Origin of the sequence: Psychroflexus planctonicus (assembly GCF_014640195.1) — a bacterium.
GTDB lineage: Bacteria > Bacteroidota > Bacteroidia > Flavobacteriales > Flavobacteriaceae > Psychroflexus > Psychroflexus planctonicus.
Genome location: NZ_BMGM01000005.1, coordinates 1 through 230,686, shown reverse-complemented (window position 1 = coordinate 230,686; position 230,686 = coordinate 1). Strand labels below are relative to the sequence as shown.

At 34.4% G+C, this 230,686-nt stretch carries 192 protein-coding genes, 3 tRNA genes and 1 pseudogene (1 of these 196 cut by a window edge); 105 read left to right on the top strand and 91 right to left on the bottom strand.

The features are described 5' to 3' along the window. The 4 genes from IEV72_RS07105 to IEV72_RS07090 form a co-directional block, all read left to right on the top strand. On the top strand, positions 1 to 2,008 hold the 3' portion of the coding sequence (locus tag IEV72_RS07105; RefSeq protein WP_188458403.1) for a UvrD-helicase domain-containing protein. The gene continues 1,121 nt to the left of window position 1, outside the view; the window shows 2,008 of its 3,129 coding nt (coding positions 1,122-3,129); the start codon falls outside the window, past its left edge; the stop codon is at positions 2,006 to 2,008. A gap of 292 nt (positions 2,009 to 2,300) precedes the next feature. Further along, complete coding sequence (locus IEV72_RS07100) at positions 2,301 to 3,461, top strand: beta-ketoacyl synthase N-terminal-like domain-containing protein (RefSeq protein ID WP_188458402.1); 1,161 nt, start codon at positions 2,301 to 2,303, stop codon at positions 3,459 to 3,461. Positions 3,462 to 3,541: 80 nt separating this feature from the next. Further along, a complete protein-coding gene (bioB, locus tag IEV72_RS07095; protein ID WP_188458401.1) occupies positions 3,542 to 4,639 on the top strand; it encodes a biotin synthase BioB in 1,098 nt (365 codons plus the stop codon). Between the two features lie 114 nt (positions 4,640 to 4,753). Next, positions 4,754 to 5,629 (top strand): cupin-like domain-containing protein, encoded by an 876-nt coding sequence (locus IEV72_RS07090; RefSeq protein WP_188458400.1) that lies wholly within the window; start codon positions 4,754 to 4,756, stop codon positions 5,627 to 5,629. Positions 5,630 to 5,633: 4 nt separating this feature from the next. Here IEV72_RS07090 and IEV72_RS07085 read toward each other — a convergent pair whose 3' ends face one another. The 5 genes from IEV72_RS07085 to IEV72_RS07065 form a co-directional block, all read right to left on the bottom strand. After that, on the bottom strand, positions 5,634 to 6,260 hold the full coding sequence (locus IEV72_RS07085; protein ID WP_188458399.1) for a class I SAM-dependent methyltransferase: 627 nt from the start codon (positions 6,258 to 6,260) through the stop codon (positions 5,634 to 5,636). Positions 6,261 to 6,304: 44 nt separating this feature from the next. After that, complete coding sequence (locus IEV72_RS07080; protein WP_188458398.1) at positions 6,305 to 6,745, bottom strand: hypothetical protein; 441 nt, start codon at positions 6,743 to 6,745, stop codon at positions 6,305 to 6,307. A 137-nt stretch (positions 6,746 to 6,882) separates the two neighbouring features. Next, on the bottom strand, positions 6,883 to 7,206 hold the full coding sequence (locus IEV72_RS07075; RefSeq protein WP_188458397.1) for a type II toxin-antitoxin system PemK/MazF family toxin: 324 nt from the start codon (positions 7,204 to 7,206) through the stop codon (positions 6,883 to 6,885). Next, entirely contained in the window at positions 7,197 to 7,442 is a 246-nt protein-coding gene (locus tag IEV72_RS07070; RefSeq protein WP_188458396.1) for an AbrB/MazE/SpoVT family DNA-binding domain-containing protein, read from the bottom strand. Before IEV72_RS07070 ends, IEV72_RS07075 begins: the two co-directional genes overlap by 10 nt. Before the next feature lie 77 nt (positions 7,443 to 7,519). Next, positions 7,520 to 8,605, bottom strand: coding sequence for a ferredoxin--NADP reductase (locus IEV72_RS07065; RefSeq protein WP_308420165.1), 1,086 nt, complete (start codon positions 8,603 to 8,605; stop codon positions 7,520 to 7,522). 129 nt (positions 8,606 to 8,734) lie between these two features. Between IEV72_RS07065 and IEV72_RS07060 the strand changes: the two genes are divergently transcribed. Continuing rightward, positions 8,735 to 10,273, top strand: coding sequence for a lytic transglycosylase domain-containing protein (locus tag IEV72_RS07060; protein WP_188458395.1), 1,539 nt, complete (start codon positions 8,735 to 8,737; stop codon positions 10,271 to 10,273). 26 nt (positions 10,274 to 10,299) lie between these two features. Here the strand turns inward: IEV72_RS07060 and IEV72_RS07055 are convergent, their stop codons facing one another. The 3 genes from IEV72_RS07055 to IEV72_RS07045 all read right to left on the bottom strand — a co-directional run bounded on the left by IEV72_RS07055 (position 10,300) and on the right by IEV72_RS07045 (position 13,455). Then, positions 10,300 to 10,896, bottom strand: a complete 597-nt coding sequence (locus tag IEV72_RS07055; protein ID WP_188458394.1) for a mobile mystery protein B — start codon at positions 10,894 to 10,896, stop codon at positions 10,300 to 10,302. Continuing rightward, complete coding sequence (locus tag IEV72_RS07050; RefSeq protein WP_188458440.1) at positions 10,887 to 11,348, bottom strand: mobile mystery protein A; 462 nt, start codon at positions 11,346 to 11,348, stop codon at positions 10,887 to 10,889. Before IEV72_RS07050 ends, IEV72_RS07055 begins: the two co-directional genes overlap by 10 nt. Positions 11,349 to 11,769: 421 nt before the next feature. Further along, positions 11,770 to 13,455, bottom strand: a complete 1,686-nt coding sequence (locus IEV72_RS07045; protein WP_188458393.1) for a glutamine--tRNA ligase/YqeY domain fusion protein — start codon at positions 13,453 to 13,455, stop codon at positions 11,770 to 11,772. A gap of 175 nt (positions 13,456 to 13,630) precedes the next feature. Between IEV72_RS07045 and IEV72_RS07040 the strand changes: the two genes are divergently transcribed. Continuing rightward, on the top strand, positions 13,631 to 14,314 hold the full coding sequence (locus IEV72_RS07040; protein ID WP_188458392.1) for a LysE family translocator: 684 nt from the start codon (positions 13,631 to 13,633) through the stop codon (positions 14,312 to 14,314). Here the strand turns inward: IEV72_RS07040 and IEV72_RS07035 are convergent. From IEV72_RS07035 to IEV72_RS07005, 7 genes are all read right to left on the bottom strand, one after another. Beyond that, on the bottom strand, positions 14,311 to 16,761 hold the full coding sequence (locus IEV72_RS07035) for a ligase-associated DNA damage response DEXH box helicase (RefSeq protein WP_373283995.1): 2,451 nt from the start codon (positions 16,759 to 16,761) through the stop codon (positions 14,311 to 14,313). The genes IEV72_RS07040 and IEV72_RS07035 overlap by 4 nt on opposite strands. Positions 16,762 to 16,860: 99 nt before the next feature. After that, positions 16,861 to 19,488, bottom strand: coding sequence for a T9SS-dependent M36 family metallopeptidase (locus tag IEV72_RS07030; RefSeq protein WP_229731827.1), 2,628 nt, complete (start codon positions 19,486 to 19,488; stop codon positions 16,861 to 16,863). A 240-nt stretch (positions 19,489 to 19,728) separates the two neighbouring features. Beyond that, positions 19,729 to 20,214 carry a DUF4199 domain-containing protein gene (locus IEV72_RS07025; protein WP_188458391.1) on the bottom strand — a complete coding sequence of 162 codons (486 nt, stop codon included), beginning with the start codon at positions 20,212 to 20,214 and terminating at the stop codon, positions 19,729 to 19,731. Between the two features lie 17 nt (positions 20,215 to 20,231). Continuing rightward, a complete protein-coding gene (gene secA, locus IEV72_RS07020; RefSeq protein ID WP_188458390.1) occupies positions 20,232 to 23,597 on the bottom strand; it encodes a preprotein translocase subunit SecA in 3,366 nt (1,121 codons plus the stop codon). Between the two features lie 109 nt (positions 23,598 to 23,706). Next, complete coding sequence (locus IEV72_RS07015) at positions 23,707 to 23,928, bottom strand: DUF2795 domain-containing protein (RefSeq protein ID WP_188406666.1); 222 nt, start codon at positions 23,926 to 23,928, stop codon at positions 23,707 to 23,709. 135 nt (positions 23,929 to 24,063) lie between these two features. Continuing rightward, complete coding sequence (locus IEV72_RS07010; protein ID WP_188458389.1) at positions 24,064 to 24,639, bottom strand: cob(I)yrinic acid a,c-diamide adenosyltransferase; 576 nt, start codon at positions 24,637 to 24,639, stop codon at positions 24,064 to 24,066. 2 nt (positions 24,640 to 24,641) lie between these two features. Further along, a complete protein-coding gene (locus IEV72_RS07005; protein ID WP_188458388.1) occupies positions 24,642 to 24,815 on the bottom strand; it encodes a hypothetical protein in 174 nt (57 codons plus the stop codon). Between the two features lie 524 nt (positions 24,816 to 25,339). Here IEV72_RS07005 and IEV72_RS07000 point away from each other — a divergent pair. Continuing rightward, complete coding sequence (locus IEV72_RS07000) at positions 25,340 to 26,311, top strand: type I phosphomannose isomerase catalytic subunit (protein WP_188458387.1); 972 nt, start codon at positions 25,340 to 25,342, stop codon at positions 26,309 to 26,311. A gap of 353 nt (positions 26,312 to 26,664) precedes the next feature. Here IEV72_RS07000 and IEV72_RS06995 read toward each other — a convergent pair whose 3' ends face one another. Genes IEV72_RS06995 through IEV72_RS06975 form a run of 5 tightly spaced genes read right to left on the bottom strand, consistent with a single transcriptional unit; the run spans position 26,665 to position 32,433 of the window. Further along, positions 26,665 to 27,696, bottom strand: coding sequence for a UDP-glucose--hexose-1-phosphate uridylyltransferase (locus tag IEV72_RS06995; RefSeq protein WP_188458386.1), 1,032 nt, complete (start codon positions 27,694 to 27,696; stop codon positions 26,665 to 26,667). Between the two features lie 11 nt (positions 27,697 to 27,707). After that, positions 27,708 to 28,856 carry a galactokinase gene (gene galK, locus IEV72_RS06990; RefSeq protein ID WP_188458385.1) on the bottom strand — a complete coding sequence of 383 codons (1,149 nt, stop codon included), beginning with the start codon at positions 28,854 to 28,856 and terminating at the stop codon, positions 27,708 to 27,710. A 48-nt stretch (positions 28,857 to 28,904) separates the two neighbouring features. After that, the gene (locus IEV72_RS06985) at positions 28,905 to 30,557 is read right to left on the bottom strand and encodes a sodium/sugar symporter (RefSeq protein ID WP_188458384.1); all 1,653 of its coding nucleotides are present in this window, start codon (positions 30,555 to 30,557) and stop codon (positions 28,905 to 28,907) included. A gap of 15 nt (positions 30,558 to 30,572) precedes the next feature. Beyond that, positions 30,573 to 31,466 (bottom strand): aldose 1-epimerase, encoded by an 894-nt coding sequence (locus IEV72_RS06980; protein WP_188458383.1) that lies wholly within the window; start codon positions 31,464 to 31,466, stop codon positions 30,573 to 30,575. Position 31,467: 1 nt separating this feature from the next. Further along, positions 31,468 to 32,433: a GntR family transcriptional regulator gene (locus tag IEV72_RS06975; RefSeq protein ID WP_229731826.1), complete on the bottom strand. Its 966-nt coding sequence runs from the start codon at positions 32,431 to 32,433 to the stop codon at positions 31,468 to 31,470. A gap of 132 nt (positions 32,434 to 32,565) precedes the next feature. On the opposite strand from IEV72_RS06975, the pseudogene galE reads away from it, so the two are divergent. Beyond that, a pseudogene (galE, locus tag IEV72_RS13700) lies at positions 32,566 to 33,597 on the top strand (UDP-glucose 4-epimerase GalE). 14 nt (positions 33,598 to 33,611) lie between these two features. Here galE and IEV72_RS06965 read toward each other — a convergent pair. Both IEV72_RS06965 and IEV72_RS06960 read right to left on the bottom strand, forming a co-directional pair. After that, positions 33,612 to 33,869: a Txe/YoeB family addiction module toxin gene (locus IEV72_RS06965; RefSeq protein WP_188458381.1), complete on the bottom strand. Its 258-nt coding sequence runs from the start codon at positions 33,867 to 33,869 to the stop codon at positions 33,612 to 33,614. 1 nt (position 33,870) lies between these two features. Further along, positions 33,871 to 34,125, bottom strand: coding sequence for a type II toxin-antitoxin system Phd/YefM family antitoxin (locus tag IEV72_RS06960; protein WP_188458380.1), 255 nt, complete (start codon positions 34,123 to 34,125; stop codon positions 33,871 to 33,873). A 258-nt stretch (positions 34,126 to 34,383) separates the two neighbouring features. On the opposite strand from IEV72_RS06960, the gene IEV72_RS06955 reads away from it, so the two are divergent. The 5 genes from IEV72_RS06955 (at position 34,384) to IEV72_RS06935 (ending at position 41,600) form a co-directional block, all read left to right on the top strand. Then, a complete protein-coding gene (locus IEV72_RS06955; protein WP_188458379.1) occupies positions 34,384 to 35,079 on the top strand; it encodes a CoA transferase subunit A in 696 nt (231 codons plus the stop codon). Between the two features lie 126 nt (positions 35,080 to 35,205). After that, positions 35,206 to 35,859, top strand: a complete 654-nt coding sequence (locus IEV72_RS06950; RefSeq protein ID WP_188458378.1) for a CoA transferase subunit B — start codon at positions 35,206 to 35,208, stop codon at positions 35,857 to 35,859. Between the two features lie 54 nt (positions 35,860 to 35,913). Beyond that, entirely contained in the window at positions 35,914 to 36,903 is a 990-nt protein-coding gene (locus IEV72_RS06945) for a DUF1028 domain-containing protein (RefSeq protein WP_188458377.1), read from the top strand. A 198-nt stretch (positions 36,904 to 37,101) separates the two neighbouring features. Continuing rightward, positions 37,102 to 39,465 (top strand): S9 family peptidase, encoded by a 2,364-nt coding sequence (locus tag IEV72_RS06940; protein WP_188458376.1) that lies wholly within the window; start codon positions 37,102 to 37,104, stop codon positions 39,463 to 39,465. A gap of 89 nt (positions 39,466 to 39,554) precedes the next feature. Continuing rightward, positions 39,555 to 41,600, top strand: coding sequence for a transporter-like protein (locus tag IEV72_RS06935; RefSeq protein ID WP_188458375.1), 2,046 nt, complete (start codon positions 39,555 to 39,557; stop codon positions 41,598 to 41,600). Between the two features lie 6 nt (positions 41,601 to 41,606). On the opposite strand, the gene IEV72_RS06930 is transcribed toward IEV72_RS06935, so the two are convergent. Genes IEV72_RS06930 through IEV72_RS06920 form a run of 3 tightly spaced genes read right to left on the bottom strand, consistent with a single transcriptional unit; the run spans position 41,607 to position 47,272 of the window. Further along, positions 41,607 to 43,016, bottom strand: a complete 1,410-nt coding sequence (locus tag IEV72_RS06930) for a TolC family protein (RefSeq protein ID WP_308420163.1) — start codon at positions 43,014 to 43,016, stop codon at positions 41,607 to 41,609. Next, positions 43,013 to 46,138 carry an efflux RND transporter permease subunit gene (locus IEV72_RS06925; protein ID WP_188458374.1) on the bottom strand — a complete coding sequence of 1,042 codons (3,126 nt, stop codon included), beginning with the start codon at positions 46,136 to 46,138 and terminating at the stop codon, positions 43,013 to 43,015. Before IEV72_RS06925 ends, IEV72_RS06930 begins: the two co-directional genes overlap by 4 nt. 6 nt (positions 46,139 to 46,144) lie before the next feature. Then, positions 46,145 to 47,272, bottom strand: coding sequence for an efflux RND transporter periplasmic adaptor subunit (locus tag IEV72_RS06920; protein WP_188458373.1), 1,128 nt, complete (start codon positions 47,270 to 47,272; stop codon positions 46,145 to 46,147). A gap of 193 nt (positions 47,273 to 47,465) precedes the next feature. Between IEV72_RS06920 and IEV72_RS06915 the strand changes: the two genes are divergently transcribed. Next, entirely contained in the window at positions 47,466 to 48,623 is a 1,158-nt protein-coding gene (locus IEV72_RS06915) for an AI-2E family transporter (RefSeq protein ID WP_188458372.1), read from the top strand. A 424-nt stretch (positions 48,624 to 49,047) separates the two neighbouring features. Here the strand turns inward: IEV72_RS06915 and IEV72_RS06910 are convergent, their stop codons facing one another. Then, a complete protein-coding gene (locus tag IEV72_RS06910; protein ID WP_188458371.1) occupies positions 49,048 to 51,114 on the bottom strand; it encodes a M16 family metallopeptidase in 2,067 nt (688 codons plus the stop codon). A 1-nt stretch (position 51,115) separates the two neighbouring features. Then, entirely contained in the window at positions 51,116 to 52,441 is a 1,326-nt protein-coding gene (locus tag IEV72_RS06905; RefSeq protein ID WP_188458370.1) for a M16 family metallopeptidase, read from the bottom strand. A 180-nt stretch (positions 52,442 to 52,621) separates the two neighbouring features. Between IEV72_RS06905 and IEV72_RS06900 the strand changes: the two genes are divergently transcribed. From IEV72_RS06900 to rpmA, 3 genes are all read left to right on the top strand, one after another. After that, positions 52,622 to 53,062: a DUF4199 domain-containing protein gene (locus IEV72_RS06900; RefSeq protein WP_188458369.1), complete on the top strand. Its 441-nt coding sequence runs from the start codon at positions 52,622 to 52,624 to the stop codon at positions 53,060 to 53,062. Between the two features lie 136 nt (positions 53,063 to 53,198). Beyond that, positions 53,199 to 53,711 carry a 50S ribosomal protein L21 gene (gene rplU, locus IEV72_RS06895; protein ID WP_188458368.1) on the top strand — a complete coding sequence of 171 codons (513 nt, stop codon included), beginning with the start codon at positions 53,199 to 53,201 and terminating at the stop codon, positions 53,709 to 53,711. A gap of 23 nt (positions 53,712 to 53,734) precedes the next feature. Continuing rightward, complete coding sequence (gene rpmA, locus IEV72_RS06890) at positions 53,735 to 53,995, top strand: 50S ribosomal protein L27 (protein WP_188458367.1); 261 nt, start codon at positions 53,735 to 53,737, stop codon at positions 53,993 to 53,995. A gap of 93 nt (positions 53,996 to 54,088) precedes the next feature. Here rpmA and IEV72_RS06885 read toward each other — a convergent pair whose 3' ends face one another. The 6 genes from IEV72_RS06885 to recA form a co-directional block, all read right to left on the bottom strand. After that, positions 54,089 to 54,532, bottom strand: coding sequence for a hypothetical protein (locus IEV72_RS06885; RefSeq protein ID WP_188458366.1), 444 nt, complete (start codon positions 54,530 to 54,532; stop codon positions 54,089 to 54,091). 19 nt (positions 54,533 to 54,551) lie between these two features. Then, entirely contained in the window at positions 54,552 to 55,061 is a 510-nt protein-coding gene (locus tag IEV72_RS06880; RefSeq protein ID WP_188458365.1) for an acyl-CoA thioesterase, read from the bottom strand. Between the two features lie 47 nt (positions 55,062 to 55,108). Beyond that, on the bottom strand, positions 55,109 to 56,038 hold the full coding sequence (locus tag IEV72_RS06875) for an HU domain-containing protein (RefSeq protein WP_188458364.1): 930 nt from the start codon (positions 56,036 to 56,038) through the stop codon (positions 55,109 to 55,111). Between the two features lie 86 nt (positions 56,039 to 56,124). Next, positions 56,125 to 57,498, bottom strand: coding sequence for an outer membrane beta-barrel protein (locus IEV72_RS06870; protein ID WP_188458363.1), 1,374 nt, complete (start codon positions 57,496 to 57,498; stop codon positions 56,125 to 56,127). Then, positions 57,499 to 57,999: an RNA polymerase sigma factor gene (locus IEV72_RS06865; RefSeq protein WP_373283997.1), complete on the bottom strand. Its 501-nt coding sequence runs from the start codon at positions 57,997 to 57,999 to the stop codon at positions 57,499 to 57,501. A gap of 135 nt (positions 58,000 to 58,134) precedes the next feature. Continuing rightward, positions 58,135 to 59,154 (bottom strand): recombinase RecA, encoded by a 1,020-nt coding sequence (gene recA / locus IEV72_RS06860; protein ID WP_188458361.1) that lies wholly within the window; start codon positions 59,152 to 59,154, stop codon positions 58,135 to 58,137. A 395-nt stretch (positions 59,155 to 59,549) separates the two neighbouring features. On the opposite strand from recA, the gene trhO reads away from it, so the two are divergent. The 11 genes from trhO to IEV72_RS06805 all read left to right on the top strand — a co-directional run bounded on the left by trhO (position 59,550) and on the right by IEV72_RS06805 (position 72,708). Next, positions 59,550 to 60,614 carry an oxygen-dependent tRNA uridine(34) hydroxylase TrhO gene (trhO, locus tag IEV72_RS06855; protein WP_188458360.1) on the top strand — a complete coding sequence of 355 codons (1,065 nt, stop codon included), beginning with the start codon at positions 59,550 to 59,552 and terminating at the stop codon, positions 60,612 to 60,614. Positions 60,615 to 60,838: 224 nt separating this feature from the next. After that, positions 60,839 to 62,122 (top strand): PSP1 domain-containing protein, encoded by a 1,284-nt coding sequence (locus tag IEV72_RS06850; protein WP_188458359.1) that lies wholly within the window; start codon positions 60,839 to 60,841, stop codon positions 62,120 to 62,122. After that, complete coding sequence (locus IEV72_RS06845) at positions 62,112 to 62,600, top strand: gliding motility lipoprotein GldH (protein ID WP_188458358.1); 489 nt, start codon at positions 62,112 to 62,114, stop codon at positions 62,598 to 62,600. Before IEV72_RS06850 ends, IEV72_RS06845 begins: the two co-directional genes overlap by 11 nt. Beyond that, positions 62,600 to 64,918: a penicillin-binding protein 1A gene (locus IEV72_RS06840; RefSeq protein WP_188458357.1), complete on the top strand. Its 2,319-nt coding sequence runs from the start codon at positions 62,600 to 62,602 to the stop codon at positions 64,916 to 64,918. The genes IEV72_RS06845 and IEV72_RS06840 overlap by 1 nt, the downstream gene beginning before the upstream one ends. A gap of 117 nt (positions 64,919 to 65,035) precedes the next feature. Beyond that, a complete protein-coding gene (locus tag IEV72_RS06835) occupies positions 65,036 to 66,025 on the top strand; it encodes a ligase-associated DNA damage response exonuclease (RefSeq protein ID WP_188458356.1) in 990 nt (329 codons plus the stop codon). A 72-nt stretch (positions 66,026 to 66,097) separates the two neighbouring features. Further along, positions 66,098 to 67,693, top strand: a complete 1,596-nt coding sequence (locus tag IEV72_RS06830) for an ATP-dependent DNA ligase (protein ID WP_188458355.1) — start codon at positions 66,098 to 66,100, stop codon at positions 67,691 to 67,693. Between the two features lie 263 nt (positions 67,694 to 67,956). Continuing rightward, positions 67,957 to 68,565 carry a hypothetical protein gene (locus IEV72_RS06825; protein ID WP_188458354.1) on the top strand — a complete coding sequence of 203 codons (609 nt, stop codon included), beginning with the start codon at positions 67,957 to 67,959 and terminating at the stop codon, positions 68,563 to 68,565. 93 nt (positions 68,566 to 68,658) lie between these two features. Further along, the gene (locus tag IEV72_RS06820; RefSeq protein WP_188458353.1) at positions 68,659 to 69,273 is read left to right on the top strand and encodes a DNA-3-methyladenine glycosylase; all 615 of its coding nucleotides are present in this window, start codon (positions 68,659 to 68,661) and stop codon (positions 69,271 to 69,273) included. A 94-nt stretch (positions 69,274 to 69,367) separates the two neighbouring features. Next, positions 69,368 to 70,420, top strand: coding sequence for a DUF481 domain-containing protein (locus IEV72_RS06815; protein WP_188458352.1), 1,053 nt, complete (start codon positions 69,368 to 69,370; stop codon positions 70,418 to 70,420). 59 nt (positions 70,421 to 70,479) lie between these two features. Then, positions 70,480 to 71,784, top strand: coding sequence for a hydroxymethylglutaryl-CoA reductase, degradative (locus IEV72_RS06810; RefSeq protein ID WP_188458436.1), 1,305 nt, complete (start codon positions 70,480 to 70,482; stop codon positions 71,782 to 71,784). Positions 71,785 to 71,790: 6 nt separating this feature from the next. Continuing rightward, positions 71,791 to 72,708, top strand: a complete 918-nt coding sequence (locus IEV72_RS06805; protein WP_188458351.1) for a GYDIA family GHMP kinase — start codon at positions 71,791 to 71,793, stop codon at positions 72,706 to 72,708. A 281-nt stretch (positions 72,709 to 72,989) separates the two neighbouring features. On the opposite strand, the gene IEV72_RS06800 is transcribed toward IEV72_RS06805, so the two are convergent. From IEV72_RS06800 to IEV72_RS06785, 4 genes are all read right to left on the bottom strand, one after another. Further along, positions 72,990 to 73,727, bottom strand: a complete 738-nt coding sequence (locus tag IEV72_RS06800) for a TerB family tellurite resistance protein (RefSeq protein ID WP_188458350.1) — start codon at positions 73,725 to 73,727, stop codon at positions 72,990 to 72,992. Between the two features lie 75 nt (positions 73,728 to 73,802). Beyond that, positions 73,803 to 74,453 (bottom strand): 2OG-Fe(II) oxygenase, encoded by a 651-nt coding sequence (locus IEV72_RS06795; protein WP_188458349.1) that lies wholly within the window; start codon positions 74,451 to 74,453, stop codon positions 73,803 to 73,805. Between the two features lie 101 nt (positions 74,454 to 74,554). Beyond that, positions 74,555 to 75,490, bottom strand: coding sequence for a T9SS type A sorting domain-containing protein (locus tag IEV72_RS06790; protein WP_188458348.1), 936 nt, complete (start codon positions 75,488 to 75,490; stop codon positions 74,555 to 74,557). A 5-nt stretch (positions 75,491 to 75,495) separates the two neighbouring features. Then, positions 75,496 to 77,616 carry a M43 family zinc metalloprotease gene (locus IEV72_RS06785; protein WP_188458347.1) on the bottom strand — a complete coding sequence of 707 codons (2,121 nt, stop codon included), beginning with the start codon at positions 77,614 to 77,616 and terminating at the stop codon, positions 75,496 to 75,498. A gap of 898 nt (positions 77,617 to 78,514) precedes the next feature. On the opposite strand from IEV72_RS06785, the gene IEV72_RS06780 reads away from it, so the two are divergent. The 4 genes from IEV72_RS06780 (at position 78,515) to IEV72_RS06765 (ending at position 81,464) form a co-directional block, all read left to right on the top strand. Then, complete coding sequence (locus IEV72_RS06780) at positions 78,515 to 78,928, top strand: BrxA/BrxB family bacilliredoxin (RefSeq protein WP_188458346.1); 414 nt, start codon at positions 78,515 to 78,517, stop codon at positions 78,926 to 78,928. Between the two features lie 108 nt (positions 78,929 to 79,036). Beyond that, positions 79,037 to 79,777, top strand: a complete 741-nt coding sequence (locus tag IEV72_RS06775; RefSeq protein ID WP_188458345.1) for a lysophospholipid acyltransferase family protein — start codon at positions 79,037 to 79,039, stop codon at positions 79,775 to 79,777. An 11-nt stretch (positions 79,778 to 79,788) separates the two neighbouring features. After that, on the top strand, positions 79,789 to 80,787 hold the full coding sequence (locus IEV72_RS06770; RefSeq protein WP_188458344.1) for an acyl-ACP desaturase: 999 nt from the start codon (positions 79,789 to 79,791) through the stop codon (positions 80,785 to 80,787). Positions 80,788 to 80,801: 14 nt separating this feature from the next. Next, positions 80,802 to 81,464 (top strand): HD domain-containing protein, encoded by a 663-nt coding sequence (locus IEV72_RS06765; RefSeq protein WP_188458343.1) that lies wholly within the window; start codon positions 80,802 to 80,804, stop codon positions 81,462 to 81,464. A gap of 51 nt (positions 81,465 to 81,515) precedes the next feature. Here IEV72_RS06765 and IEV72_RS06760 read toward each other — a convergent pair whose 3' ends face one another. Beyond that, positions 81,516 to 82,871: a short-chain fatty acid transporter gene (locus tag IEV72_RS06760; protein WP_188458342.1), complete on the bottom strand. Its 1,356-nt coding sequence runs from the start codon at positions 82,869 to 82,871 to the stop codon at positions 81,516 to 81,518. Positions 82,872 to 82,999: 128 nt separating this feature from the next. Here IEV72_RS06760 and IEV72_RS06755 point away from each other — a divergent pair, with 128 nt between their 5' ends. The 4 genes from IEV72_RS06755 (at position 83,000) to IEV72_RS06740 (ending at position 86,736) form a co-directional block, all read left to right on the top strand. Then, positions 83,000 to 84,781 carry a chloride channel protein gene (locus IEV72_RS06755; RefSeq protein ID WP_188458341.1) on the top strand — a complete coding sequence of 594 codons (1,782 nt, stop codon included), beginning with the start codon at positions 83,000 to 83,002 and terminating at the stop codon, positions 84,779 to 84,781. A gap of 2 nt (positions 84,782 to 84,783) precedes the next feature. After that, a complete protein-coding gene (locus IEV72_RS06750) occupies positions 84,784 to 85,026 on the top strand; it encodes a hypothetical protein (protein ID WP_188458340.1) in 243 nt (80 codons plus the stop codon). A gap of 675 nt (positions 85,027 to 85,701) precedes the next feature. Beyond that, a complete protein-coding gene (locus IEV72_RS06745; protein WP_188404777.1) occupies positions 85,702 to 85,899 on the top strand; it encodes a cold-shock protein in 198 nt (65 codons plus the stop codon). A gap of 246 nt (positions 85,900 to 86,145) precedes the next feature. Then, a complete protein-coding gene (locus IEV72_RS06740; protein WP_188458339.1) occupies positions 86,146 to 86,736 on the top strand; it encodes a DUF3109 family protein in 591 nt (196 codons plus the stop codon). A 3-nt stretch (positions 86,737 to 86,739) separates the two neighbouring features. On the opposite strand, the gene IEV72_RS06735 is transcribed toward IEV72_RS06740, so the two are convergent. Both IEV72_RS06735 and IEV72_RS06730 read right to left on the bottom strand, forming a co-directional pair. After that, positions 86,740 to 88,230, bottom strand: a complete 1,491-nt coding sequence (locus tag IEV72_RS06735) for a histidine kinase (RefSeq protein ID WP_188458338.1) — start codon at positions 88,228 to 88,230, stop codon at positions 86,740 to 86,742. Then, the gene (locus tag IEV72_RS06730; RefSeq protein WP_188458337.1) at positions 88,231 to 88,953 is read right to left on the bottom strand and encodes a LytR/AlgR family response regulator transcription factor; all 723 of its coding nucleotides are present in this window, start codon (positions 88,951 to 88,953) and stop codon (positions 88,231 to 88,233) included. 189 nt (positions 88,954 to 89,142) lie between these two features. On the opposite strand from IEV72_RS06730, the gene IEV72_RS06725 reads away from it, so the two are divergent. The 3 genes from IEV72_RS06725 to IEV72_RS06715 all read left to right on the top strand — a co-directional run bounded on the left by IEV72_RS06725 (position 89,143) and on the right by IEV72_RS06715 (position 94,156). Continuing rightward, positions 89,143 to 91,227 (top strand): peptidylprolyl isomerase, encoded by a 2,085-nt coding sequence (locus tag IEV72_RS06725; protein ID WP_188458336.1) that lies wholly within the window; start codon positions 89,143 to 89,145, stop codon positions 91,225 to 91,227. A gap of 107 nt (positions 91,228 to 91,334) precedes the next feature. After that, positions 91,335 to 92,852 carry a glutamate--tRNA ligase gene (gene gltX, locus IEV72_RS06720; RefSeq protein WP_188458335.1) on the top strand — a complete coding sequence of 506 codons (1,518 nt, stop codon included), beginning with the start codon at positions 91,335 to 91,337 and terminating at the stop codon, positions 92,850 to 92,852. Between the two features lie 347 nt (positions 92,853 to 93,199). Next, positions 93,200 to 94,156 (top strand): SPFH domain-containing protein, encoded by a 957-nt coding sequence (locus IEV72_RS06715; RefSeq protein ID WP_188458334.1) that lies wholly within the window; start codon positions 93,200 to 93,202, stop codon positions 94,154 to 94,156. A gap of 233 nt (positions 94,157 to 94,389) precedes the next feature. Here IEV72_RS06715 and IEV72_RS06710 read toward each other — a convergent pair whose 3' ends face one another. The 10 genes from IEV72_RS06710 to IEV72_RS06665 form a co-directional block, all read right to left on the bottom strand. Beyond that, a complete protein-coding gene (locus IEV72_RS06710) occupies positions 94,390 to 95,289 on the bottom strand; it encodes an EamA family transporter (protein WP_188458333.1) in 900 nt (299 codons plus the stop codon). A gap of 9 nt (positions 95,290 to 95,298) precedes the next feature. After that, positions 95,299 to 96,306 (bottom strand): NAD(P)H-dependent glycerol-3-phosphate dehydrogenase, encoded by a 1,008-nt coding sequence (locus IEV72_RS06705; RefSeq protein WP_188458332.1) that lies wholly within the window; start codon positions 96,304 to 96,306, stop codon positions 95,299 to 95,301. 83 nt (positions 96,307 to 96,389) lie between these two features. After that, positions 96,390 to 96,974, bottom strand: a complete 585-nt coding sequence (nadD, locus tag IEV72_RS06700) for a nicotinate (nicotinamide) nucleotide adenylyltransferase (protein WP_188458331.1) — start codon at positions 96,972 to 96,974, stop codon at positions 96,390 to 96,392. A gap of 5 nt (positions 96,975 to 96,979) precedes the next feature. Beyond that, on the bottom strand, positions 96,980 to 97,555 hold the full coding sequence (gene gmk, locus IEV72_RS06695) for a guanylate kinase (RefSeq protein WP_188458330.1): 576 nt from the start codon (positions 97,553 to 97,555) through the stop codon (positions 96,980 to 96,982). Beyond that, positions 97,555 to 98,421 carry a YicC/YloC family endoribonuclease gene (locus tag IEV72_RS06690; RefSeq protein WP_188458329.1) on the bottom strand — a complete coding sequence of 289 codons (867 nt, stop codon included), beginning with the start codon at positions 98,419 to 98,421 and terminating at the stop codon, positions 97,555 to 97,557. The genes gmk and IEV72_RS06690 overlap by 1 nt, the downstream gene beginning before the upstream one ends. A gap of 100 nt (positions 98,422 to 98,521) precedes the next feature. Then, on the bottom strand, positions 98,522 to 99,259 hold the full coding sequence (locus tag IEV72_RS06685) for a metallophosphoesterase family protein (protein ID WP_188458328.1): 738 nt from the start codon (positions 99,257 to 99,259) through the stop codon (positions 98,522 to 98,524). Positions 99,260 to 99,261: 2 nt separating this feature from the next. After that, on the bottom strand, positions 99,262 to 100,398 hold the full coding sequence (locus IEV72_RS06680; RefSeq protein ID WP_188458327.1) for an ATP-binding protein: 1,137 nt from the start codon (positions 100,396 to 100,398) through the stop codon (positions 99,262 to 99,264). Positions 100,399 to 100,582: 184 nt separating this feature from the next. Next, positions 100,583 to 101,209 carry a porin family protein gene (locus IEV72_RS06675; RefSeq protein WP_188458326.1) on the bottom strand — a complete coding sequence of 209 codons (627 nt, stop codon included), beginning with the start codon at positions 101,207 to 101,209 and terminating at the stop codon, positions 100,583 to 100,585. Positions 101,210 to 101,286: 77 nt separating this feature from the next. Next, positions 101,287 to 101,922 carry a porin family protein gene (locus IEV72_RS06670; RefSeq protein ID WP_188458325.1) on the bottom strand — a complete coding sequence of 212 codons (636 nt, stop codon included), beginning with the start codon at positions 101,920 to 101,922 and terminating at the stop codon, positions 101,287 to 101,289. Positions 101,923 to 102,013: 91 nt separating this feature from the next. Next, entirely contained in the window at positions 102,014 to 104,110 is a 2,097-nt protein-coding gene (locus tag IEV72_RS06665; RefSeq protein WP_373283996.1) for a prolyl oligopeptidase family serine peptidase, read from the bottom strand. Positions 104,111 to 104,532: 422 nt separating this feature from the next. Here IEV72_RS06665 and IEV72_RS06660 point away from each other — a divergent pair, with 422 nt between their 5' ends. Then, entirely contained in the window at positions 104,533 to 106,527 is a 1,995-nt protein-coding gene (locus tag IEV72_RS06660) for a DUF3858 domain-containing protein (protein ID WP_188458323.1), read from the top strand. A gap of 39 nt (positions 106,528 to 106,566) precedes the next feature. Beyond that, a complete protein-coding gene (locus IEV72_RS06655; protein ID WP_188458322.1) occupies positions 106,567 to 108,465 on the top strand; it encodes a DUF3858 domain-containing protein in 1,899 nt (632 codons plus the stop codon). A 101-nt stretch (positions 108,466 to 108,566) separates the two neighbouring features. Here the strand turns inward: IEV72_RS06655 and dgt are convergent, their stop codons facing one another. Further along, positions 108,567 to 109,913, bottom strand: a complete 1,347-nt coding sequence (gene dgt / locus IEV72_RS06650) for a dGTP triphosphohydrolase (protein ID WP_188458435.1) — start codon at positions 109,911 to 109,913, stop codon at positions 108,567 to 108,569. 457 nt (positions 109,914 to 110,370) lie between these two features. On the opposite strand from dgt, the gene rseP reads away from it, so the two are divergent. The 3 genes from rseP to IEV72_RS06635 all read left to right on the top strand — a co-directional run bounded on the left by rseP (position 110,371) and on the right by IEV72_RS06635 (position 113,394). Beyond that, complete coding sequence (rseP, locus tag IEV72_RS06645) at positions 110,371 to 111,687, top strand: RIP metalloprotease RseP (protein WP_188458321.1); 1,317 nt, start codon at positions 110,371 to 110,373, stop codon at positions 111,685 to 111,687. An 89-nt stretch (positions 111,688 to 111,776) separates the two neighbouring features. Further along, positions 111,777 to 111,850, top strand: a tRNA-Asn gene (locus tag IEV72_RS06640). Between the two features lie 335 nt (positions 111,851 to 112,185). Beyond that, positions 112,186 to 113,394, top strand: a complete 1,209-nt coding sequence (locus tag IEV72_RS06635; RefSeq protein WP_188458320.1) for a hypothetical protein — start codon at positions 112,186 to 112,188, stop codon at positions 113,392 to 113,394. Positions 113,395 to 113,455: 61 nt separating this feature from the next. On the opposite strand, the gene IEV72_RS06630 is transcribed toward IEV72_RS06635, so the two are convergent. After that, on the bottom strand, positions 113,456 to 114,214 hold the full coding sequence (locus IEV72_RS06630) for a UDP-2,3-diacylglucosamine diphosphatase (RefSeq protein WP_188458319.1): 759 nt from the start codon (positions 114,212 to 114,214) through the stop codon (positions 113,456 to 113,458). Between the two features lie 176 nt (positions 114,215 to 114,390). Here IEV72_RS06630 and IEV72_RS06625 point away from each other — a divergent pair, with 176 nt between their 5' ends. Beyond that, the gene (locus tag IEV72_RS06625) at positions 114,391 to 115,080 is read left to right on the top strand and encodes a head GIN domain-containing protein (protein ID WP_188458318.1); all 690 of its coding nucleotides are present in this window, start codon (positions 114,391 to 114,393) and stop codon (positions 115,078 to 115,080) included. Here the strand turns inward: IEV72_RS06625 and recO are convergent. The 3 genes from recO to gdhA form a co-directional block, all read right to left on the bottom strand. After that, positions 115,070 to 115,792: a DNA repair protein RecO gene (recO, locus tag IEV72_RS06620; protein ID WP_188458317.1), complete on the bottom strand. Its 723-nt coding sequence runs from the start codon at positions 115,790 to 115,792 to the stop codon at positions 115,070 to 115,072. The genes IEV72_RS06625 and recO overlap by 11 nt on opposite strands. Beyond that, on the bottom strand, positions 115,792 to 118,086 hold the full coding sequence (gene porZ, locus IEV72_RS06615; RefSeq protein WP_188458316.1) for a type IX secretion system anionic LPS delivery protein PorZ: 2,295 nt from the start codon (positions 118,084 to 118,086) through the stop codon (positions 115,792 to 115,794). Before porZ ends, recO begins: the two co-directional genes overlap by 1 nt. Positions 118,087 to 118,180: 94 nt before the next feature. After that, positions 118,181 to 119,524 carry an NADP-specific glutamate dehydrogenase gene (gene gdhA, locus IEV72_RS06610; RefSeq protein ID WP_188458315.1) on the bottom strand — a complete coding sequence of 448 codons (1,344 nt, stop codon included), beginning with the start codon at positions 119,522 to 119,524 and terminating at the stop codon, positions 118,181 to 118,183. Between the two features lie 244 nt (positions 119,525 to 119,768). Between gdhA and IEV72_RS06605 the strand changes: the two genes are divergently transcribed. Continuing rightward, positions 119,769 to 120,578 (top strand): THC0290_0291 family protein, encoded by an 810-nt coding sequence (locus tag IEV72_RS06605; protein WP_188458314.1) that lies wholly within the window; start codon positions 119,769 to 119,771, stop codon positions 120,576 to 120,578. An 86-nt stretch (positions 120,579 to 120,664) separates the two neighbouring features. Here the strand turns inward: IEV72_RS06605 and IEV72_RS06600 are convergent, their stop codons facing one another. Beyond that, positions 120,665 to 121,807, bottom strand: a complete 1,143-nt coding sequence (locus IEV72_RS06600) for a cystathionine gamma-synthase (RefSeq protein ID WP_188458313.1) — start codon at positions 121,805 to 121,807, stop codon at positions 120,665 to 120,667. A gap of 143 nt (positions 121,808 to 121,950) precedes the next feature. Here IEV72_RS06600 and hemF point away from each other — a divergent pair, with 143 nt between their 5' ends. The 5 genes from hemF to IEV72_RS06575 all read left to right on the top strand — a co-directional run bounded on the left by hemF (position 121,951) and on the right by IEV72_RS06575 (position 125,578). After that, positions 121,951 to 122,853 carry an oxygen-dependent coproporphyrinogen oxidase gene (gene hemF, locus IEV72_RS06595; protein ID WP_188458312.1) on the top strand — a complete coding sequence of 301 codons (903 nt, stop codon included), beginning with the start codon at positions 121,951 to 121,953 and terminating at the stop codon, positions 122,851 to 122,853. A gap of 45 nt (positions 122,854 to 122,898) precedes the next feature. Beyond that, positions 122,899 to 123,750, top strand: coding sequence for a glucose-1-phosphate thymidylyltransferase RfbA (rfbA, locus tag IEV72_RS06590; RefSeq protein ID WP_188458311.1), 852 nt, complete (start codon positions 122,899 to 122,901; stop codon positions 123,748 to 123,750). A 31-nt stretch (positions 123,751 to 123,781) separates the two neighbouring features. Beyond that, entirely contained in the window at positions 123,782 to 124,633 is an 852-nt protein-coding gene (rfbD, locus tag IEV72_RS06585) for a dTDP-4-dehydrorhamnose reductase (protein ID WP_229731824.1), read from the top strand. A gap of 199 nt (positions 124,634 to 124,832) precedes the next feature. Beyond that, complete coding sequence (locus IEV72_RS06580; protein ID WP_188458310.1) at positions 124,833 to 125,114, top strand: HTH domain-containing protein; 282 nt, start codon at positions 124,833 to 124,835, stop codon at positions 125,112 to 125,114. A 275-nt stretch (positions 125,115 to 125,389) separates the two neighbouring features. Continuing rightward, positions 125,390 to 125,578 (top strand): hypothetical protein, encoded by a 189-nt coding sequence (locus tag IEV72_RS06575; RefSeq protein WP_188458309.1) that lies wholly within the window; start codon positions 125,390 to 125,392, stop codon positions 125,576 to 125,578. Positions 125,579 to 125,717: 139 nt separating this feature from the next. Here the strand turns inward: IEV72_RS06575 and bla are convergent, their stop codons facing one another. The 4 genes from bla to IEV72_RS06555 all read right to left on the bottom strand — a co-directional run bounded on the left by bla (position 125,718) and on the right by IEV72_RS06555 (position 127,931). After that, positions 125,718 to 126,437, bottom strand: coding sequence for a BlaB/IND/MUS family subclass B1 metallo-beta-lactamase (bla, locus tag IEV72_RS06570; RefSeq protein ID WP_188458308.1), 720 nt, complete (start codon positions 126,435 to 126,437; stop codon positions 125,718 to 125,720). Between the two features lie 11 nt (positions 126,438 to 126,448). Then, positions 126,449 to 127,183 (bottom strand): carboxypeptidase-like regulatory domain-containing protein, encoded by a 735-nt coding sequence (locus tag IEV72_RS06565; RefSeq protein WP_188458307.1) that lies wholly within the window; start codon positions 127,181 to 127,183, stop codon positions 126,449 to 126,451. 366 nt (positions 127,184 to 127,549) lie between these two features. After that, positions 127,550 to 127,738 (bottom strand): GIY-YIG nuclease family protein, encoded by a 189-nt coding sequence (locus IEV72_RS06560; RefSeq protein ID WP_229731829.1) that lies wholly within the window; start codon positions 127,736 to 127,738, stop codon positions 127,550 to 127,552. Between the two features lie 120 nt (positions 127,739 to 127,858). Continuing rightward, positions 127,859 to 127,931: transfer RNA gene (locus IEV72_RS06555), tRNA-Phe, on the bottom strand. A 96-nt stretch (positions 127,932 to 128,027) separates the two neighbouring features. Between IEV72_RS06555 and IEV72_RS06550 the strand changes: the two genes are divergently transcribed. From IEV72_RS06550 to IEV72_RS06495, 12 genes are all read left to right on the top strand, one after another. Then, positions 128,028 to 128,777: a type III pantothenate kinase gene (locus IEV72_RS06550; protein ID WP_188458305.1), complete on the top strand. Its 750-nt coding sequence runs from the start codon at positions 128,028 to 128,030 to the stop codon at positions 128,775 to 128,777. Further along, positions 128,761 to 130,011 (top strand): BamG family beta-barrel-assembly machinery protein, encoded by a 1,251-nt coding sequence (gene bamG, locus IEV72_RS06545; protein WP_188458304.1) that lies wholly within the window; start codon positions 128,761 to 128,763, stop codon positions 130,009 to 130,011. Before IEV72_RS06550 ends, bamG begins: the two co-directional genes overlap by 17 nt. A gap of 10 nt (positions 130,012 to 130,021) precedes the next feature. Next, positions 130,022 to 131,392 (top strand): tetratricopeptide repeat protein, encoded by a 1,371-nt coding sequence (locus tag IEV72_RS06540; RefSeq protein WP_188458303.1) that lies wholly within the window; start codon positions 130,022 to 130,024, stop codon positions 131,390 to 131,392. A gap of 1 nt (position 131,393) precedes the next feature. After that, positions 131,394 to 131,954: an LPS export ABC transporter periplasmic protein LptC gene (gene lptC / locus IEV72_RS06535; protein WP_188458302.1), complete on the top strand. Its 561-nt coding sequence runs from the start codon at positions 131,394 to 131,396 to the stop codon at positions 131,952 to 131,954. Then, positions 131,941 to 132,138 carry a hypothetical protein gene (locus tag IEV72_RS06530; protein ID WP_188458301.1) on the top strand — a complete coding sequence of 66 codons (198 nt, stop codon included), beginning with the start codon at positions 131,941 to 131,943 and terminating at the stop codon, positions 132,136 to 132,138. Before lptC ends, IEV72_RS06530 begins: the two co-directional genes overlap by 14 nt. A gap of 11 nt (positions 132,139 to 132,149) precedes the next feature. After that, entirely contained in the window at positions 132,150 to 133,436 is a 1,287-nt protein-coding gene (locus IEV72_RS06525) for a hemolysin family protein (protein ID WP_188458300.1), read from the top strand. Between the two features lie 279 nt (positions 133,437 to 133,715). Continuing rightward, positions 133,716 to 134,696: a ribonucleotide-diphosphate reductase subunit beta gene (locus IEV72_RS06520; protein ID WP_188458299.1), complete on the top strand. Its 981-nt coding sequence runs from the start codon at positions 133,716 to 133,718 to the stop codon at positions 134,694 to 134,696. A gap of 123 nt (positions 134,697 to 134,819) precedes the next feature. Further along, positions 134,820 to 135,191 (top strand): four helix bundle protein, encoded by a 372-nt coding sequence (locus IEV72_RS06515; protein ID WP_188458298.1) that lies wholly within the window; start codon positions 134,820 to 134,822, stop codon positions 135,189 to 135,191. Between the two features lie 172 nt (positions 135,192 to 135,363). Next, on the top strand, positions 135,364 to 137,823 hold the full coding sequence (locus tag IEV72_RS06510; protein WP_188458297.1) for a ribonucleoside-diphosphate reductase subunit alpha: 2,460 nt from the start codon (positions 135,364 to 135,366) through the stop codon (positions 137,821 to 137,823). A 134-nt stretch (positions 137,824 to 137,957) separates the two neighbouring features. Next, positions 137,958 to 138,389 carry a ribose 5-phosphate isomerase B gene (gene rpiB, locus IEV72_RS06505; protein ID WP_188458296.1) on the top strand — a complete coding sequence of 144 codons (432 nt, stop codon included), beginning with the start codon at positions 137,958 to 137,960 and terminating at the stop codon, positions 138,387 to 138,389. Positions 138,390 to 138,408: 19 nt separating this feature from the next. Then, complete coding sequence (locus IEV72_RS06500; RefSeq protein WP_188458295.1) at positions 138,409 to 139,308, top strand: cation diffusion facilitator family transporter; 900 nt, start codon at positions 138,409 to 138,411, stop codon at positions 139,306 to 139,308. A 1-nt stretch (position 139,309) separates the two neighbouring features. Then, the gene (locus IEV72_RS06495) at positions 139,310 to 139,750 is read left to right on the top strand and encodes a GNAT family N-acetyltransferase (protein WP_188458294.1); all 441 of its coding nucleotides are present in this window, start codon (positions 139,310 to 139,312) and stop codon (positions 139,748 to 139,750) included. Here the strand turns inward: IEV72_RS06495 and IEV72_RS06490 are convergent, their stop codons facing one another. Both IEV72_RS06490 and IEV72_RS06485 read right to left on the bottom strand, forming a co-directional pair. Then, complete coding sequence (locus tag IEV72_RS06490) at positions 139,751 to 142,147, bottom strand: ATP-binding protein (RefSeq protein WP_188458293.1); 2,397 nt, start codon at positions 142,145 to 142,147, stop codon at positions 139,751 to 139,753. A 97-nt stretch (positions 142,148 to 142,244) separates the two neighbouring features. Further along, positions 142,245 to 142,973, bottom strand: coding sequence for a lysophospholipid acyltransferase family protein (locus IEV72_RS06485; RefSeq protein WP_188458292.1), 729 nt, complete (start codon positions 142,971 to 142,973; stop codon positions 142,245 to 142,247). Between the two features lie 73 nt (positions 142,974 to 143,046). Between IEV72_RS06485 and trpS the strand changes: the two genes are divergently transcribed. Then, complete coding sequence (gene trpS / locus IEV72_RS06480; RefSeq protein ID WP_188458291.1) at positions 143,047 to 144,015, top strand: tryptophan--tRNA ligase; 969 nt, start codon at positions 143,047 to 143,049, stop codon at positions 144,013 to 144,015. An 8-nt stretch (positions 144,016 to 144,023) separates the two neighbouring features. Here the strand turns inward: trpS and IEV72_RS06475 are convergent, their stop codons facing one another. Then, positions 144,024 to 144,491 carry a CBS domain-containing protein gene (locus IEV72_RS06475; RefSeq protein WP_188458290.1) on the bottom strand — a complete coding sequence of 156 codons (468 nt, stop codon included), beginning with the start codon at positions 144,489 to 144,491 and terminating at the stop codon, positions 144,024 to 144,026. A 139-nt stretch (positions 144,492 to 144,630) separates the two neighbouring features. Between IEV72_RS06475 and IEV72_RS06470 the strand changes: the two genes are divergently transcribed. From IEV72_RS06470 to IEV72_RS06435, 8 genes are all read left to right on the top strand, one after another. Next, complete coding sequence (locus IEV72_RS06470; protein WP_188458289.1) at positions 144,631 to 145,191, top strand: YeeE/YedE family protein; 561 nt, start codon at positions 144,631 to 144,633, stop codon at positions 145,189 to 145,191. 9 nt (positions 145,192 to 145,200) lie between these two features. Further along, positions 145,201 to 145,614, top strand: a complete 414-nt coding sequence (locus IEV72_RS06465) for a DUF6691 family protein (protein WP_188458288.1) — start codon at positions 145,201 to 145,203, stop codon at positions 145,612 to 145,614. Positions 145,615 to 145,774: 160 nt separating this feature from the next. Beyond that, positions 145,775 to 147,577, top strand: coding sequence for an excinuclease ABC subunit UvrC (gene uvrC / locus IEV72_RS06460; protein ID WP_188458287.1), 1,803 nt, complete (start codon positions 145,775 to 145,777; stop codon positions 147,575 to 147,577). After that, the gene (locus IEV72_RS06455) at positions 147,567 to 149,831 is read left to right on the top strand and encodes a patatin-like phospholipase family protein (protein ID WP_188458286.1); all 2,265 of its coding nucleotides are present in this window, start codon (positions 147,567 to 147,569) and stop codon (positions 149,829 to 149,831) included. Before uvrC ends, IEV72_RS06455 begins: the two co-directional genes overlap by 11 nt. Positions 149,832 to 149,888: 57 nt before the next feature. Further along, the gene (locus IEV72_RS06450) at positions 149,889 to 151,043 is read left to right on the top strand and encodes a homogentisate 1,2-dioxygenase (RefSeq protein ID WP_188458285.1); all 1,155 of its coding nucleotides are present in this window, start codon (positions 149,889 to 149,891) and stop codon (positions 151,041 to 151,043) included. 302 nt (positions 151,044 to 151,345) lie between these two features. Further along, positions 151,346 to 152,503 carry a 4-hydroxyphenylpyruvate dioxygenase gene (hppD, locus tag IEV72_RS06445; protein WP_188458284.1) on the top strand — a complete coding sequence of 386 codons (1,158 nt, stop codon included), beginning with the start codon at positions 151,346 to 151,348 and terminating at the stop codon, positions 152,501 to 152,503. A gap of 195 nt (positions 152,504 to 152,698) precedes the next feature. Beyond that, positions 152,699 to 153,484: a DUF3108 domain-containing protein gene (locus tag IEV72_RS06440; RefSeq protein ID WP_188458283.1), complete on the top strand. Its 786-nt coding sequence runs from the start codon at positions 152,699 to 152,701 to the stop codon at positions 153,482 to 153,484. A gap of 85 nt (positions 153,485 to 153,569) precedes the next feature. Further along, the gene (locus IEV72_RS06435; RefSeq protein WP_188458282.1) at positions 153,570 to 154,838 is read left to right on the top strand and encodes a M23 family metallopeptidase; all 1,269 of its coding nucleotides are present in this window, start codon (positions 153,570 to 153,572) and stop codon (positions 154,836 to 154,838) included. On the opposite strand, the gene thiL is transcribed toward IEV72_RS06435, so the two are convergent. The 3 genes from thiL to hemH all read right to left on the bottom strand — a co-directional run bounded on the left by thiL (position 154,835) and on the right by hemH (position 158,346). Continuing rightward, complete coding sequence (thiL, locus tag IEV72_RS06430; protein ID WP_188458281.1) at positions 154,835 to 155,887, bottom strand: thiamine-phosphate kinase; 1,053 nt, start codon at positions 155,885 to 155,887, stop codon at positions 154,835 to 154,837. The genes IEV72_RS06435 and thiL overlap by 4 nt on opposite strands. 61 nt (positions 155,888 to 155,948) lie before the next feature. Next, positions 155,949 to 157,307: an MATE family efflux transporter gene (locus tag IEV72_RS06425; protein ID WP_188458280.1), complete on the bottom strand. Its 1,359-nt coding sequence runs from the start codon at positions 157,305 to 157,307 to the stop codon at positions 155,949 to 155,951. 4 nt (positions 157,308 to 157,311) lie between these two features. Continuing rightward, on the bottom strand, positions 157,312 to 158,346 hold the full coding sequence (gene hemH, locus IEV72_RS06420) for a ferrochelatase (RefSeq protein WP_188458279.1): 1,035 nt from the start codon (positions 158,344 to 158,346) through the stop codon (positions 157,312 to 157,314). Positions 158,347 to 158,578: 232 nt separating this feature from the next. Between hemH and IEV72_RS06415 the strand changes: the two genes are divergently transcribed. Further along, positions 158,579 to 158,649, top strand: a tRNA-Cys gene (locus IEV72_RS06415). Between the two features lie 160 nt (positions 158,650 to 158,809). Here the strand turns inward: IEV72_RS06415 and IEV72_RS06410 are convergent. The 11 genes from IEV72_RS06410 to IEV72_RS06360 all read right to left on the bottom strand — a co-directional run bounded on the left by IEV72_RS06410 (position 158,810) and on the right by IEV72_RS06360 (position 171,774). Further along, positions 158,810 to 160,564: a T9SS type A sorting domain-containing protein gene (locus tag IEV72_RS06410; protein ID WP_188458278.1), complete on the bottom strand. Its 1,755-nt coding sequence runs from the start codon at positions 160,562 to 160,564 to the stop codon at positions 158,810 to 158,812. A 179-nt stretch (positions 160,565 to 160,743) separates the two neighbouring features. Continuing rightward, positions 160,744 to 161,370, bottom strand: a complete 627-nt coding sequence (locus IEV72_RS06405) for a carbonic anhydrase family protein (RefSeq protein WP_188458277.1) — start codon at positions 161,368 to 161,370, stop codon at positions 160,744 to 160,746. 77 nt (positions 161,371 to 161,447) lie between these two features. Further along, positions 161,448 to 162,209 carry a tetratricopeptide repeat protein gene (locus tag IEV72_RS06400; protein ID WP_188458276.1) on the bottom strand — a complete coding sequence of 254 codons (762 nt, stop codon included), beginning with the start codon at positions 162,207 to 162,209 and terminating at the stop codon, positions 161,448 to 161,450. Positions 162,210 to 162,211: 2 nt separating this feature from the next. Further along, positions 162,212 to 163,990, bottom strand: a complete 1,779-nt coding sequence (locus IEV72_RS06395) for a BatD family protein (protein ID WP_188458275.1) — start codon at positions 163,988 to 163,990, stop codon at positions 162,212 to 162,214. Next, positions 163,991 to 164,854, bottom strand: coding sequence for a tetratricopeptide repeat protein (locus tag IEV72_RS06390; RefSeq protein ID WP_188458274.1), 864 nt, complete (start codon positions 164,852 to 164,854; stop codon positions 163,991 to 163,993). 22 nt (positions 164,855 to 164,876) lie between these two features. Continuing rightward, a complete protein-coding gene (locus IEV72_RS06385; RefSeq protein WP_188458273.1) occupies positions 164,877 to 165,908 on the bottom strand; it encodes a vWA domain-containing protein in 1,032 nt (343 codons plus the stop codon). Then, on the bottom strand, positions 165,908 to 166,912 hold the full coding sequence (locus IEV72_RS06380; RefSeq protein ID WP_188458272.1) for a vWA domain-containing protein: 1,005 nt from the start codon (positions 166,910 to 166,912) through the stop codon (positions 165,908 to 165,910). Before IEV72_RS06380 ends, IEV72_RS06385 begins: the two co-directional genes overlap by 1 nt. After that, positions 166,912 to 168,549, bottom strand: coding sequence for a hypothetical protein (locus tag IEV72_RS06375; protein WP_188458271.1), 1,638 nt, complete (start codon positions 168,547 to 168,549; stop codon positions 166,912 to 166,914). The genes IEV72_RS06380 and IEV72_RS06375 overlap by 1 nt, the downstream gene beginning before the upstream one ends. Positions 168,550 to 168,552: 3 nt before the next feature. Continuing rightward, a complete protein-coding gene (locus IEV72_RS06370) occupies positions 168,553 to 169,416 on the bottom strand; it encodes a DUF58 domain-containing protein (RefSeq protein WP_188458270.1) in 864 nt (287 codons plus the stop codon). Positions 169,417 to 169,464: 48 nt separating this feature from the next. Then, positions 169,465 to 170,469, bottom strand: a complete 1,005-nt coding sequence (locus IEV72_RS06365; RefSeq protein ID WP_188458269.1) for an AAA family ATPase — start codon at positions 170,467 to 170,469, stop codon at positions 169,465 to 169,467. A gap of 234 nt (positions 170,470 to 170,703) precedes the next feature. Continuing rightward, on the bottom strand, positions 170,704 to 171,774 hold the full coding sequence (locus tag IEV72_RS06360; RefSeq protein WP_188458268.1) for an endonuclease/exonuclease/phosphatase family protein: 1,071 nt from the start codon (positions 171,772 to 171,774) through the stop codon (positions 170,704 to 170,706). A gap of 118 nt (positions 171,775 to 171,892) precedes the next feature. On the opposite strand from IEV72_RS06360, the gene IEV72_RS06355 reads away from it, so the two are divergent. The 8 genes from IEV72_RS06355 (at position 171,893) to IEV72_RS06320 (ending at position 182,684) form a co-directional block, all read left to right on the top strand. After that, the gene (locus IEV72_RS06355) at positions 171,893 to 174,769 is read left to right on the top strand and encodes a TonB-dependent receptor (protein WP_188458267.1); all 2,877 of its coding nucleotides are present in this window, start codon (positions 171,893 to 171,895) and stop codon (positions 174,767 to 174,769) included. Between the two features lie 20 nt (positions 174,770 to 174,789). After that, the gene (locus tag IEV72_RS06350; RefSeq protein ID WP_188458266.1) at positions 174,790 to 176,175 is read left to right on the top strand and encodes a DUF5689 domain-containing protein; all 1,386 of its coding nucleotides are present in this window, start codon (positions 174,790 to 174,792) and stop codon (positions 176,173 to 176,175) included. A 213-nt stretch (positions 176,176 to 176,388) separates the two neighbouring features. Further along, the gene (locus IEV72_RS06345) at positions 176,389 to 177,855 is read left to right on the top strand and encodes a lipopolysaccharide biosynthesis protein (protein WP_188458265.1); all 1,467 of its coding nucleotides are present in this window, start codon (positions 176,389 to 176,391) and stop codon (positions 177,853 to 177,855) included. Further along, positions 177,845 to 178,279, top strand: a complete 435-nt coding sequence (gene dut, locus IEV72_RS06340; protein ID WP_188458264.1) for a dUTP diphosphatase — start codon at positions 177,845 to 177,847, stop codon at positions 178,277 to 178,279. The genes IEV72_RS06345 and dut overlap by 11 nt, the downstream gene beginning before the upstream one ends. 31 nt (positions 178,280 to 178,310) lie before the next feature. Further along, positions 178,311 to 179,324, top strand: coding sequence for a sugar phosphate nucleotidyltransferase (locus IEV72_RS06335; protein ID WP_188458263.1), 1,014 nt, complete (start codon positions 178,311 to 178,313; stop codon positions 179,322 to 179,324). A gap of 9 nt (positions 179,325 to 179,333) precedes the next feature. After that, positions 179,334 to 180,713, top strand: a complete 1,380-nt coding sequence (locus IEV72_RS06330; protein ID WP_188458262.1) for a tetratricopeptide repeat protein — start codon at positions 179,334 to 179,336, stop codon at positions 180,711 to 180,713. Further along, positions 180,682 to 181,473: a lipoprotein insertase outer membrane protein LolB1 gene (gene lolB1, locus IEV72_RS06325; RefSeq protein WP_188458261.1), complete on the top strand. Its 792-nt coding sequence runs from the start codon at positions 180,682 to 180,684 to the stop codon at positions 181,471 to 181,473. The genes IEV72_RS06330 and lolB1 overlap by 32 nt, the downstream gene beginning before the upstream one ends. Further along, a complete protein-coding gene (locus IEV72_RS06320) occupies positions 181,473 to 182,684 on the top strand; it encodes a murein hydrolase activator EnvC family protein (RefSeq protein ID WP_188458260.1) in 1,212 nt (403 codons plus the stop codon). The genes lolB1 and IEV72_RS06320 overlap by 1 nt, the downstream gene beginning before the upstream one ends. A gap of 2 nt (positions 182,685 to 182,686) precedes the next feature. On the opposite strand, the gene IEV72_RS06315 is transcribed toward IEV72_RS06320, so the two are convergent. The 7 genes from IEV72_RS06315 to IEV72_RS06285 all read right to left on the bottom strand — a co-directional run bounded on the left by IEV72_RS06315 (position 182,687) and on the right by IEV72_RS06285 (position 189,397). After that, positions 182,687 to 183,583: a carboxypeptidase-like regulatory domain-containing protein gene (locus tag IEV72_RS06315; RefSeq protein ID WP_188458259.1), complete on the bottom strand. Its 897-nt coding sequence runs from the start codon at positions 183,581 to 183,583 to the stop codon at positions 182,687 to 182,689. 90 nt (positions 183,584 to 183,673) lie between these two features. Further along, positions 183,674 to 185,086, bottom strand: coding sequence for an alpha/beta hydrolase family protein (locus IEV72_RS06310; RefSeq protein ID WP_188458258.1), 1,413 nt, complete (start codon positions 185,084 to 185,086; stop codon positions 183,674 to 183,676). A 78-nt stretch (positions 185,087 to 185,164) separates the two neighbouring features. Continuing rightward, the gene (gene pyk, locus IEV72_RS06305; RefSeq protein ID WP_188458257.1) at positions 185,165 to 186,595 is read right to left on the bottom strand and encodes a pyruvate kinase; all 1,431 of its coding nucleotides are present in this window, start codon (positions 186,593 to 186,595) and stop codon (positions 185,165 to 185,167) included. Further along, positions 186,595 to 187,089: an IPExxxVDY family protein gene (locus IEV72_RS06300; protein ID WP_188458256.1), complete on the bottom strand. Its 495-nt coding sequence runs from the start codon at positions 187,087 to 187,089 to the stop codon at positions 186,595 to 186,597. The genes pyk and IEV72_RS06300 overlap by 1 nt, the downstream gene beginning before the upstream one ends. 61 nt (positions 187,090 to 187,150) lie before the next feature. After that, positions 187,151 to 187,882 carry a ribonuclease III gene (gene rnc, locus IEV72_RS06295; RefSeq protein ID WP_188458255.1) on the bottom strand — a complete coding sequence of 244 codons (732 nt, stop codon included), beginning with the start codon at positions 187,880 to 187,882 and terminating at the stop codon, positions 187,151 to 187,153. Between the two features lie 12 nt (positions 187,883 to 187,894). Further along, positions 187,895 to 189,145, bottom strand: coding sequence for a beta-ketoacyl-ACP synthase II (gene fabF / locus IEV72_RS06290; RefSeq protein ID WP_188458254.1), 1,251 nt, complete (start codon positions 189,143 to 189,145; stop codon positions 187,895 to 187,897). A gap of 15 nt (positions 189,146 to 189,160) precedes the next feature. Next, on the bottom strand, positions 189,161 to 189,397 hold the full coding sequence (locus IEV72_RS06285; protein ID WP_188404730.1) for an acyl carrier protein: 237 nt from the start codon (positions 189,395 to 189,397) through the stop codon (positions 189,161 to 189,163). Positions 189,398 to 189,555: 158 nt separating this feature from the next. On the opposite strand from IEV72_RS06285, the gene purN reads away from it, so the two are divergent. The 19 genes from purN to dnaE all read left to right on the top strand — a co-directional run bounded on the left by purN (position 189,556) and on the right by dnaE (position 213,353). Further along, positions 189,556 to 190,143, top strand: a complete 588-nt coding sequence (purN, locus tag IEV72_RS06280) for a phosphoribosylglycinamide formyltransferase (RefSeq protein WP_188458253.1) — start codon at positions 189,556 to 189,558, stop codon at positions 190,141 to 190,143. A gap of 3 nt (positions 190,144 to 190,146) precedes the next feature. Next, positions 190,147 to 190,761 carry a ribonuclease H1 domain-containing protein gene (locus IEV72_RS06275; RefSeq protein WP_188458252.1) on the top strand — a complete coding sequence of 205 codons (615 nt, stop codon included), beginning with the start codon at positions 190,147 to 190,149 and terminating at the stop codon, positions 190,759 to 190,761. 62 nt (positions 190,762 to 190,823) lie between these two features. Further along, on the top strand, positions 190,824 to 191,756 hold the full coding sequence (locus tag IEV72_RS06270; RefSeq protein WP_188458251.1) for a PfkB family carbohydrate kinase: 933 nt from the start codon (positions 190,824 to 190,826) through the stop codon (positions 191,754 to 191,756). Positions 191,757 to 191,800: 44 nt separating this feature from the next. After that, positions 191,801 to 193,699, top strand: a complete 1,899-nt coding sequence (locus IEV72_RS06265; RefSeq protein WP_188458250.1) for an amidophosphoribosyltransferase — start codon at positions 191,801 to 191,803, stop codon at positions 193,697 to 193,699. Between the two features lie 117 nt (positions 193,700 to 193,816). Next, complete coding sequence (locus IEV72_RS06260; protein WP_188458249.1) at positions 193,817 to 194,782, top strand: bMERB family protein; 966 nt, start codon at positions 193,817 to 193,819, stop codon at positions 194,780 to 194,782. Positions 194,783 to 194,843: 61 nt separating this feature from the next. Then, a complete protein-coding gene (locus IEV72_RS06255) occupies positions 194,844 to 196,169 on the top strand; it encodes an oligosaccharide flippase family protein (RefSeq protein WP_188458248.1) in 1,326 nt (441 codons plus the stop codon). Beyond that, positions 196,166 to 197,104 carry a sulfotransferase family protein gene (locus IEV72_RS06250; protein ID WP_188458247.1) on the top strand — a complete coding sequence of 313 codons (939 nt, stop codon included), beginning with the start codon at positions 196,166 to 196,168 and terminating at the stop codon, positions 197,102 to 197,104. The genes IEV72_RS06255 and IEV72_RS06250 overlap by 4 nt, the downstream gene beginning before the upstream one ends. Before the next feature lie 44 nt (positions 197,105 to 197,148). Beyond that, the gene (locus IEV72_RS06245; protein ID WP_188458246.1) at positions 197,149 to 198,285 is read left to right on the top strand and encodes a glycosyltransferase family 4 protein; all 1,137 of its coding nucleotides are present in this window, start codon (positions 197,149 to 197,151) and stop codon (positions 198,283 to 198,285) included. A 58-nt stretch (positions 198,286 to 198,343) separates the two neighbouring features. Then, entirely contained in the window at positions 198,344 to 198,808 is a 465-nt protein-coding gene (locus IEV72_RS06240; protein WP_188458245.1) for a hypothetical protein, read from the top strand. Positions 198,809 to 198,821: 13 nt separating this feature from the next. Then, a complete protein-coding gene (locus tag IEV72_RS06235) occupies positions 198,822 to 199,598 on the top strand; it encodes a heparin lyase I family protein (protein ID WP_188458244.1) in 777 nt (258 codons plus the stop codon). A 244-nt stretch (positions 199,599 to 199,842) separates the two neighbouring features. Beyond that, positions 199,843 to 201,093 carry an O-antigen ligase family protein gene (locus tag IEV72_RS06230; RefSeq protein ID WP_308420162.1) on the top strand — a complete coding sequence of 417 codons (1,251 nt, stop codon included), beginning with the start codon at positions 199,843 to 199,845 and terminating at the stop codon, positions 201,091 to 201,093. Between the two features lie 235 nt (positions 201,094 to 201,328). Beyond that, on the top strand, positions 201,329 to 202,363 hold the full coding sequence (locus IEV72_RS06225) for an O-antigen ligase family protein (RefSeq protein ID WP_188458242.1): 1,035 nt from the start codon (positions 201,329 to 201,331) through the stop codon (positions 202,361 to 202,363). A 352-nt stretch (positions 202,364 to 202,715) separates the two neighbouring features. Further along, positions 202,716 to 203,507 (top strand): hypothetical protein, encoded by a 792-nt coding sequence (locus tag IEV72_RS06220; protein WP_188458241.1) that lies wholly within the window; start codon positions 202,716 to 202,718, stop codon positions 203,505 to 203,507. Then, complete coding sequence (locus tag IEV72_RS06215; protein WP_188458240.1) at positions 203,508 to 204,260, top strand: WecB/TagA/CpsF family glycosyltransferase; 753 nt, start codon at positions 203,508 to 203,510, stop codon at positions 204,258 to 204,260. Positions 204,261 to 204,372: 112 nt separating this feature from the next. Continuing rightward, on the top strand, positions 204,373 to 205,680 hold the full coding sequence (locus IEV72_RS06210; RefSeq protein WP_188458239.1) for a UDP-glucose dehydrogenase family protein: 1,308 nt from the start codon (positions 204,373 to 204,375) through the stop codon (positions 205,678 to 205,680). Between the two features lie 80 nt (positions 205,681 to 205,760). Further along, a complete protein-coding gene (locus IEV72_RS06205) occupies positions 205,761 to 206,747 on the top strand; it encodes a UDP-glucuronic acid decarboxylase family protein (protein WP_188458238.1) in 987 nt (328 codons plus the stop codon). 5 nt (positions 206,748 to 206,752) lie between these two features. Next, on the top strand, positions 206,753 to 208,114 hold the full coding sequence (locus IEV72_RS06200) for an exopolysaccharide biosynthesis polyprenyl glycosylphosphotransferase (protein WP_188458237.1): 1,362 nt from the start codon (positions 206,753 to 206,755) through the stop codon (positions 208,112 to 208,114). Between the two features lies 1 nt (position 208,115). Beyond that, positions 208,116 to 208,874, top strand: a complete 759-nt coding sequence (locus tag IEV72_RS06195) for a glycosyltransferase family 2 protein (RefSeq protein ID WP_188458236.1) — start codon at positions 208,116 to 208,118, stop codon at positions 208,872 to 208,874. 102 nt (positions 208,875 to 208,976) lie between these two features. After that, entirely contained in the window at positions 208,977 to 213,353 is a 4,377-nt protein-coding gene (gene dnaE, locus IEV72_RS06190) for a DNA polymerase III subunit alpha (protein WP_188458235.1), read from the top strand. Here dnaE and IEV72_RS06185 read toward each other — a convergent pair. From IEV72_RS06185 to IEV72_RS06175, 3 genes are all read right to left on the bottom strand, one after another. Then, positions 213,350 to 213,919 carry a YceI family protein gene (locus tag IEV72_RS06185; RefSeq protein WP_188458234.1) on the bottom strand — a complete coding sequence of 190 codons (570 nt, stop codon included), beginning with the start codon at positions 213,917 to 213,919 and terminating at the stop codon, positions 213,350 to 213,352. The two genes, dnaE and IEV72_RS06185, sit on opposite strands and share 4 nt — an antisense overlap. 233 nt (positions 213,920 to 214,152) lie before the next feature. After that, complete coding sequence (locus tag IEV72_RS06180) at positions 214,153 to 215,415, bottom strand: hypothetical protein (RefSeq protein ID WP_188458233.1); 1,263 nt, start codon at positions 215,413 to 215,415, stop codon at positions 214,153 to 214,155. A gap of 14 nt (positions 215,416 to 215,429) precedes the next feature. After that, positions 215,430 to 216,005, bottom strand: a complete 576-nt coding sequence (locus IEV72_RS06175; RefSeq protein WP_188458232.1) for a YceI family protein — start codon at positions 216,003 to 216,005, stop codon at positions 215,430 to 215,432. A gap of 267 nt (positions 216,006 to 216,272) precedes the next feature. On the opposite strand from IEV72_RS06175, the gene IEV72_RS06170 reads away from it, so the two are divergent. Further along, positions 216,273 to 219,752, top strand: a complete 3,480-nt coding sequence (locus tag IEV72_RS06170; protein ID WP_188458231.1) for a T9SS type A sorting domain-containing protein — start codon at positions 216,273 to 216,275, stop codon at positions 219,750 to 219,752. Next, on the top strand, positions 219,753 to 220,025 hold the full coding sequence (locus IEV72_RS06165; RefSeq protein ID WP_188458230.1) for a hypothetical protein: 273 nt from the start codon (positions 219,753 to 219,755) through the stop codon (positions 220,023 to 220,025). Here IEV72_RS06165 and mptB read toward each other — a convergent pair. From mptB to IEV72_RS06150, 3 genes are read right to left on the bottom strand one after another with little or no spacing between them, the layout of a single operon-like run. Beyond that, positions 219,961 to 221,328, bottom strand: coding sequence for a polyprenol phosphomannose-dependent alpha 1,6 mannosyltransferase MptB (gene mptB, locus IEV72_RS06160; protein ID WP_188458229.1), 1,368 nt, complete (start codon positions 221,326 to 221,328; stop codon positions 219,961 to 219,963). The two genes, IEV72_RS06165 and mptB, sit on opposite strands and share 65 nt — an antisense overlap. Before the next feature lie 43 nt (positions 221,329 to 221,371). Continuing rightward, a complete protein-coding gene (locus IEV72_RS06155; RefSeq protein WP_188458228.1) occupies positions 221,372 to 222,841 on the bottom strand; it encodes a cellulose synthase family protein in 1,470 nt (489 codons plus the stop codon). Then, positions 222,841 to 223,557 carry a glycosyltransferase family 2 protein gene (locus tag IEV72_RS06150; RefSeq protein ID WP_188458227.1) on the bottom strand — a complete coding sequence of 239 codons (717 nt, stop codon included), beginning with the start codon at positions 223,555 to 223,557 and terminating at the stop codon, positions 222,841 to 222,843. Before IEV72_RS06150 ends, IEV72_RS06155 begins: the two co-directional genes overlap by 1 nt. A 268-nt stretch (positions 223,558 to 223,825) precedes the next feature. On the opposite strand from IEV72_RS06150, the gene IEV72_RS06145 reads away from it, so the two are divergent. Together IEV72_RS06145 and IEV72_RS06140 are read left to right on the top strand one after the other, a co-directional pair. After that, positions 223,826 to 224,356, top strand: coding sequence for an RNA polymerase sigma factor (locus IEV72_RS06145; RefSeq protein WP_188458226.1), 531 nt, complete (start codon positions 223,826 to 223,828; stop codon positions 224,354 to 224,356). Further along, positions 224,356 to 225,144: an anti-sigma factor gene (locus tag IEV72_RS06140; RefSeq protein ID WP_188458225.1), complete on the top strand. Its 789-nt coding sequence runs from the start codon at positions 224,356 to 224,358 to the stop codon at positions 225,142 to 225,144. The genes IEV72_RS06145 and IEV72_RS06140 overlap by 1 nt, the downstream gene beginning before the upstream one ends. Before the next feature lie 932 nt (positions 225,145 to 226,076). On the opposite strand, the gene IEV72_RS06135 is transcribed toward IEV72_RS06140, so the two are convergent. Then, positions 226,077 to 226,988, bottom strand: coding sequence for a NifU family protein (locus tag IEV72_RS06135; RefSeq protein ID WP_188458224.1), 912 nt, complete (start codon positions 226,986 to 226,988; stop codon positions 226,077 to 226,079). A gap of 74 nt (positions 226,989 to 227,062) precedes the next feature. Here IEV72_RS06135 and IEV72_RS06130 point away from each other — a divergent pair. Beyond that, positions 227,063 to 230,686, top strand: a 3,624-nt coding sequence (locus IEV72_RS06130) for an FIDD domain-containing protein (protein WP_188458223.1), incomplete at its 3' end; no start/stop codon positions are given.

The following is a 230,686-nucleotide window of genomic DNA, read 5'->3' as shown; positions in this document are numbered from 1 at the left end:
ATTTATTTATGAACGATTGGGCGAACGTTTTCAGCATTATTTTATCGACGAATTTCAGGATACGTCTAGCATGCAATGGGAAAATTTGATTCCTTTGGTGGAAGAAGCTTTGGTAATAGCACATCCCGAATATGGCCATGGCAGCTTGAGTTTAATCGGCGATGCCAAGCAATCCATTTACGCTTGGCGTGGTGGCGATGCGCAACAATTCATCAATTTAAGCAATGGCCAAACGCCGTTTCCTATTGAAGTTACTGCAAAAAGTTTGGATTACAATTACCGTAGTGAACAAGAAATCATACAATTCAACAATGCTTTTTTTGAATTTGTTGCCGCTTCAATTGAAGTTCCAGAAGTGCAAGCATTATATAGCCAAGCTGCTCAAAAATCACCCAAAAAAGAACAATTGGGTAAAGTAAGCATCGATTTTTCTCCGATTCAAAACGCCGAAGAAGCCTTGGAAGTTTTTCCGCAGAAAGTAGTGCGTTGTATTCAAACCCGAATGGCTTCAAATGAAGTACAATACAAAGATTTTTGTGTGTTAGTGAGGAAGAAAAAACAGGGAATTGCCGTGGCTAAAGCTTTAAATGAAGTACAAATTCCTATTATTTCATCTGAAACTTTATTGATTTCCAACAGCAAAGAAGTCCAGTTTTTAATCGCTTTGTTGAAGTGTTTAGAAAACGAAAACAACCAAGAAGAAGCTTACCTATTATTGGATTATTTGTTAAATGAAAGGCAATTTAGTACCACTGAAAAACACAACTTTTTAGCGGAAGCTTTTCAACAAAAAAACATTTGGAACAGCATAGCCGAATTGGGTTTTGCGTTTTCCCCACTGAAATGTGCAGCTTTGCCCATATACGATGCAGTGGAATATACCATTCATTGTTTTTTAGATTTGGAAAAAGCAGATGCCTATTTGCAGTTTTTCTTAGATGAAGTCTTTGCGTTTTCCAACAAACAAGCTGGCGATTTGCAAAGCTTTCTGGTGTATTGGGAACGGGTTCAAGATAATAAAAGCATAAGCGCACCCGAAGGTGAAAATGCAGTGCAAATCATGACCATTCATAAGAGTAAAGGTTTGCAGTTTTCCATTGTGTTGTTTCCTTTTGCCACCGAAAAAATGGACGATACCAATCTTGAAAAATTTTGGATTCCCACAGAAAACCCAGAAATGCCTTTTGTGTTGGCAAGCGGAAAATCGACCATTTACAAGGAACTCGATCAAGAAAAAGCAAAGATTTATACCGAACTAAAAAACAAAACGACCTTTAATTCTATTAATTTACTTTATGTCGCTTTGACGCGAGCTGCTAAGGAAATGTATATTTTTAGTGCATACAAGGAAAACAAAAATGGAATTGGATTTGTGGAAAATTCCTATTCCGCTATGTTTTATGAATTTTTGCAAGTTCGTGGAGATTGGGAAGAAGACAAATTTCAATACCATTTTGGAAATGACTTTATATTTCCAGCTCCGACAGAAACAGCTAAGCATAATTTGCAATTGCAATTCAACAGACCCAATACCCATTTAAGCTTGCTCACCAATGCAGCAAATTTGTTTAATGACGAGCTTCAATTAGCGATAGAACGCGGAAATATTCTGCACGAACTCATGGCAAACATCAAAGGCAAAGCCGATGTATTACTAGCTTTAAACAAAGGCATTTTAGCCGGTTGGATTGCCAAAGACGAAGCTCAACTCTATCAGGATTGGCTTCAACAAATCACCATGCATCCTGACTTAACGGCTTATTTTGAAACCGATTGGCAAATTTTAAATGAACAAGAAATCGCTTATCAGCAGCAACTTTTTAGGCCTGACCGAATTTGCTTAAAAGGAAAAACAGCGGTTATTATCGACTACAAAACCGGAAGTCCGAACGCCAACCACCAGCAGCAAATCAAAACCTATCAAATTGCCGTTGAGGCTTTGGGTTATCAGGTAGAAAAAACATTCTTGGTGTATTTAAATGATAATTTGGAAGTGGTGGAGGTGTAATAAAGCCTTGTCTATAATCCACTGTATATGTGATTTTTAGAAAAGGTCTATTCATACATTATTACAGAAATCAATCTTATTTCATTATCTAATATTTCATTCTAAATATACCCATTAGAAGGTATTCCGCAGACTTTCATAAACAGTTATATTTGCTGTCTTGTTGCTATAATCTCGTTTAGGCTTCATCCTTACCAACTATTTTGGCTTCATCTTTAGACCAATACTACAAAATCCCTTTATTGCAAGGGATTTTGTTATTTGTAACCGATATTTGCCCAAAATTTTGGCTTTGAAAAAAGACTTATACATCAACGGATTTGCTTCTGTTTCTGCTTTAGGGATATCGGCAAGCGAAGTCTGGGAAGCTTACCAAAATCCACGAGCTTATTTCAAACGAAGAAAACATGTAGAAAAGGAATATTGGGTGAGTCCAGTATCAGCTAAAGTGAAAGTTGAAGCAGAGTTGCTTAAAAGCGAAAAAAAAACATATCAATACCTAGATGAAAGTGTGTTATTTGCCATTTTAGCATCAAGAAAATTAAAAAAAAACCTCGCTAAATCTTCAGATTTTCCATTAAACAATACAGGAGTAAATTTGGGTTCTTCCCGTGGTGCGACTCAATTATTTGAACAGCATCATCAAGAATTTTTAGAAACAGGAAGTGTAGCTAGCCGAACTTCTCCCACAACCACACTTGGTAATTTATCTTCTTGGGTTGCACAAGATTTAGGAACATCAGGTGCTGTAATTTCGCATTCCATTACTTGCTCAACGGCTTTGCATGGAATTTTGAATGCTGCTGCATGGCTACAATCTGGAATGGCTACAAGTTTTATAGTTGGTGGCACCGAAGCACCTTTAACTCCGTTTACACTAGCTCAACTAGAAGCCTTGAAATTATACTCAAACCTTAATGAGAAATTTCCTTGCCATAGTTTAAACTTCAATAAACAAAGTAACACTTTGGTTTTGGGCGAAGCGGCCAGTGTTTTCGCACTTTCTACTCAATCTGAAAATGCAGTAGCTCGAATTTCTGGTTTAGGATTTGCAAACGAGCAAATTAAACATAGTATTGCTATTTCTTCGGATGCAAAATGCTTTCAAGATTCAATGAAAATGGCTCTTACCGATGCTCGTTTAAAACAAGTTGATGCCATTATAATGCATGCCCCAGGAACCATAAAAGGCGATGAAGCTGAATTAAATGCCATTCAAAACGTATTTGAAAAAACACCATTTTTAACCACCAACAAATGGAAAATAGGCCACACGTATGCTGCATCCGGAGCCATGAGTTTAGAGTTAGCTTTGCTCATGCTTCAACATCAGGAATGTATACCTAATCCGTTTTATAAAAATGCTGAAATTCCACAAGAAATCAATCATATTATGGTTAATGCGGTTGGTTTTGGCGGAAATGCTGTCAGCTTGATAATTAGTAAATTATAAATTCTTCAAGAGAATAATTTCAAATTCAATTTAATAAACTACATCTTTTATTACTTTTGAAACATACAATATTGAATCACATGCAAAGACACGACTGGACAAAAGAAGAGATTTTAGAGATTTACAATCAACCTTTAATGGATTTGCTGTACCAAGCAGCAAGCGTTCATCGAGTAGAACACAATCCAAATCAAGTACAAGTTTCTACTTTACTTTCTATAAAAACGGGTGGTTGCCCAGAAGACTGTGGCTATTGCCCACAAGCAGCGCGTTACCATACCGATATAGAAGGAAACGATTTAATGAGTGTTAGCCAAGTAAAAGCACAGGCTTTACGTGCAAAATCATCAGGAAGCTCTAGAGTTTGTATGGGTGCAGCTTGGCGAAATGTGAAAGATGGTGAAGAATTTGAGCAAGTTCTAGAAATGGTGCGTACCATCAATAAACTAGATATGGAAGTATGTTGTACGCTAGGGATGATTACCGAAAACCAAGCTAAACGCTTAGCGGAAGCAGGTTTGTATGCCTACAACCATAATTTAGATTCATCTGAAGAATATTACAAAGAAGTAATTTCTACACGCGGTTACGAAGACCGTTTGGAAACCTTAAGCAATGTTAGAAAAACCAATGTTACCGTATGTAGCGGTGGAATAATTGGTATGGGTGAAAATCTTGAAGACCGAGCAGGCATGTTGGTAGCTTTGTCTAGTTTAAACCCGCAACCTGAATCTGTTCCAATTAATGCGTTAGTTCCTGTTGAAGGAACTCCATTAGCCGAACAAGAGCGTGTTTCCATTTGGGAAATGGTTCGTATGGTTGCTACTACAAGAATTGTAATGCCCCAAACTCAAGTTCGTCTTTCTGCTGGGCGTACAGATATGAGTAGAGAAGGACAAGCATTGTGCTTTTTCGCCGGAGCAAATTCTATTTTTGCTGGAGATAAATTGTTAACTACACCTAACCCTGATGTAAACGAAGACATGGAGTTGTTTAAGCTTTTAGGCCTAGAACCGATGAAGCCTTTTACTAAAAAGTCTCAACCCAAAACAGTAGATGCTGATCAATCTGAATACAAACCCTTGGGCGAAAAACCAAAATGGACTAGACCAGGGCATACAATCGATAGAAATTTGGAAGCAAAGGAAAAAGCAAAAGCAGCAAAGACCAAGGTTTAAGTTGTTTTTGAAAGCAAAAAAACTGCTTTAGGAACATTGTAGTTAAATCAAATTTTCTTTTTGTATTTTTGTGGAGTTGTTTAAGTGAAACTTAAGTGATTAAACATGAATTAAATGAGCAAAACATTGAATTTAACTGAAATTCCACGTGTAAAATCAATTTCTAGTGTTGATTTTGTTGAGCGTTTCGTAAAACCACAGAAACCTGTGGTTATTGAAGGCTTGACCAATAACTGGAAAGCTTTCGATCTTTGGAGATTTGATTATTTCAAAGAAATTGCTGGTAATGTAGAGGTTCCTTTATACGATAATCGCCCTATTAGTCATAAAAATAAATTCAACGAGCCACATGCTAAAATGAAACTCGAAGAATATATTGATTTGCTAAAATCAGAGAAAACATCTTATCGAATATTTCTTTTCAATTTAATTAAAGAAGTTCCTGAATTGCAGAATCACTTTGAAGCACCCAAACTAGGAATTAAGTTTTTAAAAGACTTACCCTTCTTGTTTTTTGGTGCAAAAGATTCCAAAGTGTTCATGCATTACGATATCGATTTTGCCAATATTTTACATGTTCATTTTGAAGGTAAAAAACGCTGTATTTTGTTTCCACCTTCTGAAACCAAATACCTATATAAAGTACCTAATTCTTTAGTTACGCTAAACGAGATTGATTTTGATAATCCTGATTTTGAACGTTTTCCTGCCTTGCAACATGCACAAGGTATGGTAACTGAATTAAATCATGGCGATACGCTTTATATGCCAGAAGGTTACTGGCATCACATGCATTATTTAACGCCAGGATTTTCGATGAGTTTACGTGCCATACCTAGAAGCGCTATGAACATCGGCAAAGCGGTTTACAATTTAGCCGTTATGCGAAATGTAGAAAATTTAATGCGCAAACTCCGTGGTGATGCTTGGATGAAATACAAGGAAAAACTAGCCATAGAACGCACTAACCGACTTGCAGGCAAGCAGTAAATCTTTAAGCTTCAACTTTTTTGAACTTACAAAACGTAAAATTCTGAATGGAGCCAGATGGCGTTTCGTGGTTGTGGTTTATGCATTCAACTTTTTCGAAACCTTCTTGAAATTGAGCCGTTAAAGCTTCTTTTGAATATTGTTTGATTTCAATTCCGCTGCATTTTTTTGGGCCGTTTTCAGAAAAAGTTCCTATAATTAAGTGGCCTTTTGGCTTCACATGTTGTTTTGTAGATTTTACGTAGTTTGAAACTTCAACTTCATCTGTCAGAAAATGAAAAGCAGCTCGGTCATGCCAAACATCATATTTTTCTTCGGCTTGAAATCGAGCCACATCAGCTACTACCCATTCCACTTTTTGAGCTTCATCGCCTAATCGGTGTTTTGCTTTTTCAATGGCCTTTTCAGAAATATCGAGCACCGTGATGTTTTCAAAACCAGCGGCTAACAAATGATCTACCAAAAAACTATCGCCACCACCCATATCGATTATACTAGCCGATTTTGGAAGTTGTAAAGCTTCAATAAACGCTAAAGAAGTTTCAGGTTTTGGTTGATACCAACTCACTTCTTTCAATTCTTTGGTTTCGTAGATATGGTTCCAGTGTTTTTCTCTGTTTAAATCTTCCAATTTGTTCAATTTTATGTGCGATTAAAAAGCTTGTTCTAATTGATTTAATATTCGTATACCACTTGTTCATCCCAGCCTTCAATTTGTAATGGGATTTCGTTTTGCCCTTCAATTTGAAAAGCTGTTAAATCGAATGAAATGTCAACTTCAAAAGAGGCTGCACAGTCTTGATTATTGATCAATTCCATTTTTACTGCTCTCTGTAAAGGGAAAACAGCATAAAATGCATCTGTGCTATACAAATACACTTCCCAAGGTTCAGGGTCGCATCCGCTAGCGCCAAAACGTATTTCCAAACAATCATCGTTTATTTGAGCATCTATGATGGTGTAGTTGGATGTTTCAATGGAACTAAAATCTGCTTCTTCAAGAATTTCAGCTACATCATCGCATTCGTTTGCAGTTGGAGGATTAGGCTGATCATCATTCGAGCAAGAAATAAGAAGCATTCCCAAAAAAGCAAATAACAAAATTATCTTTTTCATAGGTTTAAGAATTTGCAAGTATAATATGCTAATGTACAAAATACTTAGTGACCCTAAGAAAATGCTCTACCTACTTATGTTTTGCATAATTAGCATTAGTACTTTTTTGAGAAGCTTGATTTATTGTCAATCAGAATTTAGTCAACAAATGTTTCTTTTATAATGCTCTTGCAATTCGCAATTTCAGATTTCGTTAATCGGTCAAATCTCCTAAGAATTCGAGTTTTGTCAATTGTTCTAATTTGGTCAATCGCAATCATTCCATTTTTTCCGTTATGGCTAACTTCAATTCTTGTTGGATACTTTTTTAGGTTTGTTGTCATTGGAGCCACAACAATAGTCCTTAGATACTTATTAATTTCATTAGGCGATACAACTACACAAGGGCGAGTTTTTTTGATTTCGCTTCCAATTGTTGGGTCTAAATTTACGAGTACAATTGAATATTGTTTTAGTTCCATTCGTCAAAATTTTCATCATCAAAAACGTCGTCAAATAATAATTTATCATCATCATTCGCATTCATTTCCTTAAATGCTTTTTCCCAATTTTTTCTAGGAGTATCAATTGGTTTTAGAATAATTTGACCTTTTTCTAAAATCATTTCTACTTTGTCTTTAATGTTGTACTTCTCCAAAACAGTTTTACTTAAACGTAATCCTTTAGAATTTCCAATTTTTATAATGGCAGTTTCCATAGCAATTTAATTGTAATTACAAAGTAACAACATTAGTTTTATTCAGCAAAGTTTTTTGTGTTAATGACTACTAATTTCTAAACATCATCATAATCAATGATGATTCGATTGGAAATAGGATGCGCTTGACAAGTTAAAATTAAGCCTTCTTCAATTTCTTCATCGGTTAAAATTTGGTTTTTTCGCATTTTGGCTTGACCTTCAACTACCTTAGCTACACAACTGCTGCAAATTCCACCTTGGCAAGAATAGGGAGCATCGATGTCTTTTTCTAATGCAGCATCTAAAATTACATCCTGTTGATTCATGCTAAATGTGTAGCTTTCATCATCTACACGGATTTCTATTTCAGAAAAACCTTCTTTAGCCACATCTTCTCCTTCTTCGGTGGTATGAAATAATTCAAACGCAATTTGGTCTTCATTTACTTCATTTTCCAGCAAAACTTCTTGTGCGTGGTTAATCATTTCTTCTGGTCCGCATAATAAAAATTGTGCAAATCCGACACCAGCATATTTATTTTTCAGCACATAATTAATAGTTGCACGCTCAATTCTGCCAAAAGTCGCCCCTTCGGCTTGTTTTCTACTATATATATAATCTACAAACAAATGTTCGGGATGTTGTTTTTGTAGGTTCAGCAGTTCTTCCAAAAACATGGTTTCTTCTGGCGAACGATTTCCGTAAACCAACACAAATTTGTTTTTCCCTTCTTTTAAAACCTGCTTGATCATGGAAAGCATCGGGGTAATTCCGCTACCTGCAGCAAAAGCGCAATAGGTATCTGCGTTTTCAGCAGGTTGTAACAAAAAGTTTCCTTCGGGTGGAAAAACAGCTAAAGCATCGCCTACTTTTAAAGTTCGGTTGACATAGGTAGAAAATACGCCGCCTTCTAATTCTTTTACTGCAACGGCCAATTCTTCTGAAGGTGAAGAACAAATGGAATAGGAACGGCGAACCTTTTCACCATCAATAGTAGTTTCTAAATTGAGGTATTGTCCAGGCTGAAAAGTAAACTCCTGTTGAAGGGTTTCTGGCACATCAAATATAATTTTCACTGCTTTTTCAGTTGCTCTCTGAATATCTTTTATATGAAGTGAATAAGCTTTACTCATGTTTAATTTTTCGGCAAAAATAACAGCTTTTGCAACTTTGTATTCCATTTTATTAAAAAAATAAAGATTATTCAACACAAATAATCTGCAAAGCTTAATAATAAAACAAAGAGTTGATAGTTCTACCTGAAAGTAATATTATTGTATTTCTAATAATACCCAATTTCAAAACCATTTATGCGTATATTCATTATTTGCTTTGCCTTGTGTTTAAGCAGCTTTACCGCACTGGCACAACATAAAAATAAATCAGCAACCGCTAATCGTGTTGATGATTACATCATTTATCATCAGGTTTTTGAAAATCAATTTGAGTTGGCTTTAAAAGATTATTTGCATAGCATTCAAATCGATTCACTTTGGCAAAAAAAATTGAGTGAAAACCGTTTGAAAAACACAGTAGATGAAGCACGGATGTTAGCTGCTTTAGACAGTGTTCAATTTCAAGTTGATGATGATTTGCTTAAACAAAGAATTGAACAACTGAACAAAAAAACACCATTTAACATAGAATACACTAACAGCTTAGCTAGTGTAATTGGTTTTTATTTGAAGCGCGACCCTGAAACGACACAGCAACTTATCGAATTGAGTCATTTTTATTTTCCTTTATTTGAAGAAGTTTTTGATCGGTATGACATTCCATTAGAAATGAAATATTTAGCTGTGGTAGAATCGGCTTTAAACCCGAGAGCAAAATCGCCAGTTGGTGCTACTGGAATTTGGCAATTTATGTATCCTACCGGAAAAATGTTTGATTTGGAAGTGAGCAGTTATGTAGACGAACGCATGGATCCCGTAAAATCTACCGAAGCCGCTGCAAAATATTTAAAAAAGTTATACGGAATTTTTGACGATTGGGATTTGGCTTTAGCTGCTTACAATTCGGGACCTGGAAATGTTAACAAAGCCATCCGCAGAAGTGGTGGGAAAACCAACTACTGGGAAATCAGACGTTATTTGCCTAGAGAAACTGCGGGCTATGTTCCATCTTTTCAGGCAGTCATGTATTTATTTGAGTATGCAGAAGATCACGGTTTTTCGAATCATATTCCGAAGGAAAGCTATTTTACAACAGACACTATACAAACTAAAGGTTTATTGGAATTAAAAGAAGTAGCTAATTACCTAAACATGGACGAAGAATGGTTAGGTTTTTTGAATCCGAGTTACAAAATAGGGATTGTTCCAGACGATGCCAAACGAAATTATTACTTGCGTTTACCGAGACCACAGGCAGGTGTTTTTGTAAGTAATGAAGATGAAATTTACGGTTACCAAGCCTATCAAATTGCGGTAGAAGAAAAACAGATGCCGGCTTACGTAAAAACATCAGATCAAATTACTTATCGAGTTCGTTCGGGCGATTTCTTAGGAAGCATAGCCAATCGATATGGCGTACGCGTAAGCTACATTAAACGATGGAATAATTTGCGCTCAGACCGACTGAGAATTGGTCAACGTTTGCGGATTCAACCTAAGAACTTATCGGCTGTTGCTTCAGCAGGCACCAAACAAAATACAAACAAAGATGCAGCAGCTAAAGCTGAAAACACTTCCGATACAAACAAAGAATTTCAAACTTATGTAGTACAACAAGGCGATTCGCTGTGGAAAATTGCACGTAAGTTTCCGCAGGTCAGTATTAAGGAAATCAAAGAAAAAAACCAGCTAAAAAGCATTCGACTACATCCGGGAATGGAGTTGAAAATCTAGACTCTTAGACATTTTTTGTAATAGAATTATTTTTTAGCAAATTCTATAAGTGATTCAATATTACCTTGATCAGCTTTTTTCAAAGCATCAATGTATTGTTTTCTGGTTGTATTTGCCTTAACCATGTTAGACTTTTGCCAAGTAAAAGGTTCTTTTTTATAGACAGAATCCATAATTATATCTGCTAAAAGCCTAGAATGTCTCCCGTTTCCATTCGGAAAACAATGTATAGAAACTAGCCTATGCTTAAACCGAATTGCAACTTCTTCTGCCGGCATTTTTGTTTCTTCAATCCAAAACCTGGTATCGTCCAAAAGTTTTATTAATTCTATACCAATTTGCGTCCATTCTACTCCTATATTCTTGTCGGATTTTCTAAAATGTCCTGCCCAACTCCATACTTCGCCATACATTTTCTTGTGAAAAGCTTTAATAAAGGTTTCAGTTAGTATTTTTTCAGCTTTCAAATTGGCGTGAATAGACCATTCCACAGCCTTTTCAATATTTAATTGTTCAAATTCGTTAAGCTCACCTTGAGTAGTTATCGATTTTATTTTGAGTCCTTCTTTTTCGTCTTCATCTAAAGGAGTTTGGCCATCGATGTATTGTAGTTTTAATCCCATATCGACTTTCTTACTTCCCTTTTTATTTCAAAAGCTAATTCTTGAATGGTTTTGTTGATCTTTTCATCTTGAATAGCTTGGTCTTCCAATTTCATGTTTTGGTGAGTTCTTGAAACTATATTCTTAGCTAACTTATCTGCTTTGTCTTGTATGAGTTGGTCTATATTTTCATTTTTAGGAACCAAAGCATAAACCAATTTTAAATCCATTGCGTTGGCTACTTCTTTAAGTGTATTTAGTGAAATTGTCCCTTTTGCTTCACTTTTTTCTATTCTACTAACACCTTGTCTAGTTATATTTAATTTATTACCTAACTGAGCTAAAGTCATATTCAAGGTCGTACGAATTGCATTGACCCAACCACGTTCAGGAACCGTAACTGATTTTGCTCTTGTAAATGGTTTCAATTTTTGATCAAGCTGTTCAATTAAAAGACTTCTCTTGTTTCTCATCATGTGTCATCTTAAATGTTTACATTTTTGATAATAAGTAAACATGTAAATATACAAATATACTAAAATGTAAACATATATAGTTACAAAAATTCACTGATTTAATTTGAACATAGCTAGTATTCGTCCTTTCTTTTATATTTATTGAACTTGAAAATAATTTTGACAACCTGAAAATCTTTACTTTCATTAAAATCCAAATTTTTTAGAGCTTGTTCCTAATTTGCAAACCAATTTCTGACAATTGTTAAAAAACACATTTTTTGCTACAAATTATTTTAGCAGCTAAGCATTCAATCTAAAATAGAAAAGGAGTTTGTTTGAATGGTGTATTAAATCCATAGCCCATGGTTTAAAATATAGGCTATTAAAATAAAATTGAAATAAAACCGATTTCAATAGTTTTAAAAATCAATAAATATTACCCTTTCCAATTATCACGAAGCGTAACGGTGCGGTTAAATACCAAATTTTCTGCTGATGAATCTCGATCTACACAAAAATATCCTATGCGTTGAAATTGAAAAGCTTCTTCGACCTTTGCTTCTTTTAAACTTGGTTCTACGTAGGCCGTAATTACTTCTAAGGAATCAGGGTTTACAAAATCTAAAAAGTCTTTTTCTTTGTCTTCCGTTGGGTCTTCTACACTAAATAAACGATCGTATAAACGCACTTCTGCTGGCACCGCATGTGGAACGGAAACCCAATGCAAAGTTCCTTTTACTTTTCGTTTAGAAGCTTCTGTACCGCTGCCGCTTTTGCTTTCTTCATCGTAAGTGCAATGCACTTCTATAATGTTTCCTGCTTCATCTTTTATGGCTTTTTCCGCTTTGATGATGTAGGCATTCTTTAAACGGACTTCCTTGTCTAATTTCAATCTAAAAAACTTACGGTTGGCTTCTTCTCTAAAGTCTTCTTTTTCGATATAAATTTCACGAGAAAAGGGAACTTGACGTTCTCCAGCATCTTCAGGATTGCCTGCTTGTTCAGCAGGCAGGTTTTCTGCCGTTAACCATTCTTCTTTTCCTTCTGGATAATTGGTAATGACTACTTTTAAGGGATCTAAAACGCCCATTACTCTAGGTGCGGTTTTATTTAAATCTTCTCTTGCACAAAATTCCAAATGCGAAAGATCGATTCTGTTTTCACGTTTTCCAATACCAATGCTATCGGCAAAATTTCTAATGGAAGTAGGAGTGTAGCCTCTGCGACGTAAGCCAGAAATAGTAGGCATTCTAGGATCGTCCCAACTTTGTACAATTCCTTTTTCAACTAAATGAGCCAATTTGCGCTTACTTACCACTGTATGGCTTAGGTTTCTTCTAGCAAATTCTCTTTGTTTGGGTGGAAATTCACCAGGCTTACAAACTTTATCGATAAACCAATTGTACAATTCGCGGTGAGGCAGAAATTCTAACGTACAAAACGAGTGCGAAATTTGTTCAATAAAATCTGATTCTCCATGCGCCCAATCGTACATTGGGTAAATGTTCCAATCCTTTCCTGTACGGTGATGCGCTTTGTGCAAACAGCGATACATCACTGGGTCGCGCATTAGCATATTGGGAGAAGCCATGTCTATTTTAGCACGAACTACGTGCTCTTTTTCTCTGGTTTCTCCATTCTTCATGGCTTCAAATAAAGTCAAGTTTTCTGCTACACTTCGTTCTCTAAACGGGCTTGCTTCACCGGGTTGAGATGGCGTTCCTTTTTGTGACGCAATTTCTTCAGAAGTTTGGCTGTCTACATAAGCATCGCCATTTTTAATGAGTTCAACTGTCCAATCATACAATTGTTGAAAATAATCGGAGGCGTAACATTCTTTCGCCCATTTAAAGCCTAGCCATTCTACATCAGCTTTTATTGAATCTACAAACTCCTTTTCTTCTTTGATAGGGTTGGTATCATCAAAGCGTAGATTAACAGGTGCATTGTATTTTAAACCCAAACCAAAATTCAGGCAAATGGAAGAAGCATGACCAATGTGTAAATACCCATTGGGTTCAGGCGGAAAACGAAATTTCAATTGATCTTTTGTGTACCCGTTTTGTAAATCTTCTTCTATAATTTGCTCAATAAAATTGAGTGATTTTTTCTCTGCTGACATAAGCTTGTATTAAGCTGCGAATTTACTGATTTTCTACTTCATCTTGGTCAATGCAGAAAAAGAAATACAGAGTGAAGTCCAAAACTTCGAATAGCTATATAAGCTTCAACGAAAACCTTAGGAATTGAAGCCTTAAATGCGAATCTTTATTAACTTTGACTCATAAGTCAAATTTATGCTTCAAGATATTTTAGCTGCTTTACCGTTGGGTCTATTTTTGGCCTTTTTAATCGGTCCTGTTTTTTTTGTTTTGTTAGAGACAGCTGCTATGCGTGGTTTTCGAGCTGCACTTTCTTTCGATTTAGGCGTAATTGTAGCCGATGTCGTTTTTCTTTGTATCGCATATTTTGGAACCAATCAATTATTAATGCGCATTAAAGATGACCCAGCATTGTTTCTTTTTGGTGGAACCGTTTTAACTACTTATGGCATTATCAGCTTTTTGAAAGTTAGAAAAACCACTTTAAATTCAGCTAAATTTCAAATTCAAAAATTGAAAGGAAAAGATTACATAGGCATCGCCGGTAAAGGTTTTTTACTCAATTTCATTAACATTGGCGTTCTGGGGTTTTGGCTGAGTTTAATCCTGATTTTTGGCCCTACTTTAGATATGCAACCAAAGCGTTTAATTACATTTTTTAGCACGGTTTTAATTACATACTTAGTCATTGATATTTTTAAAATTTTATTAGCTAAAAAACTGAATAAGAAGCTAACTCCAACCCGAGTAGCGATTAGCAAAAAAATAATAAGCATCACCATAATTGTGTTTGGGGTGGTATTGATCTTTAGAGGAATCTTCCCTGAACAAAGTGAAAAATTTGACCCAGACGTGGAAGAAATAATGCCTGATACTTAAGATTGAAGCTTTTTAATCATACGTTGAATACGGTCTTTTAGTTTTTCTGAAGAAAGCTTTTCGCGCAAGCGGTCGGTGATTATTGGAAACGAAAACGGAGTAGGATACTGGCAATCCTTCCAAATGATGTTTTGTTTTTGAATGCGCTCTATTGCCAATTGCAACCGCCCTTGTTCCAAGCTGTGTTCAAAAGTTTCTACAAAAGCTTGTTGATACAATAAATTATCTGCATCAAAATCTTTAAACACATCAAATATTAATTGCGAACTGGATTGCAAATGTTTGTTCTGTACACTTTTGTTGGGATAGCCTGTAAATACTAAGCCTGCAATTACGGCAATATCTCTAAATTTTCTTCTTCCCATTTCGGTGGCATTCAAACTTTTTTGCAAGTCTTCCATCAAGTAAGCTGAAGAAAATAAATTGTTGTCCAACACCTGTTGCATGTCTACTTTTTGGTCGGAAAGCAATTCAAATCCATAATCGTTAAAGGCGATGGAAAAGGAAATGGGTTGCAAAAGACTAATTCGGTAAGCCAATAAACTCGCCAAAGCTTCATGAACAAATCGACCTTCAAAAGGATAAAATACATGGTGATTTCCTTCTCTAGTTGAAAAAGTTTCGATTAAAAACTCCTTGTCTGTTGGAATGATAGATTCCAATTCTTGGCGTTCAAAAATAGGGGCTAGGGCTTGCAATTCTTTTGACTTATTTGGCTGATGAGCTGCGTACAATTCGGCTCTTAATAGCTCCGACATTTGGGAAGACAAACTCAATCTTCCGCCCATCCAACTGGGAACTTTTGCTGTTTTTTGTTTGGATTTTCGAACCAAAACCTGCATACTTTTAATGCGCACCAATTCCAAATTTCTACCTGCGAAAGTGAAAACATCGCCAGGTTTTAATTTTGAAATGAACCATTCTTCAATCGAACCTAAAAAGCCACCGCTGATGTACTTCACCGTTAACACCGCATCGCTAACAATGGTGCCAATTTGAAGGCGATGTCGCATGGCAATACCACGGTGATTTACTTTAAATTTGCCATCTTCTTCAATCTCCACTTTTTTGTATTCAGCGTAATTTTGAAGCGATTGCCCACCGTATACAATGAAATTCAAAGCCCAATTCCATTGTTCTTCTGTAATGGCTTGAAAGCAAAAGGTAGATTGTATTTCAGGGAAAATTTCATTAGGATAAAACCCATCCGAAACTGCTAAAGTGATTAAATACTGCACCAATACATCGTAGGAATTTAGGTATGGCAATCGGTCTTCCACCGCTTCTTGCTCAACGGCTTTTTGTAATGCAGAAGCTTCGATTAACTCGATGGCATGGGTGGGCAAAAAGTAAATTTTACTGGTCTTTCCCGGTTGGTGTCCGCTTCGTCCGGCGCGTTGGAGAAATCGAGCTACTCCTTTTGGTCCACCGATTTGTATGATGGTTTCTACTGGAGCAAAATCCACTCCCAAATCTAAACTGGAAGTACAAACCACGGCTTTTAAGCTTTCATTCCTAATGGCTTGTTCTACCCAAATTCGGGTTTCTTTGTTGATGCTTCCGTGGTGCATGGCCAATTCTCCCGCAAACTCAGGATATTGTTCTAGTATTTTTTGAAACCAAATTTCGCATTGCGAACGCGTGTTGGTAAAAATCAAGGTGGTTTTGGAATTTTTAATAATGGGAATAATTTGTTCTAACAGATGAATTCCCAAATGACCTCGCCAGGGAAACTTTTCCATTTCCTTAGGAATCACACTTTCCACGATAATTTTCTTTTTTAGGTTGGCTTTGATTAAAGCGGTTTGCTTTTTATTTGAAGCAGCATTGCCAAGTAAAACTTCCAAGGCTTGATTTAGGTTTCCGATGGTAGCAGAAATTCCCCAAATTTTCAGATTATCTGTACAGTTTTTTAATCTGGAAAGCGCTAATTCCATTTGTACTCCGCGTTTGGTGCCGAGCAATTCGTGCCATTCGTCTACTACAATGGCTTTGCAATTTTTGAAGGTTTTAGGGTAATTTTTACTGGCCAACAAAAGCTGCAAACTTTCTGGGGTAGTAATTAAAAAATCGGGCATGTTTCGTTTTTGTTTAGCCCTTTCATTTTGTGGTGTATCGCCTGTTCGTATACCAACGCTGAATGGCAAATCCAAATCATTCACAAGCCGTTCAATAGATTGTTTTATTTCTAAAGAAAGGGCACGAAGTGGAGTAATCCAAACTGCTTTTAAACCTTTGTTTTCCTTAGGTTTTTCGGCTGCTTCCACCAATTCAGTAAGAATGGGAATCCATAGCGCGTAGGTTTTTCCGCTGCCTGTTGGCGCGTTGAGCAAGCCATTCTTTCCACTTAAGTATGCTTCCCAAGTATCTTTTTGAAATTGAAATGCAGTCCAGCCTTGTTTTTGAAACCAGTTTTCAATTTTCTGTTGAAATACTTCTTTTTTCATATTCATCATTCGTATCAAAAGTATGTGAAAAGCCAATTATTCAAAAAAAAAATCTGCCCCAAGGTTGAAGCAGATTTCAATTATTTCTGAAATGAAAATTTATTTTACCAATAATTTTTTAGTGAAGGTAGCTTCATTTGAAGTTACTTTTACAAGGTAAACACCAGCATTTAATTCATCTATATTCAATTGAATTTCTTGTGAAGCATCTTTTTCAAAGCTAGCTACTTTTTTACCATTGATGTTGTAAATTGAAATACCTACATCTCCAGTAGCATTTAAACCAACTTGAATGTTGACTATATTTTCAGCTGGATTGGGCCACATTTTGAATTCTTCTGTACCAAAAGTTTCATTGCTAAAGGTTTCACAGTCCAATTCATCAGTTGGTGGCATATCGAAGGCTTCAATTTGGTCTGAACGGTCGTCAGCATCACCTTGGTCTGCACTCCATCCTAAACCACGATCTGCAAAAGTTTGCCAAATTAAACATTGGTTAGCTCCATCGAAAGCCAATTCATCTGCCATTAAAATGGCATCTCTTCCATCTACAAATCCTGGGCTACAAGATTGAAGCTTTAAACCATCTGTTACCAATTGTAAAGCAATGTTATTTCCGCCGGTACCATTGTATAAGTCAGGATCAAAACCATATTCATCTATCAAAGCCCAAGTCATATCCCATAACATTTGTGCCCATACATAACCAATTCCGTGAGGTTGAGTTATGTTGGCATTATTGGTAATATTATAGGTAAACGGATTTATACTAGTATCAGTTGAGTATTGAGTTGGACGAATACCACCGCCACTTGTTTCTTGAGATATTGCGTATGTTCCATAACCTCGACCATCTGCAGCTAAATCTGAAGTTTTCATGGTCATTAGCAAGCCAATAAAATCACTCCAACCTTCACCCATTTGCTCTGCATTAAAAAGACAATCAGCTTGAAATTTACCACCGGTTAATCGTGTGGAAACACCATGACCAAACTCATGAGCAATAATTCCATTGTCAAAATCGCCATCGATCATGAATGGTCCATTGTTAACTAAAGTTGCATTTATAGTTGTTCCGTCTTCAATTTCTGAAATTAATGCTTCTCCGTCAGCTTGACTAATCATAATTGAAGGAATATTAATTGTGTTACTCGTTCCTCCCATATTGAAAGTGTCTCCACCTTCATTATTAACCACGATAACGGCTAATGCACCTGCGTCTTGAGCTTTTTGAACTTTAGAAACAAAAGTACATTCGCCTCTTCTGATAAGTGCAATTTTTCCATTGATATTAGCTGAATTTGTAAGTGTTTCACAAGCTAAATAATCGGGCGGAAAGAAGCTACTATCTTCTACCAAAACCAAATCTTCTGTAATAGGCGTGGCTGTTAGTGCTGGACCAAAACTAGCTTCATCACCGTTAATGTCTCCTGCTATTGAAGCAGGACTTTCTATAGTAAGTGGAGCATTTACAGGTCCTGGTGGATTCCACAAATACATTGTCATGGATGGATTGTTTCCATCTGGCGGAGTACCAAAAGTAGCGTTGTTTACTCCTGCGCCATCTTGCGCATCTGCATAAACAAAGTCATTTCCTTCACCTTCTGATGTATAGTTGGTTTCTTGAAAATTTCCAGCTGCTTCATCAAAACCGTATTGGTACAAAACATCATGCATTACGTTATTCCAATAAAATAAATTGGTAATAGCAGCGTCTTCATAAGTGGTTGGTGGTGCATTTAAATCTAAAGCAAAATCGAAAATTAAATCATCGCCACCATCTGGAGCGTGACCAACTGCATTTGTTCCAGCTCTATCTTCCTGCGCCCAAACATTATTGCCTCTAGTTATGGTAAATTCAGCTCCTGCAATACCATCTGTGTCATGCCAACCAAAAGGAGAAGCATTTTCATCAGCTGGGTCTACTTCTAAGCTTCGTACTCCGTGATTCGGAGATTCAACCGGAAAGGGAAACACATTGTATTGCGCACCATCAGTTGTACCTGTAAAGTTTTGGTAAGCAGTTTCTGCTAACTTTTTGGCTTGAAATTGAATATTTTTTTCAGTTGGTACTTTGGTTTGGTGTTCATGATTTTGACTGCAAGTTAATGTCCAATTGTGTCGGCTAATTATTTCTCCACTTTGAGCATCTACTCGAACACTCCACCAATCTTCACTGTTTTTTGCGTGAATAGAAAGATCCCAAGCCAAGTGAAGTTGTCCAGTTTTAGCAATTTTTTGGTAAACTAGTTTTACGGGTATATCTTCAAATGAGATATCTCCTGTATTGAATAAAAAATGTGAACTACTTCTTGTATTGATTACATTCAAATTAGTCGGGCTTTCTAAGCCAAGTTGAGTTGCAGCTGAATGAATAGCTTCTGCTGGTGAAATGTTTGCCAACAACCCATTTACCTTATCTTTTAAGTTAGCTTCAAATGAGTTTGAAAAATGCAGCACATCTTGATTTCTAATAGCAAAAACACCAATTGCATTAAATATAGGAACGTTATTGTATTTTTGTATTACATAAACGTTGTTGGTATTGGTGCTTTTTGCATAATGATAAGAATCTATTTCAAAGTTGGAAACATCTTCTTCGTTGAAACTTCCCTCCGCTACTTCTAAGCGTAATTTAGCTTCTATACTATTTTCAAAATTTTGTGCGTTGACCGAAGTTAATGTGCAAACACACATGCAAATTAGGAGTAGTTTTTTTATAATCATTTAGTATAATTTTCTCCAAAATACTACATAAGTCAAGTTTTACAAAGAACAAGTGCTTAAAACACCTAATATTTTAACATTTGTAAATTGTTTAAACTTATTGGTAAAGTATTGAAGATGCAAATATTAAATGTAATTACTGTTTAAAACGTTCTTATTAGAAGTTTTTGCAAAACATCTATTATGCATTTTGTTAATTGACTGCCAATTGCTTACAAATCTAATTATTAGATTAAAAAATTACTTTTCTGTTTCTTTAGTTTTGATAAGAAGCGCTACAATACCAGAAATAACTATTCCAATTGAAACATTGAATAAAATAGCGTTTTTAATGTAGGCTTCTAAGCTATGGAAGTTTTTAGCTGAAGCTTCTTTGCCGCCACTAATAACGTAGCGTTCTATTGCTAAATCTATAAACTCTGGCGAAAGGAAAGTGTTCATGTAATAGATTGTTGCTGGAGAAAGTCCAGCGATAATTACAGATAAAATTCCACCAGATAAAAAAGCTTGTTGCCAATTTATTTTTCCCTTATAATACTTGAATTTCTTTTCACGTAACGCTAAATAATAAAAAAGAGCTTGAGGGAAAATTATGAGTAAACTGTACATAATGTGCATTTGAATAAGCTCATCATGCCAACCTAAAAACTTCTCTAAAGAGAGCCACAACATATTGAAAGCTGTAAAATACAAAGCCCATTTGAATTCGATTTCAAACTTTTTCAAAATGCTATAATTTTAGTTTAATTGTGTTTAGTAAGCACCCATTCTCCTTTCTGAATTAAAGGTAAAGCTTGTTTATACTTTACTACTTTTTCTTCGCCATTGGTCACGTTTTTGATAGTAACTTTATCGTTTCTACCAATCTTGGGTTGCTCTCTTGTAATGGTTTCGGTTACTTGAGGTCGAGAGCCTCCAGCTTGTTGTCCAGCAGCTCTATTTTGTGCTGCTTGTTCATCTAAATTCTGGACTTCTTCCTTACGCGTTTGTATTTGTTCTTTTGGCCGTTGACTTCTTGCTTCTTGAATATTTGCAGAATCACGCTGTGGAATTTCCCCTTTAAACAAAAAGGAAATGACATCTTTATTTACTTCATCTAACATGACTTTAAAGAGTTCAAATGCTTCAAATTTATAGATAAGCAAAGGATCTTTTTGTTCGTGAACCGCTAACTGAACACTTTGCTTCAGTTCGTCCATTTTGCGCAAGTGATTTTTCCAAGCTTCGTCTATAATGGCTAAGGTAATGTTCTTTTCAAAATCGGTTACCAATTCTTTTCCTTCGCTTTCGTACGCACTTTTAAGATTGGTGGCTACTTGTAATGTTTTCGTACCGTCTGTAAACGGAACGGCAATGCGCTCAAATCGCTCTCCATGTTCTTCGTAAACTTGCTTAATTACTGGAAAAGCAACTTCTGCATTACGCAGCATTTTTTCTTCGTAGTTTTGATAAGCTGCTTTATACAACTGACCCGCAATTTTTTGCGGCTGCATTTTTTCGAACTCTTCCTTAGTAAGCGGTGGCTCTATCGAGAAAAAACGGATGCTCTCAAACTCAAAGTTTTCATAGTCGTTAGCCACTTTGTTGCTTTCGGTGATGGATTCTGCCGTATCAAAAATCATGTTGGCAATATCAATGCGAAGGCGTTCTCCGAAAAGCGCGTTGTAACGGCGTTTATAAATCACTTCTCTTTGAGCATTCATTACATCATCGTATTCCAACAATCGCTTACGAATACCAAAGTTGTTTTCTTCTACCTTACGTTGAGCACGTTCAATGGATTTTGAAATCATGGAATGTTGAATTACTTCGCCTTCCTGTAATCCCATTCTGTCCATTAATTTAGCAATACGTTCTGAACCAAATAAACGCATCAAGTTGTCTTCTAAGGACACATAAAATTGTGAACTTCCTGGATCTCCCTGACGTCCCGCTCTACCACGTAGCTGTCTGTCTACACGTCTAGAATCGTGGCGTTCTGTACCAATAATGGCAAGTCCGCCTGCTTTTTTAACTTCGTCAGACAATTTAATGTCGGTACCACGACCAGCCATGTTGGTAGCAATAGTAACAATGCCTGCATTACCTGCTTCAGCAACAATATCTGCTTCTCGTTTATGCAATTTGGCATTCAATACGTTGTGATTGATGCTTCTTATTTTCAACATTCGGCTTAGCAGTTCCGAAATTTCAACAGAAGTTGTACCAATTAAAACAGGTCTTCCTGCTTTAGAAAGTCCAACTACTTCATCTATAATGGCATTGTATTTTTCACGTTTGGTTTTAAAAACCATGTCTTGTTTATCGTCTCGCGCAATGGGTTTGTTGGTTGGGATTTCAACAACATCTAGTTTGTAAATTTCCCAGAATTCTCCTGCTTCTGTAACCGCTGTACCCGTCATTCCTGAAAGTTTACGGTACATTCTGAAATAATTTTGAAGCGTAACCGTTGCAAAAGTTTGGGTTGCATCTTCAATTTTTACGTTTTCTTTGGCTTCAATAGCTTGATGAAGTCCATCGCTATAACGGCGACCATCCATAATACGGCCGGTTTGCTCGTCAACTATTTTCACCTTGTTTTCCATCACGACATATTCGGTGTCTTTTTCGAATAAAGTGTAAGCTTTTAGCAATTGGCGTAAGGTGTGAATGCGTTCGCTTTTTACGCTAAACTCTCGGTATAATTCTTCTTTTTTTGAAATTTCTTCTTCCTTAGGAAAGTTTTCATTTTCAATTTTAGCAATTTCAACACCGATTTCTGGCATTACGAAGAAGTCTGGATCTTCTTTCCCTGAAAGGAATTCTACTCCTTTATCGGTTAAATCAATTTGATTGCTTTTTTCTTCAATCACGAAATACAATTCTTCATCTACTTTATGCATTTCCCGATTGTTGTCCTGCATGTAGTAGTTTTCGGTTTTTTGAAGCAATTGTTTTACGCCTTCTTCACTTAAAAATTTAATTAAAGCTTTGTTTTTAGGCAAACCTCTAAACACCCGAAGTAATTTAAATCCACCTTCTTTTGTATCGCCAGATTTAATTAACTTTTTGGCTTCTGCTAAAACGCCAGTAAGGTAAGCGCGTTGAGCTTCCACAATTTTATTAATCTGTGGTTTAAGTACTTCAAATTCATGAACATCTCCTTTAGGCACAGGACCAGAAATAATCAACGGAGTTCGTGCATCATCAATTAACACAGAATCTACTTCATCTACAATGGCATAATTGGGTTTGCGTTGCACCAAATCTTTTGGTGAGTGGCTCATGTTGTCTCGTAGGTAATCAAAACCAAACTCGTTGTTGGTACCGTAGGTAATATCTGCGTTGTAGGCATCGCGACGTTCTTGCGAATTGGGTTTGTAATAATCTACACAATCTACGCGCATTCCATGAAATTCGAATAAAGGTGCCATCCACAAACTATCCCGTTTGGCTAGGTAATCGTTCACGGTTACCAAGTGAACTCCTTTTCCGGTTAGAGCGTTTAAGTAAACAGGTAGAGTTGCTACCAAAGTTTTACCTTCACCGGTTTGCATTTCTGCAATTTTTCCTTGATGAAGCGCCAAACCACCGATTAGCTGCACATCGTAATGAATCATATCCCAGGTTACTTCTTTCCCTGCGGCGTTCCACGAATTTTTCCAAATGGCTTTTTCTCCGTTTAACTTGATATAATCTTTTGAAGCAGAAAGTGTACGATCAAATTCGTTAGCTTCTACTTCTAATTCGGTGTTATGAAAAAAGCGTTTTGCGGTCTCTTTTACCGTGGCAAAAGCTTCGGGTAAAATTTCTTCTAATACTTTTTCTGAAGCATCATAGATTTGTTCTTCTAAAGCATCAATTTCTGCGTAGATGTCTTCTTTTTCAACAATATCTTTTGCGTTTTCAGCTTTTTCAGAAAGTTCTTCAACTTGCTTATTCAGTTCTGCTGTAGCTTCTGCAATTTTTTGTTTAAATCGAGTAGTGTTATTCCTTAGTTCGTCTAGGCTAAATTTTTCAAATTCATCTTCAAACGATCTTATTTTATTGATGATAGGTTCAAGAGCTTTTACATCTTTTTTTGATTTATCACCAACAAATATTTTTAAAACGGAGTCTAATAATCCCATATTGGATGCAATTTTATAGTGCTTTAGCTGAAAATAAATCAGCTTGCCAAAGGTAATGAAAAAAAAAAGTCTCGAAGTGAGACTTTATAGCTTTGTATTTGTAAATTCTTTAATATTCGTCTTCGTTCCAGAGGTAATCTTCATCTGTAGGATAATCCGGCCAAATTTCATCCATAGAATCGTATGTGTCTTCTTCGTCTTCAATAGACTGAAGGTTTTCTACCACTTCTAATGGAGCTCCAGTTCGAATTGCGTAATCTATCAATTCATCTTTAGTTGCCGGCCAAGGAGCGTCACTCAAGTACGAAGCTAATTCTAATGTCCAGTACATTTTACGTAAATTATAATTTTTGCAAATGTAATTTTTTTGCGGTAAATGTCAACTAAAATTACATTAATTTAAAAGTTAAGTCAAATCTCTGTATTTTAGGGTGTTTTGCCTTTTTTTGTCCTGTTATGTAGTGTTTTATTTAGTCTTTTCGGGTATCCATTTTACTTCTTCAGCATCAACATCTTGACTAATTTTGCGAGCGAGGACAAATAAGTAATCCGAAAGTCGGTTGAGGTACTGCAAAACTTCTTCATCGAATGGTTCGAGATTATATAGCGCTGTTGCTAATCGTTCAGCTCTCCGACAAACACAACGGGTAATGTGGCAGTTGGAAACACTCGGGTGACCACCAGGTAAAATAAAATGTGTCATTTCGGGCAAGCTTTCATTCATTTGGTCAATCTCTTGTTCCAATTTTTCAATGTCTTCTTGACTAATTTTTGGAATGGTTAAACGTTCTTTACCATTTTTTAGTTTTGCTTTTTCGGGATCGGTGGCAAGAATAGCTCCGATGGTAAATAATCGATCTTGTATTCGGTTTAAAAGATTTTTTACATCTTTATTTTCATAAGTGTCTTTTACCAATCCGATGTGCGAATTTAATTCGTCTACCGTTCCGTAGGCATCGATTCGCAAATGCGATTTGGGAACTCGAGTACCGCCAAATAGGGCAGTAGTACCTTTATCTCCTGTTTTAGTATATATTTTCATTTCTAGCGTTTTCTATTTTTTCTTTTCTCGTGAATGTTTTTTCTGAAGTTTCTCTGTTCGCGATCAAAACGTTTTTTTCGGTTTCGCTTGTTATTCCATAAAACCAAAACAAAAAGTATTGCGATAACAATGATGACAAAAATAAGTTGGATTTCTGCTGAAATTTCTTCTAACATTTCAAAAGTTAATTTAAATCTGAATCATAAAGATAGTAGAATCTTTGAGTTTTCAAAATTTGAATCCAGCTGAAATAAAAAAGTCATTCAATAAATTAAAGATAATTCTCAGAAAATGAATCTCAGTTTTTTTATTTTAAATAAACGTGAGTCGATATAAATATTAAAAGAAATATTTGAGAAAAGCAGAAAAAAAGAAAAAACTAATGATTATGTGCTGGATGCTTTTCTAAATAGAGCAGATAAGCCTTATTTAAATACTTGGATGCAAGACCAACTCGATGAAGCAAAATATAGAAGAAAAACCATCAAATGGAAACGCTATAAAAACAAAAGTGGCCTACAAAAAAGAATAAAGCTTTGTATAGTCCAAATTAGTTGAAAGGTGTTTTTTTAATAATTTAATCAACTAGTAAATTTTAAGTTCAACACCATAATCATTACTTTTATGGCTTCTATAATGAGGCTTTTCTAAATGACATTGTTTGAACAAATAATTCAATTTCAATTTTAAATCTATTTCAATGCTGTACCCACTCAAATTTACACCCATCTCCAAATACAGAATTTGGGGAGGCAATAAATTAGATACTGTTTTAAACAAAGGATTTAATACTGAAAATTGCGGTGAATCCTGGGAAATTTCTGATGTTGAAGGCGACGAAACCAAAGTAGCAGATGGTCCTTTACAAGGGATGAATCTGAAGCAACTCATCGACAAATATAAAGGTGATTTGGTGGGGCAGTCCGTTTACGAAAAATTTGGAAATGAATTTCCTTTGCTTATCAAGTTTATAGATGCCAAAACACCATTGTCAATTCAAGTGCATCCTAGCGATGAAATGGCCAGAAAAAGACATCAATCTTTTGGGAAAAATGAAATGTGGTATGTCATGCAAGCCGATGAAGATGCAGAGCTTATCGTTGGTTTTGATGAAAAATTGAACAAAAATACATACAACGAGCATCTCAAAGCCAATACCATTCTCGATGTAATGCATCACGAAAATGTACAAAAAGGAGATACGTTTTACATCCCAACAGGAAGAGTTCATGCCATTGGAGCTGGTGTTTTGTTAGCGGAAATTCAACAAACTTCTGATGTAACCTACCGTATTTACGATTACAACCGAGTGGATAAAAAAACAGGTGCTAAACGAGATTTACACAACAATTTAGCCATAGATGCCATTGATTTTGAAGTGCATAGCAAGTATAAGACAGATTATAAACAGGTGGTAAATATTTCTAATAAGTTGGTGCATTCTCCGTATTTTAAGACCAATTACTTGCCTATAAAAGATAGCTTAGAAAAAGACTACAGCCATTTAGATTCATTTGTCATTTATATGTGTATCAGCGGTTCAATTGATCTAATGGTGAATAACACTTCGTACAGTCTACAAATGGGAGAAACCATATTACTTCCCGCTTGTATCGATCAAGTTCAATTGAATGTAGATAAAGAAGCTGAAGTTTTAGAAATCTATTATTAAGTTCAATTATTTGCTCTGCGAAGTCAGTGACTTCAAAGCTGTATAATGTTACGAAAGAAGTAAAGCATAATAACATTGTTTAACATCTACGCTTACAGGCTATTGTATAAAACACAGTAATTTTTCATATTGCAATGATGTACATCACTGAAGGCTATACAATATGAGACCACAGCAAACTATTTGAAAATAGTAGGTTAGTTAAAAAAATGGAGCTTATTAGATTAGCCCGTAATATTCATTCAAAAAGTATTTACGCCTTGTAGCGACTAAGAAAAACTAGAATTTTCGTGCCTCAAATTTGAGTTTTTCTAAATCGGGGTTAACCGCCAAAAACAACAAGATTATTAAAATCAGTGAATAATGGCGGTTAACTTTTTCAATCTTTCACAAGCTTGCTCAGCTGTAATATCGCGTTGTGGGGTTCCAAACATTTCGTAGCCTACCATAAATTTCTTCACGGTTGCGCTGCGTAAAAGTGGTGGATAAAAACTCATGTGCCAATGCCAGTGTTCATTTGCTTCACCGTTGGTTGGCGCTTGATGAATTCCCGCTGAATAGGGAAACGAACAATTGAATAATTGATCGTAAGCTTTGGTTAAAACCGAAATTGCTTCCGCATACGCCATAGCTTCTTCTTCAGATAAGTCTAATATGCTCTGGTAGTGTTTTTTTGGAGTAATCATTACTTCAAATGGCCATACTGCCCAAAATGGAGCAAGTACAACAAAATGATCATTTTCGTAAATAATACGCTCTTGTAATTTCAATTCTTGTTTTAAATAATCGCCTAATAAACTACGCTTGTTTTTTTGATAGTATTTGGCTTGATGTTTATGTTTCTTAGCAGCTTCATTTGGAATGGTAGATTGGCTCCATATTTGACCATGCGGATGTGGATTGCTACAACCCATGACCGCACCTTTATTTTCGAAAATTTGAACGTGATTAATATGAGCTTCTGAACCCAATTCTTTATATTCTTTTTGCCAGGCTTTTACCACTTTTGTAATGTCTTCAACTGCCATATCAGGAAGGCTTTTGGAGTGGTCTGGACTAAAACAGATGACTTTGCAAATACCGCTTTCACTTTCTGCTAGAAGCAAGCCATCATTAACTTTAAATTCTTTGGTGTCTGATTGTAGAGCAGCAAAATCATTAGTAAATACAAATACGTCTTTGTAATCTGGATTTACTTCGCCATTAATACGTGTATTTCCAGCACATAAATAACAATCAGGGTCGTGTGCAGGTCTCGCTTCGTTAGCTACTTCTTCTTGTTTGCCTTGCCAAGGCCTTTTGGTTCGATGTGGAGAAACCAACACCCATTCTCCGGTTAAAATATTATATCTTCTGTGCGAAAAATCTTGTAAATCTGTATTCATGATTTCGTGTTTTAGTCTACTAAATAGGTTCCTTTAGAAAGCTTGACTTTGTAAATGGAGCAATCTTTATTAAATGCTTCTTTAAAAGCCTGACTTACTTCTTTTTTGAAGTTTTTAAGTTGCTTTTTATGCACCAAATTAATGGTGCAACCACCAAAACCGCCACCCATCATTCTTGCTCCGATAACTGCAGATGAAGTTTTTGCAAAACCAACCAAAAAGTCCAATTCAGCACAACTCACTTGGTATTGTTCACTTAAACCTTCATGCGATTGATACAACAATTCGCCAATGGTTTTAATGTCGTTATTTTCTACTGCAGCGGTAAATGCTCTCACCCGTTTGTTTTCTTGAATAACGTACAAGGCTTTCTGAAAATCTTCTTCTTTAAGTTGATTTTTGATACGCATCAAACCTTGCTCTGTTGCATCTCTTAAGGCAGGAACTTTCAACATTTCAGACACTTTTTCACACACCAACCTTCGATTGTTGTAAGCACTTTCAGATAGATTGTGTTTTACGTTGGTATTGATAAGCAATAGTTTGTATTCTTTAAAATCAATTTGAAATGCTTCCGAAGAAATGCTTCGGCAATCCATCAATAATGCACTTTTCTTTTCGCCGAACATACTGGCATATTGATCCATAATTCCACAATGTACACCGGCAAAATTATGCTCTGCTTTTTGCGAAATCAATATCATTTCGTTTTTGCTCAAATTCAATTGAAACAATTCGTTTAAGGCAAAAACCACGCTGTTTTCTAAAGCAGCAGAAGAAGACATTCCCGCACCACCTGGAATATTTCCTGAAAAAACAAGATTGAAATTCCCAAGCTCAATTCCTTTTTTTTGAAGCTCACCAACTACCCCTAAAATGTAATTTCGCCAACCACCTTTGTTTAAGGGTTTCACTTCTTTCAAAGAAAAGGAGTAGCTTTCATCTTTGTCTAAAGCAAATGCGGTTGATGTTTCTTTATCTGTTTTTGCTATAGCTAAAGCAATTCCTTTATTGATCGCCGCAGGAAAAGTATAACCATCGTTATAATCTGTATGTTCGCCAATAAGGTTAATTCTTCCAGGTGAAAAAACCATCACTTCCGTTTTATTATACAGTTCTTTAAACTTCTTTTTTACATTACTAATCAGTTTTATCTTCATAACTAATGATTTAGATGCTCTGCTTTTTCAGTTTTCAAAATGATTGCATTATGACCAAAACATGGCATATAGCACAACCAATATAATCATGATAGCAAACGCACCAATATTAAATAGGGGTGATGTTTTAAACAATTCTTTTGTAATCGGAATGCCTTTTTCGTCATCTTTGCCTTTATGCTGAATATAACTATACACTGCAATAATCAACATGGTTAATAGTAAAGTATAGCCCATTTGGTCTAAAAATGGAACATTTACAAAAGCAGGATGCGTTGACCATTCCTTTGCACCAACTTTAAAGTACATGGCTATCGGAATGGAACTCAATACACCCACAATGGCTGCTTTGTTGGTTGTTTTTTTCCAGAACAATCCTAGTAAAAATACGGCTAAAATACCTGGGCTTACTATACCAGTATATTCTTGGATGTATTGAAAAGCTTGATCTATTCCGCCCAAAAGTGGCGCTACAATACAACCGATTACCAAAGCAACTCCAGCTGATAATCGTCCTACATTTACCGTAGTTTTATCATCTGCATTGGTATTGATGTAAGGCTTGTAAATATCCATGGTAAAAATGGTAGAAGTGGAATTCAGCATAGAAGCTAAAGAAGAAACAATTGCAGCAGAAAGTGCAGCAAAAGCTAAGCCTTTTAAACCAACAGGTAAAAGTTGAAGCAACCACGGATAAGCTTTGTCTGCTTCTTGAACGCTAGGTAAATTTTTCTGTCCAATTTCGCCTAAACTTGCTAGTAATTCTGGGTCGTTTACGATTACATAGGCTGCAATTCCGGGGATAACCACAATTACAGGAATAATTAATTTTAGAAAAGCCGCAAACAAAATTCCTTTCTGCGATTCCTTAAGTGATTTAGCCGCCAAAGTACGCTGAATGATGTATTGGTTGAACCCCCAATAATACAAATTAGCAACCCACATTCCACCAACTAGAACGCCTAATCCGGGTAGGTTTTTGTATTCTGGATTAGACTTGTCCAGAATCATTTCAAATCGACCTGGTACTTCTTCGTAAATTACTTTAAACCCAGCGATAACACCATCGCCACCAGAAACGGTATTGAGTGCAAGATAGGTGGTTACTACTCCACCTAAAACCAAAAATACAACTTGAATAACATCGGTCCAAGCCACGGCTGACAATCCACCATACAACGAATAGGCCGCTGAAAATAGTGCTAAACCAATTACGCCGTACAACATAGGAACACCGATGATGGTTTCTAAAGCCAATGCACCTAAATACAATACTGAAGCTAAATTAACAAAAACGTATAATGCAATCCAAAAAACAGCTAATATGGTTTTTAGGTTGGTTGAGTACCTACTTTCTACAAACCCAGGAATGGTGTAAATTCCTTTTTTAATAAAAATAGGCAAGAAATATTTACCCACAATAATCAACGTGATGGCGGCCATCCATTCGTAAGAAGCAATGGCTAAACCCGATGCAAAACCAGAGCCAGACATGCCGATAAATTGTTCTGCTGAAATATTAGCTGCAATTAAAGAAGCACCAATTGCCCACCAAGGAAGCGATTTACTAGCTAAAAAATAATCTTCAGCCGTTTTTTGATGGCCTTTTTTATCTCTCGATACCCACAGTCCAATCCCTAAGATTAGGATGGCGTAACCGATAAATATTACATAATCTAAGAGTTCGAAATTGGTTGACATATGTTAGGTTTTAGGTTAGTTTATAAAATTTATTTTCCACTTTTCTACAAATATTTCGTTTGGATTTAAAACTTTCATCCCTTTTTTATTGTTGAAGCTATCTGAAATTCCAGTCATAGGTTCAATAGCAATTCGTTCTTCATTTGGTGGTGAATACAACTGTAAATATTTAGAATGATTACTGTTGTTAAATTCTATTTGATAATCAGGAGTTTTAAAGCTTACTTTTTTATCGTGAAGTACAAAACAATCGTCTAAATATGGGTTTTTCAAAGGAAATGGTCTTGGAGCAAATCCGTTGGTAATGCCAATGGTAATTTGTTCTTGATTGAATAAAATTCGTTTTAAACTATCAAACTCTAGCATGCAATGGTTTAAGTTGGTTACTACAAAATAAGGATGCCAACCTAAAGTAAACGGAAAATTTTGAAGACTTTTATTTTCAACTTTTATAATCAGTTCAAAATTTTTATCGTTTAGTCTGTACGTTAATTCAATTGCAAAGGCAAAAGGAAAACCCTGTGGTGGGTTTTGTTCTTCGTAAACTAAATGAATGCTAGAATTATCTTGATTTGTATCCTTCTTAGCTAATTGAAATTGCTTGTCGTAAATCAGGCCATGTATTGCATTTGTACTATCCTTTTCGTTGCTATCCAGTTGAAAATCTTTTCCTTCAAAATTATATTTTCCATCTTTAATTCGGTTTGCAAATGGAAACAACACAGAAGAAGCAAAGTGATTGGTATATGGAGAATTTTCTGGGTCAGCAATAACAGCTTTGCCTTTGTAATGAAGCGATTTCAAGCGTCCGCCTTCTTTTAATGAAAATGTTGCTTGCATTTTTCCATTAGGACTTGTAAGGCTTAATTCACCTTCTAAATTGGGCTTGATGTGTTCTTTTGTTTTCACATTAAATTGATTTTCGAAGTCGCAACTGACTTGTATTGGCAATTCGTCTAGGGGTATTGTTTTTTATCATTTCTGCGAGTTGTTTTCCCATCAATTTAAAATCGGTTGAAATGGTGGTAATTCCACCTTCAATCACTTCTTTTAAAAGTGAATCGTTATAGGAAATCATTCCAATATCTTTTACAAACTCAAATTCATTAGCCTTCATTTGTTTGATGATTTGGATCAGCGGCTTGTCCTCCAAAACAAAATACGCTTCGTTTTTTTGAATGCTTTCTGCTTCAAATGTATTTAAAATCTGATAAGGAACTTTAGCGGTAGTACAAAATTTCAAAAACCCGTCAAGAATTCCTTTGGGTTGCTTGTTTTCAGAATAAATTAAATTGAATTTTTTGTAGACTTTAATTTTATTTTTTAGTTGAAAAAGCCCTTCAAAAACATCTTTTTCAAAATTTTGATACACTGCCGGAAAATTAGCATGCTCAGGATGCACTTGGTCCAACATAAAAACTTTATCTTGTTGAAGCTCAGCCAAGGCCACTTCCGTATTTTTAAGGTTAGCAGGCATAATCACATAGTAACTATAATCACCCAGGTTTTCATGAATAATCTGCGAAAAGATTTTTTCATTAAAATGATGAAAGTAGACATCTATTTGAATGTGATCGCCAAAAGATTGAATAATAGAATTGTACAAATCTTCTTTAAAGGCGTTCAACTCATCAAACAATACGAATATTTTTTGTGCAATCGCTACTTCTTCACTACTTACAAAATAGCCTTTTCCAGCTCGGGAAGTAATAATGCCACGATTTTTTAATTCATTAAAAGCTACTAAAACGGTGTCTCTAGAAACTGAATGCCTATTTTTGACGCTATTTAAGGAAGGAAGCTGATCGCCTTTTTTTAAATTTCCCGCCAAAATGGCTTCTTCAATAGAAGAAACAATTTGCCGGTACTTAGGCACGCTCGATTTTGTATTCAGATTGACCAAACTCATAAAGCAAATATAAATTAATATTTCAATAAAACTAACTGGTAGGTACTGGTTGGTTGTTAGTTTGAAAAATCCTACTATTGTGTTTTAAAATTTATTCTTATGAAAGCTAAAGTAATAGTAACTGGTGGTTGTGGATACATTGGTTCACACACTGTAATTGAGTTAATTGAAAACAATTTTGAAGTGGTAATTGTAGATGATTTGTCCAATTCTTCAAAAAAATCCTTAAGTAGAATTGAACAAATAACAAGCGTTTTGCTTCAATTTGAAGAAGTAAATTTAGCTGACGAACAGCAAGCTTATGCAGTCATAAAAAAACATAAAGACGCCAAAGCGGTAATTCATTTTGCGGCGCATAAAGCAGTAGGGGAATCGGTTGAAAAACCTTTGATGTACTACCAAAACAACTTGTTTTCTTTAATAAATTTACTATCAGCTCTACAAGAAAATACCATTTCAAACTTTATTTTTTCATCTTCGGCAACGGTGTAGGGAACTCCAGAAAATTTACCCATCACCGAAAACGAACCTACACAGCGTCCTTTTTCTCCTTATGGAAATACCAAAAAAATAGCCGAAGAAATTTTAGATGATGTGATTAAAGCTCAACCTGATTTTTCAGCCATTTCCCTGCGATATTTTAATCCCATCGGTGCACATGAATCGGGTTTAATTGGCGAATTACCCAACGGCATCCCAAATAATTTGATGCCGTACATTACCCAAACCGCTGTCGGAATCCGAGAAAAATTAATGGTTTTTGGTGACGATTACCCAATTAAAGATGGATTTGATTTTGTGGCCCCAGTAAAATCTTATCCGTCAAATTCACTTGGTATATATGATATGATGGGCAATGTTTGGGAAATAACAAGCGATTACCTAAACGTAAATTACTATGCCAATTTAGATCAAAATACAATTCACCAAAACCCCAAAGGAGCAGAAACATCATACAGTCCTAACAATCCGAATGAAGTAGAACACGTCATCAAAGGCGGTTCATTTTTATGCCACGAGTCTTACTGTGCCAGTTTTCGAATTTCAGCCAGAATGGGCAATGCCGAAAATTCCAGTTCAGACCATGTTGGGTTTAGAACGGTAGCTACAACTGAAATGCTTGAAAAATAGTAGTCTGTTGGTGATTAATCATAATGAAACCTACATTTAGCGATTAGGATTTCATTTTCATTGTATTTATAAATCAATCGGTGCTCACTATCTATTCGTCTTGACCAAAAACCAGTATATTTGTGTTTTAAGGGCTCAGATTTGCCAATTCCTTCAAAAGGATTTCTAGCTATATCTTTTAATAATTGATTAATTTTTTTCAGTTTTCGTTTATCTGTTTTTTGCCAATACAGATAATCTTCCCAAGATTCATCAACAAAAACATATTTCATATTAATCTGAAATTAGTTCTTTTTTAAAAGTTTTATTACTGTTGATTTTTTCTATAGCAGAATCAAGTCGTTTTTCGTTTTTCTTAGACGATAATTCGTGCTGAGTAGCCATCAAGGAATTGTATTCTTCTAAAGAAATAACAACAATTCCCGAGTTTTTTCCCCGATTAATAATTAAAGTTTCAAAGTTGTTAATTACTTTATCGATGTAAGACTTGATGTCTTTTCTGAAATTTGAAACACTTGTGGTTAACATTGAAAACTACATTTAGTACAAATATATGTACAATATTTTGATTTTTGAATTTAAAATAGACTATTCATCAAGCCATTAAAACCAATTCATATTTCTAAGAATTCGTGAATGCTACAAAATGTGAAGCATATTGAATAAGAAAGACCTTATATCTTTACTCTGACTATGCTGCTTTGCAATTTCAAGATTACTAATTTTTATCAGTCAATTTTTGCCGAAAGCCTAAAATTTAAGTATTTTTCACTAAAATTTTGAAAGATGATTAAAAAGGTAGTAGCAAACGCTCAAGAAGCACTCGAAGGGGTTGAAGATGGAATGACCTTTATGTTGGGTGGCTTCGGTTTAAGCGGAATTGCAGAAAATAGCATAGCCGAGTTGGTACGCAGAAATGTAAAAAATGTGACCTGTATTTCAAACAATGCAGGAGTAGACGATTTTGGCTTGGGTCTTTTGCTTCAACAAAAGCAAATCAAAAAAATGATTTCTTCCTACGTGGGCGAAAATGCTGAATTTGAACGTCAAATGCTCAGTGGTGAGTTGGAGGTAGATTTAATTCCGCAAGGAACTTTAGCCGAACGTTGTCGAGCGGCTCAACACGGAATACCCGCATTTTATACTCCAGCAGGTTACGGAACCGAAGTCGCAGAAGGAAAAGAAGTACGTGAATTCGATGGTAAACCGCACATCATGGAACTTGCTTTTAAAGCCGATTTTGCCTTTGTAAAAGCATGGAAAGGAGACGAAGCGGGAAATTTAATTTTTAAAGGAACGGCTAGAAATTTCAATCCCAATATGTGCGGAGCAGCAAAAATTACAGTTGTTGAGGTGGAAGAATTGGTAAAACCAGGCGAGTTGGATCCTAATTTTGTGCACATTCCTGGCATTTTTGTACAACGCATTTACCAAGGAAAAAATTACGAAAAACGAATTGAGCAACGAACGGTGAGGAAATAATATGATTTTTTTGGTTGTAGAGATGCTATATTATAACATCTCTACAATAAATCAATCCCTATGAAAATAATTTCAACAGCAAAAAAAACAAAATTATCAAATTAGATAATTTTCAAATTATAAAACATGTTAGACAAAAACGGAATAGCACAACGCATAGCCAAAGAAGTAAAAGATGGATACTACGTAAATTTAGGAATTGGCATTCCTACCTTGGTAGCCAACTTTGTTAGAGACGATATAGAAGTAGAATTTCAAAGCGAAAATGGAATTTTAGGCATGGGACCATTTCCTTTAGAAGGCGAAGTGGATCCCGATTTAATCAACGCGGGAAAGCAAACCATCACGGCTCGTCCAGGAGCCAGTTTTTTCGATTCGGCTATGAGTTTCGGAATGATTCGTGGTCAGCACGTAGATTTAACCATTTTGGGTGCGATGGAAGTTTCGCAAGAAGGCGATATTGCCAACTGGAAAATTCCAGGTAAAATGGTAAAAGGAATGGGCGGCGCAATGGATTTGGTGGGTTCTGCCGAAAACATTATTGTGGCCATGATGCATACCAATAGAGCGGGCGCTTCAAAGTTACTCAAATCCTGTTCATTACCGCTTACTGGAGTAAAATGCGTAACTAAAATTGTAACCAATTTAGCCGTTTTAGAAGTGGTAGGTGGAAAATTCAAATTACTAGAGCGAGCACCAGGCGTGAGTGTAGAAGAAATAAAAAATGCTACTGAAGGTGAAATGATTGTTCCAAACGAGGTGCCTGAGATGAAGTTGTAAGCTTCAAAAAAATCAAATTTTGTTTCAATTTTATTCAATTCTAAAAACTTTTCAATGAAAAATATACTTTTCGCACTGCTATTTTCAGCTGTTTTTATTCAATATGCTACATCGCAAAAAATTCCTTTACAAGACGATTTTGCCCATACCTATTCCATAGTTGCTTACGATGAAAAAACAGGCGAAATGGCTGTGGGTGTGCAAAGCCATTGGTTTGCGGTTGGCAAAGTGGTACCCTGGGTTAAAGCAGGCGTAGGTGTGGTAGCAACCCAATCTTTTGCAAATGTAGATTATGGTATTAAAGGACTTGAATTTTTAGAAGAAGGTGCGCAGCCTAAAGAAGCTTTTTCAGAAGTGATGAGTAAAGATGAAGGTGCAGCTTTTCGGCAAGTAGCTATCATGAATAGTCGGGGAGAAGTTTTTGCTTACACAGGCGAACAATGCATTGCAGAAGCTTCACATTATGTAGGAACCAATTTTTCGGTTCAAGCCAATATGATGAGTAATAAAAATGTTGTTCCTGCCATGGTTGAAGCCTATCAACGAAATAGAAATTTGCCTTTAGCTGAGCGTGTTTTAGCTACCTTAAAAGAAGCACAAAATGCCGGTGGCGATATTCGTGGAATGCAATCTGCTGCTTTGGTGGTTGTAGATGGAAAATCAGACAAAACAATAAATCCCGCGGTTAAAAAAATTGATTTACGGGTTGATGATGCAGCCTATCCATTAGATGAATTGGAGCGACTTTTAGAAGTTCATCGTGCCTATGAATACATGAATGAAGCCGATGTAGCTTTAGAGAAAAAAGATTTCAGCAAAGCACTTAATTTGTACCTAGAAGCAGAAAAACTTCAGCCCGAAAACATCGAAATTCAATTTTGGAAAGCATTGGCCATGATGCAATCTCCTCAAAAAGAAAAAGGAACTCGAGAAATGAAGAAAATTATTAGTAAACATTCTAATTGGCAACATTTGTTATACCGATTGGTAGAAGTGGAAGTAATTTCTCTTACCAGAGAAGATTTAAAAGTATTAGAAAAATAGGTTTTTTGAAATAGCCACTAATGCACTAATTAACACGAAGTATTTATTGGTGTACATTCGTGAACCTGCTTACTGTAAGTAGGTTTGTGGCAAAAAAGTTGTGGAAATTAAAATGAAAAGTCACTAATGCGCTAATCAACACGAAGCTTTATTGACGAGTATTTGTGACAAAAACAATGGTATTAAATCTCAAAAACTATGAAATATAAATACACTATAATTAGCTTCGTTTTGTTGTTTGCAAACACCGTTTTTTACGCCCAAACTTCAAATTTAAGCGTAGAACACATCATGCAGCATCCGAGTTGGATGGGAGTTTCTCCAGAGAACATTCAATGGGATGAACAAAGTAAAATCATTTATTTTCAGGACCGAAATAGCCGTCCTGAAGACGATTCCATTTATATGCTGAGCGGTAAAAATTTTGAAAAGCTTCAAAAAATTGCAAGACATGAAAAAGAAGAAACCGCTTCCACTTTTGCATCATACAGTAAAGACCAAAAACGTAAATTAAAAACCGAAGGAAACCAACTTATCATTTATAAGCTTTCTAAAAACGAATCCAAGACCATTTTAGAACTGGATGGTCGAATAGGTAATGCTGAATTTATTTCAGATCAACACATCAGCTTTCAACACAATGGGAATCTATTTCTTTTGGATGTAGAACGTATGAAACTAGAAAAGTTAACTAACTTCAAAAAAGGAAATAAGCCTTCCGGTTCCAATTCTTCAAAAAATGAAACCGAAACTTGGTTGGAAGAAGAAAACCGAAACTTGTTAGCAGAAGTTAAAGCTAAAAAGGAAGCTTCCGAAGCTAGAAAAAATCAACGAAAAGAACGTGAAGATAAGTTTGTGTTTTACCAAGAAGACAAGCAACTTCGGCAGATTCAACTTTCGCCAAACTTAGAACACATTTATTTTTCGCTACGCTTACCCAGCAAAAGCAAAGCTACTTTTGTTCCTGATTTTGTTGATGAATCAGGGTATACCGAAGAGCTTTCTACACGTCCAAAAGTAGGACAAAAACCCGCTGCCGAAGAACTATACCTGTATGATATAAAACAAGATACGGTTTTTCAAATTGAAACACCTGACTTGCCTGATTTAACCAAACTCCCAGAATTCACAAAAGATTATCCCGACAAAGATTGGAGCGTTTGGGAAAGAAGCCTTCAATTTTCGGAAGTAAAGTTTTCTGAAAGAGGTGATTTCGCAGTGATAGACATTCGTTCTAACGACAATAAACATCGCTGGATTTGCAGTATTGATGCTGAAAACAAATCCTTAAAAGTGCTCGACCATCAACACAACGAAGCTTGGATTGGTGGACCTGGCATAAACTCCTACGCTAATTATGCAACTTGGGGATTTATACCAAATCACGATGAAATTTATTTTCAATCTGAAGAAACGGGTTATTCACATTTGTACCGCTTCAATTTGAAAACGAATACTAAAAAAGCATTGACTTCTGGTGAATTTGAAATTTTTGATTCTTTTATTTCTAATGATAAAAAACATTGGTATTTCACATCTTCAGAAGTGCATTCCGGCGAACGACATTTTTATAAAATGAAGATGGACGGAAGTAAAAAACAACAGCTCACTTCCATGAAGGGAAGCAATATGGTTAGCCTTTCGCCAGACGAAAAGCACTTGGCTATTTTACATTCTACCGCCAATCAACCTTTGGAATTGTATTTGCAGAAAAATTCGACTAAAGCAAAACCCGTTCAGTTGACCAATGGAGCTTCAAATGAATTTACAGCGTATAATTGGAAAACGCCTGAATTCATCACGTTTACAGCTTCTGATGGAGCTGAAGTACATGCTAGATTATATCAACCCACTTCCGAAGCAAAGAACAATGCGGCAGTAGTTTTTGTGCACGGTGCAGGTTATTTACAAAATGCGCATCGATGGTGGTCGAGTTATTTTCGGGAATACATGTTTCATAATTTGCTAAGCGATTTAGGCTACACCGTAATTGATGTAGATTACCGTGGAAGTGCAGGTTATGGAGCCGATTGGCGAACTGGAATTTATAGACATATGGGCGGAAAAGATTTAAGTGACCAAGTAGATGCAGTTCAGTTTTTAGTAGAAAAGTATGGGATTGATTCAGAAAAAGTAGGAATTTACGGTGGAAGCTATGGCGGATTCATCACCTTAATGGCAATGTTTAATGAAGCAGAAACTTTTGCTGCCGGCGCGGCTTTGCGTTCGGTTACCGATTGGGCACACTACAATCATGCGTATACCAGCAACATTTTAAACGAACCGACTACCGACCCAGATGCTTACCGAAAATCCAGTCCCATTTACTTTGCTGAAGGTTTAGAAGGAAACCTGCTCATTGCGCACGGCATGATTGACACCAATGTGCATTTTCAAGATGTGGTACGCTTATCTCAACGCTTAATTGAGTTGCAAAAGGATAATTGGGAAATGGCAGTTTATCCCATAGAAGGTCACGGATTTACCCAACCCAGTAGTTGGATAGATGAATACAAACGCATTTTAAAGTTGTTTGATGAAACTTTGCTAGAGAAATATTAATTTGTTTATGACAGCTGCACTTGGTTAAAACCAAAATAAATAGTACCCATAATCCATAAAAGCGTGCTAAATTTGAGTTTTTACTGAATATGACCGATAAAAAACAAGATTTACAGGAGTATTTCAACACCTATTTTAAAGATGATTCATGGGAAAATGTAAGCTCTCAACTAGACTTGTTGGTGAAATTGGTAGATTTTTTCAGACCAAAAAAAATAAAGGAAGACCAAGCTGTTTCAATAGTTCCTTTCATCGAAATTTTAGAAAGCAATAACTCCTACAGAGCGAATTTTGCCGCCTACATTAATGCACTATTAAAAGAAAAAGTTTTCCATGCCATTATCAGCGATGCAGGCATACCCGAAGAATCTGATTTTTTGTATGAAATAAAAGAAAAATTATTCGATAGGTTCTTGCCCAAGCAACCTGAAGAAAGCAATTTAGAATACATCTTAAATCAAGTTTTTTATAAGTCGACAGACCCAGAGTGGATAGAAAAAATCGATCCGGGTGAATTTAGAATTTTATTCACCCTTTTAGAATTTAAGCCTTTTCACACATCTAAAGAAGTAGCATCACCACTATCTGAATTGCTGTTTGCTTTTGAAGTCATGACCTTGCGGATTTGTGGCAATGCTTTGGAAGCTAAAGTGATGAAAATGGTTCCCGAATACAACAATTTGGAAAGTCCGTTTGTGGCTTTTCAAAACGATTTGAGCCTTATTGAAAAACGAATTTTAAATGATGATAAACATTGCATCGATCCAGATGATGAAGATTTTAAACATCTTTTTGTATTGCTTCAACAATGTAAAGATTATGTAAATCAAGCCTTTAAAAACAGTAAGAAATTTGGCATTTCACTTCGGGTAAATCAAATTTTAATGCGCATTAAAAGACAACTTATTCGCCTTGAAGTTACTTTGCCTTTTCTTGCTGGGAATGATGAAAATGACTTGAGAGAAAATACCATTAATCTGGGTAAAAGACTCATCAAACACAATTGCTACAAAAACAACATCAGAAAGTTTTTTGATGAAGGCACCCGACTTTTGTCTTACGAAATTACTGAACAAACTGCCAAAACGGGAGAACATTACATTACAGAAAACAAAAAAGGTTACTTTAATATGTTGCGAACATCCATAGGTGGTGGCCTTATTGTTGGTTTGATGTGTGTATCTAAGGTGTTGCTTTCTAAGTTGGAACTTAGCAGTTTTGGCGAAGCTTTTGTGTTTAGTATGAATTATTCTATAGGCTTTGTAATTTTGTATTTGCTCGGCTTTACTTTAGCCACCAAGCAACCTGCCATGACGGCTTCTACTTTGATTTCTGCTTTAGAAAAGGGATTAAAAAAAGAAGGTTCCAAACGCACCAAGCACAAGGTTTTTGCGAAGCTTTTTTCGGAAGTATTTCGTTCTCAAATTGTGGCATTTATCGGAAACGTCATCATGGCTTTTCCCGTAGCCATGTTGGTGGTTTATCTAGTAGATTTGAATATCGATTACAATATTCCAGAAGCCAAATGGGAAAAACTGATTAAAAACCTAAACCCTAGTAAATCGCTTGCCATATTTCATGCAGGTATTGCAGGTATATTTTTATTTTTATCTGGCGTTATTGCTGGTGGAATAGCCAACCGAAATAAATTTAATAACATTTATGCCAGAATAGGTAAACACCCTTTTCTTAAAAAGCGCTTCGGTAAAAAATTTGCTTTAAAACTGGCTCAATTTATTGAAAAAAAATGGGCTGGCATCATGTCTAATTTTTGGTTTGGTGTGTTTATGGGAAGTACAGCTTCTATTGGTGTTTTTCTTGGATTGAATTTAGACATTCGTCACATTGCCTTTTCTAGTGGAAATTTTGCTTTGGGTATGTATGGTTCAGGTTTCACCCTTTCTACAGAGATGATGATTTGGTCTTTCATTGGAATTTTTGGTATTGGTTTTATGAATTTTTGGGTGAGTTTTGGTCTGTCAATGTTATTAGCTTTTAGGTCGAGAAGGATTCCACTTTTTGAGTTTAAAGCGATTATTATTTCTGTAGGCACTTATTTTTTTAACAGTCCAAGTGTATTTTTCTGGCCACCAAGAAAAGAACAATCAGAAGAAGATATTAAAACAGAAAATTGATGTCAATTACCGCCAACCACCGCCTAAAGCGCGGTATAAATCGATGCTGGATTGCAGTAAAGCTTGTTGATTGTTTACCAAATCCAATTCCGTATTGAGCACATTTTCTTGCGCAGTAAGTACTTCTAAATAATTGGCAAGTCCCTTTTTAAGCAACTCTTCTGAATAATCGAAGGCTTTTTCATAAGCTTGGAATTCCTTTTCTTTTATTTCTACTTTTTCAGAAAGCATTTCGTAGCTGTATAAAGCATCTGAAACTTCTCTACCCGCAGTTAATAAGGTTTGTTGAAATTGCAAGGCAGCGATTTCTTGTTGGGCTTCGCTTACTTCCAATTGGGTTTTGATGGCTCTACGATTAAATAAAGGTTGAGTGAAATTGCCTAATACATTCGAAAATACCGAGTTTAAACTGAAAAAATCGCTCCAGCTTAAACTTTGTAAACCTACATTGGAAGTTAAATTGAATGATGGGTAAAAGTTGGTTCGTGCTACGTTGGTCAATTCAAATGCATTTCTAAATGAAGCTTCCGCCTGCAATACATCGGGTCTGTTACTCAGCAAATTTAAAGGCACACCTGTTTTCATTTCCTGATTGATGTCTTGTTGTTGCAAGCTCGAACGCTTTTGAGACTTGGGTTCTTCGCCTTTTAAAATGGACAGGGTATTTTCCGCTATGCGCAATTCATTTTTTAAATCGATTAAAATGGCTTTTGCCGTGTACAATTGTGCTTCGGTTTGTTTTACGGCAACAGCGGTAAGTTGTCCAGCTTCTTTTAAGGCTTCCGTTGTAGCTAGGCTTTTTTCGCGTGTCGCTATGGTTTCTTCTGTAATGGAAATACGCTCGTCCAAGGATAAAAGTTCAAAATAAGTTGAAGCTACATCGGCAACAAGTCTGGTTTTTACGGCTTGATGTCCCGCAATGCTCTGGAAAAATTCTGCTTGTGTAGCTCTGCGATTGCTTCTAATTTTTCCCCACACATCGGCTTCCCATGCTAATGTTACCGAAGATTCATATTGTGTAATGGAGTTAAAGAAATCTCCAAACTGCGAATTGGGAGCTAAATTTTGATAATTCACACCACCACCCAATTCCAAACTTGGGAAATAACCTGCCTTTCCTTCTTTGGAATAGGAATTAGCTATGGCGATTTGTTGCAATGCAATACGAATATCTAAGTTGTTTTCTAAGGCGGTTTCAATGTGATTTTGAAGTATGCTGTCTGTAAATACTTCCTTCCATGAAAAATCGACTATAGAAGTGGAGTCTTGCTGAATTTCATCGGTTCTAAAAAGCTTTTCATCTGGTTTAAAATCTTCTGGAGTTTCATAATCTTTCGCCACAAAACAGGATTGCATCAACAAAATGAAGCTGAAAAAAGTAAATAATAAGCTATAAGATTTCCAATTTTTCATCATTCAGTTGGTTTTGTAATTTCGGGTTTACCTGTAATTTTTTCCTGTAGAAATTGAAAGATACTGAAGAATACAGGAATGATAAATATTCCGAAAATAGTACCAATTAGTAAACCACCGGCAGCTCCCGTTCCGATGGATTGGTTTCCTTTTGCTCCAACACCTGTCGCTAAAACCAGAGGCAACAAACCAAGCACAAATGCCAGTGAAGTCATTAAAATCGGGCGTAATCTAGTATTGGCAGCATCTAAAGAAGAGCGCACAATGCTGTAGCCTTGTCGCCTGCGTTGAATAGCAAATTCTACAATTAAAATAGCATTTTTAGCCAACAAACCGACCAGCATTACCAAAGCGATTTGAAAATAGATATTGTTTTCTAAACCAAAGATAAAGGTAACTAAATAGGCGCCCATTACTCCAGTTGGCAAAGATAAAATGACCACAAATGGAAGCAAATAACTTTCGTACTGTGCAGCTAAGAAGAAATAGGCAAACAACACACTAAGTAAAAATACAATTATAGATTGACCTGCTACGTTTACTTCTTCACGTGTGATTCCAGAAAAATCGATTCCATAATTATTGGGGAGTTGTTCCGCTGCTTCCCGAACGGCTTCAATTGCTTCTCCCGAGCTAAATCCGGGTGCAGATGAACCATTGATGGCAACTGCATTAAACAAATTGAAGCGTTTTACCGTTTGTGGACCGTAAACTTTGTTTAAACTCACAAATTCAGAGATGGGTGCCATTTCTTCGTTTTGCGTTTTCACAAAAATACTGTTCAGATCGTCTATTTTTTGTCGGTCTTCTGGATATGCCTGTACAAAAACCCGAAACTGTTTTCCAAATCGGTTGAAATCGCTTACGTAAAAACCACCGATGTAAGCCTGAAGTGTTCCTACGATATTATTAATTTGTATTCCGCTGGTTTTAGCTTTAGCCACATCAATATCCAATCGCAATTGTGGAAAATTAGTGTTGAAGGAATTGGATGCAAAAGCAACCCGTTGATCTTGATTTAGTAGGCTCACAAATTCTTTTGCTGCTTTGTCTAAATCGTCTAAGCTACCGTATTTTTGATCGACTAATTGCACTTCAAATCCATCGGCGCTTCCATATCCCGGAACACTTGATGGTGTGAAAAAAATGATGTTGGCATCGTAAATATCACTTGTTGCTTCATTCATTTTAGCGATTAAAGCGTCAACACTGGTTTCATCGCTTGTGCGTTCTTCCCAAGCATCTAAAATGATGAAGCCTTGTGCGTAAGAGCTTCCTGAACCGGCGAAGAAATTTCGTCCGCTGGTGATGGAAGCATTCCGAATACCTTTGATTTTTTTTATGCTTTGATAAATGCTGTCGGTCGCTGTAAAAGTTCGATCTAAACTGGCGCCGGGTGGAAGTTCTACGTTCATGAAAATGACGCCACGGTCTTCGGTCGGGACAAAACCTTTGGGTGTGCTATTGTCTATCCAAAAAATAGCACCGATGGCAAGAGCCAATATTCCGAAGCTTATCCATTTGTAGCGAATTAAAAAGCCAAGCGATTTGGAGTATTTTTGTTTTGTGGCGTCAAATCCTGTATTGAATGCAGTATAAAATCGATTTAAAAAAGATTTTTTCTGCTGATTTTTGGGTTTGAAAATCAAAGCACAAAGCGCTGGACTTAGTGTTAGTGCGTTTACAGATGAAATGAAAATGGCGATGATTAAGGTGACGCCAAATTGTTCAAAAAACACACCGGCTGGCCCTTTAATAAAGGTTACCGGAACAAAAACCGCTGCCATCACCAAAGTGGTTGATATAATGGCGCCACTGATTTCTTGCATTGCTGTAATGGAAGCATTTCGGGCGTTGTCGTAACCTTCTTCAATTTTGGTATACACGGCTTCGGCAACTACAATGGCGTCGTCTACAACAATTCCTATCGCTAAGACCAAAGCAAAAAGCGTGAGCAAGTTGATGGAGTAGCCAAACAGATTCATGAAAAAGAAAGTACCAATTAAGGAAACAGGAACGGCAATGGCAGGAATTAAAGTGGTTTTGATGTCTTGCAAAAAGATAAACACCACCACAAAAACCAACAAAAACGCCTGAATTAAAGTGGTTTTTACTTTGTCGATGGAGGCCGTTAGAAACTTATTGGTATCATAATTAATGATGTAATCCATGCCTTCGGGGAAGTCAGCTTTTAAATCTTCCAGTTTTACATAAAGTTCTTCAATGATTTCTTGTGCGTTGGAACCGGGCGTTTGGAACACGCCAAAACTCATTCCGGGATGACCTTTGGAGCGGGTTTTTGATACATACGAAAACGCATCCAATTCTATAGTAGCTACATCTTTTAAACGAAGAATACTGCCATCGTTGAAAGCTTTTATAATAATGTTTTCGTATTCTTCTTTATTTTTGAAACGCCCATCGTATTTAATGGTCAATTCGAAAGCTTCCCCCGCATTTTGACCCAAAGCTCCCGCAGCGGCTTCAATACTCTGTTCGCGAATGGCTGCAATTACTTCGGCTGCATTTAATCCGTAATTTGCCATTTTAGTTGGGTTTAGCCAAACCCGCATGGCATAATCTTTTCCGCCAAAAACATTTACTTCGGCAACCCCATCAACGCGTTCTAATTCTGGTTTTACATTGATGTTTAAGTAGTTTTGTACAAAGGTATCGTCGTAAGTAGGGTTAGATGAATAGGCAGAAATGTAAATTAAGGCTGTATTGGTTTTCTTTTGGGTAATAATTCCCGCTCGAACTACTTCTTCAGGCAATACTGCGTTGGCACGTGCTACTCTATTTTGAACATTTACAGCTGCAATATCGGGGTCGTAACCTTGTTTAAAAAAAATATTGATTTGTGCCGAACCATCGTTACTTGCAGTAGACGTAATGTAGGTCATGCCTTCTACACCGTTGATTTGTTCTTCTAACGGATTGATGACGCTTTCAATAATGGTTTCGGCATTAGCACCCGGATAAGTCGCTGAAACTTGAACGGTAGGTGGTGCAATATCTGGATATTGTGTAACGGGCAAATCGGAAACACCTAAAATACCCAACATCACTAAAATGATGGAAATAACAGTAGAAAGTACAGGTCTGTTGATAAATGTTTTGAGCATACTTTCTTATTTGAATACCGTTTCGTATGAATCGGTAATTTCTTCTAAACTTACTTCTTTCGGTTTTATTTTGTCGCCATCTTTTACTCGATTTACCCCTTTTCCCATGATTTTGGTTCCTGCTTCAAGTCCGTTCTTCAAAACGAAAACGGCTTGGGTTTCATCTTGTACGTCAATTGCTTTTTCGTAGATGGAATCCTTTTCAACTACAAAAACAAAACGCCTGTTTTGGCGCTCGAAAGTAGACACTTTAGGCACTACAATTTTGTTGTGGTATTTGGAAGGAACGGCTATAGTACCACTGGCTCCGTTTCGCAGAATTCCTTCTGGATTTTGAAAGCGGGTTCTAAAACTCAAGCTTCCCGTATTTTGATTTACATCACCCGAAATGGCTTCTATTTTTCCCTTTTGGTTGAAGGTTCTTCCGTTGGATAAAATTAATTCTACTTCTGGGAAAGCTTCAATTTTCTCTTGCATGCTTTTTCCATCGGCTTCATCAATAAAATCTAGAAAATTCTTTTCATTCATCGAAAAATACACAAAAACTTCTTCAATTTGAGATACTTGAGTCAATGGCATTGCATCCTGTGGACTTACCAAAGCTCCGTTTCTGTAGTTTATTCTACTCACAACTCCGTTTACTGGACTATTTATTTTGGCATAGCCAATGTTGGCTTGTATACTTTGTAAATTGCTTTTGGCATCTTGCAAATTGGCTTTAGCACTTTCTAACTGTACAGCGCTTACAATGTCTTTTTCAACTAAGGGAATTAAACGGTTTACTTCTACCTGAGCCAAACTAACTCTTGCTTTTGCGGCTTCGGCATCTTGGCTTAATGATTGGGTTTCCAGTTTAAAAAGCAACTGGTCTTTGCTTACTTTGTCGCCTTGGTCTACATGCACTTCGGTAATGTACCCAGGAACTTTAGCAAAAATCTCACTACTTACTACACCTTCAACAACAGCTGGATATTTTTTTTGGGTAGTTACGTCTTTAGTTTCAATAGTAAGTACAGGGAATTCTTGAACTTGTTTTTTGGTGTTTTGTTGTTCTTTTTCTTCGCAAGAAATGTTTAGAAGCAGAATAAAAACAAGAGCAGAGCTATAGAAAGGCAGTTTTTTAAATAGGTTCATAGAAGTTTTGTAAACTTTCAAAATAAAATTCCTTTTCGAGTAAAGAACTACAAGAGTAAATTAAAAAATTCGATTTTTTTTGTAAAAATACTGAGTTCGAAAACATCAAAACCAAAAGAAGCGTTAATTGTAATTTATTTAGAAGAATAGCTTGACAAGATATTATGGTTACTTTTGTTGAAAACAAACCAACATGAGCAAATCAACCAACCTAAATCTAATCAAGATTGTTTCTCAACCTTTTTACATGCGTGCCACCTTTGTTTTGATAGGTGTGTGCTTGTTTTTTTATGTATTAAATTTATTGAGTGGTGTATTAATTCCCATTAGTTTCGGATTGATGTTTGCCATTCTGCTCAACCCCATAGTGAATAGATTAAGGCGTTGGAAAGTGCCGAAAATAGTAGCTATAATGCTCAGTTTGTTGTTGGCATTAGGCGTTGTTATTGGTCTGCTTTCTTTTATGTATACACAAGTGTCAAGTTTTGCTGAATATGGAGACCAATTTAAAGAGCGAGGCACAGAAATAAAGGACAATTTGCAATTGTGGGTAACCCATTCTTTGGGATTTGACCAACAAGCTCAATCTGATGCATTGAACAATTTAGTTGATAAGTCTAAAGATTACATCGGTACTTTTTTAGATTCTATTTTAACTTTACTGACCAATATATTGTTAGTATTTATTTACATTTTCATGTTTTTGCTTTACAAGCCCTTGTTTGTCAATTTCTTTTATGAAGTTTTTGATGATAAGGAGCAAGAAAAAGTACATTCTATTTTAGAAAGCTCGAAGTCTGCCATACAAGGTTATGTGGTCGGTTTAATGCTAGAAATGGTGATTATTGGTATTTTAAACTCCATTGCTTATTTAATTATTGGTTTAGAATATGCCATTTTACTAGGAATAATTTGTGCTATTTTGAACTTAATTCCCTACATCGGAGGAATAATTGGAGTTGCTCTACCCATTGTCATGTACATGCTTACGGGTGGTGACGACTTAACCACACCGGTAATTATTGCTGCTGCATACACAGGCATTCAATTGTTCGATAATTACTTTGTTGTACCAAAAGTGGTCTCATCTCAAGTTTCGATCAATGCGTTTGTAGCGATTGTAATTGTATTTTTTGGTGGTGCGTTGTGGGGAATTTCTGGAATGTTTTTATCGATTCTGTTTGTAGCCATTTTGAAAATTATTTTTGAAAATGTAGAACACTTAAGACCTTGGTCTAAAATTTTGGGAGATGATTTAAAAGCGGCTGAAAAGCGGAATTTAGATGAAGCTAGTCAAACCAATTTAGCAGTAGAAACTACAGACTCAGAAATAGAGAAGACTGAAGATTAAATTCTGGTTAAGCGCAGTTGTCTTTTCTAAATGAAAGGTGATTTTACAATGACAATTTTTAAGATACCGTATAGTTGAATTTTTTACTAATTACACATTTTCTATTGCTGGTCTTGTTTTTGCTTGAGTTACGGTTCTTGAAATTCAAAAGAAAACACAATCTGTTTTTATGGTTCTTTATTGTTTTGATTTTTGGTTATTTAGGTTACTTTTTCTTTTTCACATTTAAAAGAAAATTACTTGTTAAGCGCTGGTTTAGTTTAAAAAAAGCAAGAAATTTGTAATGCTAAGTATGCTTTTAAACCTAAATAGAAATTTTATTTAACTATATACTCAAATTAGCTTAGCACTTAAGTTGTTTGTGTTATAAAACAAAAAACCCCCGCAATTTGCAGGGGTTTTTAAAATCTAAAGTACTTTAGATTTATTTAAAATCTTCGTCAGAAACTTCTTTGTTCAATAAGATTTCATCAAAATTAATGATGATTTCTTGTCCAATATCTTGGATGTACTTGAAAGGGAACTTTAATTCATCTACTTCTGTATAATCTTCGTACTTTATAGTAGTTGTAAAAGATTGTTCTCCTTGTTTCATGGTTGTTGCTGTCATTAACTTTAAGCCACTAGCAACAGAATAGTATTCTTTTACAGTTTCAGAAAGTTGAACAACAAAAGCATCTTCACCGTCTAGGTCTTGAATATTTAAAAGCTCAGCTTCTTCATTTACCTTTAGTTCAGGAAAAATACTTGCTGTTTTCTTTTGAGCTTTAATTTGCTCTTCTTCAAATTCCATTTTTTGTCCTTGAGCTTCAGTGTAGCCTTTTTCTCCATCAAAAACAGTTTTATTAATAGCCATTGCACCCATGGTAATGCTTTGTAACATTTTACCATCTGCGGTATTTTTCATCAATACATTTAGGCTTGTTCCTTGAAAGTTTGCATTTCCTTTCATAACCACACTTTCTAAGGCTTCAGCTTTTTCTCTTCCGCCGATAGCTTCAATATAATCTGCATAGACCGTTTCTAAGGTAACTCCATCAGGAATAGGTTTAGAGAACTCAGGTTTTTCAACTTGGTTTGCTTTTTTATCGAAATACATCACAGGAATTGTTTTTCCATTGTATTCAATATTTTCTAAGCCAGAAGCAATATCTGAACCTTTTCCACCGATTACAAAACGCAAGTGTTCTGGTTTGATGTATTTATTTGCTACGCGTTTTACATCTTCAATTGTTACTGCATTTATTTTTTTCAAATAATCTTCGTAAAAATCTTCTTGTAAATTGTTTAACTCAATATTTAATGCATAATTAGCTACTGTACCAGGATTTTCTAATCGCAATACAAAAGTTCCAGCAAAACTCTTTTTAACGTCTTCTAGTTTTTGAGCATCTACGTCTTCAGTTCTAATCTTATCAATTTCTCTTAGCATTTCTACCACTGTACTGTCGGTAACAGCATTTCTAACTTGACTTGATGCACTAAAACGCGATGACATTGGGTAGCGACTTGTACCAACGCTTGATCTTGCGCCATACGTCCACCCTTTATCTTCTCTTAAGTTCATGTTTAAGTAGCTCCCAAAGCTTCCACCTAAAATATCGTTCATGATTAATACAGCAAAGTAATCTTCGTCACCTAATTTTAAATCTACTAAGTTTTGAACGGTAACTTGGCTTTGTACCGCGTTGGGCATATCAACCAAGTTAATTTGTGTAAATTCTGCATCTTCAGGAACAACTAAGTTGTTTTCAGGAATTTCAACTTTATCCCATTCTTTGAAATGCTTTTTAACTAACCTTTTTACTTTTCGCTTCGAAATATCTCCAACAACTACCATATAAGCTTTTTCTGGCGTAAGGTTTTCGTTGTATAATTTTTGGATATCATCTAAGGAAATGCTTTCTACACTTTCTATGGTTTCCACTTGTCCGTAAGGATGGTCTTGACCATAAGTAAGCGCAGATGAAACTAAGCTAGTTATGGCAGGTGTATTTTTCTCATTCGATTTTATACCTTCAATCATTTTAGCTCTTTCAGACTCTAATTCTTCTTCTGTAAAAACAGGATTCATTAAACCGTCTGCCATCAATTCTACCACTCTAGGGAAGAATTTAGAAAGCGAGCTAGCATACACACTGGAAGAACCATAGCTAATGCTGGCACCAAGAAAATCTACTTCTTCGTTAAACTCATCCTTGCTGATGTTTTCGGTACCTGTTCCCATTAAAGCAGATAGTAAATCTGATGTACCTGGTTTTTCTTCTAAATTCGGTGGTAAATCGGTTAGAATTCTTGCAGTAACCCTAGGTAATTTATTGTTTTCTACCACTAAAACCTTAAGTCCATTTCTTAACGTGAAGGTTTCAGGTTCCCCCAAATTAATACTAGGTGCAGGTCCTGGTTTAGGCATTTGCGAGCGGTCAATTTGTGCAAAAATTGAAGCACTTACAAAAAGACAAAATAGGCTTATTATTATTTTATTTTTCATTTTATTGATCCTTTGGTGTTGGTAAATAATCTAAATCTAATCTAGAAGAAGCGTTTAAATATTTGTTTGCTACTTCTTTAATTTCTTCACGGGTAATGCTTCTGTAAATTTCAATTTCTTTGTTTACTAAGTCCACATCGTCATACAATACATGGTAAGTAGCTAAAGATGATGCAATTCCTTGTATGCTTGCATTTGAACTTACATAGCGGTTTTCAAATTTGTTTTGAAGCTTTTCGTATTCTCTTTCCGAAATCAATTCAGTTTTTAACTTTTCAATTTCATCATCGATGCTTGTGCCAAGTTCACTTAAGTCTGCATCGCCCATAGCTAAACCTCCCATAACATAAGTACCATAATCTTCTAAGGTATTCCCAAATGCTAGTACTTGTAATGCAATTTTTTCATCATCTACTAAGCGCTTGTACATTCTAGAACTTTTTCCATCGGTTAAAATAGAAGAAATCATGTCTAACACATAGGTGTCACGATCTCCCATTCCTGGTGTTCTGTATACAAATATTTTAGCAGGAATTTGAATGTTATCGTCGTACTCAGTTGCAACAATAGTTTTTTCAATTGGTTCTTCTTCAATTTTAATTCGAGAAACATCTTTTCCTCTAGGAATGCTTCCAAAATACTTTTCGGCTAATTCTTTAGTTTGGTCTAACTCAATGTCTCCAGCAATCACTAAAGTTGCATTGTTAGGTCCGTAAAATTTATCGAAGAAATCAAGAAATTCATCTAATTCAGCTGCATCCAAATCGTCCATAGTTCCAATAACAGAACCTTTGTACGGATGCTTTTCAAACAAATATGGATTAATTCCTGTCGAGTAGATAATTTTTCCATAAGGAGCATTGTCTACACGAGTTCTTTTTTCTTCTTTTACTACTTCATTTTGCGTATCTACACCAATTTGGTTAATTACAGGGTGCAACATGCGTTCAGATTCCATCCAAAGTCCCAATTCTAAATTGTTAGATGGGAATGTTTCGTAGTAATAAGTTCTGTCGAAAGTGGTGTTTGCGTTGTTTTGGCCACCATTTGCCGAAACAATGTCAAACCATTCTCCACGCTCGATGTTTTCGGTTCCTTCAAAAAGCAAATGCTCAAAAAAGTGAGCAAAACCTGTTCTTCCTTCTACTTCATCTTTTGCACCAACATGGTACATTACACCAACGGTTACAACAGGTGCAGTTTTGTCTTGATGAAGAATTACGTCTAAGCCATTGTCTAGGGTGTATAACTCATAATCCACTTGCTGGGCAAACCCAACAACGGAAAGTAATACGGCAATGACAGATAAGCTAATTTTTTTTGTCATTTTAAATAAATTTAATTTGTTAGTTGATAAGTATGTTACTTTCATAATTTGTTACAAATATGGAAGTTTTTTTGAATAGCTACTTCTTAAAGTTTTCAAAATTAGGCATATTTCAAAATTAACAAGTATTTAGTTTAAAAAATTAAAGAATGTTTTAACTTTACGATAAAAATATAACAAATGAACAAATTTACACTACCTGTACGTTTTGCATTTGCATTAACTACATCTTTAATAGCTTACTTTTTAATCCTTTCTTTATTTGGTTTGCACACCAATCCATTTTTTAGTCTATTTAATGGAGTAATTACTGGTTTTGCCATTTTTGAAGCCATCCGATATAGAAGATTAGAAACTGGGGAAGACTATAATTACACAACCGGTTTTTCTGCAGGATTAATTACGGGCTTTATAGCATCTATTTTGTTTACCATTTTCATGTCTATATATGCCACAGAATTAGAGCCTACTTTTTTAGACGAGTTAGTTACAGAATACGCCAATCATTACGATGTTGGCATTGCTACCTTTTCGTTTATTGTATTGTTGATGGGGCTAGCTACTACAGTTGTGCTTACTTTGGCATTTATGCAACTCTTTAAAAATAAATTGAAAAAGTAAAGTTACTTACTGCTTATTTCAAAACCAAAATAGCTTCATTTTTAGTAAATTATGCCTTGAAAACAAAATTTGTAGTTTCAAATTTTAGCAGTATATTTGCAGACATTTTTAAAAATTAATTTCAAACTTATACACTATGTATGCAATTGTAGAGATGGCAGGGCAGCAATTTAAAGTTGCGAAAGACCAGAAAGTGTATGTTCACCGCTTAGCTTCTGAAGAAGGAGATGTAGTAAGCTTTGACAATGTAATGTTGTTGATGGATGGTGAAAATACAACAATCGGCGCCCCGGCTATAGAAGGTGCTCAAGTTAAAGCGAAAGTTTTAGGGCACTTAAAAGGCGATAAAGTTATCGTTTTTAAGAAAAAGAGACGTAAAGGATACCGCAAGAAAAACGGACACAGACAAGCATTTACGCAAGTAGTAATTGAAGAAATTATTGCTTCTGGTGCGCAAAAAGCAGCTCCAAAGAAAGAAGAAAAAGCAGCTCCTAAAGCAGAAGCTAAAAAGGCAGAAGCGCCAAAAGGAGATAGTGCAGATTTAGAAGGCATGACTGTTGCTGATTTAAAAAAATTAGCTAAAGAGCGTGGTTTAGAAGGTTACTCTACTTTGAAAAAAGCAGAATTAATGGAAGCACTTAGCAAATAATATTAATTTAAAAATCTAAAGAAATGGCTCACAAGAAAGGTGTTGGTAGTTCTAAAAACGGAAGAGAATCAGAATCAAAACGCTTAGGCGTTAAGATTTTTGGCGGACAGCCTGCAGTTGCTGGTAACATTATTGTTAGACAACGCGGAACCGCTCATAGACCAGGAGAAAATGTTTACGCTGGTAAAGATCATACCCTTCACGCAAAAGTGGACGGAATTGTTAAGTTTAAGAAAACTAAAGAAGATAAATCTTATGTTTCTATTGAGCCTTTTCAGGCTTAATAATTCTTAACTCTTAAGTTTAAAGTTTAAAAAACCCGAGTTGATTAAAACAACTCGGGTTTTTTGTGTGTTATAGAAATATATAATTGAGTTCTACAAATTCAACCAAGCACTCCAAGGTATTCTGCTTAACAACACCAATAATGCAAGCGTATAAAAAATACTCAGTAATTTAAATTTAGGAGCTGAAGACAATTTCTTTTTGTGTTTAGAATATCCTACAGTAATTAATACTATACTAATAATCATCGTTAATGGATGCTCAACTAAATAAAGCCTTAACTGGCTATTTTTCATAATTTCTCCCATACCTTGGTTTGAAAAAGCATCAAAATAAGGCGAAATAAAATATAGAATAAAGCCTATAAGCAATTGAATGTGGCTTACTATAAGTGCAAAAAGCGAAATCCGAAAATCTTTTGCTTCATAAGGTTTTTTTGAAACTAATTTTATAATGGCATTAAGCGATGCTAAAAACAAGATCAAGACTACCAAATAAGCCCAATACGAGTGTACTATTTTAATTGATTCATACATAATTTAAAATTTTTAGTGTTTATTCAAATAAGGCTTTTAATTCGGTTGCTTCGCTAGGTTGCATTTTTCCAGCCAAAACCAAACTTAACTGTTTTCTTCTTAAAGCGGCATCAAAACGGTCTTTTTCTAGTTTGGTTTGTGGTTCAATTGGTGGAACAGGAACAGGATTTCCCATATCATCAACAGCCACAAAAGTATAAATAGCTTCGTTTGCCTTAGTTCTTCTTCCGCTTTCTCGATCTTCAATCCAAACATCTAAGAAAATTTCCATCGAAGTTTTAAAAGTTCTTGATACTTTGGCCTCGACAGTTACCACGCTTCCTAAAGGAACAGCTTTGTTAAATGCTACGTGATTTACAGAAGCAGTAACTACAATTCTTCTAGAATGACGCCTTGCTGCAATACTTGCTGCTCTGTCCATCCTAGCCAAAAGCTCTCCACCAAAAAGGTTATTTAAAGGATTGGTCTCGCTAGGTAATACCAAGTCGGTAAGCGTTGTTTTAGATTCTTCTGGGGTTTTTAATTCCATGCTAATTTTTTTGCAAAGATAAACCTTAGCCGTTAGATTCTAACTTTTTACTGAATCAATAACCAAGCTGATTTTAAATGCTTTTCTTTAATTTCCTGAAGTTGAAGTTTTGCTTGATCTGCATCATTAAAACTAGCGAAAGCCACTTGATGTAAACCGTATTTGTTTACGCCAACCAACTCTGCTTCAAATCCTTTTTGCTGAAGCTGTCTCAATTTTTTTTCTGCATTAGCTTCTTCTCGAAATGCACCGGCAATAATGTGAATGTGTTTGGGTAATTCAGCAACTTTAGTTTCAATTTGTAAGCTAGGCAATGGTTCTGTGATAGAAAATTCAGCATTTTCTATTTTGCTTTGCATTTGTTGTTGAACTTCATTTTGCACCTGTAAATTGTGTTTCTTTACATCGTTGGTGTACCAATTTAAGCCTAAAGCACTGGCAAGACCAATAGTCAAAATGCCAACTGCTGCATATTTTAAATAGCCTTTTGAAGTGTTATTAGTTGTAGAAAGTTCTACTACCTTAATTTCTTCTTCTTCTGTTGAATTTGTTTTAGCTTGCCTTGAAATAGCTTGCTTATGTAAATTACCTAAGCCAAATGATGCTAATAATAAATTGGTGTTGTAGGGCTCAAAAACAAGCTTATTTTCTTCTTGAAAAGTGAATTCTCCCAAGTCTTTAAAAACTACTTTCCCTTGATTTGCTAATGTTGCTTCAACATCATCAACAAAATTTTTGATTGCATTTTGTGCTTCAACATAATTTAAACCTTCTTTGCTTTCTAAATAATTTAGTAAAAGTCCATCGTTATTTTGAAGCTGCGCATTAAAACGAATTAACCTACTTGGTGGTAGTATTAAATTTTGTTCTGTATTTATTTTTGCCGACTGGAATTGAGCTAGAAAAGCACCAAATCCAGGAACAATAACACAATCATGCCTATAAAGTAAAGCTTTGATATGTAGTGTAATATTCATTTTAGCCTTGCTTAATTTCGTAAGTGTAAATTAAACAATATTAACTGAAACAACGAAAAATTTAGATTAGTTTGTTTGTAGAAGCTTTAAAATTGAAACTGAAGTCCAGAATATACGCCAAAAAAGTAGGGGTTAAAGTCTAGGTTGCTTCCCTGAAATGTATTGATTTGGTATTTTAAAGCTGGCTCTACATTAAACCTTAGTTTCTTACTGAGTTGATAGTTTAGCCCTAAGCCTACATTTGTACTAAAACTGGTTTGGTTTAAGTTTTGTGCTTCACCAATATTTATGTTTCCATTAGAAGTGTTCATTAATAAACCATTGTCGGTTAATAAAAATGTACTGGCTCCACCGGTTAAACTAATTCCAAATTTACCATCTAAAACGGCATATTCTACTTCTAATGGAATTTCAACAAAATTCATTTGCTGGTTTAAGCTGCCTTCTTGTGAAAAAATTCTATTGTCACCAGATGCTAAATTTGTACTGTAATATTCTTGGCCATATAAACCATGAACAGCACTAACATTTTCTGGCATAAAAGCACTTGCGGATGGTGCGTAAACCACATTTTCTGTAGTGTAAGAAGTGTTTACTTGGTTAATACCGGTACGTATGCTCCATTTGTTGTTTAATTTGAAACCCACTTGCATACCGTAAGAAAAACTTACGTCTCCACTTGAAGCATTGTTTGCAACTTCTTGTCCTAAAGCTGAAGATGCGTTGTTCCCCGAATTAAAAATAGGAGACAAGACTGGTTTCAAAAACCATTTTTTTATTGATGTAGATTCTACTTCTTCTGTATCTTCAAAAAATTCATCAAATTGCTTGTTATTTTCTTCATCTTCTTTGGCAGATGTTATTTTATCTTCAGTTGAAGCGATTTCATTTGAAATCTTATTAAAAGTGTTATAGTTGGTTTGAAAAACTTCATTTAAAACAGTTGAAATATCTGCTAAAAATGCATTGTCATTCTCATCTGAAGCAGCATCAACTAAGTTGAACGATGCAGTTTTTGTTGAAGCCATTTCTTCGGTTTGAAGCTTATGCTCTTTCGAAGCCTTTGAAGCTGCAATTACTGAATTTTCAGATAAAACAGGATTTTCGGGATTTTCAGTTAAAAAAGCAGTTTGGTTAACAAGTTGATCGAGCAATTGGTTTGCACTTTCAAAATTAGTACTCAACTCGGTTTGCAATTCAATTTTGGCATCATCTTCATTAAGGTTTGTAAATGAAGCTGCCTGATTTGTTGGATTTGGCTGTAACCAATATCCTAAACCAAAGGCTAATACCAAGGAAGCAGCAATACCGGCATATTTAAACCAAATGGGCAATAAACGATTTTTCTTAGGCTGGACTTGCCTTTGAATTTTTTTCCAAACAGCATCGGAAGGTTGTGCTTCAAAATTTTTGAAACTTTCCTGAAAGATTCGGTCTATATGTTTATTATGGTCACTCATTTACGGTCCTACTTCTCTAATTTGTTTTTGGTATGCTTCAACTTTAGTTTTTAAAATGGCTCTAGCTCTAGCTAAATTAGATTTTGAAGTACCTTCTGTAATTCCTAGCATATCGGCAACTTCTTGGTGCGCATAACCATCTAAAACATACAGGTTAAAAACCAGTCTGTATCTGTTGGGTAAATCTTGCACACAACCTAATAAAAAATCTAGTGGAATTTCTTCATGATATTCTTCCACTCGATGGTCTTCAATATTTTCTTCGTCTACTAAAGCAAACAATTGTTGTTTTCGGTATTTGGCCAGACAAGTATTTATACAAATACGTTTCATCCAACCTTCAAAAGAACCTTTGTGCTTAAACTGACTTACTTTATCTAAAATGCAAATAAAAGCATCTTGTAAATTATCTTCTGCTTCGGCTTTATTTCTGGAATACTTCATACATAAACCAAAAAGCTGAGGAGAAAACAGCTCATAAAGATTGCGTTGCGACTTCAAATCGCCTTTAACACAGCCTTTTATAAGTTTTTTTAAGCCCAACAATATATTGTTACTATTTAGTAGATGTTTGATTTTAAATTGGTTGCGTGCAAGTTGAAAAAAAGCCGTGAACTATTTACGGCTTTTTTGGGTTTAAGCTTTGGTTTTTCCTTTAATTGCAGCGGTAATTTTTTCTTCCAGCTCATCCATTAAATCTGGATTTTCAAGCAGTAAAGTTTTTACAGCATCTCTTCCTTGACCAAGTTTGGTATCTTCATAACTAAACCAAGAACCTGCTTTTTTTACAATGTCAAACTCAACACCAATATCAATTATTTCTCCAACTTTAGAAATTCCTTCGCCGTACATGATGTCAAATTCTGCCATTTTAAATGGTGGAGCAACTTTGTTTTTCACCACTTTTACGCGGGTTTTGTTCCCCATAACATCGCTGTTACTGTTTTTAATTTGTGTAGAACGTCTGATGTCTAAACGTACAGATGCGTAAAATTTTAGGGCATTTCCTCCCGTTGTTGTTTCTGGGTTGCCAAACATAACACCAATTTTTTCTCGCAATTGATTAATGAAAATCACAGAGCAATTGGTTTTGCTTATGGTAGAAGTCATTTTTCTCAAGGCTTGAGACATTAATCTAGCATGAAGACCCATTTTAGAATCTCCCATTTCGCCTTCAATTTCACTTTTTGGCGTCAACGCAGCAACTGAGTCAATTACTACAATATCTATAGCACCTGAGCGAATTAAATTCTCAGCAATTTCTAGAGCTTGCTCACCATGATCGGGCTGAGAAATAATTAAATTATCTATATCAATTCCTAAACTTTTAGCGTAGGTTCTGTCAAAAGCGTGTTCTGCATCTATAAAAGCTGCAATACCACCTGCTTTTTGTGCTTCAGCAATAGCGTGTAATGTAAGAGTTGTTTTACCAGAAGATTCTGGGCCATATATTTCAACCACTCTTCCGCGCGGATAACCGCCTACACCTAAAGCAATATCTAAACCTAAAGATCCAGATGGTATAGCATCTACATCTACAACGGCTTGATCGCTCATTTTCATCACAGTACCTTTTCCGTAGGTTTTGTCTAGTTTATCTAGGGTTAATTTTAAAGCTTTTAATTTTGCATCTTTCTCACTGCTGTCTTTGCTCATTTCGTTTTTTTTTATGTAAGATTGTATTCAACTAGGGTAAAAGTACAACTTTTTTTATTTTTAATTTACCCACGCAACCTTTTTAAATAAGATCATCTTTATTATAAGAAACTATGAAGTTTTCAATAAAAATATGTTTTACAAATAGCCGAGGCATCACCTGCTTTTTCGCAAGTGTAAGCGGCTGCAAAATAGATGGTGGCTGACGTTATACATGAATTTAGTATTTATTAAAATTTAAATTGAAATGTATAACAACGAATTAGCCACCCTTGTTGTTTTGAACAACATCTAAATTTTAAAAAGAAAAAAGCCTCGCATCTAAGCGGGGCTTTTTTCTTTTCTATGAAAGCCTTACTTTTGCCAAAAATTTCCTAACTTAAAATTAGTATAGCATGCAACTGTACAATAAATTAAGTGCGAAGGAAAGAGCAGCGCTTATCGAAAAAGCTGGTGAAGACCGCTTAACGCTATCTTTTTATACATACGCACACGTAAAAAATCCACAACTTTTTAGAGATTACCTTTTTATACATTGGAATAAAATGGATGTATTAGGTAGAATTTATGTTGCTAAAGAAGGCATTAACGCTCAACTTTCAGTTCCCGCTAAGCGCTTTAGTGAATTCAAATCTTTTATAGATAGCATTAGCTTCTTAGAAGGCATCCGGCTAAACATTGCCATCGAACAAGACAACATGGCATTCTTAAAGCTGAAAATTAAAGTAAGAAATAAAATACTAGCAGATGGCTTAAACGATGAAACCTTTGATGTAACCAACAAAGGAGTTCATGTTGATGCTGAAGCTTTTAATAAATTAATAGAAGACCCAAACACGGTTTTAGTAGATATGCGTAACCATTACGAAAGTGAAATTGGTCATTTTCAAAATGCAGTTACACCAGATGTAGATACCTTTAGAGACTCTTTAGATATCATTGAAAAAGACTTGAAAGATCATAAAGAAGACAAAAACTTAGTGATGTATTGCACTGGCGGAATTAGATGCGAAAAGGCTAGCGCTTACTACAAACACAAAGGCTTTAAAAAAGTGTTTCAATTGGAAGGCGGCATTATTGAATACGCTAGACAAGTACAAGAAAAGAAATTAGATAATAAGTTTCTAGGGAAAAACTTTGTGTTTGACCATCGCATGAGCGAAAAAATTTCTGATGAAGTTATCGCTCATTGTCACCAATGCGGAAATCCTTGCGACACACATGTTAACTGCGCCAATGATGCTTGCCATTTGTTGTTTATTCAATGTGAAGATTGCGCTAACGAAATGCAAAAATGTTGCTCAGATCACTGTAAAGAAATAATTCAACTTCCTTACGAAGAACAAAAGAAATTAAGAGCAGGGAAACAAAATAGCAATCATATTTTCAAAAAAGGAAGATCAGAAAATTTAAAATTTAAAAAATCGAAAGCACAAGATTTACAACTTCAAGGAAACTAATACAGCATACAACAAGCTAACATAATTTATTTCAGCGCCATTTTGTTTTAAAAATGGCGCTATTTTTTTCATTTTTGCTTTACATAACAGCGCTGTACTTTATGGTAAACCCCATAACTTCAAAATAACTAATGCAGCTTACAATAATTTGGTATCTTTACCTTTTTAATAATATGAATAGTCAACACAGCTAAAAGCTAGTGTTTCAATATATATAATGAAGTATGGGTTGTGCAAGTTGCTCAAGTGGAAAAGATGGATCGCCGAAAGGCTGCAAAAATAACGGAACCTGTGGTACAGATAGCTGCAATAAATTAACTGTTTTCGACTGGCTTTCTAATATGGAATTGCCAAACGGAGAAAAACCTTTTGATGTAGTAGAAGTCCGTTTTAAAAATAGCCGTAAAGAGTTTTACAAAAATACAGAATCACTTACTTTACAAATGGGAGATGTGGTAGCTACAGAAGCTTCACCAGGTCACGATATTGGTATTGTAACTTTAACTGGCGAGCTGGTTAAAGTACAGATGAAAAAGAAAAAGGAAGATCCTTACGCTGACGACTTACCCAAAATTTATAGAAAAGCCACTCAAAGAGATATTGATGTTTGGCAAGAAGCCAAAGACAGAGAAGAAGCCGTAAAAAAACGTTCGCGAGAAATTGCCATTCGTTTAAAATTAAAAATGAAAATTAGCGATATTGAGTTTCAAGGTGATGCTTCAAAAGCTATTTTTTATTACACAGCAGAATCAAGGGTAGATTTTAGACAACTGATTAAAGAATTTGCTTACGAGTTTAAAACTCGAATTGAAATGAAACAAATTGGGTTTCGTCAAGAAGCGGCAAGACTTGGTGGTATTGGCTCCTGCGGAAGAGAATTGTGTTGTTCAACTTGGTTAACCGATTTTAGAACGGTAAAAACTTCAGCGGCACGTTACCAACAACTTTCCTTAAACCCATTAAAGCTTGCTGGTCAATGCGGAAAGTTAAAATGTTGTTTGAATTACGAGTTAGATACGTATTTAGACGCCATCAAAGATTTTCCCAAATTTGAAGATAAACTCATCACCAAAAAGGGAAAAGCAGTTTGCCAGAAAATAGATATTTTTCAAAAGAAATTTTGGTATGCTTATGAAGGAGATTACGGCAACTGGATTGAAATTGAATTAGAACAAGTACTTGAAATAATTGAAGCTCAAAAAAATAACGATCCTGTTGAAAGCCTTGAAGACTTTAAAGCAGAAGAGCCAGAAGTAAAAATTGAAGCCAATTACGAAAATGTTGTTGGGCAAGATAGCTTAACTCGTTTTGATAGACCCAAAACTAAAAAACGTAAAAAACGTAGAAAGCCAAATACCAATCCAAACCAGAAGCAAGCTAGTAAATCTGGGCAAAAGCCAACTTCTAATCAACCTGCTTCAAAAGGAAAAAAAAGACCACCTAGAAACAAGGGAAATAAAAACAATAACAAAAACACGAATAAAAACAATACCAATAATGCCAACTAAAGTTTTTCTTTTATTCGGATTCATAATCTGTTTAGCATCTTGTCAAGACCAAGATTACGTATTTTCTAAATATGAATCTACAGGCGGAAAATGGCATAAAAACGATACATTAAACTTTAATTTTTCAGCAAAAGATACTACGCAAACTTACAACGTATTTATTTCGCTCAGAAATAACCTAGAGTACGAATTTAAAAATATCTATCTCATTTCAAGCATTACATTTCCCAACGGTAAAGTTGTGATAGATACACTAGAATATCCAATGGCAAATAACGATGGTACTTTTATTGGTAAGGGTTCTAGTATAATCGAAAACAAGCTTTGGTTAAAAGAAAAGGTAAAATTTAACGAAAAAGGCCAATATATTTTTAAGCTCAGACAAGCCATGAGAAAAATGAATGAAGTGGAAGCTTTAGAGCAATTAAAAGGAGTTGTAGACGTTGGTATTCAAATTGAAGAAATTCAGAATTTATAATGAAAAAGAAACCAAACCCTAAAAAGAAAAAGAGCTTCAAAAAATTTATATTATATTTTTGGGCACTTTTTGCATTTGGCATTTTAGCTGTGGTATTTTTATTTTTATTAGCAGGTTGGGGAGCGCTCGGGCCTATGCCAACATTCGATGAACTTGAAAATCCTGAAACCAACCTTGCCACGGAAGTAATTTCATCAGACGGGAAAACCCTAGGAAAGTATTTTTTAGAAAATAGAACACCAGTAAAGTTTGAAGATTTACCTGAACATTTAGTACAAGCCTTAGTTGCAACAGAAGATGAACGTTTTTATTCGCATTCAGGAATAGATGCACGCGGTACACTAAGAGCAGCTATTTTTTTAGGAAGTAAAGGTGGAGCTAGTACTATTACGCAACAGCTTTCTAAACAATTGTTTACTGGAGTGCGTTCTAGAAACATATCAGAAGCAATTATTCAAAAAATAAAAGAATGGGTTATTGCAATACGTCTAGAAAGACAATACACCAAAAATGAAATCATTACCATGTATTTTAATGTTTTCGATTTTACTCGTGGCGCACATGGCATTAGATCAGCATCCAGAGTATATTTTGGCAAAGAACCTAAAGACTTAAAAGTGGAAGAAGCCGCAACCTTAGTGGCCATGTTTAAAAATCCTGTTTTATACAATCCATATCGAGAAATCTTCAAGAAAAATTCCTTAGAAAGAAGAAATCAAGTGCTTAAACAAATGGAAAAGAATGAATACTTAAGCACAGCTGTAAAAGATTCATTACAAAAACTTCCATTAACCATCAACTACACACCAGAACAACATGACGATGGTACAGCTACTTATTTTCGAGAATTTTTGAAAGATTTCTTAAGCGATTGGGTAGAGAAAAACCCGAAACCTGACGGAACAATGTATAATATTTATAAAGACGGATTAAAAGTCTTTACTACTATTGATGCAGACATGCAAAGCGCAGCAGAAGAGTCTGTTAAAAGACACATGACAAAACTTCAAAAAGAATTTAACCGTCAAAATCAAAACAATTCAACAGCTCCATTTAGAAGTATTAACCAAGCTGAAGTAAACCGAATTTTAAATAAAGGAATTAAAAATTCTGACCGCTACAAACGACTAAAAAACCGTGGTATTTCTGAAGATTCTATCGCTAAAATATTTGATCAAAAAGTCGAGATGAAGCTTTTTTCCTGGGAAGGCGAAATTGACACCATTATGACCCCAAAAGATTCTATACGCTACTACAAATCTTTTTTAAACACAGGAATGATGTCTATGCGACCACAAACTGGAGAAGTAAAAGCTTGGGTTGGTGGTATTAATTATAAATATTTTAAATACGAACACGTAAAACAAGCAAGAAGACAAGTTGGCTCTACATTTAAACCCTTTGTATATGCCACAGCAATAGACCAACTTCATTATTCGCCTTGTTACCAACTTCCCAACACGTTATATACCATACCTAAAGGAAAACACGGACTTATTGACGACTGGACACCATCTAACTCTGGCGATAAATATGGCGGGAACAAAACTTTAAAACAGGCTTTAGCTGAATCAGTAAATACTATTACAGCTCGTTTAATCGACAAAACAGGTCCAGAAAAAGTAATTAATATGGCCGATGCTTTAGGCGTTGATGTTTCAGATATGGATCCTTATCCGTCTATTGCTTTAGGAACTCCAGATTTAAGCGTTTACGAAATGGTTTCTGCTTACGGAACCTTTGCTAATAAAGGTGTTTACGTAGAACCATTCATGATTACTAGAATTGAAGACAGAAACGGAACTATTTTATATCAACATTCGCCAGTAAGCAAAGATGTTCTTAGCGAAGAAACAGCCTACGTTGTTGTAAACCTATTAGAAGGAGTGACCAAGTTTGGTTCAGGAGTACGACTGAAAACTAATTCAGAATACGCTAAAAATAGAATAGACTATCAACGCGCTGTAACAGGTTATCCATACGATTTTAAAAATGATATTGCTGGAAAAACAGGAACCACACAAAACCAAAGCGACGGTTGGTTTATTGGTATGGTTCCCGATTTAGTAACTGGAGTTTGGGTTGGTGGCGAAGAACGTTCAGTGCGTTTTCCTTCCATCACTTACGGACAAGGAGCTACTATGGCATTGCCTATTTGGGGAATGTATATGAAAGATTTATACGAAAATGAAGATGTAGAAGTTTCTGATGAAGCATTTGAGAAACCAGAAAACTTAACTATTCCTATAGAATGCGACCAGTTACAAGATGTGGATAGCGATAAATATGAAGAAGACTTTGAGTTTGGCTTTAATTAAAATTTCAAAAATTGACCGTCTCATTAGTAAAAAGACTTAGCCAGAAAGTAAGGCTCTATTTTTTAGTTTTAGCTTTTTATCAACAAACATTCATGCTACTTTCTTTACTTTAGTTGCATGAAAACTCCCTTATTGGCTTTCAATTCTAAAGGCATTTATTGCGAAGCGGCAGATGTATACATCGACGCATGGAAGCCTGTGGATAAAGTGATTATTTCCCACGGTCACGCAGATCACTCCCGTTGGGGACATCAAAAATACATTACACATCACGATAACGTACCTATTGTAAAACATCGCTTAGGAGAAGTAAACATTGAGAGCAAAGCCTATGGCGAAAGTTTTACCATTAACAATGTAAAATTCAGTTTGCATCCAGCTGGCCACATTATTGGAAGCGCTCAAGTTAGAGTAGAACACAAAGGGGAAGTTTGGGTGTTTTCTGGCGATTATAAAGATGAAGCCGATGGAGTTTGTACGCCTTTTGAAGCTGTCCCTTGCCATACGTTCATCACCGAATGTACCTTTGGTTTACCCGCTTTTAAATGGAAACCCCAAGCCGAAGTTTTTGAAGAAATCAACCAATGGTGGAAACAAAATCAAGCCGATGGTAGAACTTCAGTTTTGTTTGGGTATTCCTTAGGAAAAGCCCAACGCTTATTGAAGCATCTCAATCCTGAAATTGGAAAAATTTACACCCATGGCGCTATCGAAAATATGACGGAAGTCTTGCGAAGTTTAGTAGATTTCCCGCCAACACACTTAATTACTAGGGAAACCACCAAAGTAGAATTAAACGGAAATTTAGTTTTAGCGCCACCTAGTGCTCACGGCGGCACATGGATCAGAAAAATGACGCCTTATGTTACTGCTTCGGCTAGCGGTTGGATGACCTTCAGAGGAGCAAGACGCCGCCGTGCAATCGACAAAGGATTTGTACTAAGTGATCACTGCGATTGGAACGGACTCATCAATTCCATTAAAGCAACGGGTTGCGAAAAAGTAATTTGCACCCATGGTTACACCGATATTTTTGCTAAATATTTACGCGAACTTGGCTACGACGCTAGAACTGAAAAAACACAATACGAAGAGAATGAAGATTAAGATCCCCCTAATCCCCAAAGGGGGAATTTAAAGAACTCCCCCTTTGGGGGTTAGGGGGCAAATATTTTTAATATGAAAGCATTTGCCCAACTTATCAAAACCATCGACTCCACCAACAAAACCAATTTGAAGGTAGAAGCATTGGCGGATTACTTTCAGCAAGTATCTGATGAAGATAAGGTTTGGACCATTGCTATTCTTTCGCATCGGCGACCACCACGACCTGTAAATACTACTTTAATACGTGAATATGCTTCAGAATTGGCAAACATTCCGCTATGGCTTTTTGAAGAATCCTACCATATTGTAGGCGATTTAGCTGAAACCATCGCTTTGGTGGTTCCCGACTCTCAACAAGAAACCGAAAAAAGCTTAACACAATACTTAGAAGAAATGTTGGCTTTAAAAAAAGAATCTGACGAAGTCAAAAAAGAATACTTGGTTTCCAACTGGAAAAAACTCAATTATTACGAGCGATTTGTATTCACCAAATTGATTACTGGCGGATTCAGAATTGGTGTAAGTCAGAAATTGATGACGCGTGCCTTAGCCAAATCCACCGGAATTGATGAAGAAGTTTTAGCCTTTAAATTAATGGGAAATTGGAATCCTAATAAAATCAGCTTTCAAGAATTAATTTTAGAAGAAAACGAAGCTGATTACCTTTCCAAACCGTATCCATTTTATTTGGCTTATGCCATTGAAGACCAACCCAACGATTTAGGTGATCCCAAAGATTGGTTAGCCGAACACAAATGGGACGGCATTCGTAGTCAAGTGATTATTCGTAAAAATCAACTCTTTGTGTGGAGTCGTGGGGAAGAATTGGTCACCGATAAATATCCAGAATTTGAAGATTTTGTAGGAAAACTGCCCAACGGAATCGTCTTGGATGGTGAAATTTTAGCCTATCCAAATAATGAAATAGGAAGCTTCAAAGACTTACAAACCCGAATTGGCAGAAAAACCGTTTCTAAAAAACTATTGGAAAAGACACCTGTTATTTTGAAAGTTTACGACATTTTAGAATACGAAGGCAAAGACATTCGGAAGAAATCATTTGTAGATAGAAGAAGAATTTTAGACCAATTGCATGCCGATTTCAAGGATGAGATTTCTGTGTTTCATCTTTCAGAAATTATGAAATTTTCTGCTTGGGATGAAATGGCAAAAGAGCGAGAAAACGCCAGAGAAATTAAATCGGAAGGTTTGATGATTAAACGCAAAAATTCCACCTACGGCGTCGGCAGAAAAAAAGGCGATTGGTGGAAATGGAAATCCGATCCTTTTAGCATCGATGCGGTACTTACCTACGCCATGCGCGGACATGGAAGAAGAAGCAATCTGTTTACAGATTACACCTTTGGCTTGTGGGACGATGAGCACAAAGAATTAGTCACTTTTGCTAAAGCTTATTCTGGTTTAACCGATAAAGAATTTAAAAGTTTAGATGCTTGGATTAAAAAACACACCTTAGAACGTTTTGGACCTGTACGCAGTGTTGAACCTTATCATGTATTCGAAATTGCTTTTGAAGGCATAGCCGAATCCAAACGACACAAAAGTGGAGTAGCTACCCGTTTCCCCAGAATTTCCCGTTGGCGAAACGACAAAAAAATGGGAGAGGCTAATACACTGGAAGATTTGAAAGCCATGATTCCGAAATAGGTATCCTATTCGAAGTTAAAGACCCTAAATAGGAGACCCCACAGGTTTAACTTGTCCGCCTTTGGTGGAAAACCTGTGGGGTCTTTAATGAATCTAAGGTTAGTGTATGAAATAACCTTTAAAAAACAATTAACACTTATTTCTTTTATGAAATTTCTTTTTCTCTTATATTTTTATGAATCAATTTATTAAATTGATTTAAAGCTTTGCCATTATCATGGAAAGATAGCTACATATAAATCAGCAATAAATATTTTATGCATATGAAGTATTTTTTTCTTATTATTTTATTTCCATTATTCATTCATTCTCAAGAAAATAACGACCAAGATAAAGAAGACAAAGAACGAAAGTTTTCAATAGGATTTGCAGCTGGCATAATGAATCAATCTTTTGAACAAAACGGTGATCACTTAACCAACCAAGCATCTAATATGGCAGGTTTTGCACTTCAATATCAAAGCTCTGAATTTTCTCATTTAAGATTAGGTTACGACCGATTTTCAACAGTTTCCTTTTCAGGATTATCTTTTGATTCCTATACAATTCCTTTGCTTTACGGTTTCAATTTAGATTGGCTTAAATCGCTATACGGAGGAGTGAAAAATCCAAATATTAAGCTGTTAGTCGAACTTGGCGTGTATTACCGAGGAATATCTAATTTTAAAAATCAATCATCCATAGATTACAATACCCATAATGTATTTGGATTTCAAACAGCCTTTGTATTAAAATTTGATTTGTCCAACAGTCTTTTTGCTAACATTAGTATTCAAGGAAATAATGATTATGACGACATCTTAGATGCTGATAACAATGCTATTAGTTTAAGCGGATATGCACTTCAATTAGGATTTGCTTTTAGGTTATAAATATTTCAAAATAGGGGGGATTAAAAAATTAACTTTGAATAATAAATTATTGGTTATTAATGCGAAAAAGCATTTTGACAAATTGAAAAATATATGAAATTGAAACTACCTCCTTCTTATTTTCAACAACAAGATGTAGTTCATTTAGCAAAAGATTTACTCGGTAAAACCATACACACACATATTGATAATAAACTATGCGTGGGCATCATTTCAGAAACAGAAGCTTATGCTGGAGTAGGAGATAAAGCTTGTCATGCCCATTTGGGTCGTTTTACTAAACGTACCAAAGTCATGTATGAAGCTGGCGGAATAGCTTATGTATATTTGTGTTATGGCATTCATCATTTATTCAATATCGTCTGCAATCAAAAAGATGTGGCAGATGTGGTTTTGATTCGTAGCGTCATTCCAATTAAAGGCATTGAAACCATGCTTCAACGCAGAAAGAAAGCTAAAGTTACTTCCAATTTAACTATTGGTCCAGGTAATTTCACCCAAGCATTTGGCATTTCAAAAAAACATAATGAAACTTCGATTTGTGGAAAAAGCATTTGGATGGAAGAACAAAATTTTCAACCTACAAAAATTGAAACCACTCCACGAATCGGTATTGCTTATGCAGAAGATGATGCACTACTTCCTTGGCGTTTTGTTGGTCATTTTGATGATATTGAAGCCCATATTACTAAAAGACAACAACTATAAAAAAGCAATTTATGTAGCTTAGATGCTTCAAATTAATCCTTTTTCAAATAAATATCTATTTTTGTTATGTATTTATTTTAGCTAAACCATTATTATGCAATTCATTTTTGAAAAACTAAAAAACAGTACACTTTTCTCACTGTTTACAGTTTGTGCCGTATTCATGTCTTTTAACTTTTCCTTTTCACAGACGGATTCCCTTCATTTAAAAACTGGCGACCTTCTTGTAGGTGAGCTTAAAGAAATGAAAGAAAATGTAGCTACTTTTGAAACAGATTACAGCAAAAACGATTTCAAAATAAAATGGGTAGAAATAAAAAAAATTAAAACCAAAACACTCTATTTAGTAAGCTTATCCTCGGGGATACGCTATACTGGTTATTTGGAAAGTATAGATGATGAGGAAGTTGGTGTTATTTTTAAAAATGATACTTTGGCTAAAACTGAAATTAAAGAAATTGTTTTTCTTAGAAAACTAGACCAAGATTTTTGGAGTAATTTAAATGCTTCATTAAGTGTGGGGTACAACTTTACTAAAGCCAATAATTTGTCGCAATATAGCGTGAGAAGTAATCTAGGATACCGTTCTAAAAACTGGTCTGCTTCAACAAGTTATAACCACATTATTTCTTCACAACAGGATGTATCAAAGACGCAACGTTTAGAAGCTAATCTAGTTTATAAAAATTACATCAAGAATAAATGGTTTGGATTGGCAGAAATAAATTGGCTCTCCAATACTGCCCAAAACATTAACTTACGAACCCTTAGCAAACTTGGGATGGGGAAATACCTTGTACAAACCAATAGCTTGTATTGGGGCTTGCAAACTGGAGCTTCTTTTAATAATGAAAGTTTTAGTTTAGATGGAGTGGATAGCAGTAACGATAGTGCAGAGCTTTTTTTCGGAACGGAAGCTAACTTATACGATATCGGCGATTTAAGCTTTTTGAGTAGAGTTGTGGTATACCCAAGCTTAACTGAGTCTGGCCGATGGCGAACAGATTTTAATTTTGATATTAAATATGATTTGCCTTTCGATTTTTATATCAATTTTGGACTGAGTTACAATTACGACAATCAGCCTATACAATCGGGTAGAGAAAAGGATTATGTATTTCAAACTACGCTCGGGTGGAGTTTGTAATTCTACAGCTTATGTTTGCTATATAAAAAGTATCTTTGCAGAGAACAGAATTTAAGCCAATGCAAGCCATTCAAGGATTTTCAAAACTCAGTAAACAAGAAAAAACAGATTATTTACTTCAACATTATTTGAAGGATTTTCCCCAAGCTGAACAAATTTTAAGTCAATACCTCAACCAAGACGAAAAGCTTCAACGCTTACACGACGAATTTATTGAAAACACCCTTACCAACTTTTATTTGCCTTTTGGCGTAGCACCTAATTTTTCCATCAACAACAAAAATTATGTGATTCCGATGGCTATTGAAGAAAGTTCTGTAGTGGCAGCAGCCAGTAAAGCAGCTAAGTTTTGGGGCGAACGCGGTGGCTTTAAAACCACCGTTTTAGGAACTGAGAAAATTGGTCAAGTTCATTTTAACTTTTCAGGAGAATTGGAAGAATTGGAAGCTTTTTTCCAACAAGTAAAACCCAAGTTGTTGGAATCTGTTCAATCCATTACCAAAAACATGGAAAAACGCGGCGGTGGAATTCGCAGTTTGGATTTGGTAAATAAATCTGAAGATTTAGCGAATTACTATCAATTGCACGCCACTTTTGAAACCAAAGATGCGATGGGTGCGAACTTTATCAATTCGTGTTTAGAAGAATTTGCAGCGGTGTTTAGAGACGAAGCACATTTGCATTTTCAAGACGATGCAGAACTGGAGATTGTTATGAGCATTCTTTCCAATTACGTGCCCAATTGTTTAGTGCGAGCAGAAGTAAGCTGTGCAGTTGATCAATTAGGGAAAACCAAAGAAGAAGGTCAAGCTTACGCTGAAAAATTTGTACGTGCCATCAACATTGCCGAAGTAGAACCCTACCGTGCCGTAACCCACAACAAAGGAATCATGAACGGAATTGATGCTGTGGTTTTAGCCACAGGAAACGATTTTAGAGCAGTTGAAGCAGGCGTTCACGCTTATGCAGCTAGAAACGGAAAATACAGCAGTCTCACTCACGCCAAAGTGGAAAACGGAATCTTTACCTATTGGATTGAAGTTCCTTTGGCTTTAGGAACGGTTGGTGGACTTACCAGTTTGCATCCGTTGGTAAAATTGGCCTTGGCATTATTGCAGAATCCAAGCGCAGAAGAATTGATGCAGATTGTTGCAGTTGCTGGATTAGCGCAAAACTTCGGAGCGGTGAATTCACTAGTGACCACAGGCATTCAGGAAGGACACATGAAAATGCACTTGATGAATATCTTAAATCAGTTTGAAGCTGATGTGCAAGAACGTGAAAAAGCAGTCGAATTTTTTAAATACAACACCGTGACTCATTCGGCTGTGGTTAATTTTATGAACGATTTACGCGCTAAATAATAAATCATGTCCACTTCTTTTTATAGTCATGGAAAATTATTGCTCACTGGAGAATATGTAGTTTTAGATGGTGCTGAAGCTTTAGGATTGCCCACGAAATTCGGACAACATTTACAAGTGATTGAAACTTCCCATCAACAAAAAATCACTTGGAAAAGCCTTCTACAAAACAACAAAGTCTGGTTAGATTTGGAATTTATTTGGAATGAAAAATTTCAATTTAGTTGTGCAACTGCATCAAATGAAGCACAAAAGTTAATTGAAATTTTCAATTGGATTGCTCTACAAAATCCTTTGTTATTTTCTGCTAAAGTGGGATTCGATTTCATTTCAATATTAGAATTTCCAAAAGATTGGGGTTTGGGTTCATCTTCTACCTTGATCAACAATTTAGCACAATGGGCAAAAGTAGATGCGTTTCAGTTACAAGATGTTGCCTTTGGCGGAAGTGGTTACGATGTAGCCTGCGCACAACATGAAACACCGATTTTATTTCAAAAAAAACAGCTTCAACAAAACATCAAGCCTGTACAATTCAATCCTTGTTTTAAAGATGAATTGTTTTTTGTGTACCTCAATCAGAAACAAAACAGCCGAAAAGCCATTCAGCATTACCGCAGTCAATCGCCTGAAAATGTAGAATTGGCGGTAGAACGCATCTATTCCATTACCCAACAAATATTGGAAGTAACCCTAATTGAAGATTTTGAAGCTTTATTGAAATCGCATGAAAAAATCATTGCTTCTTTGTTGGCACAACGACCCATTCAGCAAGAACTTTTTGCAGATTATCCGAGAACCGTAAAAAGTTTAGGCGCTTGGGGTGGCGATTTTGTTTTGGCTGTTGGCAACCTTGAAGACCGAACATATTTTCAACAAAAAGGTTTTGAAACGATTTTGAGTTATGATGAGATGATTTTGTAGGGAGATTTAGTTTTACTCGGATTGCAAATCTGGGTTATTATGTATTGTCAAATTAATGCTTCGAAGTTTCAAACTTCGGAGAGCGTTGTTTTACTCGGATTGCAAATCCGAGTTATCAATTTATCATTCGTGCATTCGTGGCATTTTTAATAGCGTTGTAAACTTCGGAGAGCGTTGTGAAATGATTTTGTAACAAGCTTTAATTTTACTCGGATTGCAAATCCGAGTTATCGTGTATTATTTGTTATCATTAGCGCATTCATGGCGTCATATACAATAACTTACAAGCCGCGCTCTTTTTGTATCCGCTCGTAAGCTTCTTGGACTTTGGTAAATTTTTCTTGAGCACCTTTTTGGTAGGCTTCATCCATGTGTTGTAATTTGTCGGGATGATACTTTTTGGCCATTTTTCGGTAGGCTTTTTTTACTTCATCGTCTGTAGCTGACTTTTCAATTTCCAAGATTTTATAGGCATTGTCTGCCGATTGAAAAAACATGGCTTTGATGCTTTCAAAATCACTTTTGTTGATGCGTAAATTTCTTGCAATTCGCAGTAGAACATTTAATTCTGCATCAGAGACATGACCATCTGCTTGACCAATGTTGAATAAAAAATGCAAGACTTGAAGTCTTACTTCGTAGCTTAGTCTTGGGCGAATAAAATCGCAAACACGTTCTGCAGAAATCTCTCTGTTTTTAACTACTTGATTAAAAGTTCTGAAGGTTGCGTTGGCACGTTCTTTTCCATAAGCTTGAACGAAATATTTCCGAACAAAATCCAACTCATTTTGGGTTATTTTTCCATCGGCTTTGATCACTAATGAAGCTAGAGAAAGCAAGTTGAGTTCAAAGTCGCCTGGACTTACGCTTCTAGTTTGACCGCCGAAGCCACTGGATTGAAACTGAATTTTAGTCCCAAGCATGCGATCGATAATACTTCCTATAAAAAAACCGATAAAAGCGCCTAAAAAACCTTTAAACACAAAAAAACCGGCAACAATTCCAACTAATTTAAACATACAAACAAAGTTGCTGCAAATATAGGCTAAGCTTAAAAGTTAGGCTTTGATTTCAAATAGTTTTCACAAAATTGTTTATCGGGTTTTTAGCCAACCCGTAATGCTATAGCGTTCGCTTTCTAAAACGGGCAGTACTTCATGTTCTAAAACTTGACTTTCAAAAATGACTAATCTTCCAGGAAATGGATGAATGTGTAATGCATGTTCACCAGTTTCAGTAGGCTGATAAATTACCAAATCTCCACCGTTTTTGGTTTCCCAGTCTGCTTCATTTAAATAGAAAACCATAGATAATACACGGCGATCATCATTTTGAAACGTATCTAAATGCCGTTGGTAATAGGTTCCTTTTGGATACAATGCATAGTGAAATTCTTTGTGCAGAATTCCCATAAAACAAGTTCGGTTGAGGTATTGTATAAGCGAATTCAGTTCAGCAAAAAATAATTTTTCGGTAGGTCCAGCTTCTTTTTCGTCCATCCATTGAATGAAGTCTCCACGAATGCTTTTCGAGATGAGTTCGTTTGTTCGGTTTCCGATAGCGGCTTTTTTCAGCAGATCTTCGGCTTGTTTGTTAACTAGGTTAATACGCAACTGATTGACTAGACTTAAGGGCAGAAAATTATCAACAATAGTAAAATGTTGTTTGCTGATATCTTCTATAATGACTTCGTAAAGCGGATTTAATGCTACTCCTGAAAAGGCTAAACTCTTGTTTTCTTCCATTGCTATTTTTACAAAAAATAAGTGCGCAAAAATAAGCTAAAATGGCATGGGTTGTTCGTGCTAGAACAATTAGATGATGAGGTTGATTGACTTGTGAATTTCTATTCTTTTAGAATCTTAAAACTAATAGTATCATTGATTTTCACAAAATAAACCCCGCTTTCAAGTTCAGGTATCGAAATACCGTCATCAACATTAGCAAAAGACTTGACTAGTTTGCCCTGGATAGTAAACACTTTTACACTTTTTAATTGCAATTGATTTGGGTTTTTAATCCATAATTTGTCTTTAACGGGATTAGGATATATAGTTATTGAATTTTTTAAATCAAAATCTGATGTAGATAAGGTACAATTAGATGAGAAAGTATATTCCAAATATGCGTAACTATTTTCATCGGGTATTTGCGCAATGATATCCCATGTATTGTAAGGAAATTGTCCTGACGAAGCTGCCTGAGCATCACTTACATTTATGCAAACTGTATATGTGTTAGGTGGATCCCAATATTCATGGGACAAATCTATGGTTAAATTTGTTCGAGTTATGCTCGGGTTTTTTAAATTTATCACTGAAAGATTACAACTATTGTATAAACTTATAATTTCAAGATTAGCTAAATTACTAAAGTCTAATTTTGATAAACATAAAAATGGACTTGAGTCTACACTTGCATCATCTGCAATAAATTCTATGAGGTTTAAATTTGAATTAAATACATCTGCCTGATCTTCCAAAAGTTCAACCCACAGGTTTGATAAATTAATAATTTCAAGTGACTCAAAATTTTCTATTCCAGTAAAATCTGTAATTGCCTCATCATAAGATACTGTGAAGTATAAATTTGAAAAATCTAATTCTACTATATTTTCAATATCAGCAGTCAAAACCTGCCCATTGATAATACCATCACTATCAATATTCATATCAATCAAGGCTTGCTCGAAGTTTTCATCGGGTATGGTGGTGGTTTGAGCAATCGTTAGGTTGAATAGTAGTATAGCAAAAACGCTATATAAATTTACATTGAGTTTCATGGTTTCTAGTTTTTTATAAGTTGCTTGGTATCTACAATTATATTATTTGTTACTAGGCTAACGATATACTGTCCTGTTGGCTTGTTATTTATATTAATGGTTTTGTACGTCTTTGATATATCTAAAAGGTAATTGTCACTTACCCCAGAAATCACATTGGTAATTACTAAAAAAGCGTTAGTAGCAGAGCCTGTGTTATAATTAACTGAAAAATCGTTCAGTGTAGGATTAGGCGATATACTTGATATGCTTCTGTTTTCTTTTACAGTAAAATTTTTATAGTCTTTATGTCCATCACTATTAGCAATAACTTCTAGGGTATATTCTTTAAGCTCAATATTTGTAATCGTTAAGGTTTGTCCGCTTGAGATGAAGTTACCTTCTGCATCATACCAATTGTAAACAGCTAGTTCATTGATATGTTCTGCTTCTAAATGGGTAAGGTTTTGTGTATTATCTAAACTAGCTTCGGCAGAAAAAAATTGTCTAGAAGAATTTCTATTGATATGATAGGTATAGCCTCCTAAAACATAATTTGTATTTGATTCAGTTTGGCTAATGTGTAAAGTGTATGTTTCGCCGGTAACTTCTTTAATTAAAAAATTTACTCTAGGAGTTAAAGTTCCCCACTCAACAGGTGCAAAACTTATATTATCTAAAGATGAATTATTGCCATTGATTAAAATTTCTCTTTCAGCAGAATTCCATATTCTAGTGTTTGTAGATTGGGCACCACTATTTAGCCAGGCATTCCAAAGTTTATCATCTAATCTCACTCTTAATTCGGCTTCTTGCCAAATAGCGTTTCCTTGATCGGTAAAAAAATTAATATCGCTTGTTACAGCAACTAATTCGCTATAATTTCCAGCAGAAATACTACCAATATCACTTGTGCCTTCAATAACAAGTGTTGTTGTGTTTTTATAAACTATATTATTATTGTTTCTAGCATTTACTGCTGCATCAGAAGGAGACTCTTCTGGAAACGTCATCACATCAGTTGTAGATTCAATACGGCTTAGAAAGCAGAACATCCATGGTTTATTCGTAAATCCAGCATCTTCATATACTGAAGGACTTTTGGGTTGCCACTCAAATTCTAAAATTGCCTCATCTTCTTGACCTAAAACCGGTATAGTTTGACTACCTATTTCACCCCCTACATCTAAAGCATTACTTTCATTGTAATCTCCCTCCCATAAATAAGGCCATGTTTGTTCGCCAATGCCGCCTTTTGCCCAATAGAGTTTTAATGTATCGTCTTCTGAGGAAGGATTACAACTTTTATTTTTCACCCTCACATAGACATAAACAGGGGTATTATCATCATTATATTCTAAATCTTGATGTTCTTGTATGGTTAGACCATCAGGCTGATTTCTTACCCAGATATCTGGGCTATCCCAAATGACTCCGGTTTGATTATCTGGCTCTGCGCCTTTATCTAAAATTGAATTTACGCTATACAAATCATAGTCAATGTCATCTAATATATTAATATATTTATCATTAGCTTCATTTGAAATATATTCATGCATCCTTATTTTCTGTCCAGTGGTAAACAATGTCCTACAATGTTGTCGGGTATATGCCATATAATTTTGGATTTCATTTAAGGTAATATTATAAGGCACTCCATCGCAGTTATTAATTAAATTACCTGTATAATTATTACAATCTTGTGATACATATTGCATGTAAGTGTAAAAATTTGGAGATGCTTGGGTATCGACCACATAATCTCCAGCAGATTCTGCATTATAGGCTGGATCATTAGGATCTCTTGTTACATTTTCGCATAACCAACTAGAATCAAAATATTCATGAGTATGTTTTAAACTTAAATTGTGTCCTATTTCATGAATAAAAATACCAATTATTTCTTCTTGATCAGCTCTAACTATTAGCCTATCATGGCCATATGCCACACCTCTCCATTGTATGTGGTGTGGAACCATTACTCGTATGGCTGTTCCGGCATACTCTACTGCTGGTTCAGTATAAAATAATTGGTTGACAACTGAAGCAGTTGTATCAAAATGTTGATCTGAAACAATATGACTAAAATGAACTAAATTAAAACAAATATTAAATTGGTTAAATTCTGCATTCAGGTACTCAACCATAGCATGAGCATCTGCTTGAGAGATGGACTGAACCCCATCCGTTTTTTCAATGCCCCAAATTGCAATATTCATGTTACGTTGAGGAAACGTGTTTAAAAAACTTTCATCCGAAGAAAATGAATAAGTACTACTATTGTTCGTATTAATCAAAGGTTCATTTGTGTCATTTTCCGTTCCACAAACATCATCTTGGGCAAACATCGCCAAAGATGTTAGGAATAGAAAGATAAACGCTATACGTGTTGTAGGTTGTAGGTTGTAGTTCGTAGTTTGTTTCATAATAATTAGATTAATTAGTTACTTTTCTACTTTTGCATAAAATTAATAAAAATATCTTAAAAAATTAAGAAAATTTAAAAATTTGTTTTTAAGTTAAATTGTGAATGTTTTTTGTAAGATATGCTAGGTTTGAAATTTCGAAGCCACAATAAAGAACAAAAATTAGCCACGACATAACCCTTCAAGGGTTTCGAACCCTTGAAGGGTTGAGAGATTAAAGCGTTTTATTCACCCCAACTATTGAAGTGCTATTCGCAATGCATCTTCTCATTTCATCCATTGGTGGATAGTTTGAAATCTGAAATCTAAATTCTGAAATCTAAAATATTAAACAGCTACTACCTTTGAATTGAAAGAAAAATGCCCTAGCCCCGATAGTAGTGTAAAGCCCGCAAAGGCTGAGCTTAGCAAAACACAAGCAACACAGCGACCGATAGGAAGCTCTTGGTGTGCCGCTGTTTTGCTTAGCGAAGACTGCGGACTTGAAACGGATAGCGGGAAAATGCTTCTTAAAAATTCGAGCTATTTCTTATTAAAGCATTAAGATTTAAAATTCAACAGCTTGGGCTTTTTATGTATATTTGCAATCTAAATTAAGTTTAAATAAAAGAAATTATATATGTATCCACCAGAGCTAGTAAAACCCATGAAAGAAGAACTAACCACGGTTGGTTTTCAAGAATTATTATCTTCAGCAGATGTTGAAAAAGCATTGGAGCAAAAAGGAACAACTTTAGTATTGGTCAATTCAGTTTGCGGTTGTGCTGCAGCTAACGCGCGTCCAGGTGCAAAAATGTCTTTGGCTAACGACAAAAAACCAGATCATTTAGTTACTGTTTTTGCAGGTGTAGACCGTGAAGCAACCGATAAAGCTCGCGCACAAATGATGCCCTTCCCACCAAGCTCGCCTTCTATGGCTTTGTTTAAAGATGGAGAATTGGTACACATGTTAGAGCGTCATCACATTGAAGGTAGACCAGCTGAGATGATTGCTGACAATTTAAGACAAGCTTACGATGAGCATTGCGCTTAATCGGATTAGCATTAAAAAATAAAAAAGCTGTCCCTACACGGACAGCTTTTTTATTATGCATGCATATAGAAATAATTTAAAGTAGTTATCAATTTTTGTTTGTAGTCCATGAAAAAAGTATTCAGTTATATTTTTAGTGTTTTTTACTACTTGCTTTTTGGCTTGTGGTTGGTTATTTTTCATGTTATTCAGTGGGTTTGTTTTAACGTATTCGGTTATCAAGCGCACAAAAAAAGTGTAGATGTTTTCAATTGGTTTTTACTTAGGACGTTGCATGTTTTAGGTTCAAGAATTACGTTCGAAAACCAATATGCAGATGCATTTCAAGAAGGAAAACCACATATTATTGTGAGCAATCACCAATCTATGTATGATATTCCGCCTATTATCTGGTTTTTGCGTAAATTGCATCCTAAGTTTGTGAGTAAGAAAGAACTCGGGAAAGGTATTCCTGCCATTTCTTACAATTTACGTCACGGTGGTTCGATATTGATAGACCGAAAGGATTCACGTCAAGCATTAACCGAAATAAAAAAATTCTCGGAGTATTTAAACCAAACCAAGCGTTCGGCAGTCATATTCCCGGAAGGAACGAGAAGCAAAACAGGAGCACCGAAAAAGTTTTCAACAAACGGGTTAATGATGTTATTTAAATACTGCCCCGATGCCATTGTGGTTCCCGTAACCATAAATAATTCGTGGAAACTTCAGCGTTTTGGAATGTTTCCCTTAGATTTGGGAGTACATTTAAAAATGGAAGTTCAAGAACCCATCGCTGTTAAAGATTTCGATCCAAAAGAATTAGTAGAAAAAGTAGAAAAAAGCGTCACAAATGGCGTAATCATTTAAAATAAAATAAGATGTCAGCATTCAATGTACGATTAGAAGTAATGAAGCAACTGGAAGAAAAAGTGGATGGACTTATCCAACAATTTTTAATTCCAGTAGAAAAAATTTGGCAACCTAGCGATTATTTGCCCGATTCGGAAGGTGATAAATTTTTTGAAGAAGTAAAGGAAATTCGTGAATTAGCCAAAGAACTCCCTTACGATTTTTGGGTGGTGTTGGTTGGCGATACCATTACAGAAGAAGCTTTACCTACATACGAATCTTGGCTTATGGATGTAGAAGGCATTAACCAACACGACGGAAAATCTGATAATCCTTGGGCAAAATGGGTAAGACAATGGACGGGTGAAGAAAATCGCCATGGCGATGTGCTCAACAAATATTTATATTTATCGGGTAGAGTAGATATGCGCCAAGTTGAAATTACCACTCAACATTTAATCAATGATGGATTTTCAATTGAAACGGATCGCGATCCTTACAAAAACTTTGTTTACACTAGCTTTCAAGAATTAGCAACCTACATTTCGCATAATCGTGTAGCTAAAATTGCTAAGGAATATGGCAACAAACCTTTATCTAGAATGTGTAAAATAATTTCTGGAGACGAGATGCGCCACCACCACGCTTATAGCACTTTTGTAAAAGAAATTTTTGCAGTAGATCCTTCCGAAATGATGATTGCCTTTAAAGAAATGATGGTGAGTAAAATCGTGATGCCTGCTCATTTTTTACGTGAATCTGGAAAAAGTATTGGTTCAGCTTTCGAAGACTTTTCAAATTGTGCGCAACGCATTGGTGTTTACACCGGTCAAGATTACATAGACATTATGCGAAGTTTAATCAACCAATGGAATATTGAAAAAATAAATGGTTTGACTGCGGAAGCTGAAAAAGCAAGAGATTTTGTAATGAAACTTCCTGACCGTATGCAACGCATTAATCAACGTATGCGTGTTCCACAAGAACAAACTACATTTGCTTGGGTAAAACCCGCTTTGGCTAAGTAGATAAAAACTTTCTATTGAATGCATTTCAAGTTAAAGTAGTTGCCCAAACAACTGATTACGTAAAAGAACAGTTAGCTGAAGCTGAAGCTGGACACGATTGGCATCACATCCAACGGGTGTTGAACAACGCTGAAGCTATTTTAGCGGAAGAATCTGCAAACCAATTTGTAGTTACTTTAGCCTGTTTACTGCATGATATTGCTGATGCCAAATTTCATGATGGAGATGAAGAATTGGGACCAAAACAAACACATTCTTTTTTGAAGCAATTTGATTTGGAAAAAGAAGTGATTGATGAAGTGGTTTTTATTGTAAAACACATTTCGTTTAAAAGTGAAAACCTTCCGATAATTGAAAAATCCAAAGCTTTTCAAATTGTTCAGGATGCTGATCGGTTGGACGCTTTAGGAGCAATTGGCATAGCAAGAACCTTCAATTATGGCGGATATAAAAACCGACCGCTTTACGATGCTGAAATTCCGCCAAAAACCATGCAAACTAAAGCGGAATACAAGAAATCAACAGCTCCGACTATCAATCATTTTTATGAAAAATTGCTGTTGTTGAAAGACAAAATGAATACCCAAACCGGTAAGAAATTAGCACAACAAAGGCATGAATTTATGCTTCAATTTTTAGATGAATTTTTTGCGGAATGTGGGAAACCCAATTGGTAATGTTTCCTAAGGGTTTCATTTTTAAAAACGGCTATTTCGTCTTCAATAAAACTAAAAAACGAATAACAAACCAGTAATAAAGATGATGCTTCCAATTAAGAAAAGCAATACAGTATACGGAAAAATTTCATGAGCTTTTAGTTTGGTAATTGCCAACAAGGGCAATGCCCAAAAAGGTTGAAGCAGGTTGGTTATTTGGTCTCCATAAGCTAAAGCCATAAGCATTTTAGGCAAAGGGACACCTAAATCTAAACCAGATTCTATAGCAATTGGACCTTGTATTGCCCATTGACCGCCTCCGCTAGGCACAAAAATATTCACTAAACCTGCACTTACAAAAGTTAGAATAGGTAAGAATTGTTCATTGGCAACACTAGTTAAAAAGAACGCAATTTCTGAAACCAATCCGCTATCTTTCATAATTCCCATAATACCAAAATATAAAGGAAATTGAATTAATATTCCACCTGCTCCGCGGATGGCTTCTGATAAGGCTTTTTTGTATTGAAATAAATTCCGATGCAAGACAAAACCCAAACCCAACATGAAAAAATTAAGCATATTTGGTGTGAGATTCAAGTTCAAAATATTGGTAGAGTACTGAATGCCAAATGCAATTAAAAGTAAGCCGCCAAACAAAACTCCAACACCATTGGAAGCTTCTAAAAAATGAATTTTTCCCTTTTCAGTTTCGATATGTGTTTGTTGAAATCGTTTAAAAATACTTTGGCTATTTGCATGCTTTTTTCCGGAAAGCCAACCTAAAAAAGCTGGAATTACAATCAATAATATACCAAAAATCAAAAGATTTTCTATACTAAAAATAGTTTCTGAAGTGGAAATATTATCAGGTAAGTTGCTACCCAACTGAAGCAATTTTTCTTGACTAAATAAACTTGGTAAGTGATTGGCTTCTGCAGCTTTCAAAGGAGCTGAACCGCTCATGCCGCCATGCCAAGCCATCATGCCCACGTAACCTGCTGCTCCTAAAAGTGGATAATTGAGTTGAAAACCTTCTTTGGCTGCTTTTTCTCCAATCTTCCGAACGAGTAAAGCACCAAAAATCAACCCCAAACCCCAATTGAAAAAGGCAACAATTAAGGTAAAAAAACTAACCCAAACTACCGCTGTAGAAGTATTTTTAACAAACCCAGTTAACAAATCCAAGAGCTTTTGAACGGGTTTGCTCAACGCTAAAATGTGCCCTAAAACTAAAATCAGCATCATTTGGTAGGCAAAAACCAGTAAAGCTTCATTCCAAATACCATTTTCCCAATAGCTTAAAATGTTTACCAAATGATTTTCATCTGCGGGCGAGGATGTAAAAACCAATGCCAAAAGAATGCTTAAAACACTTAACAAAATGGCTAAAGCAAATGGAGATGGTAGTATTTTTTCAAATTTCATTTTAGTACAGTGTCTTTTTCAAGTTTTCAAATTTAGAAACTTAAAATTAAGTAAGATGAGATTGATTTAAATTTTCAATTCACCCTAATATTAATGTACTTTTGATTTTTTATACAATTGAATTATTTATGCCTAAATCAGTTCGATTTAATCTCAACTTACTTCGTTTAAAAAACAAGTATTTCAGTCAACAACAATTTTTAATTTTGTTGAGTGTGCTTATTGGTTTTGCATCGGGTTTAGTGGCAGTGGTTTTAAAAAACCTGAGTTATTTCATTCAGCAGTTACTAACGGGAAAATATTTAGCCACCTACCATTATTCTTACTACTTTATTTTTCCACTGATCGGCTTAGCTTTGGTGTATTTAATTGTCAATTTTATTTACAAAAGGCAAGTTGGTCAAGGGATTGTAGTTACTTTATATTCCATTTCCCGAAAAAAAGGAATATTAGAGCGTTTTCAAAGTTATGCTTCCCTAATTACCGCTCCGCTAACTATTGGTTTTGGAGGTTCGGTTGGATTGGAAGCACCCACCGTGGTCACAGGAGCATCCTTGGGTTCAAGACTTTCCCGCTATTTTAAAATGAATCAAGCAGCGCGAACTTTATTGGTAGGCTGTGCCGCTGCTGCTGCTATGTCTAGTATTTTTAAGGCACCTATTGCAGGAATTATTTTTGCTATCGAAATTTTTAGTCTCGATTTGACCTTAGCATCTATGATTCCTTTGCTTACCGCTTCGGTTTCGGCTATACTTACTTCTTATTTTTTCTTTGGTAACGACATTATTTTACATACCATCCTAGAAGATGAGTTTGATGTTTCAGACGTGCCGTTTTATGTTTTATTAGGCTTGTTTTCTGCTGTAGTTTCCTTGTATTTCAGCAAAGTCTATTTTACCATTTTTAAATGGTTCAAGAAGTTGAACAACAAAGCAATTCGCATGTTAGTTGGTGGTGTGGTTTTGGGAATTCTCATTTTTATTGCTCCCGCACTCTATGGTGAAGGCTATGAAGTCATCAACAGTTTGCTTCAACAAGATTACTTACAAGCTTTGGGAAACAATTTTTTCAATGATTATTTAGACCAACAATTGTATGTTATACTATTTCTAGTAATCGTTTTCATTTTTAAATCTATTGCCACTTCGGTAACCATTGCAGCAGGTGGCATAGGCGGAATTTTTGCTCCGGTGTTGTTTATGGGAAGCACGATGGGAAATGCCTTTGCTTTGTTGGTAAATTCTTTGGGCTTCAAACAAATTTCAGTTACCAATTTCACTTTGGTAGGAATGGCAGGCTTAATGGCGGGAATTATGCATGCTCCGCTAACCGCAATTTTCCTTATAGCTGAAATTACCAGTGGTTATGGCTTGTTTATTCCGTTGATGATTACTGCAGGGATTTCATTTTTTATAACTTCTCAAATTCAACCGCACTCGGTTTATACCATAGAATTAGCTCAGCGTGGCGATTTACTCACCCACAATAAAGATCAAACCGTGTTGACTTTGATGGATATTCGGCAGGAAATTGAAACTAATTTTATTCCTTTAAACATCAATTACAATTTGGGCGAAATTGTAAAAGTAGGCGTAGTGAATTCTTCAAGGAATATCTTTCCAGTTGTAGACAAAAATCATATCTTTAAGGGAGTGATTTTATTAGATGATATCAGAACCATTATGTTTGACCAAAGTTTATACGAAGAAGTAAAGGTAATTGACATCATGCAACAAGCTCCAGAAGTAATAGATTTGAATAACTGCACGATGAAAGATATCATGCAGAAATTTCAAAATAGTAATGCGTGGAATTTACCTGTGGTAGAAAATGACAAATACAAAGGTTTTGTTTCTAAATCTAAATTGCTCACAGCATACCGACAAAAATTAATAGAATTAAGCGTATAAATATGAAGCTACTTATAAAAATACTTTTTTACATAATTATTGCCGCCATTGCGGTTGGAACCTATTATCATTTTGAAGGCGAATTAAAACTGAGCGAAACCATTATTGGGGTTTCTGTTTTGGCTTCTGTTTTTATTTTGATGCCTTTGTTTTTAATACATCGTTGGAAAGGCAAAAAGTTAAGCGATTATACCTTGACCAAAGAAAACTTAGATAAGATGAAAGATAAAGGAATTGATAAATAAGCCATGTAAGTAAAATATTCTTTCAATTACATGTAATTTGAGTTAAAATAGATGGCATGATGTCAGCCTGCCTACCGCAGGCAGGCCTGCCTGTTCAGTCAGACAGGTTTGAGCCTCAGTAAATTTTGAAAAATTCATTTAATGGGAAGTAACAATTAAAACAAAATTTTTCATTTAAACTATGCATTAGCTTCTACCCTTCCATTGAGGGAAGGGAAAGGGTTGGGTGTAAACTAACACACAAAAAACACCCTTTGCCTTTCGGCATTTCCCTTTAGGGAAAAAATTTCAATCAAATTTATTCATTAATAGCAAAACAAGTAAACCCACTTGAAAGCAACTTAAAACAGTCAACTTACATAAGGACTTCATTGGTAGTGATTTCTGAAAAAAATCCTATCCAGAACCAATTCATATCGGAAAATTCTTATTCTCGATACTTCTTAGACTTCGGAATCACTCATTTCAATCGTGAAATTCAATTGAATTGACAGAATCTTATGAAAATGCAAAACAGATGCTTCATGTTATGTATAATGCTTGATATTTGTCAGTTTAAAGCATATAACTTTCTCAAAATCAATATTTTTTTCAAAATAAAATTGCTAAAATAGTTGCAGTGGTGTAATTATACATATCTTTGTGCCATATTTAAATTTATATTATATTATTATTATGGAAGGTACAGTAAAATTTTTCAATGAATCAAAAGGTTATGGATTCATTACAAACGAGGAAACCGGACAGGATATCTTTGTTCACGTAACAGGATTGAATGGCGAAAACATCGCAGAAGGTGACCGAGTTGAGTACAACGAACAAGAAGGAAGAAAAGGAATGAACGCTACAGATGTACGCGTGATTTTAGAATAACATATATTTTATTTTATTTCAAGCCTTACAAAGCGCTCTTTTAAAAGAGCGCTTTTTCTTTGTCTTCATTTCAAAAATTAAGATTCATTTTTAAAATTATACCATTTTAATTTATTAATATCGTTGATAAAATCCGTCATGTATAATACCGACGTATCTGCCTGTTAAAGGCAGGTATTTTAAGGAGCATTTATGCGACATTAAAATAACATTCGGTATTAGTACTTAACCACTTACCTTTGCCATATGTTTCAAATTGGAAAAACACTTGTTTCTGAAGAAATTTTAGAGAACGATTTTACATGTAATCTCAATGCGTGTAAAGGTGCTTGTTGTGTGGCTGGCGATGCCGGCGCACCTGTAACAGACAAAGAATCTCAAAAATTAGAAGAAGTTTACGAAAAAGTAAAACCTTATATGCGCAAAGAAGGTATTCAAGCCATTGAAGCGCAGGGAAAATTTGTAACATCTTCTTTCGACGATGATGAACTGGAAACCCCTTTGGTTAATAATAAAGAATGTGCCTACGTTAACTTCAACGAACAAGGCATTGCACTTTGCTCTATTGAAGCAGCTTACCGCGATCAAAAAATAGATTTTAAAAAACCGATTTCCTGTGCTTTATATCCCATACGCATTCAGAAGCTATCTTCTTTTGAAGCGGTTAATTACGATAAATGGGATATTTGTTCGCCAGCTTGTAGTTTGGGCAAAGAACTGCAAACACCCGTTTATAAATTTACGAAGGATTCTTTAATTGAAAAATTTGGTGAAGACTGGTACAAAGAACTAGAAGAAGTGGCCACCCATTATGCCGAATTTAAAAATAGAACATAAAGCCTAATTTTTAGTAAAGTTGAATCGCACTTCGGTGCCACAAGCATTTCCATTTGTATCTTGTAAATCTAATATGCTAAATTTATAGTCTAGTTTTTCCCTTTTGTTGAAGAAGTCTATGCGTTCATTACTGATTTGTAAACCCAATGAACTTTTTTTAATTTTTTTCTGCTTGTAGTTTTGTTTAGATGCTTTCCTGCCTATTCCGTTATCTATAATTTTTAGTTGTATTCCATTTTCTAATTTCCGAACTTTAAAATGAAGTTTTTTGTTGTTTTCTAGTGAAGACAAACCATGCCAAATAGCATTTTCAACAAAAGGCTGTAACAAAAGTGGAGGCACTTTTATGCTAGATAAACCAAGCTCAAATGGAATGTCGAAACTAACATCTATAGCATCATCAAAGCGAATTTTTTCAATGTCTATGTATAGATTAATAATATTTAATTCTTCTTCTAATGAAACCGTATCTCCTCGAGAGCTTTCTAATATTCTCCGAATTAGTTTCGAAAATTTATTCAAATAATAAATGGCTTTTTCTTTATCATTTTCAATTAAATAAACCTTTATTGAGTTAAGCGCATTGAAGATAAAATGCGGATTCATTTGATTGTGTAGCAAACTAAGTTGCAATTTATTAATTTGTGAGTCGTAAGCAGATTTTAATTTAGCTAAACGGTCTTCTTCAGCTTTTGCCGTTAATATGTGTATTTCACTTTCTCTTTTGACTAAATGATCATTCAGTTTTTTGTTGATTAAAACATTTCTTTGGTATTGTTCTAAAAGCCGTTCATTTATCATTTTAACACGATAACTTAAACCTAAAGAAAACATGATTTGCTCTATAAAAACTCCAATGTAAAAAAACAAAATGGGGTACAAATAAAAAGAAGAGCCAAAAAGCACTATTGTGGTCTGGTAATTATAGTCACTATAGCTTAATATTAGTGATAATATGGCCAAGCATAGATAAATAACACTTCCAATAACAAAAAAATATTTCAAATATCCTGGGGTTTTACTAGCTTTTGCAATAGCAAGTACACCCATAACTACGTTAAAAGGAATGTAGAGATAAAAGAAATAGGCAGTAAAGAGCCAGTTAATATCGGCAATTACAGCTATAAAAAATACAACTGTACTAACACTTATAACCCAAAACAAAAGTATTTTAATTTTTTTAGTCAAGCTTGGGAAATAATCTTCAATATCTAGGAAGTACAGAAAAAAGTATATGTAGAAACTATAAAAAAGAGTTTGAGAATAAAAATTATAAGCAGGATGAAAAAGGTCAATAAAGTAATCTTGAATTTCTTTGTAAGGTGTTTTAAGGAAAATATAGGTCAATAAAAAACAAGTATACAATGCATAAAACAAATAGGTTTTTTCTTTAGTAAACAAAGCAATTAGCCCAGATATAATAGTAAATACAAAAAGCAACACGAATGTAATGTGCCAAAGGAAATCTGTTAGAAATGCCTCATTAATTTGCATTTATATTTTATCTAAAAAACTCGATTTTTTGTTTCTTGAAACAGGAATTTGCTTTTTGTTAGATAACTCTACATATGCATCTGTCTTATAATAGGCCTTTACTTTTTTTAAGTTAACAATGTATGAGTTATGAACTCTAAAAAAACATGAAGTTGGTAATAACTCCTGTACTTCTTTTAATTTTTTAGTTACAAATAACTTTTGGTTATTTTCAAGATAAATTCTGGTGTAGTTTCCATCGCTTTCGCAATAAATAATCTCTGCGGCTTCTAAAAAAAGCAACTTACCATCTACGCTAATTTTTATGCGTTGTTCATTGTTGGCAAGCAAACTTTCTTCAAGAGCATCACGCGTTAATAAGTTGTTTTTGTGTGTTTCTATTTTTTTAACAGCTTCAATTAAATCATCGGTATCAATTGGTTTAGTAAGGTAGTCTAGCGCATTTTGTTTAATGGCATCTATGGCAAATTCATCAAAAGCTGTAGTAAAAACAACAGCAAAATCTCGTTTATTTAGTTGATCTAAAAATTGAAAGCCATCCATTTTAGGCATTTGGATATCTAGAAAAATTGCATCTACAATATTTTTTCTTAGAAAATGCAGCGCTTTTTCCGCATCGGTAAAAACATCTAAAACTTTAATGTTTTTACAAAAATTTTCGAGCTCCCATTTTAAGCTTTTTATTGCTTTAGCTTCATCATCTATTATAATAACTTCAAGCATAGTGCAGATTTTCAGACTAATTTAGTTAAAAAAAATTTAATTGTTAACACTGATGTATAGTAGGCACAAAATTATGTGTAAAGTGAAGCTTTGATGCATAATTACTTAAGTTCAGCAATAAGTAAGCTAAAGTTTCATAATACAAAGATTTATCTTATTTTCGCCAACTGATTTTAATAAAGATATAAGATGGCGATTTTAAGTAAGATAAGACAGAGAACCGTAGTACTCATTGCAGTAATTGCACTAGCTTTGTTCTCATTTGTGCTTGCTGATGTAATTAAACAAGGTGGTTTCTCTGGAGAGAAAACAACTACTAATGTTGGTGTAATTGGTGAAGAAAAAATAGAACAAGAAGCATTTGCAAGACAAGTTGAAAACTACCGCAATCAGTTAGGAGCAAACGGATCTACTATGCGTGCAGTTAACCAAGTTTGGGATGCACAAGTAAACCAAACCATTCTTAAACAAGAATTTGAAAAACTTGGTTTGCAAGCCAGCAGAGCTCAAATTTTAGATTATTTAGAAGATCAATTAGCAGGAAACCCAACTTTTTCTAATGATGAAGGTTTGTTTAGCGAAAGCAAAATGGTGGAATATGTAGCCAATATTCAGGAAACGAAGCCACAAGAATACATAGCTTGGCAAAATTATTTAGATGAAATTGAAGTGCAAATCTTAACTGATTCATATTACAATTTAATTCAAGCTGGTTTAAATGTAACTTTATTTGAAGCAGAACGCATTTACAAATTAAACAACGACAATTTAAATTTAGAATTTGCATACATAGCTTACGAAGAAGCTGAAGATGTAGATATTTCAAAATCAGACATTAAATCTTACATCAATAAAAACAAAGAACGCTTTAAGCAAGATGCTAAAGCCGATATAGAATACGTTTTATTTGAAGAACTTCCTTCTAACGAAGATGATGCAAAAGTTAAAAGTGATATTCAAGCTTTAATTACAGAATTTAAAACAACAGAAGATACAGAAGACTTTGTAAATTTAAATTCTGACTCACCTTACAAAGCCGATTTTCAGTTTGAATATGATTTGAAAAAAGACTTTAGTCAGCAACTTTACAACTTAAACATTGGGGAAGTTTACGGACCATACAAAGATGCTAATGCTTGGAAGCTATCAAAACTAATTGAAACAAAAACCATTGCAGATTCTGCAGATGTAAAGCATATTTTGGTAACTTTTGAAGGAGCAAGAGTAGATCCAGAAGTAACCAGAAGCAAAGAAGAAGCAGAAATGCTAGCCGATAGTTTATTATCAGAATTACAAAGCGATAAAAATAAATACGAAGAATTTGCTGAAGCCTTTTCTTCCGATAAGCTGAGTGGAGCTAAAGGTGGAGAGTTAGGAACACTTAAGTTTGGAAGATTATTTGGTGGAGATAAAGATTTTAATGAAAAAGTTTTTACAGCCAAAAACGAAAGTATACAAGTAATCGAATCTGATTTTGGATATCATGTTGTTCACGTAGAAAACCTTACTGAACCTAAAAAAGCAGTAAAACTAACAACACTAACTAGAGAAGTACAACCTTCAGAAGTAACCACAACAACCATTTACCGTGAAGCTTCGAACTTTTTACTGGATACAAGAGAAAAAGATTTTGATGAGTTGGCTACAGAATATGGTGTAAACATCAAGCCAATTAACGGAATAAAAAAATTAGAAGAGCGCATTACAGGTTTAGGAGTTCAACGGCCAATTGTAAAATGGGCTTTTGAAAAAGAAAACCAAGTAGGAGATACTGAACTTTTTGAAATTTCACAAGGTTATGTAGTGGCTAAACTGGTAAGCCGAAACGAAAAAGGATTACAATCTGTAGAACAAGCTTCTGCTGTTGTAACCCCTATTCTTAAAAAAGAGAAACAAGCCGAAAATATCATGAAGCAAGTTTCTTCAAATTCACTAGAAGACTTTACTGCACAATTTGGTGTAGATAAAAAACGTGCAACTGCTGTAAATTTAGAAAGCCCAATGTTAACAGGTGTAGGCGAAGAGCCAGCCGTAGTTGGGGCTGCATTTGGTCTAGAAGTAGGCAATACAAGCGCACCGGTTAAAGGAGAAAAAGGAGTCTTTATGGTGAAGCTTTTACAACGCAATGAAGCTTCAGAATTACCTTCTTATTCAGGAATTGCAAAACAAGAAACAGAAGAACGTTTAAAAAACATTCGCGGTCAAAATTCTAAATTGCTTAAAGCACTTAAAGAAACCCGTGAAATTGAAGACAATCGCTCACGTTTTTACTAGTGAGTATTCAATAAAAAATAAAATAAACCCGATGCAAACGCATCGGGTTTTTATTTGTTAATCATTATCCAAACGGCTTTCAATTCTTATCTTTGCAAAAAAAGAAAATGGATACCAAAGTTCGTGTACGTTTTGCCCCAAGTCCAACAGGACCGCTTCATATTGGCGGAGTAAGAACCGCGCTATACAATTATTTATTTGCCAAAAAACACAAAGGAGATTTTATTCTTCGTATAGAAGATACAGATCAAAGTAGGTATGTGGCCGAAGCCGAAGATTACATTGTTGAAAGCTTAAATTGGTGTAGAATACCATTTGATGAAGGCCCAGGAAAAGAAGGCAAATTTGGACCTTACCGACAAAGCGAACGCAAAGACTTGTATCAAAAACACGCGCAGACATTAATTGAAAGTGGCCATGCATACTACGCTTTTGATACAACCGAAGAACTTGACCAACTCAGAAGTCAATACGAAACCAAAGGCGAAAAATTTAGCTATGGTCCATTAACCCGAAACGAACTCAATAATTCGCTCCACCTTAGCCAAGACGAAATTGAAAAACGTCTAGCCAAAGGCGAAAATTACGTTATCCGATTTAAAACACCGGTTAATCGCTTTTTAAATATGCACGACGAAATCCGTGGTTATATTGAAGTAGAAACCGATAATTTAGACGATAAGATTTTGTTTAAAAGCGACGGCATGCCGACCTATCATTTGGCCAATATTGTAGACGACCACCACATGCTAATTTCTCATGTTATCAGGGGAGAAGAATGGTTGCCATCCATGCCTTTGCATGTTTTACTTTACGAAGCTTTTGGTTGGGAAGCGCCTAAATTTGCACATTTACCACTTATTTTGAAACCATCAGGAAAAGGAAAATTAAGCAAACGTGATGGAGACAAAGAAGGTTTTCCCGTATTTCCATTAAATTGGAAAGATCCAAAAACAGGCGAAGTTTCTATGGGTTATCGAGAAGAAAAATACCTGCCCGAAACCGTCATCAATATGTTGGCGTTTTTAGGTTGGAATCCAGGAACAGACCAAGAATTATTCACTTTAAATGAATTGGTCGAAGCCTTCAACTTAAATCAAGTAAACAAAGCAGGAGCTAAATTCGATATTCAAAAAACGCATTGGTTTCAGCAACAATATATGCACAAAGCGCCAATCGATTATTTAATTCAAGAGTTTGTGCCCATTTTACGTGAAAAAGGAATTGAGAAAAGCAATGCATATATTGAAGAAGTAATTGAAACCGTAAAAGAACGCGCGGTTTTTGTATCTGATTTTTGGGAATTGAGTAAATTTTATTTTGAAGCTCCTAAGGAATTCGATAAAAAAGCCAGCAAAAAAGCTTGGAAAGAAGATACCGCTTTGTTAATGCAAGAATTGAAAGACCTGTTAGAAAAACAAGATGATTTTTCTGAAGAACAATTAAAAGCAACCATAAAACCTTGGATCGAAGCCAAAGGAGTTGGATTTGGAAAAGTTATGCAGCCACTCCGATTAGCCCTTGTCGGCGAAATGCGCGGACCTGATGTTTTCCATATTGCCGGTTCAATTGGTAAATTAGAATGCTTAAAACGTTTGGATTTTGCTATTGAAACATTAGGGTAGTTAGTTTAGAATAAGTGTATTCATCACTCAATATTATTCGTCAACATTGTCAAAATAATGCTTTGCGATATAAGTAGCCTGAGATGTCTCACTTTGTTCGACATGACAATTAAAAGTAAAAATGAGATGGCTAAAACCCCGCTCTGCGAAGTCTCCAGACTTCGCAGCTGTACAATTACTAAAGAATAATAGGCATAAAGAAGTTTTTAATTACTTCACAAAATAGCTAATTTAAATAATACAGTGTTTTGTGCATATTTCTATTATGCAAAACTCAAAGTCCTAAACAAAAACATTTTTTACTTTATAATATTTCGTACTTTTAGAGACAATAAAAACAATTCATTATGGGAAATATTTTAACAGTAGTATTACTTATCATTTTAGTTTTACTGATCATCTCCGCTGCATTTGTAGTAAAGCAGCAAACATCAGCTATTCTTGAACGATTCGGGCGTTATAATAGCATTCGCAATTCAGGATTACAATTTAAAATTCCGCTAGTAGATAAAGTAGCAGGAAGAATCAATTTAAAAGTTCAACAATTAGACGTGTTTGTAGAAACCAAAACCAAAGACGATGTGTTTGTGGGCTTAAAAGTTTCGGTACAATACCAAGTGGTAAAAGACCGTGTGTATGATGCCTTCTACAAATTAGAAAGTCCGAGTGCGCAGATTACTTCTTATGTGTTTGATGTAGTTCGTGCCGAAGTTCCTAAAATGAAATTAGACGATGTCTTTGAACGCAAAGACGATGTTGCCAATGCCGTAAAAGCAGAGTTGAATGATGCCATGCAAGACTATGGATATGATATTATAAAAACTTTGGTTACTGATATTGACCCAGACCAACAAGTTAAAGAAGCCATGAATAGAATTAATGCTTCCGAACGCGAAAAAGTGGCTGCCGAATTTGAAGCCGAAGCAGAACGCATCAAAATTGTAGCCAAAGCCCGTGCCGAAGCAGAAAGCAAGCGCTTGCAAGGACAAGGTATTGCCGACCAACGTCGTGAAATTGCTCGTGGTCTAGAAGAAAGTGTAGACGTACTCAACAACGTAGGCATCAATTCTCAAGAAGCTTCTGCATTAATTGTAGTTACACAACATTACGATACCTTACAATCCATTGGAGGCGAAACCAATTCCAATTTAATTTTGATGCCTAATTCGCCACAAGCCGGAAGCGAAATGCTAAACAATATGATAGCTTCTTTTACCGCATCTAGCCAAATTGGAGAGCAAATGAAGAAGCAAAACGAGAAGAAGGAACTTCAACAGAAAGAAAATAAGAGTGGAAAAAAGTAATTTAATTTGGGCGTTACCCCGATTTTAGATCGGGGTCGGGCTTTCCGCTACAATCTTTTTGGTCGTGCCTTCCAAAAAGGATTTTCACTGCAATCCCTAACGCAGGATTTGCAAAGCATTTCAAAAAAGCTCTTTCAGTATAAAGATGTAAATTCAAGTCAACTGATTTAGCAAGTCGACTGGTTTAACAAACCTTGAAGGTTTAAAATATTACCATCGCTAGATCAACTAATTTACTCCACTACTTTCTTGGCTCGCTTAAGATTCATAAACACAATGGCAAATAGAATCATAAAAATCCCTAACCATTGACTGAAATTTTGCGCTTCGTTTAACACCAAATAACCCATAATTGCTGCAACGGGCAATTCAATAGCTGAAACAATCGCACCCAAACCTACATTTATTTTCGGCATGCCTGCGGTAAAAAACAAAGGCGGTAAAATAGTGCCAAAAAGCGCCAAAATAGGACCCCAAAGTATAAAGATATCGAAATTGAAATCTGAAATGGCAGGAATGGCATACATACTAACTACAACCAAACCGCCCGTCATCATCCATTTGCTCCGGGTAATGGAATGTAATGCAAGACCAACCCGATTGGAAGTGAACATAGTAACGGTGTAAGAAAGTGCGGCTAATAAGCCGTAAAAAATTCCCGTGAGACTTACTTCAACTTGACTAAAAAATAAATTGGCTGCAAGCGAAGTTCCAATTAAAATAACCAAGACGGCTATGATTTTTTGCGTGGTGGGTTTTACTTTGTTAACCAAGACATCTAAAACTACGCCCATCCAAACGCTTTGCATCAGTAAAACAATGCCAACCGAAACGCTGATGTAATTCATAGCGATGTAATAAAAAATACTGGTAAAACCCAAAGATGTTCCTGAAAGCGCAAGGTAGAGCTTGCTTTTCAACAACCTGGATTTTGAAATTTCGCCTGCGGGTCGTTTTTTCATGAACCAAGTATTGGCAATACTCAATCCCACAAAACCGATTAATAACTGAGCTAAAGTAACTTCTCTAGTGCTAAATCCATCGTGATAAGCTAGTTTAACAAAAGTGGTCAGTACACCATAACAGGAAGCAGCAATAGCAACAAAAATGCTCCCGCGTAAAATTGAATTCATACAAAAAAATTAATCTAGCTTATCGGCTAATTTGGTAAATACTTTACGTGGATTCTTTCCTTCGTAAAGCACCTTGTGTACAGCATTGATAATCGGAGTTTTGGTTTTTCTTTTGCCGCTGTCTTCATTTATTTTGTAAGCGCTTTTAACTGCATAATATCCTTCTGCAATCATGTTCATTTCCATTTGTGCGCTTCTAACGGTGTAGCCTTTTCCAATCATGTTTCCAAAAAAACGATTGCGGGAAAAAACCGAATAACCCGTAACTAACAAATCGCCTAAATAAGCAGAATCGTTGATGTTGCGTTTCATTTTATAGCGTTTTTTAATGAAGCGTTTCATCTCTCGAATAGAGTTACTCATCAATACGCTCTGAAAATTATCACCATAACCTAAGCCGTGAGCAATTCCTGCTGCAATGGCGTAAATGTTCTTTAAAACTGCGGCATATTCAGTTCCAATTACGTCTTCGGTTACCTTGCATTTAATATAGTCGCTACTCATGTATTTTGAAATGAGCAAAGCATGTGCTTCGGTGGCAGAGGCAATAGTCAAGTAGGATAAACGCTCTAAAGCCACTTCTTCTGCATGGCAAGGACCCGTAATTACGCCAATATTTTCAAAAGGAACATTGTATTTTTCGTTGAAGTGTTCGCCTACAATTAAATAGGATTCTGGAACAATTCCTTTGATGGCAGAAAAAACAATTTTATCGTCTAAAGCTACCGTTAACGGGCTTAATTCTGCGGTTAAAAAAGCCGAAGGAACCACAAAAATAACCACATCTGCTTTTTGAATAGCATAGTTGATGTTGTTTGTTAAATCCAATTGGTCGGTATCAAACTCGACAGAACTCAGGTAATTGGGATTATGTTGTTGGGTTTTTATATGTGCAATGCTTTCTTCATTACGCATATACCAAGTAACTTTAGGAAGATTTTCGCAAAGCATTTTTACAATGGCTGTTGCCCAACTTCCACCGCCAATTACCGAAATATTAGGATGCGAATCTTGCATGAATTTTCATTTTTTCAATAAGTAACCAAAAATAGGCATTTCAATTGAAAACTTTACAAGAATTAGGCTTTATAGCTTGTAGTTTATCGGTAAAAATTCATTTCGTCTATGTATTTCCAAACGGGAGTAGGTAGCATGGTCTCAATGTTTTTTCCTTCTTTTATAGCATTGCGAATCAAGCTGGCCGAAATTTCCATAATAGGAGTTTTTGTAAAATGTATGTGTGGATGCTTCAAAAAAGTTTCATTTATTTTGGTTTCACCTAAACGTGGACAAACATATATATCATGATGTGCTAAAATGTATTCGTAATTTTTCCATTTGTGAAAACTGCGTAAATTGTCCTCTCCCATAATAATGCTGAAATGATAGTCTGGATACTTTTCCGCTAACACACATAGGGTTTTAGCCGTGTAATTTGGTGTAGGCAAATCGAATTCTATATTGGAAGCTTTTAGCTTATCGAATCCTTCAACTGCGCGATATACCAACTCGAAACGATGGTGATTTTCTAATAAAGTAGCCCTTTTTTTAAACGGACTTTGTGGTGAAATAACCAACCACACTTCATCTAAATCGGTAAATTCTGCTAAGTAATTGGCAATGATTACATGCCCGATATGTATGGGATTAAAACTGCCAAAATACAAACCGATGTTTTTCTTCATTAGTCTTAATTTTCAACAAATTCTTTTACTAAATCATAGGCTTCTTCCAAAGCTTCACTGAGTTCATTATTGATAATGATATGGTCAAACTGTGGTGCGGTAGCCATTTCAATAGAAGCTTTGGCAACGCGCATGTTTATTTTATCGTCGCTTTCCGTTTTGCGCTTTTTCAATCTAATTTTTAATTCTTCAATGCTGGGTGGCTTTACAAAAACAGCCAAAGTACGTTCTGGATAAATTTGTTTAATATCTAAGCCACCCACCACATCAATATCAAAAACTACATGCTTTCCTTCTGCCCAAATGCGTTCTACTTCTGCTTTTAAAGTGCCGTAAAAATTATCTCGGTATACTTCTTCCCATTCCAGAAAATCGTCTTTCTTGATGTGTTGCTTAAATTCTTTTAAGCTCATAAAATAATAATCTTCACCGTGTTTTTCGTGCCCACGTGGAGCACGCGAAGTTGCTGAAATAGAAAAATCTAAATTGAGTTCTTCTTTGCTTAATAAATAACGGACAATAGTGGTTTTGCCAGAGCCTGAAGGTGCAGAAAATACAATAAGTTTACCTTGGTTTTTCATTACAATACGTTCAGCATTTGTTCTTTTATTTTCTCTAACTCATCCTTCATTTGTACCACTAATTTTTGCATGTTTGCTGAATTGGATTTACTGCCAATGGTGTTGATTTCTCGCCCCATTTCTTGACTGATAAAACCCAGTTTTTTACCGCTAGACTCAGCCGCAGTTATGGTTTCAATAAAGTAAGACAAGTGGTTAGCCAGGCGAACTTTTTCTTCGGTAATATCGTATTTTTCAATATAAAAAACCAATTCTTGTTCAAAACGGTCTTCGTCTACTTTGGTTTTTAAATCTTCTATGGCTGCTTCTAGTTTTGCTCGTAAATTTTGAATCCGTTCGGGGTCAATTTGAATGACTTCTTCTAATAATTGTTGAAGATTTTCAATCCGGTGTTTGAAATCTTTTTCCATTGCCAAACCTTCGTCTTTCCGATATGCATTTAAGTTTTCTAAGGCTTCTTGAATGGTATTTTGAATGGCTTTAAATTCAGCTTCATCTACTTCTGTAACTTCTGTGGAAACAGCATCAGGCAGAGAAAGTGCAATCTCTAACAATTTAGCATTTTCTGCATTGCTTATGTTAGCCAAATCACGAAGTTCGTACATGTAAGCTTTCACAATTTCATGATTAATTTTAGCTGAAGTTTCATCTCCTGTAATTTCAACTTGCAGGGTAAAATCTACCTTTCCGCGGCCTACTTTTGCTGCAATCATTTTACGCATTTCCAATTCTTTCTCTCGGTATTGCGAAGGCATTCGGGTGTTGATATCTAAGTTTTTAGAGTTTAAAGACTTGATTTCTACACTAATTTTTTTGTTAGGTAGTTGGACAGTAGATTTTCCAAAACCCGTCATAGAATGAATCATGAACTAAAATTTAAGCTGCAAAGTTAATTGAGTTGCAAGGATTAAGCAATGAAGTTATACTTTTAATATTAAACCTTATAAAACAACCTATTTCAATTGATTAATTTCTCCCATCTTCATCAGGATACAATTTGTAGACGGGATCACTTTGCCAAACTTCTTTGGTTTCAATGTCCATCATACTCAACGAGCCTTTAAAAGCTGCTCCTGTGTCTATATTCCAAACGTTTTGAAAGTTTACGGGTTTATTTTCACCAATGCGTGTGGTGGGTGTGTGACCAATGTAAATTTCTTTGAATAATTTGAGTCGGTCTGGATAAAATTCATCTTCGGTAGATAAGTTTGAATCCATACATTTAACCATTTCCCAAAGCGTTCTGTCCCAATACACCATGTGTTTATGAAATTCATAGTCTGGACCGTGTAAGTTAGCAAATCCAGCATGTAAAAATAATCTGTTTTGGGAATCAATAATGTAATTCTCTAAATTGTCCATAAACTGAATATGCAGCTCTCGAGTACTTTTATCGATATTTCGATAAGCATCTTTTGTGCTTTGTCCGCCGTGCTCCATCCATTTATCATTGGCATCTCCTGTTTTTAACCAATTGTTTACCAACGCATCGTGATTACCGCGGATAAACCGGCATTGGTAATCTGCTTTTAATTCAATTAAAAAGCTAATTACTTCAGCAGAATCGGACCAACCGTCTACGTAATCTCCCAAAAAAATCAATAAATCGTTGTGGTTTACTTTTGCTTTGTCCAGCAGTTGTTTTAATGCTTTTAAACCACCGTGAATATCTCCAATTACTAGTGTTCTTCTATAATTTGCCATGATTAGTTGTACTTGATTTTGCGTAAAATGCGCATATTTTCTTTATATTTTTCGTAAGCTTTTGGATAGCTTCTTAAAAAAGGCTTGGCTTCTTCTAGTTTATCTAAAGCTTCTTTAAAACCGTTTAAGTGACTAATAAGATATAACGAAGGTAAGTTGATTAAATCTTTTTTTTCGGTTTCATTTAATTGAATTTGCTTCTTTAATTTTTGAAGCAAAGTGGTATTCATATTGTAATAATGATGAAGCGATTTAGCATCGTAAACGGGTGGCTGAAATACCAACTCAGATGAAATATCGTAAGTCATATTATTCTTAAAATCGATTCTTACTTTTTCTAATGGGTAATATTTGAAGCTTTTTTGCAAGCCTAGATGAACATATTCTAAGATTTCAAAATAGTCTTTTCCCATTTCAATCTCTACTTCATCGTAATTGGAATAAAATAGTTTTACCTGTTCGTTAACCAATTCGATATTTACGCGAGAATAAAAAGTTTGTTGTTTTTTATGCTTCTTTTTTCCTGCCCAGCAGAGCACAAAATATTCCTTAAAAACTTTGTATTTGGGTTGGTAAGCTTCGTTTTGTTTCATAAAATCGAAAACACCATCTAACGTAAGTTCAATGTTGTTTTCAGAATGTTTTTCGATAGCAGTTACCTGATTGCTGTTCATTTCTTTAATAACAATATCGAAAGCTTTGGGTTTGCTGATGCTACCTTCTCGCATAAAAACTGTTCCGCCGTAATATTTCCAAATGTTTTTGCGGAGCGAACAAATGCTGTAATCATTTTTAGGGCGAATGCTCACCAAACCCACCACTTTATTTTTACTTAAATGTGGAAATGGAATGTTTTCATAAGCCACGATAGGTGGGTTTTCTAAGTAGGCGTTTACCAAGTTTTGAATCTTAGCATCGTCGAAGAAATCTACGCCCACAATGCTATTGTCTTCATCTTGCACGCCAATTACCAAATACGCATTGTTTGTTGGATTGCTATTGCTTAAGGAGCAAATGTGTTTTAAAAATTTAGCTTTCCCTTCCTGACTACCAATATTCAGTTTTAACTTTTTGTCGTAAAAACTATTTTCGTCGTTATGGGCTAGTAAATTTTTAATCAAAAGCCGTTTGTTAATCATAGTTTCTCAACTTAGTTGCCAAAAATAAATTATTTTTCAGCCAAAGATGTTAAAACAAGGATTAATTGATTGTGAAGAGTAACTTATTAATGTGAGAAAGTGTTGATGTTCTAATTTTATCATTTTGCATAAAAAAGGCTCTTTTAAAGTAAAAGAGCCTTTTGGAATGAGTTAAATGATATTTCTAAAATCGATATCCTACACCTAAAAGAAAAAATCGGTTTTTAAAATCGGCTTCCCCTTCAATAGTATCAGGCTCGTCTTTATAAGTGTTTGTAAGCCCATAGTTATATTTAAGTTCTACAAATCCACCGAAGTTGAAGTTATATTCCACTCCAACACTTAATCCAGCTTCAAACATTTCAAAATCATCGGTTATTTCAATGGTTTCTGAAAAATTAGAATTGATAGCTTCGTATTGTGCATCGGCGTAAAGTATAACTCCTAAATAGGCACCACCTGTTAAAAATAAATTTTCGTTGATGCTCTTTTTGTAGGTAAGTGGTAAGTTAATTTGGTTTACATAAACCAAGCCTTTTTCTATAGCATCTCCTTCAGCAGTAACTTTATAGTCTGTACCATTTCTATGATAAATTAATCCTAACTCTAATTTATCTTCTGTTTTTTTTAGGCCAAACTCAGCAAATAAACCACCATAAAATGAAGCGATATAACTGTTGTCAATATCTACAGTATTCGAGCTAAAATCTGCGGTTGCATAATTAAATCCACCTTTAACACCACTAAATGATTCTTGCGCATAAATGCATGTTGAAAAAACAATTAAGAGTGCAGTAAAAATATTTTTCATGTTTGTATAAATTTCCGCGAAAATATTAATTTTTATGCTTTACAAGCTATTAAATGGATTTATATTTATAAGCTTATTTAAAACTTGTATCCTAAGCCAAGCATGAATACACGGTTTTTAATTTCAACAGTTTCTCCATCAAAACCTTCGTCATCAGTTGCAATATCTAGTAAACCATAATTGTATCTTAAGTCGAAAAAGAGTCCATTATCTAAATTGTATTCAGCTCCTAAAGAAAGGCCTAAGTCCAAAGTGTTAAATGCATCGCCAACATCTTCGGTTTCTTTAATGGTTCGATCTTCAAAAAAATCATAGTATTCTACTTCGGCTTCAGCTGCTACAATTATTCCAACATAAGCACCACCATTAATATATAAACCCTTAGCTGCATTAAATTTAAATAAAGCAGGAATATTAATCTGAGAGATTAAAAAGTTACCTTTTTCTTCATCAAAATTATATTTAAACCCATTAGCATGATAACCTAAACCCGTTTGTATTTTATGTTCTGAATCTGGCAATGAAAATTCAGCAAAACCACCCACATAAAATGAAGTTCTTGAGTCGGTATCTATTCCAACAGAAACTCCGCTACTTGAAACTTCAAAATCTACGTTGGCTAAATTTAAACCACCACGAATGCCATATTTAACACTTTGAGCAATGCTTGTTGAAGCCACGAATAATACAATTAATAATAATGTTTTTTTCATTTTATTTGTTTTAGGAATACAAAAATAAATTTAATTCGGTAATAGTTATATACCCCTTAATGGGTATTTTAAATCGAAAAACGTTAAAAACTTACAATTTCTCTACACCCATATTATAAAAAGTAAAGGCAAAAATATCGGCATATTCTTCAATGGTTTTAGAAGTTGGTTTTCCAGCTCCGTGTCCCGCATCGGTTTCAATTCTAATTAAAGTTGGATTTGTTCCGGTTTGTTTGCTTTGTAATTCTGCCGCAAATTTAAAACTGTGTGCAGGAACAACGCGGTCGTCATGATCGCTTGTGGTTATTAAAGTAGCTGGATATTCTACATCTTCTTTTACATTGTGAACGGGAGAATAATTCAATAAATACTCAAACATTTCTAAATCATCTTCAGATGTTCCATAATCGTACGCCCAACCTGCGCCAGAAGTAAAGGTGTGGTAACGCAACATGTCTAAAACACCAACGGCTGGTAATGCTACTTGAAATAATTCTGGTCTTTGTGTCATACATGCACCTACCAATAAACCACCATTAGAACCACCGCGAATGGCTAATTTTTCTGATGAAGTATAATTTTCTTCAATTAAAAATTCTGCTGCGGCGATAAAATCATCAAATACATTTTGCTTTTGCATTTTAGTGCCGGCTTTGTGCCAATCTTTTCCATATTCGCCACCGCCACGTAAATTGGCAACTGCGTAAACACCACCATTTTCTAACCAAGCTACATTTGCCGTGCTAAATGAAGGCGTTAACGAAATATTGAAACCACCGTAACCATAAAGCATAGTTGGGTTGTTTCCGTTAAGTTCAACTCCTTTTTTATGGGTAATGATCATCGGTATTTTTGTTCCATCTTTTGAAGTGTAAAACACTTGTTTGCTTTCGTATTCTTCAGGATTAAAATCTATTTCTGGTTGAATGTGTAATTCGGTTTCACCTGATTCAATTTCATATTTGTAAATGCTTCCTGGTGTGGTATAATTGGTAAACGAAAAGTACAAAACTTCATCTTCTTCTCTGGCTCCAAATCCACCTGCTGAACCAACACCTGGTAAATCTACTTCACGAACTAAATTTCCTTCTTTGTCAAATTGCTTAACTTGTGAAACGGCATCTACCATATAATTGGCGAAAAAATATCCACCAGCGGTAGATGGTGATAAAACATGTTCGGTTTCAGGAATAAAATCTTCCCAATTTTCTGGTGATGGATTGCTTGCATTTACATGAACAACTCTTTTGTTAGGCGCATCTAAATCGGTTACTAAAAATAGCTTTTCGTCGTGATTGTCTAACACATACAAATCGTTGTCGTAATGATCTATAACCGAAACTAACTCTGCATCTTTCTTGGTTAAATCTTTAATGAATAATCGATTTCCAGAAGTTGACTTTGATGCTGAAATGACCAAAAAACGATGGTCATCAGTTAGGCTTCCACCAACATAACGGTGTTTTTCATCTGCAGTGGCTCCAAAAATCACTTCATCCTTTTTTTGGGAAGTACCTAATTTGTGGTAGTACAATTTATGTTGATCGGTTTTGGCAGAAAGTTCGCTTCCTTCGGGTTTATCGTAACTAGAGTAGTAGAAGCCTTCATCTTTAAACCAAGAAATACCACTGAATTTTACATCCATTAAGGTGTCTTCTTTTTGTTCACGCGTTTCGGCATCAATGACAATAATTTTTCGCCAATCGCTTCCGCCTTCCGAAATGGAATAAGCAGCTGTTTTTCCGTCTTCAGTAAAACTTAATCCTGCTAAAGAAGTTGTTCCATCTTCGCTAAATTCATTTGGATTTAAAAATACCTTTGCATCTTCAATGGAAGCATCTTTTGGATAACGATATAAAACTGACTGATTTTGCAAACCGTCGTTTTTATAGAAATAGGTGTAATTTCCGCGAGTAAACGGGGCGCCAACTTTTTCGTAATTCCAAATTTCGGTAAGGCGTTTTTTGAGCTGTTCGCGGTAAGGAATCTTTGCTAAATAATCAAAAGTAACTTCGTTTTGTGCTTTTACCCAAGCTTCGGTTTCTTCGCTTCGGTCGTCTTCAAGCCAGCGATATGGATCTTTTACTTCGCGGTCAAAATATGTGTCTACGGTTTCATCCATTCGGGTTTCTGGATACAGCATGGTTTCAGGTTTTTCTTCTTCTTCGGTAGCGCATCCTATTAACATAGAAACACCCAAACCGAGTAGCATATAATTTTTCATGTTTTTAATTTTCGTTTTATGTTTCAGTAAAAATAAGGAATTTAGCTTACTTAGGAAATCATTCTTAAAATGCTTTTCCCTAATTAGAAGCTTTTCTTTGATTTAAAAGTTTCTGATTCTCATTTAATTTGCTGCGTTTCTTCAAATTTATATATTTGAAATGTGAAAATTGCGTTAAGGATTGCAGTGAAAATCCCGGACATGGTAAAGTTTATATTTTTAAGGATTGGCAAAGCGACCTTTGGAAGCTATTGACCAAGGCTAGAAAAATTTACTTTACCAAGGAGGAATTGTAACGAAAAGCCTGCCCGAACGCCATTATGAAAAATTGTGTTAGATAAATTGACTTTGACGAGACAATTTTGCCTGACTATAAAATCCAAATTATGCCTAAATTAAATTTTGTTTTCCTGTTTCTTTTTGTCTTAATGTCTGGAAATATTCACAGCCAGATTGAAAAACTGAATAGAATTAAAAAATCTGATTTACGCGAAAAACAACACCCGAGAGATTCTACTGCTAGTGCGGCAGTGCTTTATAGTTCTAGTGAGATTACCTACAAACGTGGTGGCCGCTGGCAATATGTTATGGAAGTAACCAAGCGAATTAAAATTTATGACAAAAGTGGCTATAATCAATCTATTGTGCGTATTCCGTTGTTTAATAAAACCGAATTTTTAGCGGCTGATAAAGTGAGCCGAATTAAAGCAACCACCTACAATCTGGAAGGAAATAAGAAAAAATCTTATAAAATTAAAGATGAAGATGTGTTTATGGAAGACAAAAGAGATCATTTGTCTTACGCTGTTTTTACAATGCCACAGATTCAGGATGGTTCTATTATTGAATATTCTTATGTGGTTACATCAGACCGAATTGAGTCTTTGCCTACCCAAGTTTTTCAAGAAGATATTCCTGTAGATTATGCGGCTTTTCAAATTGAAATTCCAAGAATGTTTGCTTACAGAAGATACGACATAGGTTTTCACGATTTAAAAGTAAGCGAAGATGTCATCAATGTTTCGCTTCCTATTGAAGCACACGAAAATGGACCCGCCGCTGATGGTTCTCTTTTAGTAAAAGCAAAGCAAATTGTAATAGAAGCTAAGGACGTAATGCCTATAAACAGCGAAAATTTTGTTCATAATATAGACAATTACAAGTCTTCTATTAAGTTAGAAATGACCGGCTATAGAAATTTTGATGAAAAAGAATATAAATACATCAATAAAACTTGGGACGATGTGGTAACAACTGTCCTTGAAAATAAAAACCTTGGAGAACAACTCAACGATTCAGAATTTTTAAAGTCTACCACGGAAGAAATTACCAAAGACTTTGAAAGCCCAAAAGAAAAGGCAAATGCGATTCTTGTTTTTTTGAAAAACAAAATGAATTGGAATAATCGGTTAGGAATTTCGACTCAGAAAAATTTTGATGAAGTCTACGATGAAGGTACAGGAAGCGTTGCCGAAATTAATTACATTTTAACCATGATGATGCGTCAAGCTGGCTTAGATGCCGCCCCTTTGCTTTTAAGCACAAGAGATCACGGTATACATGTTGCACCGACTTTGTATGGATTTAATTATGTAATTACCGCAGTTCATATAGATGATGATCTTTATCTTTATGATGCTTCCGATGAATTGAGCGCGCCAAATTTATTAAGAGAAGAAACCTTAAATTGGAAAGGAAGAATAATTAAACAAGATGGAAGTTCTGCAGAAGTAAACCTTGACACGAAGTTGAAATCTCACGAAAAAGTTGATTTAGAAATTGATTTTTATGAAAACAACGCCATACATGGCGAAGTGAAAAGAGAATTTACTAATTATTTAGCCAACCAACAGAGAAGAAATAATTCCAGCTTAGATAGAGAAGCTTACCTAGAAGCTTTAGAAAATAGAAATATGGGAGTTTCAATTTTAGAGCATCAAATTAGCGGTATGCAAAATCCAATGGAAGATGTAACCGAACATTTTACTTTTGAAGTTGGCGAAGTGGGAGATGTTGTACAAGATCAAATTTATGTAAATCCACTTTTTTTTCTTGCCAGTCAAAAACCTAAATTTATTGAAGAAGACCGCAGTTATCCGGTAGATTTTTCTTTTCCATATTCAAAAGAGTACAATGTAATTATTAATTTAAAAGGAAACCTAGAAGTAGATTGGGTTCCAGAAGACTTAAATGTAATCTTACCTAATAATTATGGCAGGTACAATTATAGCGCAGAAGTTAATGGGAATCAAATTATTATTAATTTGAAGCAAAGCAGTAAAACTACATTCATACATCATAAATATTATTCTTATTTAAAGGAGTTTCACGACCAAGTTTTTGAAAAAGAAAATGAACAGATTGTTTTAAAGAAGTTGTAAATTAATTTTTAAGGAAGTGCTCAATAAATCCAAGTGTTTATGAAAAAAACAGGTTTACTTTTTTTATGGTTGTTCATTAACTTATCTACTGCGCAAAACATTTCTTATCCAGCAATTGAAAAATCCTTAAAAGAAAACGTAAATTCTGTAGTAAGAGAAGAATATCGAAAGATAGATTTACTAGATATAGATGAGTTGGAAATGACTTACAAAAGAGTAGTCCCCGTGCTTAATAGAAATGGAGATAGAGATGTTGATGCCTACGTTCACTTCCGAGATGGAACTAAAGTTAAATCTTTAAAAGCTGTTATTTACGATGAAAATGGAAACAAAATTAAGACTTACCGAAAAAAGGACTTTAGTAATTTAAGCGCGACTGGACGCAGCACCTTATACACAGATGCAAGATATTATGCTTTAAAACACTCAGCTTCCAGCTATCCTTATACCGTTCAATTTGAATACGAACTAACCAATGAAACAACCGGATTTATTTATCCTTGGTTGCCGCTTTCTAATCCATCTCAATCGGTGGTAAAATCGGTTTATGAAATAACGGATGATGCTAAATTAGGTTTGAAGCATAGAATAAGTAATTTTGAAAACTACCATAGCATAAGTTATCAAGATAAAAACAATAAGTTGGTTTTTACTGCCGAAAACTTACCTGCATACAGAAATGAAGCTTATCAGCCATCTAGAGACGAGTTTATTCCTAATGTATATTTTTCTTTGCAACAATTTAGTTTACATGGTGTAGATGCTGAAGTAAATAGTTGGAAAGAATTTGGTACTTGGATGTACAACAACCTAATTCATGGCAGAGATGAAGTTTCAAGGGAAACCACCCGAGAAGTTTTGCAGTTAGTTGAAGGTGTGAATGATCCCATACAACGGGCAAAAATAGTTTATGCATATGTACAAAACCACATGCGCTATGTAAATGTTGCTATTGGTATTGGTGGTTGGGAACCCATTAGTGCTTTAGATGTAGATAGAGTAAAATATGGAGATTGCAAAGGATTGACTAACTATACCCACGCATTGCTTAAATTAGTTGGGGTGGATTCTTATTGGACAATTTTAAAAAGTGAGCAACAGAAAAAAGACATGTTCGAAAATTTTCCTTCAATACAAGGTAATCACATGATTTTGAATATTCCCCTGGAAAACGAAGAAGATATTTGGTTAGAATGTACAAGCGCTTATTTCCCGTTTGGATATGTTGGCGTTTCTAATAGCGATAGAAATGTACTTGTAGTAAAAAAAGAAGGTGGAGAAATTAAACGAACCGCTGTTTTTGCAGACAAAGCGAATTTACAAATAAACACATACAAGCTTGAACTTGACGCACAAGGCAACATGAGCGCTCAGTTTGAAAAAAAATCTCAAGGTGCACAATACAGCAAAGGTTATGTAAATGGAATTCAGAAATTAGAAGATGTAGAGAAAAAGTATAAGAAAAACTGGGCTGATTTACCAAAATTAAACATTCAAGATGTTCAATTTGAGAACGATAAAGAAGCAGTTGTTTTTACAGAAAAAATACAATTAACATCAGAAGGTTTTGCAAAGAAAGTAGGAAATCGGCTTGTTTTTAATGTCAATCCTTTAAATGCTTCTGTTGTGGTTCCAAGAAAATATAGTGAAAGGAAAAATCCATTTGTAATCAATAGTGGATTTATAGATGAAGATTTTTACACATATATTTTACCAGAAAATTATCATGTAGACGCTTTTCCAGATCCTTTTGAAATAGATACAAAATTTGGCAAATATGCACTAGAAATAAAAGTTGAACATGCTAAATTAATCGTGCACCGTAGGTTTCAGTTGAACTCAGGAGACTACGCCAAAGATGAATACGAAGAGTTCAGAAATTTCTTAATTGAAGTGCAGAAAAAAGACCAATCTAAAGTGGTTATTCAGCAAGATTAATTTGATTGAGAAACTTTCTTTAAAAAATGAAATTGATTCTTAAGAAATTATGCCTTATGTTCAGATTGTAAATCTGAGCTATCCAAAGTAAATTTGAGTAATTACATACTTCCTACTTCTAATTTTTTGAACACGCGCAGTGCATTTCCATCGGTCATGGAAGCTACATGCGAGCAGATAGCCAATAAGCTTTCGTAAGTAGATTTATTGTCAAAATTAACTTCGCTTAAAAAGCTTTTTAATACCAAACGGTCTAAATTGTTTTCTGTGCCTTGTTTGTAATTTTGCATGGCTTTGGTAAATACATCTAGTAAAGTAGTTAAAACTTTATAGCCTGAAATTTCCTTTTCCAAGACTTCTCGGCTTTGGTAAATTTTTTCAACACTAATTTTAATAATGTCGTCTATTTGCGCTTTGTATTTGGATGCATCTAACAAAGCCTGATGAAATTCGCCTTTTAAAATAGCATCTTCGTTTGCTAGAAAAATACTCACGGCTTCTTCAATTAAAGATCCAATAGCTAAAGAACGCAAGTAATTCATGCGGTCTTTGGTGTGTTTTAATTGACTGTATTTTTCGGTATTGATGCGTGTTGCAATAATTTTAGAAAGGTATTCTAAGGCTTTATCTTCTTCAATTAAGCCAAGATTGATGCCATCTTCAAAATCGATTACGGTGTAGCAAATATCGTCTGCCGCTTCTACCAAAAAGGCCAATGGATGGCGCGTAAAGCGTTTTTCTTCTCCTTGATTAGAAGTGATAACTAAACCTAATTCTGAAGCAACCTCGTTAAAAAAATCAGCTTGCTGTTGAAAGTAACCAAACTTCTTATCGGCTATCTTTTTGCTGGGTTTGTGGGGTAAACTGGCTTTGGGATATTTGGTAAACGCACCCAAAGTAGCATAAGAAATGCGCAATCCGCCTGGCGCTCCTTCTTTGTCTTCAGTAAGTAATTTGAAGCCGTTGGCATTGCCTTCAAAATGCGTTAAATCTTGCCATTGTGTTGAGGTAAGTTCATTTTTAAAATTTTGGCCTTTGCCTGACTTAAAGAATTCGCCAATAGCTTTTTCGCCAGAATGTCCAAAGGGTGGATTTCCGATGTCGTGAGCCAAGGCCGCAGCTGCTACAATAGCGCCAAAATCATGGTAATGATAGCCGTGTGTTGCTGATAAATGTGGATGTTTCTGCAACAATTGTTGTCCTACTTTTCTGCCTAAGGAACGTCCTACCACCGATACTTCTAAAGAATGCGTGAGTCGCGTGTGTACAAAATCGGTTTTAGAAAGCGGGATGACTTGGGTTTTGTCTTGCAAACTCCTAAAAGCTGAAGAAAAAATAATTCGGTCGTAATCTACTTCAAAGCCCAAACGGGTTTCGTCTTGTTCTTTGCGAAGGCGTTTGTTTGTATCGCCTTGTTTTCTTAATGAAAGAAGTTGTTCCCACTGCATCATAGCGTTCAAAATTTGATTTCAAAAGTAGGAAAATTTAAGTTTGAATTGTTGAGATTAAGTGTCAATATGCGAATGTGATAATTTGGAAATGATGCTGACTTCATTTTAGCTGTACTTCCTCAGCGTGTAATTTCTTTTTAGTTGAAGTTTTGATTTTAAATTCTCATCAATTTCAAATTGAAACTAAAAACCCTAGCCCTGATTGCAACAGAAAGCCCGTAAAGCATAAAACACTACAAAAAAGAGTTTGACAGAGCGACGTTAGAAGCTCCTGACGAACTTATTTTTTGGTGATTTTGTGCTGCGGACTTGCAGTGGAAAGCAGGTTCTTGGCTACTGATTATACATTGCAAAGCACAAACAAAACCTAAAATGTTTGAACTGCTGCATGCTATCTTTTTTATCTCTATTTAAAAGCTTACTTTTGTGCGATTTTTGAATTGAAAAATACTACATGGATCCATTTTTTATAAAAGCCATACAATTGTTGTTGAGCTTGTCTTTATTGATTGTCCTTCACGAATTGGGACATTTTATTCCTGCGAAATTATTTAAAACCCGAGTTGAAAAGTTTTACTTATTTTTTGATTTGAAGTTTTCTTTGTTTAAAAAGAAAATTGGTGATACTGTTTACGGAATTGGTTGGTTGCCATTGGGCGGTTATGTGAAAATTTCGGGGATGATTGATGAAAGCATGGACAAGGAGCAAATGGCAAAACCACCGCAACCATGGGAGTTTAGAAGTAAACCAGCTTGGCAACGCTTAATTATTATGTTGGGTGGCGTAACCGTTAATATTATTTTAGGTTTTGCAATTTACATGATGGTGCTTTTTGTGTGGGGTGAAAAATATGTAAGTCCTGAAAGTTTGAAGGAAGGTTTTACCGTTTCGCCAATTATGCAAGATTTAGGTTTTGAAGATGGCGACCAAATTGTAGAAGTAAACGGAAAAGATTTTGAAAACCCGATTGATATTAATCGGCATTTGTTGCTAAGAGATGTGCAAGAAATCACGGTAAATCGGGATGGCAATTATAAAAGCATTTCTCTTCCAGAAGATATAGGAATGCAGTTGTTTACTTCAGGAGAAGTAGAAACTTCTTTCTATCCGATTATTAAGCCACAAATAGATAGTGTGGATGTAGATAGTCCAGCCGAGAAAGCAGGACTATTAAAAGGAGATAAGATTGTTGCCTTAAATGGAAAAGAAATTTTAAATCGTGTTGATTTTAGCGAGCGAATGAAGGAAAATGGAACCAAACCGGTTGTTGTTCAAGTTTCTCGCGATGGAATTACAAAAGATTTTGAAATTACCCCTAACGATGAAGGTTTAATTGGCGTAATTCATGGTGGGCATTTTGATATTGAAACCAAAACCTATGGTTTTGCTGAAAGTATTTCGGCTGGATTTGATTATGGTTACTGGACCTTAAAAGATTATGCAACGCAGTTTAAATACGTATTTACTCAGGAAGGAGCAACTCAGGTTGGTGGTTTTGGAGCTATAGGAAGTTTGTTCCCGAGTGGCTGGGATTGGCAAGGTTTCTGGATGGCAACCGCATTAATTTCGATTATTTTAGCTTTTATGAACATCTTACCGATTCCTGCTTTAGACGGTGGTCACGTAATGTTTTTATTATATGAAATGATAAGCGGTAGAAAACCCAATGAAAAAGTAATGGAGTACGCACAAGTAATCGGTTTCTTTATCATTATAGCCTTGGTTTTGTTCGCTAATGGGAACGATGTGTACCGCTGGTTATTTGAATAAAAAATATTTTTACTTTTTGCTGAAAAATATTTTGCGAAAGTAAAATTAGCTTTATATTTGTATCCGCTTAGTAAAACAAGCAAAAATATTCCCCCTTAGCTCAGTTGGTTAGAGCATCTGACTGTTAATCAGAGGGTCCAAAGTTCGAGTCTTTGAGGGGGAGCAAATTAATCCTGATACGTAAGTATCGGGATTCTTTGTTTTTAATAAGTATTGATTTTTTTTAATTATTATATCAGACTTCAAACTGTTTTGATAAGTCCAAAGTTCCCCCGACGCTTCGGGGTTTGAGATAGTCAAACCATAAAGAACTTTCAAGCTTATACAATTGCAATCCTTTTCATTTGCATAAAATTTGCATATTGAAACAATTGAATTTTTTAAGTGCAATTTATATTTTTCAATACCCTTTGATTAAACTTTTTAAAAAAGTAGGGTATTCCTTTTAAAATTTTATTTTTGAGCTTCAAATCCATCTTATTAACTTTTAAAACTGTTATGAAAAAAGCCAATTATTACTTCATCTTATTTTCTTTTTTTGTTCTGCATTTAAATGCACAACTTTATTTTCAAGAAGGGTATTTTATTGACAACGATAATAATAAAGTAGAATGCTTAATTAAAAATATGGATTGGTCTAAAAATCCAGATAGTTTTGGTTACAAAATGGCTAAAGATTCAATAGTTCAAACCAAAGAGATTAGAGAAGTATCCGAGTTTTTAGTTTACGGTACTGATCAATACTATAAACGCCATACTTTGGAAGAGAATTTAGTTGATCTAGGCGGTAAACTCATTAAAAGAAAAGGTCAATTAGTTTTTCTTAAAGTTTTATTTGAATCTAAATCTAATCTTTATGCTTATAAGCAAATATCAGACTTCTTCTTTTATGGCAATAATAAGAGCATAACATTATTAAAATACACCGAAAAAGTAAAGAATACTAAAAACATTCAGGGTAGAGAATATCAGAAACAACTTTATGGTGACTTGTTTTGTGAAGATTTCGACATAAAACGCTATGCAGAAATAAAATATGATGAAGATAAATTAACAGACTTCTTTCAAGATTATTCAAGCTGTGTTGATGAAGATTTTGTGAACTTTTATGAAAACAAAACAGTAACCAAAATGGACTTTAAAATTACACTAGGTGGCCTTTATTTACCTCCGTTTGAAACAAAATTTACTTATAATAGTTACAATCAACAGGTTTTGATTGTTAAAAATAAATTTGAAAATCTAGTTACTTACTCAATAGGAATTGAAACAGAATTCACACGAACTAATGATAGAGATAAATGGCGTGTTTTTTTTGCTCCAAACTTTCAAAAACTAAAGGCAAGCAAAACAGACGCTCTATATCCTTCGCGTGATTCTTCTTTTGATGCTTCCGCTTTAGAGCTTCCAATTGGCATTAGAAGGTATTTTAAAATAAATAAAGATCATCAATTTTTTGTAAGCACTGCGTATGCTTTTAATGCCGCTTTAAAAAAAGATTTTGACTCAAATTATAGAGGAATAAAGTTACAGGACCAAAACAGTATTAATAAACATAGTGTAATTGTTGGTGTAGGTGGAACATACAAAGAGAAATATTCATTTTCCATAAATTATTATATTATTAAAAGGCATACCATAGATAATATTGTGGAGTTAAATGCAGATGGTACTATAAGCTTTATAGCAGCTTATACTTTGTTCTAAAAACAAATTGAGTAATTGATTTAATAAGTAGACATCTTCCTGAACGTTTTCCTGTTTTTAACTAGGTATCAAAAGTTAACAAACTAAGTTCTTTGCCATCAAAAACGGCGTAGGTAAAGTAATTGATCCAATCTCCGGTGTTGATGTAAGTAGAAGTTTCATTTAGTTGAATTTCCATAGGTAAATGTCGGTGACCAAATAAAAAGTAGTCAAAATGTTGTTTGCTTAATTTACGTTTGGCGTATTGTACAAGCCATTCATTTTCTTCTCCTAAAAATTTGGCATCATCATCGCCAGAAATCAATTTGTTTTTAACCGATAAATGTCTTGCTAAACGCACACCAATATCTGGATGTAACCAACGGTAGAGCCATTTTGAAAACGGGTGGACAAAGACTTTCTTCATGCGTTTATAACCTTTGTCGTTTGGGCCTAAACCGTCGCCATGTCCTATAAAAAATTGTTTGTTATTAAATGTAAAAACTTCAGGTTTATGGTAAACAGAAATGTTCAACTCTTCTTTAAAGTAATTATTCATCCACAAATCATGATTGCCTACAAAAAAATGAATAGGAATTCCAGCATCAGAAATTTCCGCCAATTTACCTAGCGTTCTTACAAAGCCTTTGGGCACTACTTCCTTATATTCAAACCAAAAGTCGAATAAATCACCCAACAAAAATAAAGCTGCAGCATCTTTTTGAATGTGGTCTAACCACCGCACAAATTTTTTCTCTCTAGCAAGACTTTCTTTTCTAGTTGGCGCACCTAAGTGATTATCGCTTGCAAAATATACTTTCTTTCCTTCAGGAATATTCATGTAAACCAATTCTGCTTCAAAGATACATTTTTGCTGATAATCAAACTTTCAATAATTCATTATTCACAAATCAAGTTTATCTGAAGCCGTTTCCTTAACATCCAAATCTTAGCTTTTTTGTAATTTATAGATATCTTTGAAAATATTGAATACATTTACCCTTTTAAATTTATTTCATGTTGAAGCATACGGCTGTACTAATTTTCTCTCTTTTTTTTACGCTTTGTTTAGCGCAAGAAAGAGTAGAAAATATTGCTGAAAGTTTCACAAAAGTGAAAGTGTCAAGCGGTATTATTGCTACTATTCATGTTAATGCAGATGCCAATAAAATTATAATAAACGGCTTAGACAAAGACGAAGTAAATATACGAAGCAGAAGAGATGAGCTTAGAATTAGCTTGCCGTTAAACAGCTTATTTTCTAATTCGGATACGCAGGTTGATATTTTTGTAAAAAGCGTTGAAACTATTGAAGCAACTAGTAGTGCCAAACTTGAAATAGAAGGAATAGTCGAGCAGGATGAAATTTCTTTTAAAGCTGTAGAAATGGCCAGTATTCAAGCTGAAATTGAAGTTGAAAAATTAAATTTATATCTGCTTACAAATGGAGTAATTACTTTACAAGGTAAAGCCCAAAATCAAAATATAGTGATAAAAACGGGAGCCGAATACAACGGAGAAAAACTCAAAACCAAAGTTACTAATGTAGAAATTAGTTATCAAGGAACAGCTAGCGTTTATGCTTCAGAATCTTGTGTAGCAAGCGTTATTGCTGGTGGAGAAGTTAGTGTTTTTGGCAATCCTGAAGTTTTAGATGAAACCACTAAACTAGGCGGACTCATTAAAAAAGTGATTGTTAATAAGTAAAGACTTCTTGCAAGACCTGATATGAAAGCGGTTTTTTAAAACCCTGGATCTGAATTTCGTAATACAACAATATCAAATCTAACAATTGGAGTCTGTTTTGCTTAGGCATTTTAAGAAGCTGTGCATTTTCGTAATTGTAATTCAGAATCAATTTTAAATCTTCAATTTCTCTTCCTGAAAAACAATATCTGTTGGTTTCTTTTATTTGAAAAACTCCGTCTATAAGATTAAAGTAATCGTATGCAGTTTGTTCTTTGTTCGGAAAAAAACCTAAATGTTGGCTAAGTTGAAGCAAAAATAACAAATGAAAATGGCCTATTTTTTCTGCTTTTTCCAACTGAAGCAAGGTAGTTTCAATAAATTGAAAAAGATTTTTATTGGCTTCTTCTTCTTGTATACAAGATTGCAAGACTTCAGCTAAAAATAAGCTTAAAGTAGATTTATAAACATCTCTCTGAATAGAGTTAAAGCTTTGCTGTGCAGCTACTTCTTTAATAAAAAGTAAATTTTTATTGGGTCTGTAGGAAAATTCAATATCAAGGTAACTTAAAGCTTGAAAGTAAGAAACCTTAATCTTACCACGTTTGCTTTTTCGAACACCTTTAACCATGAAACTTAACATTCCATGACTTTTGGTGTAGCATTTTACAATTAAATCTGCTTCAGCATATTTTAATGTAGAAATTACAAATGCGTTTGTTTTAATGTACATTAGCGTACAATCATTATTTTTTTAACGGCTGTTTCTATTTCATCGCTTCCGGTTATTAAAACTAAATATACACCAGATGCAACTTTGTGTTTTCCAAATGCAGTTGTGTTCCATCTAATACTTCCACCTTGTGCAAATTCTTCGTGGACTAAGTTACCGGTAATGTCTGTAATTTTTACGTTGGCACCTTCTGTTAAACCATCTACTGTAACTTCGCCAGTGTAATTGGGCCTAACAGGATTAGGAAAAACCCTTACTTCAGATAAATCGTTATTGGCATCGGTAACTCTACTGTTAAACGAAACCAAACCGTTTACCGTTCCAAAATAAACCAAGCCCGTGTTTCCTTCTATTGCAATACTAGTAATATTGTTACTCGGTAAAGGCGAATTGTCTCGGGTAAAACGGTTTAATACTTCTTGACCGTTTGCTGAAACTTGAAAAACCCCAGAATCTGCGGTGCCAATCCATTTGTTATTTGCGCCATCTACCACAATTTCTGTTATGGCTTGCTGAAAAAGTAATTCTTGAGCAACACCATCTTCTTCTACAATAATTATAGGCGAAACATTTAGGGTGCTATTTGTAAAAACGCTTGAAGGGTTAAACATTACTCGTAAACCTTCTGAAGTACCAATCCATAAACGGTTAGAATTATCTACTGCAAGTGCTGTTATAATAGGATTAGCATTGGTTACATTTGGAAAATCTACTCCGTTAATTTCGCTGCTTATTCGTCCAGCTCTATTGTTTTCTGGCTGGTACGCCATAACACCTGTTTTAAATGTAGCCATGTAAACATTGCCTTGTGCGTCTGAAGTAATTTTAGTGGAACTAGAACTTAAGACTTCATCAAAAACAGAAGAAATGTCAACTGCTTCTACAACTCCGTTTGTATTTAGTCTCTTTATAGGATTTTCTGATAAGCCATTAGAAAAATATAAGTCTCCGTTTGGTGTTTGAACAGAAGCACCAATTCGGTTATCATCTGCTGTAGAAGCAATACCTTCTATAGCAGAATTAGTATTGTCTAAACGGAGTATGAGTTCTTCATTTTCTAAAATTAACAAGCCATCTATATAACTGCTTAAATACACGCGATCAGGGTTATTTGCATCTACTGTAGCATGCGAAATTACTCTAGCATTATCTAAACCTTCTGGTAAGATGTTAGACCAATTTTCGCCAACCAAATGGCTGACACCTCTTGTGTTTAATGGGTATGGATTAAAAAACTGGTCATATTCTCCGTAGGTTACCCAAAGTTGATTTGATGCAGCAGTTAAACTAAAAACTCGATTTAAAATTGGGCCGTTAGGGCTTAAGAATTTTGCTGTTGGTATTCCACTTTGCTCACTTACTTCTAATAAACCAAAATTTCGGTCGGCTAGGTAAAAAGTTGTAGCATCACTAATGGCAGTGCTTAAATCTAAATCAAGGCCATTTACTTCAAATATAGGAATGTCTTCATTTAAGTTTTCATCGTAAGAAAATACTTGGTTTCTGGTAATTAAAAGTAAATCTTCTTTAGAAACTCGCATATCGCGAATGCTAGCATTAAAGGTATTTACAAAATTTAGACTATTGTCAATTTCATTTAATACAAATAAGCTATTTGCTGAATTTGTTAAAAATACTTGGTTTTCAAAAGTTGCAATGGTCTTAATAGAACCGTTATTTATTCTAGTCCAGCTGTTAAAATCAATCAGGTTTGGGTTGTTTAAGTCGCCAACATACAGGCCATTATCTGTGGCTGCATAAATTTTACCATCTAATATGGTGGTTTGGTTTACTTTTATTTGTGAACCACCATCTCCAATAAAAAAGCTGTCACCAAATTCCCGGTCGTCTAAATTAAATTCTACTATACCAAAATCTGTAGATAAATATGCAAAATCTTGGTACTCTAAAATATGGTTTATTCTTTTTTGAGTTGGCGCAATGGTTACCCGGTTTACAATATCTACAAAATTTAGCACTTGGTTTTGTTGATCTCTTACTATTTGGATTAGTCCATTTTCATAACCAATTAAAGTAAAATTAAATTCTTCTGTATAAAGTATTGCAGATATTTTTCTTCCCGATAATTGATTTACGGTACTAAAAGTAGAAGTAAACTCTAAGTTGGGCTCGTAGTTAAAATATGCGTTTTCTGCGGCGGCAACTATTTTATTATTTCCTTTTGAAAGCCCACCGATGTTTACATAAGAAAAATGGCCTTCCCAACCAGGGAAATCTTGAGCTGTTGCAAAAACTGTTGCAAACAAGATTAGAATAAATTGAAATATTTTCATGGGTTTAAAAACTCTGCTTTACGTTTCAAATATATACCAAAAATAAAAGCTTGGAAATTAATCCAAGCTTTTAAACGTTTATAAAAATTAAATATTATACTGCGCCTTGTGCTATCATAGCATCAGCTACTTTTACAAACCCAGCTATATTTGCTCCTTTTACGTAATCTACATAACCATCTTCGGTTTGTCCATACTGAACGCAAGCATCGTGAATGTCTTTCATAATTACCTTCAGCTTGTCATCTACTTTTTCTGAAGACCAGCTTAATCTTAATGAATTTTGAGACATTTCTAATCCAGAAGTAGCTACACCACCAGCATTAGATGCTTTTCCAGGAGAAAATAAAATCTTCGCTTTTTGAAAAACTTCAACTGCATCTGGAGTACAAGGCATGTTTGCACCTTCACCAACCAATATGCATCCATTATCTACTAATTTTTGTGCATCATCTTTCAATAATTCATTTTGAGTAGCACATGGTAAAGCCACATCAGCTTTTTCTCCCCAAGGAGTTTTTCCTTCATGGAAAGTTGCAGTTGGATATTTTTCTACATATTCATGAATTCTTCCGCGTTTTTCGTTTTTAATTTCCATGATGAAACTCAATTTTTCTTGATCAATTCCATCTGCATCATGAATATAACCGCCAGAATCTGACATGGTAATTACTTTCGCTCCAAGTTGTGTTGCTTTTTCAGCGGCATATTGTGCTACATTTCCAGAACCTGAAATCAAAACGGTTTTGTTTTTTAAGCTGTCTCCTTTTCTTTCTAACATACTTTGTGCAAAATATACGTTACCGTAACCTGTAGCTTCAGGTCTCACTAAAGAACCACCATAAGAACGTCCCTTTCCTGTAAGAATACCTGTAAATTCATTTTGTATGCGTTTGTACTGGCCAAACATATAACCAATTTCTCTTGCGCCAACGCCAATATCTCCTGCAGGAACATCAGTATCATTTCCAATGTGTCTATACAATTCAGTCATAAAACTTTGGCAGAAACGCATAATTTCATTGTCTGACTTTCCTTTTGGATCAAAGTCAGAACCACCTTTTCCACCACCCATAGGTAGGGTAGTCAAGCTGTTTTTGAAGACTTGTTCAAAAGCTAAAAATTTTAAAATACTCAAGTTTACTGAAGGATGAAAACGCAAGCCACCTTTGTATGGTCCTATAGCAGAATTCATCTGAATGCGAAAACCACGATTAACTTTTATGTCGCCATGATCATCAATCCATGTTATTCTGAACATAATTACACGTTCTGGCTCTACCATGCGTTCTAATAAGCAATGTCCTTGGTATTTTTTGTTTTCTTCAATAAAAGGAACAATGGTTTCTGCTACTTCTTCAACTGCTTGAAGGAATTCGGGTTGGTTGGGGTTACGTTTTTCAACCTGATCTAAAAACGATTTTATATTAGCTTTCATATATTTTATGTACTTAAATTAAGTTATTTACAAATATAAAATTTATAATTTAAGATTTCGCAAAACACTAGTTGATTTTAGCCTATAAATTGCCATATATTCAAAATAAATATTTTTAAATTTTAATCAAGTTAGCCTAAAATTGTAGAATTATTTCAATACTTGTAATTATATGCTTGCTAAACACAATTTAATTTCTTTGGTAAATTTGTTTTTATATATTTGCTTACAGATAACTAACACTATGAAAGCCAAGCTTAACTATTTTTTATTACCGCTTGTATTTTTTGTTACTATTTCTAGCTTTGCCCAAGAAATTTATCATGAAGTAGGTTTTGGCATAGGTCCAGTTTCCTTTCGTGGAGATTGGGGAGAAAGACGTGATGGAAGTACAAACTTTGGTAACACAGGCTTTGGAGTGAATATTATTCACTTTGCTAACTTCGCCTACGGCAGAAATTCCTACAAATATTTCCACAAGCACTTTAAGTTGAGAAATCAACTTACAGTACATCAAACAAATTTGAATCATTATGGTAGATGGGTTCGTGCTGAAAGTGAATCTTTTGATCCAAGTGACCCAAACGATCCAAGATTGGGACCTACACTCGAAAATATGTCTGGAAAAACCACAGTGTTTGAATTGGGTACGGGTTTAGAATGGAATTGGAGACCCATACGAGAATACGAAAGGCAAATCGAAATTTTTCAACCTTATGCAGGTTTTGGTATTAATTTGGTTTATTACAATCCATCTGTAGAAACTAGTCTGCCAGGAAGGATTGGTGCCCGACAAAATACGTGGCCAACCTTCTTGCCACCACCATCAGGTGGTAGAGACCGGATTTCAAATTCATCAGACATTACAGCATCTGTTAATTTTCAAGCAGGTACACGTTATCGTGTAAATGAAGATATAGATTTGTTTATAGAAGGAAGATGGCACTCTTTTTTCTCTGATTTTGTAGATGGTTTAGATCCAAGAAATCCTAATAATGAAAGCAACGATTGGATGTTTTTCTTAAACGTTGGTTTTACATATTATTTTGATTAAAAAACAATTTAAGTTTATAAATAATAAAGGCTAACTTGAAAAGTTAGCCTTTATTTATTCCGATAATTTAAAAGATGTTTAATCTATTACGCTAAAGCTTGTTTTAGGTCTTCAATTAAATCTTTTTCATCTTCTATCCCAACACTTAATCGAATTAAAGAGTCTACTACTCCTGTTTTCTCTCTTTCTTCTTTTGGAATACTTGCGTGCGTCATACTAGCAGGATGTCCAGCTAAAGATTCCACTCCGCCTAAAGATTCGGCTAAGGTAAACACCTTCACTTTTTCTGTAAATTTAATTGCATCTTCGTAACTATTTCCTTTTGTGGTAAAGGAAACCATTCCGCCAAAATCTTTCATTTGTTTTTTAGCAATTTCATGATTTGGATGATTTTCCAATCCAGGCCAATAGACCTTTTCAACTTTTGGGTGTTCACTTAAAAACTTGGCTACAGCTCTTCCATTTTCAGAATGGCGTTGCATGCGTAGATGTAAGGTTTTAATTCCGCGTAAAACTAAAAAACTGTCCATTGGTCCAGCAATTCCACCGCTAGCGTTTTGAATAAAATAGAGTTTATTGGCTAGCTCTTCATTATTTACTACAACCGAACCCATAACCACATCACTATGTCCGCCTAGGTATTTTGTTGCACTATGCATTACAATATCTGCCCCTAAATCTAAAGGCTGTTGCAAATATGCTGTGGCAAACGTATTGTCAACCGCCAGTAAAACCTTATTGGTTTTTGCAATTTTTGCAAGGGCTTCAATATCTATAATATTCATCATTGGGTTAGTAGGTGTTTCCGCCCAAATCAATTTTGTGTTTTTGTTGATTTTAGCTTCAACAGCAGTGGTACTTTCCATTCCCACAAAATGAAATTTAATTCCTAAGCCTTCAAAAATAGAAGTAAATAATCGGTATGAACCACCGTATAAATCGTTTGTAGAAATCACTTCATCTCCAGGTTTCAATAACTTAATAATGGCGTCTATAGCAGCTAAACCCGAAGCAAATGCAAGACCATATTTTCCATTTTCAATACTTGCTAGAGAATTTTCTAAAGCAGTACGAGTAGGATTTGCACTTCTTGAATATTCAAAACCTTTGTGATTGCCAGGACTGGTTTGAGAATAAGTTGATGTTTGATAAATGGGTGGCATAACCGCACCGTAAGCTGGATCTATGTTCTCTTGTCCACCATGGATAGTCTTTGTATTGAATTGCATAAAAATTATTTTTACACAAATGTAATTAAAGCCATAGCTTACCCATATGGTTTGAAAGTCTTTATTATAGCTTTAACAGAATTGACTCAAGCACTAGCAAAGTTTGCTAACTATTCTATCTTTGCCAATAAATTGAAATACCTATGAAGGAAGCTTTTTACAAATATATAAGTCAGTTGCAAGACCAAATTACAGCAGGTCTAGAAAAAATAGATCAAAAAGCTAAATTTAAAGAAGATGTATGGGAGAGAAAAGAAGGTGGTGGAGGAAGAACCCGCGTTATTGAAAATGGAAATGTTTTTGAAAAAGGCGGTGTAAATATATCGGCTGTGCATGGAGCTTTGCCTAAATCCATGCAAAATTATTTCAACGTAAAAGACTGCGATTTTTTTGCCTGCGGAATTAGCCTTGTTATCCATCCAACTTCTCCAATGCTGCCAACTGTTCATGCTAATTTTAGGTATTTTGAAATGTACGACCAAAACGGAAATATTGTAGACCAATGGTTTGGTGGAGGTTTAGACTTAACACCTTATTATCTGTTTGAAGAAGATGCTAAGCATTTTCATCAAGTTTGTAAAGAAACATGCGATAGACATGATGATACTTTTTATGTATTATACAAAGAAAAATGCGACAACTATTTCTGGAATTCGCATAGAAATGAAGCCCGTGGAATAGGTGGTTTGTTTTTTGATTATTGCAAAGCCACTTCAGAAAAAAGCATGCAAGATTGGTTTGATTTTGTAACCGATATGGGCGATAACTTTTTAAACGCATATTTGCCAATAGTTGAAAAAAGAAAGAAACTTTCTTATACAGAGCAACAACGCAAATGGCAAGAAATAAGAAGAGGTAGATATGTAGAGTTTAACCTTGTGCACGATAAAGGAACTTTATTTGGGCTAAAAACAAATGGAAGAATAGAAAGTATTTTAATGAGTCTACCACCACATGTACAATGGCAGTATAACCATCAGCCAGAACCAAATTCTGAAGAAGAAAAATTGATAAATGTGCTTAAAAAGCCGAAAAGTTGGGTCTAAAATTTTACTTTTGAAACAAACTAATTAATCTTATAAGTACATATTATGAAAGGAATTATTTTAGCAGGTGGCTCAGGAACAAGGTTACATCCATTAACCTTAACCGTTAGTAAGCAACTGATGCCAGTGTACGATAAACCCATGATTTATTATCCGCTTTCCACCTTAATGTCTGCTGGAATTCGAGAAATACTTATTATTTCTACTCCTGTAGATTTGCCGTTATTTGAAAAACTGCTTGGCGATGGTTCTAAATTGGGTTGTAAATTTGAATATGCTGTACAAGATCAACCCAACGGTCTAGCGGAAGCTTTTATTATTGGTGAAGAATTTATCGGCTCAGATAAAGTTGCACTCATACTTGGCGATAATATTTTTTATGGTTCAGGTTTAGATAATCTGCTTCAACAAAACAACAATCCTGATGGCGGAATTATTTATGCATACCATGTACATGACCCAGGAAGATATGGTGTAGTTGAATTTGATGAAAACGGAAAAGCACTTTCAATAGAAGAAAAACCTGCAAAACCCAAATCAAATTATGCGGTTCCAGGTATTTATTTTTACGATAATGAAGTAGTTGAAATTGCTAAAAATATAAAACCAAGCCATCGTGGTGAATTAGAAATTACCGATGTAAACAATGCCTATCTTAAAAAGGGAAAATTGAACGTTAGTATTTTAGATCATGGAACGGCTTGGCTTGATACAGGAACTTTTACTTCTTTGATGCAAGCTGCACAATTTGTAGAAGTTATAGAAGAAAGGCAAGGATTAAAAATCGGTGCTCCAGAACACATGGCATATAAAATGGGGTACATTTCTAAAGCAGAACTCCAAGAACTAATTACCCCTTTAATGAAAAGCGGTTACGGAAAAAATATTCAGCTTTAACTACTTCAATATAAACTAATTTTTTTACAGTATGATGCAAAAACACATCCTGACTTTAGGAGCAAATGGTCAATTAGGCCAATGTATTCAAAAAGCTGCTTCACAATTTACAGAATTTAAGTATACTTTTTTAGGCTCTAAAGCATGTGATGTTACTCAAAAAGAAGATATAGAAAAAGCAATTCAAGAAAAGAAGCCCGATTTTTTAATTAATGCGGCAGCTTACACTCAAGTAGATTTAGCAGAAGATGAAAAAACAAAAGCCTTTTCTGTAAATGCTGAAGCGGTAGAAAACATAGCTAAACTTTGTCATGAAAAGCAGGTACAGCTCATTCATATTTCTACAGATTATGTGTTTAATGGAGAAAAAAACAAACCTTATCTAGAAACAGATGCTACCGACCCAATTAATGTATATGGTGCTTCAAAGTTAGCAGGAGAGCAAGCTATAGAGCGTATAATGTCTTCTTATTACATTTTTAGAACATCTTGGTTATATTCTCAATTTGGGCATAATTTTTATAAATCTATGCATCAAAAAATAGGTAGCGGAATGGATTTAAAAATTACGACCGATCAAGTAGGTTGCCCCACCAATGCAAATGATTTAGCACAAGCTATTCTGAAAGTAATTTCAACCAAAATAGAAGCTTTTGGGGTTTATCATTATTCAAATTCTGGTAGAGCAACTTGGTACGATTTCGCATTTGAAATTTTCAAAAATGAAAACGCTTTGGAAGGTGTGCAGCTTTCATCAACAGATTTTTATCCTACAAAAGCAAAGCGTCCTGTTTACAGCGTGATGAATTCCCAAAAAATAAGCGAAACCTTTGGTGTAGAAATTAAAGACTGGAAGATTTCATTGCTTGGTTTGCAAGGCTAAAATTTTTTAGCTTTCTCTTTACTTTTACATGGGAACTTTAGTTTTAAACACCAGTTCGTTTACAACTTTTGCAAACCTTGCAAGTTTATTTATATTTCAACTATCACGCATATAATACGTTAAATAAAATCGACAAATAGAGTCAATGGTTTTTTATATGCTAACTTTTATTAGCTACTTTGTATAAAACAACACAAAATTGGCCAACCAGAAATTGCTTTATCGTTTATTAAAATTAATAGCATTACTTAAGCAAGAGCCTCCTAAATCTATCAATTACATGGCGAATTTTTTGGAGTCGTCGTCTAGAACAGTCTACAGATACTTAGAACTTTTAGAAAGTGTAGGCTTCAATATTGAAGTAGATAAGTTTAAAAAATATTGCATACAGGATAATCAATTAATTGCACCATCAAACTTCAATACAGAAGAATTAAGCTTTTTAAAAGAGCTTTTATTATCAACAGGAAAAGAAAAATAACCTATCGCAGTCTGTTATTCATAAGCTAAGTTTAAATACAGATATAGAGCTAATCAACCATGAAATATACAATGCTAAATTAGCCAATCTCATAAGTTTAATTAATTGAAGGTATTAACCACAATAAACAAATTATAATTGAGCAGTACCAGTCTATTAATTCTCAAAAAGTTTCAGATAGACTTGTTGAACCCTTTAAGCTTACAGCTAACTACAGGTCGCTTTGTGCTTTTGAAATTAAAAAACAGCAAAACAAGTTTTTTAACATTGAACGCTTGGGTGATGTTATAATCACTGAAGAAGAACAAGTTCATGAACACCTTCATCAGTTTGCTAAACCCGATGCTTTTGGATTTTCAAAAAATACGAATACATACAAAGTTAATTTAGAGCTTAACTTAAAAGCTATGCTACTTCTAACCTTAGCTACCAAACCATGCTGCTGGCAAAAAACAAAAATATAAAAACAAATTACAACCTAAAATCCAATGTAGTTGATGGTCCAATCGCTTTAACTTCAGTTACAAGAAATGGTAATGAATCTAATAATCAGGGCTCACTTTTAGTCAGGGTAAAGTCTATGGTTTTAAAGTTCATTGTGGTTTAGTTGTTTTGCATTAATAATTTAAGTGTGTGCTCAAGCCCCTTATTATTAGGCCAGCCAAAATGTCCAGGGATTACAAATTTTCGATAAGGATATTTTTTCATTATTTTTTCAATAGTTAAGGACCATTCTTCAAGATTTGCGTCAGTAACATTCCCTAAATTTTCAACTTGAGTGCTTTTCACTAAACACCCCCCGTATAGAATTTGATAGTCATCAAACCAAATTACAATATTATCCTTTGTATGTCCTTCGCCTGCATAATAGGTTTCAAATTTGTAATTCCCAACATTGAAAGTAGTATCATTAACAAAAGAAAATGCCGCTTGCTTTTCGTTGTGTTGTTCGCATAAATCATAAGTAAGTTGAGAACTGTAAGTTTTTATCTCATTTTGTCTTAAAAACTCAAGTCCTGCTGTTCTGTCATCATGATAATGTGTTGCTATAGCAAGTATAACTTTTTTATTGTGCTTTGAATAAATACTATCAAGCAAAGGCTGAAATTGAGTATCATCCCAAGGTGTATCAAAAAGAACCACTCCATTTTGGGTTACTAAATACATACTATTAGAAGGGAATTCTGTTCCATTAAAATCCTTATGGGTGCTGTAAACGTAAAAGTTATCGGTTAGGTGTTGAATATGAAGTTGTTGCTGTTCTTGGGCAAGTAGATGTAAATTTACAAACAAGAAGCATAAATTAAAAATAATTTTCTTCATTTTTTTATAATTTATGGTACAATAAATGAAACTGGATCAACTGAAGACATGTTTAAATTTGGAAATACATCTCTCCCCAAATTAGGATCATGGTATGTATTACTCCAAAATGAATCACCATAAACCTTTATAAAAATGACATCTCCAGATGAAAATCCTGCATCTAATAAATCAGTTTTTGATAAGCTTATTTCTTTTGGATTGATTTGTGAAACTAATCCTGGAGAGAAATTCGAATAATCTTCGTTATTAACATTTGAATTTGTACTAAGGAAATACCTAATATAACGAGTACTCCCTAAACTTCCTGCGGGTTCAGTAGTTATTGAAATCACTATATCATCATCCACAATACCCGTTTGAACGTTTATGATTTGAGTAGTCGAAATTTCTCCTAAAGATGGGGAGTTCAAAATTGCTGTTGTGCTATTTTCATGTTCTACATCAAATTTTTTAAACGTTCCAAATCCAGGCTTTTCATAGGTAATTATATGTGTACCAAAGGGCACATCTGGTATAGTGAAATTTCCATCGGCCTTAGTTGTTGCAGAAATAGTTGGCGTTATCCCATCAATTTTCACCACCATGTTTGAATTTTCAATTTGTGTTGTTCCTTCGGTATACAAATTAACAGCTCCAGTAATATTGCCATTTTCAACTAAATTAGTAATTGTATCATCATCTTTGTTACACGAAAATGATACTAATAAAATGATTGAGCTTAAGGCCAAGTATCTAAACTTCATAATTTTAAAATTTAATGAGTTTTATATTTAGTGAGTAAAAATACAACGAAAATTTATAAATGTTTTTAAATCAAGACCCATTAAAAATTATTTATTCAAATAAATTTAATGATTATGCAGATGATGAAATGGATGTGTTAGTTGAGCTTGTAGATATATAAACAAATTTGTGTTCAAGAGAAATATCAATAATCTGAAAGTTAATCTCGTTTAGATAATGCACTACGGGTTAAAGTAATAAAAAAACCCGCTCTCAAAAAGAAAGCGGTTTGGCAATTGTGTGGTGCTTCCAGCTCCGAAGCATCGGAGGAACCAGGGTTCAAATTTTGTTTCGGTAGATATGTTCCAATATATCTGGTTGAGCGATCATTTTTCTATAAATTTTCTTGATTTCATTTTTTTGATAAATCGCTCTAACTTCTTAGCTTTCTGTTTACTCTCACATGGAAATTTCAGTTTCAAACTCCAACCCTTTGCAGCCTTAGTAAATCCTTTTTTAAAGAAATGTTGGTTATGAAGCTTAAGTCTTAGATTATGATTTTCAGATTCACCCACATAAAATTTATTGATTTTTTCACTAAAAATAATATAGAGATAATGGGTTTCCAAATGAAGAGCTTTTGACTAAAGTAATAAAAAAACCGCTCTCAAAAAGAAAGCGGTTTGGCAATTGTGTGGTGCCTCCAGGAATCGAACCAGGGACACAAGGATTTTCAGTCCTTTGCTCTACCAACTGAGCTAAGGCACCGTTGATTGCGGCTGCAAATATAATCTCATTTATTTATTAACCAAAACTTCCTTGCAAAATTTTCAATTTTGTAATTTCGCTATCTAATTTGTAAATATGAATTTAGTTGTAGATGTAGGTAACTCTCTAGTAAAGTATGGTGTATACAACAAACAGCATGATTTGGTAATTAGCAAATCCGTGCACAAAACATCTTTTACAGAAGAGTTGAATAAACTTTTTAATGCCTACACCACTATTTCAAACAGTATTTTGTCTGCTTCTGGTCAACTTAACCAAGATTGGTACAAACTTCTTCAGAACAAAACAGCATGCATTTTGTTTACTCACCAAACCTTAATTCCTATTCAAAATAATTACCACTCTCCAAAAACATTAGGTTTAGATCGTATTGCTTTGGCAGTTTCTGCTAAAAATCAATTCCCTGAAAAAAATTGTTTGATTGTAGATGTGGGAACTTGTATTACTTATGATTTTGTGAGTCAGGATGGTATTTATCAAGGTGGAGCAATTTCGCCAGGAATTGAAATGCGTTTTAAAGCCATGCATACTTTTACAGCAAATTTGCCGTTTGTAAATGAAAAGCTTAAAATGCCATCAGAATATTTAGGGAAAAATACAATAGATTGCCTTAAAATTGGAGTTTTGCAGGCTATAATTCATGAAATAGAGGGTTTTGCAAAACAATACTCAACTGATAACGAACATTTAACACTAGTTTTAACAGGAGGTAATGCTCAAGTTTTGGCTGAGCGAGTAAAAAATAGCATCTTTGCCAACTTAAATTTTCAGTTAGCTGGTTTATATCAAATACTTATTTTCAACATAAATGCAAATAAAAAGTAGCTTAGCGCTTATTGTAATCGTATTCTTTAGTCTCACCGTAAATGCCCAAAGAGGCACATATTCCCCTTATTCTTTTTACGGAATTGGCTCACAGAGTTTTAAAGCAACAACCGAAAATAGGTCTATGGCAGGCTTAAGCGTATTTTCAGATAGTATACATCTTAATTTACAGAATCCTGCGGCTTATGCAGATTTGAAATTAACTGCATTTACAGGTGGGTTAACGGTTAATATTACTGACTATAAATCAGAAAATAGCACAGATAACTTTAAAAATACAACAATAGATTATTTTGCAATAGGAATACCAACCAATATAGGTGGATTTGGTATTGGGCTTAGGCCAACTACTTCAGTAGGCTACGATATTCAAAAGTCAAACGATAATCAAAGTTCAGTTTTACGAGGCAGAGGTGGTCTAAATACAACTTATTTAAGCTGGGGTTATTCACCTTTAGATGGATTAAAACTTGGGGCGAGTGTCAATTATAATTTTGGAACTATAGAAAATAAGTCTCTTATTTTTAGAAATCAAGTTCAGTATGGTTCAAGGGATTTAAATGAAACCAACGTAAATGGGTTTTCTTTCGATTTTGGAGGAATGTATGACTACGAGATTTCTAAGTTTAAGTATCTACGAGCATCTGCAAGGTATCAAACGGGTTCATCTATAAATGCAGAAAATTTAAGGCGGGCTTCCACAATTTTACTTGCAAATGATGGTTCTGAAGTTGTTGTAGACGAACTTGTTATAAATAATAGCGATACTCAGGTTACGCTTTCTGAAGTACAGTCTTTGGGTATTGGTTTCGGAGAACGTTTAAAATGGTTTTTAGGAGCAGAATATGTATTAAGAAGCGCTCCAGATTTTTCTAGCTTAAACTTTAATACTCCAAATAATGTTAGCTATACAGATGCTAATGAAATTAAATTAGGAGGGTTTTATACACCGCGTTACAATGCGCCAAGAGGTTTCTACAACCGCTTGACATATAGGGCTGGTATTCGTTATCAAGACACAGGAATGCGTATCAATAATCAAGACGTTGAAGAGTTTGGCATATCTTTTGGAGTAGGTATACCTGCTGGTCGATATTTTACAAATGCTAATATAGGAGTAGAATATGGACGAAGAGGCACCACTTCAAATGGTTTAATTAAAGAGAATTTTTTAAGTATATTTATAAGTTTTTCTTTTAACGATAAATGGTTTGTAGAAAGAAGATTTAATTAAAACACGTATTATGAAACTAAAAGTTATTTTTTCAGTTGCACTAATTTACTTTGGATTTACATCTGTAAATGCTCAGGATTGCTCCCGTTCTCTTTCCTTTTTTGCAGAGTCTGCAAAAGTGAAAAACTACGATGAAGCCATGAAGCATTACAACGATTTAATCAATAATTGTGCAGACACTTCTCGTGCAATTTATCAACGAGGAGCAATTATGTTTAAAGACTTACTAAAGTCTGAAACTGACCCTGAAAAAAAGAAAGATATCGCTCTAAAGCTTATTGAAAACAATAATTTACGCTTGCAATATTTTCCAGAAAAAAGTGACATTGGTTCACTTAAGGCAGAAAATGCTATGGTCATGTATGAAACTGAAATTGGAACCGTAGAAGAACAATTTAGTTTGTTTGATGAAGCTTGGACAGAAGATCAAGAAAACTTCACTAACCCTAAAGCCATTTATGAATACTTTTTGCTAACCATAAATTTGTTGGATAACGAAAAAATGAGTCTTCAAGATGCGTTTCAAAAATACGATGAAGTTTTAGCTCATTTAGAAATGTTAGAAAACAACCAAGCTGTTGTTGCTGCGCCTTTAATTGAGCGTCAAGAAGATCAAGAAAAATTAAGTAAAAAAGAAGAACGTTTACTTAGGAATGCTGAATTACGACTTCAAAATTACGATAAAATTCGTGGAGCAGTAAACGGATTAATAGGAACAAGAGCAGATTGTGAAAACCTAATCCCTTTATTTGAAACCGATTTTGAAGAAAATAAAAACGATATTGAATGGCTTAAAGGTGCCGCTAGTAGATTGTTCTCTAAAGAATGTACAGATTCTAACTTATTTGTGAAGTTAGTAGAACAACAACATACTTTGGAGCCTTCAGCAAAATCAGCGTTGTATATTGGGCGACTCGCAGAACGAAAAGGAGATTTAAATAAAGCTTTAGAATATTATAAACAGTCTGCTGAGCTAGAAACTAAAGCAGCAGATAAAGCAAAAGTGTATTATAATATTGCCAATTCGTATAAAGCTAAAAATAGCTATTCAAACGCAAGAACCTATTATAGAAAAGCACTAGAATTTCAACCTTCAATGGGAAGAGCCTATTTAAAGATTGCAGACATGTACGCAGAAAGTGCTAATAATTGTGGTGAAACCGTCTTTGAAAAACAAGCCGTATATTGGTTAGCTGCGGATTATGCTGACCGCGCAGGCCGAGTTTCGCCAGCACTTAAAGAAAATGCTAAGCAAACTGCAGAAAGCTACCGCGGGAGAGCACCACAAACTAAAGCCATATTTTCAGAAGGAATGCAAGGCAAAAAAATTAGTTTTAACTCTTGTTGGATAGGAGAAAGTGTGATGGTTCCTAATATTTAAAATGGAATTTAAAAAAATACAAACAAAAAGCATTGTTGTACTTCTAGCTACAACAATGCTTTTTGCATGTGAAGGAAATCTGAATGAAGTAAAACAAATGGCAAACCAACTTCAAGGCCCACAATCTACTACTAAAGATATAAACTTGTTCTATACAGATAGCGGTAAGGTTCAGGCCAACCTAAGAAGCCCTAAGATGCTTGATTTTTCGCAAGAAGAATTTCCTTATAGAGAATTTCCAATTGGTGTGGAGGTAGATTTCTTTGACGAAGACTCAACTAAAAACACCATTATTTCAGATTATGCAATTATTTACAATATCACCAACCTTATAGATTTACGCGGCAACGTAGTAATTGTAACTTCAGATTCTACCGAATTAAATTCTCAGCAATTATATTGGGACGAAAGCGAAAACTGGCTCTTCACAGATCAGCCCTACACCATAAAAATGCCAAATGGAGCGGTTAACGATGGAGAAGGTTTTGATGCTAATCAAAATTTTGATAACTTCAACTCCAGAACAAACACCGGAATACAATATATTGATGAACAACAATAAACCACCAAAGTTTTTAAAGTATTTTGAATATGCCTACCTTGCTATAGCAGGCTTATTTTTATTTGAAGCTTATTTGGCATTTCAAGAAGAAGACGGTAAACAATGGATCATGATAGGCCTTGCAGTGGCAGCAGTATTTATGTACTTCTTTAGGCGTAGATTTCGTAAAAATCGCGGAGGTTAAAAACAACAAAAATGGATCATCAAATACTTGTTATTTTTTTAGCATTGCTTTTTTCAGCCTTTTTTTCAGGAATGGAAATCGCATTCATATCGGCTAATAAAGTATTTGTAGAGTTAGAAAAAAAACAAGATAACCTTGTAGCAAAAGTACTTACTCAAATTACAAAAAAACCATCTAAGTTTATTGCAACCATGTTAATAGGTAATAACGTGGCACTCGTAATTTACGGTTTTTATATGGGTGATTTTTTAATGAGTTGGATCACCACAGTAGAAAATCCAGATTTTGGGCTCATCAATTTTTTCTTTGACGAAGCCAGACTTTTTACACAAACGCTCATCTCAACCTTGGTAATTTTGTTTACAGCAGAGTTTTTTCCAAAAGTGTTTTTTCAAATTTATGCCAATAATCTAATAAAGGTTTTTGCCATTCCCGCTTACTTTTTTTATGTAATTTTTAGTTTTATTTCCAGTTTTGTTATGTGGATTTCAGACCTGGTTCTCAATAAGTTTTTTAATATAAAGGGAGACGAAGTGCAATTGAGTTTTAGTAAAGTTGAGCTAGGTAATTACATTAACGAGCAGATGGAAGTAGCAGAACAAAACGAAGAGATAGATTCAGAAATACAACTCTTTCAAAATGCCTTAGAATTTTCAGATGTAAAATCGCGAGAAGCAATGGTGCCCAGAAACGAGATTGTTGCTGTAGAACAAAATGAAAATCCAAATCAGCTTATTCAGTTGTTTAGTGAAACCGGTTTTTCTAAAGTCTTGGTATATAATGAAAACAAAGACGACATTATTGGTTATGTGCACTCTTTTGATATGTTTAAAAAACCTAAAAACATTAAAGATATTTTACTGCCTGTAATTTATGTTCCAGAATCTTCATTGGTAAAAGACGTGCTAAATATGCTTATTAGAAAACGAAAAAGCATTGCTGTGGTTATAGATGAATATGGTGGAACAAGCGGTATGATTACTGTTGAAGATATTGTAGAAGAATTGTTTGGTGAAATAGAAGACGAACACGACCCAGTGCAATTAAATGAAAAAGTTATAGCTGATAATCATTATGTTTTTTCTGCTCGATTGGAAGTAGATTATTTAAATGAAACCTATAAATTAAATATTCCTAAAAGTGAACAATACGAAACATTAGGTGGTTTTATTGTGAATTTTGCAGAAGAAATTCCAACTGAAGGAGAACGCATCGAAATTGAGCATTTTATTCTTAAAATTATTAAGTCTTCAAACACCAAAATAGATACGGTTGAGTTGAAGCTTATTGAAGATTAAATCCAACTTATTTAGGTTCTGATTTTTACTTTTTTTACGTTCTATTTTCTGTAAAATCAAACGGCTCAGACTTACCGTTTTCATTGGTGTTTAACAAAAACAAGCTGTTTAATTATCTAAAAATCAAGCCTTAGCGAAAAGCAGCCAAAACACTGCACTTTTAGCGTTGTTGAAAACTATGTTGAAAACCTTTGTCGATTTTTACAAAAACATGCTAATTTATTTTACATATTTGTTAGTCCCAAAAAACAATTTTTTAATCCCAAAATAATAGAATCTATGGCTCAAAACGAACCCATTTTACAAGAAAATAAAGACCGATTTGTAGTTTTTCCAATTAAACACCAAGATTTGTGGGAATGGTACAAAAAACAAGAAGCAAGTTTTTGGACCGCAGAAGAAATAGATTTACACCAAGATATTAGTGATTGGGAAAACAAATTAAATAATGACGAAAAATACTTCATTAAACACATCTTAGCATTCTTTGCTGCTTCAGATGGAATTGTAAATGAAAACTTGGCCGAAAACTTTGTAAACGAAGTACAGTATACCGAAGCAAAATTCTTTTATGGCTTCCAAATCATGATGGAAAACATTCATTCTGAAACCTATTCTTTATTAATTGACACTTATGTAAATGATGAAGAAGAAAAAGGAGTGCTTTTTAAAGCCATCGAAAACTTTCCTGCCATTAAGAAAAAAGCAGATTGGGCATTAAAATGGATAGAAAGCCCAAGTTTTGCTGAACGCCTTATCGCTTTTGCCGCGGTAGAAGGAATTTTCTTTTCAGGTGCTTTTTGTTCTATCTTTTGGTTGAAAAAACGCGGATTAATGCCAGGACTAACTTTTAGCAATGAGTTAATCTCCCGCGACGAAGGTCTGCATTGTGATTATGCGGTACACTTGCACAACAATCACTTAGTTAACAAAGTTTCAAAAGAACGTATCAAGGAAATTATCATCGATGCGTTAAACATCGAGCGTGAATTCATCACAGAGTCGCTACCTGCTAGTTTAATCGGAATGAATTCAACTTTAATGACTCAATATTTAGAGTTTGTAACAGACCGTTTGTTAATGGAGTTAGATTGTGAAAAAGAATACAACACCACCAACCCATTCGATTTTATGGACATGATTAACCTGCAAGGAAAAACAAACTTCTTCGAAAAAAGAGTAGGTGAATACCAAAAAGCAGGGGTGATGAATAAAGACAAAGAAAAAGATAGCCAAATTAGTTTTGATGCTGATTTTTAAAATAGTAATGTAATCTCTTTGGTCACTATAGTTGCTATTGAAACTGTAGAACTGTAGAAGCAACAGCAGCCATAGCGACAATAGAAGCCACAGTATTAATATAAACCAAAGCAACCAAAATCCATGAGCTACCGAAAACTTGAAATATGGCAATTAGCTCGAACTTTAACCATAGATATACACAAGATGACTATGAAGTTGCCCAAGTTTGAAATGTATGAAGAAGGAAGTCAAATTCGTAGGTCTATGAAATCGGTTAGGTCAAACATTGTTGAAGGTTATGGCAGAAGGCGTTATATTAATGATCATATCCGATTTATTATTTATGCACTGTCTTCAAATGATGAAACTGTAGATCATCTTGAAACCCTATATGAAACAGGCTCTTTAAAAGACAAAGATTTGTATAAAAATTTGCAAGAACGAATTCAAAAATTGGGAATCAAGATTAATAATTTTTTACAAGTAATAGAAAAGAATAATAAGAAATTCTAGAAAACCAATTAAAACAATGTAGAGACTATATTCGCTATGAATGCCACAGTTATAAAACAACAGCAGCCACAGCAACAATAGCAACAACAGAAACAATAGCAGCAATAGAAACTATAGAAACTATAGAACCAACAGCACCAAAAGTAAAACACAATAATAAAATTATAATATCATGTACGTAGTAAAAAGAGACGGCCACAAAGAACCCGTAATGTTCGATAAAATTACAGCAAGAGTACGTAAACTTTGTTACGGATTAAACCCATTAGTAGTCCCTACCAAAGTTGCTATGCGTGTAATTGAAGGACTTTACGACGGAGTTACTACTAGCGAGTTAGATAATTTAGCTGCAGAAGTTGCAGCAACCATGACTACAACTCATCCAGATTATGCACACCTTGCAGCACGTATTTCGGTGTCTAACTTACACAAAAACACCAAAAAAACTTTTAGTGAAGTAATGACCGATTTACACGAATACGTAAATCCAAGAACAGGCAAAAAAGCTCCACTTTTAGCAGATGATGTGTATCAAGTAATTATGGACAACAAAGATTTGTTGGATTCTAGAATTATTTACAGCCGTGACTTTAACTACGATTATTTTGGTTTCAAAACTTTAGAGCGCTCTTACTTACTCAAACTAAACGGAGAAGTAGCAGAGCGTCCACAACACATGCTCATGCGTGTTGCTGTTGGAATTCATGTAGACGACTTAGATAGTGCATTAGAAACTTACGAACTGATGTCTAAAATGATGTTTACCCACGCAACGCCAACGCTCTTCAACTCGGGAACACCAAAACCACAAATGTCGTCTTGTTTCTTATTGACCATGAAAGACGATAGCATCGACGGAATTTACGATACGTTGAAGCAAACTGCTAAAATTTCACAGTCTGCGGGTGGCATCGGATTGTCTATTCACAATATTCGAGCTACAGGTTCTTACATCGCGGGCACCAACGGAACTTCTAATGGAATTGTTCCTATGCTGAAAGTCTTTAACGATACCGCCCGATACGTAGATCAAGGTGGCGGTAAACGAAAAGGTTCCTTTGCAATGTATGTAGAGCCTTGGCATGCCGACATCATGAGTTTTTTAGATTTGAAAAAGAACCACGGAGCAGAAGAAATGCGAGCAAGAGATTTGTTCTATGCCATGTGGATTCCAGATTTGTTTATGAAACGTGTTGAGCAAAATGCAGAGTGGACTTTGATGTGTCCAAACGAATGTCCAGGACTTTTTGATATGTATGGTGAAGAGTTTGAAAAAACCTACGAAAAATATGAAGCCGAAGGAAAAGGCAGAAAAACCATCAAAGCACGCCAACTTTGGGAGAAAATTTTAGAATCTCAAATTGAAACAGGTACTCCGTACATGTTGTACAAAGATGCAGCCAACCGAAAATCGAATCAGAAAAATTTAGGAACTATACGTTCTTCAAATTTATGTACCGAGATTTTAGAATACACCAGTCCAGACGAAATAGCCGTTTGTAACTTGGCTTCTATTGCGCTGCCTAAGTTTGTGAAAAATAAAGAATTCGATCACAAAGAATTGTATAAAATTACCAAAAGGGTAATTAAAAACCTAAACAAAGTAATCGATCGCAATTACTATCCAGTAAAAGAAGCCGAAAATTCAAATATGCGCCACCGTCCAGTTGGATTAGGTATTCAAGGATTGGCTGATACATTCATCAAAATGCGTTTACCTTTTACTTGCGATGAAGCCAAAAAAGTAAATCAAGAAATTTTTGAAACTTTATATTTTGCTTCCGTTACCGCATCTATGGAATTGGCAAAAGTAGAAGGACCATATTCTACTTTTGAAGGCTCTCCAATAAGTCAAGGAGAATTTCAATACAACATGTGGGGCTTAAAAGATGAAGAATTAAGCGGAAGATGGGATTGGAGTAAATTAAGAGAAGAAGTAAAAGAACATGGAGTGCGCAATTCTTTATTGTTAGCGCCTATGCCAACTGCTTCTACTTCACAAATATTAGGAAATAACGAAGCATTTGAACCGTATACATCTAACATTTACACAAGACGTGTACTTTCAGGTGAATTTATAGTTGTAAACAAACACTTACTTGAAGATTTAGTAGAAAGAAACTTATGGAATGACGATGTAAAAGATGCCATCATGCGTGCTAATGGTTCAGTTCAAAATATTGATATTATTCCAGATGATATCAAAGAATTGTACAAAACGGTTTGGGAACTTTCTATGAAAGACATTATAGATATGTCTAGACACCGTGGTTATTTTATAGACCAATCACAATCCTTAAACTTATTTATGGAAGGGGCAACATTTGCAAAACTAACTTCCATGCACTTTTATGCTTGGAAAAGCGGCTTAAAAACGGGAATGTATTACCTAAGAACTAAATCTGCAGTAGATGCCATCAAGTTTACTTTGAAAAAAGAGAAAAAGCAAGAACCTATTCCTGCAGAAACAACACCTAATGAATCTGTTCCTGCTAAAAATGCACAAAAACTCCAAGAAGTAAAAGCAGCAAAGGTTTCTGATGATACATCTTTATCTCCAGAAGAATTAAAGGCTTTGATACAACAATCTAAAGATGCCGAAGGAGACGATTGTTTAATGTGTGGTTCATAAATTTTAAAACCAACCCAATACTAATAAGCCTGTAAGTTTTAAAGTCTTGCAGGCTTTTTTTAAATATGAATGTAACTGAAAGGAAAACAAAAAGATTAATTTTGCAGCAAGCAACACATTAAAAAATAAATCAAATGCACATTTCAATAGGAAACGACCACGCAGGTACAGAATACAAAGAAAAAATTACAGACAAACTCAAAGGAGCTGGACATGAAGTTACTAATCATGGTACAGATTCAACAGATAGTGTAGATTATCCAGATTTTATTCATCCGGTAGCTAAAGATGTTAGCCAAGGAAAAGCAAACTACGGAATTATAATTTGTGGCTCAGGAAATGGAGCGAATATGACAGCCAACAAACACCAAGCAGTTCGTTCAGCTTTGTGTTGGAATACAGAAATTGTTTCACTTGCTAGACAACACAATAATGCCAATATTTTAAGTATCCCTGCACGTTTTGTTAGTTTAGAAGAAGCATTAGAATTTGTAGATGTTTTTTTAAACACTCCATTTGAAGGTGGTAGACATCAAAACAGAGTTGAGAAAATACGTTGTAAATAATCATAGCTAAATTAATCTATTGAGTCACGCCCACACAGCATATAAAAGCAAGCAGAAAAATCTGCTGATAGCCATCGTTCTCAATGTGCTCATTACTGTTGCGCAAGTAATCGGTGGCATAATTAGCGGTAGTTTAGCTTTGCTTTCTGATGCTTTGCATAATTTTTCTGATGTAGTTTCACTGTTAATCAGTTATGTCGCTTCATTTTTTTCCAACAAAAAGGCTTCACAAAATAAAACTTTTGGTTACAAGAGAGCAGAAATTATTGCGGCATTTATAAATGCTTGCACCTTAATTGTAATTGCATTTTTCTTAATTATTGAAGCAACAGAACGCTTTTTTAAGCCAGAAATTATCGATGCAACTTTGGTTATTTGGTTATCTATAGTTGCCATTGTAGGAAACGGAATTAGCGTTTGGATTTTGCATGCAGACGCTAAAAATAATATGAATATTCGTTCGTCCTACCTTCACTTATTTACAGATTTACTAGGTTCCGTTGCCGTTTTAATCGGCGGCTTATTAATGCAGTATTACCAATTATATTGGGTAGACGGTGTACTTACGCTAATGATTGCAATTTACTTACTCATAGTCGGTTTTCAATTAGCTAAAAAAGCATTTGGAATACTCATGCTGTTTACGCCAAAAGATATTAATGTAAAGCAATTGGTAAATCAGGTAAACAGTTTGCCAGAAGTAAAACACATGCATCACGTTCATATTTGGCAATTAAATGATGATGAAGTGCATTTAGAAGCACATATTGATTTTGATGAAGACATAGCACTTTCAAAATTTGATGCCATTTTAGAACAAATTGAAACGATTGCAGTAAACCAATACGGAATTAACCATATTAATATTCAGCCTGAATACCAAAAACCAGATAACAAAAATGTAATTGTACAAGATTAAAATGAAGTGGGAAATAAAAAAATATGCAGATTTAAATCTAGATGAACTTTATGCAATGCTTCAACTCAGGTCTGAAGTTTTTGTGGTAGAACAAGATTGTGTTTACCAAGATATAGACGGAAAAGACCAAATCTCCTTCCATGTTTTGGGATATAGCAATAAAGAGTTAATTGCGTATGCACGAATTTTTAAAGCAGGAGATTACTTTGAAGAACCAAGTATAGGCAGAATTATTGTTAAACAGAATTTCAGAAAAAAAGAAGTTGGACATCGGTTATTAGACTATTCTATAAATTTTATCAACCTGACTTTAAACGAAAACCAAATTAGAATTTCAGCACAACAATATTTAATTGCATTTTATCAAAAACACGGCTTTCAGGTAGATGGAGAAGGGTATTTAGAAGATGGTATTCCACATATTAATATGTTAAAGACCTAATTATTCTGCTTTAGCTAAGGTGAAACAAATACTGGTTCCTTGATTTGGAGCGGTTTTTTCAACCCAAATCTTCCCATCGTTTTCTTCAATAAAATCTTTACAAAGCAGCAAACCAATACCAGAGCCTTTTTCATTATTGGTGCCAATCACAGAATTTAATTCTCCATGAAAAACTTTCTTAGCTTGATTATCAGTCATGCCTATGCCAGTATCTTTAATGCATACCTGTACGTTGTCTGAAATTTGCGTTGCAGAAATTTCAATTTCGCCTTTTTCGTCAGAAAACTTTATAGCATTGGAGAGCAAGTTTCTAATAACCAAGTCTAAACTGTCTTCTACAGCAGAAACTTTAAGATCTTCATCTATAATTTTAGTAAGTTTGATGTATTTTTTATCTATTGAAGTTTGAAAAAGATCTTCTACATTATTGGTTACTTTTAATATAGAAACAGAAGATTTTTTGCTTTGTTGACGCTTAACTAACTTACTAGACCAATTAAGCAAGTTGTCTGTTAGAATAATGGTTCGTTGTAAATTTTTATTAATTTCAGGTACCATGCTTTTTAATTCTGCATCGGAAATTTCATTTTGCAAAGCCATTTCAAAAAAGGAATTAAGCGACTGTAAAGGACCGCGTAAATCGTGAGAAATAATCGAGAAAAGCTTGTTTTTTTGATGGTGTAACTCTTTTAATTCTTCATTTTGATTTTCAATCTTTTCTTGGCTGTTTTGTAGTTTTTTGTTGGCTTTTTCTTTGTCCCTTTTATTTTTAAATAGCAGAATAATAATGATTAAAAAGGCAATCATTCCCACAGCAAAAGCCATATTTATCTTTTCTTGTCGTCTTAATGAAACTTCTTTCTGCAGGAGTTCTTTTTCGTTTTCAAGTCTAATTTTTTGCTCTTTTGCTTTAAACTCCATTTCTGCTTCAAGCCTTCCTATTTCTTTGCTTTTTTCTTCGTTAAACAAATCTTTAGAAATTTGATCTATTCTTTTTTGGTATTGAAGAGCTTTTTTATAGTTTTCTTTTGCTTCATAAGCACTAACAAGAATTTCCGCCGTGTTTATTACTTCTTTAAGGAGTTCTAATTCTTCTGCAATTTGTATTGATTTTTCTCCTAACTCAATAGCTTGATTATATTTTTTTTTAATTAGCGAGAGTTCGGCTAAGCTGGAGTAACTTGAAGTTAAATTGTATTTATTCGATTTTTCTTCAGCAAACTTTATGGCTTTTTCAAAATTTGCTTTTGCGGTTATGGTGTCTTCTTTTTGTAAGTATACTTTAGCAATGTTATTGTAGGTGTTAGATAATTCTCCGTAAGTTTCTTGTTCTAATAAATGTGTTTCTACTTTTTTGTAAAGCGCCAATGCTTCATCTAACTTTTCCAAATTATCTTTATCTTCACTATAAATAAGCGCAATATTAGAAATTCCAGCCATGTAGGTGCGTTGGTCTATTTTTTCAGCAATAGCAACGGATTCCTGATACATTTCTAATGCTTTTTGGTTATCGCCTAAATCGTACCAACAACTAGCAATATTATTATATACAATTCCTTGATATCGTTTATTTCCTATCTGGTTTGCATATTTTAAAGCTTCTTGAAAGTTTTGTATAGCTTCTACGTAATTGGCTTGTTTTCTATTTATGTTAGCTGTATTGTTATGGGTAATAAATAAATTACCCGGTAAATCCAGTTTTTCGTAAATTCCTTGGGCTTTTAAAATAGATGCTTTTGCTTCTTTAAATTCGCCAGTTCGTTCTGCTATAATGGCGTAACCGTTATAGATATTAGCTTGTTGTTCTAAATCTTCTGTTTTTTTAGCTAAAGTCATGCCTTTTTCATACAAGTCTTTTGCTTCATCAAATTTAGATTGGTTGGATAGCGAGTTAGCTTGGTTTACATAACCGCGTGTTAGACTAAAGGTGTCTTTTAAAATTAAGTTATATGCTAATGCTTTTTCATACTTTTTAAAAGCTTCTTGATGGTTGCCGTAACTGTTGTAAATTAAACCGTAATTATTATAAGCACTAGAAAGACCTTTTATGTCATCATTATCTTTGTAAATGGAAATTGCTTTATCTAAATTTTCAAAACTTTTGTTAACTTCGCTTTGGTAGTAAAAGTAAATGGCTTCATTTTTAAGCGCATCTGCTATTCCTTTTGGATATTCAATTTTTTCTGACAGCATCCGTGCCTCGTTAGAAAAATAAAATACACTATCGGGTTTAGATTTCGAATAATGGTATGCTAGCTCATTTAATAAATCTACTCTTTCAATATTTCCTTTATTGAAAGATTCTAGTTCAATCAATAAGCTGTCTATGGTTTTCTGCTGTGCATGATTCACTTGAAATACACAGGAAATTAAAAGAAGTAAAATATATTTTTTCAACTTAACTTGTTGTTATAAGTAACTTTCAAATATAACACAACTACTTGGTTTTGAATAAATAATACTACAAATAAAATCAAAAAATATAATAAATATCTTATTTGATCTTACTCAAGATTTTATGGTAAACTTGTTCCTTCAAATTTGTTTTATCGTTTAAGTCTAAGTTTTTAGTAGAAATAAAAGAATGAATATAAGCTCTTAAAATGCCTGGTCTTCCTTTAAAAAAAATGTACGGGAATGCTTCTTTGTTATCTATAAAAGTAATGGGCACAATTGGAATTTGATGAGTAATGGCTAGGCGAAAGGCTCCATCTTTAAATGGGGCTAATAGTATTGTTTCATCATCTGGAACGCCACCTTCTGGAAAAATACAAATGCTAGTGCCGCGGTTTAATCTGCGTTGACATTCATCAAAAACGGCCTTTCTACTTTGAGCAGAATTTCGATCTACTAATATGCAAGTACGCTTATAAAAATATCCAAAAATGGGAAGTTTTGCTAACTCTTTTTTACCTACAAATACAAATGGATTCTTAGAAATATAAAGCATCATCATAATATCCATCATGCTCGTGTGGTTAGCGGTAAGCATGTAACTTTTGCCTTTTTCTATTTTTTGTTGTGCTTCAATTTTAGGTATAAAACCCATTCCAATTAAATTGGCAATTCCCCAAACACGAGCTACTTTAAAAAAATAGGCATACCAACTTTCTTTTAAAGTAGTGATAAATAAAAATGGAAATAATAGGATAATTACAATTAACATCCAGACATAAAACCAGATACGCCAAATTAATCGCAAACTATTTGCTAGTATTTTCATAGGCTTCAAAATTAGCAAATGAAGTGAATTTAGAAAGCAAAAACTTATATCTTTGACCGAAATTTATTTAGCTATGTCTAGAGTTTTAACGGGTGTACAAAGTACAGGAACTCCACATTTAGGAAATCTTTTAGGAGCCATATTACCAGCTATTGAAATGGCTAACCAGCCAAGCAATCAATCTTTTTTGTTTATTGCAGATATGCATTCGCTAACGCAAATCAAGGATGCGTCAACCTTAAAAAACAACACCTATTCTACTGCTGCAGCTTGGTTAGCTTGTGGTTTAGATATTGAAAAAACCGTTTTTTACAGACAAAGCGACATTCCGCAAGTAACCGAATTATCTTGGTATTTAAGCTGTTTTTTTCCTTACCAACGCTTGACTTTAGCGCATTCTTTTAAAGATAAATCCGACCGATTAGAAGATGTAAATGCAGGTTTATTTACCTACCCGATGTTAATGGCGGCAGATATTTTGTTGTATGATGCAGAAGTTGTTCCTGTTGGAAAAGACCAATTGCAACATCTTGAAATTACACGTGATGTAGCTAACCGTTTTCACACCAAATTTGGTGAAACTTTTGTTTTGCCTGATGCTAAAATTCATGAAGATGTAAAGTTGATTCCTGGAATAGACGGTGATAAAATGAGCAAGTCTAAAGGAAATACCATTAATATATTTGAAAGCGATAAAAAGCTTAGAAAAACCATCATGAAAATTGAAACAGATTCAACTCCTTTAGAAGAACCAAAAGATACTTCTACTTGTAATGTCTTTGCTTTGTATAAACTAATAGCAAATCCTGCCCAAACCGAAGCATTAAAAACTAAATATGAAGCTGGAAATTTTGGTTACGGTCACGCTAAACAAGCGCTTTTTGAATTGGTTGTAGACCGATTTAAAAACGAACGGGATAAATATGCGTATTACATGAATAATTTAGATGAAGTTGACGCTGCTCTTCAAGTAGGAGCTGAAAAGGCAAGTTTAGTTGCCAATGAAGTTTTGACAAGAGTAAGGACTAAACTAGGATACTAAAATTGGCATTACTTTTTCCAATTATTTCCAGTCAATTCTAGGGCAACTTTCATCAGCATTTTTTGACTTACCAAACCTACTAATTTGCCATTTTCAATAACGGGAAAACGTCTTCTTTTAAGATGTAAAAATTGGTTGGCTATGTCAAAAACATTTTCAGTTGGTTTTACCGTTTCTACTTTTCGGCTCATTTTACTACCAACACTTACATCAGACATGGGCATGTTGTAATATCGCGAATCTGAAATTTGTTTGATGCAATCACCTTCAGAAATAATTCCTATTACTTCATTATTCGCATTGATTACTGGACCACCAGAAACTTTTTTCTGAATCATAATCTTCATGGCTTCAACTAAACACATGTTTTCAGTAAAGGTGACCACGTTTTTTTGCATACAATCTGCAACGCTCAGCTTATCTGCTGCTATTTTTAATTCTCCAACATGATTTCCTTGAAAGCTTTTAATTCCCATAATTCAAAAATTTTATTACCCAATATAAGGATTATTCAACAAACACTAAAAAAGTTAACATTATCATTTTTTTGAATTGGTAACCAATGTTACTTAAAGAAAAACTCAAATAGATTTACTTTGCAAAAAAAACGTTTATATGGATTTTATTATAGAACCTTGGCCTTGGTATGTATCGGGACCACTTATTGCGCTCACCATGTTTGTGCTTTTATTTGTCGGTAAACAATTCGGCATGTCTTCAAACCTTCGTACAGCATGCTCAATTGGTGGCGCAGGAAAAGTTTCCGAATTTTTTAGATTCGACTGGAAAAGTCAGCGTTGGAATTTAATTGTAGTAGCGGGTGCCATTATTGGTGGATTTCTTTCTAATCAATACCTGTCTGATAATACGGTTGAAATAAACCCAGAAGTAGCAGAGAAATTAGAAACCTATGGAATAAATTCTGCTGGTGATGCTTATTTGCCAACCGAATTATTTGGAATGGAACAATTAAGCAATCCAAAAGTATTAGCCATTTTATTAATCGGTGGCTTTTTTGTAGGATTTGGAGCACGCTACGCTGGCGGTTGTACTTCTGGACACGCCATTTCAGGATTAAGTAATTTACAATTACCTTCACTAATTGCCGTTATTGGATTTTTTATAGGTGGTTTGGTAATGATTCACTTTCTCTATCCAATAATTTTTAACCAATAAATCATTAAAATGAAATCAATAGTATATTTAATTATAGGCATATTTTTCGGTATAGTAATGTATAAATCTGAAGCGGCTTCTTGGTTCAGAATTTATGAAATGTTTGAATTTGGTTCTTTTCACATGTATGGAATTATCGGCTCAGCCTTAGTTTTGGGTGTAATCGGAATCTTTTTTATTAAAAAATTCAACATTAAGGCCATCGGTGGTCAAGACATGAGCTTAGCTCCTAAAGATAAAAGCATTGCTCGGTATTTGTTCGGTGGAATTTTATTTGGATTAGGTTGGGCTTTAGCTGGAGCTTGTCCCGGACCAATGTATGTTTTAGCAGGTGCAGGTTTTTTACCTATTTTAGTTGTTATCGGTGGCGCATTGTTAGGCACTTTTGTATACGGGGTTCTAAAAAGCAAGCTGCCGCACTAATCAAAGCTTAAATAAAAATATAAGTTACCCCTAATTGGCGTAGAACATGTTTCTGCGCCAACTTTTTTGGCACCATATTGAATTATTTTCTTCACTTTTTACTTTTGCTTAAGTAAGCTAGCCATTTAGTTTATGTATTTTTGGTATAAATTTTTTAAACGTGAGTACGCCCGATATTGAAGTGCAAATTAAAACTTTACCCAGCGCGCCTGGGGTGTATCAATATTTCGATAAAAACAAACGCATACTTTATGTTGGAAAAGCTAAAAACTTAAAAAAACGCGTTTCATCCTATTTCAATAAACAGCATGATAGCCATCGCATTGCGGTCATGGTGAAGAAAATACACGAGATAAAACACATTGTAGTTTCATCTGAAACCGATGCACTTTTACTGGAAAATAATCTGATTAAAAAGCTGCAACCACGATTTAACGTGATGTTGCGAGACGACAAAACCTACCCATGGCTTTGCATTAAAAATGAACGTTTCCCAAGAATATTTTTAACCCGCAGAGTCATCAAAGACGGAAGCGAATATTTTGGTCCTTACCCGAGTATAAAAACGGTGAAAACTCTATTAGAACTCATTAAAGGATTGTACAAAATCAGAACTTGTAAATACGATTTGACTGAAGATAAAATTCAGGCTGGAAAATACAAAGTTTGTTTAGAATATCACTTGGGAAATTGCGAAGGTCCCTGTGAAGACTTGCAATCTGAAAAAAGCTACAACAAACAAATTGAAGCCATCAGAAAAATTGTAAAAGGCAATTTTAAAGATTCGTTAATCGACTTTAAACAGCAAATGCAAGAATTGGCAGAAAACATGCAGTTTGAAGAAGCGCAGCGCATTAAAGAAAAAATAAATACATTAGAAAAATACCAGGCAAAATCTACTGTAGTAAATCCAAAAATAAACAACGTAGATGTGTTTTCTGTGGTAAGTGATGAAGGTTATGGTTACGTCAATTTCTTGCAACTTTCGCACGGAGCAATTATAAGATCGCATACCATTGAAATGAAAAAAAAGTTAGATGAATCTGACCAAGAATTGTTAGAATTGGGCATTACCGAAATTCGCCAACGATTCGATTCGCCTTCTAAAGAAATTTACGTTCCGTTTCCAGTTGAAGCAGGAGAAGAAATAAAGGTTACCGTACCCAAATTAGGCGATAAGAAAGCCATTGTAGATTTATCCATTCGCAATGCGAAATACTTTAGGATGGAACGCTTCAAACAAATGAAAATTGTAGATCCAGATCGGCACGTAAACCGTTTAATGGCTCAAATGAAAGAAGATTTACGCCTGTCTGAAGAACCACGACATATCGAGTGTTTTGATAATTCTAACATTCAAGGCAGCAATCCAGTTGCTGCTTGTGTAGTTTTCAAAAACGGAAAACCCAGCAAGAAAGATTACCGAAAATTCAATATCAAAACCGTAGAAGGTCCAGACGATTTTGCTTCTATGGAAGAAGTGGTTTTTAGGCGATACAGACGTTTGTTAGAAGAAGAAGAACCTTTGCCACAACTAATTATTGTAGATGGCGGAAAAGGACAGCTTTCTTCTGGAGTTAAAGCTTTAGAAAGGCTAGATTTGCGTGGGAAAATTGCCATTATCGGTATTGCCAAACGCTTGGAAGAATTGTTTTATCCCGGCGATAAATATCCGTTGTACTTAGATAAAAAATCAGAAACCTTAAAAATTATTCAGCAATTAAGAAACGAAGCACACCGTTTTGGAATAACGTTTCACAGAGATAAACGCAGTAAAAACGCCTTGGGCACAGAATTAGAAGAAATTGAAGGCATAGGAGAAAAAACTGCCGTAAATTTGTTGAAAGAATTCCGTTCGGTAAAAAACATTAAATCTGCATCCCAAAAAGAACTTGCCAACATTATAGGAGAAGCCAAAGCTACCTTAATTCAAGCACATTACCAGAATACCAATGAAAACTAAATTCATCTTCATTTTACTTTTTGCTGTTCAGCTAATGTATAGCCAGCAGGATAGTTTGTCGCTTAAAAACGAAGAAATAAAAGTAGGCGTGGTTTTAAGTGGCGGTGGAGCAAAAGGTTTAGCACATATTGGTGCTTTGCAAATTATTGAAGAAGCCGGCATAGAAATAGATTACATTGCTGGAACCAGTATGGGAGCCATAATTGGCGGCTTATATGCAGCAGGTTATTCGCCAAAGCAACTGGATTCTATATTTTATGCAACTAAGTTCAATAGCTTAATTAGCGATGAAATTCCAAGAGAAGCCAAAACTTTTTTTGAACGTGAAGAAGACGAAAAGTACGCACTAAGTTTAAATTTTGATGATTATAAAATTAGAATTCCATCAGGTTTATCCAAAGGTCAAAATGTATATAATTTTTTAGCTCAACTTACAGCTCATGTCGAAACAGACACTTTTAAAGAATTAAATACTCCTTTTTTTTGTATGGCTACTAATTTAGAAACGGGAGCCGAAATAATTATTGATAAAGGCTCTTTGCCTTTAGCCATTTCTGCTAGTGGCGCTATTCCATCGGTTTTTAGACCAATTTTAGTAAATGGAAAATTACTTACAGATGGCGGTGTAAGCAATAACTTTCCTGTGGAAGAATTAATTAATCGTGGAGCCAACCATATAATAGGTGTAGATGTGCAAGATAGTTTGTACTCCAGGGAAAGATTAAAAAGCGGTCTTGAAGTGATGACGCAAGTTACCAACTTCAATACGATAAAAGCAATGAAGAATAAGCGTGGTTTAGTAGATGTTTTTATACGTCCAGATATTCAGAACTTTTCTGTGTTGGATTTTGATAAAGGAGATCAAATTATAGAAAATGGAAGAATAGCAGCAAAATATCATATAGATGAATTAAAAAAAATTGCTCTTCAACAAAAAAATCAAGAACAAGAAGTAAAAAGAGATGAACGCATACAACCCAAAGATTCACTGGTAGTAAACGAAATTGAAATCAAAGGAAACAAAGCCTATCCGAGAAACTACATCAGAGGCAAATTACAAATAAAGATAAATGAAAAAACTGCCTATGCCGATTTTAATAACGGATTAAACAACTTATCTGCAACACAAAACTTTGATAGAATACACTACCGTTTAGATAAACAAACAGAGCATTCTTATAAACTAATTTTAGAAGTCACTGAGTCTGAAGAAAAAAGATTGTTGAGGTTTGGAGCCCACTATGATGATTTGTATAAATCTGCTTTGCTTTTAAATTACACAGAAAAACGCTTACTTTTTAACAACGATATTCTTTCACTAGACTTAATGTTGGGAGACAATTTTAGGTATAATTTAAACTACTTTATAGATAAAGGAACCTATTGGAGTGTAGGTTTTCGCTCTCGCTTCAATAGGTTTGAGAATAGCGTAGATTTTTCTTTCGTACAAGATGTAATTGGAAATCAATTTGAAGATTTCAACGTAAATCAAATTCAGCTATTAAATCAAGATTACACCAATCAACTTTATGTTGAAACTCCATTGTTTAAAGATTTTAAATTTGGTTTAGGAATGGAGCAGAAATTACTGAGAGCCAAAACAGAAACCATCTTGGCAAACCAAACTCAAGATAATGAAGAGCCAGAAACCATAATTGAAGAATTTAATTTGTTAAGTACCTATAGCTATCTTGAGTTTGATAGTTTAGACCATAAATATTATCCAACACGTGGGTTTTATTTTTTTGGTGATTTACACGTTTACCTAACCTCTTTGTTGGACAGTGAAAGTATTTCGCAATTTTCAATTGCCAAAGGCGAAGCAGCTTATGTCCAGCCAATCTCTGAGCGAGTTTCTTTAAAAATTGGGTCAGAAATAGGATTTCGCATCGGTAACGAAGCACTCGGTGGCTTAAACTTTTTTCTAGGAGGTTTCGGAAATAGCCCAATTAATAATTTTAGGCCTTTTTATGGATACGATTTTATTAGCCTTTCAGGTAATTCCTATATCAAAAGTGGGTTAGATTTATTTTATAACTTCTATAGAAAACATCATCTCATTCTCAGTGCAAATTATGCCAACATAGGGAATGATTTATTTGAGTCTGGAAACTGGTTTTCTACACCAGATTTTACAGGTTATGCATTGGGTTATGGTTTAGAAACTATTATAGGACCAATAGATTTAAAATACAGTTACTCTCCAGAAGTAAATAGCAGTATTTGGTTTATAAGTCTTGGACATCGTTTTTAGTGAAATATTCAAAAAGTTTACTTAATTTTCACGATATTTGTAGAAAAGCAATAAATTATGCCTTTCTATCACAAACTTGGTAAAATACCACACAAGAGACATACCATCTTTAAAAAGCCAGATGGAAGTTTATATTACGAAGAATTATTCGGAACCATTGGTTTTGATGGCATGTCTTCTAATTTATATCACGAGCAAAGACCAACACAAGTAAAAGAAATTGGTAAGCGAAAAGATGTAGCTCCTAAAATTGCAGAAGCAAACAATATACAATCGTATCGTTTTCGCGGTTTCGAAGTTCCTCCAATTTCAGATTACCTAGAAAGTAGAAAAACCGTTTTAACCAACAGCGACTGCAGCATTATTTTGGCAGCCCCAAAAGCTTCCACAGAAAATTATTTCTATAAAAATGCAGATGCAGACGAAATGATTTTTATTCACAAAGGAACGGGTAAACTACGTACACAATTTGGAAATCTGAACTTTAAATATGGCGATTATTTAATTATTCCACGCGGAACAATTTATAAGCTAAATTTTAAAACTGAAGACAATCGTTTTTTTATAGTAGAATCAAGAAGACCAATTTACACACCTAAACGCTATCGAAATCACTTTGGTCAACTTTTAGAACATTCTCCTTTTTGTGAGCGGGATATCCGCCGACCAGAAGAACTAGAAACACACAATGAAAAGGGCGAGTTTTTAATCAAAATTAAAAAACAAGATCAATTGTTCGATATGCTTTACGCAACCCATCCGTTTGATGTGGTAGGTTACGATGGGTATAATTATCCTTATGCATTTTCAATTCATGACTTTGAGCCCATAACCGGTAGAATCCACCAACCGCCACCAGTACATCAAACTTTTGAAACTGATGCATTTGTAGTGTGCTCATTCTGTCCACGATTGTATGATTATCATCCAGAAAGTATTCCTGCACCTTACAACCACAGCAATATAGATAGCGATGAAGTCTTGTATTATGTAGATGGTGATTTTATGAGCCGAAATGACATTGAAGCTGGACATATTTCTTTACACCCAGCAGGAATTCCGCACGGACCGCATCCTGGTGCAGCAGAACGAAGCATCGGAAAAACCGAAACCGAAGAATTAGCTGTTATGGTAGATACATTTAAACCGCTTAAAGTAACCGAAGAAGCCATGAAAATAGCAGACGGAGATTATTTTAAGTCATGGCTGTAATTCAAAAATATGCTAATGTGATAATTTGAGAAAGAAATAATGTTTAGTTTTTGTTTTAGCTTCGAGCGGAGTCGAGAACTTAACAAAGCCATAAATTTTAGAACAATGTAAGGCGCTGTTACAATAACATATTTAAAATCAATTATTAACAGCTTTAAAAAGAAAGTACATTAAGAAAATGAATTTAAACTTATAGAAGATAAAATTGAAGAATTTCAGAAAATGATTGCCAGTTTTTAAAGTACGCTCGAGTAGTATTTTTTCTAATTTCTAAGACCTTTCTTCTAGTAAAAACAAAATAAATGAAAGATATAAAATCAGTAAACTACGGACTAGAAAAAATATTTGAAGGAGCGCAAGATTTTTTGCCGCTCATGGGAACAGACTACGTAGAATTGTACGTAGGTAACGCCAAACAAGCTGCACATTTTTATAAATCGGCTTTTGGTTTTCAATCGCATGCGTACAAAGGTTTAGAAACGGGAAGTAAAGACAGCGTTTCTTACGTATTGAAACAAGACAAAATTCGCTTGGTACTAACTTCGCCTTTACATTCTAAAAATCCAATTAACGAACACATTGTTAAGCATGGCGATGGTGTAAAAGTAATTGCACTTTGGGTAGAAGATGCCAAAAAATCTTGGGAAGAAACCACCAAACGTGGAGCGAAATCCTATATGGAACCAACGGTAGAAGAAGATGAAAACGGAAAAGTAGTGCGTTCTGGAATTTATACTTACGGCGAAACGGTTCATCTATTTGTAGAACGTAAAGAATACAACGGAAGCTTTTTACCGGGTTATAGAAAATGGGAAAGTGAGTTTCAACCAGAATCGGTTGGATTAAAATTCATAGACCACATGGTTGGAAATGTTGGTTGGAACGAAATGAATACCTGGGTAAAATGGTACGAAGATGTAATGGGTTTTGTCAACTTCCTTTCGTTTGACGATAAGCAAATTCATACCGACTATTCAGCATTAATGAGTAAAGTGATGAGCAATGGTAATGGTAGAATTAAATTTCCAATCAACGAACCAGCAGAAGGAAAAAAGAAATCACAAATTGAAGAATACCTAGATTTTTATGAAGGCTCAGGCGTTCAGCATATTGCGGTTGCAACAGATGATATTCTTAAAACTGTATCCGATTTACGTGCTCGCGGTGTTGAGTTTTTATCTACTCCACCAGAAGCCTACTATGATGCTATTCCAGGTAGATTAGAAGAATTTAGCCATGAACTAAAGGAAGATTTAAATACTTTGCAAAGTCTAGGAATTATGGTAGATGCAGACGAAGAAGGTTATTTATTACAAATCTTCACTAAACCGGTGCAAGACCGTCCCACTTTATTTTTCGAAATAATTCAACGTATGGGTGCACGCGGATTTGGTGCAGGAAATTTTAAAGCTTTATTTGAGTCTATTGAACGTGAACAAGGTTTAAGAGGAACATTGTAAGTTAAAATAATAACAAAATTAAATCCACTTTCATGATTTCCATGAAAGTGGATTTTTTATAAAGCTAATATTTGGAACGGCTTTTGAAAAGATACAATTAGGTAAGACTAATAAATAAAGATTAAACTGACTTGATAATTCATATTTTTCAATTTAATTTGAATATTAAGTTACTTAATTCAACCTAAAATATTCATGAAATTGAAACTAACTTCCTTATTCATATTTTTTTTCAGTGTTTGCTTTTTGGCTAATGCTCAAAAAAAACAGGCATATTCAGACGGAGAAATGCTAAAGTTTAAAGTAAAATATGGTTGGTTTAAAACTTCAGAAGCTACTTTAAGTGTAAATAATTCAACTTTAGACGGTATTCCCGTTCATCACATTCGCGGCTATGGAAAAACCACGGGAATGTTAGACATATTTTTCAAAGTAAGAGACAACTTTGAGTCTTTTGTACACCGTGAAGAAGCTCTTCCTTTAAAATTTATTAGAAAAACCAATGAAGGCGGTCACCGAAAAGACAGAATGATAGAGTTTAACCATCGTATAGATTCTGCAGTAGTAAACGACTATAAACGAAGCACCAAGACCACTCACTACATCAAAGAGCAAACACAGGATTTACTTTCTGCATTGTATGCATTGCGAAATAAGGTAGACGAAAATAATTTACAAGTTGGACAAGAGTTTAATTTGAATCTTTTTTTTGACGAAGAGAACTTTGGCTTCAAAGCAAAATACATAGGAGAAGAAGTATTAGAAACCAACTTTGGAAAAGTAAGAACATTAATTTTTAGACCACTTGTACAAGCTGAACGAGTTTTTAAAGAAGAAGAAAGTGTAACTATTTGGGTAAGCAAGGACCAAAATAAAATTCCACTGAAAATTGAAGCCGATCTAGCAGTAGGTTCTTTAACCGCAACTCTAGAAGAATTTAAAGGACTTTCATTTCCATTTTCATCGATATTACGTAACTAATTCAAATTTGCATTTAATGATAATAATTCCCTTAAAAGCTGAATATAATGCTATTTTTGTGGATTGTAAATTACAATTGTAGAGTATGCACAGGTTTTTAATAGTTATTTCAGTTTGTAGCACTTTTTTGTTTTCATGTTCTAATGAAGCAAATAAAGATCAAGATGTTGCTGAAGTAGGGGAAACAAAACAAGTTAAAGCTCCTAAGCCCAAGGTAATTTCAGAATATGAAATGACGCTCAGCGATTATGTGTTTGAAAGAGACACCGTGAGAAAAGGAGACTTTTTTGGTAGCATAATGGATAGGAGCGGAGTTATGCCAGGCAAAGTCTATCAAATAATAGAAGGTATTCCAGATAGCTTATTCAATTTTAGACGCATTAATGTAGGTAGACCATACACACTTTTAAAAAGTAAAGATTCTTTAGAAACCGCTGTAGGTTTCATTTATGAACACAATGCTATAGATTACACAAAAGTTTTTTTTGGAGACAGTATTTACGCTATTAAAGGCAAAAAGCCAGTTACGGTAAAACAAAAAGTAGCCACTGGGGTAATTACTAGTTCACTTTCTAACGCTATAGACGAAGCTGGAATTAGCTACGGAATAACCAGCAGATTTGCAGATATTTACCAATGGAGTGTCGATTTCTTTAGACTTCAAAAAGGAGATCAGTTTAAAATTATTTATAACGAGAAGTTTATTAACGACAGCATTTACGCTGGAGTAGAATCTATAGATGCTGCTACACTGAAACACAAAGGACGCGAATTTTACGCTTTCAATTTCTTGGTAGACTCTACTGTTGGACGTTACGATTATTTTGATGAAGAAGCAGTTACGCTTAGAAGCTTTTTCTTAAAAGCACCCTTGCAATACTCCAGAATTTCATCTCGATATAGTCCAAGGCGTTTCCACCCAGTTCAAAAACGTTGGAAAGCTCATAAAGGAACTGACTACGCAGCAGATACTGGAACACCAATTTGGTCTACAGCAGATGGAACAGTAATAAAATCTAGTTACACAAGAGGTAATGGAAACTATGTAAAAGTAAAGCACACCAACAAATACACTACTCAATATTTACACATGTCTAAACGTGCTGTAAAAGTTGGTGATTACGTAAAACAAGGCGAAATTATTGGTTACGTTGGTAGCACTGGTTTAGCTACTGGACCGCACGTTTGTTATCGATTTTGGGTGAACGGTCGACAAGTAGATCCATATAAACAAGATTTACCCGATGCAGAACCTATGGAAGAAGAGATGAAACCAAGTTACTTCGAGTTTATACAACCTTTAAAAGAAGCCTTAGACAGCACAGAATATATAGATTTGCAGGAGCAAGTTTAGTTTTCTTCTTTATCCATACTATTCCAACCCATAGCTTGAATAGGAAGTTTTTGATTTGCTCGCGTAATTAAGTGTATGCCTTCTTTGGCTTCAGTTATATGGCCGATTACACTTAAATTGGGGTTGCCTTTTATCTTATCATAATCTTTTTGGTCGATGGTAAAAAGCAATTCATAATCTTCACCACCGTTTAAAACTACAGTCGTGCTATCTAGTTCAAATTCTTCACAAGTAGCAATAAGCGCTGGATCCATAGGAAGTTTGTCTTCAAATAAATTGGCTCCTACATTAGAATTTTTACTAATATGAATAATTTCAGAAGATAAACCATCGCTTATATCAATCATAGCGGTAGGTAAAACGCCTAATTTTTCTAATAATTCAGGAATATCTTTTCTCGCTTCAGGCTTCAATTGGCGCTCTACCAGATAGGTATATTTTTCTAAGTCAGGTTGACTGTTCGGATTCACTTTAAAAACTTCTTTTTCGCGTTCTAAGACTTTTAGCCCCATAAAAGCGCTTCCTAAATCTCCAGAAACCACGACCAAATCGTTTGGTTTTGCTCCACTTCTATAGGTAATTTTTTCTTTTTTTGCTGTTCCAATTGCCGTAATGCTAATGCTTAAGCCTTTTATGGCAGAAGTAGTATCTCCACCAACAACATCTATATTGTATAAACTTGCCGCATGATGAATTCCTGCATACAATTCTTCTAAAGCCTCTACCGTAAATCGGTTAGAACACGAAATGGAAACTGTAATTTGTGTTGCTTTTGCATTCATGGCATACACATCAGAAAGATTAACCATAACGGCTTTATACCCCAAATGCTTCAGTGGAGAATAACTTAAATCGAAGTGAATTCCTTCTACTAACATATCTGTAGTAACCACAATTGGGTCTTTGTGCTCTAAAACAGCGGCATCATCTCCAATAGATTTTAAGGTGCTGCTTTGTTGTATAGAGAAATGTTTGGTTAAATGGTCTATAAGTCCAAATTCTCCTAATTCTGAAAGTTTTGTTTTACTGTCTTCGGTATTGCTAAACATGAAATGCGATTTATTGAACTGCAAAAGTACAAAACCCTAAAGTATTACAGCTGTTTTATAGCTAGGAAGCAGATTCAGTTTCAACTAAAGTATTTTTAATTTCTCGGTTTAAAAAATATCCTGTAACGATAGTCGAAATTAAATCGGCTAATGGAAAAGAAATCCAAACACCCAATTCGCCATAAAATTTTGGTAAGATTAAAATGAGAGGTATAAAAAAGAAACCTTGTCGTGTTAGTGTGAGCAAAAGGGCAGGCACTGCTTTACCAATAGCTTGAAAATAAGCAGACCCAATTAATTGAAGCGCGATGATAGGAACAGCAGCAAAAACCCAACGCATTGCACTAGGAGTGGAAGCTATAACTGCTTCATCTTTAGTGAAAACGGAAACAATTTCAGTTGAAAACAACATGATACAAACAAAAACTAGCAAAGCTACTCCTGCAGCATAACCAATGGCTTTATTGATGCTTTCACGAACTCTTCCGTATTGTTCAGCTCCATAATTGTAACCCGCAATGGGTAAAAATCCTTGGGTAACTCCTAAAACGGGAAAAAGAGCAAACATGAGCATTCTAGCAATAATGGCATACGTAGTTACAGAAGATTCGCCACCTAATTCAAATAAAATATTATTCAGGAGTAAATAAGTAACACTTACTACTGCCTGACGCGAAAGCGTTACAAAGCCTAAGGCACCAATTTCTCTAAGAATATTCAGTTTTAATTTAAAGTGTTCCCACTTTACTTTTAATTCTGAATTTTTAGACATGAAAAACCAGAGAATATAACCCAGACACAACACGTAAGAACCAGTTGTAGCCCAAGCTGCGCCTTCCATTCCCCAATCTAAAATATGAATAAACACATAATCCATAATAAGATTTCCTACCGAAGGAATAATCATGGCAACCATGGCAAATTTAGGTTTTCCTTCTGCTCTAATTACGGTGTTGCCCATCATGGCTAAAGCTAAAATAGGAACTCCGTAAAGTACAATGCGGTAGTATATTTTAGCGGGCTCAAAAATATCGCCTTTACCACCAAAAGCAGGAATTAATTGATTGATAAAAACCAAACCAATAATTACCATACTAATGGTAACTAATAAAGTAATGCTTATCTGATTTCCAAAAGTTCGAAGCGCTTTTTCATCCATATCTGCTCCTAAAGCTCGCGAGATAATAGATGAGCCGCCAATACCAATTGCCATACCTAATGCAGCGATAAAAAAGGAAACGGGCAAGACTACATTTATGGCAGCAATGGCAATAGAACCAATCCAATTACCAACAAAAATGGTGTCTACCAGAATATTAATAGACATGACCAAAATTCCTATAGAAGCGGGAACAGATTGTTTAATCAGTAATTTACCGATTGGTTTGTTACCCAATTCACTAGAAGAAATTCTTGCCATTCTGTTAACTTACTACTTCAACTTTTTGTTTAGCCCATTCATCAATCCATCTGCTTAAGGTTTTTACCCAATCTTCTCGATCGTTTAAACAAGGAATTACCGTAAATTCTTTACCACCGTTTTCTTCAAAAATCTCTTCGCCTTCCATGGCAATTTCTTCTAAAGTTTCTAAGCAATCGGAAACAAAAGCGGGAGTAACGATGGCCATTTTTTTGGTTCCTTCAAGCGCCATTTTTTCTATGGTTCTGTCTGTGTAAGGACGTAACCATGGGTCAAAGCCTAATCTGGATTGAAAACTTGTAGAAAATGTACCTTCTTTTAAACCTAATTTTTCTCCTACCAATCGGGTTATTTCAAAACTTTGATGGCGGTAACAAAATTGATGTGCCTTAGATGCAGTTTGGCAACACGAGCCATCTAGTTTACAATGACTTTTGGTAATATCGCTTTTGCGGATGTGTCTTTCGGGTACGCCGTGATAGCTAAATAGTAAATGTTCGTAATCTAAATTATCTAACTTTTCAGCGATGCTTCTTGACAATACGGTAATATAATCAGGATGATTGTAAAAAGGCGGCAAAACAGTAAACTGCATTTCTGGATAATGTTCTCTTCTAATTTCTTCTGCTAAGGCAATAATCGTTTCTGTTGTTGCCATGGCATATTGTGGGTACAAAGGAGCTAGTAAAACTTCATTTACACCTTTGTCATGTAATTCTTTTAAACCGTTTGCAATAGATGGTTCTCCATAACGCATGGCTAATGAAATAGGAACACTGGTAAAGTTATCTATTTTTTGTTGAAGCCTTTCAGACAAGACAATTAAAGGCGAACCTTCATCCCACCAAATTTTGGAATAGGCTTCTGCCGATTTTTTTGGACGTGTGTTTAAAATAATTCCTTTGACCAAAATGGCGCGTAAAATATAGGGCAAATCAATAACGCGTTCATCCATTAAGAACTCGTCTAAATATGTTTTAACGTCTTTTGGGTCAGTGCTTTTAGGCGAACCTAAGTTAACAAGTAAAACTCCTTTCATAAATGTAATGTTTGAAATAAATAGCTAAAGTTGAAAGCAATTCAGCAAATTATAAGGCGCAAGTTAGTATAGTTTAAGTGAAATGAATTACAATTAAAATCTAAAATTTTGATGAATTCATTGTTGTTTTCAATTGAAAATGAAGCCTTTTATGAAAAGAAAGCTTTTGTATTGAAAAAGGAAGGATAATGGTTTGTAATTAGGCATTAATGTGTAAATTTGCAATCCCAATGGTCTCGTGGCCGAGTGGCTAGGCACTGGTCTGCAAAACCAGCTACAGCGGTTCGAGTCCGCTCGAGACCTCAAAAAAACTCCTAAACTTTTTAGGAGTTTTTTTATTAAATACATCTCTTGCTTATTGCTAATATGAATTTTATGACTTGATTATCTTGGTAAAACAAGCTTAAATATTAAGGATAATAATTCAAATATTAAGTTTTAATAAAACTTTTATAACTACTACTTAATTCTTAATGAATTTAATATTACCAGCTCCTGTGTTCGTTGAAACTTTAGCAATGTATAAACCAATAGGTAAATTTGATAAGTTAATGTTCATTTCTTTGCTGTTGAGTTGAAAAACACCAACTTTATTCCCTACTACATCAAAAATAATAATGGATTTTATTTCACTATTTTTAGATTGAATAGTTATTCGGTTTTTAGCTGGATTTGGATAACTAATTAAACCATCTTGAACTGTATTAATTTGATTGAAGCCATCGCTAAGTGTTTCTTGTTGAATTATATCATCAAAAAGGAATGTTGCATTTTCTGAAGCATCGTTTGGCGTTGTATAACCTAACATTAAACTTATTACATTGTAAATAGGGCCATCTTGATTGGTAAAATCCCAAGTGTAAGTTGCCCATTCACCAGACACGGTAGTTAGCATGTCTTTTTCGTCTGCAAAACCCGCATCTGTACTTTCTATCTTAAACTTTAATACGGTTCCTACGGGTGCATTAGTATATACTTTCATTGAAAAAGAACCGTTAGTAGACATGTTTTGGAAAAAATCAGTAAGAATAATTTTACTTTTAGCCCAAGGTGCTCCACCACTTCTAATAAACTGACCTACAGTAGCACTTGGATTATTTGCATCTATATATGGATTAGGAATTACATTTGCTATACCTCCATCTTCATTAATAAAGTCTGTATCAACTATACTATTGCCTTCAAAATCGATTGGAAAAGTTGTTGCTTCAGGTTCAGGAATAATTGGGCCAGAAATTTGCTCTACATCGTCGAAATAGAAAGTAGATGAAGCGGAACCGTCACCTATATTTCCAAAATCAAAAAGAAAATTGATTTTATCAAAATCATTAGTTTCCCCATTAAAATTCCAAATAGCAGTTTCCCACTCACCAGAAGTTGTTGTTATGTAATCTAGGCTACTTCTTCCACCTGTGCCTTCAAGTTCTAATTTAATTCTGGTTCCTATGGGTGCAGTAGTGTACACTTTCATAGAAATTTGCCATAAAGATGAAAAATCTAAATTATCTACTAAAAACAATCTACTTCCAGCCCAGTACTCACCTCCGTCTTTAACAACTTGCGCCACAGTATTACTCATATTAATCCCACTCATTTCTGGATTAGCAACTACACTTAAGTTAGCCCCTCCATAACTCAAAAAATCAGTACTTATTACATTTGTCTCAAAATTGATAGGCAAACTAGCTGGAACTGGGGGCGTTGGGCCTGCAACTTGTTCTACGTCATCAAAGTAAAACGTAGAAGCTTCAGAGCCGTCTCCAACATTTCCAAAATCAAACATAAATACAACTTCATTTAATTCATTAGATATTCCGAGAAAAACCCATTCTAAAGTTTCCCATTCACCTGTAACTGTTGTAAAAGCGTCTGTATCTGCGGCAGGGCCATTACCTTCTAATTTAAGTTTTACGGTAGTTCCAATTGGAGCAGTGGTATATACTTTCATCGTAATTTTGGTCAATACTGAAAAGTCTAGGTTATTTTCTAATTCAATCTTACTACCTCCGTAAATTGCACCACCGTCTCTAATTATTTGAGCAACGTTTGTGCTTGTATTGATTCCAGAAGTTTCTGGATTTGATGTTACAATTGCTGTTCCTCCATCGAAATTGATAAAGTCTGATGTTTCAATATCACCTTCAAAATTGAAAGGTAAATTCTGCGAAAAACATGAATACGAACAAAGAATTAAAAGAAAAAAATTAAAGTGTTTCATAATAAATTATATATGCATACAAACATATATTAATTTCTTATTTATCTTAAATAATTAAACTGTACAAATACCATACAAAAGCCTGAAAACTTATTATTATGAGTACTTTCTTGAAATTGCTACACTTTTTTGAAGACTATGATTCAGAGCTCATTTAAATGTTATAAATTAACCTGAACTTAAATTAAGTTGATTGTACCAGAGTTTAAGGAGTATACGCCACCAACAATTTTAATTTCTCCTGTATCTTCCATGTCTTTTAAAATTGTGCTTTTCTCCCTGATGCGTTCTACTGTTAGCTGGACGTTTTTCTCTACAACACGTTCAACAAAATCAGCATTGCTAGAATTGCGTTCGCCTTCAATATCTTGGGTAGCATGAATGGCTGGTTTTATTTTTTCTAATAATGTAGTAATGTTGCCTAGTTTAACGTCATCGCAAGCTGCGCTAACCGCTCCACATTTTTCGTGACCTAAAACAACTATTAATTTACTTCCTGCTACTTTACAAGCATATTCCATGCTTCCTAAAATATCTTCATTTTCAATATTTCCCGCAACGCGTGCCACAAAAATATCTCCAATTCCTTGATCTGTAACGGTTTCTAATGGAACTCGACTATCTACACAAGACAGTACAATGGCTTTTGGATATTGTCCAGAAGTAGCATCTTTTTTTTGAGCTGATAAGTCTCTCTTGAGTTGTGCATTATCAACAAAACGCTTATTTCCTTCCAGTAAGTCTTGCAAAACAGCTTCTGGAGTTAAATTTTCTTGCTCTTTTTTGTTTATTATTTTTGAAATCATTTACTATTATTTTGGTTTTGTTGAACTGTAAATATAGCATTTCAAAATCAAAATAAAGAGCGATAGGGCTTAAGTTCTTATTCTAATTGAAGCTTTTTAACCTGGGAAGATTCAATCCAACCAGTAACATCGTTGCCGAGTCTTATTTTGGTATAGCTCCTAAATTCGTCTTCTACTTTTACTTTAGTGCCTTCATGCAACATAAAAAGTTGACTAGCTTTAGAGTTGGGTTCGCTGTATACACTTGACTCTTCAGCAAAAATAATCCCAAACGTATTTTCTTTATTTAAAAAGGCTTGTTTGTCTGCTAAGAAATAGCATAACACACAAACTAAGGTAAATAAAATAAAGAGTGTAAAAAACATTCTTTTGAAAAAAGCTTTTTTTAGAAATAAAAACCCACCAAAACAAAGCAAACTTAGTATGGCAAATCCAATTGCTATTTTGCTCCACTGCTCCAAATCAAACCAATTGATGATGTTTTCAACCTGCAAATCAAATTTAGATTTTTGTATGGGTTCAATTTCATCTACTCTTTTTTGTTCGGCGAATTTTAAATTGTTGAGGTAAGTTTTGTTTCCTGGAGAAAGCAACAATGCCATTTCGTAATGATATATACTCGATGCAATATTTCCGGTTTTATAATATGTGTTTGCTAGGTTAAAGTGCAGTTCTGAAGATTGCCAATCCTGTTGAAGCAATTTATTGTAAACCCGAGTAGCTTCTTTGTAGTTGGCATCTGCATAAGCTTCGTTAGCTTGGGTAAATTGTGCTTCTGGAGTTTGAGCAACTAAAGCTTGAACAGCAAAAAAGAATATTAATAAAATTGTCTTTTTCATAATTATAAAGCTTTATCCATTTCACTAATTGTTTGTGCTGCTTTTTGATAATCTTCTTTTTTTGCAGCTGTAGATGAAGGCGCATACCTAGCTTGTTCACAGCCTTGAAGCAGATTGATAAATTGCTGAATTTGTTCTTCTCCAACATTTCTTTGTTGAAGCGTTTCAATTATTTTCTCTTTACTCATTTCTGAAGTAGTTATCTTCAACTTTGCTTTAAGGAAATTGTGTAAAGCACGCTCTAAGGCTTCATAAAATTTATCTTGGTCACTTAGGTTTCGTTTGGCTTCAGAAAGAAATTTCTTAGCTAGTTTGTTAGCTTTTTGTTGGGCTTTACCATTTGTAGAATTATTGCTGTTGTTTGTTTTCTTTTTGATGAAAAATAGCAACGGAATACACAAATATGGAAGTAACAAATACGTCCAAAATAAATTAGAATTGAAAAATAGCCTTGTTCCTTTTGGTTTAAGTTTAGTAGATAATTCGATGTACTTAAATTGACTTTCAGGTGTTAAGATTTGCTGTTTACTTGTTTTAGCTGAATCTGTTTGTGAAGTATTATTAGCTGCTGTTTGCGTAGGAGCTGTTGGGTCAGGATTTACTTTTATACTGATATTGTTAGCTGTAAGTGTTTTGTACTCTTCGTCACGTGGATCGAAATAAGAGAAATCTACTCCACCAAAAGTATAATTTCCTTCAAATTGTGGAACCAAAGTATATTTCTCGCTAATGTAACCATTCATTCCATTGGCGTTGGTTCTAACTCTGTCTAAGCGTTCTGGCTCGTACATTTCAATTGAATTTGGCGCTTTTAATTTTGGTGGATTAAACAATTTTAAATTTCCATTCCCTGAAATCTTGAGTGTTGCGCTTAAGCTTTCATTGGCATCCAATTGATTTTTGCTTTGGTTTAATTGAATGTCAAATTGGCCTACTGCACCCGTAAAATCTAGCGGTTTACCTTCTTGTGGTAAGGGTTTTACATCAAATACGCGTGTTTTAGCAGAAAATGTTTTTTCTACTAATTCGTATTGTCTTCTTCCAAAAATATCTCTTCTATTGGTAGGAACTTCAACTGAAACACCAATAGTTAAAGGTTCTACTTCAAGTTTTCCTGTTTTTTGTGGGTATAAAATGGTTTTTCGTAATTCTACATAGCGGTACGGCATTCCTCCATATTCACCTTCTTTAAATTCCAAACGATCAATGTCTATATTTTGACTCCAAAAATCCTTAAATGAAGGTTCATCAATAGGTCTATAATTTCTGATATTTATATTTCTATCAACATACAATTTGTAAACAATATAAACGCCTTCATTTAAATAAGGCTTTGATTTTGAAACTTCAGCTACTAAGTGTATGGCATCTGCGACTTCGCTTCTAGCAACACTTGTAGGTGAATTTGGGTTGTCTACTGCTGCAGTAACTTCTACTGTTTTTGGTGGAGATTTATAAACTTTTCCTTTGTATTCTACTTCAGCTTGACCAATTTCTAGTTTACCCCTTTTTTCGGGTTGTAGGTAATAGGTATAGGTTTTTTTAAATGAAGCTTTCCCGTATTCATAACGTTGTTCCATAGATTGATTTGGTCCAGCTAAACGCCTAAAACCATTGAAATCAGGTGCTTTAAAATTATCTGCATCTTTATCTATAATGAAGTCTACTTTTAAACGTTCATTGATACCTAATTTTTCACGACTCACTTCGGTGGTAAAACTTACTTGGGCTTGTAAGTTGAAAGCTGCTAAGCAAAAGAATATGTATGTAATCCACTTCATCTACCAATCTTTTTCGGTTTTCACCTTTTTACCTTTTAGTTCTTTGGCATTCAATTTATCTTGAATGTCTTTTTCTTGATTTTCGATAGCTTCTAACAAGTTTTTTAGCTGTTCTGGAGAAAGTTTGCCTTGCATTTGCTCAGGTGGCGGTTGTTGTTGATCTCCTTCTTTTTCATCTTGAGGACTTTTACCATCAGAAGGCTGTTCTTTTTCTTGCTCTTCATTTTCTCCTTCTTGTTTGTCTTTGTCGCCTTCACCTTCATTTTTTTCGTCTTTATTGTCGCCTTCTTGGTCATCTTTTTCTTCGCTTTCTTCATCTTGACCTTGGCTTTCTTCTTCATTTTCGCCTTCTCCTTCGTTTTCCTGCTCCTGTTCTTGTTGGTTGTCTTGGTCTTCATCGTCACCACCATCACCACCTTCATCTTCCATTTTTTGTTTGGCTAAAGCAAGGTTGTAACGCGTTTCATCGTCGTTAGGATTGTTTCGCAAGGCATTTTTATAAGCATCTACAGCTTCGGCATAACGTTCTTCGCTCATAAAAATGTTTCCTTGGTTGTGAAAACTTTTATGCCTAATGTCTTTGTCTTCGTTTTCGGTAACCGCTTCAGCTAAACGTTGAAAAGCAGTTCTGTTTTTTTCGTTAGTAATGTACAAATTACCAAAATTGTAAGCTGCTTCTTTGTTTTCTGGACTCACAGAAATGGCTTTTCTAAGCGCTGCTTCTGCTTCAGCAAAATCGTCATTTTCAATGTAAGCACTCGCTTCTGCCATATACTTTTTGGCTTGCTTATCTATATTATTGCTTTGTGCCAACAAGGTATACGAAAAACCACTAAACACTAATAAAATAAAAGTGATTAGCATAATTTTAGTACAATATGTAATATTAATTTTCATTGAATAAATTCAATTTAGTTAACCATTTTGTTTTTCTGTTCAGTAATATGCTTTCTATTATTAAAAAAAGAATTCCGAAGCCAAGAAACCATTGAAATTGATGCTGGTAATTGGCATATTGCATCGATTCGTATTCTGTTTTTTCTAAATTTTGTAAAAAGACTTCTAGTTCTTCAACTGTTGCAGATGTGCTACTTCCGTCTATGTATTTTCCATTTCCAATATCTGCAATAGTTTGCATGGTTTCTGGACTTGACCGGGTAATTACTGTTTCCCCATTTTGATCTTTCTTATAGGTTTGCCCTCTATTATTTTTAATAGGAATTGGGCCACCTTTTTCAGTTCCTACACCAATGGTTACAATTTTTATTCCTTCTTCTGCAGCGGCTTGAGCTGCCGCTTGAAATTCGCCTCCGTGGTCTTCTCCATCTCCAATAATAACCAAAACTCGGCTAATTACATTAGCGTCATTATAATATCCTTTAGCAAGTTCAATTGCATCTCCTGTAGCAGTTCCTTGACTAGAAACCATATCGCTATTCATGGCTCTTAAAAAGGTTTTAGCCGATGCATAATCTGTTGTAATGGGAATTTGTGGGAAAGCGCTACCTGCATATCCAATAATTCCTATTCGATCTCCTGATAGATTGTTTATAATTTGACTAATAATCTGTTTTGATTTTTCTATTCGGTTGGGTGCAATATCTTCTGCAAGCATACTTTTTGAAACGTCTAGTGCAAAAACAATATCTACACCTTCACGCTTAACGGTTTCCATTTTTGAACCTAATTTAGGGTTTACTAAAGCAATGCTAAAACAGGCTATTGCTAAGCACAAAACAATAAGCTTTAGAAGCGGTTTAATTTTGGAAAGGTCAGGAGCCAAAGCACTGAACAAATGTGCATCTGCAAATTTATTTTGCATTTTTTTTCTCCACAAACCAACACTTAGGGCTATTAACACTAACAGCGGTATGGCGAGTAAAAACCAAAAATATATTTTATCTTCTAGTATTAGCATTATACAAAGCTTCTAAATAAAGTGTTTCTTAAAATAAATTCGAATAGCAATAAACCTAAGCCCAGAATAACAATGGGTTTGAACTTTTCTTCATAGTCGTAGAATTTTTCTTCTTCAATTTCTGTTTTTTCTAAAGCATCAATTTCTTCATAAATTTCAGCTAGTTTATCTTGGTTGGTGGCACGATAATATTTCCCGCCAGTTTCATTAGAAATTCGAGTAAGTAATTCTTCGTCAATTTCTACTTCAACAGGACGATATTCAAACTGTCCGTTAGATAAAACGCGTACGGGAGACATAGCTCTTCCTTGCGTACCAATTCCGATAGAATAAATTTTTATATCGTACTCCATGGCTAATTCGGTTGCAATTTCTGGATCTATAAAGCCAGAATTATTTACTCCGTCCGTAAGTAAAATAATTACTTTACTTTCTGCATTGCTTTCTTTTAACCGGTTTACTGATGTGGCAATTCCCATTCCAATGGCAGTTCCACCGTCTATTGCATCGGTAAAATCGATGTCTTTTATGGCATTTTTCACTAAGGCTTTATCGCTAGTTAGTGGGGTTTTGGTGTAGCTTTCACCTGCGTAAATAACTACACCTATTCGGTCTGTTTTTCTTCGGTCTACAAATTCAGCTGCTACTTCTTTTAAAGCTTCTAACCGATTGGGCTTAAAATCTTGAGCCAACATACTGGTTGAAATATCAGCAGCAATAACGATGTCTATTCCTTCTGTACCTTTTATTTGTGAAGTTACGTCTACTGTTCTAGGTCTAGCCATGGCCACAATAAATAATCCTAAAGCTAGTAATCTTAGTACGTATAAAACAGGGCGTAGTTTTGGTAAAATACTTTTACTATTAGCAAATCCATTGATGCTGGAAATATGTACTACTGGGTTTTCTTTATTACGTTTTATAAAATGCCAAGCACCAAGTAAAGGCAACAATAAAAGTAGCCAAAACCATTCTGGATTTTCAAAAAAGACATCTTGCCACATTAGTTGCTGTTGTTTTTTAGTTCAATTGAATTCAAGATACGCTGGACAATTTCGTCTGCATATTGGTCTTCTGCATCATAAATCATGGTTATTTGCTGGTAACCGCCCATTTCTCCAAAATTGAGAATTTGGTATTCTTTTTTAATGTCGTTTCCAGTAAATGGATTTTCAATAGCAAAACTTCCAGAAACTCTTACGCCTTCAACGCCATCTAGGGTTTGATATTTGTCTTCTTTAGTTAAAATATTGTAAGCTCCTTTTTCTTCTAGATTTTCGTAGATACCATCTACGGCAGTTTCTAAATCAAATTCCATTTCTTCCTGAAATTCCAAAGTACTTAAAACCATATAGAAGTTTCCAAAAATGCCGCCAAATTTAAAGGTTTCATTCCCCACTAACATTTGCTCGGCTTCTTGTGCCATTTCAACATCTCCACGAATTAATATTTCTGGTGTGGTAATGCTTACGGATGGATAGCCATAACTGCTGGTGTACCATTCACTTTGTAATAGTTCTTTACTTGGATTACCAAAGACGTTGTCTTTAACATAATCGTATCCTTTTGAAACAATTAAATAACTAACTGCTGCTGCAATAGCTAAAACCACAATGAGAGCTGCTGTAATCCATTTTATTCTTCGCTTTTTTAAGGCTATTTTTTCTAGGTATTCTTTGTTTTTTTGAAGCTCTTCTTCCGTTGGTTCTGGAATGGCGATGTTCACTTCATCTGTAAATTCCCCAATAAATTTTCGATCTTCTTTAGCGGTGATAACGTCGGGTTGTGAACGCGCAAATTTTGCCAAATCCGCTCGTTCTAAAATGGCTTTAAAGTCATCTATGGTTTTTTGCTGCAGCTTTATTTTTTCAGCATCTTTTCGGAGTTGCAAGTCGTTAACTAGTTCATTAGTAGTGTATTCCATTGCTCTCACTTCTACTTTATCTTCTAGATATCTTCGACTAATAAAAGTAAGCATAGAATAGTATTCTCTTAGGTTGCGTTCTTCAATATAGCTAGAACGATCTAATTCTTCTAAAGCTTTTAGCGCTTGTTCATATGGTGGAATGCGTTCTTTTTGTTCTTTTTTATGTTGCCAAAGTCGATAAATCAAATAGGCTAAGACAACCAAAACCAGCAACAATAGTAAGCCTTTCCATACCCAACTTGGAATGCTGAACGGGCGCTCAACTTCAATGTAATCTTTTATAGGATACAGTTCTTGCTTGGTTGTATCTACCACTACATCTTGAACAATAACATCAATAGAATCGGTTAAAGCTTCTCCATTTTTTAATTGAATGAATTGTTGCGGTATAGTATAATGTCCAGAATCAAATTGAGTTAAGGCATATTCTCGAATCAATTTTAATCGGGGTTCAATTTGAAGCGTATCTACTGGAAAAGCTTCTACTGCTTCTAATGGAACAAAAGTTTGCCCTTCCGGAAAAGTAACCACATCATCGGCTTCTGTGTCAACTTCAATGCTATATTTTATTTGTTCACCAATTAAAATACTATCTCGATCAACTTTGGCCTTAGCGCTCTGTGCAAAAGAGTGCTGATGAAAAGTAATGCCCACAAATAAGAGCAAAACAGCTTTCCAAAATGAAAACAGATATGTGTATTGATTTTGCTTCATTTTTTAGCGAGCTTTAAAATAATTGAGTAACTGCGTAACATAATTTTGATCGCTTCGGGTATGTATTTTTCCAGAACCAGAGCTTTTGAAGGCTTTTTCAAAATAATCAACTTGTTCTCTATAATTAATTTTATATCTATTTCTGGTTTGTTTTGCCGAAGTATTTACCCATAAGACTTCATTGGTTTCTTGGTCAAAAAATTGAACCATTCCTAAATTAGGCAGCTCTTCTTCCGTTGGGTCAAAAACACGAATGCCAGTAATGTCGTGTCGTTTTGCGGCAATTTTTAGCGAATGATTGTAATCATTGTCTATAAAATCCGAAAGCATAAATACAATGGCTTTCTTTTTCATTACACCGGTTAAAAATTCAAGGGAATCTTTTATGGATGTTTGTTTTTCTTGTGGTTCAAATTCTAACAATTCACGAATTATTCGCAATACATGTGATCTTCCTTTTTTAGGAGGAATGTACAATTCAACTGAATTTGAAAATAAAATCAATCCAATTTTATCGTTATTTTGAGTTGCTGAAAAAGCCAAAGTAGCTGCAATTTCAGTTATGATATTCTTTTTAAATGTTTTCTTGGTTCCAAACTTTGAAGAACCAGAAACATCTACCATTAACATTAAGGTAAGTTCGCGTTCTTCTTCAAATACTTTTACAAATGGTTCGTTATATCTTGCGGTAACATTCCAATCTATAGATCTTACATCGTCTCCAAATTGATATTTCCGAACTTCGCTAAAGATCATACCGCGACCTTTAAAGGTAGAATGGTACTCGCCACCAAAAATATGATCGCTCAGACGGCGAGTTTTGATTTCAATTTTGCGTACTTTCTTTAAGAGCTCTTTGGTATCCATAAAAACGTGATGTTAAACTAGACTCAGGTTTACTTTAAAATACACTATTTATGGTACTTCAATTTCATTAACAATTTTATTAATAATGTCTACTGAAGTAATGTTTTCTGCTTCTGCTTCGTAAGTAATTCCTACTCGATGTCTCAACACATCATATACTACTGCTCGTACATCTTCGGGAACAACGTAACCGCGTCTTTTTATAAACGCGTAACATTTTGCTGCGGTTGCAAGGTTGATACTCCCACGTGGAGATGCTCCAAAACTAATGAGTGGTTTTAAATCTTTTAAATTGTATTGTTCAGGATATCGGGTTGCAAAAACGAGATTCAGAATATATTTTTCTATTTTTTCGTCCATGTACACATCCCGAACTGCAGCTTGTGCAGAGAGTATTTGTGTAGTAGAAACCACAGGATTTACATTGGCAAAACTTCCTGATAAATTAGCTCTTACCACCAACTGTTCTTCATCCATTTTGGGATAATCGATAACAGTTTTCAACATAAAACGGTCTACTTGCGCTTCGGGTAATGGGTAAGTGCCTTCTTGTTCTACTGGGTTTTGGGTAGCCATAACCAAAAAGGGTTTGTCTAAAATAAAAGTTTCATCGCCAATGGTTACTTGTTTTTCCTGCATGGCTTCTAATAGAGCCGATTGTACTTTGGCTGGAGCACGATTAATCTCATCTGCTAATACGAAATTGGCAAAAATGGGTCCTTTTTTAATGCTGAAATCATTTTCTTTGATATTGTAAATCATAGTTCCAACTACATCGGCTGGAAGTAAATCGGGTGTAAACTGAATTCGGCTAAAGCTACCTTGTACTGCTTTGGATAGTGTATTGATGGCCAATGTCTTTGCTAAACCAGGAACACCTTCTAGTAAAATATGTCCTTGGCCAAGTAAACCGATAAGCAAACGATCGATCATGTGTTTTTGACCCACAATTACTTTGTTCATTTCGTTAGTAAGCAAATCTACAAATGCGCTTTCCTTTTGAATTTTTTCGTTGATTGCGGAAATGTCAACTCCCGTATTTTCGTTTTCCATACATTTACTTTTTCAATACTGTTATCAAAAATAATTAGTGCTGCAAATTGGAAAAATAATACAATTTGCCTTGTTAAGGCTTGGTTAAAAAATAAGTGCTTAAAAAGCTGAAAGTCTTATTGTTAAAAGGCTAAGGAATTGTTTACAGAAAAACGCAAAAGATTAAACAAAAAACAATCCCTTTCTATTATTTTAGAAAGGGATTGTTTTTTGTATTGATTGCTAACTTAAAACCTATTTCATCTCCTTTATTAAGTAGACATAAACAGGAAAGTGATCGCTGTAACCATTGGTCCATGCATCGTTAGCAAAACTACGGAATGGATAGCCTTTCCATCTACCTCTTGGATTTCTTAAGTAAGCTGGATTAAAAACTCCTGCTTTGTAAAATCGGTAACTCGAAAAATCATCATCAATGGTTAAGGGTTTAGTCAACATAATTTGGTCAAACAAATCCCAAGAATCTCTCCATGCAATGGTTCCAATTCCTTCGTAAAAAATATTTTCGTAAGGGTTCCAAATATCGGTTGGCGCTTTTAAATCGTCTTTATATCTCTTAGTTTTTAAAACTTCTTTTACACTTTCATTGTACACACCGTCATTTAAGTCACCCATCAGCATTATTTTAGCACTTGGGTCAACTCTTTGTACAGAATCTATTACTTCTTTAGCAGTTTCTGCAGCTTTTACCCTTCTAGGTCTAGATTTTTTTTCTCCACCGCTTCTTGATGGCCAGTGATTCACAAAAAAGTGCATTTCTTCGCCGTCTAACAAACCTTTAACATATAAAACATCTCTAGTGTAATTTCTTTTTGAGCGATCGCTATCACTGTATAAAACCACTTCATAAGGCTTAGAAAATAATGGTCTAAACACATCTTTACGATACAACAAAGCAACATCTATACTCCTTCTGTCTGGAGATTCATGATGAAGAATTCCATAATTGTAGTTTTTTAGTCTAGGATTATTTACTAAATCTTCAAGGACTTGGTAGTTTTCAATTTCGCAAACACCTAAAATGGCTGGTGGATATCCACTTTTTTCAGACCCAATATCAGCTATTACCTTAGCCATATTTTTAATTTTTAGGGGATAAACTCTGGCTGCTTCACCAGGAGACATTCCGCCTATAGGGTTTTGATGATCGTATTTGTTAGGGTCATTAATGGTGTCAAATAGGTTTTCAAGATTGTAAAAGGCAATGGTATTTATTTTATATTCCTTTTCCTGTGCCTTGAGCGATCCTGAAATTAGAATGGCTGTTATTAAACAGATAAATACTTTTAAGATTTTTCTTTGCATATTATTTTATTGTAAAGTTGTTATTTTACCGACGCCAAAAATAAGCATTTAATATTATTTATCTACATTTGCAGCGTTTTCATAATAATTTCTTAAAACAAAAAGTCACAAGTATCACATGAACAAACAATTATTTAAAACGGTTATCTTTTTATTTTTCCCGTTTTGGTTGTTAGCTCAACAAGCTAATATCCAAGGAAAGGTTGTAGATGATGAAACCGAAGAACCAATCCCAAGTGTAAAAGTATATTTGGAAGAAACTGAAATAGCAACACTCACCAACGAGATGGGAGAATTCAGTTTTGAAGGAATCGATATTCCCTTGGGAGAACAAGTATTAATACTCGAATTGGAAGGCTACTTAGGCAAAAAGTATCCCGTAGTTATTTCTGAAGGACAAACCTTAGATTTAGGCTTGTTGTTTTTAAGTGTAGACATTTCTGAAGAGAAGTTTAGAATAGGAACAATTAGTTTATCAGACGATGAAATTGGCGAAGGAGACGACGCTTCATTTAACATATCTGGTTTATTACAAGCTTCTAGAGATACCTATTTACGAGCAGCTGCTTTCGATTTTAGTACAACCTTTTTTAGACCAAGAGGTTACGACAATGCACGTGGTAAAGTTTTGATTAACGGCTTGGAAATGAACAAGCAATTTTCAGGAAGACCACAATGGGGTAACTGGGGTGGTTTAAACGATGTAATTAACAGTAGTCGTGAATTTACTATGTATTCTGAAGCTAACGAGTATAACTTTGGAGACATAGCCGGTACAACTAACTTAATTATGCGCGCTTCGCAAATGCGTAAAGGAGGAAGAGTTTCTTATGCTTTTTCAGACCGAACTTATCAAGGCAGAATGATGGCTAGTTATAACTCAGGTATGAGTAGCAATGGTTGGGCATATTCTGTATTGGCTTCAAGAAGATATGGAGATGAAGGCTTTAGAGAAGGTACATCTTACGATGCCAATTCTTTTTTCTTAGCAGTTGAAAAGCGAATCAATGCTAAACACTCTCTTAACTTAACTAGTTTTTATGCACCAAACATGCGAGGTATTGGTACATCTATAACTCAAGAAGTTAGAGACTTAAAAGGCAGACAATACAATCCAAATTGGGGAATGCAAAACGGAAAAATGCGTAATACACGCATGCGTAGAACAGAAGAACCCGTTTTTGTACTTAGCCATTATTGGGATGTAAATGACAAAATTAAAATAAACACCAATGCCATGTATCAAACTGGCAGATTTGGTACTACAAGAGTAAATAATGGTGGTACTAGATTAGTTGAATTTGAAGGCCAAAGTGTTTACCAAGGTGGCGCTTTAAATCCAAGCCCAATTTATTACCAAAATTTACCTAGTTATTTTTTACGCGACATTAACCCAACAGCATCAGATTATCAAGCAGCTTGGTTTGCTAGAGAAGAGTTTCAACAAGATGGCCAATTTGATTGGAACATGATTTATGAAACCAATTTAAGCAATTTAAATCGTGGTGGAAACTCAACTTATGTGTTGCAGGAAGATAGAGTTGATGATACACAAATCCAATTCAACTCCATCATTGATGCAGAAATTGACGAAAAAATAAGATTTAATGGTAGTTTAAATTACCGTTACTTATTAAGCGAAAACTTTGCTGAATTAGCCGATTTGTTAGGTGGTGAGCAATTTTTAGATGTAGATTTCTTTGCTGAAGAAAGTGCTATTGTTGCAGGTACGCTGCAGGAACTAGCTCAATCTGATATAAGAAACCCAAACCGTACCGTAACAGAAGGTGAGCGTTTTCAATACAATTATGAAGTTGAAGCTAAAGTAGCCAGCGCTTTCGGACAATTTCAATTCAATTTCAATAAAATTGATTTTTACGTAGGAGGTAATTTTGGAAAAACTACTTATCAACGTAATGGTTTATATGAAAACGGATTTTTCCCTGGAAACTTATCATTTGGTAAAGGCGAAGAATTAGATTTTACTACTTACGGAGTAAAGCTCGGTGGAGTTTATAAGATAACAGGAAGACATTTAATTCAATTTAATGCATCACGCATGCAAAATGCTCCTACCATTAGAAATTCTTATAACAACGCAAGACAAAATAATGAAGTGGTTGATGGTTTAACCGAAATAAAAGTAAACTCCGCAGATTTGGGTTACATTTATAGAACACCAAAAATTAAAGCAAGAGCAACTGCATTTTACACCACATTTGAAGATGAAACCAATGTTAACTTTTTCTTTTCTCAAAGCATTGCAAGTACAAGAGTAGATGACGGTGCATCTTTTGTTCAAGAAGTAACTTCAGGTATAGACAGAAGACACGTGGGTCTTGAATTTGGTTTTGAATACCAAATAACCCCAACTATTTTATTAAAAACTGCGGGGAATTTTGGACAATACTTTTATACAAGTAATCCAAATTTATACTTGTCAGGGCGTGACTTTCCAGGAGAACAGTTAACCTTTGGGAGTGGAACAACAGCTATGAAAAATGTTCGCGTTTCTGGCGGACCACAACAGGCGTATCAACTCGGTTTTGAATACAGAGATCCTGATTTTTGGAATGTAGGACTTACTGCTAACTATTTTGCAGATAATTATATCGGGCCAAGCTTTTTTAACCGTTCTGACAACTTCGCTCTAGATGAAGATGAGCTTCCTATCGTAGATTACGACGAAGAAGTTGCACAAGAACTATTGAAGCAAGAAAAATTTCCAGATTATTTTGTTTTCAACTTAACTGGCGGAAAGTCTTGGAAAATAGACGGACCTAACGATAAACGTTATTTTGTTGGCTTTTTTGCTGTAATCGGAAACGTATTGGATCAAGAATTTGTAACGGGTGGTTTTGAACAAAGCCGTACAGCTAATTATACTGATAGAAGAGAGGATTTAATTACAAACTCAGGTGGACCTTTATTTGGAAATCGTTATTTTTACGGTTTCGGAAGAACATATTACTTAAACGCATATATTAGATTTTAAATAAAAAATTACTTAGAAAAATGAAAAATATAAAATTCAAATTTGTTGCTTTTAGCTTACTAATTACATTTGGCTTAGCAATTACATCTTGTGTAGATGATGATTTTGGAATTCCTCAAGCAGGACCACAAGAACCAGTAGAAATTGACGGAACTATAATTCCAATTAGTGCTGTTTTGGGAGAAATTGCTCAAAATGATGCAGTTACTACTTTGTCTTTTGTAGAAGACACTTACGTAGAAGGCTACGTGGTAAGTTCAGATGAAGGAGGAAACTTTTTTAAAGAATTATGGATTCAAGATGCTCCTGAAAACCCAACTGCTGCAATTCGCATAGCAATTGATATTTCTAGTATGTTTGGAACGTATAATGTAGGGAGAAAGATTTATGTAAAATTAGATGGTTTAAGCGTTGGCTTAGATAGTGGAAACCCAAGCATTGGAATTATAAATGGAGACCGCATTAATAGAATTCCTCAAGCTCAAGCTGAAAATGCAATTGTAAGAGATGCAGTTGTAGAAGAAATCATAGCTAAAGAAGTTGGTATGAATGAGCTAAACAGAGACTTGTTAGGTCAATACATCAAGTTTACTTATGCACAATTTCCAGCTGCTTTAGTAGATCAAGGTGTGACTTTTGCATCTGAACCGAACGATGCTTTTGATGCTGAACGTACAATGCAAAGTTGTTTGTCTAATTCGTCTGTTCAGTTAGGTACTAGTACATTCTCAGATTTTAAAGCTATTAGATTGCCTTCAGGAGCTGGTGAAATTAGCGGTGTTTTGTTAAGAGCATTTGCAGATGAAAATTATTTATTCAAAATCAATACCGTTGAAGACATTAACTTTGACCAAGAACGTTGTGATCCAGAACCTTTATGTGAAGGACCAAGCGGCGGATCTGATATTATTTTTGAAGAAGATTTTGAAGGAATTTCTAATATTTCACAGCTTAGCGGATGGATTAATGTAAACACAGAAGGCGGTTCTTTAAACTGGAGAACTGGAAATTTTTCAAATAATACGTACGCTCAAGTATCTGGATTTAACAGCGGTCAGTCTTATGATGCATGGTTAGTAACACCAGAAATTAATTTAAGTAACAGTAGTTTAGAAGAAGTGAGCTTAGACCTAGAAGCTGCTTTTGATAATGGCTCGGGCTTGAGTATCTTAGTAACTGAAAACTTTACTGGAGATGTTTCAACAACAGAATGGACAGAACTAGAAGGTATTGAAATTCCACAAGGACCATCATCTGGTTTTGGTGGATTATCAGCCGCTGGAGCAGAAAATATTTCATGTTTAGAAAATATTCGTTTTGCATTTCGTTACCAAGGTAGTGATCCTGATGGTGTAACCACGCGTTACCACATAGATAATGTCGTAATATCTGGAGAAGCAAACTAAATTTAGTAAGTCAAAAATTTATTCAAAAACGGCTTGGTAAGTAACCAAGCCGTTTTTGTTTTAGTCTATTTTTTAAGGATAACAAAACCCCATAGGTTTCACAAACCTGTGGGGTTTATACCTAAAATAATGCTTAGATAAACCACATACCACTTCTACTTTATAAACAATGACGGTTTATTTACTAAATTTGCTTATTAATTAGCCTTCAACTTGGGAATATATAAACAACTTTTTCAAAATACGTTTTTATACGGTGTAGCATCGGTTGTACCTAGAATGCTTTCGGTAATCTTGGTACCACTGTATACAGATGTATTAAAAAGTGCTTCCTTTGGAGACTACGCCATTATTTTTACCTACTTCGTTATCTTCAATGTAATTTTAGCTTACGGAATGGAAACTGCTTTTTTTCGATTCTATAACAAAGAAACCGACAAAAGCAAAGTTACTCAAACGGCTAATTGGTCTATTATAACTACTACTTTCTTATTTGTTATTTTAGGCTTCAGCTTTTTTGATGCAGTTCAATCTTTTACTAGAATTGAACCTGAAATCTTAAAATTAATCATCTGGATTTTAGCTTTTGATGCGCTAGCTATTATTCCGTTTGCTTGGTTAAGAGCAAACAGTAAACCGCTTCAATTTGCAGTCATAAAAATTATAAACGTAGGCATAAACTTAGGCCTAAATGTATTTCTGCTTATTTACTTGCCTAAATTGGCTAAACACTTCCCTTTTTTCGAATCTATTTACTTTCCAGAATATGAAGTGCATTACATTTTTTGGTCAAATTTTATAGCAAGTGGTTTCACTTTATTGCTGTTATCAGGATTTTTTCAAAAAATGAAATTATCCTTTAATTGGCAATTATGGAAAGCCATGATGAAATATGCTTTACCAGTTTTAGTGGCCGGAGTCGCTTTTTCCATCAATGAAGTTATTGACCGTTTATTTCTTGAACGCTTATTACCTGCAGATATCGCCAAAGAACAAATCGGAATCTATTCAGCTTGTTACAAACTTGGTATGTTTATGACTTTGTTTGCTACTGCATTTCGTTTAGGAATAGAACCTTTTTTCTTCAGTCATGCAACAAGCAGAAACCCTAAAAAAGCCTACGCCTTAATTACTAAATATTTTGTAATCGTAGGTTCGGCTATTCTATTGGTAGTTCTAGTTTTTATCGACCCGTTAAAAGAGTTATTTATTAGAAATGAAAGTTACTGGGAAGCGATGAAAATTGTTCCCATTATTTTGTTGGCCAATCTGTTTTTAGGAATTTATCATAATTTATCTGTTTGGTATAAAATAACAGACAAAACTCGTTTTGGGGCATATATTTCAAGCTTTGGAGCAGTAAGCACTATTGTTTTAAACCTTTGGTTAATTCCTATCATTGGGTACGTTGGTTCAGCGGCAGCTACTTTATTTGCCTATTCCAGCATGGCCATTTTATCTTATTTCATAGGTAAGAAACATTATGCTGTGCCTTATGCTATGAGCAAAATTATAGCTTACCTTGGGGTTTCCATCTTATTTTCCGTACTTTCGTTTTATGTATTTAGGGAAAATTATTTTATAGGAATTGGTTTTATTCTTGCTTTTGTAAGTTTAATTTATGTATTCGAAAAACAAGAACTTTTTGCCCTAATCAATAAAGATAAAAATGAAAATTAGTATCATCAATCGTTCTGCTCATGCCTTACCAAACTACGAAACTTCACAATCTGCAGGAGTAGACTTAAAAGCAAATATAAACGAAGCAATAAGCTTAAAAAGTTTAGATCGCTGTTTAGTAAAAACTGGCCTATTTATCGCTTTACCTAAAGGTTATGAGGCGCAAGTAAGACCCAGAAGCGGTTTGGCATTAAAAAAAGGAATAAGCGTACTGAATTCGCCTGGAACCATAGACGCAGATTACCGAGGAGAAATTGGTGTTATTTTAATCAATTTATCTAAGGAAGAATTTACTATTCAAAACGGAGATCGTATTGCTCAGTTAGTGATTGCAAGACATGAGCAAGCCGAATGGATTGAAGTAGAAGAACTTGATGAAACCACACGTGGAGTAGGTGGTTTTGGAAGTACAGGAAATAAATAATAAAAAAATTACAGATTAATACACTACCAAAATGAAGATAATTGTACCCATGGCCGGAAGAGGCTCAAGATTAAGACCACATACATTAACTGTTCCAAAACCATTGATTCCTATTGCTGGAAAACCCATCGTGCAACGTTTGGTAGAAGATATTGCAAAGGTGTTGAACGAGCCATTAGACGAAGTTGCTTTTGTTATTGGTAAAGATTTTGGAAATCAAGTTGAAAAAGACTTGACAAAAATTGCTGAAGATTTGGGAGCAAAAGCCAGCATTTATATTCAAGATGAGCCGCTTGGAACTGGGCACGCCATCATGTGTGCAAAAGATTCACTTTCTGGTCCAGCTGTGGTAGCTTATGCAGATACGCTTTTTAAAGCAGATTTTAATTTAGATAAATCTGCAGATGCTGTAATTTGGGTTAAACAAGTTGAAAACCCAAGTGCTTATGGTGTTGTAAAAATGAATGATAATGGAAACATTACTGATTTAGTTGAAAAACCAGAAGAATTTGTTTCAGATTTGGCCGTTATCGGTATATATTATTTTAAAGATGTTGCTGTTTTAAAGAACAAGTTGCAATCGGTTTTAGATGAAAACATCATCCGTGGTGGAGAGTATCAAATTAACGATGGCATTGAAAAAATGAAGCAAGACGGAGCTATTTTTAAACCCGGACAAGTTGATGAATGGATGGATTGCGGAAATAAAAATGTAACTGTTGAAACCAATTCTAGAATGTTAAATTTCATTAAGAAAGAAAATGATGAAGTCTTGGTCAATCCTAATCATACCAACGAGAACAGTACCATTATTTCTCCATGCTATATAGGTGAAAATGTAGTACTAAAAAATTCAATTATAGGTCCAAATGTTTCAGTTGGAAACGGAACGGTTATAGAAAATTCAGAAATTACCCACAGCCTTATTCAAGAACAAGCAGAAATAAAGAATGCTAAATTGAATAATTCTATGATAGGAAATCATGCTAAATTCAATGGTAATTTTACCAGTATAAGCATAGGTGATTATTCAGCTTTAGAATAAAATTATAAAATGAAATATGCTTTTGTATTTGTTAGTTTGCTTTTGGTGTTTTCACCCATCCTATCCTACGCTCAAGAACCAGATGAAGTAAAAGAAGTAAATCAAGACGATTTAGGTAATGTGGAAGACAAATTTCAAGAATTGTTTTTCAAGGCCATCAAATTGCGCGCTATTGAAAATTACAATCAAGCTATTGAAACCCTAGATAAATGTTTAAAAATCGATAAAAAGGAAGCGGCTGTTTATGTTGAATTAGGAAAGAACTATATAGCCATAGAAAGCCTTGATAAAGCAGAAAAAAACTTTGTAAAAGCTATTGAACTATTAGATGGTGAACAAAAAATACAAACGCAACTTCTGTTGTTCGATGTTCTGAAAAACCAAAAAAAGTATAATGAAGCTGCTCAATTAGCACAAAATTTAATTGATAAGGGTGAAGATAAAGAAATTGAACTTATTGAAATATACATGCTCTTAGAAGATTTCTCAAAGGCTTTAGATGAAATTGAACTACTAGAGAAAGAAAAAGGATATACCAACTTAACCAACAATTTTAGAGATGCTATTTTCAAAACCAATAACAATTATGAAAAAGCAATAACTTATTATAAAAATAGAATAGATCAAAATCCTTTAAATGAAGACAATTACTTTCGGTTAATTAATTTTTACAAATTGCAGGATAATTCTGAAGCTATTTTAAAAACAGCTAAAGCCTTAGAGCAAATTAATCCTTTGCAAGATGAGCTTCCTTTTATTTTAAGCATTGTTCACTTACAAGAAAACAAACCTGAAAAAGCATTTGAGTATGCCAAAAAAGTGCTTAAAAACAATGCCTTAGACGAGCAGGTTAAAACCCAACTCATCCAAGCTTTTAAGAAATTTGTAGCAGCTAACCCAGCTTATCAAACCCAATTTGTAGCGCTGTTAGATTTAGCCATAGAAGAAGGAGAAAGCGCAGCCAGCAATCAAGAACGGGCAGAATTTTACTTGCAAAGAGATGTGCAAAAAGCACTGGAGTATTATCAACAAGCTTTGGTAGACCAACCCAATAGTTTTGAGCTGCATCAAAAAATAATTGTGCTTCAATTAAAAGAAGAAATGTACCAAAACGCCTTAACTTCTGCTGAAAATGCATTGGAAGTTTTTCCAGCACAAGTGGTTTTTTACTATTTTAAAGGAAGAGCTTTATACGGCTTAACACAATATGATGAAGCCATTTCAGTTTTAGAAGAAGGATTAAGTTACTTATTTGAAACTTCGCAATTAGAAGTAGATTTACTTGAGCTTTTAGCAGAAACCCATTTTCAATTAGAAAACAATACCCAAGCAGAAACCTACCAAAAGAAAGCCTTAAATGCAAAACAGAAGTTGGATAAAATGGAATAAGTCAAATTTAGGTTTGATTTTAATAGTGTTGATTTTAAGCTCTTGTGGGCCAAAAAAGTTTATACCCGAAGACGGACTAACTGCCAAAAATGCAAAAGCGGCAGTGGCAATTCACGAAAAGCAAAACCCTGATTTTAAAACTATAAATGGTAAAATTAGAGCTGCTTACCAAGATGAAGACAACCGGCAAAGCGTCACCATAACTTACCGTATCGAAAAAGATAAAACCATTTGGATGAGTGTGAAAGCGCTTTTTATTACCGTTGCTAAATTAAAAATTACACCAGACCGAGTTCAGTTTTATGAAAAACTACAAGGCCAGTATTTTGATGGAGATTTTCAGCTTGTAAGCAAAGTGTTGGGTGTAGATGTAGATTTTAACGGATTGCAAAATATGCTTTTTGGGCAAAGTGTTTATCCGCTAAAAGCCAATATAAACAATGCAAAACTAGAGACTAACTTTTTTGTGTTTACACATCAAATCAATCCATTTTTACAGCAAGAAGCCAAAATAAACACAACCGATTTTACGCTGCGACAACAATTGGTAAAACACAACAACCAAACCGATTTTTTAAGTGTAGATTACCCCAAATTTCAGGAATTAAATAAAGCGCCATTCCCAAAAGAAATTTATATTTTAGCCAAACAGAAAGATAAAACCGTGAAAATCAATATTGAGTATCGCGATGTTCGAGTTGATGAAGACTTGAGTTTTCCTTTCGAAATTCCTAGTAGTTATGAAGAAATTGTATTCTAATGAAGAAGCTTAAAACATACCTATTTCTGCTTTTGGCTTTTGGTTTTTGTACCACAGTTGTTGCGCAAACACAAAGCCAATTAGAAGCTCAACGTCGTGCTGTAGAAAAAGAAATTCAGCAAATTAGCGAAATTCTAAAGGCTACAAAAAAAGAAGAAAGCTCCTTGGTAGACCAAGTTAATTATTTAGAAGAGCAAATTAGAGTTACCGAAAAACTGATTAAAGTAAATAACCAAGAAGCCAATTTGTTGACGGCTAAAATCAATGAAAATGCCAAAAAAATTGATGCTTTACGCGATGAGTTAGAAACTTTAAAAACGGAGTATGCGCAAATGATTGTAAAGTCTTACCAAAGTAGGTCTGAACAAAACAGAATCATGTTTTTGTTTTCTTCCGAAAACTTTCAGCAAGCTTATAAGCGTATTCAGTACATGAAGCAACATGCAGACTACAGACAAAAACAAGGCGAAAGAATTGCAGAACAAAGCCTTGCTTTAGAAGAATTAAACGCAACCTTATTCAACCAAAAGAAAGAAAAAGAAGCTGTTTTAGCTAAAAACAGACAGGCAAAAAATCAGTTACTTGAAAACAAAAAAGAACAAGAAGTTTTGATTGCTGAAATTAGAAAAGATGAAAAAAAGTATGTGCAAGAAATTCAAGGAAAGCAAAAAGAAATTATCCGAATTGAAAAAGAAATAGACCGATTAATTAAAGAAGCCATTGCCGCTGAAAACAAAAAACGCGGTTCAACATCTTCATCGGTTTATAAACTTACACCAGCTGGAGAAGCACTTGCAAAAGATTTTGAAAAGAACAAAGGAAAATTACCTTGGCCAGTAGAACGCGGCTTATTGAGTATGCGCTTTGGTGTGAATAAAAGCCATATCAACAATAACCTGAAAGTAATCAGTAACGGCATTCGGATAGAAACAGAAGACAACGCTGTGGCACGCTCCATATTTGAAGGTGAAGTTGTTCAAATTAGCCTGATTCGTGGTGCCAATAAAATGGTATTGGTTAGACATGGTAATTACTTGAGCATTTACAGAAACTTGACAAACTTGTACGTAAAAACGCATCAGAAAATTAAAACAGGAGATAAAATTGGAGACATAGGCAAAGACCCTTCTTCCGGAAAAACAGTACTTTCTTTTGTATTGGCCAAAAATGCTACCAAGTTAGATCCAGCAGAGTGGATTATGCAGATGTAGATTTATTTCACATATTTAACTTTCAAATTTATATATGGCACTTTAAAATAGTCCTTTTTAAAAACAGATTTCATATAGTCTTTATTCCATTTTTTGCCACGATATCTTTTAAAAGTGATTTTTTCTTCCGAATGTGTATACAATAAATTCGGATAGGTTAAATACATGCTATTTTTAGGTGAAGTGTCGTTTGGATTTATCGTTTCTACTCCAATAAAAAAACCGTCCTTAGGTAGAAATAAGTTTTTGTTCTTTAAGTTGATCTTAATCGTTTTATTCTTATTCTCAGGTCGAATAATTATGTTTTCATATGAAAGTAGTTCTCCAGGGAAATTGTTTTCATCTTTTTTGTAGAATGAAATTCTGTAATAAGTTTTATATAAATCAAATAAGGTTTCGTCTTGTTTTTTAAATTTCAATTTTAATTCTTCTAATTTTGCTAACTTTCGTTTTTTGTTATTTATAAAAACAGAAACTTCATAACCAAATGGTACTGAAGACGTAAAAACTGTTTTTTTATTAGTTCCTAGGTTGTCAGCAAACCAATTATACTTTGTTTTTTTATCTGAAATATACACTTCATTAAGAAAATCGTTTTTTGGTACTAGCTTAATATTTAGATTGTTATTCTTATCTTTTTTGAAATCTGAAAGTTTAAAAGATTTAGTTTCATATCCGATATGAGAAACAATTAATGAATCTCCAAAATCAACTTCTTTTAAATTTATTGTATAATAGCCATCTTGATTTGAGTAAGTCCCTTTATCCAAATTTTTAAATGCAATATTTACGAAAGATAATTTGTTTTCATTCGTGATATCAATTACATAACCTTCCAGTTTTTGAGAATTAACTTGGAAGTAAAATGTACTGAAAAAGATAAAAAACAATATTTTCATATCAAATTGATGTAAGTACAAGTTAAAACCCACTAAGACACGAATAGCATTCTTTACATATTAGAAATATTTTTTCTGAAGTATATAGGATTAATTTAGCGATAAAACCCAATTCTTCACTTTTTGCAGCACTTCTTCAGAGATGGTTTCTTCAATTTCTGCATATTCTGAAACATCACCTGTTTCTGAAGTTTGGAATAAGTGATTTTTCTTCGAAAAAGTAATCACTTCGTTTTTCTTGTTCTTTTTAAGAATAATGCTTTTCATTTTATCTGCATTTTCTTTAGCTGAAACTTGCATATCTTTTTCAGCAAAAATTGCCAAAATGGGTAATTCTAAATTTTTTAAATAATTTTCAGGCTTGTACTTTAAAAAGTAAACCATCCACGGATTGGTGTAAGCACTTACCATGGTTTTAATGTACTGCTCATTTGTCAAACCCATACTGCCTCCAATTTCTGGATACTCTGCTGTTACACTTTTAAAATATGTGTTTAAATTTTCAGCAAGACTTTCAATTTGGTCTATTTCATGCTGATTAATTATTTGGTAAGCAGCTTTATTAATTTGTGCATTCAATGCAATTTCATCGCTTCCAATTCCAGAAGATAAGCTGACCAACTCTTGTTGTTTTAACATTAATTCACTTATGGGTATAGTTGGTGGAGCTAACAATACTAAAAAGTCCACCGTATTTTTGTAGGAATCTGCAAGTAATGGAGCAATCATTCCACCTTCGCTGTGGCCATATAAACCAATGGTATTGGAAGTAAATCGTTCGTCATTTTTCAAAAATTCAACAGCAGCATAAACATCTTCCATAAAATCTTTAGAAGTTGCGCTGCTAAAATCTCCTTCTGAAGCTGCTGTTCCCCGATCATCATAGCGTAAAACACCAATGCCATTCCGGGTGAAGTAATCTGCTGCAACTAAAAATGGTTTGTGTCCTAAAATCTCAGAATTTCGATCTTGCGCACCGCTTCCAGAAATCATGACTACAATTGGGAAATTGGTTTTATTTTTAGGATAGGTAAGTGTTCCTGCTAACCAAATGCTATCTTTTTTATTTAAAAACTGAACTTCTTCTTCATGATAGGGAAAAGGTGGTTGAGGTTCTTGTGGTCTATTTAGCTTTTTCTCTTCAACCTGTTTTTTTGTTCTGTCTAAATCTAACTTTGCTGCTAAAGCACCTTGTTTAAATACACCTTGAATTTGCCCTTCAATTAACTTTCCCTCATAGCTAATTCCTAAAGCTTTAATTTGTAGTTGTAAACTATCATTTTTAAAAGAAACTTTATCAATTGGAATACCGAAAGATTTTTGTTCTGGACTATCTAATTTGCCTGTCCATTGGTTATTTTCTGTAGCTTCAAAATGAAACACCAGTGGAATATGTATTCCTTGTGTAGATAAATTAGAATACCAAGTGCCATCAATTTGAGCATGAAGTTGTACGGATAAAAGGCAGATTATTGCAAATAAAAAACGAATACAAATTTTCATAAGGAATTGAAATTTATGCTAAAAGTACATCAATTCTTTGAAACTTGTATTCGCCTTAAATGAAATCTGAATTAAGTTTTATTCTATTTCAGAAATACGTAATGTATTAACCATTCCTTTATCTTCGATAGGCATGGCAGCTAAGTTAATTGAAAAATCTCCAGCAGCCACAAAGCCGTGTTTTTTAGCCATATCGTTTACATCTTTAATCGTTTCGTCTGTGCTGCTAAATTTGTCATAGTAAAACGCATTTACACCCCAAAGTAAACTCAATTGTGTTAGAATACGTTTATTAGAAGTAAAGGCTAAAATATCTGCGCTAGGTCTCCAAGCTGAAATTTGAAAAGCAGTGTAACCACTATTGGTAAGTGTACAAATAGCACTTGCTTTAATTTCGTTTGCCATAACCGCAGCATGATAACAAATAGATTTAGTAATATAGCGTTTTGTGCGAATGTGTGGTGCTTGTTGTGGAACTCTAATTAAAGGAGAATTTTCTACACTTTTAATTACTTGACTCATTTTCTGAATAACCTGAACAGGGTATTTCCCAACAGAAGTTTCTCCGCTAAGCATAACAGCATCTGCACCATCCATTACAGAGTTAGCCACATCGTTTACTTCTGCACGTGTTGGCGTTAAGCTGGTAATCATGGTTTCCATCATTTGTGTGGCAATGATTACTGGAATACGAGCTTCTTTGGCTTTCAGCACTAATTTTTTCTGAATTAATGGCACTTCGTGCGCAGGAACTTCTACACCTAAGTCGCCACGAGCAACCATTAAACCATCACAATATGCAATAATTTTATCGATGTTGGTTACGCCTTCTGGCTTTTCAATTTTAGCAACTATTGGTATTTTATACTTGCTGTGCTTTTTGATTAGTTTTTGTAATATTTTTAAATCACTTGCATAGCGCACAAAAGACAAAGCAATCCAATCTACTTCTAACTCGCAAGCAAATTTTGCGTCTTTTATATCTTTTTCAGTTAAGGCAGGAAGCGAAATTTTTGTATTGGGTAAGTTAACTCCTTTTCTAGATTTTAAAGGTCCACCTTGAACAACTTTGGTTTCAACAGCATCTTTTCGGTTGGTAGAAACTACTTCAAAAATCAATTTACCATCGTCTAGCAAAATGCGTTCTCCCGGATTTACGTCTTGAGGGAAAGTTTCATAATTCATGAACACTTGGTTGGCGTCTCCTTCAAATTCCTTTCCCGTTTTAAAGGTAATGGTGTCTCCTTTGCTTACCATTACATCTTCTTTCATCTTGCCTACACGTAATTTTGGGCCTTGTAAATCGGCAAGAATTCCAGCATTTAAGCCGTATTCTTCGTTTAATTCTCGAATCATTTTTACTCGCTCTTTTACGTCTTCGTAATCAGCATGAGAAAAATTAATTCTAAAAATATTAGCTCCTTCTTCTAGCATTTCTCGTAACACAGACTTTTCTGAAGTGGCGGGTCCTAGGGTTGCTACAATTTTAGTTTTTTTAAGTTTGTCCATTAATGAAATATTAAGTTTTCTGGTGTTTTAATTATGTTGTTATCAATTTGATAAGCTGTTGCAATTTGTTTTATAGAATTAAGCTGATACAACAGACTTTTGTAATTTACTTGGTCTAATGTTGCTTCTTCTATTTTTATAAAATAATCTACTGTTTTTAGTTCAGGAATTAAATGCCGAATTCGGTATTCTTCATTTGTTTCTTTAGAAAATAGATTTCCTGTAGGGTTTAATTTTTGTTCTCTGCTATACGATTTGTTGGCTACAAAGTATACTTTACTTTGCAATTCTTTTGAATAGTATTCGTACCAAGGAAAAAGAGCAATTGCATCTTTGTAATAAAAATCAATATCAAATTCTGCTCTCTGTAAGTTGATGTTTACTTCTTTGTTGATGAAATAAGCTAACTGATACATTTCTGTTGAAGCATTAATTCCAACCAATAAAAAGTCTGTACTTACTAACTCGTCAAGCATCAACTTATTCTTTTTCATTTTGTTGTATAACAAAGAATGTTAAAAGTACGGAGATATCAGCAACTAAAAAAATAATTTGCTAATCAATATGATTTTGAAGCACATAGTAAGCACGCCTAGATGCCTTCTCTTCTGCCTTTTTCTTTGAGACTTCTCGTGCTTTCGAAATATTTTCGTTGTTGATAAATAGTTTTACTTCAAAATACTTCAAACCATCCAAGCCGTCTTCTTCGTTATTTTGGTACTCAAATTGATAATGCATTTTTTGGCACCATTCTATCATTAAACTTTTGTAGCTAATTACTTTACCTTCCAACTTTTTTAAATCTACATGCGGTTCAATAATTTTTGAATAAATAAAGGTTTCGCAAAATTTGTAACCTTTGTCTAAATAAATTGCACCTACTAAAGCTTCAAATAAATTCCCATGTATGTTTTTTCCTACGTGTTTATTGCTCACTTTAGAAATCAGTAAATCAATTAAATTTAAATCTTCTCCCAACTGATTTAAGTTTTTTCGACTTACAATTTTCGATCTCATTTTAGTTAGATAGCCTTCGTCACCGTGTGGTGCTTCATCAAAAAGGTAGCAGGAAATAACGGCTCCTAAGATAGAATCGCCTAAAAACTCTAAGCGTTCGTAATTCACTTCGTTGCCAAAACTGTCTAATTTTTTTGCTGAAGAGTGAATAAATGCCTTTTCATAAATGGAAATATTTTTGGGTTTAAAACCTAAAATAGGTACGATTTTAGCATAAAGAATCCCGTTCTTTTCAGAACGGGATTTGATTATTTTATTCAAGAAACTCATCCGATCTAAAAATTACTCTAACTTTTTAAAGACAACACAAGCATTGTGACCGCCAAACCCGAAAGTATTGCTCATTACAATGTTTAATTCTCGTTTTTGTGCCTTGTTTAAAGTTAGATTCAATTCTGGATCTATGTTTTCATCTGCTACTTCATGATTTATGGTTGGAGGAACAATATTGTGTTTCATCGCTAAAATAGAAGCGATGGCTTCAATTGCTCCAGCTGCACCCAATAAGTGCCCTGTCATAGATTTGGTAGAATTAATATTGATGTTTTTAGCATGTTCGCCAAAAACTTCTTTAATAGCTTTTAATTCTGCCACATCACCAAGTGGTGTAGAAGTACCGTGCGTATTAATGGCATCTACATCTTCAGGTTTTAAGCCTGCATTTTGTAAACAATTTTTCATAACGGCAATTACACCAATTCCATCAGGATGTGGTGCCGTCATGTGGTAAGCGTCTGAAGACAAACCACCGCCAACAAGTTCTGCATAAATTTTTGCACCTCTTGCTTTAGCGTGTTCGTATTCTTCTAATACCAAAGCTCCAGCTCCTTCGCCCAGTACAAATCCGTCACGAGTTGCATCAAAGGGACGCGAAGCCGTTTGTGGATTTTCGTTTCTGGTTGAAAGCGCGTGCATGGCGTTAAATCCACCCATTCCTGCTTCGGTTACTGCAGCTTCACTTCCACCCGTTACAACCACATCGGTGTAGCCTAAACGAATAGAGTTTAGCGCATCAATCATTGCGTTTGCAGAAGATGCACAGGCTGAAACGGTAGTGTAGTTGGGTCCCATGAAACCATGTTTGATAGAAATATTACCAGGAGCAATATCGGCTATCATTTTAGGAATAAAGAAAGGATTAAATCGTGGTGTGCCATCGCCTTTGGCATAAGAAATCACTTCGTTTTGAAAAGTTTCTAAGCCGCCAATTCCAGCACCCCAAATTACGCCCACTCGGTATTTGTCTACAACATCTAAATTTAATTCAGAATCTTTTATAGCTTCATCTGCAGCTACAATAGCATATTGAGCAAATTTGTCAAGACGCCTAACTTCTTTTCGATCAAAGAAATCTTCTGTGTTGAAGTTTTTAATTTCACAAGCGAATTTGGTTTTAAACTTTTCGGTATTGTAATACGTAATGGGCGCTGAACCGCTTTTACCTTCTATAAGAGCAGTCCAATATTCATTTAAATTATTACCGATAGGCGTGAGCGCACCCATACCTGTAACAACAACTCGCTTTAATTCCATGAAATTAAATATTATTTATTTTTTTGCTTCTTCAATATAAGAAGTGGCTTGACCAACGGTAGCAATGTTTTCTGCTTGGTCGTCTGGTATTTGGATATCAAATTCTTTTTCAAATTCCATAATAAGTTCTACGGTATCTAAAGAATCCGCACCTAAGTCGTTTGTAAAGCTAGCTTCACTTACTACTTCATTTTCGTCTACTCCTAGTTTGTCAACGATAATGGCTTTTACTCTTGATGCAATGTCTGACATGATTATTAATTTTAAGTTTATACAGTTGGCAAAAATAAAAACTTTTAATTGAAAACAAGTTTTAATGCCAAAAATGTGATTAAAAATAATTAAATTTACTGAATATACACACTATCAACCTAATAAAAATTCACAACTAAAGCTTAACCTAATTGAGAATGAATACAATAAAAACTAAAAAGATTGTGATTTTTGCATCGGGAACGGGAACCAATGCGGAAAATATTATAAATTATTTTGACAGAACACCTAGTCAAGTTGAAGTATCACTTGTTTTATCCAACAATGCTAAAGCAGAAGTTTTAGAAAAAGCACACTTTCATGATGTAAAAGCGGCTCATTTTGATAAATACAGCTTCCAAGGTAGCGAAGAAGTGCTTCAATTGCTGAAAGAAATTAACCCAGAATTAATTGTCCTTGCTGGATTTCTATGGAAAATACCCCAATTTTTAATTGAAGCTTTTCCTAAACAAATCATTAATATTCATCCTGCTTTGTTGCCTGATTACGGCGGAAAAGGAATGTATGGAGACCACGTGCACAAAGCGGTTTTAGAAAACAAAGAGAAGAAATCGGGCATTACTATACATTATGTAAATGAAGTGTATGACGATGGAGAAATTATTTTTCAAAAAGAAGTAGAAGTAGAGCCCAACGATACTTTACGAAGTCTACGCGATAAAATTCGAGTTTTAGAATACCGGCATTACCCAAAAGTAATTCATGAATTGCTAGAAGGAAAGTAACTTATGGCAAAACAAAAATTCTATGTAGTTTGGGAAGGTTTTGAACTGGGAATTTACAATTCTTGGGAAGAATGCAAAAAGTACATTGCAAATTATCCCAATGCAAAGTATAAGTCTTTTAAGAGTTTAACTGAAGCCAAAGATGCTTTTAATATGGGTTATTTTGGCTATAAAAAACAAGAAGGCAAAATTAATCCCGCGTTTTTAAATGAAATTGATTTCAATTCTATCGCCGTAGATGCAGCTTGTAGCGGTAATCCGGGTAAAATGGAATACCAAGGTGTGGTGACTAAAACCAAACAAGTGCTTTTTAAAAAAGGTCCATTTTTAAATGGAACCAATAATGTAGGAGAATTTCTTGCTTTAGTGCATGCCTTAGCTTTGGTGAAGGAAAAGAAATATGATATTTCCATTTATTCAGATTCAAAAATTGCCATTTCTTGGGTGAAGCAAAAAAAATGCAAAACCAAGTTGAAACCGAATGCCCAAAACGAAAAGCTTTTCAATTTAATTCAGCGTGCCGAGTTATGGCTAAAACAAAACCAATTTTCAACTCCTATTTTAAAATGGGAAACCAAAAAATGGGGAGAAATTCCTGCTGATTTTGGAAGGAAGTAAGTCTTGTTTTTTTAGCCTGATAAGTAATATGTAAAAGCGTATATTTGCAAAAAATTAAAACTATGTCTCATCAATTACTAATCGTAGGTACTGTTGCCTTCGATGCCATAGAAACACCTTTCGGAAAAACGGATAAAATACTCGGTGGTGCAGCAACTTACATCGCTTTAGCTGCAGCCCAATATAAAAAAGTAGATGCTGGAATTGTTTCTATTGTAGGAGATGATTTTCCACAAGAAAACTTAGACTTACTTACTAACAACGGAATTAACCTAGAAGGACTTGAAGTAGTTCCAGGCGGTAAAACTTTTTTTTGGAGCGGGCGGTATCATAATGATATGAATTCCCGAGACACTTTAGATACACAATTAAATGTCTTAGCTGATTTTCAACCAAAAGTGCCCGAAAAATTTCAAGATGCTGAAATTGTAATGTTGGGAAATTTGCATCCAGCTGTGCAATTAAGTGTAATCGATCAACTCAGAAAACCCAAATTGGTGGTTTTAGATACCATGAACTTTTGGATGGATACCACTTTAGATTTATTGAAAGAAGTCATTGCTAAAGTAGATGTAATTACCATTAATGATGAAGAAGCTCGACAGCTTTCTGGCGAATATTCTTTAGTGAAAGCCGCTCGTGCAATTCGAGATATGGGACCGAATCACGTGGTAATCAAAAAAGGAGAACACGGCGCTTTATTGTTTCATAACGAAGAAATGTTTTTTGCGCCAGCACTTCCGTTAGAAGAAGTTTTTGACCCAACTGGAGCTGGAGATACCTTTGCTGGCGGATTTACAGGTTACTTAGCCAATTCCAAAGACATCAGTTTTGAAAATATGAAAAATGCAGTAATTCACGGTTCTAATTTAGCTTCCTTTTGTGTAGAGAAATTTGGAACAGAACGCATGCAAAACCTAGATAAAAATGAAGTAAAAGAGCGTTTAAAGCACTTTAAAGCTTTAACTCAATTCGAAATAAACTTAACTAAATAAATGCTGCCCCAAATTATTGGGGCTTTTTTCTATTCTATTTTACCATGAGCGACGCAATAAAACACGAATGCGGAATAGCATTACTAAGATTACAAAAACCACTTAGCTTTTATAAAGAAAAGTACGGTACCGCTTTTTATGGCATCAATAAAATGTATTTGATGCTGGAAAAGCAACACAACCGCGGACAAGATGGAGCGGGTTTAGCCAGTATTAAACTCAATATGAAACCGGGAACGCGTTACATTAGTAGAGTTCGTTCTAACGCGGCACAACCTATACAAGATATTTTTTCTCAAATTAATGAGCGCATTAATACCGAGATGAAGTTGCATCCCGAATACCACGAAGATGTAGAATTACAAAAGGAAAAATTACCTTATTTAGGCGAAGTTTTTTTAGGTCACGTTCGTTACGGAACTTATGGAAAAAACAGTATAGAAAGCGTTCACCCATTTTTGCGCCAAAACAATTGGATGCACCGAAACCTGATTTTAGCAGGTAACTTTAATATGACTAACGTTACTGAATTGTTTCAAAATTTAGTAGAATTGGGTCAGCATCCTAAAGAAAAAGCCGATACCATTACGGTAATGGAAAAGATTGGACACTTCTTAGATTCAGAAGTACGAAAATTATACAAGAAATTGAAAGCAGAAGGCTTCAATAAAAAACAAGCTTCACCACATATTATCGAGCAAATTAAAGTGCATAAAATCCTAAGAAAATCGTCTAAGGATTGGGATGGCGGTTATGTATTAGCTGGAATGTTAGGTCATGGCGATAGTTTTGTGCTGCGCGATCCCGCAGGAATCAGACCAGCTTATTATTACAAAGACGATGAAGTAGTTGTGGTAGCTTCAGAACGACCGGTAATTCAAACGGCTTTTAATGTTGCTTTTGAAGACGTAATAGAATTAGAACCGGGACATGCTTTAATTACCCGAAAAGATGGGTCGAGCTATATTTCAAAAATACTTGAACCCACCGAACGCAAAGCTTGTTCTTTTGAACGGATTTATTTTTCACGCGGAAGCGATGCAGAAATTTACAAAGAGCGTAAGGAATTAGGAAGATTGCTCATGCCTGAAGTTTTAGAAGCTATAAATTACGACACGGTAAACACAGTATTTTCATTTATTCCGAATACAGCAGAAACTTCGTTTTACGGAATGGTTGAAGCCGCCCAAGACGAATTGAGCCGACAAAAAAATGAAGCCATTTTAGCGGAAAAAGAAAACTTAACCGATGAACGCCTGAACGAGATTTTGTCACACCGTTTACGAACCGAAAAAATTGCGGTAAAAGATGCGAAACTACGAACGTTTATTACGGAAGATTCCAGTAGAGACGATTTAGTTGCCCACGTTTACGATGTTACGTACGGCGTAGTAAAATCTACAGACAATTTAGTGGTGATAGATGATAGTATTGTACGCGGAACCACGTTGAAGAAGAGCATTTTAAAAATGTTAGATCGTTTGCAACCCAAGAAAATCATTATTGTTTCATCTGCACCGCAAATTCGTTATCCGGATTGCTACGGAATTGATATGGCAAGGTTAGAAGATTTTGTAGCTTTTCAAGCGGCCATTCATTTGCTAAAAGACAATAATAAAAAGCAAATAATAGATGATGTATATCAAAAATGTTTGTTGCAAAAAGAATTGCCAACAGCGGAAATCCAGAATTTTGTAAAAGAAATTTACGCTCCTTTTAGCGATAAAGAAATTTCGACTAAAATAGCCGAATTGCTAAGTGAAGGTTCCATCAATGCAGAAGTGAAAGTGATTTACCAAAGCGTAGATAAATTGCATCAAGCTTGTCCTAAAAACCTAGGCGACTGGTATTTTACTGGAGATTATCCAACTCCGGGCGGAAACCGTGTGGTAAACCAAGCCTTTATGAATTTTGTTGAAGGGAAAAAAGACCGTTCATACTAGCAAAAACCAAACATTAACAAGCTTCAGCGCAACCTTTCTACTTTTTTATATACTATTAAGTAGAAGGCTGCGTTTTCATTAAAATAAAGTTAAATTTGCCGTTTTAAAAATTCAAGTATGGCTGAAAATAATCCAACCCAAACTAACGAAGAAATTGATTTGGGGGTTTTGTTCGATAAGATAAAGTCTTTCTTTAAGTCAATACTGATTGGTATTGTTCAAATTATTCAATTTTTTTGGAAGCATAAATATCCTTTAATTATAGTAGGAATTCTTGGTGTTGCAGTTGGATTGTACTTTGCTAAAACTTCAGAAAAAACACATTTAAATGAACTTTTAGTTCAGCCAAATTATAAAAGTACTCAGTATGTCTATGATAAGGTAAATGCCGTTAATAAGAAAATTATAAGTGGCGACAGTATTTTTCTTAGTGATATTTTTGGTGCTAATTATAAGAAAGTAAAGGAAATAGAAATTGAGCCTGTTGTTGATGTATATGGTTTAGTAAGTGAGTCTGAAGAAATTCAAGAAACCTTTAAAGTCTTATTTGTTGAAAACGGAAATGCTTCTTTTTTTGAAGATGATGTTAATAAAATAAATTATACTCAACATAAGATTAGAATACTTGTAAAAGGAGATGAAGACAACGAAACTATTACCATGCAGTTTTTTGATTACTTAAATTCAAATTCATTTTATCAAAAACAAAAAGAACTTATTTATATTAAAACACAAGATCAACTGGAAGAAAACAAGTTAATGCGAAGACAGATTGATTCTGTTATTGCTTATGTGCAAAAAAATCCAAGTCCGCAATTATCTAATCAAGGTTTAAGCTTTTCAGGTTCACAGGAAATAAGTGAGTTAATTGATAGAAAAAGATCTCTTTTTGTCAACGATTTTGATTTATTAAGAAGGCTTGCAACCGAAGAAGACGTAATTGCACTAGTTGATAAAACAACCGGTATTATGGATCGATCTTATAATTTTTCATTTAAAATTGTTCCCTTTCTTTTTGTAGGAATTTATTGCTTCATATTCTTGTTTATTTACCTAAGAAGAAAAGTCATCACTTTGTTATAAGCTATATTTTGGCTTATAAGTATACACATATTTACTAAAATTAATGGTTTAAAAGTTTAACTTGATAAATAAAATTAAATCAGTATTTCAAGATGTAGATTTAAAGGAAATCCTATCAAAAGGATTCTCTTTTTTATTATTAAAGTTAGGCGGTACGATAATTGGATATCTGTTTACGTTATTTATCACAGTTAAATTTGGAGCAAACACATATGGGCTCATTGCTTTGTGTTTTTCAATTTTCCTAATATTGAGTGTAGTTGGAAAGCTTGGCTTAGATACTAATGTACTGAAATTCTTTTCAGATGATAGTAATGACAAAGAAACAGGACTTTTTTTTAAATCAATATTGAAGTCCTTACTTTTCAGTTCAATAATTGCTATTTTGCTTTATTTATTTAGGTATGAGTTTGTTTATTATATTTTTAAAGAACCCAAGCCACAGTTATTACCATATCTACCATGGATTTTAGCTGCAATTCCATTTTGGTCTGCTAACCATGTATGTTCAGGCTATCTTCGAGCAAAAAAGCAAACTAATGCTTTTGCTTTTTTTTATAACCCAAGCCGATTTTTATTTTCGCTTTTAATCTTGCTTGCTTTATATACTGTAATAAACAATCCAATAATAGTAATACAGGCTCATTTTTTTGGTGTTTTAATCTCTTTCTTCTTAAGTTTTACTTGGGTGGTTTTTAAAATGAAGAAAATTCATTTTAAAAACGTTACTAGTTCTTGGGTTTTTACTAAAAATGCTTTGCCCATGATGTTTTCATCATCCATACTAATATTGTTAGGTTGGATGGATACATTTGTTATGGGAATATATGAAACAGATACCGAAATTGGTATTTATAATGTTAGTCTAAAAGTAGCAACTTTAGCTAGTTTTTCATTAGAAGCTATCAATTCTATTTTAGCTCCTAAGATTGCGAAGAGTTATTGGAAAAAAGAAATAGATAATTTTAAAAAATTAATTTTATTTTCAACTAAACTTAATTTTACTATATGTTGTATAGTAATCATTTTCATCATTTTATTTAATGATTTTTTATTGGCATTATTTGGAGAAGAATTCCTTGCAGGTAGTACTATTTTATTTATATTTTGTTTTGGACAGTTTGTAAACTCTTTCTCAGGTTCTGTAGGAGTTATTTTACAAATGATGGGAAAGCAGAAAGTTTATCAAAACATTGTTTTAATTGCTTTAGCACTTAATTTAATAGCTACATTTATTCTAACACCTATTTATGGTGGAATTGGAGCTGCAACCGCTACAGTATTAAGCATGATGTTTTGGAATTTAGCAGGAGCTATGTATTTAAAAATTAAATTAAATATTACATCTTATTTTAACCCATTTCAAAAAATTATTATCAAATCATGAAAATAAATTCATGGCTAAAATATTTTTTACCATTATCTGTAGTTAGTTTAGTATTAAAACTAAACTTGGTAGTAAGGTTTTTATTTTCAAGAAAAAAACTAACTACTTCTCATGATTTTGAGGAGCCATTTTTTATTATTGGTTATGGTAGATCTGGTAATACACTTTTAAGGTCTATGTTAATTTCTGGAGAAGAAGTGTCTATACCGCCAGAATCATACGTATTGCCTAGATTAATTAAACTTCACAAAAAATATAATTTTTTACCTTGGTCAGACTTAACAAGTATTATTGTGGGTGAATTTGAATCTTATCCAGAATTTTTTACTTGGGAGATAGATTTAATAAATGCCAAAAAAAACATCAGAAACTTACCCACAAGTAAACAAACACTTTCTCACATTATAAACGAAATTTATAAAGACTATACAATTCAAAAACACAACAAATACATGAAGTGGGGAGATAAAACCCCAGTAAATTTAAGATTTATCGATAAGTTATTGAAAGTATACCCTAATGCTAAATTTATATACATCAAAAGAAACCCAAAAGACGCAATTTCATCGGCCTTAAAAAACAACATTTATAAAGACTTGAACCAAGCATTATATTTCTATGAAATATGTCATAAAAAAATAAATTTCTTGAGAAAACACACTTCTGTAAATCAGATTATTGAAGTGAATTATGAAGACTTAGTTAGTAAGCCTATTGTTAATTTACAGCATGTTTGTGACTTTTTAAACATATCGTATTCAGAAAAAATGCTTGAGTTTTGGAATAAAAAGAACGAATTAGGTGATGTAAATGTTCACGAGCATCATAACAATATTGGAAATCCATTAAACACAAAGAGTATAGGTAAATGGAAAAAATTACTAACAAAAAATCAAGTTATTAAAATTGATAAAAGATTGAACAAATTATCATAAATTAACTGGTATGAAAGCAATGATTTCGAAATGCTAAACAGAACATGAAGGTAGCTATAATAACATCTAAATACCCAAGTAAGAAGTTTCCTTACCGCCACATGTTTGTTCACATACGTGTTAAGAAAATGATTGAACTTGGTGTGGATGTTCAGGTACTGGTTTGCACAAACAAAGAGTTAAGCTATTCCTTTGAAGGTGTAAACGTTCATCAGTACAACAATACAAGTATCATCAAACAATTGTCTAGTTTTGATGTAGTGTATCTTCATTTATTAAATTTATACCCACTTCAAAAAGCAGATGGCTGGCCAATATATCAGCACATAATGCAAAATAAGATACCTTTTTGCATGTACGTTCACGGAAATGAAGTACAAAAATATACAGCTAGAAAATACGAGTACAATTACAGTTTAAAAGAAACTTTAAAGTGGTTAAAAAAAGATCTTTGGGTTATACCAAAGATGAAAAAGTTTGTAGAAAGTGCAATTCTTCTTAGCTACGGGAAATTTATTTTTCCATCAAAATGGATGCATCAAGAAACACAGCGAAATCTAGATGTCAAAATAAAAAAACCTATTTTTATTCCTAACGGCATCAATACGGATTTTTACTCTTACCAAGACACTAGTCAGAATCGGTATAAATTAATAAGCATTAGACCTTTTTCTGCACAAGTATACCACATAGAAAAGACCATTGAAGTAATGGAACACTTACCTAAAAAATATACATTGAGTTTATTCGGTCAGGGTAAATATTTAAAGGTGTATAAAAAATTGATTAAGAAGAAAAAATTAAGTAAAAGAGTAAAAATAATTGAAGAGTTTCTGCAGCCTAAAGAAATGCTTGAACAATACAGAAAACACGGAATTTTTATATCTACTACTCGGCAAGATTCACAAGGTTTAACCATACTTGAAGCAATGTCTTCAGGTTTACTGGGTGTAAGTACACTTAATACTGCAAAACCAGAATTTATTACTCATAAAGAAACAGGTGTTTTAGCTAATACACCAGAAGAGATTGCATTACATGTAAAAAATATTACAACAGAACAAATTGAATTTAATACTTTTACAAGAAAAGCGTCTCATAAAATACAAAACTTAAGAATTAAAGACAAAGTAAGTGAAGAAATTGAAATACTTGAAAAGGTAGGAAAGAGATTATTGTGAGTTTTAAATTCAACTAGATTATTATAAGCACAACAATTATTTACTTAATATCAAATAAATGAAGAAGGCAGTTTTATTGTTAATCATATTAGTTAATCTGTCTTGCCATAAAAAGCAAAATGAATATTACCTGTACCATAACTTAAAAGGTTATTCTAACAAAACAAGAGTAAATCAAGAGTTTTTGACAGGTTATAAAGTAGATTTGGTTGGATTTTTTAAAGAGGCTAATCACAAACAATTAACTATTTTGTTAGATAAAAACACAACAGATTCAATTGTTGAAAATTACAAAATGGCAATTCATATTTTTAATAAAGAAAGTAGAGCATTTACTAAAAAAGGTTTTTATATATGTGACACAAGCCCAAGCATGCATACATTTGGAGAAAGTAAGTATTTGATTAATGAGATATCAATTCCTGGAAAGAAAATAGATAGTATAATTTTATTTTTATATGATAAAAAAGGTTTTGATGGCATTAAAGGGGATAAGATATTACTAAAAAACATTAATTTTTAAAATGATACTAACTATGAAAAAAATTTGCTTTGTGGCATTTGCTATAATTATTTGTAGCTCCTGTCAAGATGAAATAATAATCCAAGAATTTGAAGATGGATTTTATACTATTAATTCTTACTGGAGTACTTCCGAGACTAACAGTAGCGATAACTTTAAAATTGTAGATGACCCAGTAAATAAAGACAATAAAGCATTGCAGTTTCGGCTATTTCCTGAAGACTATAATTCTAATGGAAAAAGAAATGAGTTTATTTTAAAAACTAAGGATACGATAGGACTTAAAGTAGAATATTCATTTGATTTTTTATTTCATCCTGAATTCTTCAAAAAGAAAGAAAAAGATTGGATAATGATACACCAATGGCATGATAGACCACCAAAAGGTGTTAGTTGGAAAAATTATAAAATGTTTACAAGACCACCTATACATTTATATATTCAATTAAACCCTAGCGGCGAGTACTATTTGGTATATGCCTATGGTTTAAGAAACAAAGAAATGAGAAAAATTGAACATATCAAGATAGAAAAGCCACTTGAGCCTAATCAATGGTATACTTTTGAAAATACTGTTTTTTGGGAAACAAGTAATAGAGCATATTCTGTCCCGAAAATAAATAATGAATATTTTATTAATGCGGAAGTAGATGTAGAGCACAAAATTTATGGTGCAAATATGTTTAACAACGTTCCAAATTATTTTAAAATGGGACTTTATGGAAACAACAAAAGTCAAGACACTGTTTCAGTACTAATAGATAATTTTAAATATAAATTAAAAAAATAAGTCTTTAGTCGTGCAAGAAATTCTACAACTATACTTAATTAAAGATGTTTAAGTTTTTTAGGTTCTCAAAGCGTTCTTGTAATCATATCGAAACACGAAAATCAATATAATAATGGCTTCCATTTATAGAAAAGTTAGTTGAAAGAGATCTGTGGTAAGTTTCATGAGTACATTTGTTGTGGTTAATTTATTCTCACATTTAAGCTCTAAAAATAATATCAATAGAATAATATCATAATTACACATGTTAAGAATTAACCTACAGCATAAATCGTATTCAATAAATCTTGATTACTATATATTATTGCTGATGTTTTTGTTAATCCCATTCGATATGATTAATGGGGTTTTGTTGATGAATAATATTGAGTTGCCAATTTCATTTGGGCAAACACATAAATTTTTAATTATATTATTAATTATATTTAGGCTTTTAACCAAACCACGTCTTTTACTTTTTTTTATATGTTTGGTCTTAGTTTTGCTTATTCCTTCCTTAGTACAGCTATTCAAAGATTTTCAATCGAGTATTTTATTGAAAGATATTATCAAAATATTTAGGTACCTAACTCCTGTTCTGAGCTTTATGTTTTTTGTCAATATTTACAAATCAGAAAATGATTATCTTCAAAAGAAAATATTTTTATTCATAAAATTATCTTTTATCTTATTGAGTATTAGCATCCTGATTAAATATTTAGGCATAGGGTATCCGATGTATAACTATGGGAATATCGGTAGCAAAGGTCTGTTTTATGCTGGAAATGAAATTTCTGCTTTATTACTTGTACTAAGTTCTTTCTTAGGAATCCATTATTGGAAATGGAATTCAAGAAAAAAGTATTTTCTTCTCTTTATAATAAGCTTTATAACTGGTTTAGCAATTGGGTCTAAAACTGCATTTATAGGAGTCCTTTTAATATTCTTTTTGATTCCGCAAAAAAAAATAAGCAAACAAACAAAACTAACTAAATTTATTTACACAATTTTAGGAATAGGTCTTGTAACTCCTGTTTTGCTTTTTATATCATGGGAGTTTATAAAGAGAACAGAGTTATATGTAAGGTTGATTTATTTTTATGATAAATTAGATTTTATAACATTTTTATTGTCTAACCGAAATACATTCTTACTTGATGCAGTTAATGTTTATATCAATGATTATAGTTGGTTAGAAAAATTAATAGGGGTTGGACAATCTACATTTGAAAATAGAAATAACAATTCAATCATTGAAATTGATTTTATCGATATATTTTTTGCTTATGGTTTACTTGGATTATTAATATTTGTTGGTATAATTGTTTTTTTGTGGAAGCAATCTAAAAGGTTTGCTAAGTCTGAAAAGTACCCGTACGCAAATTTTGTTAATATGATGCTATTAGTACTGTTAGCAGTTTCATCTTCGGCAGGACATGTATTTAGTTCAGGCTTGGCAGCTGTTTTTATAGGTCTCTTGTTTGGTTTAATGTATAAAAGCAAAGTAGATGTATAAATTCATAAACAGTACTTTTTATTTCATTCTCTGCACATATTCTTTTCTTTTAAGCATAAGTGAAAAAGCTTCAAGTATTGCTTTTGGAGTTTTATTTTGTATTTCATTTTTGAAGATTCTTTACAACCAAAAACAAGCAACTTTTTTTCTAAAAAATAAAAAAATACTATTCTATACACCTATAATTTTCCTATTTCTTTGTCTAATCAGTTTTTTTGTATCAACAGATATATATATGACATTTAAAGCTTTGGGAAAAAGAGTATGGTTTTTATTTATTCCGGTTTTATTTCTTTGGATGCCTGTTAATGATTTTTCAAAAATAAAGCAGGTCAGCTTAAATAGTTTAACTATTGGAGCATTTACATCATCAATCATATTACTTGTAAATATATTTTTTGTTCATTATCGATTAAATGATGGCTTGGTTATAGATGCAAGTATTTTGGATTATTACCATACGGGATTTCAATTTACTAGTGTATTAGACATGCATCCTACTTATTTAGGAATGTATACCTTACTTGCTTTGGCTTATGTAATTATAGAAAAGCCTTTTAAGCAAAAGTGGGCTACAATTACTTTAATATTAATTCTGCTCATCTCAATTTTATTTATTGCTTCAAGGGTAGCTTATTTTTTAACTTTTGTATTATTCTTCTTGAAGGGAATCAAATTTTTATCAGAAAAAATAAGATACAAGCCTAGAGTTGGAATATTGTACGTATTCGGATTACTAATTATTACAACAGGTGCTGTCAAATTATTAAGTACAACATATATTGGCTATCGCTTAAGTAAAGAAACGTATTGGGATTTAACATCAGAACATTTCAATCAGGAAAATTTAATTAATAAACAAGATTCTAGACTCGCAAGATGGAAAGTAGCTATAGATTTAATAAAGGAAAGGCCTTTTTTAGGTTACGGAGCTGGGACAGAAAAATCTCATTTAGTTCAAAAATACAAAGAAAATGAAATGAATATTGCTGCTGAAAATCAATATGGTGCACATAATCAATTTTTAAGCTATTTTTTAGAATTTGGTATTATCGGTATTTTGTATTTTGCATTTTTCCTATTTATTAATATCTTTTATTCATTGAAGGCTAAACACTTTTTAGCTGCTTTTTTCTTTTTCTCATTGTCGATATCGTCATTATTTGAAAATATTATTTATAACCATGCAGGAGTTATATTTGTAGCTTTTTTCACACCGCTTTTTACTTACTTATCTTGGTACAAGCTTAAAGCGTCAAATAATGATTAAACTAAAAGATTACTTAAAAAAGTTTTGGGCGCAGGTTGTTTTGATTACATTCTTTACAACAGAAGCCATACATAAGATTTTTTTGGAAGTTTTTTATTTAAAAATATCACTTGTACAAATCACTAAATTTTCAATTATATTAGTTTTTATTTTTTTAATTTATTTAAAATCAAAAAAGCAAATTTTACACTTGCTTTTATTGCTTGCTTTTTTCTTAATTGGTCAATTTTACATTTCAAATGGTTTTCGTTTAGAAGTTCTGCAAAGCTTAGGGAGATTTTTTTTGGTTATAATTCTATTAATTTTTGCAAGCCTTTATCCACTTTCACCAAAAGCTAAAAACCAATTATTTGTGACCTTTAAAAACATAATGCTAGTTAATGCATGTTTAATTTTTATTGCTTTTGCATTTCAATTCAATTTTTTAGCTACTTATGATATTTCTTTTCGTTTTGGCTATAACGGTCTATTTGTTTCTTCTGCTACTTCAAGTTACGCATTTTTAACTTTTTTTATTCTTTGTTATTTCAGACATACTAATCAACTTTCACTTAAAAAGGACTGGAGCACAATTTTAATTATTTTCTCATCCTTATTTGTTGGAACAAAAGCTATTTATCTGGGTTTAGTTTTAATTTCTTGCTTAGCTTTTTTTAAAACCAACAAACTTTCCATAAGAGCAAAAGGTTTTTCATTACTTACAGTTTTTGTATTTGGCTTATTTATTTTTTACATAACTTTCATTAAAATTGGAGATTTTAATGAAATTAAAGAAGCTTCTGGGCTGCTAAGTGCAATTTTATCCTTTAGAAATGATTTGCTTATAAATGTGACCTTACCATACATAAATGAAAATTGGACTGTATGGAATTATTTATTTGGTGGTACATCAAATTTTGATACTCGCACACAACTAGGTTTTTTAGATGTTTTTTATTTTTGGGGTGTTATTGGAGGCATATGTTATTTTTACATTTTCCAACAAAATTTTTTCCGCTTTCGAAATACTACAGAGACCTTAATACTTTTAAGCATAATTTCCTTAATTGTTTTTATGGGAGGAAACTTTTTTGAAAGTGCAACCGCTGCAATATATATATTAATTTTGCGTGAAATATTTTTAAGTCAACAAACCAAAAGCTAAATGACTTTACCCACAATACATCTTTTAAACACACAAATCCACAACCTAAGTTTTCAAGAAACCTTAGAATATATCCAACAACATATTGTTAAAAAAAAACAGCTACACCACACCGTAGTTAATGCTGGCAAGATTGTGCAAATGCAAAGCAACCCTGCCTTAAGGGAAAGTGTGAATAGTGCAGATTTAATCAATGCCGATGGTCAAGCCGTAGTTTGGGCTTCCCGATTTTTAAAAAAGCCATTAAAAGAACGCGTGGCTGGTGTAGATTTAATGCATTCTTGCGTGGAAATGGCTGCAGAAAACAACTATACCATTTATTTATTTGGAGCTACGCAAGAAGTGGTAGAAAACCTGGTACATAAATACAAGACAACATATGGAAGTCATGTATTAGCGGGTTATAGAAACGGTTATTTTAATGAAGACGAAGAACAACAAATCGTAGAAGATATTAAACAAGCTAAACCACAAATGCTTTTTGTAGCCATGCCATCGCCAAGAAAAGAGAATTTTCTGTACATGCACCGCGATGCTTTAAAACAAGTAAATTTCATTATGGGCGTAGGCGGAAGTTTCGATGTTTTTGCCGGAAAAACCAAACGCGCACCACAATGGATGCAAAATGCAGGATTGGAATGGTTTTACAGGTTTTTGCAAGAACCCAAACGCATGTGGAAACGTTATTTAATTGGCAACTCTAAGTTCGTCTACCTAGTTTTAAAAGAAAAACTATTTCCTTCTCATAAATAACCAACTTTAGCATTCTTCATTTGCAAAAACTTAACAGAACAACTACATTTGAAAAAAATTGAAACTAACTAATCATACTTCAATCAAAAATTGACAACTAAATCGTAAACTTATGAAAATAACCGTAGTAGGAACAGGCTATGTAGGTCTGGTAACTGGAACATGTCTAGCCGAAACAGGAAACGAAGTAATTTGTGTAGATAACAATGCAGAGAAAGTACAACAAATGAAAGATGGTGTGGTGCCCATTTACGAACCACACTTAGATGTACTATTTGAAAGAAATATAGAAGCTAAACGACTAAGCTTTACAACTGATTTAAAAGCGGGTTTAGATCACGGAGAAGTTATTTTTCTTGCTCTACCCACACCAGAAGATGAAGACGGTTCAGCTGATTTATCTTACGTTTTAGGTGTAGCAAAAGAAATTGGAGATTACATAACCGATTATAAAGTAATTGTAGATAAAAGTACCGTTCCTGTTGGAACTGCAGAAAAAGTTACAGCTACCATCGCTAAAACCGCTAAAGCTGAATTTGATGTAGTTTCTAATCCAGAATTTTTACGCGAAGGTTTTGCGGTAGACGATTTCTTAAAACCTGAACGCATTGTTATTGGTACCGAAAGCAAAAAAGCGGCTGAAATCATGCAACGTTTGTATAAACCTTATGTGCGTTCTGGAAACCCAATTTTGGTGATGGATGAAAAATCGGCAGAATTAACCAAATATGCAGCCAATTCATTTTTAGCTACTAAAATTACCTTTATGAATGAAATTGCCAACTACTGTGAGTTGGTGGGTGCCGATGTAGATCATGTTAGAATTGGTATGGGAACCGATTCTAGAATTGGTAAACGCTTTTTGTTTCCAGGAATTGGATATGGCGGTTCGTGTTTTCCAAAAGACGTAAAAGCTTTACACAAGTCTGGGAAAGATGCAGATTTCAGCTTTAAAATTTTAGAAGCAGTAGTTGATATTAACGAGCAACAAAAAACCAAGCTCTTCCCTAAAATGGAAGGCTATTTTAAAGGCGACTTAAAAGGAAAAACCATTGCGGTTTGGGGTTTAGCTTTTAAACCAGAAACAGATGATATTCGTGAGGCTCCAGCTTTGTATATGATTGATTTGCTATTAGAAGCAGGTGCAAAAGTAAAAGCCTTTGATCCTGAAGCCATGGAAAACGTTGAGCGAAAATATGGCGATAAAGTTACTTTTTGCAATAGCATGTACGAAGCTTCAGAAGCTGCAGATGCGTTATTGATTTGTACCGAATGGAGTATTTTTAGAACACCTGATTTCAACAAATTGAAAAGTCAGTTATCAGAACCTGTAATTTTTGACGGAAGGAATTTATATACCACCGAAGAATTAAAAGATTTTGGTTTTCATTACTTATCCATAGGAAGAAAATCAATTTAAAAAATACAATAATATAAAAGCTTTTATAGTTGTTATTAAAACATCTTTAGAAGCTTTTTTTTACATTTAAACTCAAGCAAATGAAACGAATTTTAATTACGGGAGCAGCCGGATTTTTAGGATCCCATTTATGCGATAAATTTATTGCTGAAGGATATCATGTTTTGGGTATGGATAACCTCATTACAGGCGATTTAAACAATATTGATCATTTGTTTAAAAACAAAAATTTTGAATTTTATCATCACGATGTTTCAAAATTTGTTCATGTGTCAGGAAAATTAGATTACATTCTTCATTTCGCTTCACCAGCTAGCCCAATTGATTATTTGAAGATTCCCATACAAACTTTAAAAGTAGGTTCTTTAGGAACACATAATTTGTTAGGATTAGCCAAAGAAAAAAACGCACGCATTTTAATTGCAAGTACATCTGAAGTGTACGGAGATCCATTGGTTCACCCACAAACAGAAGAATATTATGGAAACGTAAACACCATTGGCCCACGAGGTGTGTATGATGAAGCCAAGCGTTTTCAAGAATCCATAACCATGGCATATCATCGTTTTCATGGTTTAGAAACACGAATTGTTCGGATTTTTAATACCTACGGACCAAGAATGCGTTTAAATGATGGTCGTGTAATTCCAGCTTTTATCGGACAAGCCTTACGTGGAGAAGACTTAACGGTTTTTGGAGAAGGAAACCAAACCCGATCTTTTTGTTATGTTGATGATCAAGTAGATGGAATTTACAGACTGCTTTTAAGCGAATATGCTGAACCAGTAAATATTGGTAATCCTCATGAAATAACCATTAAAGATTTTGCGGAAGAAATTATCAAACTTACCGGTACAGACCAAAAAATAGTATATAAACCTTTACCCAAAGACGACCCAATGCAAAGGCAACCTGATATTACACGCGCCAAAGAAATTCTAGGTTGGGAGCCCAAAGTAAATCGGGCAGAAGGCATGAAAATTACCTACGATTATTTTAAAGGCTTAAGCGAAGAAGATTTAAGAAAAAGCGAACACAAAGACTTTAGTAAACATATAGTTCGATAATTTTTATGGGTAGCAAAGTAGGAAGATATTCAGGTTATTTAAGGCCGCTTACCTTTGTGGTAGACTGGACTATCCTAATTACATTTGCCTATTATTTTAATTTTGAAACCGAACAGTGGTTCTATTTTTCCATTTTTTCGGTTTTTTCATGGATTATACTTTCTCTAAAGACAGATTACTACGAAGTTTATCGTTTCACTAAGACCTTACGCATAATCTCTTTATCGGTAACCCAATTTGTAGTTTTTACTTTAGTGGTTTTTTTCTACTTCAAAGTTTTTAATTTAAATGAGTATAGCACTCCTGAAATTTTTGACTATTTAGGACGAATATTCTTACTTATTTTTTTGTTCAAATTAGGTACTTACTTGTTTCTGAAAAAATACCGAAGTGTCTTTGGTAAAAACTACAGACGAACAGTAATTATTGGAGATACTTTAAAATCCAATCAACTAAAGGATTTTTTTGTAGCTAACCCAGAGTTTGGCTATAAGTTTATGAAGCAGTTTTCCGTAGAAGATATCAACAAACAGAATTTACAGCTTCAAAAGTGTTTCGATTACATCATTCAAGAAGATATTGACGAAATCTATTGTTCAACTTCAGATTTAGAAGATGAAAGCATCAATGAAATTATCGATTTTGCAGATAACAATTTAAAAGTGCTTAAGTTCTTGCCTGATAATAGAGATATTTATGCCAAACGTTTAAAAATAGATTATTATGGTTATCTACCCATCTTATCTCTACGTACCATTCCTATAGAAGAACCTATTAATCTATATTTAAAACGTGTTTTTGATATTATAGTTTCAAGCCTAGTAATTGCAGGAATTTTATCTTGGCTAACACCTATTTTGGCAATTTTGATTAAAGTAGAATCAAAAGGCCCTGTTTTTTTTAAACAGAAAAGAAACGGTTTAGATTACAAGGAGTTTTATTGTTTCAAATTTAGATCCATGAAACCCAATCCAGAAGCAGACATTCATCAAGTGCGAAAAAATGATGTGCGTATAACCAAGATTGGAAAGTTTTTACGTAAAACAAGTATAGACGAACTACCTCAATTTTTCAATGTTTTTTTAGGTGAAATGTCTGTAGTTGGACCACGTCCACACATGGTGAGTCATACACACATGTACGCAGAACGTATTGATAAATTTATGGTAAGGCATTTTGTAAAACCAGGAATTACAGGTTTAGCTCAAGTAAGTGGATTTCGTGGAGAAGTAGAAACTGACCACGATATTATCAGTCGAGTTAAATTTGATATTTTCTATCTAGAAAATTGGTCTATTTTATTAGATGCAAAAATTATATTTTTAACAATTTTAAATGCTGTAAAAGGCGATAGAAAAGCTTATTAACATGCATCAAGAAGATTTGGTTTCTATTATTACGCCGAGTTATAACTCGCAAGATTTTATTCAAGAAACCATCAATTCTGTCATTTCTCAAACTCATCAAAATTGGGAAATGATTATTGTAGATGATGCTTCTTCAGATGGAACTCCCACCTTACTTAAAGAAATCAGCAAAAAAGAATCGCGGGTTAAATATCATTTATTAAAAAACAACTCCGGTCCAGCTGTTGCAAGAAACAAAGCTATTGAGTTAGCACAGGGAAAATATCTAGCTTTTTTAGATGCAGATGATATTTGGTTTCCTTTTCATTTAACAAATAGTATTGCCACGATAAAAGACAAAAAAGTTCCTTTTGTTTTTGCTTCCTATAAACGTTCAAATGAAAATTTAGAATTTGTTTATTCAGATTTCGTTGTACCAGAAAAAGTTACTTATTCTGATATTTTAAAAACCAATTCTATTTCTTGCTTAACTGCTTTTGTAAATGTAAGTAAACTTGGTAAAGAAAAAATGCCTTTAATAAAGAAGCGTCAAGACATGGGATTGTGGCTCACCTATCTAAAAAAGATTCCATATGCTCACGGTATTCAAGAATGTCATGCTATTTATAGAATAAGAGAAAATTCACTTTCTAGAGACAAAAAAAAGTTGATTGCTTTTCAATGGGAATTTTATAGAAATGTAGAAAACCTAAATATCTTTCAATCCATTTATTATATGCTTTGGTGGATGTACTTGGGTTATAAAAAATACAAAAACTAAATTTTTTTAGCTTGTTAAAGTTGAATTTCATTCAACAGAAATTTCAATTTTAGCAAATCTAAGTAGGCATTTTTAGTATTTTTGAAGCAAATACTTTCCTAGATGTACCTGATTTTTGATACCGAAACCACCGGCTTACCTAAACGATTTAACGCACCCATTAGCGACACAGACAATTGGCCTAGAGTAATTCAAATTGCCTGGCAGCTACACGATCAGTGGGGTAATTTAATGGAAGCCAAAGATTTTTTAATCCAACCTGAAGGTTTCGATATCCCTTTTGATGCAGAACGAATTCATGGTATTTCTACGGCTTTGGCAGAAGAAAATGGAGTGCCTTTAGAAGAAGCACTTTCTCAATTCAATTCGGCTTTACAACAGTCTAAATTTGTAGTTGGGCAAAATGTTGGCTTCGATGTAAATGTTACTGGAGCAGAATTTTTCCGTTTACAGATGCAAACACCCATGACGGAACTTCCTGTTTTGGATACCTGTACTGAAACTACGGCTCAGCTTTGTCAAATTCCTGGTGGAAAAGGCGGAAAAATGAAACTTCCAACTTTAACGGAATTACACCTACATCTTTTTAATGAAGCCTTTAACGAAGCCCACAACGCTACTGCAGATGTGGAAGCAACCACACGTTGTTTTTTAGAATTAATTAGAATTGGAAGTTTTAGTCTGAAAAAACTTCAACAAGATGCAGGTTATATTGAAAGTTTTAAAGAAAAGAACCCCAGTCCAATTCAACCAGTTGGTTTACAGCACATCAACTTAAAAAAGGAATCGGCTAAACTACAAAAGCAACAACAACCTGAACAAGATGCGCCAACTACAGAAGAGCTTCAGAAAAACAAACAAGTTTTAGCGCAAACCAGTTTTGTTCATTTACATAACCACAGCCAATTTTCCATTTTACAGTCTACCATGTCGGTGCAAGATTTAGTGAGTTCAGCAGCAAAAGCCAAAATGCCAGCTGTTGCATTAACGGATCACGCGAATATGATGGGCGCATTTCATTTTGTCACCGCTGCTAATAATCATAATAAAGCTGCTGAAGCTGCTGCAAAAGAAGCGAAAGAAAAAGGAGAAGAACCTGAAATTCTTCCTATAAAACCCATTATTGGATGCGAATTTTTTGTTTGTGAAGACCACACCAATAAATCGCAAAAAGACAATGGTTACCAAATGGTTCTTTTGGCAAAAAATAAAAATGGCTACCACAATTTGGCCAAAATGTCTTCTCTTGGATTTACCAAAGGCTTTTATTATGTGCCTAGAATCGACAAAAAAATTATTGAAGAATACAAAGAAGATATTATTGTTTTGTCGGGGAATACTTATGGTGAGATTGCCAATAAAATCTTGAACCTTGGTGAAAAGCAAGCCGAAGAAGCACTAATTTGGTGGAAAACCACTTTTGGTGAAGATTTCTACATCGAAATTATGCGCCACGGTCAAGAAGATGAAGACCGAGCCAACGAAACCTTGATTCGCTTAGCCAATAAGCATGATGTAAAATTAATTGCAACCAACAACACCTATTATGCAGAGCAGGAAGATGCCAATGCGCACGATATTTTATTATGTGTAAAAGATGGCGAAAAACAAGCCACTCCCAAAGGTCGCGGTCGTGGCTTTAGATACGGCTTGCCAAATGATGAATACTACTTCAAGAGTAAAGCGCAAATGAAGGAATTGTTTAAAGATTTGCCAGAAGCCATCACCAACACGGAAGTACTCGCCAACAAAATTGAAGCTTTTGAATTGGCTAGAGACGTGCTCTTGCCTGCTTTTACTATTCCAGAAAAATTCTTAGACCCTGAAGACGAAAAGGACGGAGGCAAACGTGGTGAAAATGCTTATTTGAAGCATTTGACCTTTCAAGGAGCCAAAGAACGCTACCCAGACATTACACCAGAAATTGAAGAGCGACTTCATTTTGAGCTTTCTGTTATTGCCAATACAGGTTATCCAGGTTACTTTTTAATTGTTGAAGACTTTATTCGTGAAGCACGAAAAATGGGCGTTTCCGTTGGTCCAGGTCGAGGTTCGGCGGCGGGAAGTGCGGTAGCTTTTTGCTTAAAAATTACCAATATCGATCCCATTCAATACGATTTGCTTTTTGAGCGTTTCTTAAATCCAGAGCGAGTAAGCATGCCAGATATCGATATTGATTTTGACGATGAAGGTCGAAGTAAAGTAATGGATTATGTAATTGAAAAATACGGCGCCAACCAAGTAGCACAAATCATTACCTACGGAACTATGGCGGCTAAGTCGGCTATTCGCGATACGGCTCGCGTGTTGGACTTACCTTTATATGAAGCCGACCGAATTGCGAAATTGGTTCCTGATATGTCCAAATTGAGCAAAATCTTCGGTAAAGAAGAAAAAGAATTAAAAGAAAAGTTTCGATCTGAAGATTTAGCCAAAGTTTACGAGCTTATCGGTATTTCTGAAGGAGATTCGCCTGAAGCAGAAACTGTAAATCAAGCTCGAATTTTAGAAGGTTCGGTTAGAAATACGGGAATTCATGCTTGTGGAGTCATTATTACACCAGACGATATTACCAAGTTTGTTCCCGTGGCAACCGCAAAGGATTCTGATTTGTACGTTACCCAATTCGATAACTCGGTGGTAGAAAGTGCAGGTTTGCTAAAAATGGACTTCTTAGGCTTAAAAACCTTGACTTTAATCAAAGACACGGTAGACATCGTAAAAGCAAGACATGATGTTGATTTAGACCCTGAAAGTTTTTCGCTGGACGACCAAAAAACCTACGAACTTTTTCAACGTGGAGAAACGGTTGGGATTTTTCAGTATGAATCGCCAGGAATGCAAAAACACATGAAGGATTTAAAACCAACGGTGTTTGAAGATTTAATTGCCATGAATGCTTTGTACAGACCAGGACCAATGGAATACATCCCTGATTTCATTAAACGGAAACATGGCGACCAGGAAATCACTTACGATTTACCTGAAATGCAGGAATACCTAGAAGAAACCTACGGAATTACGGTCTACCAAGAGCAAGTAATGTTGCTTTCGCAAAAACTCGCTAACTTTACTAAAGGTGAAGCCGATGTGTTGCGAAAAGCCATGGGTAAAAAATTAAAAGATGTCTTGGCTAAATTGAAACCTAAATTCATTGGTCAAGCAAAAGACAACGGACACCCAGAAGACAAATTAGAAAAAATCTGGAAAGATTGGGAAGCTTTTGCAAGTTATGCCTTCAACAAATCGCATTCTACTTGTTACGCTTGGATTGCTTACCAAACCGCTTATTTAAAAGCACATTATCCAGCAGAATACATGGCAGCCGTGCTTTCTAACAACATGAACGACATTAAAAAAGTAACTTTCTTTATGGAAGAATGTCGCCGAATGGGATTGGAAGTTTTGGGTCCAGATGTAAACGAATCTTATTATAAATTTTCGGTAAACAAACAAAATGCAGTTCGTTTTGGAATGGGCGCTGTAAAAGGAGTTGGCGGCGGTGCTGTACAAACTATAGTAGAAAATAGAAAAAAAGACGGAATCTATCATTCCATTTTCGATATGGCCAAGCGGATTGATTTACGAGCTGCTAACAAAAAAGCTTTTGAAAGTTTAGCCTATGCTGGCGCATTCGATGGGTTCCCGAATACACATCGTGCTCAGTATTTTCATATTACCGAAGGGGAACTTACCTTTTTAGAAAAAGTGGTAAAATTTGCAGCGCGTTTTCAGGAATCAAAAAATTCGGCACAAGTAAGTTTATTTGGTGAAGCTAGCGAAGTACAAATTCCAGAACCTGAAATTCCACCTTGCGACCCGTGGCCAACCATGAAAAAACTAAAAGCTGAAAAAGAAGTAGTGGGCATTTTTATTTCAGGTCATCCGCTAGACGATTATAAATATGAAATGCGTTATTTCTGTAAAAATCAGTTAGGCGATTTATTTGACGATACTAAATACAATCGAGATTTATCACTTGCGGGCGTAGTTACTGATGTAAGTCACAGTGTTAGTAAAAATGGTCGTGGATATGGTAAATTTACCTTGGAAGATTACAATAATTCGTATGACTTTTTCTTATTTGGTGAAGATTACTTGAAGTACAGGCACTTTCTTGTTTTAGATCAATTTTTGTACATCCGTTGCGTAAATAAAGTATACACCAATAAAGAAACGGGTGAACCAACTCCGCCAAGATCAAAAATTAGTCAAATCAAGCCACTTCAAGATGTAATGGAAGAGCAAGCTAAAAAACTTACCTTACATTTAAAATTAGAAAGTTTAAAAGAAGAAACAATAACCCGATTAAGTGAAATCTGCCAAACTTATGTGGGAGAGAAAAAGCTTCAGTTTAAAATTGTAAACCCAGAAGAAGACATGAGTTTGTCTATGCCGAGTAAAACTAAAAAAGTAAAAATCTGTAAAGAATTATTACAAGATTTAAAAACCTTAGAATTGGCTTTTAAATTGAATTAAGATTTAATGTTCAGATACAAATCAAAGTTGATGTCGATTAGCTGATCTACTTTAATTAAACCCATCATTTTTTTCGGACTTTCTAAACCAAAATCGGTAATATCTACAATCAAATCACCTGTAAAATGGGTTTTGTTCGGATTTTCGACTTGAAGTTGATAATTTTTGGTGTGTCCTGCAATATGCACTTCTACATCAGCCAAATATTGGGTTTGATGAGGTGTTATTGAATTTACTTTAATGTCGATATGTGGGAATTTTTCAGCTTGAAGAATATCTTTAAAATCTCTGTTGATTCTTCTACCACCACAATCGAAAGATTTAGCGGTTAAATGAAGTTTTGCTTTTTTTATTTCAAACGAATTGGAATTGGGTAATAACTCAATATTGTTGTTAAACAGCTCAATTTCTTCTTCATAAGAACACTCAAATGAATGTACATTAGAAGTTCCTTTGATGCTTATTGTACTGTTTTCTTTAATTTCAACTTCTAGTGTTCTGTAGTCTAGACTGGCAAAACCAACCAAAATGAAGAAACCAATATAAAGTGAGATAACTGATTTCATAACTTCAGATTTTAATTATACCAATTTAACCATAAAATGACGCCATTAAACTCATTCATTTTTCCTTATATTTTCTTGTTCATCATTTCCGTAGCCAGCTATGCAAATAATTCACAGCGTCATATAAGAAAAAAGCAATTTCGTTTTCTTAACGACATTGTATAATCAAATTGGTATTAAAAAGCCTTTGTAAATAGTGCGAAATCTTATTTACAAAGGCTTAAAGTTAAACATTAGAAACTAATAACGGCTTCAAGGCTAATTCCATCAAATTTTCCACCGTCAAAATTACTTCCCGTTTCAAAACCAGTGTAGTTTTGGCTAACATATTCAATTTTTGCTAATATGTTTTTGGTCATAAACCAACCCGCACCTAATTGTAAGCGGTCAATTTCTACATCTCCGTATGCTTCTTCGCCATCTACATAGCTATATCTCGCTCCTACATAAAAGTCTTCAGTAGCGCCAAATCGATAAATAGCTTCTGCTGCATAATGATTGTAAGTTCTGTTTGCTGGGTTAGGTCCAAAGCCTTCTCCAGAAGAATTTTCATACAATCCGAAGAATTCAAAGTTTTTGTATTTTACAAAAGGGTTAACCATTATTGCAGTAACTTGTGTTCCAAACCCAGGATTAACTCTACCTGATCTAAAGTTTCCTGCTGAGCTTGCATCTGGATCTTCCATTACAAAATAGTATCTTGATCCAGCTCTGTCACCATCATAAAGAAAGTTTTTAGCACTTCTTGCAGAATTGTAAACAGATGCTGTTAAACGAGTTCTTAAGTCTTGGTTTAATTGTTTGTCGAAACCAAATTTTGCAATTACTGAAGGGCTTGTTGGTACATCTACCACAGATTGGTTTAGTTTGCCATTGGTTGCTCCAAGCATTGCAATCCATCCGTTTCTTCGGTAGTAAATTTCTCCACCTACCTCAGTAGTAAACGAATCCATTAAGTAGTTTCCAATAAATGGATTGTACATGGCTTGCGCGTTGTCTGATCTTCTAAAGTGTGCATCACCATAGTTGTTTTCCATGTGTCCAAATCTTACGGTAACGTACTTCATCAAGTCTTCCATAAAGCCTTCTTTTATAAACTCCAGCTTATCTATTTGTATGTAACCACCTTTTACGTATGGTTCCGGGTGGTGTCTAGAAGATAAATAAGTTCTTAAATGCATACGCACACCATCATACAACACAACATCTAAATCTAAGTTAGCTGTAGCTAAGTTGAAGTTGCTTTCTAATTCTGCTAATTCTGCACCAGTTGAAGCGTTAGAATGATCTAATGCTTGAAATTGAAGTGTAGATGCTCCACCGATTCGTACTTGAAGACCATCAAAAGTAGTTAAGGTATCTTTTGGAGCTTCAAAGTCGTTTATACCACGTTGGTCGGGCAAACGGTAATTGTCTAGATCTCTTTTCTGAGCAAATCCTTGGTTGAACATACCAAGTGCCAAAATAATTGCGAAGGTTCTTAAAATTGTTTTCATTTTTCTGTAGTTTATTATTTAGTATAGTTTAGGTTAAAGTTTAAGCTAACAGCATCACCTGTTTTAATAGTTCCAAAAACAGCAGTTGGTGGATCAACACCAAAATCTGTCATGTTTAAGTTGTAGCTTGCTGTTAAGTTTGTTTTTTGAGTGTCTATAACAATTGGAATGACTACACTTTGTGTGTTTCCTGCTATTGTTAATTTTCCTTTTATATCTATTTTGTATGTAGAATTTCCTGTTTTTTCAACTTTGGTAGTTTCAAGAAAGGAAAAAGTAATGTTGGGGTTTTTCTTTTCTTTTAGTGCTTCATACGTATTGCTATCCATTTTTCCTTTTCCACTTTTCATGGATTTCACCGGGATGGTTAAAGACATATTTGAAATTGTAATCTCATCGTTTTCGGTTTTCATTTCAATAAAACCATTCACTTTTTCAACATCCATTTCCCAATCGTGAATATTTGAAGTTCCTTCAATTAGGATTTTGTGATTAGAGATAGTAAACTTTTCTTGTGCTTGTAATGTAAATCCAGAAGCAACTAAGAAAATGAATATCCAAATTTGATGTAATCGATTTGTGATTTTCATACTACAAAATTTATTATGATTTGTTCAAGCAAAACTAGGTCTGTAATTCTGTTTCTGAAATGACATTCATCAGGAAAACAAACTTAAATGTAGAATACAGCTTACTAGATATAATGCTTTGAAAATCTGAAAAATGAGAAGTTTTAAATTCGAAAACGATGTAGTTGTTAATAACTTATTTTTATTGCTAAATGAGTATTGATTTATCAATCTTATGGTTTTTTGTTTATGAAATTATAGTTAGTTTTAACCAGTAATTTAGTCTAGATGAAGTTAGGGTTTACATTTTTCGGAATGCTATTGTGCGTGCAATTTGGTTTGTATGGGCAACCAGCTAATTATTCATGGATTGCTGAATTTGACGGAAATTTTACAAATACAAGAACTTTTGTAGATGGAGCTGCAGGAGCTAATTTTAGGTCTTTAATCGTGCAAGCAGATTCAAATGACGATGAGTATGTAATTGAATGGGATCTTGGTGCTAACAAATGGCAAAATGGAGGTTCAGCATTAAATTCAGTTTTTACTCTGTTTCACGGGGATGGTGCTTCTCCAAATGGTGTTATTTCTTCTGGTGCAACTTCAGGAAAGTACTATACTTTTCAAATTGAAGGTTTAGCATATGCCAATCGTAATGCAGTGATTATGGAAACTAGCAATTCGCCAATAGATATAAGTAGTTTATCTTTTAATGATGATGTTTTTTTTGGTGAAGATGTCGATATTACAGTCACCTTATCTGGAAATAAATCGGTTGAAGAAAGAGTTTTTATTCGTTATACTGATGATGGATTTGCAACAAGTAATCTGGTAGAAGTAAGTTTTGCTACTTCAACAGCTTCATCGGGTACAGCAACTATTCCAGATACTTTTAACACAGCTGGGAAAAATGTTTTTTTCTATGCTTATTCTACTACTGTAAATGCTACTTCTACTAGTAATCATGATTTAATTTCTTTGAGAATCAACAACAACTCAGACTCAAACTATTCCTACACGGTCCGTTCAGAATACATTACGCAATCGGGAGCAACCAATTGGAATTCAGCTTCATCATGGCGTGCTGGCGAAATACCCCCGAATGATGCCGATGTAATTGTAGCTCACGATTTAACTTTAACTGATGACCGTGAAGTAGAAAGTATTGAAATTAATTCAGGCGCTACGCTTAATTTTTTAGATAACGAAACACTAAGCATACGGGATAACGGAACACTAAGTAATGACGGTACTTTGAATCACGCCAACGGCACTATCAACTTTCTTGGCAGCGGTTCTATTTCTGGCACTTTAAGCTTAAACGATGTAGTTTTAAATAATGGCGGTGTTTCATTTGGAACAACGTGCACGATTACAGGTAGCTTAACCCTAAATTCAGGCAGTTTTGTGAATGCAAACTCACCAATTTATGCAAATGGGTCAACTTTAATATACAACGCTGGAAGTAACGTAACTGCTCCTTATCAAAGACGATCAGAATGGAGTAATGTTGATCCAGCAGATCCGCAAGGTCAAGGGACTCCTTACAATGTAATTCTTCAAAATAATACGGCCATAACTTTAGGTCATGAACGCAGTGGTTTTGATGCCATCATGAAAGGAAACTTGACTATAGATGCGGGTAGTTTTATGCTGATGGATTTTGCGTCTGAAGATATGACAGCCTCCTTAGTTGTTGAAGGTAATTTTCTCAATAATGGCCAAATTTCTTTATCAGATTTATCAGGTGGCGACTTAAAAGTATTTGGAAACTTTACCAATAATGGAACTTTCCAGGATAATGGAAGAGCTCTATTTTTAGAAGGCAGTACTAATCAAGATTTAAACGCTAATACAGAGTTTGAAGTTCCTTTTTTAATCATTGCCAAAACTGACGGAGGAGAAGTAACATTGAATCAAGATATCATTATTTCAGGAAATGGAGATGGTTTACAAATGTCAGATCAAGCTATTTTAAATTTAAATGGAAATCAGTTGCAACTCGGTGATGCGACCAATACAAGTGTAGTTTTTAATGATGATTCTGCCTTAAAAGCTTCAGTAGCATCTCGATTTTTGTTCAGTTCAACCAACGCTTCAGCAGGAAACTTAAAATTTGTGCAAACAGCGGGAGAAAATGCCTTAAGCGAATTTGAAATGAATGGTAGTGGTGCAATAAGCATTTCAGATACCTTAAACATTCATGATAAATTCATATTAAAAAATGGAACTTTTACTTCTAATGGAAACTTAACTTTAAAAAGTTCTGCCACAAAAACCGCTATTATTCCAGAAGTTACTGGAGGAAACATCTCAGGAAACATCCGTGTAGAACGCTATTTTAGCAATGCCAATCGTTCATTCCGATATGTGTCTTCTCCGGTAAGTTCTACAGAAAACATCAGAGCCAACTGGCAAGAAGGAGTAAATAATACGGGTACAAACTATCCCGCAGACAACCAAAATCCCAATCCTGGTTTTGGAACTCACATTACAGGTTCAACAAGCGGAGCCGATGGTTTTGATGCTACATTAACTGGAAATCCATCTTTATTTACTTGGAATAATACAACTCAAGCATGGTCGGCCATTCCCAATACCAACGCAACTAATTTAGAAGCGGGCAAAGCTTATGCGTTAATGGTGCGTGGCGATCGATCAACCAATTTAAATTCAAATGATGCCCAAGGTGGCTCAACCGTTTTACGAAGTTTGGGTAGTCCTGAAATAGGCACATTTAGTATTCCAACATCCCAAATGCCAACAGCAGCAGAAGAATTTGCCTTAATTGGCAACCCATATCAAGCACAAGTAGATGTAAAGACCATAACTACAACAGGACTCAACACCAATTTCATGTACATTTGGGATCCTAACATTGGTGAGACTGGCGGTTACACAGCTATCGATTTATCTGAAGACCCAGTAACTACAACTCCTGCTTCCGCAGCAAATGAACGGCTTCAACCTAGTCAGGCTTTTTTTATGGAAACATCGGATACATCATCTTCGATTACTTTTGAAGAAAGCCATAAAACGGAAGAAACCCTAAATGTAGAAACTTTTGCTATCTCGGCTATGCCAGAAATCAAAATGACTTTAGCGGCTGAAAACTCAAGTACAATTGATGGAGCATGTGTAGTTTTTGATGATGCCTTTTCAGAAGCCGTTACTTTTGAAGATGCTAAAAAACTTTGGAATAATGCAGAATACTTAGCCATTAGCAAACCAAATTATTGGTTGGCAATAGAAAAAAAACCACTTGCAGAAAACGACACCATTCAATTGTATAGTGGAAATTATTTAGCAAACGATTATCAGCTAGCTATCGATATTAACAATTTAAGTACTCACGATGTTTTTTTAAGAGATCGATATGAAGATGAAGTATATGCTTTGGAAAATGCTTCCACTAATGTTCACAATTTTGTGGTAGATCAAACTATTCCAGAAAGTATTTCAACAGAACGTTTTCAATTAATTTTGGAAGAAATTCCGCTATCAATTATTTCTGAAATTCAACCTGAAATAAAAATCTATCCCAATCCAGTTTCCAATGGAATAATGAAGATAGAACATGCTTTTCAATCAGACGAATATATTGAAGTTACTGTTTACGATTTACTGGGAAGGCTCATTATTTCAACTTCATTTGAAGCTGATTCCGAAACAGAAGAAATAGATATTGGTAAACTTAAAGCAGGTGTGTTTTTAGTTGAATTAAAACAGGCTAAAACTATTTTAACCCACAAATTAATAGTAGAATAAGTGAAGAAAAAACTACATTATGTTCTGTTTTTGGTTGGTCTATTCTATTATGGATTTGCTTATTCATTGCAAAGTCCTGGCTCTGCAACTCCATCTTCTCCACCCGGCGATGGCGGTGATGGTGCTTTGGTGAAAGATGTTCCTGAAATGCCTTTAGAGAATTGGTTTTTGCTTATGCTTTTGGCAATGGCAATTGCTTTTTGTTACTTTAAGCCAATTTTATTTTTGACTTCTTGTAAAACAGTTCGTAAGCCAAATAACTTAAAACAATAAGGTACTCTAAAGCTACTAACCATAAATTTTCTTGATAAATTTTTTGTTGATATGCAGCGTAGCTCAACATTACCAAAAAAGACCAAACCACTACAAACCTAAATTGCGTAAAAACACTCAAAAGCAAAGGAGTAGCCAAATACCAAGGATGTACAGTAGTGGAAAAAAAGAGATAAAAACTAGCAGCAAATACCAAGCTTACAAATACATTTTTCCCTTTTTTTGAAGTTGTAAAAAAAGCCAACCATATTACAAAAATAAAAATCAAAACAGCTAATATTTTACTTAGCGTTTCGATGGTATTCCAACCGACCAATTGAAAGCCAACCCACCTAAATAGATAATAAAAACTTGCATTAAACTCAAATGTGCCAAACCACAAACCTATACTTTCTGTAAAATGGCTGATAAAGTCTTCTTCTGCTAAGCCCCAAAAACTCAATATGAAAACAGAAATGCTTAGTAATGAATAGCAGCTAAATTGAAAGAATTGTTTTGTTGAAAATAAACCAGCATCTTTATTCTTATTCTTGAAAAATTGATAAAACACGGGTAGCAACACCAACGGAAGCAATTTAGTGGCCACTGAAAGTCCAAAAAACAAAGCAGAAAAAATCCATTTGAATTGAATAAGCAAATAAATAGTAAGCAGTACTAAAAACAGCATTATTCCTTCAAAATGAAGGTTGCCTGTTAATTCGAGAATAATAAGTGGATTAAGCGCAAACCAAAAAATGTTTTTCACAGGAAGCTGAAAATGCTGAAGGATTTTTTTTCCGATGAAAATTATGCCGATATCAGCTAAAATTAGTACCACACGCATGACGACGGCTGCACCTATAATGGAATTTGGAGCAAGCTTTGCAGCCAAAAAGTAAATCCATTGACTCACCGGTGGATAATTGGAGTAATGGCTAGCATTTAAATCTTGCATTCCATTAACCAATTCTTGGGATTGCTGAATTAGATCAGGGTTTTGTTCCATAATTTGCTTGGGTGTAAACAAGTACGGGCTTATTCCTTCGGCTAGCATTCTTCCGTCCCAGATAAATCGATAGAAATCTTGTGAAAGAATGGGCAAACTAAATAGAAAAATAAGTCGCAAACCAATCGAAATCCAAGTGAGTTGCGTAAAGCTGAAATTCGATTTCTGCATCAGGATAACAAAAATCAAGAACAAAAGTGAGTAGAGCCCAAAAAGCAAGTAAAAATCACTTCGGTCTAGAAAATATGCAAAGTAGAAATACAGCAAAGCGCAAACAAAAACAAGCAGGTTATTAAAAGTTTTGTTTGCTAAAATCATGTAAATCTTTTGTGTAAAATTATTTAAATATTTTCAAGATGAGTTAGCTTTTACTAAACAAGCTTTTGTAACTGATAAAACCAAAACCAAATAACAACATTAAATGGAAAGGCAACAATCCAAAATCATTCAATTTAAACGCGCTGTAAATGCCAAAAATAAAGTAGAAAACCAATAAAAATTCTAATATGTATTCCCAAGAAAAAGATGCTTTGCTAAATGCTTTTGCATTGATTTTTTTCTTTTGCACACTATTGAATTTTGGGGTACGTACAAAACTTGATTTCTTGCCTAGATGTCCTTCTAAAACAGCTTTAGTGTTGTTCACCGACATGCCCATAGCAATGGAAAAAAAGCTTAGAAACAAGCCTATAAATTTCCAAAATGAAGCTTTTTTGCCTTCCATTTTTCGATAGGTAAAACCATAAGCAATGATGAAGATAAAAGTACTTAAGCCTAAAAAAGCCATGATGTAAAATAGCCAATCCCACTCAGGAAACTGATCTTTAATGTATAAAACAGGAATACTTAATATGGCTAAGGCTAAAACCACCGCAAATAAGCTGCTGTTTAATAAATGAAAAAAAGCATGAATTTTATTACTCCAATTTAAATGCGGTTGATTGACTAAAGTAAAGTAGTTTTTTTGAAAATTTTCCGCTGCTCCTTTGTTCCATCTAAATTGCTGTGAACGTGCAGCACTTATTACAATAGGAAGCTCTGCAGGAGTTTCAACATCGAGTAAATACTTAAACTTCCAACCTTTTAATTGAGCGCGATAGCTGAGGTCTAAATCTTCGGTTAAGGTGTCGCCTTGCCAGTTTCCTGCATCCAAAATACAGGATTTTCGCCACACGCCAGCAGTTCCATTAAAATTGATAAAATGATTGCCAAAGCTTCTTCCCACTTGCTCTAATACAAAATGAAAATCCAACGCAAAAGCTTGCACTTTGGTAATTAATGAATGTTCTTTATTTAAATGTCCCCAACGGGTTTGAACTACTCCAATTTTTTCATCTTTAAAATACGGAATGGTTTTGTGTAGCCAATCTTTTTTAGGAAGGAAATCGGCATCAAAAATAGCAATGAATTCTCCTTTTGCTGCTGCAAGACCTTCTTTGAGTGCACCAGCTTTGAAGCCGTTTCGGTTTTCTCGATGTATATAACTAATATCGATTCCTTTTTGCTGAAAAGCTTCAACATAACTTCTATTTACTTCAGCTGAAGCATCTGTTGAATCATCCAAAACTTGAATTTCTAATTTTTCTGTAGGATATTCCAATTTACAAATTTGTTGAATCAGTCTTTTAGCTACGTATTTTTCATTATAAATAGGAAGTTGTATGCTTACGAGTGGAATTTCATCTAAATTTTCAAAATTAAATAGTTGAGGTGATGCTGATTTTAATTTATTCCACTTTACATAATTATACAATAAATTAAGCTGCACCAAACTGTAACAGAAGATGATGAGCAGCAAAAAAATGTATGTAATAAGAATTGCTAAGTGCATTATTTTACTCGATATTTAAAAATCCAACCTAATATTTTAACGCCTGCCATAAACGCGCCTTTTAGGGTTCCAGAAACTTTAGACACACCAATTCGGTTTCGGTATTTCACGGGAACTTCGGTATATTTTAATTCGTGTTTTATGGCTTTCAATTGCATTTCTACCGTCCAACCGTAGGTTTTGTCTTGCATTTCTAATAGTAATAATTTTTGGTAAGCAATGGCACGAAACGGACCCAAGTCAGTAAATTTGGCTTGGTAAAGTAACTTCATTAAAAAAGTGGCAAGCCAATTTCCAAAAATTTGTGGGAATGTCATGCTACCCGGTTCACGGAGTTTTTTATTTCTAGCACCAATTACCATATCAACTTCATTTTCTAAGATAGGTTTAATTAATTTAGGCATTTCTTCTGGATAATCGCTAAAATCGCCATCCAAAAAAACTACTATTTCTGGTTTGATGCTTTTGTTTTTTAGGTATTCCATTCCTTTTAAACAGGCGTAACCGTAGCCTTTTCTGGGTTCAGAAAGAACAGTTGCACCAGCTTGTTGAGCTACTTTTTCCGTTTGGTCTGTAGAGCGGTTGCTTACTACAATTATTTCTTCAACAAAATTAGGAATAGCTCGAATTACATGAGCAATCGATTTTTCTTCATTAAACGCAGGAATAATAACGTATATCAATTGGTTTGCTAAGTTTTGTGTAGGGTTTTTCAACGTAAAAATATCGTTTTCAAGAATTACAAAAGTAAGTTTCTGTTCACTATGGTCGCCTGATTTTATAAAAAATTACATTCCAATTGAACCATGATTGGAATATTTACGTAAATAATACAAACACAACAAGGTTATTTGATGTAATGTTTTGGTTTTTGATGGTTTGGTTGTTGTGTTTTGATTGCGACACTTGTTGTGGGGTGTCGCAATTTTTTTTCAAAAAATTTTATCAGTGAATAAAAAAGATTAGTTTAGTAAAAAAAATTACATGCAACCCGATTTATTAATAGAACGGCTACAACAAAAAGATGAGCGCGCCTTTGCAAAAATATATGAATTGTATTCTGAAAACATTTTTGGCGTCATACATGTAATTGTAAAAGATGTGGCTGTTGCCGATGAAGTAATGCAAGACGTATTTTTAAAAGTCTGGGATAAAGCAGAATCATATACGGGTAACAAAGGAAGGTTTTTTACCTGGCTTTTGAATATTGCTAGAAACGCAGCAATTGATAAAATACGTTCTAAAGCATTTAAAAATGCTCAAAAAAATGAAGATGTAGAAACTTTTGCTTTCTTTTTAGAAAACGATGAAAATCTGGACGGAAAAACAGACAGCATTGGTATTGGTAAATGGGTAAATAAATTAAAACCCATTTGTAAACGGGTAATCGATTTATTATTTTTTAAAGGATATACCCAAAATGAAGCAGCAGAAACTTTGGAAATTCCTTTAGGAACTGTAAAATCTAGAAATAGAAATTGTTTAAAAAAGTTAAGAGAAGAAATTGAAGCGTGATGAAGGATGCAAACGAATACATAGAATCTGGGCAATTGGAACTATTTGTTTATGGTGTACTGCCAGAAAATGAAATGCAAGAAATTGCAGCAGCAGTGAGCAAATATCCAAGCGTACAAGCAGAAGTAGAGCGAATTGAAAAAGTTGCTTTACAATTATCAAGAGCAGTTTCGCCAGGATCTAAACCTGAAAATTTTGTGCAAATTTATCAAGGTCTACGCGACCAAGATACGGTAGTTTCGGTTTCAAAGAAACAAAATTGGAGTTCCTTACTAGCTTGGGCAGCAGTTGCAGCATTGTTAGTAGGCATTTTTTGGATGTTTCAACAAAAATCAACACTTACTAACGAATTAGAACAAGCAGCATTAGAAAAACAAGAGATCGAAAATAGATTACTCGAAGCTAAAAACGACTTGCAAGGTCAAGCAGAAATTTTAGCATTTATAAGAAATAACAATATAGATGTAATTGATTTACCTGCAAATGAAGACGTAATAGAAAACGCGTATGCAAAAGTTTTCTATGATGAAGAATCACAAGTTGCTTATCTAGATTTACAAGGTTTACCTGAACCACCAGAAGGAATGGTGTATCAAGCTTGGTCTTTATTAATGGATCCGCTCACGCCTTCTAGCATTGGTGTAATTGAAAATTTTGAAAATTCTGATAGCAAAATTTTTGAAATTAAAAATATTCCTACATCTGAAGCATTTGGAATTACCTTAGAACCTGCTGGAGGAAGCGAAACACCAACATTATCTAACTTGTACGTCTTAGGAACGGTTTAATATCTTGATTTTTTGAAAGTTAAAAAACATTTAGTCGTTGTTAAGTCTAGAGACTTCGCAGAGCGTTTAGTCTAATTTTTTAAGTGAAAAGTCCAAATAAACCTGTCATTCCGCATGCATTCGAAACAGCAGTATTAACAAAAATTTTTTCAGAATGACAGTTTTGGATAGGTTTCTACTAATTTAGTTGACGTAACCGATTATGAGTTAAACCCAAAAACCTATTGATTAGAATTATTCGTGCATTCGTGGCATAATTATTTATTCAATTTACCCATTGTGCATTTTGAGTTAAAATAAAATTTTTCATTTAAATTATGCATTGGCTTCTTCCCTTCCATCTAGGGAAGGTTTAGGGATTGGTGTAAACTATAAAATATAAAAACACCCTTTGCCTTTTGGCATTTCCCTTCAGGAAAAAAATTTCAATCAAAATTATTCATTAATAACCTGAGTTCGACTTATATATCATTGTATTTCAATTATTTAACCTATATACAATAATATTTCGACATAATAACACCCCTATAAACCCTTCCAGGGGATATTTTCACTACAAGTATCCTCCCTTGAGGGAGGACTAAGGAGGGTGTATGTTGATTTTCAATACTTTATTTTTTTTTTAATCGAACTCAGGTTAATAGTAAAACCAGTAAACCAGTTTGAAAGTCGCTGAAAACACACAAATTAAGTAAAGACGTCCTATTAGTGATTTTTTTGAAAAATTGTATAAAGAACCTGTTCGTATTGAAAAATTCATATTCTCGATACTCCCGAGACTTCGGAATCACACATTTTAATCGTGAAATTCACTCGAATTAACAGAATTTTGTCAAAATGCTCAACGGGTTCAATTTGTATTTCAAGAACAACACAAATAGAGATAATTTGCAATCTGTAACTCTGAATGGGCTGCATCTTAAAAAAAACATTTACCCATTAATAGCAACTACATGATTTACTTTCCCATGCAACATGTCTTTTAGCATGGTTTCAATACCGTTTTTGAGCGTCATAGTAGAAGATGGGCAACCACTGCAAGCACCTTGTAAAATTACTTTTACTTCTTTGGTTTCATCATTGTAAGAATCAAATACTATATTGCCGCCATCACTCGCTACAGCTGGCTTTACATATTCATCTAAAATGCTAACAATTTGTTGGGATATGTCGTCTAATTCTTCAAAAGAAGCACTAGTTGAATCTGCATCAGTTTTTTCTGAAGCAGTATCTTTCATTAATTTTTGGTCTATTACCGTTTCGCCAGATTCAATAAAGTTTTTAATAAACTCTCGAACTTCTGTGGTTACTTCTTCCCATTCAACAATATCATATTTTTGAACCGAAACGTAATTACTGTCCATAAAAACTTCTTTTACAAAAGGAAAATGAAACAACTTCTGAGCTAAAGGTGAAGCTTTTGCGTCTTCAATGCTTTTGAATTCAACCGATTGTAAGACCAGTTTTTTATTAGCAACAAATTTTAAAACGCCAGGATTGGGAGTACTTTCTGCATAAACGGTTACCGGTGTTTTTTTAGCTTTGGTAGTATCTTGAACAATACTTCCCCCATTATTGATAAAATCTTGAATTGTATGTAGTACATCATTTTGCACTTCTTCCCATTCAATTATGTTATATTTTTCAATGGCAACTAAATTTTGTGTGATATAAACCGTTTTTACAAAAGGAAAATGAAACAATTTTTGAGCAAGCGGAGAAGCTTGTGCTTCTTCAATGTTTTTAAACTCAAAACTTTGGTGGTTAACCAAGAAGTCGTTGGCGACAAATTTCAGGATTGATGGGTTCGTTGTGGCTTGTATTTCAAAAGAATAAGACTTCATTTATGTAATTTTTTGCGAAAATACTAAAAGAAAATCAATACTTTGAATATATTTACGCACGAAATGATAACTATATGTTAAAGAAATTTTTACCCTTATTTATATTGCTCTTCTCAGCAACAACCTATAGTCAAGACTATAACTGGTTAGAAGACTTAGAAGAAGATGATCAAATCAACACTTGTGAAAGTACGCTAATTGCGAATAATGATGATGGTCAAATATCAAATTACAACCACACTTTAGTAATTTGCCCTGATGAAGAAGGCTTGTTAAGTACAATAGATTTTACTGAGTTTGATATTCCAGATAATAATTTTACAAATCAGTTTGTTATTTATGATGGAGATAATACTGATGCTCCAGTGCTGTTCACTGAAGAAGAAAATTTACCCAATGGCGGTTATATAAGCGCTACTGAAGATAATCCAACGGGATGCATAACCATTGTCTACGATGCTGGTTTTGTACCCCCAAATTTCACCGCTGTAGGTTTTGAAGCGGTTATAGATTGTAGAGAACCTTGTCAAGATTTAGAAGCTATAATACTAAGTATTGAAGCAGATAATGTTTGTTCTGAACCAGGTTCAGACTTAATTACTTTTCCTCAAAATGAAGGAATAATTTTTAATGCAGATGCCAATGCATCTAATGAAACCCCAAATGAAGACCTTACATTTACTTGGGAAATTGATGAGCCTAATAATGGGTCAACTACCCTTACTGGAGAAAGTCCTGAAAATGCATTTAACGAACCAGGCCTCTATCAAGGTACTTTGGTTGTTACCGATGAATTTTTCTGTGAATCAGACCCTGTTTTCTTTAGTTTTGAAATTGGAACAAATGAGCTTTCAGTTAGCCCTCAAGACGACCAATTTACACTTCAAGAATTAATTGAAGATGTAATGGTAGGTGGAGGAGATTGCGCCAATGTAAATAATATAACATCTCCAATCAGTTCCCCTAACGGATCTAGTATTGGTTATTTTTCAAGAGGCTGTAGTAGTTTTCCATTTGAGGAAGGCTTGGTAATTGGTAGTGCAGGTATAGGTGGAGTAGTTGGAGATTTTGGTATTGAAAATAGTTGGTCTGAACCAGGCGGTGCACCTAATGAACAACTTTTAGCTACCGTTGGGGGGAATCCCGGCAACAGTGTAAATGATGCAACTGTAATCGAGTTTGAATTTAGCTCATTTGAAAGCGAAGTAAGTTTTGACTATATCTTTGCTTCAATGGAATATACTAGTAGTTTTCCTTGCACATATGCTGATCCTTTCGCTTTTATAGTCTCTGGCCCTGGTATTAATGATGAAAATACATACTGGCCTGATGGTAATCCAGCTAACGAAGATCTTGTGGATTTAGGCGGCCTAAATGTAGCTACTATTATACCTGATGGAGAGAGCGTTCCTGTCCCTACAACGGCATCTAATATTCATCCAGGTCAACCAAATTTTAATTGTGGGCCAGGTGTTGGCCAGTTTTTTTATCCAGAGTTTTTTCAGAGATTTCCTTTAGATGGTGACCCTAATAATTTACAACCACCTTATCATAGCATTAATGGTGAAACAAAAAGATTAACAGCATCCTTTAATGTTATTCCCTGCGAGACTTACACTATGAAACTAATGGTTGCAGATTGGAATGATACAGCATTTAATTCTTTTGTATTCATTGAAGGTGGTTCATTTAATATTGGCGCAGATTTAGGTGATGATATTACTATTGAAACGGATTTTGTTTTACCTTATGGTGAAGAACAAGAATTAACCGTTTTTGGCGGTGTTTTAGATTCAAACTGTGATATTGAAATCGATTGGTTTTTAGATGGTAATTTAATTGAAGGAGCAAATGATGCATCCTATAATGCAACTGAATCAGGAACTTATACTGTGTTTATCGGTGGTGATGGTGGTTGTAATGATGAAGATTCTGTTGTTGTTGAATTTTTACCAGCTGCAGATTATGGAGATCCTGGAGACAATCCAGATGAACCATTCCCTTATCCAGATATTTCTTTTTGTGGTGAAGGTGGTGAACTAGAAAACGGTTTATTAGAAATCGACCCATTCGATTATTTAGTTCATAACGGTATAGGTCAGCCTATTCCTGACGATGCAACTTCATTAGAAGATTTGAACATGGAAGCGCATTACTTTGAATCAGAACAAGATGCTATTGACTTTGAAAATCCAATTGAAAACCCAGAAGATTACAATATCCCACCAGGAAACTTTACCGCCGAAATTTGGATTCGAGTAAATGAAAATATTACAGGAGATAGACGTGGTGCTGTTGTTGAAAGTTTTCAACTTATTTTCTTTGAAAGACCTGAAATCGAAGAAGAACAAGTAGAAGATTTAGCAAACTGTGGAGATTTTACACCACCCACACAAATTTTCGATTTAACTCAAAACAATGCTACTTCAATTGGGGTCCAAGATCCAAGTATCGTCGATGTTTCTTATCATATCACAGAAGTTGATGCAGAGTCTAATGAAAACCCAATAGACGACCCAGAAAACTATACTTTACCTGATAATATCAATCAGCAAACAATTTTTCTTCGTGCTGAAAACACTGGAAGTGACGATTGTTATGATATAGCTACTTTTGAAATATTTCAATACAACGTAGAAATCGCCAATCCTTTACCCACGATAGACGAATGTCAAATTGGTGAATCCGGTGAAGGTTTATTCAATTTAACCCAGCAAAACGGCTTGGTATTAGGAGCCAACCAACCTGCTGCAGACTACAGCATCAGTTATTTTGAAGAATTTGCGGATGCTAACGGTGGCGTAAATCCCATTACCGACCCTACCGCATTTGAAAGCGCACCCCAAGAAATTTGGGTACGAATAGACAATGTAAATAGTGTTGAAGATTGTTTTGCCATTGACAGTTTCCAAATCGACACCATAGAAACCACCGATGTTAACTTAGAAGTCACTCCTTTAGAAGCCTGTGATGAAAACAACGATGGATTTTTCTCAGGATTTGATTTAGCTAGTCGTGTAGACGAGATCAACTATTTAGAAGACCCAGAAGTACAAGTGAGTTTTCACCCCACCGCATCAGATGCAGAAACGGGCCAAAACCCATTGGCATCACCTTATGCCAACGTAGAACCAAGTCAACAAACACTTTATGTACGTATTTTCCAAGAAATAGAAGACTTGCAATGCGTCCAAACCACCACCTTAGATTTATTCATATACAATTCCCCATTACTAGAAGAAATCGAACCGATAATCGCCTGCGACACCAACGAAACGGGCATCCAATTTTTCGATTTAACCCAAGTAGAAGCAGATTTATTTGTCGAAGGCCAAAACACCGAAGACTTTGAGATCAGCTATCATTTAAGTCAAAACGCCGCCAACAACAACAGCGGACTGATCGGCACCCCGACCGCTTACCAAAACCAAACATCCCCACAAACGGTGTATGTACGCGTAAGCGATCCCACATCACCGCTAGACTGCTACAACATCGAACCGATAGAACTCATTGTTGATCCACTCCCAGAAATCACTCCACCAACCTTATTAGCGGAATGTGACGATGTAGAGAGCGGCAGTACGACCGATGAAACATCGAGTTTCGACTTAAGTCAAAAAATCGAAGAAATCACCAATGCGAATAACGCACTCGAAGTAGTCTTCTACGCCAACGAAAGCGATCAGGAAAACAAC

Bases quoted from the DNA above. Each gene is read 5' to 3' on its own strand.
- IEV72_RS06750 (WP_188458340.1), top strand. From the start codon at position 84,784: ATGAAGCTACTTATAAAAATACTTTTTTACATAATTATTGCCGCCATT.
- hppD (WP_188458284.1), top strand. From the start codon at position 151,346: ATGAAAGATATAAAATCAGTAAACTACGGACTAGAAAAAATATTTGAA.
- IEV72_RS06485 (WP_188458292.1), bottom strand. From the start codon at position 142,973: ATGAAAATACTAGCAAATAGTTTGCGATTAATTTGGCGTATCTGGTTT.
- IEV72_RS06365 (WP_188458269.1), bottom strand. From the start codon at position 170,469: ATGGAAAACGAAAATACGGGAGTTGACATTTCCGCAATCAACGAAAAA.
- IEV72_RS06925 (WP_188458374.1), bottom strand. From the start codon at position 46,138: ATGCTCAAAACATTTATCAACAGACCTGTACTTTCTACTGTTATTTCC.
- IEV72_RS06320 (WP_188458260.1), top strand. From the start codon at position 181,473: ATGAAGAAGCTTAAAACATACCTATTTCTGCTTTTGGCTTTTGGTTTT.
- IEV72_RS06450 (WP_188458285.1), top strand. From the start codon at position 149,889: ATGCCTTTCTATCACAAACTTGGTAAAATACCACACAAGAGACATACC.
- IEV72_RS07055 (WP_188458394.1), bottom strand. From the start codon at position 10,896: ATGGGATTAAAACTACAATACATCGATGGCCAAACTCCTTTAGATGAA.
- IEV72_RS06235 (WP_188458244.1), top strand. From the start codon at position 198,822: ATGAAAAAAATTTGCTTTGTGGCATTTGCTATAATTATTTGTAGCTCC.
- IEV72_RS06660 (WP_188458323.1), top strand. From the start codon at position 104,533: ATGCCTAAATTAAATTTTGTTTTCCTGTTTCTTTTTGTCTTAATGTCT.
- IEV72_RS06540 (WP_188458303.1), top strand. From the start codon at position 130,022: ATGAAACTAAAAGTTATTTTTTCAGTTGCACTAATTTACTTTGGATTT.
- IEV72_RS06400 (WP_188458276.1), bottom strand. From the start codon at position 162,209: ATGAAAAAGACAATTTTATTAATATTCTTTTTTGCTGTTCAAGCTTTA.
- IEV72_RS06680 (WP_188458327.1), bottom strand. From the start codon at position 100,398: ATGATTAACAAACGGCTTTTGATTAAAAATTTACTAGCCCATAACGAC.
- IEV72_RS06170 (WP_188458231.1), top strand. From the start codon at position 216,273: ATGAAGTTAGGGTTTACATTTTTCGGAATGCTATTGTGCGTGCAATTT.
- IEV72_RS06845 (WP_188458358.1), top strand. From the start codon at position 62,112: ATGCCAACTAAAGTTTTTCTTTTATTCGGATTCATAATCTGTTTAGCA.
- IEV72_RS07090 (WP_188458400.1), top strand. From the start codon at position 4,754: ATGAGCAAAACATTGAATTTAACTGAAATTCCACGTGTAAAATCAATT.
- bamG (WP_188458304.1), top strand. From the start codon at position 128,761: ATGCAAATAAAAAGTAGCTTAGCGCTTATTGTAATCGTATTCTTTAGT.
- IEV72_RS06920 (WP_188458373.1), bottom strand. From the start codon at position 47,272: ATGAACCTATTTAAAAAACTGCCTTTCTATAGCTCTGCTCTTGTTTTT.
- bioB (WP_188458401.1), top strand. From the start codon at position 3,542: ATGCAAAGACACGACTGGACAAAAGAAGAGATTTTAGAGATTTACAAT.
- fabF (WP_188458254.1), bottom strand. From the start codon at position 189,145: ATGGAATTAAAGCGAGTTGTTGTTACAGGTATGGGTGCGCTCACGCCT.
- IEV72_RS07070 (WP_188458396.1), bottom strand. From the start codon at position 7,442: ATGGAAACTGCCATTATAAAAATTGGAAATTCTAAAGGATTACGTTTA.
- IEV72_RS06820 (WP_188458353.1), top strand. From the start codon at position 68,659: ATGAAATTGAAACTACCTCCTTCTTATTTTCAACAACAAGATGTAGTT.
- IEV72_RS06815 (WP_188458352.1), top strand. From the start codon at position 69,368: ATGCAATTCATTTTTGAAAAACTAAAAAACAGTACACTTTTCTCACTG.
- gdhA (WP_188458315.1), bottom strand. From the start codon at position 119,524: ATGAAAGCTAATATAAAATCGTTTTTAGATCAGGTTGAAAAACGTAAC.
- IEV72_RS06285 (WP_188404730.1), bottom strand. From the start codon at position 189,397: ATGTCAGACATTGCATCAAGAGTAAAAGCCATTATCGTTGACAAACTA.
- IEV72_RS06940 (WP_188458376.1), top strand. From the start codon at position 37,102: ATGAAATATAAATACACTATAATTAGCTTCGTTTTGTTGTTTGCAAAC.
- IEV72_RS06140 (WP_188458225.1), top strand. From the start codon at position 224,356: ATGAAGGATGCAAACGAATACATAGAATCTGGGCAATTGGAACTATTT.
- IEV72_RS06960 (WP_188458380.1), bottom strand. From the start codon at position 34,125: ATGTTAACCACAAGTGTTTCAAATTTCAGAAAAGACATCAAGTCTTAC.
- gmk (WP_188458330.1), bottom strand. From the start codon at position 97,555: ATGAAAAACCAAGGTAAACTTATTGTATTTTCTGCACCTTCAGGCTCT.
- rpiB (WP_188458296.1), top strand. From the start codon at position 137,958: ATGCACATTTCAATAGGAAACGACCACGCAGGTACAGAATACAAAGAA.
- IEV72_RS06810 (WP_188458436.1), top strand. From the start codon at position 70,480: ATGCAAGCCATTCAAGGATTTTCAAAACTCAGTAAACAAGAAAAAACA.
- IEV72_RS06875 (WP_188458364.1), bottom strand. From the start codon at position 56,038: ATGAATATTACACTACATATCAAAGCTTTACTTTATAGGCATGATTGT.
- IEV72_RS06205 (WP_188458238.1), top strand. From the start codon at position 205,761: ATGAAACGAATTTTAATTACGGGAGCAGCCGGATTTTTAGGATCCCAT.
- IEV72_RS07010 (WP_188458389.1), bottom strand. From the start codon at position 24,639: ATGAAAATATATACTAAAACAGGAGATAAAGGTACTACTGCCCTATTT.
- IEV72_RS06565 (WP_188458307.1), bottom strand. From the start codon at position 127,183: ATGAAGTTTAGATACTTGGCCTTAAGCTCAATCATTTTATTAGTATCA.
- trpS (WP_188458291.1), top strand. From the start codon at position 143,047: ATGTCTAGAGTTTTAACGGGTGTACAAAGTACAGGAACTCCACATTTA.
- IEV72_RS06685 (WP_188458328.1), bottom strand. From the start codon at position 99,259: ATGGCAAATTATAGAAGAACACTAGTAATTGGAGATATTCACGGTGGT.
- gltX (WP_188458335.1), top strand. From the start codon at position 91,335: ATGGATACCAAAGTTCGTGTACGTTTTGCCCCAAGTCCAACAGGACCG.
- IEV72_RS07065 (WP_308420165.1), bottom strand. From the start codon at position 8,605: ATGGAATACAAAGTTGCAAAAGCTGTTATTTTTGCCGAAAAATTAAAC.
- trhO (WP_188458360.1), top strand. From the start codon at position 59,550: ATGCAACTGTACAATAAATTAAGTGCGAAGGAAAGAGCAGCGCTTATC.
- rseP (WP_188458321.1), top strand. From the start codon at position 110,371: ATGGATCCATTTTTTATAAAAGCCATACAATTGTTGTTGAGCTTGTCT.
- IEV72_RS06385 (WP_188458273.1), bottom strand. From the start codon at position 165,908: ATGCTAATACTAGAAGATAAAATATATTTTTGGTTTTTACTCGCCATA.
- IEV72_RS06475 (WP_188458290.1), bottom strand. From the start codon at position 144,491: ATGGGAATTAAAAGCTTTCAAGGAAATCATGTTGGAGAATTAAAAATA.
- IEV72_RS06770 (WP_188458344.1), top strand. From the start codon at position 79,789: ATGTCAGCATTCAATGTACGATTAGAAGTAATGAAGCAACTGGAAGAA.
- IEV72_RS06735 (WP_188458338.1), bottom strand. From the start codon at position 88,230: ATGCAAATTAATGAGGCATTTCTAACAGATTTCCTTTGGCACATTACA.
- IEV72_RS06850 (WP_188458359.1), top strand. From the start codon at position 60,839: ATGGGTTGTGCAAGTTGCTCAAGTGGAAAAGATGGATCGCCGAAAGGC.
- IEV72_RS06390 (WP_188458274.1), bottom strand. From the start codon at position 164,854: ATGCTAATCACTTTTATTTTATTAGTGTTTAGTGGTTTTTCGTATACC.
- dut (WP_188458264.1), top strand. From the start codon at position 177,845: ATGAAAATTAGTATCATCAATCGTTCTGCTCATGCCTTACCAAACTAC.
- IEV72_RS07005 (WP_188458388.1), bottom strand. From the start codon at position 24,815: ATGTTAGAAGAAATTTCAGCAGAAATCCAACTTATTTTTGTCATCATT.
- hemF (WP_188458312.1), top strand. From the start codon at position 121,951: ATGAAGGAAGCTTTTTACAAATATATAAGTCAGTTGCAAGACCAAATT.
- IEV72_RS06955 (WP_188458379.1), top strand. From the start codon at position 34,384: ATGATTAAAAAGGTAGTAGCAAACGCTCAAGAAGCACTCGAAGGGGTT.
- IEV72_RS07000 (WP_188458387.1), top strand. From the start codon at position 25,340: ATGCTGTACCCACTCAAATTTACACCCATCTCCAAATACAGAATTTGG.
- IEV72_RS06755 (WP_188458341.1), top strand. From the start codon at position 83,000: ATGCCTAAATCAGTTCGATTTAATCTCAACTTACTTCGTTTAAAAAAC.
- IEV72_RS06800 (WP_188458350.1), bottom strand. From the start codon at position 73,727: ATGTTTAAATTAGTTGGAATTGTTGCCGGTTTTTTTGTGTTTAAAGGT.
- IEV72_RS06360 (WP_188458268.1), bottom strand. From the start codon at position 171,774: ATGCAAAGAAAAATCTTAAAAGTATTTATCTGTTTAATAACAGCCATT.
- IEV72_RS07080 (WP_188458398.1), bottom strand. From the start codon at position 6,745: ATGAAAAAGATAATTTTGTTATTTGCTTTTTTGGGAATGCTTCTTATT.
- lptC (WP_188458302.1), top strand. From the start codon at position 131,394: ATGGAATTTAAAAAAATACAAACAAAAAGCATTGTTGTACTTCTAGCT.
- IEV72_RS06740 (WP_188458339.1), top strand. From the start codon at position 86,146: ATGTTTCAAATTGGAAAAACACTTGTTTCTGAAGAAATTTTAGAGAAC.
- secA (WP_188458390.1), bottom strand. From the start codon at position 23,597: ATGGGATTATTAGACTCCGTTTTAAAAATATTTGTTGGTGATAAATCA.
- rnc (WP_188458255.1), bottom strand. From the start codon at position 187,882: ATGAGTTTCTTGAATAAAATAATCAAATCCCGTTCTGAAAAGAACGGG.
- IEV72_RS07060 (WP_188458395.1), top strand. From the start codon at position 8,735: ATGCGTATATTCATTATTTGCTTTGCCTTGTGTTTAAGCAGCTTTACC.
- IEV72_RS06250 (WP_188458247.1), top strand. From the start codon at position 196,166: ATGAAAATAAATTCATGGCTAAAATATTTTTTACCATTATCTGTAGTT.
- IEV72_RS06375 (WP_188458271.1), bottom strand. From the start codon at position 168,549: ATGAAGCAAAATCAATACACATATCTGTTTTCATTTTGGAAAGCTGTT.
- porZ (WP_188458316.1), bottom strand. From the start codon at position 118,086: ATGAAAATATTTCAATTTATTCTAATCTTGTTTGCAACAGTTTTTGCA.
- IEV72_RS06145 (WP_188458226.1), top strand. From the start codon at position 223,826: ATGCAACCCGATTTATTAATAGAACGGCTACAACAAAAAGATGAGCGC.
- IEV72_RS06380 (WP_188458272.1), bottom strand. From the start codon at position 166,912: ATGTGGCAAGATGTCTTTTTTGAAAATCCAGAATGGTTTTGGCTACTT.
- IEV72_RS07075 (WP_188458397.1), bottom strand. From the start codon at position 7,206: ATGGAACTAAAACAATATTCAATTGTACTCGTAAATTTAGACCCAACA.
- IEV72_RS06795 (WP_188458349.1), bottom strand. From the start codon at position 74,453: ATGGAAGAAAACAAGAGTTTAGCCTTTTCAGGAGTAGCATTAAATCCG.
- IEV72_RS06440 (WP_188458283.1), top strand. From the start codon at position 152,699: ATGAAATTGAAACTAACTTCCTTATTCATATTTTTTTTCAGTGTTTGC.
- IEV72_RS06515 (WP_188458298.1), top strand. From the start codon at position 134,820: ATGAGCTACCGAAAACTTGAAATATGGCAATTAGCTCGAACTTTAACC.
- IEV72_RS06550 (WP_188458305.1), top strand. From the start codon at position 128,028: ATGAATTTAGTTGTAGATGTAGGTAACTCTCTAGTAAAGTATGGTGTA.
- IEV72_RS06730 (WP_188458337.1), bottom strand. From the start codon at position 88,953: ATGCTTGAAGTTATTATAATAGATGATGAAGCTAAAGCAATAAAAAGC.
- IEV72_RS06775 (WP_188458345.1), top strand. From the start codon at position 79,037: ATGAAAAAAGTATTCAGTTATATTTTTAGTGTTTTTTACTACTTGCTT.
- IEV72_RS06310 (WP_188458258.1), bottom strand. From the start codon at position 185,086: ATGAAAATTTGTATTCGTTTTTTATTTGCAATAATCTGCCTTTTATCC.
- IEV72_RS06185 (WP_188458234.1), bottom strand. From the start codon at position 213,919: ATGAAATCAGTTATCTCACTTTATATTGGTTTCTTCATTTTGGTTGGT.
- bla (WP_188458308.1), bottom strand. From the start codon at position 126,437: ATGAAGAAAATTATTTTTAATTTATGCTTCTTGTTTGTAAATTTACAT.
- IEV72_RS06335 (WP_188458263.1), top strand. From the start codon at position 178,311: ATGAAGATAATTGTACCCATGGCCGGAAGAGGCTCAAGATTAAGACCA.
- IEV72_RS07030 (WP_229731827.1), bottom strand. From the start codon at position 19,488: ATGATTATAAAAAAACTACTCCTAATTTGCATGTGTGTTTGCACATTA.
- IEV72_RS06950 (WP_188458378.1), top strand. From the start codon at position 35,206: ATGTTAGACAAAAACGGAATAGCACAACGCATAGCCAAAGAAGTAAAA.
- IEV72_RS06510 (WP_188458297.1), top strand. From the start codon at position 135,364: ATGTACGTAGTAAAAAGAGACGGCCACAAAGAACCCGTAATGTTCGAT.
- nadD (WP_188458331.1), bottom strand. From the start codon at position 96,974: ATGAAGAAAAACATCGGTTTGTATTTTGGCAGTTTTAATCCCATACAT.
- mptB (WP_188458229.1), bottom strand. From the start codon at position 221,328: ATGATTTTAGCAAACAAAACTTTTAATAACCTGCTTGTTTTTGTTTGC.
- dnaE (WP_188458235.1), top strand. From the start codon at position 208,977: ATGTACCTGATTTTTGATACCGAAACCACCGGCTTACCTAAACGATTT.
- IEV72_RS06265 (WP_188458250.1), top strand. From the start codon at position 191,801: ATGAGCGACGCAATAAAACACGAATGCGGAATAGCATTACTAAGATTA.
- IEV72_RS06525 (WP_188458300.1), top strand. From the start codon at position 132,150: ATGGATCATCAAATACTTGTTATTTTTTTAGCATTGCTTTTTTCAGCC.
- IEV72_RS06635 (WP_188458320.1), top strand. From the start codon at position 112,186: ATGAAAAAAGCCAATTATTACTTCATCTTATTTTCTTTTTTTGTTCTG.
- IEV72_RS06665 (WP_373283996.1), bottom strand. From the start codon at position 104,110: ATGTTAATAGGATGCGCTACCGAAGAAGAAGAAAAACCTGAAACCATG.
- IEV72_RS06210 (WP_188458239.1), top strand. From the start codon at position 204,373: ATGAAAATAACCGTAGTAGGAACAGGCTATGTAGGTCTGGTAACTGGA.
- IEV72_RS06195 (WP_188458236.1), top strand. From the start codon at position 208,116: ATGCATCAAGAAGATTTGGTTTCTATTATTACGCCGAGTTATAACTCG.
- IEV72_RS06805 (WP_188458351.1), top strand. From the start codon at position 71,791: ATGTCCACTTCTTTTTATAGTCATGGAAAATTATTGCTCACTGGAGAA.
- IEV72_RS06985 (WP_188458384.1), bottom strand. From the start codon at position 30,557: ATGTCAACCAATTTCGAACTCTTAGATTATGTAATATTTATCGGTTAC.
- IEV72_RS06425 (WP_188458280.1), bottom strand. From the start codon at position 157,307: ATGGCAAGAATTTCTTCTAGTGAATTGGGTAACAAACCAATCGGTAAA.
- IEV72_RS06965 (WP_188458381.1), bottom strand. From the start codon at position 33,869: ATGAAATATGTTTTTGTTGATGAATCTTGGGAAGATTATCTGTATTGG.
- IEV72_RS06835 (WP_188458356.1), top strand. From the start codon at position 65,036: ATGAAAACTCCCTTATTGGCTTTCAATTCTAAAGGCATTTATTGCGAA.
- recO (WP_188458317.1), bottom strand. From the start codon at position 115,792: ATGTACATTAAAACAAACGCATTTGTAATTTCTACATTAAAATATGCT.
- IEV72_RS06675 (WP_188458326.1), bottom strand. From the start codon at position 101,209: ATGAAAAATATTTTTACTGCACTCTTAATTGTTTTTTCAACATGCATT.
- IEV72_RS06900 (WP_188458369.1), top strand. From the start codon at position 52,622: ATGAACAAATTTACACTACCTGTACGTTTTGCATTTGCATTAACTACA.
- IEV72_RS06785 (WP_188458347.1), bottom strand. From the start codon at position 77,616: ATGGTTGAGTACCTGAATGCAGAATTTAACCAATTTAATATTTGTTTT.
- hemH (WP_188458279.1), bottom strand. From the start codon at position 158,346: ATGAAAGGAGTTTTACTTGTTAACTTAGGTTCGCCTAAAAGCACTGAC.
- IEV72_RS06840 (WP_188458357.1), top strand. From the start codon at position 62,600: ATGAAAAAGAAACCAAACCCTAAAAAGAAAAAGAGCTTCAAAAAATTT.
- IEV72_RS06725 (WP_188458336.1), top strand. From the start codon at position 89,143: ATGGCGATTTTAAGTAAGATAAGACAGAGAACCGTAGTACTCATTGCA.
- IEV72_RS06825 (WP_188458354.1), top strand. From the start codon at position 67,957: ATGAAGTATTTTTTTCTTATTATTTTATTTCCATTATTCATTCATTCT.
- IEV72_RS06905 (WP_188458370.1), bottom strand. From the start codon at position 52,441: ATGACAAAAAAAATTAGCTTATCTGTCATTGCCGTATTACTTTCCGTT.
- IEV72_RS06405 (WP_188458277.1), bottom strand. From the start codon at position 161,370: ATGATTTCAAAAATAATAAACAAAAAAGAGCAAGAAAATTTAACTCCA.
- IEV72_RS06780 (WP_188458346.1), top strand. From the start codon at position 78,515: ATGTATCCACCAGAGCTAGTAAAACCCATGAAAGAAGAACTAACCACG.
- dgt (WP_188458435.1), bottom strand. From the start codon at position 109,913: ATGCAGTGGGAACAACTTCTTTCATTAAGAAAACAAGGCGATACAAAC.
- IEV72_RS06350 (WP_188458266.1), top strand. From the start codon at position 174,790: ATGAAAAATATAAAATTCAAATTTGTTGCTTTTAGCTTACTAATTACA.
- IEV72_RS06520 (WP_188458299.1), top strand. From the start codon at position 133,716: ATGGCTCAAAACGAACCCATTTTACAAGAAAATAAAGACCGATTTGTA.
- IEV72_RS06410 (WP_188458278.1), bottom strand. From the start codon at position 160,564: ATGAAACACTTTAATTTTTTTCTTTTAATTCTTTGTTCGTATTCATGT.
- IEV72_RS06370 (WP_188458270.1), bottom strand. From the start codon at position 169,416: ATGGATACCAAAGAGCTCTTAAAGAAAGTACGCAAAATTGAAATCAAA.
- IEV72_RS06945 (WP_188458377.1), top strand. From the start codon at position 35,914: ATGAAAAATATACTTTTCGCACTGCTATTTTCAGCTGTTTTTATTCAA.
- IEV72_RS06230 (WP_308420162.1), top strand. From the start codon at position 199,843: ATGTTAAGAATTAACCTACAGCATAAATCGTATTCAATAAATCTTGAT.
- IEV72_RS06655 (WP_188458322.1), top strand. From the start codon at position 106,567: ATGAAAAAAACAGGTTTACTTTTTTTATGGTTGTTCATTAACTTATCT.
- IEV72_RS06605 (WP_188458314.1), top strand. From the start codon at position 119,769: ATGAAAGCCAAGCTTAACTATTTTTTATTACCGCTTGTATTTTTTGTT.
- IEV72_RS06705 (WP_188458332.1), bottom strand. From the start codon at position 96,306: ATGCAAGATTCGCATCCTAATATTTCGGTAATTGGCGGTGGAAGTTGG.
- IEV72_RS06880 (WP_188458365.1), bottom strand. From the start codon at position 55,061: ATGGAATTAAAAACCCCAGAAGAATCTAAAACAACGCTTACCGACTTG.
- IEV72_RS06215 (WP_188458240.1), top strand. From the start codon at position 203,508: ATGACTTTACCCACAATACATCTTTTAAACACACAAATCCACAACCTA.
- IEV72_RS06275 (WP_188458252.1), top strand. From the start codon at position 190,147: ATGGCAAAACAAAAATTCTATGTAGTTTGGGAAGGTTTTGAACTGGGA.
- IEV72_RS06530 (WP_188458301.1), top strand. From the start codon at position 131,941: ATGAACAACAATAAACCACCAAAGTTTTTAAAGTATTTTGAATATGCC.
- IEV72_RS06180 (WP_188458233.1), bottom strand. From the start codon at position 215,415: ATGAAAACAATTTTAAGAACCTTCGCAATTATTTTGGCACTTGGTATG.
- IEV72_RS06470 (WP_188458289.1), top strand. From the start codon at position 144,631: ATGGATTTTATTATAGAACCTTGGCCTTGGTATGTATCGGGACCACTT.
- IEV72_RS06270 (WP_188458251.1), top strand. From the start codon at position 190,824: ATGTCTCATCAATTACTAATCGTAGGTACTGTTGCCTTCGATGCCATA.
- rfbA (WP_188458311.1), top strand. From the start codon at position 122,899: ATGAAAGGAATTATTTTAGCAGGTGGCTCAGGAACAAGGTTACATCCA.
- IEV72_RS07035 (WP_373283995.1), bottom strand. From the start codon at position 16,761: ATGAAAAAAGAAGTATTTCAACAGAAAATTGAAAACTGGTTTCAAAAA.
- IEV72_RS06670 (WP_188458325.1), bottom strand. From the start codon at position 101,922: ATGAAAAAAACATTATTATTAATTGTATTATTCGTGGCTTCAACAAGC.
- IEV72_RS06495 (WP_188458294.1), top strand. From the start codon at position 139,310: ATGAAGTGGGAAATAAAAAAATATGCAGATTTAAATCTAGATGAACTT.
- pyk (WP_188458257.1), bottom strand. From the start codon at position 186,595: ATGGACAAACTTAAAAAAACTAAAATTGTAGCAACCCTAGGACCCGCC.
- lolB1 (WP_188458261.1), top strand. From the start codon at position 180,682: ATGCAAAACAGAAGTTGGATAAAATGGAATAAGTCAAATTTAGGTTTG.
- IEV72_RS06745 (WP_188404777.1), top strand. From the start codon at position 85,702: ATGGAAGGTACAGTAAAATTTTTCAATGAATCAAAAGGTTATGGATTC.
- IEV72_RS06830 (WP_188458355.1), top strand. From the start codon at position 66,098: ATGAAAGCATTTGCCCAACTTATCAAAACCATCGACTCCACCAACAAA.
- IEV72_RS06710 (WP_188458333.1), bottom strand. From the start codon at position 95,289: ATGAATTCAATTTTACGCGGGAGCATTTTTGTTGCTATTGCTGCTTCC.
- IEV72_RS06870 (WP_188458363.1), bottom strand. From the start codon at position 57,498: ATGAGTGACCATAATAAACATATAGACCGAATCTTTCAGGAAAGTTTC.
- IEV72_RS07050 (WP_188458440.1), bottom strand. From the start codon at position 11,348: ATGAGAAACAAGAGAAGTCTTTTAATTGAACAGCTTGATCAAAAATTG.
- IEV72_RS06935 (WP_188458375.1), top strand. From the start codon at position 39,555: ATGACCGATAAAAAACAAGATTTACAGGAGTATTTCAACACCTATTTT.
- IEV72_RS06715 (WP_188458334.1), top strand. From the start codon at position 93,200: ATGGGAAATATTTTAACAGTAGTATTACTTATCATTTTAGTTTTACTG.
- IEV72_RS06200 (WP_188458237.1), top strand. From the start codon at position 206,753: ATGGGTAGCAAAGTAGGAAGATATTCAGGTTATTTAAGGCCGCTTACC.
- IEV72_RS06625 (WP_188458318.1), top strand. From the start codon at position 114,391: ATGTTGAAGCATACGGCTGTACTAATTTTCTCTCTTTTTTTTACGCTT.
- IEV72_RS06930 (WP_308420163.1), bottom strand. From the start codon at position 43,016: ATGATGAAAAATTGGAAATCTTATAGCTTATTATTTACTTTTTTCAGC.
- IEV72_RS06300 (WP_188458256.1), bottom strand. From the start codon at position 187,089: ATGAAAAAGAATAAGTTGATGCTTGACGAGTTAGTAAGTACAGACTTT.
- IEV72_RS06260 (WP_188458249.1), top strand. From the start codon at position 193,817: ATGGCTGAAAATAATCCAACCCAAACTAACGAAGAAATTGATTTGGGG.
- thiL (WP_188458281.1), bottom strand. From the start codon at position 155,887: ATGTTTAGCAATACCGAAGACAGTAAAACAAAACTTTCAGAATTAGGA.
- IEV72_RS06240 (WP_188458245.1), top strand. From the start codon at position 198,344: ATGAAGAAGGCAGTTTTATTGTTAATCATATTAGTTAATCTGTCTTGC.
- rfbD (WP_229731824.1), top strand. From the start codon at position 123,782: ATGATGCAAAAACACATCCTGACTTTAGGAGCAAATGGTCAATTAGGC.
- IEV72_RS06315 (WP_188458259.1), bottom strand. From the start codon at position 183,583: ATGAAAATATTGTTTTTTATCTTTTTCAGTACATTTTACTTCCAAGTT.
- IEV72_RS06225 (WP_188458242.1), top strand. From the start codon at position 201,329: ATGACATTTAAAGCTTTGGGAAAAAGAGTATGGTTTTTATTTATTCCG.
- IEV72_RS06175 (WP_188458232.1), bottom strand. From the start codon at position 216,005: ATGAAAATCACAAATCGATTACATCAAATTTGGATATTCATTTTCTTA.
- IEV72_RS06760 (WP_188458342.1), bottom strand. From the start codon at position 82,871: ATGAAATTTGAAAAAATACTACCATCTCCATTTGCTTTAGCCATTTTG.
- IEV72_RS07045 (WP_188458393.1), bottom strand. From the start codon at position 13,455: ATGTCAGCAGAGAAAAAATCACTCAATTTTATTGAGCAAATTATAGAA.
- IEV72_RS06455 (WP_188458286.1), top strand. From the start codon at position 147,567: ATGAAAACTAAATTCATCTTCATTTTACTTTTTGCTGTTCAGCTAATG.
- IEV72_RS06885 (WP_188458366.1), bottom strand. From the start codon at position 54,532: ATGTATGAATCAATTAAAATAGTACACTCGTATTGGGCTTATTTGGTA.
- IEV72_RS06790 (WP_188458348.1), bottom strand. From the start codon at position 75,490: ATGAAACTCAATGTAAATTTATATAGCGTTTTTGCTATACTACTATTC.
- IEV72_RS06395 (WP_188458275.1), bottom strand. From the start codon at position 163,990: ATGAAGTGGATTACATACATATTCTTTTGCTTAGCAGCTTTCAACTTA.
- IEV72_RS06155 (WP_188458228.1), bottom strand. From the start codon at position 222,841: ATGCACTTAGCAATTCTTATTACATACATTTTTTTGCTGCTCATCATC.
- rplU (WP_188458368.1), top strand. From the start codon at position 53,199: ATGTATGCAATTGTAGAGATGGCAGGGCAGCAATTTAAAGTTGCGAAA.
- IEV72_RS06915 (WP_188458372.1), top strand. From the start codon at position 47,466: ATGAGCAAATCAACCAACCTAAATCTAATCAAGATTGTTTCTCAACCT.
- IEV72_RS06355 (WP_188458267.1), top strand. From the start codon at position 171,893: ATGAACAAACAATTATTTAAAACGGTTATCTTTTTATTTTTCCCGTTT.
- IEV72_RS06330 (WP_188458262.1), top strand. From the start codon at position 179,334: ATGAAATATGCTTTTGTATTTGTTAGTTTGCTTTTGGTGTTTTCACCC.
- IEV72_RS06995 (WP_188458386.1), bottom strand. From the start codon at position 27,696: ATGAATACAGATTTACAAGATTTTTCGCACAGAAGATATAATATTTTA.
- galK (WP_188458385.1), bottom strand. From the start codon at position 28,856: ATGAAGATAAAACTGATTAGTAATGTAAAAAAGAAGTTTAAAGAACTG.
- rpmA (WP_188458367.1), top strand. From the start codon at position 53,735: ATGGCTCACAAGAAAGGTGTTGGTAGTTCTAAAAACGGAAGAGAATCA.
- IEV72_RS06435 (WP_188458282.1), top strand. From the start codon at position 153,570: ATGCACAGGTTTTTAATAGTTATTTCAGTTTGTAGCACTTTTTTGTTT.
- purN (WP_188458253.1), top strand. From the start codon at position 189,556: ATGAATACAATAAAAACTAAAAAGATTGTGATTTTTGCATCGGGAACG.
- IEV72_RS06600 (WP_188458313.1), bottom strand. From the start codon at position 121,807: ATGCAATTCAATACAAAGACTATCCATGGTGGACAAGAGAACATAGAT.
- IEV72_RS06135 (WP_188458224.1), bottom strand. From the start codon at position 226,988: ATGAAGTCTTATTCTTTTGAAATACAAGCCACAACGAACCCATCAATC.
- IEV72_RS06245 (WP_188458246.1), top strand. From the start codon at position 197,149: ATGAAGGTAGCTATAATAACATCTAAATACCCAAGTAAGAAGTTTCCT.
- IEV72_RS07015 (WP_188406666.1), bottom strand. From the start codon at position 23,928: ATGTACTGGACATTAGAATTAGCTTCGTACTTGAGTGACGCTCCTTGG.
- recA (WP_188458361.1), bottom strand. From the start codon at position 59,154: ATGAGCAAAGACAGCAGTGAGAAAGATGCAAAATTAAAAGCTTTAAAA.
- IEV72_RS06690 (WP_188458329.1), bottom strand. From the start codon at position 98,421: ATGATTCATTCTATGACGGGTTTTGGAAAATCTACTGTCCAACTACCT.
- IEV72_RS06630 (WP_188458319.1), bottom strand. From the start codon at position 114,214: ATGAATATTCCTGAAGGAAAGAAAGTATATTTTGCAAGCGATAATCAC.
- IEV72_RS07040 (WP_188458392.1), top strand. From the start codon at position 13,631: ATGCTTCAAGATATTTTAGCTGCTTTACCGTTGGGTCTATTTTTGGCC.
- IEV72_RS06465 (WP_188458288.1), top strand. From the start codon at position 145,201: ATGAAATCAATAGTATATTTAATTATAGGCATATTTTTCGGTATAGTA.
- IEV72_RS06910 (WP_188458371.1), bottom strand. From the start codon at position 51,114: ATGAAAAATAAAATAATAATAAGCCTATTTTGTCTTTTTGTAAGTGCT.